Origin of the sequence: Chitinophaga sp. YR573 (assembly GCF_900110995.1) — a bacterium.
Lineage (GTDB): Bacteria > Bacteroidota > Bacteroidia > Chitinophagales > Chitinophagaceae > Chitinophaga.
Window position 1 is genome coordinate 173,014 of record NZ_FOJF01000003.1, and the last position, 230,686, is coordinate 403,699.

Annotated in this window: 181 protein-coding genes (2 of these 181 running past the window's edge); 118 read left to right on the forward strand and 63 right to left on the reverse strand. The window is 42.4% G+C overall.

The annotated features are described in order from the left end of the window. Positions 1-1,098, reverse strand: partial view of a glycoside hydrolase family 127 protein gene (locus BMW86_RS27170; protein ID WP_089786127.1) — the beginning only. It extends 1,296 nt beyond the left edge of the window; the window shows 1,098 of its 2,394 coding nt (coding positions 1-1,098); the start codon lies at positions 1,096-1,098; its stop codon lies beyond the left edge, outside the window. 72 nt (positions 1,099-1,170) lie between these two features. Between BMW86_RS27170 and BMW86_RS27175 the strand changes: the two genes are divergently transcribed. Together BMW86_RS27175 and BMW86_RS27180 are read left to right on the forward strand one after the other, a co-directional pair. After that, positions 1,171-1,791, forward strand: coding sequence for a pseudouridine synthase (locus BMW86_RS27175; RefSeq protein ID WP_089786129.1), 621 nt, complete (start codon positions 1,171-1,173; stop codon positions 1,789-1,791). 80 nt (positions 1,792-1,871) lie between these two features. After that, a complete protein-coding gene (locus tag BMW86_RS27180) occupies positions 1,872-4,151 on the forward strand; it encodes a family 20 glycosylhydrolase (RefSeq protein WP_089786131.1) in 2,280 nt (759 codons plus the stop codon). 107 nt (positions 4,152-4,258) lie between these two features. On the opposite strand, the gene BMW86_RS32905 is transcribed toward BMW86_RS27180, so the two are convergent. After that, positions 4,259-4,432 carry a hypothetical protein gene (locus BMW86_RS32905; protein ID WP_177189413.1) on the reverse strand — a complete coding sequence of 58 codons (174 nt, stop codon included), beginning with the start codon at positions 4,430-4,432 and terminating at the stop codon, positions 4,259-4,261. Between the two features lie 4 nt (positions 4,433-4,436). After that, positions 4,437-4,964 carry a hypothetical protein gene (locus BMW86_RS27190; protein ID WP_089786135.1) on the reverse strand — a complete coding sequence of 176 codons (528 nt, stop codon included), beginning with the start codon at positions 4,962-4,964 and terminating at the stop codon, positions 4,437-4,439. Between the two features lie 241 nt (positions 4,965-5,205). On the opposite strand from BMW86_RS27190, the gene BMW86_RS27195 reads away from it, so the two are divergent. Genes BMW86_RS27195 through BMW86_RS27210 form a run of 4 tightly spaced genes read left to right on the forward strand, consistent with a single transcriptional unit; the run spans position 5,206 to position 7,257 of the window. Then, the gene (locus BMW86_RS27195; protein ID WP_089786137.1) at positions 5,206-5,901 is read left to right on the forward strand and encodes a carboxypeptidase-like regulatory domain-containing protein; all 696 of its coding nucleotides are present in this window, start codon (positions 5,206-5,208) and stop codon (positions 5,899-5,901) included. Then, positions 5,876-6,373 carry a GNAT family N-acetyltransferase gene (locus BMW86_RS27200; protein WP_089786140.1) on the forward strand — a complete coding sequence of 166 codons (498 nt, stop codon included), beginning with the start codon at positions 5,876-5,878 and terminating at the stop codon, positions 6,371-6,373. The genes BMW86_RS27195 and BMW86_RS27200 overlap by 26 nt, the downstream gene beginning before the upstream one ends. Positions 6,374-6,406: 33 nt before the next feature. Then, positions 6,407-6,784, forward strand: coding sequence for an SRPBCC domain-containing protein (locus tag BMW86_RS27205; RefSeq protein WP_089786143.1), 378 nt, complete (start codon positions 6,407-6,409; stop codon positions 6,782-6,784). Further along, a complete protein-coding gene (locus BMW86_RS27210) occupies positions 6,784-7,257 on the forward strand; it encodes a hypothetical protein (RefSeq protein ID WP_089786146.1) in 474 nt (157 codons plus the stop codon). The genes BMW86_RS27205 and BMW86_RS27210 overlap by 1 nt, the downstream gene beginning before the upstream one ends. Here BMW86_RS27210 and BMW86_RS33075 read toward each other — a convergent pair. Both BMW86_RS33075 and BMW86_RS27220 read right to left on the reverse strand, forming a co-directional pair. Continuing rightward, entirely contained in the window at positions 7,252-9,171 is a 1,920-nt protein-coding gene (locus tag BMW86_RS33075; protein ID WP_218149239.1) for a glycoside hydrolase family 97 protein, read from the reverse strand. The two genes, BMW86_RS27210 and BMW86_RS33075, sit on opposite strands and share 6 nt — an antisense overlap. 90 nt (positions 9,172-9,261) lie before the next feature. Then, on the reverse strand, positions 9,262-13,419 hold the full coding sequence (locus tag BMW86_RS27220) for a sugar-binding protein (protein ID WP_089786148.1): 4,158 nt from the start codon (positions 13,417-13,419) through the stop codon (positions 9,262-9,264). A gap of 411 nt (positions 13,420-13,830) precedes the next feature. On the opposite strand from BMW86_RS27220, the gene BMW86_RS27225 reads away from it, so the two are divergent. The 6 genes from BMW86_RS27225 (at position 13,831) to BMW86_RS27250 (ending at position 26,271) form a co-directional block, all read left to right on the forward strand. Beyond that, positions 13,831-14,931, forward strand: coding sequence for a hypothetical protein (locus BMW86_RS27225; protein WP_143056709.1), 1,101 nt, complete (start codon positions 13,831-13,833; stop codon positions 14,929-14,931). Positions 14,932-15,276: 345 nt separating this feature from the next. Next, positions 15,277-18,555 (forward strand): SusC/RagA family TonB-linked outer membrane protein, encoded by a 3,279-nt coding sequence (locus tag BMW86_RS27230; protein WP_089786152.1) that lies wholly within the window; start codon positions 15,277-15,279, stop codon positions 18,553-18,555. Between the two features lie 20 nt (positions 18,556-18,575). Next, entirely contained in the window at positions 18,576-20,150 is a 1,575-nt protein-coding gene (locus BMW86_RS27235) for a SusD/RagB family nutrient-binding outer membrane lipoprotein (protein ID WP_089786154.1), read from the forward strand. Between the two features lie 441 nt (positions 20,151-20,591). After that, entirely contained in the window at positions 20,592-23,768 is a 3,177-nt protein-coding gene (locus tag BMW86_RS27240; protein WP_089786157.1) for a SusC/RagA family TonB-linked outer membrane protein, read from the forward strand. Between the two features lie 11 nt (positions 23,769-23,779). Beyond that, positions 23,780-25,648: a RagB/SusD family nutrient uptake outer membrane protein gene (locus BMW86_RS27245; RefSeq protein WP_089786159.1), complete on the forward strand. Its 1,869-nt coding sequence runs from the start codon at positions 23,780-23,782 to the stop codon at positions 25,646-25,648. Beyond that, complete coding sequence (locus BMW86_RS27250; RefSeq protein ID WP_218149240.1) at positions 25,645-26,271, forward strand: DUF3823 domain-containing protein; 627 nt, start codon at positions 25,645-25,647, stop codon at positions 26,269-26,271. Before BMW86_RS27245 ends, BMW86_RS27250 begins: the two co-directional genes overlap by 4 nt. 265 nt (positions 26,272-26,536) lie before the next feature. On the opposite strand, the gene BMW86_RS27255 is transcribed toward BMW86_RS27250, so the two are convergent. Continuing rightward, positions 26,537-30,043: a M43 family zinc metalloprotease gene (locus BMW86_RS27255; RefSeq protein WP_177189414.1), complete on the reverse strand. Its 3,507-nt coding sequence runs from the start codon at positions 30,041-30,043 to the stop codon at positions 26,537-26,539. A gap of 192 nt (positions 30,044-30,235) precedes the next feature. Here BMW86_RS27255 and BMW86_RS27260 point away from each other — a divergent pair, with 192 nt between their 5' ends. Then, positions 30,236-31,456 carry a hypothetical protein gene (locus BMW86_RS27260; protein WP_089786164.1) on the forward strand — a complete coding sequence of 407 codons (1,221 nt, stop codon included), beginning with the start codon at positions 30,236-30,238 and terminating at the stop codon, positions 31,454-31,456. A 6-nt stretch (positions 31,457-31,462) separates the two neighbouring features. Here BMW86_RS27260 and BMW86_RS27265 read toward each other — a convergent pair whose 3' ends face one another. Both BMW86_RS27265 and BMW86_RS27270 read right to left on the reverse strand, forming a co-directional pair. Further along, positions 31,463-31,870, reverse strand: a complete 408-nt coding sequence (locus tag BMW86_RS27265; RefSeq protein ID WP_089786166.1) for a response regulator — start codon at positions 31,868-31,870, stop codon at positions 31,463-31,465. A 5-nt stretch (positions 31,871-31,875) separates the two neighbouring features. Continuing rightward, complete coding sequence (locus tag BMW86_RS27270; RefSeq protein ID WP_255373024.1) at positions 31,876-33,129, reverse strand: sensor histidine kinase; 1,254 nt, start codon at positions 33,127-33,129, stop codon at positions 31,876-31,878. A 392-nt stretch (positions 33,130-33,521) separates the two neighbouring features. Between BMW86_RS27270 and BMW86_RS27275 the strand changes: the two genes are divergently transcribed. Beyond that, positions 33,522-33,749, forward strand: coding sequence for a DUF3820 family protein (locus tag BMW86_RS27275; RefSeq protein WP_089786169.1), 228 nt, complete (start codon positions 33,522-33,524; stop codon positions 33,747-33,749). A 188-nt stretch (positions 33,750-33,937) separates the two neighbouring features. On the opposite strand, the gene fabF is transcribed toward BMW86_RS27275, so the two are convergent. Together fabF and BMW86_RS27285 are read right to left on the reverse strand one after the other, a co-directional pair. Next, positions 33,938-35,197, reverse strand: coding sequence for a beta-ketoacyl-ACP synthase II (gene fabF / locus BMW86_RS27280; protein WP_089786171.1), 1,260 nt, complete (start codon positions 35,195-35,197; stop codon positions 33,938-33,940). A gap of 16 nt (positions 35,198-35,213) precedes the next feature. Continuing rightward, positions 35,214-35,765 (reverse strand): TetR/AcrR family transcriptional regulator, encoded by a 552-nt coding sequence (locus BMW86_RS27285; protein WP_089786173.1) that lies wholly within the window; start codon positions 35,763-35,765, stop codon positions 35,214-35,216. 91 nt (positions 35,766-35,856) lie between these two features. Here BMW86_RS27285 and BMW86_RS27290 point away from each other — a divergent pair, with 91 nt between their 5' ends. Beyond that, positions 35,857-36,336 (forward strand): DinB family protein, encoded by a 480-nt coding sequence (locus BMW86_RS27290; protein WP_177189415.1) that lies wholly within the window; start codon positions 35,857-35,859, stop codon positions 36,334-36,336. A gap of 35 nt (positions 36,337-36,371) precedes the next feature. Here BMW86_RS27290 and BMW86_RS27295 read toward each other — a convergent pair whose 3' ends face one another. The 7 genes from BMW86_RS27295 to BMW86_RS27325 form a co-directional block, all read right to left on the reverse strand. Then, on the reverse strand, positions 36,372-37,373 hold the full coding sequence (locus BMW86_RS27295) for an L-histidine N(alpha)-methyltransferase (RefSeq protein ID WP_089786175.1): 1,002 nt from the start codon (positions 37,371-37,373) through the stop codon (positions 36,372-36,374). Positions 37,374-37,385: 12 nt separating this feature from the next. Beyond that, positions 37,386-38,552: an ergothioneine biosynthesis protein EgtB gene (egtB, locus tag BMW86_RS27300; RefSeq protein ID WP_089786177.1), complete on the reverse strand. Its 1,167-nt coding sequence runs from the start codon at positions 38,550-38,552 to the stop codon at positions 37,386-37,388. 11 nt (positions 38,553-38,563) lie between these two features. Next, the gene (locus BMW86_RS27305) at positions 38,564-40,120 is read right to left on the reverse strand and encodes an ABC transporter permease/substrate-binding protein (RefSeq protein WP_089786180.1); all 1,557 of its coding nucleotides are present in this window, start codon (positions 40,118-40,120) and stop codon (positions 38,564-38,566) included. After that, positions 40,107-41,054 (reverse strand): ABC transporter ATP-binding protein, encoded by a 948-nt coding sequence (locus BMW86_RS27310; protein ID WP_089786182.1) that lies wholly within the window; start codon positions 41,052-41,054, stop codon positions 40,107-40,109. The genes BMW86_RS27305 and BMW86_RS27310 overlap by 14 nt, the downstream gene beginning before the upstream one ends. Positions 41,055-41,111: 57 nt before the next feature. Further along, positions 41,112-42,497, reverse strand: a complete 1,386-nt coding sequence (locus BMW86_RS27315; protein ID WP_089786184.1) for a mercuric reductase — start codon at positions 42,495-42,497, stop codon at positions 41,112-41,114. Positions 42,498-42,507: 10 nt separating this feature from the next. Further along, on the reverse strand, positions 42,508-42,789 hold the full coding sequence (locus BMW86_RS27320) for a DUF427 domain-containing protein (RefSeq protein ID WP_089786186.1): 282 nt from the start codon (positions 42,787-42,789) through the stop codon (positions 42,508-42,510). A gap of 457 nt (positions 42,790-43,246) precedes the next feature. Next, entirely contained in the window at positions 43,247-44,101 is an 855-nt protein-coding gene (locus tag BMW86_RS27325; RefSeq protein ID WP_089786189.1) for an RpnC/YadD family protein, read from the reverse strand. 206 nt (positions 44,102-44,307) lie between these two features. On the opposite strand from BMW86_RS27325, the gene BMW86_RS27330 reads away from it, so the two are divergent. The 6 genes from BMW86_RS27330 (at position 44,308) to BMW86_RS27355 (ending at position 55,381) form a co-directional block, all read left to right on the forward strand. Beyond that, complete coding sequence (locus BMW86_RS27330; RefSeq protein ID WP_177189416.1) at positions 44,308-46,767, forward strand: XrtN system VIT domain-containing protein; 2,460 nt, start codon at positions 44,308-44,310, stop codon at positions 46,765-46,767. A 4-nt stretch (positions 46,768-46,771) separates the two neighbouring features. Then, positions 46,772-48,076 (forward strand): exosortase N, encoded by a 1,305-nt coding sequence (xrtN, locus tag BMW86_RS27335; RefSeq protein WP_089786194.1) that lies wholly within the window; start codon positions 46,772-46,774, stop codon positions 48,074-48,076. Positions 48,077-48,306: 230 nt separating this feature from the next. Continuing rightward, the gene (locus BMW86_RS27340; RefSeq protein WP_143056710.1) at positions 48,307-48,885 is read left to right on the forward strand and encodes an RNA polymerase sigma-70 factor; all 579 of its coding nucleotides are present in this window, start codon (positions 48,307-48,309) and stop codon (positions 48,883-48,885) included. 64 nt (positions 48,886-48,949) lie between these two features. Further along, complete coding sequence (locus BMW86_RS27345; protein WP_089786199.1) at positions 48,950-49,936, forward strand: FecR family protein; 987 nt, start codon at positions 48,950-48,952, stop codon at positions 49,934-49,936. Positions 49,937-50,125: 189 nt separating this feature from the next. Further along, on the forward strand, positions 50,126-53,032 hold the full coding sequence (locus BMW86_RS27350; protein WP_089786201.1) for a TonB-dependent receptor: 2,907 nt from the start codon (positions 50,126-50,128) through the stop codon (positions 53,030-53,032). Between the two features lie 12 nt (positions 53,033-53,044). Beyond that, positions 53,045-55,381: a glycoside hydrolase family 3 C-terminal domain-containing protein gene (locus BMW86_RS27355; protein WP_218149241.1), complete on the forward strand. Its 2,337-nt coding sequence runs from the start codon at positions 53,045-53,047 to the stop codon at positions 55,379-55,381. 279 nt (positions 55,382-55,660) lie between these two features. On the opposite strand, the gene BMW86_RS27360 is transcribed toward BMW86_RS27355, so the two are convergent. The 7 genes from BMW86_RS27360 to BMW86_RS27390 all read right to left on the reverse strand — a co-directional run bounded on the left by BMW86_RS27360 (position 55,661) and on the right by BMW86_RS27390 (position 70,570). After that, positions 55,661-56,623: a DUF1735 domain-containing protein gene (locus BMW86_RS27360; RefSeq protein WP_177189417.1), complete on the reverse strand. Its 963-nt coding sequence runs from the start codon at positions 56,621-56,623 to the stop codon at positions 55,661-55,663. A gap of 19 nt (positions 56,624-56,642) precedes the next feature. Continuing rightward, positions 56,643-58,238, reverse strand: a complete 1,596-nt coding sequence (locus BMW86_RS27365; RefSeq protein WP_089786206.1) for a SusD/RagB family nutrient-binding outer membrane lipoprotein — start codon at positions 58,236-58,238, stop codon at positions 56,643-56,645. Positions 58,239-58,249: 11 nt separating this feature from the next. After that, entirely contained in the window at positions 58,250-61,663 is a 3,414-nt protein-coding gene (locus BMW86_RS27370; RefSeq protein ID WP_177189418.1) for a SusC/RagA family TonB-linked outer membrane protein, read from the reverse strand. Between the two features lie 172 nt (positions 61,664-61,835). Further along, positions 61,836-62,990, reverse strand: coding sequence for a FecR family protein (locus BMW86_RS27375; RefSeq protein ID WP_089786209.1), 1,155 nt, complete (start codon positions 62,988-62,990; stop codon positions 61,836-61,838). 123 nt (positions 62,991-63,113) lie between these two features. Beyond that, positions 63,114-63,725: an RNA polymerase sigma factor gene (locus BMW86_RS27380; RefSeq protein ID WP_089786211.1), complete on the reverse strand. Its 612-nt coding sequence runs from the start codon at positions 63,723-63,725 to the stop codon at positions 63,114-63,116. A gap of 270 nt (positions 63,726-63,995) precedes the next feature. Next, the gene (locus BMW86_RS27385) at positions 63,996-64,820 is read right to left on the reverse strand and encodes a hypothetical protein (protein ID WP_143056712.1); all 825 of its coding nucleotides are present in this window, start codon (positions 64,818-64,820) and stop codon (positions 63,996-63,998) included. A 47-nt stretch (positions 64,821-64,867) separates the two neighbouring features. Beyond that, on the reverse strand, positions 64,868-70,570 hold the full coding sequence (locus BMW86_RS27390) for an alpha-2-macroglobulin family protein (RefSeq protein ID WP_089786216.1): 5,703 nt from the start codon (positions 70,568-70,570) through the stop codon (positions 64,868-64,870). Between the two features lie 85 nt (positions 70,571-70,655). On the opposite strand from BMW86_RS27390, the gene BMW86_RS27395 reads away from it, so the two are divergent. The 5 genes from BMW86_RS27395 (at position 70,656) to BMW86_RS27415 (ending at position 74,788) form a co-directional block, all read left to right on the forward strand. Further along, positions 70,656-71,219 (forward strand): helix-turn-helix domain-containing protein, encoded by a 564-nt coding sequence (locus BMW86_RS27395; RefSeq protein WP_089786217.1) that lies wholly within the window; start codon positions 70,656-70,658, stop codon positions 71,217-71,219. Between the two features lie 69 nt (positions 71,220-71,288). After that, positions 71,289-73,490 carry a heavy metal translocating P-type ATPase gene (locus tag BMW86_RS27400; RefSeq protein WP_089786220.1) on the forward strand — a complete coding sequence of 734 codons (2,202 nt, stop codon included), beginning with the start codon at positions 71,289-71,291 and terminating at the stop codon, positions 73,488-73,490. 13 nt (positions 73,491-73,503) lie between these two features. After that, on the forward strand, positions 73,504-73,719 hold the full coding sequence (locus BMW86_RS27405; protein ID WP_089786223.1) for a heavy-metal-associated domain-containing protein: 216 nt from the start codon (positions 73,504-73,506) through the stop codon (positions 73,717-73,719). A 135-nt stretch (positions 73,720-73,854) separates the two neighbouring features. Next, positions 73,855-74,190, forward strand: a complete 336-nt coding sequence (locus tag BMW86_RS27410) for a hypothetical protein (protein ID WP_089786226.1) — start codon at positions 73,855-73,857, stop codon at positions 74,188-74,190. A 61-nt stretch (positions 74,191-74,251) separates the two neighbouring features. Continuing rightward, positions 74,252-74,788, forward strand: a complete 537-nt coding sequence (locus BMW86_RS27415) for a hypothetical protein (RefSeq protein WP_255373025.1) — start codon at positions 74,252-74,254, stop codon at positions 74,786-74,788. A 98-nt stretch (positions 74,789-74,886) separates the two neighbouring features. On the opposite strand, the gene BMW86_RS27420 is transcribed toward BMW86_RS27415, so the two are convergent. Next, positions 74,887-75,405 (reverse strand): hypothetical protein, encoded by a 519-nt coding sequence (locus BMW86_RS27420; RefSeq protein ID WP_089786228.1) that lies wholly within the window; start codon positions 75,403-75,405, stop codon positions 74,887-74,889. Positions 75,406-75,870: 465 nt separating this feature from the next. Here BMW86_RS27420 and BMW86_RS27425 point away from each other — a divergent pair, with 465 nt between their 5' ends. The 10 genes from BMW86_RS27425 to BMW86_RS27460 all read left to right on the forward strand — a co-directional run bounded on the left by BMW86_RS27425 (position 75,871) and on the right by BMW86_RS27460 (position 88,752). Continuing rightward, positions 75,871-78,954 carry a SusC/RagA family TonB-linked outer membrane protein gene (locus BMW86_RS27425; protein ID WP_089786231.1) on the forward strand — a complete coding sequence of 1,028 codons (3,084 nt, stop codon included), beginning with the start codon at positions 75,871-75,873 and terminating at the stop codon, positions 78,952-78,954. Between the two features lie 20 nt (positions 78,955-78,974). Continuing rightward, positions 78,975-80,429, forward strand: coding sequence for a RagB/SusD family nutrient uptake outer membrane protein (locus BMW86_RS27430; protein ID WP_177189419.1), 1,455 nt, complete (start codon positions 78,975-78,977; stop codon positions 80,427-80,429). Positions 80,430-80,497: 68 nt separating this feature from the next. After that, positions 80,498-81,112, forward strand: a complete 615-nt coding sequence (locus BMW86_RS27435; RefSeq protein ID WP_089786233.1) for a hypothetical protein — start codon at positions 80,498-80,500, stop codon at positions 81,110-81,112. Positions 81,113-81,172: 60 nt separating this feature from the next. Beyond that, on the forward strand, positions 81,173-81,328 hold the full coding sequence (locus BMW86_RS32915; protein ID WP_177189420.1) for a hypothetical protein: 156 nt from the start codon (positions 81,173-81,175) through the stop codon (positions 81,326-81,328). Positions 81,329-81,627: 299 nt separating this feature from the next. Next, complete coding sequence (locus BMW86_RS33240; RefSeq protein ID WP_255373026.1) at positions 81,628-81,759, forward strand: hypothetical protein; 132 nt, start codon at positions 81,628-81,630, stop codon at positions 81,757-81,759. A gap of 164 nt (positions 81,760-81,923) precedes the next feature. Next, on the forward strand, positions 81,924-83,837 hold the full coding sequence (locus tag BMW86_RS27440; protein ID WP_089788182.1) for an alpha-L-arabinofuranosidase C-terminal domain-containing protein: 1,914 nt from the start codon (positions 81,924-81,926) through the stop codon (positions 83,835-83,837). A 369-nt stretch (positions 83,838-84,206) separates the two neighbouring features. Further along, positions 84,207-85,520: a TolC family protein gene (locus tag BMW86_RS27445; protein WP_089788184.1), complete on the forward strand. Its 1,314-nt coding sequence runs from the start codon at positions 84,207-84,209 to the stop codon at positions 85,518-85,520. A gap of 12 nt (positions 85,521-85,532) precedes the next feature. Beyond that, complete coding sequence (locus BMW86_RS27450) at positions 85,533-86,783, forward strand: efflux RND transporter periplasmic adaptor subunit (RefSeq protein WP_089786235.1); 1,251 nt, start codon at positions 85,533-85,535, stop codon at positions 86,781-86,783. Continuing rightward, a complete protein-coding gene (locus BMW86_RS27455; RefSeq protein WP_089786237.1) occupies positions 86,780-87,529 on the forward strand; it encodes an ABC transporter ATP-binding protein in 750 nt (249 codons plus the stop codon). The genes BMW86_RS27450 and BMW86_RS27455 overlap by 4 nt, the downstream gene beginning before the upstream one ends. 2 nt (positions 87,530-87,531) lie before the next feature. Beyond that, entirely contained in the window at positions 87,532-88,752 is a 1,221-nt protein-coding gene (locus BMW86_RS27460) for an ABC transporter permease (protein ID WP_089786240.1), read from the forward strand. 33 nt (positions 88,753-88,785) lie between these two features. Here BMW86_RS27460 and BMW86_RS27465 read toward each other — a convergent pair whose 3' ends face one another. The 7 genes from BMW86_RS27465 to BMW86_RS27490 all read right to left on the reverse strand — a co-directional run bounded on the left by BMW86_RS27465 (position 88,786) and on the right by BMW86_RS27490 (position 102,389). After that, entirely contained in the window at positions 88,786-89,451 is a 666-nt protein-coding gene (locus tag BMW86_RS27465; RefSeq protein WP_089786242.1) for a hypothetical protein, read from the reverse strand. Positions 89,452-89,463: 12 nt separating this feature from the next. Continuing rightward, positions 89,464-89,640: a hypothetical protein gene (locus tag BMW86_RS32920; RefSeq protein WP_177189421.1), complete on the reverse strand. Its 177-nt coding sequence runs from the start codon at positions 89,638-89,640 to the stop codon at positions 89,464-89,466. 152 nt (positions 89,641-89,792) lie between these two features. After that, positions 89,793-97,754, reverse strand: a complete 7,962-nt coding sequence (locus BMW86_RS27470; protein ID WP_143056713.1) for a hypothetical protein — start codon at positions 97,752-97,754, stop codon at positions 89,793-89,795. Positions 97,755-97,765: 11 nt separating this feature from the next. After that, the gene (locus BMW86_RS27475) at positions 97,766-100,423 is read right to left on the reverse strand and encodes an MSCRAMM family protein (protein ID WP_089786247.1); all 2,658 of its coding nucleotides are present in this window, start codon (positions 100,421-100,423) and stop codon (positions 97,766-97,768) included. After that, positions 100,423-100,950, reverse strand: a complete 528-nt coding sequence (locus BMW86_RS27480; protein WP_089786250.1) for a DUF4402 domain-containing protein — start codon at positions 100,948-100,950, stop codon at positions 100,423-100,425. The genes BMW86_RS27475 and BMW86_RS27480 overlap by 1 nt, the downstream gene beginning before the upstream one ends. 34 nt (positions 100,951-100,984) lie before the next feature. Next, a complete protein-coding gene (locus tag BMW86_RS27485; protein ID WP_089786251.1) occupies positions 100,985-101,812 on the reverse strand; it encodes a fimbrial biogenesis chaperone in 828 nt (275 codons plus the stop codon). A 67-nt stretch (positions 101,813-101,879) separates the two neighbouring features. Then, complete coding sequence (locus BMW86_RS27490) at positions 101,880-102,389, reverse strand: DUF4402 domain-containing protein (protein WP_089788186.1); 510 nt, start codon at positions 102,387-102,389, stop codon at positions 101,880-101,882. Between the two features lie 407 nt (positions 102,390-102,796). Here BMW86_RS27490 and BMW86_RS27495 point away from each other — a divergent pair, with 407 nt between their 5' ends. The 14 genes from BMW86_RS27495 to BMW86_RS27560 all read left to right on the forward strand — a co-directional run bounded on the left by BMW86_RS27495 (position 102,797) and on the right by BMW86_RS27560 (position 124,797). Next, positions 102,797-105,019, forward strand: a complete 2,223-nt coding sequence (locus tag BMW86_RS27495; RefSeq protein ID WP_177189422.1) for a helix-turn-helix domain-containing protein — start codon at positions 102,797-102,799, stop codon at positions 105,017-105,019. Between the two features lie 40 nt (positions 105,020-105,059). Beyond that, complete coding sequence (locus tag BMW86_RS27500; RefSeq protein ID WP_089786255.1) at positions 105,060-109,088, forward strand: hybrid sensor histidine kinase/response regulator transcription factor; 4,029 nt, start codon at positions 105,060-105,062, stop codon at positions 109,086-109,088. Positions 109,089-109,263: 175 nt separating this feature from the next. Then, on the forward strand, positions 109,264-112,452 hold the full coding sequence (locus BMW86_RS27505) for a SusC/RagA family TonB-linked outer membrane protein (protein WP_089786257.1): 3,189 nt from the start codon (positions 109,264-109,266) through the stop codon (positions 112,450-112,452). Between the two features lie 20 nt (positions 112,453-112,472). Then, positions 112,473-114,104: a RagB/SusD family nutrient uptake outer membrane protein gene (locus tag BMW86_RS27510; protein ID WP_089786260.1), complete on the forward strand. Its 1,632-nt coding sequence runs from the start codon at positions 112,473-112,475 to the stop codon at positions 114,102-114,104. Positions 114,105-114,122: 18 nt separating this feature from the next. After that, on the forward strand, positions 114,123-115,367 hold the full coding sequence (locus BMW86_RS27515; RefSeq protein ID WP_089786262.1) for a glycan-binding surface protein: 1,245 nt from the start codon (positions 114,123-114,125) through the stop codon (positions 115,365-115,367). 10 nt (positions 115,368-115,377) lie between these two features. After that, complete coding sequence (locus tag BMW86_RS27520; protein ID WP_089786265.1) at positions 115,378-117,120, forward strand: alpha-L-arabinofuranosidase; 1,743 nt, start codon at positions 115,378-115,380, stop codon at positions 117,118-117,120. Between the two features lie 69 nt (positions 117,121-117,189). Further along, positions 117,190-117,816: a Crp/Fnr family transcriptional regulator gene (locus BMW86_RS27525; RefSeq protein ID WP_089786267.1), complete on the forward strand. Its 627-nt coding sequence runs from the start codon at positions 117,190-117,192 to the stop codon at positions 117,814-117,816. A gap of 60 nt (positions 117,817-117,876) precedes the next feature. Beyond that, positions 117,877-118,656, forward strand: coding sequence for a sulfite exporter TauE/SafE family protein (locus BMW86_RS27530; protein WP_089786270.1), 780 nt, complete (start codon positions 117,877-117,879; stop codon positions 118,654-118,656). A gap of 8 nt (positions 118,657-118,664) precedes the next feature. Further along, positions 118,665-119,225, forward strand: a complete 561-nt coding sequence (locus tag BMW86_RS27535) for a YeeE/YedE family protein (RefSeq protein ID WP_089788188.1) — start codon at positions 118,665-118,667, stop codon at positions 119,223-119,225. Then, positions 119,225-119,644 (forward strand): DUF6691 family protein, encoded by a 420-nt coding sequence (locus BMW86_RS27540; RefSeq protein ID WP_089786272.1) that lies wholly within the window; start codon positions 119,225-119,227, stop codon positions 119,642-119,644. Before BMW86_RS27535 ends, BMW86_RS27540 begins: the two co-directional genes overlap by 1 nt. Before the next feature lie 8 nt (positions 119,645-119,652). Beyond that, on the forward strand, positions 119,653-120,972 hold the full coding sequence (locus BMW86_RS27545) for an MBL fold metallo-hydrolase (protein ID WP_089786274.1): 1,320 nt from the start codon (positions 119,653-119,655) through the stop codon (positions 120,970-120,972). Positions 120,973-121,395: 423 nt separating this feature from the next. Continuing rightward, entirely contained in the window at positions 121,396-122,409 is a 1,014-nt protein-coding gene (locus BMW86_RS27550) for an LLM class flavin-dependent oxidoreductase (protein ID WP_089786276.1), read from the forward strand. A 70-nt stretch (positions 122,410-122,479) separates the two neighbouring features. Further along, positions 122,480-124,156 carry a sensor histidine kinase gene (locus tag BMW86_RS27555; RefSeq protein WP_089786278.1) on the forward strand — a complete coding sequence of 559 codons (1,677 nt, stop codon included), beginning with the start codon at positions 122,480-122,482 and terminating at the stop codon, positions 124,154-124,156. A 44-nt stretch (positions 124,157-124,200) separates the two neighbouring features. Then, entirely contained in the window at positions 124,201-124,797 is a 597-nt protein-coding gene (locus tag BMW86_RS27560) for a hypothetical protein (protein ID WP_089786280.1), read from the forward strand. A gap of 274 nt (positions 124,798-125,071) precedes the next feature. Here BMW86_RS27560 and BMW86_RS27570 read toward each other — a convergent pair whose 3' ends face one another. Continuing rightward, the gene (locus BMW86_RS27570; RefSeq protein ID WP_089786284.1) at positions 125,072-126,049 is read right to left on the reverse strand and encodes a hypothetical protein; all 978 of its coding nucleotides are present in this window, start codon (positions 126,047-126,049) and stop codon (positions 125,072-125,074) included. Positions 126,050-126,222: 173 nt separating this feature from the next. On the opposite strand from BMW86_RS27570, the gene BMW86_RS27575 reads away from it, so the two are divergent. From BMW86_RS27575 to BMW86_RS27620, 10 genes are all read left to right on the forward strand, one after another. Next, positions 126,223-128,067, forward strand: coding sequence for a hypothetical protein (locus BMW86_RS27575; protein ID WP_089786287.1), 1,845 nt, complete (start codon positions 126,223-126,225; stop codon positions 128,065-128,067). A gap of 365 nt (positions 128,068-128,432) precedes the next feature. Continuing rightward, positions 128,433-131,447: a SusC/RagA family TonB-linked outer membrane protein gene (locus tag BMW86_RS27580; RefSeq protein ID WP_089786289.1), complete on the forward strand. Its 3,015-nt coding sequence runs from the start codon at positions 128,433-128,435 to the stop codon at positions 131,445-131,447. Positions 131,448-131,452: 5 nt separating this feature from the next. Then, positions 131,453-133,210 (forward strand): RagB/SusD family nutrient uptake outer membrane protein, encoded by a 1,758-nt coding sequence (locus BMW86_RS27585; RefSeq protein ID WP_089786291.1) that lies wholly within the window; start codon positions 131,453-131,455, stop codon positions 133,208-133,210. Positions 133,211-133,574: 364 nt separating this feature from the next. Beyond that, entirely contained in the window at positions 133,575-134,612 is a 1,038-nt protein-coding gene (locus tag BMW86_RS27590; RefSeq protein WP_089786294.1) for an efflux RND transporter periplasmic adaptor subunit, read from the forward strand. Positions 134,613-134,617: 5 nt separating this feature from the next. Then, a complete protein-coding gene (locus BMW86_RS27595) occupies positions 134,618-137,695 on the forward strand; it encodes an efflux RND transporter permease subunit (RefSeq protein WP_089786296.1) in 3,078 nt (1,025 codons plus the stop codon). Further along, positions 137,685-138,989, forward strand: a complete 1,305-nt coding sequence (locus BMW86_RS27600; RefSeq protein WP_089786299.1) for a TolC family protein — start codon at positions 137,685-137,687, stop codon at positions 138,987-138,989. The genes BMW86_RS27595 and BMW86_RS27600 overlap by 11 nt, the downstream gene beginning before the upstream one ends. Positions 138,990-139,059: 70 nt before the next feature. After that, entirely contained in the window at positions 139,060-139,671 is a 612-nt protein-coding gene (locus tag BMW86_RS27605) for an outer membrane beta-barrel protein (RefSeq protein ID WP_089786301.1), read from the forward strand. 15 nt (positions 139,672-139,686) lie between these two features. Next, positions 139,687-140,061 (forward strand): DUF2147 domain-containing protein, encoded by a 375-nt coding sequence (locus BMW86_RS27610; RefSeq protein ID WP_089786303.1) that lies wholly within the window; start codon positions 139,687-139,689, stop codon positions 140,059-140,061. Positions 140,062-140,083: 22 nt separating this feature from the next. Further along, complete coding sequence (locus tag BMW86_RS27615; protein ID WP_089786305.1) at positions 140,084-141,127, forward strand: sensor histidine kinase; 1,044 nt, start codon at positions 140,084-140,086, stop codon at positions 141,125-141,127. 8 nt (positions 141,128-141,135) lie between these two features. Beyond that, on the forward strand, positions 141,136-141,903 hold the full coding sequence (locus BMW86_RS27620) for a LytR/AlgR family response regulator transcription factor (RefSeq protein WP_089786307.1): 768 nt from the start codon (positions 141,136-141,138) through the stop codon (positions 141,901-141,903). A 2-nt stretch (positions 141,904-141,905) separates the two neighbouring features. On the opposite strand, the gene BMW86_RS27625 is transcribed toward BMW86_RS27620, so the two are convergent. Then, positions 141,906-144,182 (reverse strand): glycosyl hydrolase family 28-related protein, encoded by a 2,277-nt coding sequence (locus tag BMW86_RS27625; protein ID WP_218149243.1) that lies wholly within the window; start codon positions 144,180-144,182, stop codon positions 141,906-141,908. Between the two features lie 127 nt (positions 144,183-144,309). Between BMW86_RS27625 and BMW86_RS27630 the strand changes: the two genes are divergently transcribed. The 13 genes from BMW86_RS27630 to BMW86_RS27690 all read left to right on the forward strand — a co-directional run bounded on the left by BMW86_RS27630 (position 144,310) and on the right by BMW86_RS27690 (position 158,706). Next, positions 144,310-144,792 carry a YdeI/OmpD-associated family protein gene (locus BMW86_RS27630; protein ID WP_089786309.1) on the forward strand — a complete coding sequence of 161 codons (483 nt, stop codon included), beginning with the start codon at positions 144,310-144,312 and terminating at the stop codon, positions 144,790-144,792. A 63-nt stretch (positions 144,793-144,855) separates the two neighbouring features. Further along, positions 144,856-145,383, forward strand: a complete 528-nt coding sequence (locus BMW86_RS27635; RefSeq protein ID WP_089786311.1) for a DinB family protein — start codon at positions 144,856-144,858, stop codon at positions 145,381-145,383. Between the two features lie 38 nt (positions 145,384-145,421). Further along, complete coding sequence (locus BMW86_RS27640; RefSeq protein WP_255373027.1) at positions 145,422-146,294, forward strand: helix-turn-helix domain-containing protein; 873 nt, start codon at positions 145,422-145,424, stop codon at positions 146,292-146,294. A gap of 87 nt (positions 146,295-146,381) precedes the next feature. Further along, positions 146,382-147,203 carry a nuclear transport factor 2 family protein gene (locus tag BMW86_RS27645; RefSeq protein WP_218149244.1) on the forward strand — a complete coding sequence of 274 codons (822 nt, stop codon included), beginning with the start codon at positions 146,382-146,384 and terminating at the stop codon, positions 147,201-147,203. Between the two features lie 72 nt (positions 147,204-147,275). Then, positions 147,276-147,854, forward strand: a complete 579-nt coding sequence (locus BMW86_RS27650) for a helix-turn-helix domain-containing protein (RefSeq protein ID WP_089786316.1) — start codon at positions 147,276-147,278, stop codon at positions 147,852-147,854. A gap of 81 nt (positions 147,855-147,935) precedes the next feature. Continuing rightward, positions 147,936-148,613: an HAD hydrolase-like protein gene (locus BMW86_RS27655; RefSeq protein ID WP_089786319.1), complete on the forward strand. Its 678-nt coding sequence runs from the start codon at positions 147,936-147,938 to the stop codon at positions 148,611-148,613. 1 nt (position 148,614) lies between these two features. Beyond that, on the forward strand, positions 148,615-149,898 hold the full coding sequence (locus BMW86_RS27660) for a DUF5690 family protein (protein WP_089786321.1): 1,284 nt from the start codon (positions 148,615-148,617) through the stop codon (positions 149,896-149,898). After that, positions 149,895-151,019 (forward strand): TIGR03364 family FAD-dependent oxidoreductase, encoded by a 1,125-nt coding sequence (locus tag BMW86_RS27665; RefSeq protein WP_089786323.1) that lies wholly within the window; start codon positions 149,895-149,897, stop codon positions 151,017-151,019. Before BMW86_RS27660 ends, BMW86_RS27665 begins: the two co-directional genes overlap by 4 nt. An 84-nt stretch (positions 151,020-151,103) precedes the next feature. Further along, entirely contained in the window at positions 151,104-154,379 is a 3,276-nt protein-coding gene (locus BMW86_RS27670) for a SusC/RagA family TonB-linked outer membrane protein (protein WP_089786326.1), read from the forward strand. An 18-nt stretch (positions 154,380-154,397) separates the two neighbouring features. Beyond that, positions 154,398-155,945, forward strand: a complete 1,548-nt coding sequence (locus tag BMW86_RS27675) for a SusD/RagB family nutrient-binding outer membrane lipoprotein (RefSeq protein WP_089786328.1) — start codon at positions 154,398-154,400, stop codon at positions 155,943-155,945. A 49-nt stretch (positions 155,946-155,994) separates the two neighbouring features. After that, on the forward strand, positions 155,995-157,647 hold the full coding sequence (locus BMW86_RS27680; RefSeq protein WP_089786330.1) for an alkaline phosphatase family protein: 1,653 nt from the start codon (positions 155,995-155,997) through the stop codon (positions 157,645-157,647). Positions 157,648-157,655: 8 nt separating this feature from the next. Next, positions 157,656-158,237, forward strand: coding sequence for an HD domain-containing protein (locus BMW86_RS27685; protein WP_089786332.1), 582 nt, complete (start codon positions 157,656-157,658; stop codon positions 158,235-158,237). Positions 158,238-158,406: 169 nt separating this feature from the next. After that, on the forward strand, positions 158,407-158,706 hold the full coding sequence (locus BMW86_RS27690; RefSeq protein ID WP_089786335.1) for a hypothetical protein: 300 nt from the start codon (positions 158,407-158,409) through the stop codon (positions 158,704-158,706). On the opposite strand, the gene BMW86_RS27695 is transcribed toward BMW86_RS27690, so the two are convergent. From BMW86_RS27695 to BMW86_RS27705, 3 genes are read right to left on the reverse strand one after another with little or no spacing between them, the layout of a single operon-like run. Next, positions 158,707-160,233: an FAD-binding protein gene (locus BMW86_RS27695; RefSeq protein WP_089786337.1), complete on the reverse strand. Its 1,527-nt coding sequence runs from the start codon at positions 160,231-160,233 to the stop codon at positions 158,707-158,709. It lies immediately after the preceding gene. An 11-nt stretch (positions 160,234-160,244) separates the two neighbouring features. Continuing rightward, a complete protein-coding gene (locus BMW86_RS27700) occupies positions 160,245-160,577 on the reverse strand; it encodes a Bor/Iss family lipoprotein (RefSeq protein ID WP_089786339.1) in 333 nt (110 codons plus the stop codon). A 35-nt stretch (positions 160,578-160,612) separates the two neighbouring features. Then, positions 160,613-161,248 (reverse strand): hypothetical protein, encoded by a 636-nt coding sequence (locus tag BMW86_RS27705; RefSeq protein WP_089786341.1) that lies wholly within the window; start codon positions 161,246-161,248, stop codon positions 160,613-160,615. A gap of 367 nt (positions 161,249-161,615) precedes the next feature. On the opposite strand from BMW86_RS27705, the gene BMW86_RS27710 reads away from it, so the two are divergent. The 5 genes from BMW86_RS27710 (at position 161,616) to BMW86_RS27730 (ending at position 165,029) form a co-directional block, all read left to right on the forward strand. Continuing rightward, positions 161,616-162,557: an SPFH domain-containing protein gene (locus BMW86_RS27710; protein ID WP_089788195.1), complete on the forward strand. Its 942-nt coding sequence runs from the start codon at positions 161,616-161,618 to the stop codon at positions 162,555-162,557. A gap of 16 nt (positions 162,558-162,573) precedes the next feature. Then, on the forward strand, positions 162,574-162,822 hold the full coding sequence (locus BMW86_RS27715) for a hypothetical protein (protein WP_089786343.1): 249 nt from the start codon (positions 162,574-162,576) through the stop codon (positions 162,820-162,822). A 3-nt stretch (positions 162,823-162,825) separates the two neighbouring features. After that, positions 162,826-163,656, forward strand: a complete 831-nt coding sequence (locus BMW86_RS27720; protein WP_089786345.1) for a zinc finger-like domain-containing protein — start codon at positions 162,826-162,828, stop codon at positions 163,654-163,656. Between the two features lie 12 nt (positions 163,657-163,668). Further along, positions 163,669-164,241: a DUF6620 family protein gene (locus BMW86_RS27725; protein WP_089786347.1), complete on the forward strand. Its 573-nt coding sequence runs from the start codon at positions 163,669-163,671 to the stop codon at positions 164,239-164,241. Between the two features lie 83 nt (positions 164,242-164,324). After that, complete coding sequence (locus BMW86_RS27730) at positions 164,325-165,029, forward strand: hypothetical protein (RefSeq protein ID WP_143056714.1); 705 nt, start codon at positions 164,325-164,327, stop codon at positions 165,027-165,029. 61 nt (positions 165,030-165,090) lie between these two features. Here the strand turns inward: BMW86_RS27730 and BMW86_RS27735 are convergent, their stop codons facing one another. Next, on the reverse strand, positions 165,091-167,151 hold the full coding sequence (locus BMW86_RS27735) for a chondroitinase-B domain-containing protein (RefSeq protein ID WP_255373028.1): 2,061 nt from the start codon (positions 167,149-167,151) through the stop codon (positions 165,091-165,093). A gap of 364 nt (positions 167,152-167,515) precedes the next feature. On the opposite strand from BMW86_RS27735, the gene BMW86_RS27740 reads away from it, so the two are divergent. The 5 genes from BMW86_RS27740 to BMW86_RS32925 all read left to right on the forward strand — a co-directional run bounded on the left by BMW86_RS27740 (position 167,516) and on the right by BMW86_RS32925 (position 172,453). Continuing rightward, entirely contained in the window at positions 167,516-169,987 is a 2,472-nt protein-coding gene (locus BMW86_RS27740) for a M1 family aminopeptidase (RefSeq protein WP_089786352.1), read from the forward strand. Positions 169,988-170,263: 276 nt separating this feature from the next. Beyond that, positions 170,264-170,689: a MauE/DoxX family redox-associated membrane protein gene (locus tag BMW86_RS27745; protein WP_089786354.1), complete on the forward strand. Its 426-nt coding sequence runs from the start codon at positions 170,264-170,266 to the stop codon at positions 170,687-170,689. 10 nt (positions 170,690-170,699) lie between these two features. After that, positions 170,700-171,752 carry a hypothetical protein gene (locus tag BMW86_RS27750; protein WP_089786356.1) on the forward strand — a complete coding sequence of 351 codons (1,053 nt, stop codon included), beginning with the start codon at positions 170,700-170,702 and terminating at the stop codon, positions 171,750-171,752. Between the two features lie 64 nt (positions 171,753-171,816). After that, positions 171,817-172,077, forward strand: a complete 261-nt coding sequence (locus BMW86_RS32630) for a DUF6520 family protein (protein ID WP_143056715.1) — start codon at positions 171,817-171,819, stop codon at positions 172,075-172,077. 238 nt (positions 172,078-172,315) lie between these two features. Next, positions 172,316-172,453: a hypothetical protein gene (locus BMW86_RS32925; RefSeq protein ID WP_177189423.1), complete on the forward strand. Its 138-nt coding sequence runs from the start codon at positions 172,316-172,318 to the stop codon at positions 172,451-172,453. A 40-nt stretch (positions 172,454-172,493) separates the two neighbouring features. On the opposite strand, the gene BMW86_RS27755 is transcribed toward BMW86_RS32925, so the two are convergent. Next, entirely contained in the window at positions 172,494-173,378 is an 885-nt protein-coding gene (locus BMW86_RS27755; protein ID WP_089786358.1) for a glycosyltransferase family 8 protein, read from the reverse strand. A gap of 296 nt (positions 173,379-173,674) precedes the next feature. Here BMW86_RS27755 and BMW86_RS27760 point away from each other — a divergent pair, with 296 nt between their 5' ends. After that, positions 173,675-174,874, forward strand: a complete 1,200-nt coding sequence (locus tag BMW86_RS27760) for a vWA domain-containing protein (RefSeq protein ID WP_089786360.1) — start codon at positions 173,675-173,677, stop codon at positions 174,872-174,874. Between the two features lie 42 nt (positions 174,875-174,916). On the opposite strand, the gene BMW86_RS27765 is transcribed toward BMW86_RS27760, so the two are convergent. The 3 genes from BMW86_RS27765 to BMW86_RS27775 all read right to left on the reverse strand — a co-directional run bounded on the left by BMW86_RS27765 (position 174,917) and on the right by BMW86_RS27775 (position 176,620). Beyond that, positions 174,917-175,327, reverse strand: coding sequence for a VOC family protein (locus BMW86_RS27765; protein ID WP_089786362.1), 411 nt, complete (start codon positions 175,325-175,327; stop codon positions 174,917-174,919). A gap of 21 nt (positions 175,328-175,348) precedes the next feature. Continuing rightward, on the reverse strand, positions 175,349-175,939 hold the full coding sequence (locus BMW86_RS27770; RefSeq protein WP_089786364.1) for a thioredoxin family protein: 591 nt from the start codon (positions 175,937-175,939) through the stop codon (positions 175,349-175,351). Positions 175,940-176,005: 66 nt separating this feature from the next. Beyond that, on the reverse strand, positions 176,006-176,620 hold the full coding sequence (locus BMW86_RS27775) for a Crp/Fnr family transcriptional regulator (protein WP_255373029.1): 615 nt from the start codon (positions 176,618-176,620) through the stop codon (positions 176,006-176,008). A 242-nt stretch (positions 176,621-176,862) separates the two neighbouring features. Here BMW86_RS27775 and BMW86_RS27780 point away from each other — a divergent pair, with 242 nt between their 5' ends. The 3 genes from BMW86_RS27780 (at position 176,863) to BMW86_RS27790 (ending at position 179,279) form a co-directional block, all read left to right on the forward strand. Further along, positions 176,863-177,879 carry an endo alpha-1,4 polygalactosaminidase gene (locus BMW86_RS27780; protein WP_089786366.1) on the forward strand — a complete coding sequence of 339 codons (1,017 nt, stop codon included), beginning with the start codon at positions 176,863-176,865 and terminating at the stop codon, positions 177,877-177,879. 100 nt (positions 177,880-177,979) lie between these two features. Continuing rightward, entirely contained in the window at positions 177,980-178,228 is a 249-nt protein-coding gene (locus BMW86_RS27785; protein WP_089786368.1) for a hypothetical protein, read from the forward strand. A 55-nt stretch (positions 178,229-178,283) separates the two neighbouring features. Further along, a complete protein-coding gene (locus tag BMW86_RS27790) occupies positions 178,284-179,279 on the forward strand; it encodes a SagB family peptide dehydrogenase (RefSeq protein WP_177189424.1) in 996 nt (331 codons plus the stop codon). 113 nt (positions 179,280-179,392) lie between these two features. On the opposite strand, the gene BMW86_RS27795 is transcribed toward BMW86_RS27790, so the two are convergent. Further along, positions 179,393-179,575, reverse strand: a complete 183-nt coding sequence (locus tag BMW86_RS27795; protein ID WP_089786373.1) for a hypothetical protein — start codon at positions 179,573-179,575, stop codon at positions 179,393-179,395. A gap of 140 nt (positions 179,576-179,715) precedes the next feature. Here BMW86_RS27795 and katG point away from each other — a divergent pair, with 140 nt between their 5' ends. Together katG and BMW86_RS27805 are read left to right on the forward strand one after the other, a co-directional pair. Then, on the forward strand, positions 179,716-181,965 hold the full coding sequence (katG, locus tag BMW86_RS27800; RefSeq protein WP_089786375.1) for a catalase/peroxidase HPI: 2,250 nt from the start codon (positions 179,716-179,718) through the stop codon (positions 181,963-181,965). A gap of 224 nt (positions 181,966-182,189) precedes the next feature. Next, on the forward strand, positions 182,190-184,262 hold the full coding sequence (locus BMW86_RS27805; RefSeq protein WP_089786378.1) for a cellulase family glycosylhydrolase: 2,073 nt from the start codon (positions 182,190-182,192) through the stop codon (positions 184,260-184,262). 109 nt (positions 184,263-184,371) lie between these two features. Here BMW86_RS27805 and BMW86_RS27810 read toward each other — a convergent pair whose 3' ends face one another. Beyond that, complete coding sequence (locus tag BMW86_RS27810) at positions 184,372-185,196, reverse strand: tetratricopeptide repeat protein (RefSeq protein ID WP_089786380.1); 825 nt, start codon at positions 185,194-185,196, stop codon at positions 184,372-184,374. After that, a complete protein-coding gene (locus tag BMW86_RS27815) occupies positions 185,193-185,699 on the reverse strand; it encodes a hypothetical protein (protein WP_089786382.1) in 507 nt (168 codons plus the stop codon). Before BMW86_RS27815 ends, BMW86_RS27810 begins: the two co-directional genes overlap by 4 nt. Positions 185,700-185,840: 141 nt before the next feature. On the opposite strand from BMW86_RS27815, the gene BMW86_RS27820 reads away from it, so the two are divergent. Beyond that, positions 185,841-186,524: an SMI1/KNR4 family protein gene (locus BMW86_RS27820; protein ID WP_089786384.1), complete on the forward strand. Its 684-nt coding sequence runs from the start codon at positions 185,841-185,843 to the stop codon at positions 186,522-186,524. Between the two features lie 69 nt (positions 186,525-186,593). Here BMW86_RS27820 and BMW86_RS27825 read toward each other — a convergent pair whose 3' ends face one another. After that, the gene (locus BMW86_RS27825; RefSeq protein ID WP_089786387.1) at positions 186,594-186,968 is read right to left on the reverse strand and encodes a DoxX family protein; all 375 of its coding nucleotides are present in this window, start codon (positions 186,966-186,968) and stop codon (positions 186,594-186,596) included. 99 nt (positions 186,969-187,067) lie between these two features. On the opposite strand from BMW86_RS27825, the gene BMW86_RS27830 reads away from it, so the two are divergent. After that, on the forward strand, positions 187,068-187,412 hold the full coding sequence (locus tag BMW86_RS27830) for a winged helix-turn-helix transcriptional regulator (protein WP_089786389.1): 345 nt from the start codon (positions 187,068-187,070) through the stop codon (positions 187,410-187,412). A gap of 62 nt (positions 187,413-187,474) precedes the next feature. Here BMW86_RS27830 and BMW86_RS32930 read toward each other — a convergent pair whose 3' ends face one another. The 3 genes from BMW86_RS32930 to BMW86_RS27840 form a co-directional block, all read right to left on the reverse strand. Next, complete coding sequence (locus tag BMW86_RS32930; protein WP_177189425.1) at positions 187,475-187,624, reverse strand: hypothetical protein; 150 nt, start codon at positions 187,622-187,624, stop codon at positions 187,475-187,477. 244 nt (positions 187,625-187,868) lie between these two features. Then, positions 187,869-188,435 (reverse strand): DinB family protein, encoded by a 567-nt coding sequence (locus tag BMW86_RS27835; RefSeq protein ID WP_089786391.1) that lies wholly within the window; start codon positions 188,433-188,435, stop codon positions 187,869-187,871. 50 nt (positions 188,436-188,485) lie between these two features. Further along, positions 188,486-189,055, reverse strand: coding sequence for an acyl-CoA thioesterase (locus BMW86_RS27840; protein ID WP_089786394.1), 570 nt, complete (start codon positions 189,053-189,055; stop codon positions 188,486-188,488). 224 nt (positions 189,056-189,279) lie between these two features. On the opposite strand from BMW86_RS27840, the gene BMW86_RS27845 reads away from it, so the two are divergent. Both BMW86_RS27845 and BMW86_RS27850 read left to right on the forward strand, forming a co-directional pair. Continuing rightward, a complete protein-coding gene (locus BMW86_RS27845) occupies positions 189,280-190,251 on the forward strand; it encodes an aldo/keto reductase (protein ID WP_089786396.1) in 972 nt (323 codons plus the stop codon). A 28-nt stretch (positions 190,252-190,279) separates the two neighbouring features. Beyond that, positions 190,280-191,089 (forward strand): helix-turn-helix domain-containing protein, encoded by an 810-nt coding sequence (locus tag BMW86_RS27850; RefSeq protein ID WP_089786398.1) that lies wholly within the window; start codon positions 190,280-190,282, stop codon positions 191,087-191,089. Here the strand turns inward: BMW86_RS27850 and BMW86_RS27855 are convergent, their stop codons facing one another. Next, complete coding sequence (locus tag BMW86_RS27855; RefSeq protein ID WP_089786400.1) at positions 191,090-191,419, reverse strand: cupin domain-containing protein; 330 nt, start codon at positions 191,417-191,419, stop codon at positions 191,090-191,092. A gap of 183 nt (positions 191,420-191,602) precedes the next feature. Between BMW86_RS27855 and BMW86_RS27860 the strand changes: the two genes are divergently transcribed. Continuing rightward, positions 191,603-193,615, forward strand: coding sequence for a serine hydrolase (locus BMW86_RS27860; RefSeq protein ID WP_089788199.1), 2,013 nt, complete (start codon positions 191,603-191,605; stop codon positions 193,613-193,615). A 6-nt stretch (positions 193,616-193,621) separates the two neighbouring features. On the opposite strand, the gene BMW86_RS27865 is transcribed toward BMW86_RS27860, so the two are convergent. Further along, positions 193,622-194,254 carry a DUF2306 domain-containing protein gene (locus BMW86_RS27865; protein ID WP_089786404.1) on the reverse strand — a complete coding sequence of 211 codons (633 nt, stop codon included), beginning with the start codon at positions 194,252-194,254 and terminating at the stop codon, positions 193,622-193,624. 144 nt (positions 194,255-194,398) lie between these two features. On the opposite strand from BMW86_RS27865, the gene BMW86_RS27870 reads away from it, so the two are divergent. Continuing rightward, entirely contained in the window at positions 194,399-194,773 is a 375-nt protein-coding gene (locus tag BMW86_RS27870; protein WP_089786406.1) for a winged helix-turn-helix transcriptional regulator, read from the forward strand. Between the two features lie 112 nt (positions 194,774-194,885). Here BMW86_RS27870 and BMW86_RS27875 read toward each other — a convergent pair whose 3' ends face one another. Beyond that, complete coding sequence (locus BMW86_RS27875) at positions 194,886-195,224, reverse strand: winged helix-turn-helix transcriptional regulator (protein ID WP_089786409.1); 339 nt, start codon at positions 195,222-195,224, stop codon at positions 194,886-194,888. A gap of 74 nt (positions 195,225-195,298) precedes the next feature. On the opposite strand from BMW86_RS27875, the gene BMW86_RS27880 reads away from it, so the two are divergent. Next, on the forward strand, positions 195,299-196,165 hold the full coding sequence (locus BMW86_RS27880) for an SDR family NAD(P)-dependent oxidoreductase (protein ID WP_089786411.1): 867 nt from the start codon (positions 195,299-195,301) through the stop codon (positions 196,163-196,165). Between the two features lie 36 nt (positions 196,166-196,201). Here BMW86_RS27880 and BMW86_RS27885 read toward each other — a convergent pair whose 3' ends face one another. Beyond that, on the reverse strand, positions 196,202-196,840 hold the full coding sequence (locus tag BMW86_RS27885) for a class I SAM-dependent methyltransferase (RefSeq protein WP_089786414.1): 639 nt from the start codon (positions 196,838-196,840) through the stop codon (positions 196,202-196,204). 158 nt (positions 196,841-196,998) lie between these two features. On the opposite strand from BMW86_RS27885, the gene BMW86_RS27890 reads away from it, so the two are divergent. From BMW86_RS27890 to BMW86_RS27910, 5 genes are all read left to right on the forward strand, one after another. Then, the gene (locus BMW86_RS27890) at positions 196,999-197,592 is read left to right on the forward strand and encodes an RNA polymerase sigma factor (protein ID WP_089786417.1); all 594 of its coding nucleotides are present in this window, start codon (positions 196,999-197,001) and stop codon (positions 197,590-197,592) included. Between the two features lie 62 nt (positions 197,593-197,654). Beyond that, positions 197,655-198,785 (forward strand): FecR family protein, encoded by a 1,131-nt coding sequence (locus BMW86_RS27895; protein ID WP_089786419.1) that lies wholly within the window; start codon positions 197,655-197,657, stop codon positions 198,783-198,785. A gap of 190 nt (positions 198,786-198,975) precedes the next feature. Next, positions 198,976-202,431, forward strand: a complete 3,456-nt coding sequence (locus BMW86_RS27900) for a SusC/RagA family TonB-linked outer membrane protein (RefSeq protein ID WP_177189426.1) — start codon at positions 198,976-198,978, stop codon at positions 202,429-202,431. A 21-nt stretch (positions 202,432-202,452) separates the two neighbouring features. Continuing rightward, the gene (locus BMW86_RS27905) at positions 202,453-203,916 is read left to right on the forward strand and encodes a RagB/SusD family nutrient uptake outer membrane protein (protein ID WP_143056716.1); all 1,464 of its coding nucleotides are present in this window, start codon (positions 202,453-202,455) and stop codon (positions 203,914-203,916) included. Between the two features lie 92 nt (positions 203,917-204,008). Continuing rightward, entirely contained in the window at positions 204,009-205,142 is a 1,134-nt protein-coding gene (locus tag BMW86_RS27910; protein WP_089786425.1) for a TlpA family protein disulfide reductase, read from the forward strand. A gap of 104 nt (positions 205,143-205,246) precedes the next feature. Here BMW86_RS27910 and BMW86_RS27915 read toward each other — a convergent pair whose 3' ends face one another. Together BMW86_RS27915 and BMW86_RS27920 are read right to left on the reverse strand one after the other, a co-directional pair. Beyond that, a complete protein-coding gene (locus tag BMW86_RS27915) occupies positions 205,247-205,846 on the reverse strand; it encodes a hypothetical protein (protein ID WP_089786427.1) in 600 nt (199 codons plus the stop codon). 57 nt (positions 205,847-205,903) lie between these two features. Continuing rightward, positions 205,904-206,395 (reverse strand): hypothetical protein, encoded by a 492-nt coding sequence (locus tag BMW86_RS27920; protein ID WP_143056717.1) that lies wholly within the window; start codon positions 206,393-206,395, stop codon positions 205,904-205,906. A gap of 276 nt (positions 206,396-206,671) precedes the next feature. On the opposite strand from BMW86_RS27920, the gene BMW86_RS27925 reads away from it, so the two are divergent. The 9 genes from BMW86_RS27925 to BMW86_RS27970 all read left to right on the forward strand — a co-directional run bounded on the left by BMW86_RS27925 (position 206,672) and on the right by BMW86_RS27970 (position 218,370). After that, on the forward strand, positions 206,672-207,454 hold the full coding sequence (locus BMW86_RS27925) for a M57 family metalloprotease (RefSeq protein ID WP_255373030.1): 783 nt from the start codon (positions 206,672-206,674) through the stop codon (positions 207,452-207,454). 750 nt (positions 207,455-208,204) lie between these two features. After that, the gene (locus BMW86_RS33080) at positions 208,205-208,432 is read left to right on the forward strand and encodes a hypothetical protein (protein WP_218149245.1); all 228 of its coding nucleotides are present in this window, start codon (positions 208,205-208,207) and stop codon (positions 208,430-208,432) included. A 500-nt stretch (positions 208,433-208,932) separates the two neighbouring features. Further along, complete coding sequence (gene rhaT / locus BMW86_RS27940) at positions 208,933-209,988, forward strand: L-rhamnose/proton symporter RhaT (protein ID WP_089786433.1); 1,056 nt, start codon at positions 208,933-208,935, stop codon at positions 209,986-209,988. A 17-nt stretch (positions 209,989-210,005) separates the two neighbouring features. Beyond that, entirely contained in the window at positions 210,006-212,123 is a 2,118-nt protein-coding gene (locus BMW86_RS27945) for a bifunctional aldolase/short-chain dehydrogenase (RefSeq protein ID WP_089786435.1), read from the forward strand. Positions 212,124-212,416: 293 nt separating this feature from the next. Then, positions 212,417-213,691: a sugar isomerase gene (locus BMW86_RS27950; protein ID WP_089786437.1), complete on the forward strand. Its 1,275-nt coding sequence runs from the start codon at positions 212,417-212,419 to the stop codon at positions 213,689-213,691. A 276-nt stretch (positions 213,692-213,967) separates the two neighbouring features. Then, positions 213,968-215,278: an FGGY-family carbohydrate kinase gene (locus BMW86_RS27955; protein ID WP_089786439.1), complete on the forward strand. Its 1,311-nt coding sequence runs from the start codon at positions 213,968-213,970 to the stop codon at positions 215,276-215,278. After that, complete coding sequence (locus BMW86_RS27960; RefSeq protein WP_089786442.1) at positions 215,279-216,016, forward strand: (Fe-S)-binding protein; 738 nt, start codon at positions 215,279-215,281, stop codon at positions 216,014-216,016. Then, positions 216,013-217,383 (forward strand): lactate utilization protein B, encoded by a 1,371-nt coding sequence (locus BMW86_RS27965; protein WP_089786444.1) that lies wholly within the window; start codon positions 216,013-216,015, stop codon positions 217,381-217,383. Before BMW86_RS27960 ends, BMW86_RS27965 begins: the two co-directional genes overlap by 4 nt. A gap of 75 nt (positions 217,384-217,458) precedes the next feature. After that, positions 217,459-218,370 (forward strand): methionyl-tRNA formyltransferase, encoded by a 912-nt coding sequence (locus BMW86_RS27970; protein WP_089786446.1) that lies wholly within the window; start codon positions 217,459-217,461, stop codon positions 218,368-218,370. Positions 218,371-218,423: 53 nt separating this feature from the next. Here BMW86_RS27970 and BMW86_RS33245 read toward each other — a convergent pair whose 3' ends face one another. From BMW86_RS33245 to BMW86_RS27980, 3 genes are all read right to left on the reverse strand, one after another. Further along, entirely contained in the window at positions 218,424-218,555 is a 132-nt protein-coding gene (locus BMW86_RS33245) for a hypothetical protein (RefSeq protein ID WP_255373031.1), read from the reverse strand. Positions 218,556-218,642: 87 nt separating this feature from the next. Beyond that, positions 218,643-219,062, reverse strand: coding sequence for a lasso peptide biosynthesis B2 protein (locus BMW86_RS27975; protein ID WP_089786449.1), 420 nt, complete (start codon positions 219,060-219,062; stop codon positions 218,643-218,645). 1 nt (position 219,063) lies between these two features. Beyond that, the gene (locus BMW86_RS27980) at positions 219,064-219,957 is read right to left on the reverse strand and encodes a hypothetical protein (protein ID WP_089786451.1); all 894 of its coding nucleotides are present in this window, start codon (positions 219,955-219,957) and stop codon (positions 219,064-219,066) included. A gap of 161 nt (positions 219,958-220,118) precedes the next feature. Between BMW86_RS27980 and BMW86_RS27985 the strand changes: the two genes are divergently transcribed. Continuing rightward, the gene (locus tag BMW86_RS27985) at positions 220,119-220,412 is read left to right on the forward strand and encodes a PqqD family protein (protein ID WP_089786454.1); all 294 of its coding nucleotides are present in this window, start codon (positions 220,119-220,121) and stop codon (positions 220,410-220,412) included. A gap of 113 nt (positions 220,413-220,525) precedes the next feature. Further along, a complete protein-coding gene (locus BMW86_RS27990; RefSeq protein ID WP_177189427.1) occupies positions 220,526-221,674 on the forward strand; it encodes a nucleotidyltransferase family protein in 1,149 nt (382 codons plus the stop codon). A gap of 69 nt (positions 221,675-221,743) precedes the next feature. Here the strand turns inward: BMW86_RS27990 and BMW86_RS27995 are convergent, their stop codons facing one another. Next, the gene (locus tag BMW86_RS27995) at positions 221,744-222,118 is read right to left on the reverse strand and encodes a hypothetical protein (RefSeq protein WP_089786459.1); all 375 of its coding nucleotides are present in this window, start codon (positions 222,116-222,118) and stop codon (positions 221,744-221,746) included. A gap of 149 nt (positions 222,119-222,267) precedes the next feature. Between BMW86_RS27995 and BMW86_RS28000 the strand changes: the two genes are divergently transcribed. After that, a complete protein-coding gene (locus BMW86_RS28000; RefSeq protein ID WP_089786461.1) occupies positions 222,268-222,846 on the forward strand; it encodes a LutC/YkgG family protein in 579 nt (192 codons plus the stop codon). Then, positions 222,843-223,154, forward strand: coding sequence for an L-rhamnose mutarotase (rhaM, locus tag BMW86_RS28005; RefSeq protein WP_089786464.1), 312 nt, complete (start codon positions 222,843-222,845; stop codon positions 223,152-223,154). Before BMW86_RS28000 ends, rhaM begins: the two co-directional genes overlap by 4 nt. 53 nt (positions 223,155-223,207) lie before the next feature. Here rhaM and BMW86_RS28010 read toward each other — a convergent pair whose 3' ends face one another. Next, positions 223,208-224,080 (reverse strand): oxidoreductase, encoded by an 873-nt coding sequence (locus BMW86_RS28010; RefSeq protein ID WP_089786466.1) that lies wholly within the window; start codon positions 224,078-224,080, stop codon positions 223,208-223,210. A gap of 192 nt (positions 224,081-224,272) precedes the next feature. Here BMW86_RS28010 and BMW86_RS28015 point away from each other — a divergent pair, with 192 nt between their 5' ends. Genes BMW86_RS28015 through BMW86_RS28025 form a run of 3 tightly spaced genes read left to right on the forward strand, consistent with a single transcriptional unit; the run spans position 224,273 to position 228,711 of the window. Continuing rightward, positions 224,273-226,384 (forward strand): tetratricopeptide repeat protein, encoded by a 2,112-nt coding sequence (locus tag BMW86_RS28015; RefSeq protein ID WP_089786468.1) that lies wholly within the window; start codon positions 224,273-224,275, stop codon positions 226,382-226,384. Between the two features lie 50 nt (positions 226,385-226,434). Continuing rightward, entirely contained in the window at positions 226,435-227,028 is a 594-nt protein-coding gene (locus tag BMW86_RS28020; protein ID WP_089786469.1) for a hypothetical protein, read from the forward strand. Between the two features lie 3 nt (positions 227,029-227,031). Next, entirely contained in the window at positions 227,032-228,711 is a 1,680-nt protein-coding gene (locus BMW86_RS28025; RefSeq protein WP_089786470.1) for a tetratricopeptide repeat protein, read from the forward strand. A gap of 39 nt (positions 228,712-228,750) precedes the next feature. On the opposite strand, the gene BMW86_RS28030 is transcribed toward BMW86_RS28025, so the two are convergent. Beyond that, on the reverse strand, positions 228,751-229,356 hold the full coding sequence (locus tag BMW86_RS28030; RefSeq protein WP_143056718.1) for a hypothetical protein: 606 nt from the start codon (positions 229,354-229,356) through the stop codon (positions 228,751-228,753). A 178-nt stretch (positions 229,357-229,534) separates the two neighbouring features. Between BMW86_RS28030 and BMW86_RS28035 the strand changes: the two genes are divergently transcribed. Next, complete coding sequence (locus BMW86_RS28035; RefSeq protein WP_089786474.1) at positions 229,535-229,996, forward strand: DUF1569 domain-containing protein; 462 nt, start codon at positions 229,535-229,537, stop codon at positions 229,994-229,996. Positions 229,997-230,003: 7 nt separating this feature from the next. On the opposite strand, the gene BMW86_RS28040 is transcribed toward BMW86_RS28035, so the two are convergent. Together BMW86_RS28040 and BMW86_RS28045 are read right to left on the reverse strand one after the other, a co-directional pair. Next, a complete protein-coding gene (locus BMW86_RS28040) occupies positions 230,004-230,330 on the reverse strand; it encodes a YrdB family protein (RefSeq protein ID WP_089788203.1) in 327 nt (108 codons plus the stop codon). A 262-nt stretch (positions 230,331-230,592) separates the two neighbouring features. Then, a protein-coding gene (locus BMW86_RS28045) for a FecR family protein (RefSeq protein ID WP_089786477.1) crosses the window boundary here: on the reverse strand, positions 230,593-230,686 show its final stretch. Its footprint extends 1,016 nt past the window's final position; 94 of the gene's 1,110 nt are visible here — the last part of the coding sequence; its start codon lies off the right edge, out of view — the gene reads right to left on this strand; its stop codon occupies positions 230,593-230,595.

Here is a 230,686-nt window from a genome sequence, read left to right on the forward strand (position 1 = left end):
ACCGTTATAAAGGGTTCGTTCCAGGATATCGATATATTTTGCATCTCCATGCAGCAGGAACATCCTACTATTCCAGTAAACATTTGCTATTGCAGCGCATGTTTCTGCATAAGCAGACATATTAGGCAGTTCATAATCTTTCCCAAAAGCTTCTCCATTACCGGTAGCACCGATACCACCAGTGATATATAGCTTTTTATCCACCACATCTTCCCAGATATCATCTATGGCATGCAGGTATTTCTGGTCGCCTGTCAGGGCTGCTACATCGGCCATGCCGGTGTACATGTAGGTAGCCCTAACGGCATGTCCTACTGCTTCATGCTGATCTGTTACTTTTTTATACGACTGATTATATTCTCCGCTATTAGGTGTGCCCGGTCCGCGTACATCGAGGAAGAACTTTGCCAGGTCCAGGTATTCCTTTTTGCCGGTAACGCGGTACATTTTAGTGAGACCGGTTTCCACGATCTGATGACCAGGGAATTTCTCTTCTTTACCAAATCCGAATGTCTTCACCAGTAAATCTGCATTTTTGATAGCGATATCCAGCAGGTTACGTTTGCCGGTAGCCTGGTAATGTGCTACTGCAGCTTCAAATAAATGGCCTGAATTGTATAGCTCATGGCTCAGGTCTTCTTCCATTTCCCAGCGTTTGCTGCCCATCCAGGGATGAGGAGTAGAAGAGTTAACGGTACGGAAAGTATACAGATAACCGTCTTTTTCCTGTGCCGCACCAATGATAGCGATCAGTGTATCCAGGTACTTCTCCAGTTCAGGGTTCTTCTTCATTTGCAGGCCGTAAGAAGCTCCTTCTATCACTTTATAGAGATCAGTATCATCAAAAGTATATTCGGTCATTTTATCACCCGGAATGGTATGTGCCGCCCTTTTAAAGTTATCAATGCGTCCTGTTTTCCGGCATTGTTCCAGGGTATATGGAATGGTCACATCTGCATTCACTCTTATTTTAGGCGCCCAGAAACTATCAGACACATGTACTTGAGTAAACGCTACAGGTTGAATAGGATAATCCTTTTTAAGCTGGGCGCTTGCGCAGGTCCCTGCCAGTAAAAAAGCAATCAGTATTTGTTTCATGGTTGTAAATTATTCATAGTTAGCATAAATGATAGAATAAATATTGATCAGATTTGGTCATATCTTAGCAAGATGAATGATTCGGGACACCGGTACTTTGTAATACACAAACCTTTTGAGATGGTTTCTCAGTTTATCAGTCCTGATAAAGTGCGGCTACTGGGCGATCTTGATTTCGATTTTCCTGAAGGGACACATGCTATCGGCCGTCTGGATAACCATTCTGAGGGATTGCTCATCCTCACTACCAACAAAAAAGTGACAAAGTTGTTATTCCAGGGAGAGGTGCCGCATAAGCGAACTTACCTTGTGATGGTAAAAGGTGTGGTGACTCCGGAAGAACTGTTACAATTGCAAACCGGTATCACGATTGTTATCGCTGGCGGGGCGGATTATGTCACTACCCCTTGTCATGCAGCGATTGTAGAAAAGCCTGCCGGACTATTCCACCGGCCACAGGCATACAGAGAGTTATTACCGCATACCTGGCTTGAAATTACGTTGACAGAAGGGAAATTCCACCAGGTACGTAAAATGGTAATGGCCATCGGGCATCGTTGTCAGCGCCTGATCCGTACCTCTATTGAAGATCTTGAACTGGGGGACCTTGCTCCCGGTCATATCCGTGAAATCGAAGAACACCTGTTTTTCGAACTGCTAAAGATTAAGTATAGCGCGAATATAACTGCATAAAAGAGCAATATGGCATCAGTTTGCTGTTGATATTCTTGGTATTTTGCCTTCTTCCTAATCATGCAATAAAGAGAGAATTTATGTTTAAACCAGTATGGTCTATGGTACTTTGTGTATTACTGCATTCCGCAGTCAATGCACAGGAACGCTACGGAATTATTCCATATCCGCAGCAACTGGTACCGCAACAGGGTGAGTTTGTAATTACCGCGAACACAAAATTAGTAGCACCGGCTATGTTCCGTAATGAAGCGGTACAGTTACAGGCGCTGATTACACAGGGGATTGGCAAGGTTTTACCAGTAGCTGCCAAAGGCAGTATTGTATTCCAGCAGGATAATCAGCTGGAAGGTGAAGAAGACTACAAATTGAATATCAGTACTACCCGGGTGCTGATCTCCGCTAAAACAGCTACGGGTGCTTTCCGTGCAGTGGAAACGATCCGTCAGCTGATGCCGCCTTCTGTTGAGGGTGTGAAAATCGGTAAACAGACAAAGATCTCTATTCCTGCAGCAGATATTACCGATCATCCCGTATACGCCTGGCGTGGTATGCATCTGGATGTTTCCAGGCATTTCTTCTCCGTATCATACCTGAAGAAATTCATAGACCTGCTGGCATTGTACAAAATGAATAAACTTCATCTCCATCTTACTGATGACCAGGGCTGGCGTATTGAAATCAAAAAATACCCACTGCTGACACAACAGGGAGCCTGGAGAGAATTCAATAACCAGGATTCTATCTGTATGGAAAAAGCGAAAACCAATCCTGATATGGAGATGGATAAATCTCATATCATTCACAGGGACGGCAAAACTTTATACGGCGGCTTTTATACACAGGTACAGATGAAAGATGTGATTGCTTATGCCGCTGCGCGTCATATCGAGATCATTCCTGAGATAGATATGCCGGGTCATATGATGGCAGCTATCAATGCTTATCCTTACCTGAGCTGTACTGGTGGCACAAGCTGGGGTAAATTCTTTACAACGCCGATCTGTCCTTGTAAAGAAACTACCTTCACTTTTGCAGAAAACGTATTTACCGAAATAGCGGCTTTATTCCCTTCTCAATATATCCATCTTGGTGCTGATGAAGTAGAAAAGAGCAGCTGGAAAACCTTCCCTGGCTGCGAAGAGGTGATGAAAGCGAACAACCTGCAAACAGTAGAAGAGTTACAAAGCTACTTCGTAAAACGTATGGAGAAGTTCTTCAACTCCAAAGGCAAAAAGCTGATCGGCTGGGATGAGATCCTGGAAGGTGGTATCAGTCCAACCGCCGTACTAATGTACTGGCGCAGCTGGGTACCTGATGCTCCCATCAAAGCAGCTAAGAATGGCAACTTCGTGATCATGACTCCCGGTAATCCATTATACTTCGATGGTATCCCTGATCGTAACTCTGTCTCCAACGTATACCATTTCGAACCAGTACCTAAAGTACTCAACGCTGAAGAAGCGAAATACATCATCGGTGCCCAGGCCAACATCTGGACAGAATGGATCCCTAACGAAAAACGTGCGGACTTCATGTTCATGCCTCGCATGACTGCCCTCGCTGAAGTGCTGTGGACGCACCGTTCAGATTACGACGGTTATCTCCAGCGTCTCAATACCCAATACAAACGCCTGGACAGACTCAATGTACATTATCGTATGCCAGACCTCGAAGGCTTCACAGAAGACAACGTCTTCGTTGATAAGACTGTCTTAAACATTGCGAAGCCAATGGCGGATATGACTATCCGTTATACTACGGATGGTACTGCACCTAACATACACTCTACCGAATTCCCGGCTAATTATATTATTCCAGGTACAGTAAGCATTAAGCTGGCAGGGTTTAGCGCTTCAGGTAACCGCAGTGATATCTATACACTAAATTACCGCAAGCAATCTTACTTTAAACCTGTGGATGTTTCCGGTTTACAGCAAGGCTTACAATTGGATTACTACTATGGCGAATACAAGAGTGTTACCAAATTAAAAGAAAAATCAGACAGCGTTATTCACGTACATAATGCGATCATGCCTGATAGTTTAGGTCATGGTGGGCATTCTTTCGGTGCAAAAATCACCGGCTACATAGATGTACCATCTACAGCTATCTACAGCTTCTTCCTCACTGCAGATGACGGTGCTAACCTCTACATTGAAAACGAAAAAGTGATTGACAACGATGGCTGGCATGCCCCTCTGCAAAAGAGCGGACAGATTGCCTTGCAGAAAGGCTTACATCCTTTCGAAATCAAGTTCGTTGAAGGCGGTGGTGGTTACACCCTTAAACTGGAATACCGCGTTAATGGCGGAAAAATTCAACCCATCCCTGATGAGTGGCTGCAAAGCGTAAAATAGAAAAGTGTAAAATAATAAGGGCCGTCTCAGTATTACTGAGACGGCCCTTATTATTGTGAGGAAATATTATTAGTACGTACAATGTACAGAACTTCCCGATAGAGTAATCAAGCTGGTTGTTTTATCTTTTTGCGAACAGACATCGTCTTACTTGCATGTTTTTTGGCCTGTTTTGTTTTATACTCACGGATATATTGGCTAATTGCTCCCTTTTCCTTTTGGGTTAAAGGCTTAGAATCTACAACAAAATCAACATCTAAAGGCTCTCTTATCAATCCCATTGTTTTATGATTTAAAGTATTTATCAATTAATTTTTTTGCTGCCTCAGAATTAATAATCATAAGGCTTCCTCCAAAATGGTGTGCTCCAAGTGACTGTACATAATGATCAATCAATTTTGATTTTGCATGAAAGGAAACGAATCCTTCAAAACCACGTTGAAAAGAAAGTCGGCAGGCATATGCAAGAAGGTTTCCTGGAACACCTAAATAAACTTTGCCTTTACCCTTGTTAAAGGGAGCACTTTCTATAAGATGCATATACACATGATCCTCTTGTATTGTTAAACTTACCAATCCTTGAATAATATTGGAATTATTTTGAATTGTCAGTTTATAAACTTCTCTTTCGACCAGGCTTAATTCCTTTTTCCAGTCAAAGCTCCAGCCATTTTTCTTTATTACCGATTTTAGATCACTTTTGGTAAGATACGAAATTTCTGTGGGAAAACTATCTCCAGTGACCACATTTTCGATAGAACGGGTCAGTTTATCTACTTCAAAATCAAGGTATTGAATGTTTTTCTTCTTCACAATGCAAATTTATGAAAAATAGGGCATTCTCTTAGTATTGAAAGCATATTCATCCTTCTTCGTGAATTTATTTACACCAGCTAATCTTCGTAAGTGTATGGCCTGGACAGCATTGTTCCGTTGACGTGTACAATAGATCTTTCTGATTGCAAGTCTATCAAAGGTTTGGGGAGATTCTTAAATAAGGGACGGAATTACACCTCATAAAAATTATTAACTTAGAATCCGAAAACCTCTCTTCATGAAGAAATTACTGCTGATCCTTATATATCTCCTGCCTGCAATCAGCAGTTTAGGGCAGCACCTGCTAAAGGGTACAGTAAAGGGTGAGGACAGCATCCCAATAACAGGTGTATCCATTACCAACAAAACTTCAGGAGTAATTACCACCAGCGATACTACCGGACACTACACCATTCCTGTCAAAACAGGAGATACCATTTTTTTCAGAACATTGGGGTATCTGCAATCTGCCTACGTAATGGCTGCCGGGAAAACAACCCATAATCATATCATGGTAAGGCAGTCGATTCAATTGCAGGCGGTTAGAATAGCAGGCAGCAATTACAAAAGAGATTCGATACGTTTTCATGAAGAATATGAGAAGAGTTTTGGCTTCCGGCGACCTAAATGGTATGAAGTATATAAAATAACAGCAGTAGATATTCATCAACTGTACAAAGCTCTCTCCATCAAAAAGAATAACAAGAAGTCGAAGTTTAAGAAGCAGTTAATAAACTATGAACATGATGAATTTGTGAATTATAAATACTCTCGTGAGATAGTAAATAAACTAACAAATCTAAATGGAGATACACTCTCTTTATTCATGGAGCAATATCATCCTACCTATGATTTTATGAAAGATGCTACTGATTATGATCTCTACGAATTTATAAAGAAAAGCTACAATGAATACCTCAGTAAGAATAAGTAACCTGGAAGAAAAAGATTGGCCACAGGTCAAAGATATTTACGAGAAAGGCATTGCCTCGGGCAACGCTACCTTCCAGACAACAGCCCCTACATGGGAAGAATGGGACAGGGGGCATGTCAAAACCTGCCGTTTGATTGCAATTAAAGATAACATCCTGGGCTGGGCAGCCCTCAGCCCGGTATCTGCAAGAGCGGTATATGCCGGTGTAGCAGAGGTAAGCATCTATATTCACCCCGATGCCCAGGGGCAGGGGATAGGAAGTCTGCTGATGGAGGCATTGATAAAAGAAAGCGAACAGCAGCATTTCTGGACCTTACAGGCCGGGATCTTCCCGGAGAACATCGCCAGTATCCGCTTACATGAAAAACACGGTTTCAGGCTGGTAGGGCGTAGGGAAAGGATAGGGCAAATGAATGGTATCTGGAGGGATACCGTGTTGATGGAAAGAAGAAGCAGCGCCATATTTCAATAAATTGGGGTAATTTTGCGCTTTATCAATAGTAGTATGAAGGATTATAAGAAACATTTTGTGGTTCCTGCACCACCTGAAGATATATACAAAGCATTGACGAACCCGGCTACCATTCAGCTGTGGACAGGCGAACCTGCAGAGATGTCTGACGTAGCAGGCTCTGAATTCTCCCTGTGGAGCGAAAGCATCACCGGTATGAACCTGGAGTTTGAAAACGATAAGAAGATCGTGCAGGAATGGTATTTCGGAGAACAGGAAGAAGCATCTATCGTAACCATCATCCTGCATCCCAGCAAAAAAGGAACTGATGCAGAACTAAGACATACCAATATCCCCGACGAAGCATACGACGATATTGTAGAAGGATGGAACGATGCTTATTTTGGTGCTTTGGTAGATTTTTACTCCTGATGAAAGCTGCCGGTCTTACCGAAATAAAGAAAGAATTAAATGCTGTGCCTCCTGCCCAACTGGTAGAGTTATGCCTGCGACTGGCTAAATTCAAGAAAGATAACAAAGAGCTGCTTTCTTATTTGCTTTTTGAATCGCATAACCTGCAAGGCTATATCGAGGCTGTAAAAGAAAACATAGATACTGAGTTTGCCGCAGAACCCGGTAGAAGTCATGTTTATTTTATTAAGAAACACTTAAGAAAGATACTTCGTAATACTAATAAACAGATCAAATATACAGGCTCTAAACAGGCTGAAATAGAACTGTTACTGTATTTCTGTACCAAAGTAAAAGAAGCTGGTATTAAAGTGAATGATAGCCTGGCATTATCTAACCTGTATCAGCAGCAACTCAGGAAAATTGAAAAAGCTATTTCAGCTCAACATGAAGATCTGCAATATGATTATCTCCGGCAACTAGAAAAGTTATAATGCCCGAAGCCTTGCCACATAACCACCACCTTCTTTCATATCGATCTTAATCTTTTCCCCCGCCTTTATTTTTTTAGTAATCTTTGTCAGATGTGTTGGTTGTTCTCCGGCATCTTTCGCATCCTGCCAGATCTCCATTTCATAATCCCCGGCAGACAGAAAATCTAACTGCACCGTCAATGTCCTTTTAGACTCATTGGTCATAGCTCCTATAAACCAGTCATTTCCACTTCGTTTAGCCAACGCTATATATTCACCGGGATAACCATCCAGTACTTTAATATCATCCCATACAGTAGGTACAAGTTGCAGAAAGTCAGCTCCTGGTTGTCCGGTCACATGCTCCGGATCTTCACAGAAGACAGTAAAAGGACTCTCATAGATCACAAATTTGGATAACTCTGCACAACGCGTATTCATGACCTGCGTAGGCGACTGTTTTTTAAAATCTTTGGGAGTTACATTAAGAAACCCGCCGGGTGTATAGTCCATTTGACCCGCCAGCATACGTGTAAATGGTAATGTTACATTATGCCTGGGTGTAATTTTATCAGAGAATTTGGAATATTCTTCTCCCATCACCCCCTCCCGGGTGATCATATTAGGATAAGTGCGGATGATGCCATCTGGTTTATAAGCCCCATGAAAATCTACCATCAGATGATGTTTGGCAGCCGCTTTTATGATATCATGATACCAGTTCACCATCTCCTGATCATCTCTATCCATAAAATCTATTTTCACACCTGCAATCCCCCATTTCTCATATTCAGGAAAGGCTGCTTCAAAATTATTATTACTGTTTACGTCTGTATTATACAGCCACACCCAGCACCGTACATTTTTCTCTTTTGCATATCGCAGTATTTCAGACATATCAAGCTGCGAGGCTGTTTTGGTGATGTCTGCTTCCGGCTTATCAAAAGTGCCGTACCATTGCCAGTCTATCAGCATATAAGGCCATCCCATTTGTGAGGCGAGATCTATATATCTTTTGATAGTAGGCATATCCATTTTCACTTCACCGCTCCACCAATGGTCCCAGGCGCTCATACCCGGTTTAATCCATGAGGGATCTTCAATCGCACAGGGTTCATTCAGGTTCTGAATGATCTCAGAGGCGATCAGGTCACCTGGTTTTTCAGCCAGCATTACCACGCGCCAGGGAGTAAACAATGTATCTGAAAAGCGGACCTTCACACCATCTTCTGGTTCACCCGGTAAGGGGGCGAGTTTGGTCGTTAAGCCAATTGATTTACCTAAATAGAATCCCGGATAATTATTGATATTCGCTTCTGTAATGGCTGCGTAACTGCTTTTGTTCAGTTCTATCAGCATGGGTAAACCTGCAATGGTATGCTCGTTTACTGAATCAAGAGGACGTGCATTAAATAATCCTTCCTGTGAAGTTGAATAACCCCCATATTCCGCCATCCATGCTTTTGTGCTACTGGTAAACCTGAAACCAGTGAGTTCTTTTGTAATCTCACGATTACCTGTTTTCCTGCTTCTGTATAGTTTATACCGGAATGCGATACCATCATTATAAGCCCTGAAAAAGAGATCCATCCGGCGCATTAAACCACCTTTTTCTTTTAGTCTTATCTCAATCTCACGATAATTATTATTGATACTGGCATGTTTGGATTTTACTACAGGTGTCCAGGTATCGTTTACTAAACGAGTGATCGTATCGAGTATTGCCATATCTGCCCCCATTGCCGGTTCATGCTTAAACTCAAAACCCAGTGAAGAAGGAGATATCAGCGGAGTTGCATCCTTATTGATACTATACTCCAAAACGCCCGCTGTATTTATGTGAATGGTAATCCTGTTATCCGGAGAATTGATAGAGATATCCTGAGCAAATACACGACAACTAAGAATGCAAAGAAGGAATAACAGTCCTTTCATAGTGGAAATATTTATTAAGTGTGCATGTGACACAACTGTAATATACAAAAAATCGCCTGTTTCAATAGAAGAAACAGGCGATTTTTAATATTACTGAATGAGCAGCTTCTTCGTAAAGCTCTTATCTCCAATAACATATTTCACAACATATACCCCCTTCGGTAATTGCTGTAAATCCAGCAATACCTGAGGTTGTGCTTTCGTTGTATACACCTGTTTACCATTCAGGTCATACACAAACAAATGCCCGTTAGTTGTGTTCCCTGATATCAATACTTTCGCACGTCCGTCAACAGCCGGATTCGGCAATATCTTCATATCAGGTTGTACTATTTCTTTGGCAACAGCTACCGCTAAAGCGGCAGGTAAGGCAGACGATAATACCACGGTGCCATAATCAGCTGTACTCAGATAATTATTAATCGTACCAGCCCATACTGCCTGACCATCTCTTGCTCCGCCATTGTCATCATCGTCATAACCTGCATCAAACCCGAATGTCAGACCAGCAGCAGGAGTAAGGCTCAGTTGTGACCATGGAATACTGATTTCTACTGTATAACCGCCAGAGATAGCAGCATAGGCATGTTGTACACCTGTAACCGCTACCTTACTGAAAAGCGTGCTGCTGTTATATGCTTTAATGAACTGGTTATCCCTTCCATCAAAGCTACTCAGCTTGTTATTATTGGCATCAATAAATATTTCCACGGCATCATTATCCCATGAATCCGGCGAATCACTGTATAATGAAGCATCCAGTACTTTCACCCCAACATACAAATTAGTATTATCCCATAACACGCCAAAAGTGGCAGTATTATTAGGAGAACCTATAGTAGTTTTGGCAATGGATTTGGAAAGATTCCAACTGCTCTCATTTAAATTACCATCCACAGTAATAGTACCTGCAGGATAAGCGGTTAAAGCATTTGGATTGCTCACCGTACCAACAGTCACCTGTACCTGATCAGCAGCGGTTAAAGTACCATCGCTGACAGTCAGCTGGAATACATAAGTACTGCTATTCGTCAATCCTGTGATAACCGGATTAGCAACAGTTGTACTGCTAAACGTCACAGCAGGACCGCTTACTTTCGTCCAGCTGTAAGTCACTGCATTGCCTTCCGGATCACTACCGGTACCCTGCAGGGTTACCGACGTTGTATTCGCTGCCAGTGTCTGATCATTACCCGCATTCACAACAGGGGGCTGATTAGCCGTACCATTGCAGGTAGTGAGGTATACAGTACCAAATACGGCAGGGTTCTGGAAAGCGGTTGTATTGGCCGCAAAAGAGGCAATCTGCGCATCGCGGGTACCACCATTATCATCATCATCGATCTGTACATCCAACCCCAATGATTTCCCGATGGAAGGAGAGACGCCGATAGTAGACCATGGAATAGCTACTTCCAGGTTGTATCCTGTAGTGGTAGCATATTGTTTAAAGTTGATACCGGTAGTTCTGTTGACAGAATAACCACCTACATGAACGGTATTATCACTCCAGCGGAAACCCAGCTGGAAATCATTGATACCATCATACGCAGTTCCTTTGCTGTTATCTCCATCAATAAATATTTCCACTACATCATCTTCCCACCAGCTATCCCCGGAATCTGCATATTTAGTGGCATCATTTACTTCTACCAGTAAATAGAGATTCGTATTATCATACAATGCACGCCATTTACCGGCATAGTCAGCAGGCAGAGATCCCAGTATTACATTACTGATATTCTTCACTGGCGCAATCGCCCACGCTCCATCAATCGTCTGATCGATAACAGGAACTGTACCGGATACCTGTGCAATAACAGGTGCCACACAAGGCGGGTTATCATTATCTGCAATAGTTATCACCGCAGTGGTATCACCACCAAGATTATACGTACTATCTTTTATAAGGGATATCCGCAATGTCTCAGGGCCTTCGAAACTGGCATCATCTATCGGAGTAATAGTGATAGTTGCGGAAGGATTCGCTGCTGTAAGTGCAATTGTGCCACTCAAAGCAGGCGTATAATCGCTACCGGAAGCTGTACCACTAACCGTATATTTCACATTGATAGTTTGTGAAAGAGAAGATGTACTGATCGTGAACACACCGGCAGCACCTCCTTCAGCTGCCGCAGGAGTAGTCGCTACTACGTTCACACCGGGCTGTATCGTTACTTTACGTGTAGCCGTAAAGTTACCGCTGACGGTAGTGACAGTAATGATAGCAGTACCATAACCTACCGCAGTAACTTTCCCGCTGGCATCTACAGTAGCAACTGCTGTATTGGAGCTGCTCCAGGTAACATTCTTATTCGTAGCATCCACAGGTAATATATCCGCAGAGAGCTGGAGTATTTGTCCTGTTGTTAGCGTAGTATCATTGGCAGGTTTGATGCTCACACCGGAAGTAGGAATATTAATATTCTGGATGATGAGCTGGAAGCTGTTATTTTTATTGATATAAGCACCGGATTCCGCATTCGTCACTGTCAGATTATTAAACGTGGCAGTTTGTGAACCTGCCTGCACATACAGGCCAAATCCGCCATATACGTCCGCAGGTACATCGCGTACTACAGGATCAAGACCGGTACCATCAATTGTAGTATTGTTGAATACCAGGTGATGAATACCGTTCCCATAAATCTGAATAGCATCACGCTGGGAACGTAAAATAGTATTGTTATCAAACTGCATATTGAAAATTCCGCTGCCGCCTGCATAGAACTCTATGGCACCGCGTTTCTGGTCCCACAGGTCATAGCTGCTACCACAACCGGACATGGTATTCTCGTACACTTTAATCACATCCCCTGGATATTCGAATGTAAATCCGGGAAAGTCATTTGTAAAGCGGATAGCAGATCCTGCTATACCATCTTTGATGAGGTTATGATGTATCTCATGACCAGTACCTCCAAACAGTGCAATACTACCAGCTCGCCAGTTATCTTCAATCGTATTATATCTGAAGATATTATTCCGGCAAGTCTGATTATTACCGGCAGCATTAGCTGGCCATACCGCTAAACCATCATCTCCGTTATTACGGACACTGGATTGCTCTACAACAGAATTGGAAGTACCCTGACAGAAATTCACACCATCTGCATAGTTATTCCTGATTCGGCATTTAGAGATCACCAGGTCTGTGGTCACATCAATAGGATATGGAGGATCGTATCCAGCTATCCAGAACCCGCACTCAAAGTGTTCTACCCATATATCATGAATACGTGATCCTGATCCGTAAGTACCCATAAAACCTTTGTAGGTCTTATACATTTCTCCTGGTAAACGGGGATTGGCTTCATCATATTTCAGGCGATCATTGTTGATAGTATTTAATGAGAAATTAGAGATCTCTACATTACTGGCGCGGGCCATAATACCACCATAGAATTGTTTGTCGGTAGAGAAATACACTTGTGTATACCACACACCTGCTCCCTGTATTTTCATATTGCTGACATTCAGTGGCAGCTTATCACTCAGCAGGAATCTACCTGTGGGGATATACACGTTTTTACCCTGAGCGGCAGCAGCAGCGATACATGCATTGAATGCGGCAAAGTCGTCTGTCTGATCATCTGCTACAGCGCCATAAGCTGTAACGGACAAATAATTAGCAGGTTGTGGTAGTGCAACTGGTACCGGTTCCAGTTCAATAAAATCCACACCATAAGTAATAGCATCGCCATTATCTTTTTTAATAGCAATGGTAGCGCCGGCATTAATGGCATTGTCCAGTCTGAAGTGTACTTCATCAAACCGCATGAAGGTTTTACCACCAGGTGTTTGTACGGGATCTGCCTGTGGGAAGTACTGATACGCCCAATAAGAACTAAGCGCAATCGTCTTCACTTTAGTGCCATTGACATACAATCCGAGGGAGCCGGTCAAGCCAGCGCCGGTATTGTCATCCGGCATGGTAAACCGAAGGTTTACACCTTGTGCAGATTGTGTGGCCGTCCATTCAATACTGGCATTGTTAGCGGCCAGACTCACATACTTTTGATCGGATGCTTCCGATGCGATGTCTGTCTGGATGAACTGCGGTGATTGCTGTAATGCAGCACCGCCGCTTAAAGTGCCGTTATCCGCCTCATAACGGACGTAAGGCAGCTGATAGGCGCCGCGTGGCAGTCCGTCGCTTTGTGCATGGGCGTTGGTAAATAAGAGCAAAAGCAATATCCAGCCGGGTAATTTTGGCAGGACCGAGGGAAAAGAGTGGGTCTTTCTCATTGTTGATAGGTATTTAAAATGGATAACAATTGTATCAGTATTTAACGTGGTAATACCAAAGGAAATGAAGAACTGCTTACCCGGCAATTAATACAGGGGAAATATAGAAAACAGGCAGCCGATAAAGAACAGAATCTACTGAATAATAAGGGTATACGAATTTTACAAATATAGACGGGTTATGAGCCATAAAGGACTATTAATTAGAACGTGTTAAGGTGTAAACCTATTTTAGGACTAGATAGATCATATACAAAGAAATGATGTAGAATTAATAAGTTCCTGAAACTCATTTCATGACTGCTGTATCATTGCTGCATAAGGAACTAATTTAGTGTTTAAACCTATAATTGTTGAACATATTGAGAGCCCAAATATTGTTTCCCCATTATTAATCTTTAAATAAAACCAATGAGAACTAAATCCATGTATGTAGCTGCATGTTGTATTTCCATGCCCCTACTGTTTGGCGCCTGCTCCAAACAGATGAAAAACGATCCACTGTCCCTTAAAAGCGGCATCGCCGCCGCAGCTCCTGATCCTGACGGGGCAGCCTTGCATAAGTTCCTAAGGCAAAATGGTCCTGCATTTGAAACATTTACCATCAGCACACAGGAGCAGAGTGTGATTAAAACGAGATCAAGTACCACCTATACGATCTCAAAGAACTCTTTGATAAAACCTGATGGTAGCCCTGTATCCGGTAGCGTGCAGATTTCTATTAAGGAAATAAGTACCCCTGCCAATATGATTTTTGCTGATAGACAAACCGGTACTAAGAACGGAGACGCTCTCGTATCTTACGGGGAGTTCTTTGTCCGCGCGCAGCAAGGCTCCACTACACTTAAACTACGAGCAGACAGTGCCATCAAAGTACAGGTTCCTGCCAGGGTAGACATCAAACAAATTCCAATGTGGGACGGAGATACCACCGTAACCGTTTCTACTTCCGGTTATGACTACATTAATCAGTTTATCACCATCACTACCCAGGTAAGTGCAAATAAAGGAATAGACTGGCAACAGGTTACTACTCCCGGTTCCGCCTATGCGTTATTTGATGGTACCACCAGTACGCTCAATTTCCGCCTGGATAGCCTGATTAAATGGAGAAACTGTGATGCGTTAGCCAGCAGTCCGAATCCTAAAACAACCGTACTGGCTTATTTTAATACCAATTACAATCCTGCCACCGGAACCAGCTATAGTGGAGAAGAGCCTTCTATGCTGTATTTCAAACCTACAGGTCAGAATACGATCATTAAGTTCTACAATACTATCTTTACGCCACCAGCAGGTTTTGAAGGATTCCTGAGTTATCAGAATACCATTCCTGTTGGTCAGCAGGGGACTTTCTTAGCTATTTCTTCTATTGCCGGTGTATTTTATGCAGAGAAGAAACTTGTGACGATAGCAGCTCCCGTAGGTAGCTTAAATTATACCACTGTTAGTTTTAATCCGGTTCCTGTTTCAGCAACTGCATTAGTAGCACTGATTAACAGTATGAATTGATAAAAAGAAAGGGCTAAGAATACAAGAGTATCCTTAGCCCTTTCCATAATGTAAAACACTAACACTCGCCGATAAAATCTCCCTATTAATGGATTTCTTAACTTAACACTTTGTTAATTATAATAAGTTTAACCTCAGATTCCTGCCAATTAATCTTACCTGTAATTTTAGCGCACAACAACGGTTTTTTGCAAGTAAACATGCAACCAATAAGCTTATGATTTAACATCTAAGAGAAACGTAACTTTCTTCCAATTACCCATGTATTTTATTTAGTGAACTGAAATCAAGATCTGGTCAATAAGGCCGGGGGGATAACTATTGCCTTAAACACAAACAAAAAAAATGCAAAGATCGTTAATTGTATGTACGGTCCTGTTCCTGCTATGCACCTATGCCGCCATAGCCCAGGAAAAGAGATCCATTTCGGGAACTGTTCAGGATGAAAAAGGAATGCCATTAATTGGCGTAAATGTTCAGGAGAAAGGCAGCACAAACGGTACTACCACAGACGCCGCCGGTAAGTTTCACTTACAGGCAAAATCAAATGCAATACTGGTTTTTTCTTACATCGGATTCCTGAAGCAGGAACAACCTGCTACAGATAATATTACTGTTAAACTCGCGGCAGACAGTAAAGGATTAAATGAAGTGGTAGTAACCGCCATGGGTATTAAAAAAGAAGTACGCGCATTAGGTTATGCTGTCAGTACCATCAGTGCAAAGGAAATCACACAAACAGGGAGTTCAAATTTTGCATCGGCTTTATATGGTAAAGCAGCAGGTGTGAAAATTGTATCTGCTCCGGGTGGCGCTTCCAGCGCGGTTTCCGTACAGGTGAGAGGAGTATCTTCTGTAGGATTAAGCACACAGCCTTTGTATGTAGTAGATGGTGTGCCCATCAGGAATTACAGCGATCTTACTTCGGGTTCTTTTGGTACTACCAATTCAAGAATTGATGGTAATGGTGCTTTAGACATCAACCCTGAAGATATTGAAACACTCACTATATTAAAAGGCGCCAGCGCCAGTGCACTCTATGGATCAGAAGCTACAAATGGCGTAGTAGTGATCACTACAAAGAAAGGTGTGAAAGGAAAAGGATTAGGCGTGGAACTGAATTATATTGTCAGCCAGGAGAAACTCGCTTCCAGTCCGGATTATCAGAATGAATACGGTCCTGGTTATGATGCACAGACAAACATCACCAACGGTATCGCAGACGCAACAGGATGGATAACAGATTCCGATGGTTCCAAACATCCTTACTACCGTGCCTACGACCAGTTCGGCCCTAAATTCGATAACAGTACAGTAAAGTATTGGGATGGCAGTAGCAGGACATACGCCGCACAGAAGAACAACTACAAAGACTTCTATGAAACCGGTTACAACTCTGCACTGAACGTTGCGGTATCCAATGCCAGCGATAAAGGAAGTTTCCGTTTCTCATATACCCGCACCGATTACAAAGGTATCATGCCGGGAACAAATCTGAATAAGAATAACTTCAACTTCAACGGTACATTAAAACTGAGTAACAACGTAAGCGTAGACCTGGTATCTACTTACAATAACAACTTTACACATAACCGTGCTTATGTGATGAATACTATCTTCGGCTCTTATGGCGGATTCTTCAGTCGCTTCGATGATATGAATACTTATAAGAATAAGTATAAAACTTCCGATGGATATAAATACGTTGCTTATAATAACAGCAGTTATGATCAGGATGAAAAACTGGCCTATAATATCCGGGCTACAAACATACTGGACTACTTCTGGACTAACCTCAGAAACAGCTACGACGAGAATCAGAACCGCTTCATCAATAGCGCTACTTTAAATGTAAGTCTGCTGGATAACCTGAAATTCAGGGGTAGAGTAGGGAGCGATTACACCGGCTGGAATGCTACCGATAAAGAATATAATTCACAGCCTGCATCACTGGGTTATACCGGTGCATACGGTGTGGAATCAAGAGCCAACAACGTTACTTACGGTGATGCATTGTTAGTGTACAGTCCTAAAATAACAAAAGACCTTGGCCTTTCTGCGACAGGTGGTTTTACCGCACGCAGACAAAAATATACCTACAATAAAATCTCAACAGTAGATGGTCTTGTATCAGAAAACTGGTTCTCTCTGGCTAACTCTGCGAGTGCATTGTCCGCTTCATCTGCCCGCGCAGAACAACTGGATGTAGCCAGCTTCGGTACCTTAGACCTCAACTATAAGAGCTTCTTATACCTGGAAGGGACTGCCCGTTATGAATCTACTTCAACACTACCATCAGGCGCTAACAGCTATTTTTACCCATCCTTCAATGCAGGCTTCATCCTGTCTGATGTGGTGAAAATGCCAAAGTATGTTGACTATGCTAAATTAAGGGCTTCCTACGGTTTTGTGGGTAATCACCCTAACCTTTACCAGTCGAATGTAATGTATACACAGTCTACTGTGTCCTACGACGGATCCAACCTGTTGTATCAACAGTCAAACAGCAGCGATTTCGGGAATGAGAAATTAAAGTCTGAGAAGAAACGTGAAATGGAGTTTGGTCTGGAAACAAGATTGCTGCATAACAAGATCACAGTAGATTTCAGTTACTATAACAACAAGGTAATGGATCAGATCCTGACCCTCAGTACTGCAGCATCTACAGGATCTACTTCCAAACTGGTGAATGCAGGTGATATCTCTAACTATGGTTATGAGGCAGCTATCAGCGCTACGCCAATCGTTGCTAAAAACTTTTCCTGGAATACACGATTCAATTTTGCTATCAACAGGAATAAGCTGACAGCACTCTCTTATAATGCTACCAACTTAACCAGTGCTTCTTATGATGGTGGTTATCTGATCGTTCGTTCTGACGTGGGAGATGCATTAGGTAATATCTATGTACACCCAAGAACAAAAGATGCAAGTGGTAATGTGCTGGTAAATGATAACGGTATTTATACTACCAATACCAACGCATACGAATACGCCGGTAACATCATGCCGAAAATAGTAGGCGGTTTCTCCAATACATTTACTTACAAAAGCTTTGCTTTAGATGTAACACTGGATTACCGCTTTGGTGGTAAACTGGTATCCATTCCTACCTACTACCAGATTGGCGCCGGTATGTATGAAAGTACCCTGCAATACAGGGACGCAGCACATGGTGGTATTGCCTACAACGTGGTAAGCGATGCTACTGCTGAGTATACAGCTGCTACCGGTGGCTCCCGCAACGATGGTGTTATCCTTAAAGGTGTAACAAGCGCGGGTACAGCCAACACCAAAGTAATTACCGCAGCCATGTATTATGAGAATAATTTCGACTGGGAAACAAACGGGGATTACGCTGCGGCAGTATTCAACAACAGCTACATCAAAGTACGGGAAGTAGCACTCACTTATAGCATGCCTAAAAGCATCGTTTCAAAACTGCATTTCCAGGGATTACAATTAGCGCTGATTGGACGTAACCTGTTCTACATCTATAAAACATTGCCTCATGGTTTAGATCCTGAAGTAGCTGTAGGTTCTTCCTGGCTGAGTCAGGGTGTAGATGGTGGTACTGCTGGTCCTACCAGGAGTTTAGGTGCAAGCCTGCGGGCACGTTTTTAATCAACAACAAAACAAGAAAAATGAAAAGAATTCTGATCAATATAACCGTCCTCTTTTTACTTATAGGTACTTTCAGTTCCTGTAAAAAAAAGGTAGATGCTGAGTACCTCAATCCGGAAAAAACAGCCACTGGCTCTCTGGGAAAACTGCTTTCGGGCATGTACCTGAATAAAAGGATTCACCCTTCTTACTGGGATTATTATACTTTCATCATGCCTACGCTGGCGCTGTATACACAAACTGTTGGAACAGCACCTTCTACGGAGATGTACATCCCTTCGCTGACTTATTCAGAAGGTCGCTGGACAGATTACTATGCTGGTTCCAGTGGTACAGATTATAACTATAACGGTCCGGGTATCATGAGCAATTATCGCGAAATGCAAACTACCTATGCCGCATTGTCTGCTTCAGAACAAGCCGCTAACCTGGTGTTCCTGAAATGTGCACAGGTGGTATTATATGACCAGACAGCACAGATGATAGATCTCTGGGGAGATATCCCTTTTTCCCAGGCAGGCTCTCAGAATACGGCTACCCGTGATATCAGCAATTCGCCTTTCCAGGATGCTGCCAGTGTGTATGATACGCTTATCACAGGACTCAAAGACCTGAACACTTATTTCGATACCGCTACTTTGTCTACTGTAATAACAAAAGAATTACAGACACAGGATATTGTCCTTGGTGGGGATCTTTCCAAATGGCAACGTTACGCAAACTCTCTTCGCCTTCGTCTGCTGATGCGTATTTCAAATTATGATGAAGCTACTGCAAAAACAGAAGTAACGACTATGCTCAATGATCCATCTGCTTATCCACTTATTTCTGACAATACCTACAACGTAGAATTACAGGAAAGTCCCAGTGGTTTAAAAAGTGATTTGTATGATGTATTCTCAAACTTTAGCTTCGGGCCTGCTTACCTGATGGATACACTCATGGTGGCCAATGATGATCCCCGTACAGCTGTATATTGGGATACCAACGCTTCAGGCGAATACAAAGGTTTCCCTTATAATGGAACAACAGCAGACTATGAGGGTGGGGGATATGCTACCTACGACTCCGCTACCTTCTACTACAATTATAACTTACCAGGCGTCATGTTCACGGCTTCTGAAGTAAGTTTCCTGAAAGCAGAAGCAGATGAAAGATGGGGACTGGGAACTGCTCAGACAGATTACGAAACAGGTATTACCCAGTCGGTTGATTTTTACTACGGCATCAATCAATCCCATATCCTGAGATCCGGCAGCTGGTCCGTATTAGCAACACCTTCTTCTGCCACGATTACCAGTTACCTGGAACAATCGGCCATCGCCTATAGTGGTACTACTACCGAAAAACTGGCGAAGATCTATACGCAGAAATGGATTCATTTCTTCATCCTGCAGGCCGGACAGTCATGGGCTGAATTAAGAAGAACAGGTTACCCTGTATTACAATATGCTACCGCTACTGCTTCCGGCGCTACAACGCCACCGGTACGCCTGCTCTATCCTTCTACAGAACAACTGTACAACAGTGCAAATTATTCTGCTGTCTCTGCCAGGGATACAAGAGACACGAAAATATTCTGGGATGTGAACTAAAAGTGACTCCGTATAAACAAACTGAGGCACTACTCAAAAAGTAGCAGTGCCTCAGTTTGTTTACATAATCTTCGTACCGGATGTTATTGATCAATGAATACACCTTATCTGACGTGAATATCAGGTGAAGTTAAATTGAAAAACAAATCCTGTACCCATATTCCAAAGCTAAATCAGAGAACTAAACAGTCAGATGTAGTGTATTTATGATCAATAACATCTGGCAATCTACGCTGTCATAACATTCAAACTGAATCTCTACCCCCAAAGCATATAATTGTTAAATTGACATTTATATTTTAAATTCATATAGAAATTCAACGTTAGCAAATGAAAAACGCCGGGAGTACTGACCGGTAGTAGATTGTATTGTAGTAAACCTAAATCTGTATTAACCCGGAAATAATAACCCAAATTCCATCACACATAAAAACAATCGTTATGAAAATGCTTTACGCTTTTTTAGCGCTGTTGCTTCTTGTATACCAGCAAGGATATTCGCAGCAGGGCACTCCTAAAACCTATAGCGGTATGATCACAGATTCCTCGGGTATTCCCATTCCCGGAGCCACTGTTTCTGTGAAAAACTCCAGTAAAGGAGTGGTGACAAAAAACGATGGGTCTTTCTCCATCCAGGCTGTCCCCGGCACAGTAGTCGCTGTCAGCATCATCGGTTATTTATCCAGAGAAGTAACCCTGGGGAATGATAACAGGGTGCAGATCACCATGACTTCCCAGGCCAGTAACCTCACGGACATTATCGTAGTGGGATATGGTACCCAGCGCAAAGCCTCTGTTACAGGCGCTGTAAGTACCGTAAAATCGGATGATCTGATACGGACACCCGCTACCACTACTTCATCTGCGCTGGTGGGCAAAATGCCGGGTATCACGGCCCGCTCTGCGGATTCCCGTCCGGGTAATGGTACCAGCATACAGATCCGTAACCTGGGTAGCCCGCTGTTTGTAATAGACGGTATTCCCTATACCGGAAGTACGGGTACTACTGCCTTTGGTTACACCACCGGCTCCGGACAGGATATCTTTAACAACTTAGGATTGGATGATATTGAAAATATCACCATCCTGAAAGATGCTTCTGCTTCTATTTATGGTCTCAGGGCTTCCAATGGGGTAGTGCTGGTCACGACTAAAAAAGGGAAGAAAAACGAAAAACCCAGCATCAACATGTCCGGCTATTATGGATTCCAGAACTTTACCCGGTATCCTCACCCGGCGAATGCAGGGCAATATGTAAGGGCGCTGGTAGAATCTGAACAGAACCTGGGCAGGGACCCTTCACTGCTTTACTCCCCGGCAGAACTGGCTAAATGGGAAGCCGGTACAGAGAAAGGATACAAAAGTTATGACTATTATAAAGAGGTATTACGCCCCAACGTACCTCAGTATTACATCAGCGCGAATGCGTCCGGTGGTACCCAGCGCTCTAATTATTATATGTCTGTCAGTCGCCTGAAACAGGATGCTGTTATCAAAGACTACAACTTTGAACGTACCAACCTGCAGGCGAATATGGAAAGCAGTCTGGCTAAAGGTCTGAAAGTAGGTACACAAATCAGTGCAAGACTGGAAAAGAGACACAATGTAGGGGTACCTGGTCTGGATGACTATTTTAACCCCTTCCTGAGCATCTTCAGTATGTGGCCTACCGAGAGTCCATATGCGAACGATAACCCGAAATACATCAACCAGACGCATAATGTGAACGTAAATCCGGCTACTTACACAGATGACATCACCGGTTATGTAGATGAAACCTGGAGAGGTATGAACGTAAACCTCAACGCACAGTATGATTTTAACTTCGGATTGAGCATTAAAGGGATTTACTCTTATAATTACCTCAATGAGGAATTTGATGGCTTTGAATACACCTGGGATGCCTATAAGTATGATCCTGCCACAGATAGCTATCATACAGAAGCAGGATTTGGTAACCAGAACCCCTGGCGCGAACGCCATAAAAGGAATGTAACTTCCCGTTACGGCCAGTTCCAGTTAAGCTATAACCATAAATTCGGGGGACATAATATCTCTGCCGTAGCGGCATATGAACTCTCCGATTATGATAACTCCTACTATGTCGTACATACCATTCCAACCAATAATTATGTACCTACACAATACCTGGTAGAAGAAGATTATTTATCTGATGAATGGAACCTGGAAGCAAGAGCAGGATATATTGGAAGGATCAACTACGATTATAAATCCAGGTACCTGGTAGAAGTACTGGGTCGTTACGATGGCTCTTACCTCTATGGAAAAGGACATCGCTGGGGCTTCTTCCCGGGCGTTTCTTTAGGGTGGAGAATCTCTGAAGAACCTTTCTTCAAAAACAATATCGTAAATGATCTGAAAATACGTGCTTCCTATGGAGAAACCGGTAGTGAACTGGGATTCCGGGATAACAGTTATCCAGGTGGTTACAGACCACCGGATGCTTTCGGTTATCTCTCCGGTTATAACTTCAACCAGGGTGGTGCGGTTGTCAACGGTAGCTATGTCATCGGTTTACGCCCGCGTGGCTTGCCTGTGACTGAGTTATCATGGGTGAAGAACCGCACGTTAAATGCAGGTATCGACTTCACCGTATTAAACAACAAACTATCCGGACAAATAGACGTATTCGAACGCCGTCGTACCGGTCTGCCTGCTGCAAGATACGATGTGTTGTTACCAAGTGAAGTAGGCTATGGTTTACCCAATGCGAACCTGAACGCAGATGCTACCCGTGGTATAGAAGGCATGGTCGCTTACACAGCGAGCGCAGGCAAAGTAAACTACTCCATTGCTGTAAACGCTACCTATGCAAGGTTAAGAAGCCTCAGCAGCTATAAACCACGCTTTGGTAATGCATACGATAAATACAGGAACTCCATTGAAGACAGATGGTCTAATGTAACCTGGGGTTATCAGCTGGATGGACGTTTCCAGTCGGAAGATGAAATTAAAAATTATAAGATTGATAATGATGGACAAGGCAACCGCACAGAGCTTCCCGGAGATTTTAAATACAAAGATGTAAATGGAGATGGGATCATTAATGATCTTGATCAACGCCCTATCGGCTATGCACAGGGCGCACAACCATATGTGAGCTTCGGGTTAAATGGAAGTGTAGGTTATAAAGGCATCACACTACGTTTCGACTTCGCCGGCGCTACCATGCAGTCTTTCCTGCGCGATTATGAACTGCGTTATCCTTTCCAGAACAACGGTTCTTCTCCTGCATATATGCTCACCGACCGCTGGCACCGTGCAGACCCTTACAACCCCAACAGTAATTGGATCAGTGGTAAATACCCTGTTATCCGCAAGGATAATACCACACACGTTAACTACCGGGTGAATGATTTCTGGATTACCAACGTACACTACATCCGCTTAAAGAACCTGGAACTGAGTTATAATTTCAATAAAGAATTAGTGAAGAGAATGGGACTGTCAGCATTGCGTGTATACGTAAATGGTACTAACCTGTTCTCACTGGATAATGTAAAACAGTTTGAGATAGATCCGGAAATAAGTGCTGTAAATGGATTGGTATATCCACAGCAACGCTTGTACAACTTTGGTTTTAATGTATCCTTTTAATCATTACAGTTATGAAACGACTACTTATTATATGCATTTTGTTCATGAGCTGTCAGAAAGACTGGCTCGACAGAAAGCCCCGTACTATTATATCAGATGAACAGGTATGGAATGATCCTAAACAGATCGTAGCACTGCTAGCTAATTTCTACGACAGACTACCCACAGAAACCGGACTGGTAGACGTATCCGACGCGGCTGATGGCCGTCTGGCGCAATGGCGTAACATGGCTAATTATGATGATGCCATGTGGAGCGGTCAATCCAATGAAGATGGCCGTAACAACATCACTTCATACAATTATAACAGCTGGTACCTGTGGAATTATACTTTAATAAGAGATATCAATCTCTCCCTCGAAAATATAGAGTTGTACGGAAAGGACTTAACAGCTGCACAGAAACAACAGTTCTCCGCAGAACTCCGTTTCGTAAGAGCCTTTAATTATTTCGAGCTGGTGAAGAGAATGGGCGGGGTGCCACTGGTAACAAAACAACTCGTATATGATTACAGCGGTAATGTAACAGATCTGCAACAGCCACGTGCCAAAGAATCAGAAGTCTATGATTTCATCGCCAGCGAAGTAGATGCTATCAAAGATAATTTAGGGAATGATGGCAGTGTATCCCGTGCAAACAAATACACGGCATTGGCATTGAAGAGCCGGGCAATGTTGTATGCAGGCTCTATTGCAAAATACAATAACCTGATGGCGGCGCCTATTACTACCCCTGGTGGAGAAGTAGGCATCCCGGCATCTATGGCCAACGGATATTACCAGAAAGCACTGGATGCTTCCAGGGAGATCATTAACAGCGGGGTATACTCTCTTTATAAAAACAATCCTGATCCGGGAGAGAACTTCTTTGAAACAATAGCGAAGAAAGCATCTAACAAAGAAGTGATCTTTGTTAAAGATTACCTGCTTCCCACAAGAAAACACTGGTTCTCTTATGATAACATTGCAAGAGGGATCAGGGAAGATAACCTGGGCTCTTCTTCTGTAGTGCCATCTCTCAACCTGGTGGAAAGTTATGAATACCTGGATGGTACAAACGGGACATTGAAAATCCGTACAGCAGATAATAGCGATTTTATTTACTACGATAACGTCGCAGATATTTTTGCGAATAAAGATGCCCGTTTATACGGTACGGTTATCTACCCCGGCACTACCTTCAAAGGATTACAGGTATCCATACAGGCAGGTGTAATGGCCTGGAACAGCAGCCGGAATGCATACGATGTAGTAGAAGGAAGTGACCTTGGTACTACTTATACAGATGGTAAGCTGTTAACGGGCACTTCCGGCCCTCACCGCTCTATACAGGAAGTTTCCAATACCGGCTTTTATCTGAAAAAATATATTGATCCCAATGATAAAACCAGTACCCGTGGTATCCAGAGTGATATGTGGTGGATCTGGTTCCGACTGGGAGAAATTTACCTGAATGCCGGTGAAGCAGCTTTTGAACTGGGACAAACAGGAGATGCACTCACCTATATTAATGCGCTGAGAGAAAGAGCTGGTTTTGGTGTCAACAGCTTAACCATTTTAACAATAGACCGTATCCGTAATGAACGCCGGGTAGAGCTGGCCTTTGAAGATCAGCGCCTGTGGGACTTAAAGCGCTGGCGTATGGCAGATAAGGTATGGAATGGTAATGCTTCCGGTGCGGATGCAATGGTGTATGCATTATATCCTTACAGGGTGGTTCGCCCGGGAGATGCTGCACATGATGGTAAATATGTATTTGTGAAGATGGTGGCGCCGCGTTTCCGCGCACCCCGGTTTTTCCAGCTCGGGAATTACTATACTTCTATTGATCAGTCGGTGTTGAACAACAATCCTAAAATCGTTAAAAACCCTTTCCAATGATGAAGTACATATTACTCATAGCAATACTGATTGCCGGATGTAAAAAGGATAACTACGAAAAGCCCACGTCTGTGCTGACAGGCAGGGTGGTTTATAATAAAGAAGCACTTGGTTTGCGCTCTAATGGCGTACAACTGGAATTATGGCAGCATGGCTTTGAGCTGTTCACCAAAATACCGGTGTATGTGGCCCAGGATGGCACTTTCTCTGCTTCATTGTTCGATGGTACCTACAAGCTGGTGTTGAGGCAGGGAAACGGTCCCTGGAAGAATAATACAGATTCTCTGGATGTTACTGTACAAGGTACTACCAATGTGGATGTAACAGTGCAGCCGTATTTTATCCTGAAGAATACCACCTTTACTAAGAATACAACGAATATTACTGCGGTAGTAACAGTAGAATCTGTGAACACAGGGCTGCCACTGGAATCAGTATCCTTGTATGTAGGTAATACAGATATTGTAGATCAGGTGAATAATGCGGGATCTGTTACGGTAGTCCCGGATATCTCAGCACCTGTTACACTTTCTGTCACGTCTTCGGCGCCTTTCGCCAGAGTAGGAGTGAAGACCGCCGGAGTAGCAGAACTGGTATATTCACAGGTAGAAAAATTACAATGATGTTTATAACAAAACTTAATAGGCCCCCGTTTTTTAACAAAACATAATAGGCTCCGTTAGGAGCCCCGTGTTTGTAGAAAACACATTAAACAACAAAACGAGACTCCGTAGGAGTCCCCTATTATCCGCGAATTAGGGGACTCCTACGGAGTCAATTAAAGAGAATATTAACATTTGCTACAAACACGGAGCTCCTAACGGAGCTAAATAGAGTAGCTATTAATTGAGCTTTTGGTCAGCGTCTTTATTATTTTATCATTATCACCTATTTTATCAGCATCACCGATCCTTTCACAATCTCCGTAGATCCATCAGAGAATTCCACATTTGCAAAGTAGATATAAGGACCCGTAGCGGCATCAGTTCCTCTCCATCCATAACTCCTGTCATTTGCCGGAATGTTACTTGTTTCAAACATCTTATTCCCCCAACGGTTAAATACTATAAAGCTCTTGATGTTCTTAATATCCTTACTACCGATAATATAAAACACATCATTCACGCCATCTCCATTAGGTGTAAATGCAGAAGGTATTACAAAACGCGTGGTAGTAAACATCTGTAAAGAAATATCCGCAGTATCCGTACAATAATACTCGTTCTTCACTTCTACCAGGTATTTTATAGAAGTAGAAACGGTGGCTGTAGGACTGGGGCAATTACCACAGGATAAGCCTTCCATAGGCATCCAGGTGTATACTTTTCCTATGCCGCCCGTAATTACAGGAGATAATTTCACAGTAGCTCCCGGTCTGTTAACCACTTGTACAGATGGCTCAAAGTTAACAGTGAAAGGAAGGTCTTCCGCATTATCCGTATCATTATCATACAGCGTTTCTTTCACTACATGCTGATCATTTACTACAGCATATAATTGTCCTGTAGCAGGAGAACCAACAATATGCGTATAATCTTTACAAACGGCATCCGCTGTTAACACAGTAACAAACACTGGTGTTAACAGATGGGCTGTATCATTCAGGGGATCACCATCATAAAAAGCTACCGGTAGTGCTTTATAAATACTATCATATCCGTTAGCAGTACAGATTTTGAAGGAGACGATAGAATGTGCATTGTCATAACACTTTACATCTGTAATCTCTACCGTGTAGTCTGGTGGTACTAATTTAATAATACCTGTAGGCTTTAACACACAACCATACAGGCTGGTAAGTGTTACCGGTACAATAGCACTGTCCAGCATTTTGATAGTAGGTATCAGGCAATCTGTACAACTTAAAGTATAGGCATCCGCTGTTTCCCATGCAATAGTAACAGGGTCAAATGCATTCGTCTGGAAAGTGATGGGGAATGTTACCCCTCTGTAAACAACCGTGTCAGCAGGTACTACAGACGCAGAAGGGAAAATATATACCCCCGGATTCGTATTATTCGTGGTGTTCGTTTCCGCCCATGCAGCAGTACTATTTACCGCTGCAAAGAATCCGCCATTCGACGTGTTCTTAATAGTTTGAGAGAACGTTTCACAGGTCCCTGAACTATACGCAGCTGTTATAATAGTAGTATCCAGCTGCTGAGAAGAAGCATCATAAAAATTTACGGATAACCCTTGTGGGATATTCCCTTTTGCATAACTGTTACAGATGTTATAGGTGAGATAGATACTATCACCTTTCGCACATTCAGTAGTCAGTACTTTTACCGTGTAATCATCTACGGTAGCAGTATGTATTGTAACAAAAGCACTATCGTAACAATTATTATCGGTGTATATTTTTACCTGTTGTACAAACAGGGTGTCTTTCCTGTAAGGCGCGATAAAGTTAGTAGAAGTACAGTGGTCGCAATCCACATGAGATAAAGGCCACCATTCACCGTCCAGCATATTACCATTCGCCGTCGGTGCCAATGTTACGATCTGATCAGGTACCAGGTATAAATCCGATGGCGAGAACTGCACCTTGAATTTGAAACTTACAGTAGAAGCATAATTGTTACCGTAATTACTTTCTATCAGGGTATCTAAAGGATTTGGCAGTACATATGGGCTAGAAGTACCGTCATCATTAAACACAGCTACTAATGTATCCAGTCCTGCACTGCCTGCATTCAGGATATAGGTCTCGAGATAAGAAGCACATTTTCCTTTGATATCGTATGGCAGTAAATAAGAGGCTCCTAATTTGGTAGCGCTACCTGTTCTTGGATCACGGTTGTAAAAACTAACAGGGGTATTTTTAGGAATGGTTTTATATCCGAAGTTATTAAAGAACAGAGAGATCTTTAACTGATTCTGATCATAACATTGCACTTTCGTAACATATACCACACCATCTGCTGTAGGATCATCCACTACGATGTTCACAGCATTGGTGGTATCAAAACAGCTGCCGTTATCAGCAATCAGGCGTACTTTGTAAGTACCAGGTGTATTGAATACGTATGTCAGGTCTGTATTGGTACTTACCACCTGTTCTGTCATACCGGTGTTACTGCTCATTAACCAGCGGTAGTTACTGGCATTCATAGAGCGGTTTGTAAAGAGTACACTATCCAGCTCTATGCCTTGTTTTGAAGCGATCTTTCTTTTATCAGGATAAAATCTTGATACTACACCACAACTCACCACCAGCATATCCTGTGTCATTGTATAACAACCAGGTGCAGAGTATGCCCTCAGTGTAATTTTATAATTCTTCTTCGCCGTTACCTGGTAACTGAAATCGGTAGTAGTAGCAGTGACTACATCATCTACCAGCCATTCGTAATTAGTAGCGCCGGTAGAGGTATTGGTAAAGTTAACGATGTCATTTATAAAAGGATAATCGATATCTTTTGTAAAGGTAGCCACAGCAGCAGATACACACGGAGGCGTACACACGGTACTACCAATCATTCCCGTAAGACTGCTTGCTATAAAATTGCGCATACGTGTTCCTTGTCCGTCTGTAAAGGAAAGTATACAGCCTACACCACCACCATAGTCCATGAAATTATCCGGAAGATCTGGTACATCTGTAGAAAATCCGGAGAGTGTATCTGTACTACAGGAGTTTTCCGGGCTGCTGCAGGCAAAACCACCGGCAATAGATCTGTCGGGAGGTGTATCGCAGACCATATCCCCATCTGTGGTACAATCGTCGTTTTTACAATCCTGTGCCGCAAATGTGTGAATCAGACTCAGATAATGCCCCATTTCATGTGCAAGGAGATCTACCCCTAGTCCAGATACCACCACTTCTCCACCTGCACTGGCATAGCCCGCCATTTTCAACCTCGTCCACGTTCCGCATTCAAAGGACTGCATAAACTCCGACTTGATATCTGACACCACCCATATGTTGATGTAACGGGTAGGGTCCCATGTACCAAGCGCAGTAAGATCACTGCCTTCCATATCCGCATCAAAATCAGTCAGGTATGATTTGGTACGCAGAATGCCTGTCGTCAATCCACCGGAAGGATCTGTTTTAGCAAGGCAGAAGCTGATCTGTGTATCGGACCTGCCGCCTGCAAATGCACCGGTTTTGCCGTATGCCTGGTTCAACATGTCTAGTGCATTCGTCACATCAAGGTCCGTAATGGTAGTCGGATCATCCTTAATGATATGAAACACAACGGGCAGCGTATAAACAGCTGCTCTTGCAGCCTGTTGCCGCACCGCTTTATTCATGTTAATTTCCTTCTTTACAAAGGTGGCATCCTGTCTCCAGGTCTTCAGCATCACGTCCGTTCCACAGGAACGGGGATGTCCAGCCTCCCAGATGGAAGCTCTGGAAAGTTGCCCTGTTTGACGTGGCAGAGGCATTTGTGCATTCACAATGTTATAAATAACAAGGAGATATGACAACGTTAGTAATAGAAGCTTCTTTAGGGACATAGGTATAGTGTGGTGTAGTTGGTTGTACTTAGTTTAAGTAAAGTTATAATATGATTGTTACATTCTCACCAATGTTTTATTTTATGATATAAAATATTATTTTTATTCAAAATGCCGACGATGGACCTGGAACTACAGAAGCAAGATTTACTCGCAAGATGGAAGCAAGCATTTAATGAAATTGAGCTAATCCAGCAATACAAGGATAAAATCCAGACTGAAAGATATATTCCCGGTTTCAGATACGATCTGAAAGATTATGGTACCCCTCTTTTCCTCAAACCAGAAGAAAAACTTTTTCCAGAAGCACGTTCCCGCGAAATCAGTGATTATCATTTTTATGGATTTGCAGCAGATGGATTACCCTGTTACACTTCTTTTGGTCACCGTGTTAATAAAGTGAGCTGGGAGGGTTATTACAGCTATAGTGATAACGTAGTGGAGTATATAGAGTTCTGTATGGAAACAGGCATTCCTTCTACCATCAAACGCTTTATTTACAATAACGGAGAAAAGGCGATTTATCAATCTTTATCAGTAAACAGCAGGGGAAGTATCCCTGTTTACAAAGGTCTGCCTAAAGCGCAGATTATCACTAATATCATTGAAGATCAGCATTCACTGTTTTGTGCAGTAGAAAAATACACAACAGAACATGGAAAGATCCTGAAGGCTGATTGTATTGCGATTGCACCAGGATCAGGAGAATACAGGTATGAAGAGATTTACAGGTACGATGATGCAGGCAAGCTGGATGAAATACGCACAGTGTATGAAGATGGAAAATCATCACTGGCCTATGTGCAGTTGAATAACGTTGTCAATATAAACCAGTTATCCAACGAAGTTTCTGAAAGCATGGCGGAGGCTATTATTGAAACACTGCTGGAAGCTAAGATAGAAGTGCCGATATCGTTACTGGAAATTAATTATAAGTTCGTAACGGAATATATGCCATTGCTGACTCCCCGTTCTCTTGCTTTTACAGATCAGATATCTGAGGAGCATATGGATGAAGATATTTTCGATCTTATTTTTTTATCAACGGAAGTCTCACATGCTTATTTGCACCTGAATGCCGGCAAATTTGAACGCGTGTTCCGTCAGTTCATTCAGATCATAGAAAGGGAAGAAAAGTGGGATATGGGCACTGCAATGCTCAGGAAAGTGGCTTATCTGTTAACCACAGGTAAAATGAACAACCGTATTCCTGTCAGTGATGAATTTGCCGCTTATGCGATTGACTGGGAATCAGATATGGAGGAATTCGAAGATATCCTTGTAGAATGTGGTGTAACCAACCCCGTTATAGCCTCCTGGAAGGACAGGGGATGGTTGTGATCATCCTCAGTTTAAAAAATACTGGGAAAGTATTTCTTCCATCATAGCAGAAGTTAACGGCTTACATCTGAAACCCGCTATAGCCGGGTTGTTATCAGCACGTTTTCTGTCGTCCGGATTCAATGAGGTAGTCAGCATCACTACTACTACCTTACCTTTTTCTTCCTCTTTCAGTTTGGAATATTCATCCAGGAATTCCCATCCATTCAATCCTGGCATATTGATATCCAGTAGAATTAATTCGGGTTGCTGACAGGCGGCATTGTTACATTGTTTAAGGTAATCCAGTGCATCGGCTCCATTCCAGGCTACCTGTACATGATTAGCACAATCTAATTTTTTAATAATCATCTGACTGATAAAGTTAGTAGCTTCATCATCTTCCACAAGTAAGATAGAATTCAGTTTCTTCATAGGATCTATGCTGGAATAGTAAAATAAAATTGACTGCCTTTTCCGGGGGCCGATTCCACCCAGATTTTTCCATTATGCAGTGTTACGATTTTCTTGCAATGTGCAAGACCAATACCAGTGCCTTCGTACAACTGTTTACTATGCAGTCGCTGGAAGATCTCAAAGATTTTTTCTTTGTAACGGTCTTCCATTCCTATGCCATTATCACAGCATGAGAAAAGCCATCCATCATCAATTTTACAAGCTGAAATATGGATTCTGGGTGATTGATCTGGTTTTTTAAACTTGATAGCGTTACTGAGCAGGTTCTGAAACAGTAGTTTCAGTTCTACAGGATACGCATTTAATATGGGAAGATCTTTCACTGTCACTCTTGCTTTACTCTCTTCTATCGCCTTGCGGAGGTCGGCTTTTACGGCTTCTATTACTTCATTACAATCCACCTTTTCCGGCACTCTTTCTTTTCCTATACGGGAATGGTCGAGCAAAGCGATAATCAGTTGACTCATACGGTTGGATGATTGGGTAATGAACCGCAGGTATTTGTCGGCCTTTTCATCCAGCTGTCCGGTATATTCTTCTGCCAGTATTTCAACAAGACTGGTAATAGAGCGTAATGGTTCCTGCAGATCATGGGAAGCGATATAGGTGAATTGCTCCAGCTCCATATTTCTGAGTTCCAGTTGTTCAATGTATAAACGCCTGTTTTCTTCTGCCAGTTTTTTCTCCGTCAGATCATGTGTGATCTTTATAAATCCGCTGATAACACCTTCTTCATTATGTATAGGAGTGATGGCCACGGTACCCCAGAAAGTAGTGCCATCTTTACGTACGCGCCAGCCCCGGTGTTCTACGCGTCCTTCTTTGATAGCAATGGATATCAGTTTTTCCGGTAGAAATTCCTGTCTGTCTTTTTCTGTGTAGAATAATCTGAAGTTCCTGCCAAGTATTTCGCTGGCCGTATATCCTTTAATCATTTCGGCGCCTTTGTTCCAGTTGAGGATATTGCCATCGATGTCCAGCATCAGTATGGCATAATCCTTTACTTCTGCTACCATGTTATTGTAGCGCTGCCGGGATGTTAACAGTTGTTGTTCTGCTGCTTTTAGTGAAAGTTCTGCTTCTTCCAGTTTTCTACCGAGAATATGAATCCCTGTAGCCAATTCCATCTCATTGGTTACTTGCTGATGCTCTGTGTTGACATATTGTTGCACTATTTCCAATAACTCTTTACGGTTGGCCGTATCCCCGTATTCCATACACCGCTGTTTAATTTTCAAAACCAGGTAGGTAAACAAAAAAACGGTTACAACCACAAATGGGTTGTAACCGGGCATTCTTGAATTACCACTCTTCTGGGGGGATGTATAAATCAAAAAGTTTACAAAACTGCAAAACGAAATGTACTTTCTTATTTGCAATAGGTATAGGTATAAACATATTACGATTGTTCGTTTTCTTACTTGAAAACAAGGCAGTCACTAATTATTTTATTGTTCTAATTTGCTGATTATAAATGCTTATTGTCCCTTGTGTCTATACTTTAACAGATATAGATAATTTATAATAACCTATGTATATACGTAAGCGGGTTTCTTCCGGATTTTGAAAAGGGAAAAAAAGTAGGGATTTTTTTTGAGATATTTGTGTGATGGAATTAGCACAACCCGATCCTGAGATCTTCAAACAACTGGTTACCATGAAAATGCCTTTTGGCAAGTATAAGGATGTACTGCTCTGCGACCTGCCGGTGTCTTACCTGGAATGGTTTCAGCGGAAAGGTATGCCACAGGGTAAACTGGGTATGTTATTGAATACGATATATGAGATTAAGATAAACGGGCTTACCGGCCTGTTGACGCCTTTAAAAGGGAAATAAAGCAAAAACTATTAATCAATTTGGCTCCGTCAGGAGCCCCGTATTTGTAGCAAATATTATATAAAATAAAAAAGACTCCGTTAGGAGTCCCCTATTTATAAGAATTTAATAGGGGACTCCTAACGGAGTCTGGGTTTGATAACTTATCGTATACTACAAACACGCCGCTCCTAACGGAGCTTTAATTATCAGTTTACTTCTCTGAACAGCACAATGCCATTATGCCCGCCAAACCCGAAGGTATTGCTCATGGCCACACGCACTTTCTTCTCTATGGCTTTTCCTAATACGATAGGCATCGTAGCCGGAATCGCCTTATCCAGTTCTGTAGTATTAATAGTAGGAGGTATGATGCCGTGTTTGATACTTAAGACAGCGGCAATCGCTTCTATCGCACCGGCAGCTCCTAACAGGTGACCTGTCATGGATTTGGTAGCGCTGATAGACAAATGCTTAGGATCTTCCCCGAACAATTTAGTAATAGCAGCTATCTCGCTCAGATCGCCTACCGGGGTGGAAGTAGCGTGACCATTCAGGTAATCAACATCTTCCGGTTTCAGTCCTGCTTCGCCTAATGCATTCTGCATAGCCCTTAAAGCACCCAGTCCTTCAGGATGAGTAGCTGTCATATGATAAGCATCAGCCGTCATGGAAGCGCCTACTACTTCCGCATAGATATGTGCACCTCTGGCGATAGCGTGTTCGTATTCTTCCAGCACCAGCGCACCGGCACCTTCTCCCATGATAAAACCATCCCTGGTCACATCAAATGGTCTGGACGCAGTAGCCGGATCATCATTCCTGGAAGACATGGCCTTCATAGCACAGAAACCGCCGATAGAAGCCTCTGTTACAGGAGCCTCAGATCCACCGGTGATAATCACCTTTGCTTTTCCCAGACGGATATAGTTCAATGCGTCCATAATGGCCGTATTGGAAGTTGCACAGGCAGAAACGGTGGTGTAGTTGATACCCATCAGTCCAAAACGGATGGAGATCATACCGGAAGCCATATTGGTAATGAACTTTGGTACGAAGAAAGGATTGAAGCGGGGATTAAATCCGCCCAATGTATATTCTTTTACCTGTTCTTCGAAGGTTTGCATGCCACCCTGACCGGAACCCCATATCACCCCTGTATCAAAAGGGTCCATCTTGGAGAAATCCAGTTTAGCATCATCTACAGCCTGTTGAGCCGCGATCAGTGCATATTGTGTAAACGGATCGGTTTTGCGGATATCGTTTCTGTCCAGCCATGCGGTTGGATCATAATCTTTTAATTCACAGGCAAATTGTGTTCTGAAACGTTCAGGATTAAACCTGGTGATACGGGCAGCCCCACTAATACCGGTTGTAAGATTATTCCAGTAGTCAGCGACGTTGTTGCCTATGGGGGTAAGTGCTCCTAAACCGGTTATTACTGCTCGTTTTAACGTGTATGTTTCCATTGATTCTATATAATATTTATAAAAGGTCTTTTAATAATTGATTACTTATCTTTTCAAATACTTCTTTTCCCGTTACCCTGGCTAAAAGCAGGGATGAAATCATGTTGGATACCACCAGTAAAGCCCGGTTGTATGCATCTCCTTCAAAATGAAAGAGTTGCTTTTTGCGCCCGTTTTCCAGGCACAAAGTGACCCATTCCAGCACATCTTCACTCATATGCTGCACTTTTTCCTGCATTGCTGCCGATAAAGTTTCATAATCGGGGGAAAGAGAGCCCATCAGGCATATATAACCCTGCTTACTTCGTTGATAAAACACATCAAAAAAGAATTGCAGCTGTTCATTTTCCGGAAAAGTAGCCCAATATAGCTTATTGATTGCCAATTTTTCTATTTCCTGGTTAATAACAGCAATTCCCAGGTCGGTTTTTGATGGAAAATAGTAATGTACAGCAGCATTCTTAATCTCCAGGGGATCAGAGATATCCTTGTAACTGAAAGCATTAAACCCCCTGGTCCTGATCAGGCGGTCAGCCAGCTCAATAATTCTTTCTTTTGTATCCTGCATATATAAAGGGCAAATTTACTTACTTGTAGGTAAGTAAGCAAATTAAATTCCATTGGCACCTTTCTTGAGCGTGGTAGGAAAAAAAATCGCCATGTCAAAGAATACCAAGGAACTGGTAAAATCACTGAAGGAATTACTGACCGGAGGGCATGCACATGCTACCTTCGATGATGCGATAAAAGGACTGCCTGCCAAATTACGTGGCGTAATACCGGAAGGGATGCCATACAGCATCTGGCAACTGGTAGATCATATCCGTATTACCCAGTGGGATATCCTGGAGTTTTCCCGTGATCCCAAACATACATCACCTTCCTGGCCGGAAGGATACTGGTCTGAGAACCCTGAGCCACCGGATGAAACTGCCTGGAAACATGCTATTGATCAGATTAAAAAAGATACTAAAGCATTTATTCATTTACTGGAAGCACCGGATGCAGATTTATTCACGCCTTTTCCGTATGGGGATGGTCAGCATTTGCTGAGGGAAGCCTTACTAATAGGAGATCATACCAGTTATCATACAGGGGAGATCATTGTGGTAAGAAGATTGTTAGGTGCCTGGAAATAACAAAAAAGCCTCTTTGTGAAAAGAGGCTTTTTTAATTAGCTGCATAACCACACACAATCCACAAACCATTTCTTCTCATCAAAGAAATTAGAGACTGGTTTAAAACCTGTCTGTATCGCCAGTGTTTCTGTTTCTGCCAGACTATATTTCTGAGAGATCTCCATATAAATGGGTTCATGTACGGCGAAGTCGAAAGTATGTGTACCGATATGTACCTGCTGATTTTCCAGGCTTACCAGGTAACTTTTACAAGCGCCTGTTCCGGGATCGTAAGTAGGGTAGTGGTCGAATTTACTGATGTCGAAATCTGCTCCTAACTCCTTATTCATCCTATGTAACAGATTCAGATTGAAATTGCGTGTAATGCCTTCTGAATCATTATATGCATTCAATATTATCTGCGGATGTTTCTTTAAATCAAAACCTGTTAACAGGATATCTCCTGGTTGCAGATAATTGCGCAGCTGCCTGCAGAATTTCTTTGTTTCAGCTGGCGTAAAGTTACCGATATTGCCGCCCATACACAGTACCAGCTTACTTTTGGAAGAGAGTATATTAGCCTGGTGCAGCATCTCGAAATATTCACCATTTAATCCATGTAATTGCAGGGACGGTAATTTCTCCGGCAAGGATTTTTCCAGTTGATGAATAACGTTAGCGGATATATCAACAGGATAATAAGTGAAGTCGGGATCAATCTGTAACAACTGTTCTAACAGGTGTATTGATTTGGTAGCATCACCGGCGCCCAGCTCCACCACATCAAACTGACGGCCGTAAGACTGCACAAGCTCCATGATCTGAGCAGACTGCTCACGTAATATTTCCATCTCACAATTAGTTGGATAATATTCATGGCAATTCATGATCTGCTGAAAGAGAGCATCTCCTTTAGCATCATAAAAATATTTTGAATCGAGATACTTGTTGGTAGCTGTAAGACCGCGTAATACATCCTGATAAAAAACTTCCTGTGGGTCCTGTAGCTCTACAACTCGCTTACATAATAACGGGTTCATTACGGTGGTGGTTGCCATAACAATTTTGTATTAGATGAATAAGTTTTGTTTTGCCAGTCTGATACCGGTAAACTGCCATCTTAAAGAAGGATTGAAGAAGTTCCGGTAGGTGATACGGCTGTGATTTGGAGGAGTAACCTCTGAACCTCCACGCAGTACCATCTGACTGATCATAAATTTGCCATTATATTCTCCGATAGCACCAGGTGCTTTAGTAAAGCCGGGGTAGGGCAGGTAAGCGCTTTCCGTCCATTCCCATCGTTGTCCCCACGATAGTTTAGGGGCTGCTGCTTCCCATTCAAATTCTGTTGGCAGGCGCATTCCTTTCCAGGCGGCATAGGCAGCTGCTTCATAGTAACTGATATGACAAACAGGCGTTTCTGGTGTAACAGGTTGTAATCCCTGCCAGGTATAATGCTGCCATTTTCCATCCAGGTGATGCCAGTACAGTGGTGCTTTTACCTGGTTTGTTTTTACCCAGTCCCAGCCTTCTGCATGCCAGTGACGGAAGTCGCTGTAACCACCTGCTTCCATGAAAGCAAGATATTCTGCGTTGGTCACCAGTTGTGTACTGATGGCATAATCCTGCAGATATACGGAATGCCTGGACAACTCATTATCAAAACAGAATCCTTCTCCTTCATGACCTATCTGGTAAATACCAGCCGGCATGATCAGGAAATCTTTATTTTTCTCTTCAATCTTATTTACCCCTGCTTTGCTTTTATCATAAGCTGGTAATAAAGGATTATGTCCGAGAATGTATTTGATATCTGTATATAATAATTCCTGATGTTGTTCTTCATGATTCAAGCCTAATACGATCAGTGTTTCCAGCTCTTTCGAAACAGGATTATCCAGCAAAAGATGCATGGCTTTATCCACGTATTCGCGGTAGCGCATCACATCTTCAACCGCCGGACGGCTAAGGTTACCACGGTCTGTACGTACTACGCGGGTACCTACGGATTCATAATAACTGTTGAATACAAAGTTGTAATCAGGATCAAATTCTGTATACCCCGGAAGATGAGGTTTTAGCAGAAAGGTTTCAAAGAACCAGGTAGTGTGTCCGAGATGCCATTTCGGCGGACTTACATCCACTATTGGCTGTACTACGTAATCTTCCGTTTTTAGTGGCGCGCATATATGAATGGAGCGCTTCCTTACTGTTTCAAAATTATTTTTCAGTTGCATATACCTGGTGGTTAGTGATGCACTAAATAGTTTTTAAGATCTGATATTGATGTGATATTCAATGTTGCGGCCTGTTGCCTGCGCATCATTAAGGCATATGTGTTATTAAACCCGATGGGTGCCAGCCATTTGATATTAAATTTACGGGAGAATTCTTCAGCTACATAGTCATATACTTTTTGATTATCGGAGATAAGTGAATCTATAGTGGGCTGACTGGCCTGTAACAAGACCAACAGGCCGGTGCCGGTATATTCCGGGTAAAGATCTATCTGACCGTTGGTAAGGGCTTCAAAAGCGATCTTTGTGCCCCCCAGGCCTGTTTTTGTGACAGCCTCTATGTCGGTATATCCATTCACAAGCATTTTGTACATGTTTGCCAGTATATATCCATCTCCGAATATTTTAGCCCCTATACGAATACTTCCTTTAGTTCCATGTTTTTCCGGCTGCCATAAATGGTTGGCTACCAGGAAATCTTTTGCTACTACTGCCGGGTCCTGTTTCAGGTAATCTACCCGGTAGTTGAGCTCCGTCATGATACTATCATTAATTATACCAGACAATTTATTCAGCACACTTGTCAGTTCCGGATACTTATCGAGTGTTTCCTGGCGTATAATCGGGGCGGCGTAATAAGGGGGAAAGATGTGTTTATCATCTTTCAGTACTACCAGGTCATAAGCCTTCACACGCCCGTCTGTGCTGCTTCCGCTGATGACATCCAGTTTCTTTTCGTAAATGGCTTTGTACATGACCATGTCGCTGATAACGACGGTCCTGATATCTAATCCGTAGGTTTTTTTCAATCCCAGGTTACCGTCTTTTCTGCCCATGAATTCCGGTGTAAATCCCGCCAGTAGCTTAGTTCCGAATGCGGCAGGCAATAAATAGAAAGCCGATAGCCCAACAAATAGAACAGGTAATATGTACAAGCCTTTTTTCGCTTTACGCAGGTTCAGCTTTTGGAGTAGAGACAATAACCAGTCGAAAATAATCGCCAATAAGGCAGCTGGTATCGCTCCTGCGAGTATCATGTTGGTGTTGTTCAGGGCTATACCTCCAAAAATGAATTCGCCGAGGCCACCGGCGGCAATATATGCTGCCAATGTGGCTACGCCTACATTGATAACGGTAGCGGTACGGATGCCTGCCAACAGCACCGGCATGGCTAATGGCAGCTGTACTTTATACAGGAGCTGGCGTTTGCTCATACCCATGCCTATGGCAGCGTCTGTCACGGTAGGGTCCACCTGTTGAATGCCTGTGTAGGTATTGCGGATAATTGGTAACAATGCGTAGAGGAACAGCGCAACAATGGCAGGTTGTGCGCCTATGCCAAGCAGGGGTATCATAAAACCGAGCAGGGCGATACTGGGGATGGTTTGCAATATCCCGGCTATTCCGAGTATTGTGCCTGCCAGTTTTTGTTTGCGGGTGATGAGGATACCTAATGGTAAACCAATCAGTACTGCCAGTAGTAATGAGATAAATGTAAGGCCGATATGCTGCAGTGTTTGTTCCAGCAATTTACCTGATTGCTGTTGTACAAAGTCAAAAAAGCCCATGCTTATATTGTTTTACTGCATCCATCAATGCGTTTGTGTTTATGGTTGATATTTTATCTTCAAACTGCACAGTTACAGTATCGTGTTCTGTAGTTTGTTCAAGCGCTTCCCAGCAGGAATTATTGCCATTTAATGTGGCATTTTCCAGTGTTCCGTTATTTAACCACTGACGGATGGCTGTCAGTTTTAATGCTTTTAATTCCAGCAGCAAACGTTGTTCTTCGAAAAAAGAGTGTACAAAATCGTTGGCTGGTTTAAATAATAATTCTGCGGGCGTGCCTACCTGTTGTACAATACCTTTATCCATCAGGCAGATGTAAGTACCCAGTTCAAATGCTTCCTGTACATCATGGGTGACGATGATCACGGTTTTGCTATGTAATTCATCCAGGTTACGGAACTCTTTTCTTACACTGGCTCTTGTGACGGGGTCTAATGCCCCGAATGGCTCATCCATCAGTAATACCGGCGGATCTGCGGCTAGTGCACGTGCCAGGCCTACACGCTGTTGCTGCCCGCCACTCAGTTGATGAGGGTAGGCATGCAGGTATTCATCAGCTGGTAAGTGCAGTTTTTCCATGAGGGCGGCTGTTCTGTCAGTGATCCTTTTTTTATCCCAGTTGGCCAGCTCCGGAACGATGGCGATATTTTCTGCTACTGTGTAGTGCGGAAATAGTCCGTTATTCTGTAGTACATAACCTATGCTTCTGCGTAAAATTTCAGGTTGCTGTGTGGTAACGGATGTGCCATTCACATAAATGCTACCGCTGCTGGGATCTGTGAGGCGGTTGATCATTCTTAAAGTCGTGGTTTTTCCACTGCCACTGGTACCCAGTAATACCATGGTTTCTCCCTCATTTACCGTAAAGGAAACATTACTTACTACGGTCTTTCCATTACCGAACGACTTACTTACATTATCAAGTTGTATCATAGGCAAGCTATTGGGTATTTATATACTCAGATTGTTACCCGGAAGTAAATTAATAACTTAATCTGCTATAGTGGCAAATAAGTTATTCAGAGATTCTGTATAAAGTGGATGTGCAAAAACCATTTCCTTTAGCTGGGTGGCGGTGAAGCCAGCTATAATAGCCATCTGGAGTACCGACATGACTTCTCCTCCTTCTTCACATAAGATGGCAGCACCTAGTATTTTATTTGTGTCTGCATCTACGATGGCTTTCATAAAGCCCTGGGTATGGCCTGTTTCTATGGCTCTTGCTACTCTTTCCATGCCCAGGCACGCTACCTTTATGTTGAGGCCTTTGTCGCTGGCTTCTTTTTCTGTTAGGCCTATTCTTCCTAACTGTGGATCTGTGAACATGCAGTAGGGAACGGGTCTGTCTTTGATAGAAGCTTCTTTTTTATCCACAAGGATTTTGAGCAGGATCAGGTGATCATTGTAAGCGATATGTGTGAATGCGGGACCGCCTTTTACATCTCCGAAAGCATATATTCCCGGCACTCCTGTTTCCAGTTTATCATTCACTTTAATATATCCTCTATCATCTGCTTTTACACCTGTTTTATCCAGTTGCAGGGCTTTTGTCTGTGGTTCTCTTCCGGTGGCCACCAGCAGGTGAGAGCCGGTTAAAATATGTGATTGTCCGCCGGAAGTGAGTTCCATACGTATGACGTCATTGCCTGCCTGTTCTATCTTTTTTACATTTGCGCTGGTGTGTACGGTGATGCCATCTGTTTCCATAATCTTTCTCACTTCGACGGCTACGTCCTCATCTTCTCTTGATAACAATTGCGGCTTCGTTTCGATGATTGTCACCTGACTGCCGAAACGGCGGAACATTTGTCCGAATTCCAGTGCTATATAGCTACCACCTAATATCAGCAGGTGGGAGGGGAGTGTTTTATTATCCAGTAGGGTTGTATTGGTGAGATATGGAATGGTGTCTATTCCTGTTATATTTGGGATCTTAGGCAGTGTACCGGTATTAATCAGTACATAATCTGCGCTGATTTCTTCCTGACTGCCATCATTTAATTTTACCGACAACGTTTTATCACCGGTGAAGACAGCTTCTCCGTATAAAATCGTCAATCCTTCCGTTTTCTGCAATCCTCTTTCTGCGCCGGATCTGAAGCTGTTGACCACCTGGTTTTTCCGTTCTATAATCTTTTCCAGATTTACTTTGCAATCGCTGACGGTAATGCCCCATTCCTGGCTATGAGAGATGGTATATGCTGCTTTGGCACAGGCGACCATTGATTTGGTAGGAGTACAGCCGTCATTCACACAGGTCCCGCCGATGAATCGTTTCTCCACCAGGACTGTTTTCCAGCCGGCTTTTGCTAATTTTTTTGCAAGCGGGGTTCCGCCCTGGCCGGAGCCAATGACAATTGCATCAAATTTTTTCATGCTTAATAGTTTATTTGGTTACTTCTACACCTTTCCAGAAAGCGATGCGGTCTTTTATTTCGGCTGCTGCTGCTTTAGGGTCCGGGTAGTACCAGGCAGCGTCTTTGTTCACTTTACCGTCTATTGTAACATTGTAATAAGATGCTTCTCCTTTCCATGGGCAATGAGTATGGGTGCTGGAAGGACTTAGCAGAGACATGTTTACTGCTTCTTGTGGAAAGTAATGATTATTCTCGACCACAACTGTTTTATCGCTTTCCGCTATTACTTCATGATGCCAGATTGCTTTCATTTTTGTTGTAGTTTAATAAGTTATAACATGGACCAAATATTATACCAGCAGGGTATTTTTAGTGAATTTAAACAATTAAAGGGGGAATTGTTGCAAGGAGGAGGAAAGAGATATAAAAAAGCCGCTTGAGAGCGGCTGGTGTTTTTTGTTTAGAGGTGTAAGTAGTCTTTAACCGCTTCTATTTCTTCAATTGTCATCTTGGTAATATCAGAAATGAGTTGTGGTTCAAGTCCTTTTTCTTTCATACGGATGATAACTTCTTCTGCCCCCTACAGAGATCCTCTTATATAATTATTTACCAGAATTAATATATGCAGTTCCTTAAATTGGGTATCAAATCCTATCTCAAGCCATTATAAAAAGAGAGAAGAAGGGGAAAAGAATGAAGGCAACAAACACCAGCTGTATAGGGCTGTAATTATCAAATGCTTTAGGAGAAAGCAACTGATATAGTAGTTTAAAGCTTTTCTATTGCTTTAATAGGTAGTTCCGTAATATCTGAAATCAGACTTAACTCAAGTCCTCTTTCCTTCATTTTTAAGGCAGTTTCCTTTTTATTTTTCTTTACACCTTTCTTTTCTCCTTTTTTTACGCCTTTCTTTACTCCCTGCTTTTCACCTTTGGCTTCACCTATTTCCTTTCCTCTGATATAAAGGAAATCTTTTTCTTCTTTGAAAAAACTTGCTACTGATATCATGTCTGCATATTTTACATCTAAATTACGTAATTGTAATAAAACACGCAACTGAGTTAAGTATTTATTTTCTGTCTCTTCTACTTCTGCTGTAACCTTCACCCCATCCATGATAGCTTCTATTACTTTTTTAGGATCATCTTCTCCGAAATCAGCAAGAATAGCCAGTATTTTTTCTTCCGGCCACTTCGATTTTAAGAATATTTTATAATCTATCTGTTGGGGAGAGACGATATTATACCTGAACTTAAAATCCTCTTCGTCAATGCTGGAAAGCATTGTAAGCTTACCCTTACCTACAAACAACACATACTGTTTTACCGGTAACCGGTGTTTACGCTGAAGCATCACACGGTATTCCACCATACGGTAGACCATATCTTTTTCATTCTGAGATTGCAACTCTACATGTAAGATGTAAGTACGATTATTCTGATCCGTTACCTTTTTAAGCACATCCGGTTTTCTCTCTATTGTATGCTGAAGATTATGGGAAATCTCTTCTGCCTGAACAATAGTAAGCCCCAGAATATTCTTAATAATACCCGGTAACGCATATTCCATATTCTCCTTAAAAATCTTATCATACTGATTCGCATGACTACCCTCCATTACCATATCTGGAAATTGACAATTATAAAACGATAGAAGAGGGGAAAATTCTGACAGGCTTAACAAAAAGTGATCAAATATAATAAAATTATTTGCACGATTAAAATACTTTCACTTACTTTGTATCTCAAAGTGAAACGCATCAATTGGCTACTGCCAATTTTTTTATAGTTATATACTTTGTAATGCAAAGTACTTTAATGCCCTATATTATGAGAATTATCAAAGCCCAGCTTAAAGATACTGTATACAAATACGGACTAATAATGTTAGCCCTGTCACTGGTTATTTTTTGTATCCCAGAATGTATCAAAGTAGATAAGGATAAGCTACCAGGCTGGTTCTTCGGTAACTTTATCCTCACCATATCCTACTTCTGCGCACTGATGGGAGGAGGCCGTCTGAAAAGGAATAAAGGACGGGGAGCAAGAGGAATATTCATGGTGTTATTACTCATCAGTGCATACGCATTAAACAGGGTAATGAACGTTTTTGAATCGTCCACCAACTGGTTCTCTGTTTTGTTAATCGTCAGCTGTATTAATTGCCTGGCATTTCCGTACATAGGAATGTTACCACCATGGGGGCGGCATCTGCAAAGCTTCCTGTTAGCCATCTCCCTGTGCTGTTTCGTTTACCTGTCCTGTTACCTGCTACCTATGTATGCCTTCGGCGTCCTCCTGTTTTTTGTATTGGGGATCTCCCTGCATGCTTTTGTAGCACTGTTGTTTGTTATCTATATTATTGCCCTGGCAAGAAAAAACCGTCGTTTCCTGATCAGCTTCTGGTGGGGAATTGGTACCGCCATGCTTATACTGATAGTTTATTGTGCAGTATGGTTATACGCTGTAAGTACAATGAACACCCTTACGTACAAAGCATCTAAAACCGGACTGCCAGCCTGGGTAACCGTAGCACAACAGGCCCCGCATCATTTTATAGCACAAAGAATTCTTAAATCGGAATTAGTGTATACCACTCCTTCTGAATGGGGAGATGATATCTGGTGGCGCACTCCTTCCATATCATTCGATCAGCAAAAAGAACATGATCCATTGGTGGTGACAGCTGTTTTTTTATGCGGTAAGTCAAACCTGGATGAAGAAGAGCGGATCAAAGTACTGAAAGCCATGTATGACTCCCGTCATCAGGCGGAAGAACGTTTGTGGTCCGGAGATGATTTGTATACATCTCATGTGAATACAGCTGCACAGATATGGCCACGGTTACACATGGCCTATACGGAGAAGACAGTCACCGTTGCGAATGAAGGCACTAATACATGGCGCTCACAGGAAGAAGCTCTCTACACTTTTCATCTGCCGGAAGGTGCCGTTGTAAGTTCTCTCTCACTGTGGATTAATAATAAAGAAGAGAAGGGGATATTAACGACTAAGGCCAAAGCAGATAGTGCATATAAAAGGATAGTAGGATATGAAAGCAGGGACCCGTCTGTTGTTCACTGGCAGGAAGGGAACAGGGTGACTATACGCGTATTCCCCGTAGATCAGGGTAAAAGCAGGCAGTTTAAAATAGGGATCACCGCCCCGCTTACAAAAGAAGGAAATCAGCTGGTGTATAAGAATATTTATTTTGATGGCCCTGCTACACGTTATACCCGGGAAGATATAGCGATCAACTTTGAAACAGCACCGGTAGATTTGTATACTCCGGGGCTATTCGAAACAGATAAACAAAAACTGGAAAGACATGGGGGATATACGCCCGACTGGCAAATGGCTTTTAAAGATGAAGGTATTACGCCAAATATTTTTGGAGCTAACGGAAAAATATATAGTATCAACTCTTATAAGAAAGAGTTAACTACCACCAATATCCGGGATGTTTATCTGGATATAAATAATGCCTGGACAGAACAGGAATTTGAAAACGCCTGCACCTTATTTAAAAAGGAACAGAAATGGGTATATAATGATGGGCAGTTGATAACATTAACTGATAAAAATAAATCAACGTTGTTTTCAATGTTGCATGATAATCATTTTTCCCTGTTCCCGCTTTATATGATTAAAGATGTATCAACAGCATTGTTAATTACCAAAGGAACAGATGCCTCTCCTAATATCACAGATCTGGAAGGAGAGTTTGTAAACAAGATGAAAGGATTTTTATCTCAGCATCAGAAAATAATGCTCTATAACCTCGGCGGGGAACTATCTCCCTATATGCGTTCTCTAAAAGAATTCCGGGCATTCCGCTATGAACAGGGAGATGCAGCACAATTAAAAGAACTGGCAGATCATCATCAATTCCCTGCCGATATAGAGAATGAACAACGTGTAGTTGTAGAACCGGCAGGTATTACTATCTCCAGGGCAGAAGGCACCTGCGTACCTACAGCTCCGGACCATCTGCAGCGCTTATTTGCTTACAATCATATCATGCAGCAGACAGGTTCTCAGATATTATATGATCTTCCTGATGGGGACTCACTGGTAGAAGAAGCTAAAGCAGCCTATATTGTTACACCTTTCTCCAGCCTGGTAGTACTGGAAAGGAAAGAAGATTATGACCGGTTCAATATTAAAGACAGTGAGGATAGTCTGAAGAATGCTTCCCTGCAATCTAAAGGATCGGTACCTGAACCTCATGAATGGGCGCTGATCATTGTTACATTACTGGTATTGGTGTATGTGAAATTTAAAAAGTAGGTATATGAGAATGCTCCGGTTATGGCCTTTGCTGATAGTTGGTATTTATGCGGTAGTAATGATAGTAGGATTAAACAATTATATCCACTGGTCTTCTATCGGTTGTATACTGGGAATGATTGCTTTGCCGGTGACAGCTTCTTTTAACAGGAATGCTAAAGGTAGTCAGCGCTTCTTTTGGGCATCGCTGTTGCTTTTTGCATTGTTCATGCTGATACCGGCAAAGACGTTTTTGTATTTGTCTATTGCTGCTGCCGGGTTGTTCTTTACAGAGATATTTTATGGACGTATTAACCTGTTACCGCAGCTGGTACTGATAAGCATGTCTTCATGGGCAGATGCGGTTGCAGACCTGTTTAGCTTTCCTATACGTCTGCAACTGACCAGATGTGCCGGAACGTTATTAAGTTTTACAGGTACGCCTGTGAAAGTACAGGGAAATATGATTAATGAGTTCTCTGTAGATCCTGCCTGTATGGGTTTACAGATGATCATCACCTCTTTATTATGTGGAATGATCCTGCTGGGATTTTATCAGAAAAAATTCGGGAAGACGTTAAAGGGATGGCAGGTGATCAGTATATTATCTTTGATCATCTTATTGAATATCATCGCTAACCTTTTTCGTATTATTTGCCTGGTGAATTTTCGTGTTCCCCCGGATACTTTTACGCATGAGATAATAGGGATTATTTGTCTGGTAGTGTATGTGATTTTACCGGTCATGATAATGAGTAAATGGAGTGTTCAACGTTATGGTATAGTAAATAAGAATCTGAGAGGGACTTATTATATCCGTTCTGCCAGCGGGATGTTAGTACGTCATGTTGTATTGGCGGTATGTCTTTTAATTGGAATGAAACGTACTGGAATTGATAGCCAGGTGGCCACAGGTATTCCACAGGTGGCGGGGTATAATACTTTCTCTTTACCAGGTAATGTGATTAAACTTGAAAACAGCCATTCATTAGTTTATATTAAACATATTCCGGGATGTTATTATACAGAGCATCATCCTATGATATGCTGGAAAGGAAGTGGGTATGAGTTTCAACAGGTGGAGGAAAGATGGGTGGATGGGACAATGGTGTATACTGCCCTTTTGCAACAGGGCAATGATAAATTATATACTGCCTGGTGGTATGAGAACGGGCAGCAAAGTACTACAAGCCAGGTGAAGTGGAGATGGGACGTTTTTAGGGGGGGACATCCTTATTCATTGGTGAATGTAACTGCTATTAACCAGGAACAACTGGAAAAGGAGATAGGGGAGATCAGGCATCTGAAGCCTTTCAGGTTCTTGTTATAAGTACCTGAACAAATTCTGAAAAGCACTTGAACAGGAACAAAACAGGAATTGAACAGGATTATCCTCCGTTTATCCTCCGTCTTTTAACGGAGGATAAACGGAGGATAATCCTGTTCAGAAGCCGATCAGATGCTTGTCACTGCCTTATCAAGGATAAGACGTACAGGGTACACTTATTATCTTCTATTATTTTTCCTGAAAAACATTACCTTAGGTATATATTCCCACGTATGAGTTTGGATCTGCTGACTGACGATCTCCTGTTACGGCTTCTAAAGGCCGGTGATGAAAATGCATTCCGCACATTATATGAACGGTATTGGAAAAGACTGTTCGCCATGGCTTGTTACAAGTTAAAGAATAAAGAAGCAGCAGAAGAGATTGTGCAGAATATATTTGTCAGTCTGTGGGAAAAAAGAGCCGCTTTGCAGATAGAAAAGCTGGAACACTACCTTTTTACTGCAGTAAAATATAAGGTGATAAATTACGTGGATGCCATGCTGGTAAGGCAAGCCAGTCAGAAGAACCTGCCAGGTATTACCTCAGATGAATCTACAGAAGCTACTATCCTGATTAATGACCTGCATCATGCTATCCAGCAGGCCCTGGCCAAATTACCCCCAAAAACAAGAGAAGTCTTTACCCTGAGCCGGTTTGAGAAATATTCCGTAAAGGAAATAGCCCATCATATGAATCTTACTGAAAAAGCAGTAGAATATCATATTACCCAATCCCTGAAATTAATGCGTATAAGTCTGAAAGACTTTATGATCATCAGTGTCCCGGCCATTATTACCCTCCTGAAATAAAACTTTATTTTCTTTTTAGGGGTTTTCTTCCCTGGACTGACTACCTCTATATAACCTTTCTTCCATGGATCGTAATGAATTTCACCTTTTCCTGAAAAAATATGCGGAGAACAGATGTACTCCGGAAGAAATGGAGCTGGTAGACCATTGGTATGAGCTGATAGGAGATGATACTGAGCTGTCTTCCATGCAGGAAGAAGAATGGCAGGAGACTGAAGAAAGGTTATGGGAGAAGATCCAGGAAGATACCCGTAAGCCAGTTCGTAAAATGAGGCCTGTTTACCGCTGGGCAGCAGCAGTTGCCGCTGTATTAATAGGTGCGGCATTTTTCTTTACCAGCCGGGACGCTGACCAACGTTATGTGAATGCCGGCGACGGTAACTACAAAGAAGCCATCAATAAAACAGCTGCCAGTTGTACTTTGAAGATGGAAGACGGAACAGTGATTACACTGTTTCCCGGTGCATCTATGAAATATCCTTTACATTTTGCCGGTACTAAAAGAGAAGTATATCTCAAAGGAAAAGCATTTTTTGATGTGGGGAAAGATGCTAACCGGCCATTTTTTGTATACAGCAAAAAACTGGTGACACATGTATTGGGTACCAGTTTTATGATCTCACCTGCATTGAACGATGAAGTGGAAGTATCCGTGAGAAGTGGCCGTGTAGAAGTATATGAAGATAAAATTATAAAGCCTAATGCCAGCACCGGCGTCATCCTGACGCCCAATCAGAAAGTGATATACCGGCAGTCGGAGAGCAGTTTTGAAACTACACTGGTAGAATCCCCTCAGCCTGTAATACAAAAGAGTGATAGCACGTCTCTGATCTTTAATGATGAATCGCTGCGTGTGGTAATGCAATCACTGGAAAGCTATTATGGGGTAGAGATTGTTGTAGAGAACGAACATTTATATAACTGCCCTTTTACGGGTGGTCTTACACAGGATGATTTATATGCCAAACTGGACGTGATTTGCCAGGCTGTTGGAGCAAAATATGAGATAAAAGGGACTAAGATATTATTGAGAGGTAAAGGATGTTTCTAAAGAGATAGATATTATATAAATTTCACTGATACAAACAACACGTTATGAACACCACACTGCTGTCGGGGTAAGCCCCGTTACTCCCTGTATAAAAAAACCGGCAATGGTTGCAACATTACCGGTCTTCATTCCCATACAGGAAAGATTTCACCGCCAACGCATTATTAACGATTAAATCCACGTAAAAATATGAAAAAAAAGCAACTTGTTGCTTTAATGCTGATTGCAATGAAAGTAACTGCCGTGCAACTCGCGTTCGCCATTCTTTTTATCTCTTCCGTACATGCCACCGCACAGGGGATGCTGGATAAAACTATTTCCATCAACGCTGAGAAGAAAGAGCTAAAGAAAATCATTGCTGATATACAGGGGCAAACGGGCATCCGTTTTATCTTCAGCGCTACAGCTATTCAATCGGAACGTACCATCAGCCTGTCTGTGAAGGACCAGAAACTGGGTACGTTCCTCCAACAGATCTTCCTTCCGCTACATATAGGTTATAAAGTAGTGAATGATCAGCTGTTGCTGTATAACACCGATAATGTGCAACTGGATAGAGAGGTGAGTATCTCCGGTACAGTAAAGAGCAATAAGGGGGAGTTGCTGCCGGGTGTTACCATCCAGCTCAGAAATACCGGATCTTCTGCATTAACGGATGCAGAAGGCCGGTTTGAGCTAAAAAGAGTAGCGCCAGGCAACTATACGCTGGCCGCTTCTTATATTGGCTATATCTCTAAAGAACTGCCGGTAGTAGTGGGAGATGTACCCTTAAACATCAATGTGGAATTAACAGAAGACGTCCTGCAATTGCAGGGCGTAGTGGTTACCGGTGGTAACCCTAAAAAGAAGATAGAGTCCAGCGTGGCGATAACAACAGTGAGCAATAAAGATATTGAGGCCCGGGCGCCACTCAACAGCACAGACCTGCTGAAGGCTATACCCGGACTCACAGTAGAAAGCACCGGTGGTGATGGCCCCGGTAATGTATGGGTGAGAGGCTTCCCGCAACAGGGCGGATATATCTTCCTGGGGATCATGGAAGACGGACTGCCCGTAATACCTACCGGTTATAACTCCGTTCCTTCAGCTGATCAGTACTACAAAACAGACCTTACTGTGAAAAACGTAGAAGCAATCAGGGGCGGTAATGCGGCTATCCTGATGGCGAATACGCCAGGCGCAGTAGTGAATAACCTGAGCTATACCGGTGCAGATCATGCCTATGGAAAAGTGAAACTCACCAGTGGTTTATCACAGGATTTATACAGAGCGGATGCTAATGTAGGTGGAAGAATCAGCGAAAACGTGAAGTATAATGTAGGCGGATTTTTCAGAACAGACAAAGGTATTGTGTCTCCTGGATACACAGCTAATCAGGGCGGACAAATCAAAGGAAATATGACCTTCGGTTTCAAAAACAAGAAAGGCTTTGTAAGAGTATACGGCAAATACCTGAACGATAAAGTACAGTGGATGCTGCCCGGTTATTACTCCTACGACGGTTCCGGTAAACCCCGCGCTGTGGATGGGTATGACCTTTTTAGCCAGTCGCTCGCTACCATAGATACCAAATGGAGTTATACCGATCCTTCCGGTAAAACACATAACTACGATCTCTCAGATGGTATCCATACCAAACTGGGATATGGTGGTTTCCAGTTTAATTACATGACAGACAATGGCTGGCAGATCAATAACAACTTCCGCTACCAGACTGCCAAAACCAACTACACAGTAGGCATTCCTATCGGTGCCAGCGCTTATTCGTCCGGCAACTATTACTATACCGATGGTACTGCTGCTGCATTTAAAACAGGAGAGAACATCGTTACAGCAGTAGCATTGGCGCAGAACAATCAGGATAAACAAATCATAGATTATCTTGATTTCAGAAAAAAGATAAACAATCACCAGCTGACACTGGGTACAGGGATCTACCAGTATAATGTGAATAATAGTCCGAATAACACATTCCTGTTCTTCCAGGAATTAAAGGAACATCCCCGCCGTTTACTGGCTGGCAGCGCTACCGGCAATGGTATGATACCTTTGTCTACCACTACAGTGATAGGTAATACCCGCACACTGTCCGCTTATGTGAGTGATGAAATTACATTAAATGAAAAATGGCGTTTGGATGTAGGTTTCAGGGCAGATAACGATCATATTACAGGTAAAAGACCTTATTACGGCGTGAAGGCTGATGGCAGTGGAGATCCCTCTGTAGCGGCTACTACCACTATCGCAGGATATACTGATTATACAGAGAACAATACTAACTGGGCTGCTTCAGTAGGTCTGAACTATAAAATCAATGAGGCCATAGCCATGTTTGGCCGTGCTACAAAAGCATATAACAGTCCTAATATTACTGATTATAACGCTACTACTTTCGATCCGACAACGATCAAGAAAAGACCTGTTTACCTGGGAGAGCTGGGCGTGAAATATGCACAGGGTAGTGTATCCCTCTTTGCATCTGCCAGTTACTCTGCTATCAAAAACGTATCCCTCACCATCGCAGTACCTACTACTACAGCAGGTCTGCAGAACATTCTTGCATTCGGTTCTACCCGTACGTATAGCGCGGAATTTGAATTGTCTTACCGCCCGGTTAAACAACTGGGGCTCAGATTAACAGGTACTTTACAAGACTCAAAATACACTGACTATAACGCTTCCACCAAGACCAATCCTTCCGTATTGGCAGAGATGGGCGACACTACCTACAGTTTCACAGGAAAGAGAACAGAAAGAGTACCCGTGCTGAACACGGAGCTTTCTGCTACCTACGACCTGAAACGTTTTAACATCAACCTCTCTGCTAATTACATCGGCAGCAGGTTTACTTCTCCTTCTGATAGTTATAAACTGCCTGCCTATGTAGTAATGCGTGGTGGAATAGGATATGATATCACAAAGAAGATCGCGTTAAAAGGTTGGGTAGATAACCTGTTAAACTCGAAAGTACTGACGGAAGGTGATGTAAGAGGTGACCAGTTCCGTAATTTCTCTACCGTAACCAAAGGTACTGTGATGGCAGGCAGAACAATCCTTCCACGCAGCTTCTGGGCTTCGGTTTCTTATGAATTCTAAAACCCATTAAAGATGAAAACACAAGGTCTGATAATTATCATGATCACGTTGGCCCAAGCAGCTTTCAGTCAAACCGGTTATGAGACGAAAGCAAAAGAGCTGGTCGCAAAAATGACACTGGAAGAAAAAGCATCCTTATGCTCCGGCAGGGATTTCTGGAGTACCAAGCCAATAGAACGGCTGGAGATCCCTTCCGTTTTTATGACAGACGGGCCGCATGGCCTGCGTAAAGCAGTAGGCACGGATTTTACGAACAGCGTTCCCGCTACCTGTTTTCCTACAGCGGCCGGACTTGCTTCTTCCTGGAACCCGGCACTGCTGAATGAAATGGGCATCGCCCTGGGAGAAGAGTGCCAGGCGAATAATGTACAATTCCTGTTAGGACCGGGTGTTAATATGAAACGTTCTCCGCTGGGGGGCAGGAACTTTGAATATTTCTCCGAAGATCCTATACTGGCAGGCAAGATGGCAGCAGCGCTGATCAATGGCGTGCAAAGCCAGGGCGTGGGTGCTTCTTTGAAACATTTCGCCGCCAACAACCAGGAGTTTGAACGCCTGAGTAACAACTCTGTCCTGGACGAAAGAACATTACATGAGATCTATCTGCCGGCGTTTGAAATAGCAGTGAAAGAAGCACAACCCTGGACAGTGATGTGTTCCTACAATAAGTTAAACGGGACCTATGCTTCTGAAAACAGCCTGCTGCTGGATAGTATCCTGAGGAAACAATGGGGTTTCAAGGGATTTGTGGTGAGCGACTGGGGGGCAGTAAGTAACCGCGTAGCGGGTATTAATGCAGGACTGGATCTGGAAATGCCAGGTAACGGCGGACTGAATGACAAAAAGATCGTAGAGGCAGTGAACAATGGACAGATAAGCAAAGAAAGACTGGATGAAGTAGTAACACAGATAGTAACAGAATTACTGAAAACACATGACCTGCATAAAGAAGGAGCTACTTATGATAAAGACAAACATCATGAACTGGCCAGGAAAGTAAGCAGCGAATGTGCAGTACTACTCAAAAACAACAGCAGTATCCTGCCACTGGATAAATCAAAAAAGATAGCATTGATAGGAAACTTTGCCAAAACACCCCGTTATCAGGGAGCAGGTAGCTCACAGGTAAACCCTACACGCATTGCGAATGTTTATGACGCATTGAGTAAAACGGCTACGGTTAGTTTTGCGCCGGGATATACCGCTGATGCCACTACCGATGCCAAACTGATAGCAGAGGCGCAGGAACAGGCTAAAAACAGCCAAATAGCGGTAGTTGTGGTTGGGTTGCCTGATAGCTATGAAAGCGAAGGCTTCGATCGCAGTAATATGGATATGCCGGAAGCTTTTAATACACTCATTGAGGCCGTTGTTAAAGTGCAGCCAAATGTAGTAGTTGTGCTGATGAATGGATCAGCGGTAGCTATGCCATGGGCCAATAAAGTAAAGGGGATTATAGAATGCTGGCTGGGCGGACAGGCAGGTGGAGAGGCATTGGCAGATATCCTTACCGGAAAAGTAAATCCTTCCGGAAAATTATCAGAATCTTTTGCCGTGAAACTGGAAGACACACCTTCTTACCTGAACTTCCCCGGCAGAGATGGAACTACCATCTACGGAGAAGGGATCTTCATAGGCTATCGTTACTATGATAAAAAGAAAGTAGCGCCACTGTTTCCTTTTGGCTTTGGACTGAGTTACACCACTTTTGCCTATACAGGTATGGAGATCAGTAAAGGTGCAGCCAGTGATACAGATCATGTGAAAGTAAGTGTGAAGGTAAAAAACACTGGTAAGGTAGCAGGAAAGGAAGTAGTGCAACTGTATGTACAGGATGAGAATAAAACGATCATACGGCCGGAAAAAGAGCTGAAACATTTTGCCAAAGTATCACTGCAACCCGGAGAAGAAACGACTGTCACCTTTGAATTAAACTACCGTGATTTTGCGTATTACAGTGAAAAGGTACATAACTGGCAAACCAGCAATGGGAAATACAATATCCTGGCCGGTGGCTCTTCTGCTGATCTGCCGTTGCATCAGTCGCTGGATATCACCGCTACCAACATGCTGTATCCTCCTTTAACACGCAATTCCCTGCTGAAGGAATTTGCACAACATCCCAAAGGAAAAGCAGTATATGCTAAACTGATGGAAAGCATGGGCAGTATGTTCGGTGGTGGCAACAGTACAGAGAAACTGACACCTGCCCAGGAAGACGCAAAGAAGAAAATGCAGACAATGATGATGGCTATATTGAATGAGATGCCGGTAAGTAAACTGGTATCAATGGGAGGAGGAAAATTTACGGATCAGATGCTGGATGCTATGCTGTTGCAGGTACAATGATAATTAATTGATAATTAGTGCAGTTGGCGGTCGCATTTTATCTAGCTATAGCAACGGTTTTTTCATCTTCTGGAAATTCATACTTTTGGTTCGGGTGATTAATGAATATCAGAACACGATGATTTAGTATTACCCAAACGGCCGGAGATGCGACCAACATCGGCGGTCATTTTCCCATTCACCTGCTGGTGGATGGGAATTTTTTTGTGAGTATAAAAAAAAGTACAGCCCGCATTACGCGGGCCATACTTATTATTCAGAGGGGGAAGAAGTGGTTATTTATCTGGCTTTTTTGTAAGTAAACTTCTCATTAAAGTAGGTCCTTGGTGAACCATTCTGTGTCATGATATATTTTACCTCGAAATAAAGCATGTGTCCGTCTGTATCAAAAGTGGCCTTATTGATACCGGTAGGATCGAGTACTGCATTTCGTTTATTAGCACCGGCAAGATCTCCGTAGTAGTTGGTAACGGTTACATTTCCACTGGCATCAAATGCAAACACAGGACTGAATGCGCCATAATAGGAACCGCCCGTACCGCTGTGGATAGGATGTCCGTAGTTACTGGCAACATTTGGGTCCCATAAAGCAATTGAATTACCAGAGTAGGTGATCAGATTCATATCAAGCGGATAATATCCTGTAATAGTTGCATTAGCCTGATCTGTCATTGTGCCGCTCATTGTATAAACACCATCATACACATTACGCACTGCAAAGGAGTAAATAGCCGTACCATAATTTCCACTGATTTCACCAGTCGATACAGATGCTATCTTTATCGGTAATGCATAGTTGACGTTGAAGTCAAAGTCGCTGTTATTTATGATAGGTAACTTCACCTGAAATAACTGTGTACCTTTTTTAATGACAGCCGTAGAAGTGAAGTGATATACACTGGCCGGAGGCAGTACATATTCTGTTCCCTGATCTTCATTATAGGCATCCAGTGCAGCAGTATCTATCTGCAGTGTTACAGTAATATCAGATGGTGCCAAATTTGCACCTGAATAACTTAAGTTGACATTGAATGTGGCTGAATCTCCGCTTACAAGACTACCCAGGTCACTTGAAAACCTAGGGTACACAGCACCTGCGGGAGATACATTGTTACCTGTGTTGGCAAATTCTACCACATTGTTAGACTGTGCAGGGTCCATCGCAAGATGGTCTTTTAAACAGGAAGTAAACACTACCATTACAGCTAACAAGGGCAATGTGTTCTTTATTATATGTTTCATGATTTTCCCCATTTATTATTTATTGTAAAGCCCAGAAGATAAAGGATGAGAACGGATTGATACCTTTAGGCATGTTGGTGGTATTGTTAGATGATTCCGTCAGCGGATACAGTATCCTGGTAGGGAGCCTGTCCGCACGCGTACTGATGGATTGCGTAGATGCAAAGCTCAGATTAGCGTCGGTAGAACCATTTACAATAGCAGGGTAATGTGTTCTGCGGTATTCATTCCATGATTCAGCACCATTAATGAAATTCAGCGCGATATATTTCTGGGTGATGATGGCTTCAATCTGTTCTTCCTGAGAAGTAGCCAGATCAAAATGCACAAGGTAACTGGTAGGGTTATTTTCCAGGTAGCTGTCATAATCTAACTGAGGGTCCCAGTTACTGTTATAAGTACCATCCGGTTTCTTATACAGGTATTGGTAAGAAGCCAGTACGCCATTATCAAACAGGGATTTTGCATCACCTGTGATGGTTCCGCGGACTACACCTTCTGCCTGCAGTAAATAACTTTCTGCAGCCAGCATGATAGGTACTCCTGCATTTGGGCCTTTCAGGATACCTATGCTTTTACCGGCAGAAGTGCTGCCTCTGTCTGCTTCACCTGTATTGGCACCAGACAGCCATGCACTACCGGCAGGAGAGGCGGGTACACTGCTGCTTTCATAACCAAGCTGGTTTGAAGCAGTACTTGGAAAGTTATAATAGCTGGCATCGCCGCGGTAGTCAGTCAGTTTGTATCCGTTATAGAAATCCAGGATGAATTTGGCAGGTACCCATGATTTGAGACCAGCAGCACCTGTATAGGTGAATACCCAGGTGTTCCATGCAGGGTTCTGTTTTCCGTTATCCCTGGAATAACCCGGATTTACAACAGCATCTGTGGCAAGGAAACCTGCCGCATCAAAAGTAGTATTGGTAAATGCCACCTTGCTTCCTCCACGGATGATCAGGCGTAGTTTAATAGAATTGGCAAACTGGACCCATTTAGTCATATCACCACTGAACATAGGATCGGAAGTACTCAGCACTTTCACATTACTGGTGCTGTTGGTTTCTTCGTCATTCATCGTCCTGTTGATTTTAGCAATCGCAGAATCCAGTTGAACAGCCAGGTCCTTGTAGATATCTTCAGCCTTATCATAAGAAGGTGTCAGGTTAGCAACTCCTTTTAATGCTTGTGAGTAAGGAACATCGTTATAAGCATCTATCAGCATCTGGAAATTAAAAACTTTCATGATCCTGGCGCTGCCATTAAAGTAACCATAGTCCGGTAAGCTATCCGTTTGTGCGATTACGTATTGAAAGTCGTTCAACACATCGTATGAGCTGGTCCATAATCCGGAATTTGTAGCGTTACTGTAATCGTATGTAACAAAGGCACCAAATGCGCCATAACCACCTGCGTTGGCCATATAACCTACCAACTGGGAACCATAGGTATTGTAGCTGTTCATAGTTGCAGCAGTAGCCACTAATGCCTGTGGTAATACTGTTTCTGGTGTACCAGAGGTTGCAGTGTTAGGATTTTGGTTGATGTCGAGATATTTCTTACAGGAGCTGCCCAACACAATCAGTCCCGTAGCTATAATAAGTATTGATTTTTTCATTTGTCGAGTTTTTAAAATGTCAGTGACAGCGTAGCACCATAAAAGCGGGAAGGAGGTGTTTGTCCAAGGCCGGTAAGACCGATACCATTACTATCGTTACCTGCATCGCTATATTCAGGATCAGTATAATAGTTTGATTTGGCAAGCCATACAAACAGATTACGTCCCTGTACACTGATAGTGGCGTTTTTGATCACCCTTGTTTTGCTTAATATGGAAGAGGGGATATCGTAAGAAATAGAGATCTCTCTTAATTTCCAGAAATCGCCTGAAGTAACATAGTTAGATGCTACCGTCCTGTTTTCATCATTTGTCCAGAAGCCTGAGTTACCATTACCATCAGCTACTGTGATGTTCGTGTTTTTGATATAAGTGCCAGGCTTGGTAGGGTCTTCGTATACAGAGTTAGGGAATACAAAGCGGGTGCGGTTGAAAGCAGCAGTTCTGTATCCTGTACCTGACCAGTCCAGCTCAGGTCCCATGTTGTTATATACTTTGTAACCACCACGGTATTCAAATAATACAGCCAGGCGGAAACGCTTGTAGCGTGCGCCAAGGTCAAGGCTAAGACGGTCTGTAGCTACTGCATTACCCAGTACTTTGATGGTGTCGTCTACGAGGGGAGTACCTGTAGTGCGGTTTACGATCACGTGTCCGTCTTTATCGCGGGAGTAGTCTTTACCCATGATTACTGGGAAAGATTGTCCTGCTACTGCATAAGAACCTGTTCCTGATGCATAGGTAGCCAGTGACAGGCGTGGCAGATCAGCGCTGATATTATTTACTTTGTTGTTGAGATGTGTATAGTTACCACCTACTGTGATGTCCAGGTCATTGGTTTTAACCGGCGTAACATGCAGAGCTACTTCAAGGCCGCTGCTGCTTGTTTGTCCGGTGTTTACCCTATAAGATGAAAAGCCGGTAGCATTTGAAACGCTGGTGTTTACAGTCTGGTTAGTAGTTTTAGTACTGTACCAGGTTACTGTAGATACGATACGGTTATTGAACATATTCAGATCAAAACCTACTTCATATCCTTTGGTGATTTCAGGTTTCAGGTCGCTTGCCACCAGTGTATTGTTAACAGTATAACCTGCTACACCATTGAATGGATAACCATTTGCCTGGCTGAAGGTTTGTTGCAGGTAATAGGCACCAAAATCTGTGCTTGAACCAAGGTTCACCTGGCCTACTTTAGACCAGCCGCCTCTCAGTTTCAGATAAGTGATGGTACGGCTGTCTTTTAATGCTTCAAAAGCGTCGCTGGCCACAAAGGAGAGGTCAACGGACGGATAGAAGAAAGACCGGTTGTTGGCAGCAAGGATAGATACCCAGTCTTTACGGCCGGTACCATGCAGGAACAAAACGTTCTTGTAGCCGATACGTAAATCACCGTATACACCCATCTGGCGGGTCATATAGTTCGATTCAGAAGCGGATGGATTAGACGTACTGTTACCAACGTTATAGAGGTCTGGTATCGTTAAACCGCTGGCGCCAATGTCTATGAATTTAGACTGGTCCTGGCGCCATTGTCCGCCAACTATCAGGTTAAAGTTAAAGTCGCCGAATGATTTACGTGCCTGGGTAAACACATCAGTCAGTAACTCTGTGGTGAATCCGCTCTGGTCAGCAACGGAAGCAGAGATATCTGTTTTGGATGCACTTGTTACTTCTGCATAAGTGGTGTAGTTAAATGCGCCTACAGTGGTTTTGGAAGATAAATTCCTGGCAGAGATACCCTGACGGGCGGTGAAATCCAGCCATTCCAGTGGAGAGAATTTCACTTCTATGTTACCAACTAAATAATCGTTTCTCTGTTTAGAGCGATTATTGTCCAGTGTGAAATAAGGGTTCTGGTACCAGGGATTATAGAAACCATTCGGGTTAGCGAATTTATCTGTACGCCAGTTCTTATATTTTGTGATATCCACGTTCTGTGGCATGTTCAGCAGGTTGCTATAGATACTTGCCGTAACCGGAGTGATATCGTACCTGTTCTGCGTATAGGATATACTGAAAGTTGTGTTGATGTACTGGCCTGTTTTATGTGTTCCGTTGGCCCTTAGAACGGTACGGTTGTATTTATCTTTAGGTGTTGTACCTGTTACACCGGCATATTGACCGGAAAGGTAAAAAGTTGATTTATCGTCTCCTGTAGACACGGAAAAATCAGTCTGGTTAGTCACCCCTTTTTCCCAGAAGTTATTATGTGTATTGTTACCGATATAATAAGCAGAGTCCTGGCTGCCATCTTCCAATGGAACACCCACTGGTACTTTTTGGCCATTGAATACAGGACCATATGACTGGTTCTCCAGGTTAGAGAATAATGGCTGACCATTTACATCAAAGCCATAAGCACTACCACCTGCGCCGTAGTTATACTGGAGCTTAGGGAAGTATGCCACTGATTCAATAGTAGTAGTGTGAGATGCTTTTACCTGTGTAAGACCTCTTTTACCTTTTTTGGTCGTTACAATGATCGCACCGTTGGATGCCTGGGAGCCATACAGCGCAGCTGCACCAGAGCCATTCAGTACCACCAGTTCGTCCACATCTTCAGGGTTGAGGTTACCTAAAACGGCATTAGGCACTATCACGTTATCGAGAACGATCAATGCCTGGTTATTACCTGTTAAAGAGCGTTGGCCTCTTAATATTAATCTGTAGTTAGGGTTTACACCGCTGCTGGTAGCATTGATCTGTAAACCGGCTACTTTACCCTGTAATCCACCGGCAACATTGACAGCTTTACCGGCTATAAGGTTTTCTGCCTTAATCACAGTGTTGGAAGTACCTAACTCCCTGCGGTTTGATTTGATACCACCTGGTGTAACGATGACTTCTTCCAGCTGGGAAGTACTTATTTTCATTGTTACTTTGATTGGCGTTGTGGCGGATTCAATCTTGATATCCTGTGTTTCATATCCCACTATCCTTACTACCAGTGTTTTTCCAACGGTAGTACTCAGTTCAAAATGTCCGTAAGCATCAGTAACAGTACCTGTGTTAGTACCTTTAATCTGAATGTTAGCACCGGGAATGGGTGCGCCATCAGGCCCCACCACTGTACCTGAAATGCGGGGATCGGGAAACTTTCTTTTGATGATTACCACGTTATCAACAATGGTATAGGTAAAGGGCTGTTCTTCAAAGCAGATGTTCAATACAGCTTCTACGTTTACATTCCTGACTTCAAGATTTACGTTCCTGGTTTTTTCAATATCCTCCCTGGAATACAGGAAGGAATAACCTGTTTGCTTCTCTATTTCTTTAAATGTTTTTTGTAGCGAAGCATTTTTTAAAGAGAGCGTTACGGTTTGAAGTTTACCGGCACTTGCAGACAGGCTGAATGCAAGTGATAGGATCATTAAAGAGCATACAGTACCAAGCCTGTGTTGGCACCAGACAGTGAAAGGCATAGATTTTGGATTTGGTTGATTAAGGAATTTTCAGAACACGATGATTTAGATTACCTACAGAACCTGGGATGCGACCAACACCCTCATGTCCCCCATGCAGGATTAAGATTTGTTGTTGTTACATTAATTGATTTCGATTTAGGTGAACAATATGTTTATAGTTGTGCTTGTATTACTGGGTTACGATAATTTTTCTTCCATCAATTCTAAAATGCAGGCGTCCTGTTAGTTCGAGCATGGTTAATAACTTCGAAATTGGCACTGTCCTGGGTATACTACCCATAAAATGTTGAGAAACTTCACTCTGATATACTATTTCCGCATCATACCATCTGTTTACCTGCCTCATTACAGCAGGTATATCCGCATCATTAAAAGAGAACATGCCATTTTTCCAGGCAATTACTGATGCTGTATCTATATCATTTACGATTTCAATTTTTCCATTGGGTAATAGCTGTTCCTGTTGCCCGGGCATCAGGAGCTGGTCATTATTACCCCGACTTACTTTTACGGCTCCTTCCAGCAGGGTTGTGGTGATGGAAGGCTCATCCTTATAGGCATTTATGTTAAAGCGTGTACCTAACACCGTTATCTCTACGCCATTGACGGATACTTCAAAGGGCATATTCTCATTCTTTGCTATTTCCATATACACTTCTCCAGTGACAGTCACCTTGCGCCTGTTGCCGGTGAAGGCGGTAGGATAGGTGATAGAAGAAGCTGCGTTCAGCCATATGTCGCTCCCGTCTGGCAGGCGGAGTCTGTATTGTCCGCCCCGGGGGGTCGTTAACGTATTCAGGCCGGATACGGTTTCCTGTTCCTTCTGCTGGTACTGCAATTGCCCGCAATGCTCGTGTATAGCGGTATTACCCTGTTTTATGGCCCTGGAGCCGGTGCTGTCCAGTATAATGACAGATCCGTCTGTGAGGGTCAGCATCGCTTTATCACTACCGGGAAGGATCTCTCCGTTCGTTTTTTCTTTCTCAGAGATGAATGTATCGTTTGTTTTCCTGAATGTATAGACAGCTACAGATATAAGCAGGAGGATTGCAGCGGCGGCGGCTGTTATGTAACGTAGTCTCCGGCTGATGAATGGTTTACGATATACCTGCCCGGCTTCGGTAATTTTGTCAAACAATGCCTTTGCCCTGTCAGGATCTGCCAGACCGCTTATTTTTCCTTCGAGGAATCCGTTATCGATTATTTGTTCCAGTTCAGATTCGTAATCAGAAGATTGAAGCATCTCAAAAAGCATAGCTTTTTCAGACTCGCTGATTGAATCTGTCAGATATTTTTCAAGTAAGCTTCTAAACGTAAATTCCATATTATCGGATAAATTGAGCAGTGATCTGGCTGATAACCAATTCCCGGGCTATTTTACTACCTGCATATAACTAAAGACGCAAAAAATTGCCCCAGGTATTGGTCATGGGTTAAAAAAAAGTGATTATTTTTTTATAGCGATCAGGATAAGCCACCAGAGCAGGGTGGGTTTATTGGAATTGATGGATAACTGGGTCCTGATAGATTGCAGGGCTTTGGTCATATGACCTTTTATGGTTGATATAGAGATATCCAGTTCCCGGGATATTTGTTCCTGAGATAATCCTTCCAGCCTGCTCATCTTATAAACGCGCTGCTGCTGCACTGGTAATTTCTCTATTGCTTCATCTATTAATGTCTGGAACTCTTTCATATCGAGCTGCTGGTCGGGTGCCAGTACTTCTTCGGTCAGTTCATCGCTGAGATATTCATAAAAGGGAGCGTGTACGATCTTTTTCCTGAGGGTACTGATAATCTCATTGCGGGCGATGATAAAGAGGTAGGAGTCGAATTTGCGTACCGCTGTCAACTGCAGACGGCTATTCCACAACTTCACAAAAACCTCCTGTACGGCATCTTCTGCGTATAAGGGAGACTTCAGGTAAGTCAGGGCCATAGAGTATATCCTGTCCCAGTAATGGTCAAAAACTAACTTAAAGGCCACTCCGTCATTTTGCGCGATCTGGAGTAGTAGTTTATGCTCATTTTCAATATTATATACAGGAGGATTATTCACGGATACCAGTCAGTTCGTTATTTGTATAAATTTAACTAAAATCATCAAACCATCAACCTGTGATATATCATCTAAACAAGGCATAATATAGAATGCGGGTAACTTAAAAGAAACCCGCTTCATTTACGATAAAATCTAAATCGTAACTTATTAGTATCAAATCGCACAGAATCAGTGCAAAGAGTATAATGTTTAATGGTACATATATATAGACGCAGGAAATTTGCTAAAGTACTGGTCGGTGCAAAATTATTTTTATCATGTTGAGATTTAATCCACGGAATTGATGAAGTTATTGAACATTCTGATGTATTCCTGCTGCAGTTTACTATCAGTATCTGCAAAGAAATAACCATGAAAGCCTCTGTCCAGCTTATGTTCGGTTGTCCCCTGCAGCTTTGTATGCCGGGAGCCGGCAACGCCTATCAGTTTATTTTTATAGAATATCAGTACGGTGCGGTAAGCAGGGGAGGGATTATCTACGGTACTTTCGTAGTTGGCATATTCCAGGAAGGGTTCGTTGAAACCGGTGGCTTGTAACTGGAACTGTTTGATGAAGGACTGCATATCTGGCAGTGTTCTGCCGGGATGCTGCCGTAAGTATTCGCTGAGGGCTGTTTCTATGATGGAGCCGGCTTTGATTTTACCGGCGGGCATATATCCGTAAAAGAGACCTGTTCTGGCGCCTTCTTTATTCTGCCCGGTTAGTTCCAGCTGAATGTCTTCCAGTGTTTCCCCAACAGGTTTGCCTTTTATCAGTAGCTTTTGTCCTTTTTTCAGCATCAGGCTTTTATCCTGTACCGGGGTGATTTCTGTTTCGATGCCTACCATTACCCAGTTGCCTTTAGGTATACCGGCGTTCAGTAACACGTTATCATGAAGGGTGGCTATCCGCCGGCCATTGATGGTATCCAGTAAAGTAACGGTGCCGCTGAGCCTTTCAGCGATTACTTTTTCTGGTAAGGCCTTTTGCTTTGATGTTGTAACGTTCTTTGTGATAGCAACTGTGTCAGTATCATTATATATAGGTGCTTTGCTGTTTTCAACGCATCCTGCCAGGACAAGTGCCATTGAAAAATAGAATAGTTTGGGCATGACTGATAAAGTATGGTTGTAAATGTAAGAGGAAAAAGTGGATAGCCTTAACGGATATCCACCTTTTTTAGACCTTCTCTTCCCATAAACACAGGGAAATATTGTAATTCCACCTTAGCCGGGTTGAGATAATAACTACCTGTATACCTTGGCAGGAGTGAAACAGTAAAAGTATGTTTGCCTTTTGTGAGGCTGCTACAGAAAATGCTTACTTTATGTTTGAAGTATTCGCGATGTACTTCGTTGTTGTACCATGATTGTGGTTTGTCTTTGTAGGAGCAGCCCGCAGGGATCGGGATCTCTACCATTACATAATCTCCTGATTCATTTACATCCACATCTATGGTGAGTGTTACCGGCTCTCCTGCTTTGAGTTTTTGTTTATTGAAAGATGATGTTACGGTGAATGGTTTGGACAACTTTTCCGGTTGCCTGTTATGATATTGCTGGTAGGCAGTGAAATATACCGGCAACTTACCTTTCTTACTAACACTTACAGGCGCATTTAGTTCTGTTGCGTAGGGGAAGGTAGTAATTGTTTTGCCGTTGATGGTCAGTTCGGGGGCACCGGCCTGCTGTTCTGCCATTACATCGGGCAGGATGGTTTCCAGGATGAGACTCGACTCGTAGGTATTACGCCAGTAGCCATCTTTTCTTTGTTCCAGGAAGTAACCGCGGATCTTTTGTAAGAGATCTTCATAACCACCCTGTTTGCGAAGGATCTTATAGACCATCAGGGTATGTTGTATGCTGTTGTCTGATAAGCGATAGCTGTTTTCTCCCCAGTAAGGATTACCGAATAAGGTATGTTGCTGACCGGATAATACACTTTGTATGTTTACCGGTAATCCTGTTTTTTGCTGTAATAAGGCGATGCGCAGGTTCTCGTATGCACTTACTTTAGTGTGGGCTTTGAAACTATCTATATAACTCTTGTAATCAATTTTTGCATTGAGTTGAGATAAGAGCAGCATACAACCGATGCTATCTCTTTCTTTGCCACTGTTTAACTGGTATACCAGGTAATCTAAGGGGATTTGTTTGTTCATATTAGTGGTGTATCCCATTTCCTCTGCCATCAGCAGCGCTTCTATTACATGCCTGGATACCCATATGGAAACGGGGGTATTTTCCCACCAGCCCCAGAGTGCATCTTTCCTGCCTTTGTTCAGGCGGTTGATCAGTTCTTTGATATCCTTTTCGCCTTTTTCTCCTTTAAAGATTTTCTTTTCCAGCAGGAAGGCTTTTAGTTTAGATGCCAGTTGTTCATTACAGAGGTATTCATACCGCTGTACATGTTTTATTTCATCTTCTAATATGGGTAGTATTGCTGATGAAGCATATATTTTAACCGGTTCTGTATGTACCGGTGTGTAGGTAAACGAAGTGTCTTTATACAGGGCGGCAAAGAAGCCGGTAGTTTCTGTAGTACCCTGTTCTATTACAGGGATCTTCCTTTCTTCTCCATCGAAATAACCGTCTTTCAGGGTGGTGTATTTAAATGCTACACTATCGGCAGGGTGGATGTATACCGGCATGGTATCAATGCCTGCATTTTTAAAGCTCTTAGGCCCTGATTTATAGATGCTGTCGTTGACGGTGAAGGTTCTGGTTACCGTGATGCTATCGGGCATGTAATTCAGCATTTTGCCGATGATGTTTATAGTGTCTCCTTCTACTGCAAAGTTAGGCAGCCCCAGGTTGGCGCTGAGCGCTTTGAAGGAGCGGATCTTTGTTTCTGCGATGCCGCTTTGTTTGTGGGCGGTCATGGCGATGACGAAAGTGCGCCAGTTGGTGATATCATCAGGGAAGGTGACGTCGAAGGATGTTTTGCCGCTGGCATCTGTGCGAAGGCGTGGTTGCCAGAAAGCATCGTCATGGAAGTTTTTGCGCAGGGTGTTGCCGGGGGCGGGTTGGTCAGGAGTGGCTGCGTCTGTACTGGCAGCTGCGTTGCCGGTTGTGACAATGATCACACCTGCTGCGCCCCTTGCTCCATAAATGGCAGTAGCATCTGCGTCTTTTAGTACCTTCATGGATTTGATCATTTCTGGTTTTAGATCGTCCATTTTGCCACTGAAGGGCAGCCCGTCTATTATAATCAGCGGTTGTTGATTTACGCCGAGAGAGTTCGTACCTCTTATCTGGACGCCTGCTACTCTTCCTGCCAGATCGTTCGTAGATATGGTAGAGACGCTATAGGATAGTGAGCGTTTCTGCGTTGTGCCATAGCCAATAACAACTACCTCCTCTAGTGCTGAAACAGATTCCATCAGTGTAATCTTATAACTATCAGCGTCGGTAATTTTTATTTCCTTTTTCAAATATCCGATAAACGCCACATACAGTATTCCTTTCGGTGTTACATTCAGACTAAATGCACCGTTTTTATCGGTAATAGTGCCAAACGATGTTCCCTTTAATCTTACAGGAACGCCGGGGAGTGGATCACCTTTGTTATCCTGTACAATTCCGCTTATACCACGTGTAAGGCTGGCGGCACTCATCTGTGTCTGGTTAAACGTCTCTGCAATTCTTTCTACGGGCTGATTACTCCATCTGCTGATATATGTAGCCGTTTTGAGGACTTCCTTCAGATCTGTTATCATTTTGCCGTTCTGTTGAAGAGGGAAAGAGGATATATTATAATAGTTAATTCCATTCTCCTTTACATGGATACTGTCTGTTATAAAATACCGGTTATTGGTAAGCAGCACGAGTAATTTATAACTGCCTGATTCCAGTTTCCCAAAACTGGTAGCATTACCTGCCAGCGCTCTTATATATTGCGGATCATCGTATCTGAATAAAAAGAATTGTAAAACATCTTTTCTCCAGGATAATGTATCGTTTTGTAAATGGATATTTAAACGTCCTTCATACTGGCTTCCATTGCTAATGTATCCAGATAGATTATTCGTTCTTAAAGTTGATTGTTGTTTTTCTGTCAGGATGCTGTCAATGGCGCCTTCTGTAATTGGCTCTCCGCTCAAATTTTCTACTGCCTCGCCAAACGGAAGTACATTTGAGAAAAGGTTGGTGGGGTAGGACTGTTTTTGTTTTATCAGTCCCTTCCGTATGTTGAATGTATATCCAGATTCAGGAACAAAAAGCTGATCAAAGTTATCTTTTACAATAAGTGTTGCATCCGCTCCGGTTAATGGTCCGGTTAAAAAGCTGTTATTCCGATAATTATAACGATTTGTTGATTCCGCATTCATCCAGTAATAGCGATTGTTTTGTCTGATATATGCGGGATAATCATAGATATTCTCCACCCTGATCATATAATTTCCCAGATTCATCACTTCATGATCTGTTAGTATAAATGGTCTGCGAGTGATGCTTACATTTTCAGCAGTTCCCGATGTATCGAAACTAAGGAAGTTTTTTACCCCTTCTCTTATCAGTACACTGTCGAAAGTGATCTGTTGGTAAGGTGTGCGCAGCGCTATTTTATTCCAGCCCGGGTGGATGGCAAAACTATATGGCTGTAGCTGATCGGCCTGACTGAAATACACCGGTAGCTCATTGATATAAATAACATGTACAGGGATGAAGTTTCCTTTTCCCATTACAAAAGGGGCCACCTGAGTTACACTATCCCCGGCAGATTCATAATAGCGGAAGATTGGATCGGGATGACGAAACTGGAAATAACGGATACTATCGAGTCCCATTTCCCTGCGCCACTTTTCCCAGTTGAGTTGTGTATACAGGTCAGCAATATTTGATTGCTTCTGTGAATATTCATAAATACCTTTTCTTCCGGGATAATATCTACCCAGGTAAGGAATCTGTGGTGTATTTGGATTATCAAACTTAGACGTAAATGCATATGCTGTTATATCTGCATCTGCCACGGGGTCATTATTGGCATCTGTTACCGCTATTCCTATATGTGCATGTTGACCTGGATAAACGTTAGCCGGAGCAATAATGTCTATGGCCAGATTTTTTTCCATATAAGGAATAGTGGAGTTTTCTTTATACACTTTATCTGCCCATATGTACTGGATGGCAAGGAAGTAATGTTTATCTGTGATAGTTGCTGCGTTCCATTGCAGTGAATTTCCGTAACCACGTTGTAGCACTTTTTTACCGGCAAAAATGGTATACCAGAAATATAAATTGCGGGGATTACTGATTTGTATGTGAATGGAGTCGCGGGTGCGGGTGCTTATATTTTGTATGCCGGAAATTTCATCTTTCAGTTCATAGGTTTCATACAATGTGTCATTGTTCAGTTCATATTCGGTAGCAAATGGATTTACTTTGATAGTAGCAGGAAGTAGCAGTTTTGTAGCCTGTAGGGTATCTTCCTTACTATTGAGTGCGTACAGCCAGGCTGATTGTTGTACGGGATTACCTGCATTGCTGAAAGTCAGATGCAGGCTGTCATTTATGAGCTTAAACTTAAAGCCTTTTGTATCATATTTATACTCCTGTCTTATTGTGCTACTCCTTGATTCGTTATTGCTGTTGAGAAATTCGCATTCAATATTATAACTGAGTGAAGCCGGTGGAAATATACTATCTGGTATCAGGATCTTCGTTTCACCCAGCGCATCCATTGGTTGTGAATATTGCCATAATGTATCAGGAATGAAAAGTTTAGGAGCATAATAGTTACTGATAGTTCCGGTTTTAATGACTATTGATATCTTTCCATCCATTACCGGCAGATCATTTTCATCTGTAGCTTTTACATACAGCGCTACGGGTTCATGACGGGTATGTTCTTTTTTATCTGTTCTGGCTGAGAAGGTAATGGAATGCAGTTCATATTCCTCATAGGTAAATTTCCCTTCCATCAGTATATGTCTGTCTTCTAATTCTTTTCCTTTGTTATCAGTGGTTTCCAGGGAAATGATGTAATCATCATCCAGATCAATGTCAAGGCTGTCTGTTAATACAAACTTGTATTCATAAGCGCCGGGCCTGTATGGAGAGATAGTAGTAAGGATGGTGTCTATATCAGGGTCATTACCGCTCACTCTTAATCTTAAAAGTAATTTACTATTAATAGGAGAACCTTTTTTATCTACTATAAATCCTTTTACTTTTATTGTATCTAAAGGCTTGTAGATTGGTTTGCTGAATGCAATGAAACCTCTGTTAGTTGCGCGATTTGTATAGTAGTAATTATTATTTCTCCTGTAATTTTTCCTGTGCCATAGGCGGGCAATTCTTTTTATTTTATACCAGCTCTTTTTCCAGAAGTTTGGGAGTGGCTGATGCTCCATGGCCACGCAGGTTAATAATCCCTTATAATGAATCTGTAAGAACCCTTTTTTATCATAGTTATTCAGTCGCCAGGATTGTGTTGCCTCATCATAAGTTAAAGGATGTTTGCCTGTTTGTACGCTTGCATCTTTTATCAGTTCACCTTGCCGCGTATGTAATACAACGACCAGGTCTTTATTGTTATTGACCAGTTTGCAGATGAGATTTGATATGATTAAAGGCTCCATCTGCAGGGTATTTTCCTTTACATATACTTTAAGATAGTTCCCCGGGGTAATGCTTGCCGGAATTTCTCCGCCGGTAGGGAAGGAGTCTATGAGTGTATGCAACAGCTTTTCATCTGCATGATCAAATCCTTTGTTATATAACTGTATTGTTTCTTTATCATTCAGTGCATAGACATATGTATAAGGACTGGTATGACGGCTCTGGGATAAACGTTGTTGCGCATAAATAACTGTACAGTTAAAGAATGCGAGCAGTAACAGGGATAATTTTGGATGCATATAAGTATTAAGAATAACAATGATACTGTTAATATATTCAATATATCTGTATTATCCGCTAACTTTGTGCATTCAATCGATAGCAATGGAGTTATTCATAAAAAATATGGTTTGCAACCGTTGTATCCTGGTGGTACAGCAGGAACTGGAGAAGCTGGACATGGGTTTTACGCATATGGACCTGGGAGAAGTGAGCCTTACTTCAACACCTTCGCCTGAAAAGCTGAAGGTACTGGGTGAACGCCTTCATGGGCTTGGGTTTGAGTTGCTGGATGATAAAAAAACAGCGCTGATAGAGAAGCTGAAAACCACTATTATACGCCTGATCCATGGTAAAGATAATGCCGCTCTCAATACTAAATTATCTGTAGTATTACAGGAAGCGCTGGACACTGATTATCATTATTTGTCTACTGTTTTTTCCAGTATGGAAGGACTGACCATTGAGAAATATGTGATCCTGCAACGCATTGAAAGAGTGAAGGAATTGCTGCAATATGATGAAATGAACCTCAGTGAAATAGCTGATAGTCTGGGTTATAGCAGTGTACAGCATCTGTCACAACAGTTTAAGAAAATTACGGGTTTAACACCTAGTGGTTACCGTCAGTTAAAGGGGAATGACCGCAAGCCTCTGGATATGGTATAGTCATAATTATATACATATTATTCCTCATCGTATAACAACCCTTCTTCGCAGCCATCCTAACTTTGTAGTATGGCTGCAAATACAAAACATATTATAAAGGAAACGTTCCCTGTACTGGAAATGAGCTGTGCCGCCTGTGCAGTGAGTGTAGAGTCTATGCTTTCTTCTGTGCCGGGAGTAGAAGGGGCTGCCGTTAATTTTGCTAATCAGTCTGCCCTTGTTACCTATGATGATCATGCGGTGACCCGGGAAGTGCTGAGGACGAGTGTAAGAAGTGTGGGGTATGACCTGGTAATTGATACGGAGAACAGGGAAGAAGTGCAGGAAGCTGCACAGCGGAATCAGTATAATGCATTGAAGAAAAGAACGATTGCGTCTTTGATATTGTCTGTGCCAGTGGTGGTGATAGGGATGTTTTTTATGGATATTCCTTATGCCAACTGGATCATGTTTTTGTTATCTACACCGATGGTATTTTATGTAGGTCGTGGGTTCTTTATCAATGCATTTAAACAGGCGCGTCATGGCAAGGCTAATATGGATACACTGGTAGCGTTGAGTACCGGTGTGGCCTGGTTATTCAGCGTGTTTAATACATTGTACCCGGAATACTGGCATCAGCGCGGGTTACATGCACATGTATATTATGAGGCCGCGGCTGTGGTGATTGCGTTTATTTCTCTTGGTAAGATGCTGGAAGAAAAGGCGAAGTCGAACACTTCTTCTGCATTGAAGAAACTGATAGGCTTACAACCTAAAATGGTAACGGTAGAGTCTAAGGGAGAAGTGCCGCTTGGGCAGGTGATGGTGGGAGATATTATTCTGGTAAAACCAGGAGAGCGTATACCTGTTGATGGACAGTTAACAGGTGGCTCTTCTTATGTAGATGAAAGTATGATCAGCGGGGAGCCGGTGCCGGTACTGAAAGAAGCAGGAGCTGCTGTATTTGCCGGGACTATCAACCAGAAGGGGAGTTTCCGCTTTAAGGCAGAGAAAGTGGGTGGAGATACTGTGTTGGCGCAGATTATTAAGATGGTGCAGGAAGCACAGGGCAGTAAGGCGCCGGTGCAGCAGTTGGTAGATAAAATTGCCGGCATCTTTGTGCCGGTGGTGATAGGTATTGCGGTACTGACTTTTGCAGTATGGATGATAGTTGATCATTCATTTACGCATGGGTTGCTGGCGGCAGTGACGGTACTGGTGATTGCTTGTCCGTGTGCATTGGGTTTAGCTACGCCTACTGCTATTATGGTGGGTGTAGGGAAAGGAGCGGATAATAATATCCTGATAAGAGATGCGGAGAGTCTGGAGCTGGCGCATAAAGTGAATGCGCTGGTATTAGATAAAACAGGCACGATCACAGAAGGGAAACCTGCGGTGACAGATGTATACTTCTTACCTGAAGCAGATATGGGCGTGTTGATGGCGATGGAGGAGCAGTCGGAGCATCCGCTGGCGGGAGCGATAGTAAAACATTTAGCTTCATTGGATGTTATTGGTAAAGAACTGGACAAAATAGAGAGTGTTACCGGTAAAGGAATTAGTGCAACATATCATGGTGAAGCGTACCTGGCAGGTAATGCGGGGCTGCTGGAAGATCATCATATTTATCCTGAAGACGTGATGCTGGCAAAGATTTCAGCATGGCAGACGCAGGCTAAAACAGTGATCCTGTTTGCCGCCGGTAAAAAAGTAGCCGGTATCATTGCTATTGCAGATAAGATCAAAGAGACTTCTGCAAAGGCTGTTGCAGCGTTACAGGAACAGGGTATTACTGTGTATATGCTTACGGGTGATAATACGCAAACAGCAGCAACGGTAGCATCAGCAGTAGGGATCAAAGATTATAAGGCAGGGATGTTGCCCGGGGATAAGGCTGCATTTGTGAAAGAGTTGCAACAGCAGGGCAGGATAGTAGGGATGGTCGGAGATGGGATCAATGATAGCCAGGCGCTGGCACAAGCAGATGTAAGTATTGCGATGGGCAAAGGATCGGATATAGCGATGGATGTGGCAAAGATGACACTGATCACATCAGATCTGAACAGTATTCCCAAAGCATTGAACTTATCCCGTAAAACGGTGAGGACTATCAGGCAAAATCTCTTCTGGGCATTTATCTATAACCTGATAGGTATCCCGCTGGCAGCAGGTGTATTGTACCCGGTAAATGGTTTCCTGCTGGACCCTATGATTGCCGGCGCAGCGATGGCACTTAGTTCTGTATCTGTGGTCAGTAATAGTTTAAGATTAAAATTTTCCTCATTATAAAAATAACAGATCAATGGAAACATTACAGTTTAAAACGAATATCAAATGTGGTGGCTGTGTAGCCAAAGTAACTTCTGCACTGAATACAACGGCAGGTACAGATGGATGGAAAGTAGATACAGAGAATCCTGAGAAGATTTTAACAGTATCTTCTGATAAAGGACTTGTTGCAGAGGATGTGATCAAAGCTGTAGCAGAGGCTGGTTTTGTCGCAACAAAACTGGGTTGATTTTTGGGTGCAGGGCGAAGCCCTGCAAAACCCCTTCAATTTTTTTGTAATGGTACAAAGCGCCATCACAAAAAAATCACAATAAATAAAGATTAAAGTACGTTATTGATAATGGACAGTAAACCCCCAATAAACATGTTTAAATTACGACAACCTGCCTTCATGCTGCTACATACATGTATGATGGCAGGCGTTGTTGTATTAAGCAGCTGCGCATCCAATCATGGATATCAGAGTCCTCCTCCGCGTATGGGGGCAGAATATCGTTTTGAAGATGGATTGCGCAAAGAGAAACATCCTCAGTATCTCTTTGATGCTAAAACAAGAAAAGAGATGGCAAAGATGGGATTACCTGCGGGTAGCTCCAATGAAGCCACTTCTGCCGCTGTTCCGTCTTCCTCTTTTTCCAAAACTCCCCCTGTTACAGACAGTATTCACAGAGACACTACTTTTAAGGTACTTCCCCAGTAATTCTCATTTGTTCATTTAGGTATGAATTACTTACATTTGTAAGAATTTTAAAATATCCTGTATGATCAAGACCATTTACATCACCTGTCTGCTGCTTGCAGTACTCTTAGGAGCCAGCAGTAATTCACAGGCACAATTGAAAAGGTTCAGCATTGGCCCTTATGTAGAAGCCGGATTCCCTGTTGGAGATCTGGGCGACACACATAATACCGGTATCGGTGCAGGCTTAAATGCAGATATTAAACTGATCGCTGGTTTCGGCGTTACCGGTTCCGTTGGTTACATGCGTTTCCCTGGTAAAAAGGGTGTTACCATGAGCGACGGTGAAGGTGGTACCATCAGCACCGACTACACCGCCCTGCAGGCTATCCCTGTAAGAGTAGGTGTGAAGTACAAATTCCCTTTCCCCCTGCTGTATCTGAAGGTGGAAGGCGGCCTTGCCAACAGAGTAGGTAAAGACAATGATGGTGCACCGGTTATTTTTGCACCAGGTATCGGTATCCGTTTCTTAGGACTGGATGTTGAAGCCAAGTACGAAGCCTGGATCAAGGATGGTACTGCTGGTTTCTTCGGTCTGAAGGCTGGTTACAATTTCTAAACTACACATTGTCACATTGTTTATACAAATGAAAAGTCCCGGACAATTGTCCGGGACTTTTTACTGTCCACATGATTTCCGTTCATGATTTTTGTTCCTTAGTCCTTAGCCTTCAGCGCGTGAGCTTTAGGGGCCTTAGACGTATCAGTAGGTTGCGGAGTTGTAGTATCCTTACTGAAAGAAACGATATTTTTTCCTAAAACTTTTGCTGTATCCTGTTTAAAGGAAGCAGTGTCTTTGATAGCTTTCATGGCAGCAGTATCTCCCATAGCTGCATTCAGATGGGCAGCGAAACTGGCAGTATCTGCTTTGAAGGCAGCTGTGTCTGATTTAAACGCTGTAGCTGTATCGGCAACTTTGAAAGTAGCTGTATCCGCCTTAAAGACGAAGGTTGCAGTGTCTTTCAGTAATGCAGTGTCACGCACAAAACTTGCTGTGTCGCGTACAAAGCTGGCAGTGTCATTTTTCATACTTACAGTGTCTCTGTAAAAGCTGGCGGTGTCCGTCTGGTTGGCTGTGAGTGTGTCTGTTGCCTTAATGTTGTTTGCAAAACTCGTTGACAGTACGAATGCTCCCATGCCGGCCATCAGGCCAAACGTTAATAATTGCTTCTTCATGGTTTTTCAATTTTAACTGGTTAAATAAAAAATCAATAAATTATGGTACAGACTATCTTACTAAAACCTTGCTTGAATACTCTAAAGAAATGTTAAAAGGATTGTTATGATAATTAAGTCATTGATTTTAAGAGATTTGGATAATTATCTTTTTTGAGTAAATTTGAACATAATTTGCACTTCTACTTGAAGGAGTAGGTAAGAAAGTCTAACAGTATGTAGAACAGGGGGCACATAACCGGGTATCAGCTACCCGAATCAACCAAAAAACTCTTAACGAAATGTTAAAGCATTATGTAGCATAGGTAAAATAGTATCAACTTATCTTTAATTGTTCGCTTACTTTTAGCTCGTTGTCATTTGCATAAACAGAACAGAACAGTGAATGTATTGTAGAAGCTGATAGCTCGGACACTTGTATTATAGTCGTATTCCTAACACGTTTGATCATTTATTTTTTCCTTTATGAGCCACACATCATTTTTTAGAAAGCAAAGCTTTCTGGTTATCCTTTTATGCCTGTTCGCAGGGGTAGCGCTTGCGCAGCGAACTGTTACCGGTAAGGTTGCAGATGCCGCAGATGGCAGTGGTCTGCCGGGCGTGAATGTTACTGTGCCAGGCACCAGCGTTGGTGCAACTACAGATGGTAGCGGGCATTTTAAGCTCACCGTGCCAGATGCAGGTAAAACGCTTTCCTTCTCTTTCCTGGGTTACCAGGCACAGACAGTTACTATTGGTGAGCAGACAGTGATCAATGTATCCCTGCAGGCTACTTCCAAAGGACTGGGAGAGGTAGTGGTAGTAGGTTATGGTGTACAGAACCGCCGGGACGTTACCGGTACCATCTCCACTATTAAAGGATCAGATATCAAAAACCTGCCCGTGAGCGATGCCGCTCAGGCGATACAGGGTAAAGTGAGTGGCGTGGATATCGTTCGTTCAGACGGATCTCCCGGAACTGAACCTGCTATCCGTATCCGCGGTACAGGTACTATCAACAATGCAGATCCGCTGGTAATCATCGACGGGGTACCTGCAACAGGATTAAGTGATGTGAGTCCTAATGACATCGCCTCCATGGAAATCCTGAAAGATGCATCTTCTTCTGCGATCTATGGTACACGTGCTGCGAATGGTGTGATCATCATTACTACTAAAAGAGGCGGGTATGGCGAAAAACTGAAAACATCTTTTAATATATATAAAGGCGTGTCCAATGTACGCCGCTATATTCCTTTACTGACTGCTCCTGAACTGGTGCAGCTGAAGCAGGAACGTTATACAAACGACGGTGTTCCTATTAATACTTTCTGGCAGGACCCTTACTATGCGGTACAGCGTACCGACTGGCAAAAGGCGCTGCTGCGTTCCGGTCAGACTACCAACGCTGATGTGAGCTTACGTGGTGGTAATGCTACTTCCAATTATCTTTTCAGTGGTGGTTATTACGATGAAAAAGGGTTGATCGAGAATACCTATTTCAAACGTTACAGCGTGCGTATCAACTCCGAACATAAGATCGGTAAACGCGTGAAAGTAGGAGAGAACCTGCAGCTGACCTACAGACAGTCAGAAGGACAGGCAGATGGTTTTGATACTTATTCTACTCAAACAGGACTCATCTTCAGTGCCCTGCGTTTCAACCCGGCTATCCCTGTAAGAAATGCAGATGGCAGCTATGGTACCGGTAAGGCAAACAGTGAACTGGGGGATATTAATAACCCTGTTTTTACAGCAGAAACTACAGACGGAACTTCCCAAAATTACCGGATGCTGGCTAGTATATATGGAGAGGTACAGATCCTGGACGGTCTTACCTTACGCGCCAACTATGCATATGATGGTACGATCTTCAATCAGTCTAAGTTTACTCCTAAAGTACTGGACCAAACCCGTACAACTGACCATGCTGCTCTTATTAAACGTTCAGAAACAGATGGTTCAGAGCTGGCGGAAATATTTCTGACCTGGAATAAAATATTTGCCAAGAATCACCATGTAACCCTTACCGGTGGTTATTCACAACAAACAACACAGGGTAGCTATTTCAGGGCAGAACGCTGGGGTTATAACGATGAAACTACTCCACAACGTGTGCTGGATAATGGTACCGATATTCATGATGCTTCTGGTAACTATGTTGCGGAGACTGGTATTGCTTCTGGTTTTATGCGTGCTTTTTATGGCTTTAAAGACAAATATCTGTTCACAGCTACCTTTAGGGCTGATGGTTCTTCCAAGTTCCCTAAAGATAACCGCTGGGGTTATTTCCCTGCGTTCTCTGCCGGTTGGAGGATCTCTGATGAAACCTTCTTTAAGGACAATGTTTCTTTCGTGAGCAATCTGAAAGTGACCGGTGGCTGGGGTGCATTGGGTAATCAGCGTGTAGCAGATTTCCAATACCTGGCACTGATCAAAAAAGACCGGAAATATGCTTTCGGAGATAATACTGCTACCGGTATCTGGAACTCAGCACTGGCTAATCCTGATATCACCTGGGAAAAGGCAGAAATGACCAATATCAGTCTGGAAGCAGGTTTCTTCCAGAACAAACTGAATACTACCATCACCTATTTTAACAAAAACACCAAGGATATGCTGGTGCCTGCTCCTTTAATGGATGAGCATGGAACTTCTACTATTCCTGATCGGAATATTGGTGCGCTGAATAACAAGGGTTGGGAAATAGAAGTAAGTTACCTGGGTGGTAAAGGTGAATTCCGTTATAATGTAGCCGCGAATGCTTCCTTTATAAAGAATAAGATTACACAGCTCTATGAAGCGGGGACTTTCATCAGCTCTACTACGTATGGCAGGCAGAATCAGGAGATCTCCCGCACTTATGTAGGTCAGTCTATTGCTTCCTTCTATGGCTGGAAAACGAATGGTATTTACCAGAATCAGTCTGCTATTGACAATGATGCCAATATCGCAAATGATCCTAACAAGGCGAATATCAAGCCAGGAGATGTACGTTTCTTAGACGTTAATGGCGATGGTATTGTAAATGATCAGGACCGTACCTACCTGGGTAATCCTAATCCTAAGGTGACATTTGGTGTACAGGCTGGAGCTTCTTATAAAGGATTTGATCTGAATCTTTCTTTTGCAGGTGTATTAGGCGTAAAACTGTATAATGCCGACAGGATGCAGGGTCTTGATCCTACCTATCCATATAATATGTATGCAGAAGCGATGCAGCGCTGGCATGGCGAAGGTACCAGCAACAGTATGCCACGTATGACCCTGACAAGTGACAATCAGAATTATCGTACTTCCGATCGTTTTATAGAAAGTGGTAATTACCTGTCGCTCCGTAATGCTACACTGGGATACACTATTCCTTCTAATGTGTGGGGACATTCCGGCGTATCAGATGTTCGGATATATGCAACTGGTCAGAATATATTTGTTATTACTAAATACAAAGGTCTGAACCCTGAACTGGGTTATCCTAATTCTACCGATGGCAACAGACAGCGTGGTGTAGATGTGGCTACCTATCCACAGGCAAGGAGTTTTGTTTTCGGTGCAACACTTAATTTTTAACCTGCTTAATGATGATGATTATGAAACGTATGAAATATATATTACTGATAAGTGGGGTTGTACTCTTTACCAGTGCGTGTAATAAAGTACTGGATGTTGATTCGAAGGGTGTTTATACAACTGGCAACTACTGGCGTAATGAAAGTGATGCTGTAGATGCAATCACTGGTATCTACAATATTTTACTGGAAGAAGATTATACCGGCTTCGTTGATTTCACTTATGATAACTGTTCTGATGATCAATATCATGCAGGAGACCATCCGGAGGATGCCCTTATAGAAACTTTCACTTTCGATGCTTCCAATCCTTCTTTAAAAGCACCCTGGAAATGGAAGTATGAAACGATCAATCGTGCTAACAATGCACTGATCTATATTCCTAACATTACGGCTATTGACGCGGATATCAAAAACCGTTGTCTGGGAGAAGCATACTTCTTCCGTGCTTTTGCTTACTGGCGTTTGTCGGTGGTTTACGGAGAAGTTCCATTGGTGTCTGAAGCGGATGTACTGGCAGGGAATTACAATAATCCAAAATCTTCTGTGGATTCTGTGCATGCACAGATAGAGGCCGACCTGTTAAAAGCAGCCGACCTGTTACCAGAGGCGTATAGTGCTGGCCGTGTGAATAAAGGCACTGCCTGGGGATTGCTGTCCAAATTATACCTCTATGAGGATAACCTGGATAAGGCGATTGAGTACGGCACAAAGGTAACCACCAACACCAATTATGCGCTGGCACCTACTTATGCAGCCAACTTCACTGCAGCTACCAGCAATAACAGCGAAATGCTATTGAATGTACAGACTACTGATGGCTGGGGCTATTCCGACTTTACTACCTATCATGGTCCGCGTGAGTGGGGTGGCTGGAACTTCTTCCAACCTGTAAAAGGATTGGTAGATGAATTTGAAGCAGGTGATCCACGTAAGGATGTATGTATCATGAAACCGGGAGATCAGATCAACATAGGAACAGAAATAGCTACCTATACAGCGAGCCTGTCAACAACCGGTTATCATTACCATAAGTTCAACGAATGGAAAAGCTCCGGTGGATTGAACTATTCACTGAAATATCCTTTATTACGCAGTGCTGATATTTACCTGGTGGTAGCAGAAGCTAAAATCCGTAAATCAGGTGCTGGTGCCGGCGATGCTGAGATCAATGCTATACGTGCACGTGCTTCTGCCAGTCTTACTCCGGTAAGTGGTGCAGGGATGACTGCATTAATGCATGAAAGAAGGGTAGAACTGTGTGGCGAAAATGAACGTCATCAGGACCTTATGCGTTGGGATAAAGCAGGTCTTATTAATATTGCTACTATCTATAATCAACCTAAGCTGGGTTCTGACGGACAGGTAATAGAGGCTGCGCGTACATTCACCAAGCCTAAAAACTACTATTTCCCGCTGCCTCAGTCGGAAATAGACAGGAGTAAGGGTGTGTTGGTACAGAATTCGAACTATTAATAATCAAAAATAGTACCTTGTATAGTAGTCAGCCGGATATTCCGGCTGACTTTTTTTATACTTTATATATGAAACCATTAGAACTGCCTGTTAACATCAGGGTACCAAGGATAGATGAAGTATCTTCCGATCCTATAATGCTGATGAGAATGAAAGCGCGGGAGTCCGCAAAGATTGTAGAAGGATATGCTTTCAGAGGAAATGATATAGATGAGGGTGAACCTTATACGATTTTCAGTGAAATCAATATTGATAATTCAAGATTATGGGCCTTATTTGAGCGATTAGCGGAAGTGGTATGTTATCCCAGGATGAAGTTGTTGTATAAGAATATAGATGACGAAAATCAGTCTAATACTGAATATGTGGAAACGAAGGAGATCATTGCGAAGCTGGCGAAATATAAGACGGAATTAACGCAGGACGGATTTCTTGAATTCGGGCTTTTTCATAAGGATGAAGATGTGTTGATAGTGCTGTATGTTAAGAAAGGAAAATTTATTCAACACTGGGGAATGGATGCTGCACTGTTTGAAAGTGTGATGAGAGAATTTTCGCTGGAGCATATCCCTGATTTAAATTATGTGGATCAATATCCGCTCATTACTGAGTCGTTGAGGCAATATAATCCTGATGTACTGGAGACCTCTGAAGTGATTGGATATCTTAAGTCATCATTTTAACGGGCTGATAATCTATTGCAGTGGGATGGGTTAATTTAAAGCTATTAAAACCTCTCACACATGAAAAAGGACAATTCAAAAAAGTTAAAACTGGGGAAGATTAAAATTGCTAATCTGAGTACGGCCAATACTGTTAAGCAGCAGGCCATTACCGGATCATGGATTTGCTCTATCACTATCATTTGTGCCGGTGACACACCTGGTGACACGCTGTAATTCCGTTTAGTTATTGAAGGCCCCGCTGTGCATTACCAGCGGGGTTTTTTATGCCCTGAAAGGGTGAGTTTCACTGAGATCTTGTTGCAGTGGTATCTGGTAATTTACTTTGTATAACCATAAAATCATATCATCATGAAAAAGGAAAGTTCAAAGAAGCTGCAACTTGTTAAGATCACAATTGCTACGTTAAAGGAAACTTCTGCAGTGAAGAGTCCTACTCAGCCAACCACGACAGTTCAACACACGTTTGATTGCAGAAAGGGCTGATTTTTTTGTAACCATCAACTCACACAATTATGAAAAAGGAAAGTTCAAAGAAACTGAACCTGAGCAAAATCAAGATTGCTAATTTAAGTATGACTACAGCGTCAAAGAAACTGGCGGCTCCAACCACAACAGTGTGGACGTCTAAATGGACGATTTGCTAGAAATCATCTAAACCGTTTTATTGTATTTGAGTCCTGCCGGGGTTACTGGCAGGACTATTTTTTTGTATTTTTTGTTATATGTGTCAGATATACATTAAAAATAGCTGTAAGTGTTGTGTATGTTAAATTCTGTCAGTACCTTGTTGCTGGTTAATTCCACCGTTATGACAAAAATTACATCTTTCGTTTATCTGTTATTTTTTAGCTGTATGTCGTTTGCACAGACGATTACTGTGCAGGTTTTGTCCCCTAAAGCCGTTGTTCAGCCAACGATGTGGGGGATCTTTTTTGAGGATATCAATTTCTCGGCAGATGGGGGATTATATGCTGAGCTGGTAAAGAACCGGTCTTTTGAGTTTACGCAGCCGCTGATGGGGTGGAAGCAGGTAGACAAAAAAGGGAAAATACTGATCGTGAACCGTGCCGATAATAAGGCGAATCCCCGTTATGCGCATGTTACCGGAGATCTGGCCCTGGTGAATGAGGGGTTCAGAGGGATGGGGCTTACGCAGCAGGAGCAGTATAATTTTTCTGTGTGGGCACGTGGGAATGCCGGGGTAAACGTGGTATTGGTAAATGAGAAAGGGGAAGATATAGGGCATGGCAGTGTGGCTGTTGCCGGTACTGAGTGGCAGAAATACACGGTATCCCTTACGGCTGCGCAAACAGTGGCAAAGGGTGCTTTACGCATATCGTTTTCAGGGGAAGCGGATGTGGATATGATTTCCCTGTTCCCTGCTAATACCTGGAAGCAGCGTCCCGGCGGTTTAAGAGCAGATCTGGTGCAGCTGCTGGCAGATCTGCATCCGGGGTTTGTACGTTTTCCGGGGGGATGTATCGTAGAAGGGCGTGACCTGGCGAATCGTTATCAATGGAAGAATACAGTAGGGAAGGTGGAAGACCGTACCCTGATCGTGAACCGCTGGAATACGGAGTTTAGTCACAGGGCACCGGGGGATTATTTCCAGAGTTACGGGCTGGGGTTCTTTGAGTACTTCCAGCTGGCTGAGGATATAGGCGCTTCTCCATTGCCTATTTTGAATTGTGGGATGGCCTGCCAGTTTAATACGGGAGAAGTGGCAGAGGATGTGGACAGTTACATCCAGGATGCGCTGGATTTGATAGAATTTGCCAATGGGACTATAGATACACGCTGGGGAAAATTAAGGGCAGATATGGGGCATCCTGCACCATTTAACCTGAAGATGATGGGAGTGGGGAATGAGCAGTGGGATAGTCAGTATGTATCCCGGTATAAACTCTTTGAAAAGGTGTTGAAGGGGAAACATCCGGAGATTAAGCTGGTGTCCAGTGTGGGACCTTCTCCTGATGGTGACAGGTTTGATTACTTATGGTCGGAGATGAAAGCAGCACATGCGGACCTGGTGGATGAGCATTATTATATGTCGCCCGACTGGTTCCTGCAAAATGCCCGCAGATACGATAATTATGACCGGAATGCGCCTAAGATCTTTGCAGGGGAGTATGCTGCTCATGTGAAGGATAAGGAGAAGGATGGGGCGGAAACGCGTAATACCTGGGGCAGTGCCCTGGCAGAAGCAGCGTTTATGACCGGATTGGAAAGGAATGCGGATGTGGTGCAGATGGCTTCTTATGCGCCTTTACTGGCCCATGTGGATGCCTGGCAGTGGCGCCCGGACCTTATATGGTTTGATAACCTGCGCTCTGTGGGTACGCCTAATTACTATGTACAGAAGCTGTTTGCGAATAACAGGGGCGTACAAACTGTTCCCGTATTGAGTAACGGACATACCCTGGCAGGGGAAGATAGCCTGTATGCCAGTGCTACAATTGATTCTGCTAAACATAAGGTATTCCTGAAGGTGGTGAATGCATCCGGTAAAGCCCAGACTTATACTATAAAACCACAAGGACCAAGGGGGTATCATATAGAGGTGATGCAGGTATTAACAGCCACGGATAAAGGAGATTTTAATACACTGGATAATCCCGGGGTAGTAAAACCTGTGGAAATCAATAAAGTAGGAGATAAGATGGGTAAGGTGGTGCTGGCGCCAAATTCCCTGAATCTGATTGTGATGAGTTATTCCCTATAAGGAAAGTGCGCGGTTAATACGGCTTAGACAGGAAGGAGATAGGAAGGAGACAGGAAGGAGGGTAGGCTGAGTAGATTGAAACAGGATGAATAGGTTGAGGGGTTAGATTGGTAAGTAGGTTTGAGAGATTGAGTTGAATCCGGCCTACTGTTAAGTACTGTTAACTAACATTAATTATTGTTAAACACAAAGCCCGCCACTGGCGGGCTTTGTGTTTGTAAGAACCCCTGCCACAAACATTCTGGCCATCTCTGTGTTATAATCAGAGCCATCCTCCTCCAATGAAAGCCCTTTCCTGTGGCACGCTTTTTATGACTTTATCTGTGTAGAATGACGAGTATGACAGAGGGGTTTGGGAAAAGTATTAATATGGTCAATAAACACATGCGCAGGCTTATCCTTTATCTTATCCTTTTCAAGGCATTTCCTTTATACGCACAGGATAGTACCACCGTTACAAGATGGGACCTGCAGCAATGCCTGGATTATGCAAAGCAGAATAACATCACTTTAAACAGTCTTCGTTTAAATGCACGAAGCGCGGAACAGGACCAGTTATTATCCAGATCAGCCGTATTGCCTAATCTGTCCGCTTCATTATCACCTACTTTAACTCACGTTAAATCTACCGGTAACGGAGATTTTGTTCCTTCATTCAATACTTCCGCCAGTTCTTCTGTTACCTTATATAATGGAGGATATCTGAAAAATGATATCAAACAAAAGGACCTGCTGGCAAAAGTAGCAGGACTGGACTTACTGGCTTCAGAAAATGATATCACCTTACAGATTACCCAGGCTTATCTCAATATTCTCTTAGCTAAAGAGAATATCGTGTATGTACGGGATGTAGTGGCTACCTCTGAAGCACAGCTGAAACAGGAACAGTATTTCTATGATGCAGGTTCTGTGGCAAGGAAAGACCTGGTACAGATACAGGCCCAACTGGCCAATGACAAGTATACACTGGTGACTGCACAAAACACCCACCGTCAGAATATACTTACATTAAAACAGTTATTACAACTGCCTACGGATACTGTTTTTGAAGTAGTAGAGCCGGATACGCTAATGGCTACTTCTCTTTCTCCGTTAAGGGAAGTACAGCAGTATGCACTGGCCAACAGACCGGAAGTAAAAAGCAGTGAGCTGAGTGTTCAATCCGCACAACTGGAATTGCAGAAAGTGAGGGCAGGGTATTTACCTACACTGACCGCCGGTGCTGGTATAGGATCAAGCTTCGGCGCCAATACTTATTACTCGTATCTGAAACAGCTGGATAATAATTTCTATCAGCAGATAGGGGTTACTTTATCTGTTCCTATTTTCAGCAGAAGAGCAAACAAAGTAAATGAGGAGAAATCAAAACTGGAAGTAGGACAGGCACAACTCACCTTGCAGAATACACGTACTGTTTTATCTCAGGAGATTGAACAGGCTTATATCAATGTAGAAAATGCGCAATCGCAGTATGATGCGGCAGTGGAACAACTGCGTTATACGCAGGAAAGTTACAGGATCGCGAATGAGCAGCTGAAGATCGGGGCCGCGAATACTGTGGAAGTGCTGCAACAGAAAAACCTGTACGTGCAGGCATTACAATCTTATATCCAGGCTAAATACAGCTCGGCGCTTTATATCAGGATCTACGATTTTTACAGGGGTATTCCCGTTAAGTTATAAAATTATCTACGGATGAAGAATAAGAAGGTGATTATAGCAATATTGATACTACTGGCGGGAGTAGCCGTGTGGTATTTCTATTTCCGGAAAAAAGAACAACTAGTTGTGATTGACACACAGAAGCCTACCTATGGGCATATCTTCACCAGTGTTACTGCTACCGGTGCAGTACAACCGGTAGATACCGTGGCGGTGGGTACGCAGGTGTCCGGCACACTGAAATATATCTATGCTGATTTTAACTCCACAGTAAAAAAAGGACAATTACTGGGAGAGCTGGACAAGATCCTTTTACAGGCGGAAGTAGACCGTAATAAAGGATTGTTAGCCAGTGCACAGAGTCAGTTGATTTACCAGGATGCACAGTTTAAAAGAGAGGACCAGTTATATAAAGTGGGGGCGGTAAGCAAAGCAGATTATGATAACCAGTATTATCTGTATACTGCGGCTAAAGCCAGTGTGGAAAGTGCAAGGGCTTCTTTACAATCTGCACAAAGGAATTTGTCTTTTGCAGATATTTATTCTCCTATAGATGGTGTTGTATTAAGCAGGAGTGTGAGCGTGGGACAAACAGTAGCAGCTAGTTTCAGTACACCTACTTTGTTTGTTATTGCAAAAGATATTACTAAAATGCAGGTACAGGCAAACGTGGATGAAGCGGATATTGGTAACGTGGCAGATAGTCAGCGGGTATCTTTTACCGTAGATGCTTATTTAGATGATGTATTTGCGGGGAAGGTACAGGAAGTAAGATTACGTCCTGCTGTATCTTCTAACGTGGTAACGTATACGACTATGATCAGCGCTCCTAATGATGATATGAAACTGAAGCCGGGTATGACGGCTACTGTTACTATTTATACGAAAGAAAAAGAAAATGTGATGCTGATACCTGCGAAGGCGCTGATGTTTAAACCGGATTCTTCTATGTCTAAGCAATTTGTGGTGATAGCTACGGCGCCGGCGGCAGCAGAAAAACATAAGAGTTCCAAACCGGTAACAGGTGGCAGCAGGGATACGGTACGGACTAAAACAACGGATCATGTAAAGTCTGTTGCTAATTATGTGTGGGTGCAGCAGGGGGATACTTTATTGCAGAAGAAAGTGGTGATCGGGTTGAATGATAATACACATGCAGAGGTTATATCCGGCTTATCGGATGATGAATTAGTGATCACAGGTATGCAACGGCAAACGAAAGCGGCTGCTGCGGCAGCGGCGAGTGGTGCCAGTCCGTTTATGCCACAACGCAGAAGACGATGAGCAAGAAGATACTTGAATTACAGAATATCAAGCGTTCATTTACTATGGGAACGGAGACTGTGCATGCTTTAAGAGGGGTGTCTTTTGATGTGATGGCGGGTGAGTTTGTGACTATTATGGGGAGTAGTGGTTCGGGTAAGACTACTTTACTGAATACACTGGGATGCCTGGATAAACCCAGTGATGGGGTGTATATGCTGGATGGAGTGAACATAGGTGGATTATCCCGGGATGAGTTGGCGAGGTTGCGTAATCGTAAAATCGGATTTGTGTTTCAGTCGTATAATTTATTGCCACGTACGTCGGCGCTGGAGAATGTGGAGTTACCGCTTTTTTATAATTCCTCTGTCAGTTATGAGGAGCGTAAGCAGAAGGCGATAAATGCGCTGGAAGCGGTGAAACTGGCGGACCGGCTGGACCATACACCTAACCAGCTTTCCGGTGGGCAGCAGCAACGTGTGGCAATTGCGCGGGCGTTGGTGAATGAGCCTGTGATGATACTGGCGGATGAAGCCACCGGTAACCTGGATACACGTACCTCTTACGAGATTATAGCACTGATGCAGGAGTTGAACCAGGTGCAGGGGAAGACGATCGTGTTTGTGACACATGAACCGGATATAGCGGCTTTCAGTACACGGACCGTGATGTTACGGGATGGGAAGGTGGTAAAGGATACTGCAAATACAAATATACGTTCAGCAAAAGAAGCGTTGGCAGCATTGCCACCGGCAGATGATTATTGATTATGAATATCTTCAATCTCATAAGAATAGCTTTTAAGGCACTGCAACGTAATAAGTTGAGGGCTTTCCTGACCATGCTGGGTGTGATCATCGGGGTTGCTGCGGTAATCGCTATGGTGGCAATAGGGCAGGGTTCCAAGCAGAGTATTCAATCGCAGTTGTCCAGCATGGGATCTAATATGATTACGGTCCTGCCTGCCAGTAATGTGACTGGTGGGGCCAGGTTAGGCGGGTCCACTGTGAATACATTGACGCTCGATGATGTAAAGGCATTACAAAAGCAGGCGGTTAACATCAGTTCTATCTCTCCTGCTGCTACTTCCAGTGGTCAATCTATTTTTGGTGCATTTAACTGGCCAACTACCATCTATGGGGTAAGTCCTTCTTACCTGGATATACGCCAATGGGAGTTAACAGATGGTATTCCTTTTTCTGAAGATGATGTAAGGGCTTCTGCAAAAGTGTGTTTAATAGGGCAGACAGTAGTTGCTAACCTGTTTCCGAATGGGGAAAACCCTATAGGCAAGATCATCCGTTTTAATAATCTTCCTTTCCAGGTGATAGGTGTACTGGTAGCAAAGGGACAAAGCTCTTTCGGGCAGGACCAGGACGATGTGATCCTGGCACCTTATACTACAGTGCAGAAAAGAATACTGGCCACTATCTATTTCCGCACTATTTATGCGTCTGCTATTAATGAAAGCGCATCAGATGCGGCTACAGATGAAATCACTACCATCCTGCGTAAAACGCACCGGTTACGTACCAGTGATGAGAATGATTTCCAGGTGAGGACGATGGCCGAACTGATTACCGCATTAAGCTCTACCAGTAATCTGCTCACGATACTTTTAACTGCTATTGCGGGTATTTCCTTAGTGATTGGTGGTATTGGGATCATGAACATCATGTATGTATCCGTAACGGAACGTACCCGTGAAATAGGGCTGCGTATGTCTATTGGTGCAAGAGGAATTGATATCCTGATGCAGTTCCTGATAGAGGCTATTATGATCAGTATTACAGGTGGGTTGATAGGTGTAGCATTAGGTATTACCGCAGCTAAACTCATTACTATATTTTTATCCTGGCCTACACTGGTGTCAGAATCTTCTATTATTCTTTCCTTTGCCGTATGTGCTTTTACAGGTGTATTCTTTGGATATTATCCTGCACAAAAGGCATCCAGGTTAGATCCTATTGAAGCGTTGAGGTATGAGTAATTATAAATTAATAATCATTGCAAGTTATGATTCTCAAATTGCCTGCTGATAATTATCACGATGCCATTCCATATAGTCTTTTTCCTGTCGTGGAATGAAAAAACCCTTAATACAATTAAGATTACGGATGCAAATCTGGATATGAGTCTTTTCCAATATGCCGGCACCTTCAAAAGCTGGTCCGCCTTCAGTGAACACTCCCCTTACAGAATCAAAGAGCTTTATATCAGTAAATCCTCTTTTTTGTGTATCAATCTGGATATCGGAATATATTTCAGAATGCATATATTCAATAACTGAGCAGTCTAATTCTCTCAATACTTTATCTTTATATGCATCCTTGGGAGCGTCTACATTTTTAGGGAGGGTTTTGTTGGATTTACTGTAATCGGCCTCCATCAAATTATAGTATGGTGGGAGCATTTTGATATACTTGGAATCAAGCATGTCAAAACATAACCCCAAATTAATTGTAGCACCAACAACAGCAGGATCTTTAATTTTACCTCGTTGTCTTTTGGCTTCTGCCCAATCTAACGCTCTTTCATAATTATTTTCCCAGAAGTACATACCATGTCCTAACCAATCAAAAGGTTCCTGGCTAATTTTGACTGTATCTGGATTTGTAACTAATGCATCTCTTGTGGCTTTATCACAGCCGTGGAAACCTATAATAAGGTTAGGTCTAACATCATACATGAAAAAAGGTAATTACTTCTTCGCTGATTCAACAGCTTTAGCAAGATTCTGGTAAGGTGCAGTAAATTCACCATGCTTGTCAAGAAGACCAGCTCTTTGCAAAGACTGCAAGGCCTGCTCCTTAGTCCTATCCTGCTTTAGCTTGGATTGGGCTAATTCTATAAGGCGCTGTATCTCTTTATCGCTCATGGTGACTCATTGTTGTTTTACAAAAATAAACATTTTTCGCATTAATAGGTATTAGAAAATGGATAAATTATTAAATTATCATATTGATAATCAATTTATTATGATTTTCATATTTCTGTTCCAACATGAAATTGATACCAGAGAGCATTGAATTAATACCCGACAAATACTTTCTTAGATCGCAGTCCTTTCTGCGAATAGTAACTTACGATGTAGACGCCACTGCTGAATGAAGGCCCCAGGTCGTGATAACCAATGCCTGACAGCTGCTGGCGCAGGATTACCTGTCCGGACATGTTACTTAAAGTAATACCGGCTTTATCGCCGGAGGCGATATCCGCTGATACATATATTTTACCACCTGCACTGTAAACATTGAATGTTTCACCAGCATCTTCCGGTGGAATAAGGTCTTTCAGACTGAATACCAAAGAGAAGCGTTTGTTGTACTCTCCTGTTTCAATCAGCTGGCGATAACTGGGATTACGTTGCAGGTCCTGGGTGATATTTGTTTTTTCATCACGCAGATAAATATGCAGACCGGCAGGTATTCTTTCAAGGTCCTGTACTTTAAAAGTAACCCAGCCTGATCTTTGTATAAGGAGTCCTAATGGTATGCTGCTGGTACTATCCTGCACATAAGGAAGGGCATGGATAGATAGTTTTGTCGTATCAGATAATGAATAAAGATTAGGCACTAAAGGATCTGTATTGATCAGTTTAAGTGCATCCATTTCAGGGTCTGTTGAAAGGGTAGCGGAATGATCAAAATAGATAACCGCTGCATCTTCCGGCATGGCTTCATCTGCAAAAGAAGCATTGAGGCGAAGTAATGGAACGGTTGAAGGTGCATCTCTGTGATAGCTGGGCGTCAGGTTATTTACCCTGGCAGTGTTGTTAACAGCAAATGTTGCAGTAACAGGATAAGTGCCATTGGTTACGTGAACAAAAAATCCCTGCATACTCGGAATGATATTATTGGCCACACCATCACTGGAAATACCATTGATATAAGTGCTGTATGTACCCGTGTATTGATTGGTAGTACCTGGATTAAAATAATAGAGCGCGTTATCGACGTTTGTTTTTGTCCATCCACCGGCAGCGTTCCAGTCTATTGGAGAAGGGTAGGGATTGCCTGCCAGGTTAAAGCCTAACGTATATGGCTGGTTATGATTATAGATAGTAGGTGAAGTTACAGTGCCATTATTCACCACCCCGGTCATATCAACTGTTTTAGGCGATGAAGAACTGCCAAAGTTTGCAACATATCCCAGCATGGGTGTTAGTGGCCCCGTAGTCGTTGTATAGATAGTATATCCTGAAGAAGCCTGGTTCTCTATATACGTATAAAAAGTAGGGAAGGTAGCTGCCAGATTCAGGTCATTAGAAAATTCATTCACTGTAGCGGATGTGAATGGAGAGCTGACATATCTGTAACCAAAACCCGAAGCCAGGTAACGTTGCATGGTTACGTTTCCTGTAACAGATCCCGCTCCGCTGCCATCTATCAATGCTGTTTGTGTAGCTGTAGATAACAGGGTAAGGAAACCGCCTGTGCTGAACTGACCGGTGGTGGCTTTTAATATGCCGGAAACTTTTAACGTGCCGGATAATGTTACACCTGCACTATTGTTTGTTGTAAGGTTTTTGATCAGGTTACTGGCAAATACGGCCGCAGGTATTGTTTGAGCCGTGATACTTATAAATTCGATACTGCCGTTGCTGGTAGTGAAAGTACCACTGTTTGTAATAGTACCTGCTATTTGCATGGCTCCACCATTGACAGTGACAGAAGCGCCACTTTGTATGGTGATGCTTTGTACGGTGGCTGTACCTGTGGTAATAAGCGGATAATTGGTTAAACTGGAAGGAATGGTCGCATCAGTGGTAATGAGCGGTACAAAATTAGCCGACCAGTTCCCGTTAAGATACCAGTCGGTGCTTATGGCGCCTGTCCAGGTATCACTGCTTACCAGTTCTCCTACAGCAATATCTCCAACGAAGCTGAGTCCTGTTCCCTGTATAGAGGTGGAAAGAGGAGAGACCGTTGTAGGTAATGACCAGGAAGAGCCATTATAATTAGCCACCTTAAAGTTTGCAGTAGTGGCTCCTGCATCCACGTCCGCAGCAACCCAGTTAACTGTTACAGATGCCGTTGTAAAAACAGTAGCGCTGTTCGTAAATGACCAGTAACGGTTTACACTTTTGATGGTGTTAAGCCCGGAAGTACCTATGTTAGGATGATCCGGAGTGGTCGTTACCGCACTGAGATTACCAGTAGTGGAGACAGTAGCGTAAAGAACGGTAGCGGGTGTATAAGAAGTATTATCGCCTATTTCAAACGTACGGGACACTGCCGAGCCGGTAGCGATATTCTTTTGTAATTTCCCATATACCCATCCGGTAGCCTGTGAGGCACCTGTTACGCTGCCGCCTGCCGGAATGATGACACGAAAACTGCTGCCTGTTTGTATTTTGCCTGCGCTGAATTTAAGGATCCCGTTTGCCGTCACATCTGAAGTGAGTGTGATGGGATTTGTCGTTTTATTTACAGTGAGATTATTAAACGCACCGGTGGAAAAGATATTCTGTGGCGCTGCGCCGTTAAAGATAAAGGTACTACCAGTGCTGGTGAATGTGCCACTAGTCATATTCCAGTTGCCATTGATGGTATCCGGAAAAGTACCTGGTACAAAGGTACCGTTAGTGAGAGTGAAGTCGCTTAATATGTATAAGGTATCAGTAGCTGTTTTGGTACCGGCAGTTGAAATGGTGAGATAACCATATGGCGTAGCGCCGGATACGGTCTGTGTAGTGCCATTATATTCCACGGTGCTTAAAGTATCCAGTTCATATGTGCCGAAGGCGGGCAATGAATTAGTACCACCTATTTTTAAGAATGCGTTATCATCAATACTAAGCGTACCTCCGGCTACGTCCTGGGCGATGCTGAAAGTGGAAGCGTCCAGGATGCCAGTGTAAATATGCAGGTCGGTAACAGCGGTTACATTTTTAGCCAGTGTAGTGGTGGCACCTGTATTTTTGCTGATGGCAAATTGTGCCAGATCAAAAGGGGAGGCTGTTCCTCCTATTACAGAGGCGCTGGCGCCCGTCATTATCAGTGTACCTACGGTTGCATCAAAGGTATTGTTATTGGTAAAGTTATGCGATACATTAAAATCACTGTTGGCCATGAGAGTACCAGTGATAGTCAGGTCATAAAAAGTTGTTCCCGGGCTACCGGTAAGCTGTGCACCGGCGCCACTCAGTGTGAATAAAGAGGTGCCACCGTTTAATGTACCATCACTTTCCATATCCCCTGCCACTGTAAAAGTATTGCTGCCCGCGTTAAAAACAGCATTATTCGCTATTAAAAAGTCGCCCGTTATGTTCCAGTTGGCAGATGGTGTAACACCATTGGTATTGGTGACCTTTACATTATTTAAAGCGGCAGGTGTACCTGTAACAGTGATAGCACCTGAGCCCCCGAATATAACGGTCCCTGTGCTTGAGAAACTGGTACCTGCCAGTTTGATGGTTTGTGTTGTACCTGGGATGAAATTCATCGTTCCGCTGCTAGTAACGGTACCGTTGTTGGTGAAGCTGCCCAGGATAGTATGTGTAGGGGCCCCGCCGTTAAAGATAGCTCCGTTACTGATGTTGAATGCAACTCCTATTATCCAGTTTACACTGGGATTTATACCAGCTGTATTATTGACGTTTAGTGTGGCAAAGGTAGGGGTACTGGTAGAATTCAATACAGGGGAAACATTCCCGTTGAAGTTGATAATACCGCTGGAGTTTGAGGTAATAGCATTTAAGAAACGGATGGTTTGTACACTGGTACCTGTGAAAGTGGTGGTACCATTACTAGTCAGCGAACCGCTGTTGGTAAGATCTCCGCTTACTGTTGCCAAACCGGAACCACCATCATAGGAGCCGGTGGAAGTAACGTTTAACAGGCCATTGTAGGTGATGTCACTACCACTTACCGCATAACTGCCATACACCGTTAACTTGTTAAAGGTGGTATTGCCTGTAATGGTTTTGGTGCTTCCATTCAGGATTATAGTACTTGTACCAGGAGTAAAAGTGCCGCTGTTGGCCCAGTTGCCGCTCAGGTTTACCGTATTGCTACTTGCGTCGAAGGTGGCGCCGCTGTTGATGGTAAGGTCACCGTTCACCGTAAGAGGGCCCACTAATGTTTTGGTACCGCTGTTACTGAAGATCGCATTACCCAGCACTACGGGTGGTATTGTTTGGGCTACCGTCCCGTTAAAGTTTACTGTACTTGAACTACTGACGTTATATGTGCCAAAGTTGGCCGGCAGATTATTGGCGCCGCTTACCAGCAATACTGCTCCGCTGGATGCTGTAAGTGTGCCTCCTACAGAACTTCTGTTACAGTTAAAGGTGGATATATCAAATGTACCTGCGGTGGACGTTAAATCACCATTGATAGAAATGTTACCGGTAAGTGTGGCGGTACTGCCTGGTTTGTTAATTGTTATATTATTAAATGTAGTGGCAGAAATGGTTTGTGTACCGCTTCCATTGAATAAAACGGTGCCACTTAATGACAGGAATGTTCCGCTGTTGTTCCAGTTGCCGCCTACGGTAGTGGTGATGCCATCGCCATTCAGGGTTGTACCTGAAGCAATGTTTACATCCCCGGTTATGGTGGAGGCTGCGTTGATATCCAGTTCACCTGCTGTAACAGTCAGATTACCATTTACTGTAGCTGCGGAACCAATAGTTGCGATACCCGCTGTTTTGTTGACGACGAGGTTGTTGTAAGTCAATCCGGCGACGATTTGTACTACATTGCCATTATAAGTAACTGTACTGGTCGAAGGGGTGAAGGTACCGCTGGTATAATTAAAGTTGTTGCCTATGTTCAAAGCCCCTGCACCTGTGAATGTGACGTTAGCCCCGCCGGATTCTGTCAGCGAACCGGCCACAGTAGTGGTGCCGGTTCCCATGTTGAGATTGATTACATGGTTTGCTGTACCATCACTTAGTGTAAGGTCTCCGTTTACGGTAATATTCTGATTATTGGCATTGATGGTATGTGTAGCATTGGCAGACCAGGTACCGCTGATATTTCCCTGTGTGGTTAAAGATCCACCCGCATTTAATGTAAGGGTGGCTGCCTTTGCGCTTCCGAATGTGATGCTTTTTGCTACAGCTGCACCGCTGGCAATAGTGGGTTGATTGGTAAAGGTGGCAGTACCTATTTCTACGATATCTGTGGCAGCCGGTGGTTTTGAGGGACTTCCCTGTACGGTAGTCCAGTTAGCAGCATTGAACCAGTCACTGCTTACAGAGCCATTCCATCGTACTAAATTAGTATTATCAGAAATGGTCCATCGGTTGCTTACATCCAGTGCGAGTCCGGTCAGCTCTACATAATTATTAGTGGTACTACGGTTCAAGGATCCAAGTATCGGCGTAGCTACTGCGCCCCATGTAGAGCCATTGTAATGCCATAAGCCCATAGTGGATTCATTATTCCCGTTCAGCTCTGCATCTTCGTAATGTAAACGGAGAGTCGTATTCAGGGAGACAGATGTACCTGTTACAGTAATAGTATACACCCTGTTAATGGAACCTCCGAAGGGGAAGTCACTTATCTGACCTTTTACTACGTTTACAGTCACCGAGGTAATTGCATTTATGCCAAAGAAACCTATTTGCATATTGGGCCCTTCAAAAGCATAGGTACTTAGACCAAAACCATGCGTATGACGTATGGTACCTAATATGATCCCGTTGCCAGACCTGTTGTTGGTGATGTTAACCAGGTTACTACCCGTATTCATACCGCCATTGGTCATGTTGAGGGTCACCACATTCACATCATTCAATAATGTGATCTGGTTGGTAGTAGCAGATTTGTTGATGGTGAGAATATTGAAAGAAGTAGCGCCGGTGATAGTAACATCTGTAATCCCCGTAAACGAAACAGTGCTGGAGCCTGCTGTAAATGTGCCTGAATTGGTCCAGTTCCCAAGTATGGTATGTGAAGAAGATCCGGCGCTAAAAGTAGTAGAAGCTGCAATCGTAAAATCACTGTTCACAGTAATAGCGCCACCGGCAGTCTTTGTGTTTCCGTTGGATACGATAAGATTGCCGTAACTACTACTGGTAACGGTTTGTGCACCACTCCCATTATAGTTGACAGTATTAGGTGTAGTGGCCGTCACATTTAAAGTGCCTGCGGTGATAGTATACGCACCTGCGATACCCAGAATTGCATTAGTAGATAACTGAAGTGAAGTGCCATTCAGTGTTACATTAAACAGGTTGGCTGTTCCGTTAAGCGTACTGGTACCGGTAAAGGTAGCAGTACCCGCGCTGGCAGTGAGACTGCCGCTTACGTTCAGTGAATTATTCACTGTAAAACTATTGGTAGTGGTAACTGTACCTGCAACAGATAATGCACTGAAAGTTATAGTACCACCTCCTGCAATAGTTTTAGTAGTGCCGCTCATGATAACAGTGTTGCTGCTGTTTGTAAAACTGTTGCTGACAGATAAATTACCTGTTATGGTGATGCTGCTGGTGGAACTTACAGTACCGGAGATCGTGAGGTTATCAAATATAAAGCCTGTACCTGCAATTGTTTTTGTTGTACCGGACATCGTGAGTGTACCGCCTGCTGCATGTGTAAATGATCCTGGTCCTGTAGTAGACAGATTCCCTGCTACGGTAATACTGCTGGTAGCCGCGCCGGTAATATTGGATGCCGTAAAAGAAAGATTATTGAAACCATGTGTACCGGTACCGCTGATAGACATTCCGGCCCCTGTCATATTAACCGTGCTGGTACTTCCGGTGAAAGTGCCATTATTTACCCAGTTGCCTGAAACGTTATTAGTGAAGCTGCTTCCATTGAAAGTGGTGGAAGCTCCTATAGTTACATTACCGCTTATTGTGATATTGGAGGCTGCTGTGAAGCTCACCGAAGTTCCTGCACCTTGCGTACTGGTGAGGTTACCTACAACTGTAAAGTCTGTGGCGGGCATTGTTTTTATAGCGGCCCCGCTGGATGAGGACAGTGTTAAATTACCATAGGTCTGGGCAGAAACGGTCTGGTTGGTACCGGAATATTCTACTGTGCTGGTTAAGCTAAGGGAGCGGGTAGCGTAATTAGCCGGAAAGGTATTTGTACCGCCTATTTTCAGTGTGGCCCCATTGGATACGGTTAACGTACCACCTGTAACAGTTGTACCTCTGTTAGCAGTGAATGTGGAGAGGTCCAGTGTCCCCGCGCTTACTGTAATATTACCCGTGGTAGCAGAACTCGACACCAGTGAGTTTAAATTCCCTGCTACTGTTTTAGTTCCAGATCCGCTTATTCTAAGAGTGGAATACGTCAGTGTTTCCCTGACCGTTTGATTCACCAGGGTAGCGCTGTATTCAACTGTTGATCCTGCGGAGAGAGTAACGGACCCTGATTGAGCATAATTGCCCACAAAGGTGGATGCATTCACTTTTAGTACACCTGAAGCACCAACACTTAACGTGGTGGCGCCTGATATTACGAAAGGAGTGACATTCTCCGCGGGGATGAATGTGCCGTTCACTGCAAATGCGTTGGTGATAGATGCGTTTATATTCAATGTAGTGGTACTGCCTGCGTTCACGGTCACTTTTCTGAAGGGAGTGGCAACAGAACCGCCTATTGATTGAGCAGTACCTGCAAATGTCACTTTTGAATTGGTGCTTGTGCCTGAATAGGTACCATTGTTCGTCCAGTTACCTTTGGCAGTCAGCGTAACACCTGACTGGTTGATCCTTCCATTGGAAGCAATGGTGAGGTTACCGGCAACCGTCAAACTTCTGCTCTGCGTAAGTATGGGAGATCCTGAACCACCGCCTATAGTCAGTGATTTACAGGTAGATGAAACGTTTACTGTAGGCTGGAAGGGGCCGGTGAAACTGGCATCGCCAATCACTGCATCTACAGTAGAAGTAGGTACGCCGGCGGTCCAGTTACTGGCATTATTCCATGAAGTACTGCTGGTCCCTTTCCAGCTTGTCTGGCCCATAGTGTAGAGGGGAAAGAGCAAAAGGACAGACAATAATATTTTTATCTGAATGCGCATATATTTTGCTATTAATGCTCCTGGTGATCACGGATCTTAGAAGTGGTAAACTCAAGCCCATCTATTACATCTCCATCTTTATTGTTTGTTATCTGGAAAGGGATCATCGCCGGGCTTACCTTCATTCTCAGGTTATGTATCTGTTGCCTGGAGAGTTCTGCAGTATATTTACCGGGTGGAAGTCCCATGAAATTGAAATATCCATCGGTCTCGGTCTGAATACAGGCTGCCTCTGAGCCATCTTCCCTCAGAATACATACTTTCATACGGCCCAGTCCTTTCTTCTCATTATTACCATCTATCTGATATACATAACCGGATACTTCCCCTATAATGGAAACAGGTACCTCAATCAGTCTTAACTGGTTAGGTTCTATCATTACACTGATCACCGGTTTCTTTATCTGCCAGGCTATATTTTCAAAACTGCTGCGTTCCAGCTGAATGAAATAGTTTTCATAGGCTTCCATTTCGGTGATACGTATAGAGGTATCACGCAGATCATGGAAGACCCTGCCTCCGTTGGAATTTATTCTAAGGCCGTATACTCTTGGTTCACCGGCGTCTCTTTTTCCATTGCTGTTCAGATCCAGGAAGGGGAGCAGTACCACGCCTCCTGTACCCACACGGCTGCGGTTGGAGGCATTGGTGTAGCCGGTCTCGCCGTTATGCATCACACTTCCCCTGGCTGATTGTACCAGTGTAGTTACACCGTTGCTGCGTAATGCAGAGAACCCGATCTGTGAAAATGAGAAATCATAGCGGAAACCGATACTGATATTACTGATGTTGTTTCTGAAGTTTTTTTCATAGGATGCATTGACATATCCATTGCGGGAAAGATATTTCCCTACTTCGCATCTTGCTGTCATCACTCTGTGTGCATTATATTCGTACTGTACCTGTGGTGTAACAATCAGTTGTCCGGGCAGGCGGAAGGCTAATGCCAGGTTACTGTACACGAATGCTTTTTCCTTTGGCAGAAAAACAGCATAGGTGGTAAGGTTGGTGCCTACTTTAAACAGTGCGCCGGATAACAGCCATTCAGCTGTAGTGTATTTGCTTTCAGGTAAAATAATCTGGTCGAGTGTAATCCTGGTGAATAATGAAAAGATGCGGTTCGAAAAAGGTTTGGAGATAACAACTTTCCGCTCTTCCCGGTAGTTGTAGATAATTGCTTTCTGACCTTTCGCATAATGGGTGTAATCCAGGTCCAGCTGAAGGTTGGATGGTAACCGGTAACTGAATATCCCTCTGGTTCTTACACCATGTGTATACTCACCGGAAAATAACATGTTAGGCGCTAGTCGTACGGATGTATTTGCGAATGGCATTATTTTTTTTCCGTTTGAAACAGAGGAGAGGTATTCAACACCACCTCCTACAGTTATACGGGTAGTAAGGCCATAGTTCATTTGTATACGTGAGAACCGGCTGTGCACACTATCCTGTACAATACCTCCGCTGGCCGTATATTCAAATTCATGTAAGGGAAGAAAATTAAAGGGAATACTGACGTTTACCTGGTTGATACGTTCTTCTCCCCAGGGGCCATAAAAGCGGAGTTTCAGGATAGAGTTCCCATATACCAGTGGTACCTGGAAAGTAAAAAATCCGGATGCATCAGCTATGGTATAATCTACAAGGGCATCATTTACATATAGTTCAACTGTCCAGCCCGGGCCGGTGAAATTACTTAAGGTGTAGGAGCCAAATGAACGGCGGTAGGAAGTAGAAGTATTGGTGAACTGAAATCCTACTACGGGGTTAAAGAGTGAGGAAGTAGACTGTGTAAAGAGCTTTCCTGCTATGATCTGCCTTAATGCACGATGATCATTATTTACATAACGCCAGCGGTAATATTGTTGTCTTTCATCAAAAGGTCTAACCGCATTGCTATCATGACTATTGCGCTGCTGCTGACGGGCATAATCATTATAATTAAGAGATACGGTTGCTTCTCCGCCGGCAAGGGCTGCGCCCATTGACAGGTTCAGCCAGGTATTATGTACGCCTGGCAGCTGTTGTGTGGCCACTACCGACCAGTCGGCAACGCCAAACTTAAACAGGGGATAACGGCGGCGGATAACCGTATCTGCTTTTACCTGTCCTTTTAAATGGTTAATATTCCGGCGCATCATTTCCTGTCTCATTTCACGGATAGCAGGTAATTCTACTTTTGTATTGAGCGACATGGAGAGGTTCCGGAAATTGAATTTACAATCGAGCCCAAAGACTTTATTGAAGTACTCAACTTTCAGATAAAGGCTGGTTTCTGTCTGTACAAAATCAGTCTTATGCAGGTTAAATACTTTACCCTGGTATTGAATACGTTTATTGACTTTATCTATCAGAAAACCGGCGTTTTCAGTAATAAAATATCCGGATACGCTATCCATGCCCGGGGATATATTATTCCTGATCTTTAAAAAATTGAATACGTCTGTAATAGAGAGGTATACGGAATCATTATTGATAACACCGGAAACTTCCTGTCCGCCAAGGCCCGGCACTACCAGGAATACGGATGTTTCATAAAAAGGAGGATCGTCTTCATCGCCGATTGCATGAGCTGTGGTCAGCGTAATGAATATCAATAACAGCACACACGCTATCATACGCAGGAATCTGCATATAATTGAAGCGTAGCTGTTATTGGTGGATATCATTATTGCTGTATAAATGTGACCGAAAATGTGCCGCTATAAGACCCTGCCGGATTTGCGAGCGGAACTCCTACTGTAAGTGTGCCACCGATCTTTACCTGTGTCCGTGCAGGAGAGGTGGCGGTGGCAATGAATGGGGAACCTGTACTGGAAGTGCCTATATGCAGGGATAATGTACCTCCGTTGCTGCCGGCAAGTGTTACATCCGAACCGTTCATTATCGTAATGAGGGTACCAGGATTAGCATCCACTTCAAATATGGCAGGAGAGAAGGGGAAACCCAGATTAGCCTGTACGATGCTGCCTGTTACTGCCCGTGAACCGTCAGGATAAATAATAACAGTGCCACCTGTTGGTCCCTGAAAGAATGCTCCAAAAATAAGTCCCTGTGCAGGATTTACGAATACGGAAATAGGCCGTGGTGGTGGCTCCTGTGCATGAACTGGTAATTGTGCAAAGAATAGAAATGTTATTACACCTATCAGCGTATTCACTGTGTTACTGCCAGATGGAATTTTAAGGATCATCATTTAAGGTGTATGGTATATTCAGTTGTATTGTTCGTTATTTTAATTCGAGCCACGCTTGCCCCAGTTCAGATACAGCTGCATTATCAGTCTTTGCGGTATATATTACCTGTAACCTGCCTTTATGAAGATTAATCCCGGCTTTATCATCAAGCTTCATTTGAAAATGGCGTATTGTATTGGGGGTATAAAGGGCCATACCGTTTACGATACCTGCTTTTGTTATTTTCCCCTGTGGAGAAACATAATTGACCGTAAGGTCCCCATATACTGAAAAATTCCCTGTACGGTAAAATGACATGTCCAACTGGTAAGGAATACTGTCATTCATAGACAGGCCAGAGATAGTCACTTTTGTGGTAGAAGCGCCTATCCTTATAATGACAGGAATTGTAATCCCAAAAACGGGTATCAGTTTTACAGATATTCCTGTGGAGTCCGTTGCTGGTATTTGCTCACCCAATGGCTTTTCATTGGGTACAGCCCGGAAATAAATATGAGAGCGGTATTCACCCGCAGTTAACTGGTTGGTTTTAGTCGTTTGTATTTTTATTAATTGCGCTTCACCAGGTGCAAGTATGACTGTGCGTGGGAAATAACGCAGATTACCACTGGCGAAATGTTGTCCTGAATCCGGCACATTGATCTTGTCAAATGTTCCATCTTCATTCATCCTCATTTCAACGAAAGAAATAAGATATTTTGCACTGTCCTTCCCGGTATTTGCCAGGTTCAGTTCCTGCATTTTTTTTTGCCCTTCAAAGACCACTCTCACCGGAGTGATTAATAAATTTCCCTGTGCTATTGTTTTTATTGGCAAGAAACCAGCAATAATAATTGTAAGATTAAGTAGAGTGGATTTCATGAAATGGATTAATTGAAAGTACCGGGTACAATACCTCTGTACCGCACCCGGTATAGGATATGGTTAGTTATAGATAGTTTACAGTTACATCAAAAGGAGTATCTGAAACATAAACGCCTGAAGGTTGTGCAGCTCCAACATTTAATGTTGCTCCTACTTTTAATTGTTGTGTTCCGCCACTCAGCTGACCACCGGCTCCTGATGGAGTACTGGTAAACGCTGTTACTGTCATAGTATTAGCGCCACTGCTGATTGTATGAGCTGAAGAAGGCAGCGTAATAGTGTAAGTGTAAGCGCCGGTACCGTTTACGGTAAAGGATGCAGCAGTGACAGTTCCCGTAGTGGTAGGTAGTGTAACACCAGCTGTTCTGGTACGTCCGCCTGCAGGTGTTAATACTACTGTACCACCTGTTGTGGATTGAACGGCAACATTACCAAAGTTCATATCAACGTCCTTAGTAATGCTGATAGGTGTTACGATGGTGGCGGTAGCAGTGGCAGAAGCAGTTTCCTGAGCATGCACACCGGTTGCTATACCCGCCAGCATAAAAGTTGTTAGGAAAAGTTTGTTTTTCATGTTCATTTAAATTTTCAGTATGAAAGAAATAATAATTGCGCATAAGGAAGTACAATGACTGTTCATCATCGCATAGAGATTTGTTCACTATATATTTGACTATGGATTCTTGGGGGATATACGCTTAGTACAGCATTCTCGTGTAGGTACAGAGTGCTTCTGTGGAATATTGCTTTATTGCATATCAGACAATGCATATTACAATTTTTTCCCAGTATAAAAAAATTTACTTTGTTGATTATCAATATGTAAGCGAGCTTAAACGATTACTTATATTTTAAATAAACATTGCATTATAACCGTATTATTTATTTTATTATCATCATGTAATGCATGTATTCAAAAAGTGAATGAGATCATTGATCAAATTTTCCTTAATTTCGACATCTTTAATTTTTATTATCTATATGCCACAACCGGATACCTCAAATACTATGTTCCATCTGGCGGCAGACTACATCAATCACACCAACTGCCATCTTTTTTTAACCGGTAAAGCCGGTACAGGGAAGACTACCTTCCTGAAATATATCAAGGAGCATACTACCAAAAATACGGTAGTAGTCGCGCCAACAGGTGTTGCTGCAATCAATGCAGGCGGGGTAACCATGCACTCATTCTTCCAGTTGCCGTTTGGGCCTTATGTACCGTCCGGTGCGCATCTTTTTGGGGTAGATAACGGGGTGACAGATGCACATGCGCTGTTCCGCAATATCCGCTTCAACTACGAGAAGAAAGAACTGCTGCGTGAAATGGAACTGCTGATCATAGACGAGGTGAGTATGGTACGTGCTGATACACTGGATGCTATAGATGCTATTCTGCGTCATTTCAGAAGCCAGCCTCTGCTGCCTTTTGGTGGAGTGCAGGTGCTGTATATCGGTGACCTTTACCAGTTACCTCCGGTAATGCCGGATGATCAGTGGCGTATGCTGAAAGAACATTACGAAAGTGTGTTCTTTTTTGATGCAAGAGTGATCAGGCAATCTCCGCCGTTGTATATAGAACTGAAAAAGATTTACCGTCAGAATGAAGCTACGTTCATAGACCTGTTGAATGGAGTGCGTAACAGTACACTGGACTGGGAACAGCTGGAAACACTGAACGAACGTTATGATCCCAAATTTAACGGAGAGGGTGACCAGTATATCGTATTAACTACACATAACAGGCGTGCTGATGAGATCAATGCGGCCAGACTGGCTGCCATGCAAGGCAACCTGCACCGTTTTGAAGGGGAGATAAAAGGGGATTTCAGTGAGAAGGCGTTGCCTACGGATATGGTGTTGCAGATTAAACCCGGTGCACAGGTGATGTTTATCAAAAATGACCTTGCCGAACCCCGCCGTTATTTCAACGGGAAACTGGCAACGGTGAAATCGGTGATCAACGAGGATAAAATAGTGGTGACGCTGGCAGGTAGTGAGGAAACGCTGATCCTGGAAAAGGAGACATGGCGCAATATCCGCTACTCCTGGAATAAAGCGGAGAACAGTGTGGATGAAGAAGAACTGGGCAGTTTTACACAATACCCGATACGGCTGGCATGGGCTATTACCATCCACAAAAGCCAGGGGCTCACTTTCGAAAAGGCTATTATCGATGTAGGGAATGCATTTGCTCCGGGGCAGGTGTATGTGGCTTTGAGCCGCTGTACTTCCCTGGAAGGACTGGTACTCCATTCCCGTATTCACCCGGGGGCTATCAGAACAGATCTGCAGGTGCAGGAGTATTCATCCAAGTCTGAAAACACAGACAGACTGGAAGATGAGCTGGATAGTCAGAAGCAGGTTTTCTGGGCAGGGCAGCTGGTGAAATTGTTTGGTGCGGAAAAAATCCTCACAGAATTGCAATTGCATGCTTCCTGGCTAAGAGATAAGAAGATGAATGGGATGGAGAGTGCAATGACACTGAGTCGTAACATGCAACAGCGGGCGGCACAACTGCATCAGGTGGGAATGAAATTCCGTCAGCAACTGGAACCACTGGTAGAAGAGGTATTACGTACCGGAGAAACAGCATTACTACAGGAACGTGTGAATAAAGCGATCGCGTATTTCACACAGGATATCTATGAAAGCCTTATTAAACCTTTAAAGCGTGAGATAGATATCGTAAAAGATATCCCTAAAATTAAGAAGTACGTTGTACAGCTGGGTAGTCTGGAAACATTCCTGTGGAACCGTTTGGAGTTGTTCCTGCATGCCCGTTTCGGAGAACTGACATTTAATGAAGGATTACCGGATTATAGTTCATTACGCAGCCCTGCTTCCAAAGAAAAAGAAGCTGTTGTAAAGGAGAAAAAGAAGAAGGCAGAAGCCGGTAGCAGCCGGCGTGGTAGCCTGGAGCTTTTCCTGGGAGGGAAAACCCTGCAGGAGATCGCTACAGAGCGTTCGCTGGCGGTAAGTACCGTGGAAAGTCATCTGGCGGATGCGGTGGCTTTCGGGGAATTGGAGCTGGATAAATTCATAGATGAAAAGAAAATCTCTCTGATACTTCCTCTGGTAAAGGAAATGGGGGTAGCCTCTTCTTCTCCTATAAAGGCTAAATTAGGAGATACGGTTACCTGGGCGGAGATCAGGGCGGTACAGAATTATTACAAGAAGATGAATCCTATAGATACGGAATGAAGTTAAATTCTTATCTTGTATAAGAGCTGATAGCAATTCCATGTTAAAGAAGATATACCTGATTCCACTGTTGCTTTTTGTGGTGAACTATGCCGATGCACAAGAGTTTTCGTCTTTGAATGTCAACCACGGACTCTCCAACAACCAGATAAACTGTGTCTATAAAGATACTAAAGGGTTTATGTGGTTTGGTACACTGAGCGGGCTAAACCGCTATGACGGCTATACCTTTAAAATCTTTCACCATAGTCCGGCCGATTCCATTTCATTGGCTGATGATTTCGTAGATAATATTTATCCCGCTCCGGGGAATAAATTATATATAAAAACCAGGAATGGGGACAATTTATATGATCCTGTAACAGAACAGTTTTCAGATGGGGCTTCCTGGCTGCAAAAAGCAGGATTACCTGGTTATGGGGTGAGGTGTATCACCCAAACTGGCAACACTTTCTGGATAGCCTTTATGAATGAGGGACTTTACCGGGTTGATAGCGCCGGGAAAGTGGTGAGGTTTATCCGGAAAAACAAGATTGCAGATCTGAATGTGACTTCGGGAAACAGGCTGGTTATCCTGTACATGAATGGGGACCTGGAAATGCTGGATATACATTCCGGTAAAACTACTTTTTACAGTCAGGCATTTACCGGCTTCATCACAAAACCCCCTATTACATTAAAGCTTTTTATTGATTCAGCAGATGATATATGGGTATATATGCCCGGTTCTGATTTCGGTGTGCTTTATTTTAACCCTGTTACAGGTATTTTAAAACCATTATCCAGTAGAAATGGTGTTTTAAATAATGATGTTGTTAACAGTATAATAGAGGATGATCAGGGAGAGATGTGGATAGGGACTGACCATGGTGGCATTAATGTGGTAAACAGGCATACATTCACTTCCCGTTTCCTGATGAATAGTGAAGAAGATGCAAAAAGTGTTGCAGAGAATGCGATTTATGCGATGTACAAAGATAACCTGGGCATTATCTGGTGTGGTACTTATAAAAGAGGCATCAGCTATTGTGCAGAGGACATGAAGAAATTCAGTCTTTACAGGCATAAAAATGCAGAGAAGCAAAGCCTGAGTTATAATGATGTGAATTGTTTTGCGGAAGATAAGAAAGGGAATTTATGGATCGGTTCCAATGGTGGTGGGCTGATGTATTTTGATCGTAAAGCCAATACATTCACCCGGTTTAAACACGAACCGGGGAATGATAACAGCCTCAGTACTGATGTAATTCTCAGTCTTCGTGTAGATAGTTATGACCACCTCTGGATAGGTTATTATTTCGGAGGGATGGATTATTACCGGAATGGTAAATTTACGCATTACAGGCACGATGACAAGGATGAGAACAGCCTTGCCGGTAAATCGGTGTGGAAAACATACAAGGACCAGCGGAATAATTTCTGGGTAGGTACTTTAGGAGCAGGGCTGGACAGATTTGATCCGGGGAATGGCATTTTCTATCATAATAATGTCAATCTTCCTAATTCTGTACATTCCAATTATATCTCTGCTTTCGCAGAAGATAAAAACGGAGATCTCTGGATAGGGACTGCCTATGGGGTGGATGTACTTGATAAAGCCAAAGGGATTTTTGTGCATTATCTGCATTCCACTCACCAGTTAAGTAATGACAATGTGAGTTCGGTTTTATCTGATAGTAAAGGGAATATGTGGGTAGGTACCAGAGAAGGACTGAATGTATTTGATCCCACTACGCAGCAATTCAAATCGTTTAGGGTAGAGGATGGATTACCGGACAATAATATCATCAGTATCCTGGAAGATAATGAGCATCATTTATGGGTAAGTACTTCCAATGGATTGGGGAAAATCACGGTACAGCAGGGGAATAACGGGATTACGATCCATTGCAGGAATTACGATGATAAAGATGGTTTGCAGGGAAAAGCATTTAATGTGAATGCTGCTTTAAAGTTAACATCCGGAGAGCTGGTATTTGGAGGGGCAGATGGCTTTAATATCTTTAAGCCGGCAGATATACAACAGCATAAAAAGGTGCCTTCACTGGTGTTTACCGGTTTGCAGTTGTTTAACAGGATGATTGATGTAAATGAAAAACTGCAAAACCGTGTCATATTGCCGGTAGCATTACCGGAAACAAAGGAGATCGTACTCCGGTATAATGAAAATGATTTTTCCATTGATTTTGCAGCCTTAAATTTCCTTAATACAGATAAGGATAAGTATGCCTATAAACTGGAAGGCTTTAATAAAGAATGGTTAACCACAGATGGTAAAACCAGGCGGATCATTTATACCAATATCAATCCCGGTGATTATATACTACACCTGAAAGCAATCAATGATGACGAATCATTGGATGAAGAGGGAATTACCTTGAAAATCAAAATCTTACCCCCTTTCTGGAAAACACCTGTCGCTTATATCCTTTACGGGCTGCTGGTTATAGCGGTCTTATTCTTTATGAGAAGACGGGTAATCACGCGTGCACACAGGCGTTTTGCACTGCAACAGGAGCGGAGGGAATCACAGCAGCTGCATGAGCTGGACGTCATGAAGATTAAACTCTTCACGAATCTGAGTCATGAGTTCAGGACACCGGTATCACTGATCCTGGCACCGCTGGAAGAAATCATTACACATGCAAAGGATGATACTGATAAAGAGAAACTGCACCTGATACGTCGTAATGCCAAAAGATTACTGAACCTGGTGAACCAGCTGATGGACTTCCGGAAAATGGAGATGCATGAATTAAAGCTGGCAACGGTACCAGGTGATGTTACCCGTTTTGTGGAAGAGGTAGCCAGCTCTTTTACTGATCTGGCAGAAAGAAAACGGATCGCCTTTTCTTTTGCGGTGAATAATAAGTCGTTATATACCCTGTTCGACCAGGATAAGGTAGAGCGTATCTTATTCAACCTGTTATCCAATGCCTTTAAGTTTACACCGGAAGGGGGGACAGTCACCCTGCAGGCCGATGTCAATGAAACTGAGGGGAAAACGTGGCTGGAGATCAAGGTAAAGGATACGGGTATCGGTATACCTAAAGAAAGGCAGGACAAGATCTTTGAGCAGTTTTTCCAGAGTGATACTCCCGGAGGCTTCCTGAACCAGGGAAGCGGGATAGGACTTGCGATTACGAAAGAATTCGTGAAGTTATGCCAGGGTACTATTGTCGTAGAAAGTGAAGTGAACAAGGGCAGTTGTTTTACACTGAGGTTACCGTTTGTGCTGTTGCCGCCGGTGGTCACTACCATACCTCCTTTGGAAGCAAGGACCAGGGAAGTGCCTGTGCTGACACCTACAGCAGGAAAACAAACAATTCTGCTGGTAGAAGATAATGACGATTTCCGTTTTTACCTGAAGGAGAACCTGAAAACGTATTATAATATAATAGAAGCGGTGGATGGCCGGGCCGGATGGCAGGCGACCTTATCTGCACATCCCGATCTGGTAGTGAGTGATATCAATATGCCGGTGATGGATGGGTTAGAACTGTGTAAGAAGATCATGGAGGATAATCGTACCCGGCAGATCCCGGTGATCTTATTAACTGCCATGACCGGGGAGGAGGAGCAGTTAAGGGGACTGGAAACAGGAGCTTCCGATTATATGGTGAAGCCATTCAACTTTGAGATCATGTTATCCAGGATCAATAATATCCTTATTCGTAAGGTAGCGGTAAAACATGTTATCGGGAAGCCAGAGGTGGCAGATAGCTCACATGTACCTACTCCGGATGAGATTTTTATGCAAAAAGCGCTGGATATAGTGGAAAAGAATCTTTCCAATACCTCTTTTTCCGTAGAAGAGCTAAGCCGGGAGTTATGTATGAACCGGGTATCTGTATACCGGAGAGTATTTTCCCTTACCGGACTTACACCTATCGAGTTCATCAGAACGATCAGGTTACAGCGGGCAGCACAATTGCTGTCGAAAACGGGCATGAATGTCACGGAAGTAGCTTATGAAGTCGGTTTTAATAATCCTAAATACTTTACCAAATACTTTAAAATGGCCTATCATATGCTGCCTTCCGCATACGTGGCTGCGATGCGTAAATAGTCATTGTAACTGAAATTACCTCCTAAGTATACATTTAATACCCCTCACGCAACATTTTATCCTTAAATAATACACAACGGGCAACCCTGTTTCTTGCCGTATGAGGATATATTTATCCCATCGTTATGAAAGTATTATTTCCACTTATGAATTAGCATACCAAAATCACTACGCTATGAAACGAGCCAGTATTACTGGAACATTTTACCTGATCTTATGGGTAATGGTTACCGTCTGTGCATATAATATGCCAGCCAGAGGACAAAATTTAGTACACAAAATTGAGGGTACAGTCACTGCCAGGGAAACAGGATTAATTATTCCCGGGGCGACAGTTTTTGTAAAGGGTACAAAAACAGCTACTGCAGCAGATGACAAGGGCAACTTTACGATTTCCGCATCACCTGGCCAGGTACTGGTCATTACGTCAATGGGTTTTATGTCCCGGGAACTGAAGGTAGGTAGTAGCGGTACCGTAAGTATTAGTCTGGAAGGAGACAACCGTACACTGAACGATGTAGTTGTGGTAGGGTACGGTAAAATGAAGAAGACAGACCAGAGCAGCGCCCAGGTATCTATTACTTCAGCAGACATCAACAAAACTATTAACTCCACACTTGACCAGGCTATCCAGGGCCGTGCAGCAGGTGTGTATGTTACACAGAACTCAGGGCAGCCCGGTGGTGGCATTTCCGTGAACATACGGGGTGTCAATACGTTAAGTGGCACCAATGAACCGTTGTATGTAATTGACGGGGTGCAGATGCAGCCAGCTACTGTTTCTTATGGAAACACCAGCTCTGTGAATGCGCTGGCAGGGATTAATCCTTCTGATATAGAGTCGATGGAAATCCTGCAGGGGCCTTCCGCTACCGCAGTGTATGGGTCCAGAGCAACAAATGGTGTGGTACTGGTGACCACCAAAAGGGGTAAATCCGGGCAGGTAAAAGTGAGTTACAACTTCTTATACACGCAACAGGGTAAACCGGATGCATTACCTACCATGACGCTCCCGCAATTTGCACAAATGAACAATGAGGTGGCTGTATTGCTAAACCGTACCCCTACAGCGGAGTTTAAAAACCCAAGTGTGTTAGGGCCGGGTACCAACTGGCAAAACGCCCTGTTCCAAACGGCTCCTTTGCGGAAACATCAACTGGCAGTAAGTGGTGGGTCCAATACGACCACTTTCTATATGTCCGGTGAATACTTTAAACAGGATGGGGTGGCAATAGGCTCTGATTTCAATCGTTATTCTTTCCGCCTGAACCTGGATAACCAGTCATTCAAATGGTTGAAACTGAGTACATCACTCAATTTTTATCAAACCAAAGAAAAACTGGCATCTTCCAGTGAAGACGTTATCAGGAATGCGATCAACCTGGCCCCTAATATTCCTGTAAAGAATCCTGATGGCAGCTGGGGTGGTGCAACTTCTAACGAATTTGGCAGCAATGCCAAGTATGCACCTTTAAATCCGGTGGCTATCGCAAGCCTTATCAACAATAATTACAAAAGGACCGGTGGTTTGGGTGGTGCTTCTGCAGAAGTGAACATCATCAAAGGGCTGACTTTCCGTACCAGCTTCAATGGCAACTTTGAATATGCGGATGGCAGCAAGTTTATCCCTACTTACCAGCTGGGTTATAATTCTAACGAAACAGCCAACTTAGCAGTGAGTAATAACAGGAACTTTTACTGGAACCTGAATGAACTGCTTCAATATAATAAGGATATTAAGAAACACAGCTTTGGTGTAATGGCCAGCCATGAAGCGCAGGCCTGGGATTACCAGAGTTTCTCTATACAGCGTTTCGGCTTCAGCAGCAATGATATACAATCCCTGAACCTGGGTAATTCATTGGGGCAAATAGTAGGAAGTGGTAAAGGGTCCGGTGCGCTGGAATCTTACCTGGGCCGTGTGAATTATTCTTACAATAATAAATACATCGTACAATTAGCCGGCAGGGCAGATGGATCGTCCAACTTTGGTTCTGACAACAGGTGGGGATTTTTCCCTTCTGTATCCGCAGCATGGCGTTTGACGGAAGAGCCATTCATGAAAGGGATACCTTTTATCAATGAACTGAAACTCCGCGCAGAAATTGGTACTACCGGTAATAATGGTAGCGGTGGAGCGCAGTATTCAGCTTTATCCGCAGTGACTACCCCCTGGGGTGCTGGTTTCCGTACCGGTCAGTATGGAAATGCTAATCTGAAATGGGAGTCTACTGAAACCAAAAACATCGGGTTTAACCTGGCGGTGCTGAAAGATAGAATTCAGCTGGAAGGTGATTTCTATATAAAGAAAACGAATAACCTGTTAATGCCTAATCCATTGCCGGCTTATATGGGTACGCAGGGAGAAGGAGCTATAAATGCGCCGGTTGTGAACATTGGCGCAATGCAGAATAAGGGTTTCGGTATCACCCTGAATACCGTGAATATTAACAACAAGAGTGGATTTACATGGAGAACGAATTTCAATATCTCCTCCTTCAAAACAAAGGTCACCAAGTTCTATTCTGATGCTGCTTTCCTGTCGAGGAGCGCCTGGTATATGAATAACTTTACTGCCCGGTCTGTAATAGGACAGGCACCATGGCAGTTCTACGGATACGTTGCTGAAGGCGTGTTTAAATCACTTGATGAAATCAACAGCAGCGCTATCCCTACACAGTCTGATGGCAGCAGGTTACCTGTAGCAAAAGAAGGGGGTGTTTGGGTAGGAGATATCAAATATAAAGACCTGAATGGTGATAATGTGATCGATTCAAGGGACCAGACTTTCATCGGAAATCCATGGCCTAAACTGACATTCGGTTTAACGAATACCTTCTCTTATAAAGGGTTCGATCTGAGTGTGCTGTTAACCGGTGCACAGGGTAATGACATCTTCAATTATCTGCGTTTTGAAAATACCAATCCAAGTAATATTAATCTGGGCAGGAACCTGTTTGCAGAAACATTTGGTTACGCACGTGTGGCAGGAGAGGACAGCAAGCCTTATCTGACTAATCCGAATGCCACCATACCGAGGATAACAGGTAATGATGTGAATGGTAATGGTAACCGTTTCACTAACAATTTTGTGGAAGATGGGTCCTATATCAGGATTAAGAATGTACAACTGGGTTATAACCTGCCACGCACATTACTGCGTATGCAGAATGTAGTAAAAGCAGTGCGTATAACAGCCAGTGTGCAGAACCTGGCCACTTTTACAAAGTATAAAGGATATGATCCGGAAGTAGGCGCTTACCTGGGTAAGGAAGTACAGCTGAGCAGTCAGCTCATTGGTGTGGATGCAGGCCGTTATCCGTTAACAAAGCTTTATTCCGCTGGTGTTGCGGTTGATTTCTAAAGCCCATTAAAATTAAAATCATGAACAGAATATATCTTGTATTCATAATAATCATACTGGCTGGCTGCAGCAAAGACTTTCTTAACAGGCCGCCACAGGATGCTATTGTAGACGCTAACTTTTATCAGTCGTCCGATCAGGTGCTGGCAGGTACTGCACCACTATATAATATTGTATGGTTTGCCTGGAATGATAAATCATCTCATGGTATTGGGGATGGCAGAGGCGGATTGCTGATGTCCGGCTCGTATGAAATAGATAATATACGGATGCAAACGACTGATATTACACCGGAAGTAGCCAGTTCCTGGAACTCCTTCTTCAATGTAGTGGCACAGTCGAATATGATAATCAATAACCTTACAAAATATACTGCGTCTTCTGTACCGGAAAATGTAAAACAGGCGGGTATTGCAGAAGGCCGTTTTATGAGAGGACTGGCATATGCTTACCTGGTGCAGAACTGGGGCCCTGTACCTGTTATCACCAATAATAATGTACTGCTCACAGATACTTCCATCACGAGGAATACAGTGGAAACAGTATGGGAGTTTGTGATCCGCGAAATACGTTTTGCCGCACAGAATTTACCGGCTACTCCTTTACAGAAAGGCCGTTTAACAAAATGGGCCGCAGAAGGTGTGCTGGCAAGGATGTTCCTGACCCGCGCAGGTGTTGGAGCAAGTGGCAGTCGTAACCAATCGGACCTGGACAGTGCCGCATGGTATGCCAATGATGTGATTCAGAACAGTGGTGCTTCACTGATGACGAATTACGAAGACCTGTTCCTGATGAAGAACAATAATAACCCTGAAAGTCTGTTCGCTTTACAATGGAAATATGATGGCGACTGGGGAACACAAAACAGTGTGCAGGCATTCCTGGCTTATAGTTCTGATATCACTGGTTTTGGTGATGGATGGGGCGGAGACATTGGCGCTTCTTACGACATGCTGAAACAATATGATCCTGCTGATAAGCGTCGTAAGGCAACGTTTATGTTCCCGGGAGATCATTATTCCTATATACATCAATCAGTAGATGATCCGAATAATCCCGGTAAAAAAATCATACAGGAATTACAGGTTCCCTGGAATTATGTAGGAACTGAAAGGTATAACGTACGCGCCTGGGTGAAAAAATATGTGGTAGGTCGTCCGGAAGATAATGATGGCAAAGTAACCCAGCAGCATACAGAAATAAATACCTACATGTTGCGTTTGGCAGAAGTATACCTGATCTATGCAGAAGCGTTGCTGGGTAATAATCCTTCTACAGGAGACGGACAGGCGCTGAAGTATTATAATGCGGTACGTACAAGGGCAGGATTAGCGGCTAAAACAGTGATCACCTGGGATGATATCTATAATGAAAGGAGACTGGAACTGGCTATGGAAGGACAGCAATGGTATGATATTGTACGTCTCCATTATTATGATCCTGCCAAGGCCCTTACTATACTGAAAAATCAGGATAAAGGTACTTACAGGATTGTTGCCAATGCGGCTACCAATGCTACTTCCTGGACAGTTACTTCTGATGTTCCGGCTTATTATCCTGTATCAGAAAGTAATTTCATGATACCATACCCGGCATCAGAATTAACGGCTGCGCCTAATCTGAGAAAACCACCGGTGCCTTACAAGTTTTAATCTAAAAAAAGAAACGTTATGACTAAGTATAATTTTCTGTTTTTTCTGCCGGTAGTTTTCTGCCTGCTGTTATCATGTTCCAAAGATCACGATGTATCTGGTCCGCCAATTATTAATGGGGTGAGCCTGCTGGATTCAACAAAGACAGATAGCACCTTTGCAAGGGCTTTACCGGGTACTTTGATCCTGATCACAGGGGAGAACCTTAGCGGGGCTGTAACGGTGTCTTTTAACGGACAATCAGCCTATTTTAATCCTACTTATAATACCAGTACGCATATCATCATGACGATCCCGAGTAACGCACCTACAGAAGCGACGGACCCGAATGTGCCTAATAAGATACGTATTGTAACAAATCATGGAGAAACGGCTTATAGTTTCGTTATAGATATTCCGCCTCCGGCCATCTGGGCTATTTCTAATGAGAATGCGATGCCGGGAGATTCCCTGATCATTCGCGGGGCCAACTTATGGCTGATAGAAAAGCTTGTTTTCCCTGGTGGCAGAGAGATCACTGACTTTGCCGGTAATGATGCCGGTTCAAGAGTAGGGCTGCTGATGCCGGACCTTGGCACTGATACAGGCCGCCTGGTCATTGTAGCGAAATTTGGTACAACGTGGTCTGACGGGCCTTTAAATGACCATCAGAGCGGGGATGTGATCAGCAACCTGACGAACGCTGGTGAAGCGGGAGAAGATCCGGTATTTAACTGGGGCTGGTGGGGTGCTAACAGGACCAGCGACGCTACATTATTCCCTGGTACGAGAGGCGCTTACCTGCAGAATATTTTTGGTGGTGTAGGAGCTAAAGACGTGGCCTGGTGGAATGGTAACCGTTCCGGTAATTTCAGCGATGTGTCTACTATTTTTACAGCAGCTGTGATGTCTGAACAGGCCAGTAATTATGCGTTGAAGTTTGAGATAAATACGAAAGAACCCTGGACTGCCGGCGTGAATGTGCTGCGGTTGGGTGATAATTATGCATACCGGTATATGCCATGGGCAGATGAAACCAGTGGTTCATTTAATACCGGAAATACATGGGAGACTGTTACGGTCCTGTTGTCTGATTTTAAAACAGCAGCTAAAGATGCAGATGGTAATACTGTAGAAGGTACCGGCGCTGGTGCTATGACAATGGGCAACCTGTTAAAGACTGGTGGGGTAGTTGCATTTGGTTATCGTTTTATCACAGAAGCCGCTGCGGTAGATGTGTATAATGCAGCGTATGATAATTTCAGGATCGTTAAGGTAAAATAAAATATATCAGATGAGAAAAATTCCCGGTATTAGGTTCCTTTGCATGGCACTCATGATTTTTCCAGCATGTAATAAGGGTACTTCAGACAAACAAAGCGGAAACGGTGGTACAGATACGATAGGGGGAACGGTGGTGATCCCATCGGATCCTTCCGTAGCAAGTAGTATTGGCTTCTTTATGAATGAGTGGGTACAAAAGAGTTTTACAGCACCTGCTTATACAGAAATGACACCGCCTTCCTCAGCTACTTATACGGTGACAGTAGATGCATCTACCGTGGTAACGAAAGTATCTCCTTCATTATTCGGGAATAACAGTAATCTGTATATGAGCCAGATGGTGACCGAGTCGGCATTAATGGGGCATATCACAAAGTTACATCCGGGTATTATCCGCTTTCCGGGCGGGAATCTGAGCAGCGTTTATTTCTGGAATACCACATCAGGCAATAAGCCTGCGGATGCTCCGGATAAAATTAATGATGCTGACGGGAACAGTATAGATCCTGGTTACTGGTATGGTGGTACTACAGACGGCTGGACGTTATCACTGGATAATTACTACAAGATGTTACAGCAAAGCGGTAACGAGGGTATTATCACGGTGAATTACGGGTACGCCAGATATGGTACGGGGACTGATCCTGTGGCTGCGGCAGCTCATCTGGCGGCCGACTGGGTACGGTATGATAACGGACGTACGAAATACTGGGAAATAGGGAATGAGAGTAATGGTACCTGGCAGGCCGGGTACAGGATAGATGTAACACAGAATAAAGATGGTCAGCCGCAGCTGGTGACAGGAGATCTCTATGGCAGACATTTTAAGGTGTATGCAGACTCTATGCGTAAAGCGGCTTCGGAAATTGGTAAAACCATTTATATAGGCGGACAGTTACTGGAACATGAGCCGGCATCATGGGCTACAGCTACAGATAAAAGCTGGAACAGTGGCGTATTGAAACAGGCGGGTAGTACAGCAGATTTCTTTATTGTGCATAGTTACTATACGCCTTTTAATACCAACTCCAATCCGCCGGAAGTACTGGCGTCTGCGGTGGCTGTTACAAAGGCGATCTCTGATTATGTGTCATTATCCTTAACAACAGCTGGGGTTGCGTCTAAGCCGGTGGCATTAACTGAATGGAACATCTTTGCAGTGGGCTCTCAGCAGATGGTATCGCAGGTAGCGGGTATGCACGCAGTGATGGTGTTGGGAGAACTGATGAAGAATAAGTTTGGTATGGCCAGTCGCTGGGACCTTGCTAATAGCTGGGATAACGGGAATGATCATGGGTTGTTTAGTCAGGGTGAAGCTGCTTCCGGTGAAACAAAATGGGCACCAAGACCGGTATTCTATTACATGTATTTCTTCCAGAAGAACCTGGGCGACCGGTATATAAATGCAACGGTAGCAGATAGTAGTGCCGGTATCAATGCATACGGGTCTACTTTTGGTTCCGGAGAGGTATCGGTTACATTGGTGAACAAGGCTGTTAGTGCGAAAAGCGTACAGCTGGCTTTTAAGAATTTTAATCCCGGTAGCCGTTATTACTGGTATGTATTAACGGGAGGGGATGGTGTTACAGGCTTTTCGAGGAAAGTGTTTGTAAATGGCACCGGGCCTTCCGGTGTGGCCGGAGGGCCTGATAGCTATGCTACGCTGAAGGCATATTCTGCCAGTGCACAGCAGGGTGTGAAGGTGACATTACCGGCTATGTCGGTGGTGTGCCTGGTTGTAGAGAAAAAATAATAGGGGGATATGTCTGATAAGCTCCGTTGGCTTTTATGCCGGCGGAGCTTTTAATATTATATTTACAGCATGGTTAATGATTATCTCGATAAATATTTCCCACAGTTTGAGGTTGATCTGCGTAAGCAGATAGCAGAACATAGTACGATGAAATCTGTATTAAAAGGGGAAACGATGATACAGACGGGGCAGTATTTCCGTTCTACCGTGCTGGTACTGGAAGGGCGTTTAAAGCTTTACCGTGAAGGAGAGGAAGGGGGTGAGTTTTTTATGTATTACCTGGAGCCGGGGGATGCCTGTGCCTTGTCTATGGTTTGTGCACAGAAGCAACTGACAAGCGGTGTAATGGCCAAAGCACTGGAAGACAGTGTAGTGCTGATGGTGCCTGTGGCCATGATGGAATCATTGATGCAGGATTTTAAAAGCTGGTATTCATTTGTAGTGGAAACTTACCGTTCACGGTTTGAGGAATTGCTGGTGATCATTGATAATATTGCTTTCAGGTCTATGGATGAAAGGCTGGTTACTTATCTTGAAAATCAGAAAGAAAAGTTAGGTTCCAGTCAGTTGTATATCACCCATAATGAAATAGCTACTGACCTTAATTCTTCAAGGGAAGTGATTTCCAGATTGCTTAAAAAGCTGGAACAGCGGGAGAAGGTCCGCCTGTTCAGAAACTATATAGAACTCCTGTGACTTTAGTCACCGTCAATCATTGTTAACTCCACGAGCTTTGCATGTATAATACATCGTGCAATGGTCATATTTGGTTATCTGGCTTCGTTATTAATTGGTATTTCTCTTGGTCTGATAGGGGGCGGAGGCTCTATTCTCACGGTACCGGTACTGGTATATATCTTTGGGATCACTCCTGTTTTAGCGACTTCCTATTCATTGTTTATTGTTGGCAGTACCAGTTTAATAGGGGCATATGGCAGCTACCGCAAAGGAGACGTAAGTTTTTATACGGCTGTATTGTTTGGTCTCTCTTCTGTTATAACGGTATTTGTTACACGTAAATTTATCATTCCTGCTATTCCTGAACAGTTGTTTACACTGGGGCATTTTACGGTTACATGGTCTCTTGTAACGATGACCTTATTTGCCATATTGATGCTGGCAGCTGCGTTGTCTATGATCTTCAGTAAAACAAAGGAGCATGTAGTGCCGGGCAGGAATTTATTCAGGCTTGTATTGTATGGAGTGGGGATTGGTATTGTAACAGGATTGTTAGGTGCCGGTGGCGGGTTTTTATTGATACCTGCGCTGGTGATGCTGGTAAAATTGCCTATGAAAAAAGCGGTAGGTACATCTTTGTTTATCATTGCATTTAATTCTTTATCGGGATTTTTAGGGGATCTGGGACATTATCACATCGATTGGTTTTTCCTGCTGAAGATAGCGTTGATAGCGGTTGTTGGAATAATGCTGGGAGGGTTGCTGGTACCCAGGATACAGGGAGGGAAGCTGAAAATAGTCTTTGGTTGGTTTGTATTGCTGATGGGGGTATATATTCTTGTTCATGAAATCATTTAATCATGTTTATGCGATCGTTTTTAGAACAGCCCTGGCCATGGTATGTAGCAGGGCCACTTGTAGGACTTACAGTACCTGCTTTGTTATTGTTAGGGAATAAGTCATTTGGTATCAGTTCCTCTTTGCGGCATGTGTGTGCGGCTTGTATACCGGCAAAGATCCCTTTTTTTCAGTACGACTGGAAGAAGGAAATATGGAATCTTTTCTTTGTGGCGGGGATCTTAATGGGTGGTTTCATCACTTATTATTTTATGCATCCCGGGCCTGTGGTTGTTAATCCTGCGCTTGTGAATGAATTGTCGGGTTATGGGATTCATGATTATCATTCGCTGGTACCAACGGAGTTGTTTAACTGGTCTGCCTTATTTACGCTCAGAGGAGCTTTGATGATGATCGGTGGAGGATTCTTAGTAGGTTTTGGTACGCGTTATGCGGGAGGTTGTACCAGTGGACATACTATTATGGGGTTGTCTACTTTGCAATGGCCTTCGCTGGTGGCGACGATTTGTTTTATGGTTGGTGGGTTTGTGACGGCTAATCTTATTCTTCCTTATATTTTAAAATTATAATGATGTTATATCGGAATGTAAAATTTCTTATAGTAGGTATATTGTTTGGTATCGTGTTTATAAAATCTGAGGTGATCAGTTGGTTCAGGATACAGGAGATGTTCCGGCTGCAATCTTTTCATATGTATGGTATTATTGGCAGTGCTATATTCGTTGGGATGATCTCAGTATTTATCATTAAAAAATTTAAGATTAAAACGATTAGTGGTGAGGATATTCACTTTCATACAAAGATATTTAACAAGGGACAGGTATATGGTGGTTTAATATTTGGTGTAGGTTGGGCAATAACGGGGGCCTGTCCGGGCCCCCTGTTTGCCCAGATAGGTACAGGAGCGACTGTTATTATTGTTCCATTGCTGAGTGCTATTCTGGGTACCTGGGTATATGGGAAGTTCAGAGAATCATTAACACATTAATTATTTATATGAAGATTCAACAATTTGAAGATAAAGGACTGGCACATTATTCTTATGCTGTATTAAGCGGAAAGACTGTTGCTTTGATTGATCCTTCCCGTGATGTAAAACCTTACATCTTATATGCGGAAGAGCATGGGGCGCAGATAGTAGCGGTGATAGAAACACATCCGCATGCGGATTTTGTGAGCGGACATCTGGAGTTATTTAAGACTGAGGGGGCTACTATATATTGTTCTGCTTTGCAGGAAGCGGGTTATCCGCATAAGGCGTTTGATGAAGGAGATGTTATTGATCTTTCCGGGATAAAATTAAAGGCGCTGAATACACCGGGGCATTCTCCCGATAGTATCTCTATAGTGCTGGAAGAGAATGGGAAAGATAAAGCAGTATTCACTGGTGATACGTTGTTTATAGGTGATTGCGGTCGTCCGGATTTAAGGGAGAATACAGGTGCTGTAAGTGCTAAGAGAGAAGATTTAGCAAGGCAGATGTATTATTCTCTTAGAGATAAGTTGATGGTGCTGGATGATGATGTGATCGTTTATCCTGCACATGGTGCAGGTACCTTGTGTGGTAAAGCGTTGAGTGAAGCAGCGAGTAGTAGTATTGGTGAAGAGACTTTAACTAACTGGAGTTTACAGGTGATGAGTGAAAAAGATTTTGTGCGGGAGTTGATATCAGAACAACCTTTTGTACCTGTGTATTTTCCTTATGATGTGAGTGTAAATAAGGAAGGGGCGGAGAAGCTGAATGTAGCATTGAGTAAAGTGGTAAGAGGTATTCCTGATGATGAGGATACTATTTTGATAGATACAAGACCGGCTGCTGCTTTTAAAGAAGCACATTTACCCGGAGCCATTAACTTACAGGATGGGGGTAAATTTGAAACATGGTTAGGAAGTATAGTTGCTCCCGGAGAGGCTTTTTACCTGTTAGCAGAGAATGATGCAGCATTGGAGACAGTGATAAAAAAGACTACTAAAATAGGTTATGAAGGGTTTATCAAAAAAGCATTTACAGGTGATAAGGGAAATATTTCAATGGGATTGATAGATCTTGACAGATTTAAAGCAGATACAAGTAAGTATACGATCATAGATATACGTAATCCCGCAGAAGTAAAAGCACATCCTGTTTTTAGCAACGCTATCAATATACCTCTGTATGAGTTAAGGGAAAAAGCAGATACTATACCTGTAGATAAACCTGTAGTAGTACATTGTGCCGGTGGCTATCGCAGTGCTGCTGGCAGCAGCATAGTAGATGCTGTGTTACATGGGAAAACACCTGTCTATGATCTGGGAGAAGCGATCAATTCGTTTTAGATCTATCCATTCAATAAGAAACTGTGTTAAAGGTTAAAAAATTAAAACCTTTACCACAGTTTTTTTTATGGGAAAAAAGATAAATTCGATTCAGGAAAAAGGCCCTGGAACAGCTCCGGGTATATATATCAAATCACTTCAGAAATTCTTAAAATGGATTTAATTACAGTTGACTTAGGCCCAGTAATTAAAATGATTATCGTGGCCATAGTCGCGACAATCGTAATCATTGTTTACAGAAGAAGAAAGCAAAACCGCTGATTCTTTTAAGCGGTTCTTCTGTACACTGTTAAAACTCCCGGCCTCAACAATCTAAAACAGCCCGTTATCTAATACCAGCCAGCGCTTTCATCGGGGATAGTACTGCTTATATCCCTCTTTATCTATAATTCCTTAATTTTGGAACGATAATTCTGGAATCAAATGAATAAACTAAGACTCAGCGTATTGGATCAATCTCCCATCAGAAGAGGCAGCAATGCGGTGGAAGCCTTGCAGGAAAGCGTGAAACTGGCGCAACTGGCAGACAGGCTAGGTTACACCCGCTATTGGCTCTCTGAGCATCATAACACCCGTTCTCTGGCCGGTGCCTCTCCGGAGATCCTGATAGCCCGGCTGGCTGCCGCTACGAAGCATATAAGACTGGGTTCCGGTGGTGTTATGCTACCCAATCACAGCACATTAAAAGTAGCAGAGAATTTTCGTCTGTTGGAAGCGCTGTATCCCGGTCGTATTGACTTAGGCATTGGCCGCGCACCAGGAGGGGACAGACTAACAGCGCACATCCTCAATCCTTCCAATAACTTTGAACCCCGTGAATTTGTACAGCAGGTAATAGACCTGGAAGCCTATCTCACAGAAACCGGAGAGCCTGGTACAGTACATGATAAAGTAAAGGCCATCCCACATATAGATACGATGCCAGGGTTATGGATGCTGACTTCCAGCGGTGAAAGTGGATTGTTGGCAGCCCGTCATGGCTGGGCATTATCTTTCGCACATTTCATTTACCCGGTAGGTGGGCCGCAGGCTGTAAAAGCATACAGGGAAAGATTTGTACCGTCTTTATTCATGAAAGAACCCCAAGCCAACGTAGGTATTTTTGTATTCTGTGCAGATACGCAGGAGAAAGCAGATGAGCTACAGGCAATGATGGACTACCGCCTGTTAAGCTATGAGAAAGGCCAGTTTGAGGTATATCCTACTTATGAAGAGGTAAGGGATTATGAATATACTGATCAGGAGTTACAACGTGTATTAGCTAACAGAGCCCGTGTTGTTTCAGGAACACCGGAACAGGTAAAAGCCCGTTTACTGAAGCTGGCATCGGAATATGGTGTAGAAGAAATAGTTGTATCTACTATGGCGGACAAGGCAGAAGATCGCTTCCGTTCTTATGAATTATTAGCCGAAATGTTTAGTCTGGAAAGCAGGTAATTACACAAAAAATTTGACGTAGTATTTCAGGATAACCCTTATTATTGTTGTTTTACAGGGATTATTATACATGGAACAACATATAGATAAGGGTATACATAAGGGGGACAATGAAGAATGGATGCGTTTTGCATTGGTCTCTTCTGGTTTCGGGACCTGGGAACTGGATCTTGCAAGTAACCAGGTAATATGGGATGATCGTTGCCGGGAATTGTATGGTTATCCTGCAGAAGGAGATTTATCACAGGAAAACATTAGAAAGAACATTCATCCGGAAGACAGGGAAAGAGTAATTGCAGCTGTTGATAAAGCATTAAGACCGGAAAGCGGCGGTTTGTATGATATTATTTTCCGGACTGTCAGTACTACAGATAAACAGTTACGCTGGGTGCGTTGCATAGGTAAAGCATATTTTAATAATGGGGTTGCATGTCGTTTTGCAGGTACTATACAGGATATTTCAGCAGATATAAAAGACACGGAAAAAAGGCAGCTATTATTATCCCGGGTAGAGAGTTATCCGGATGTGATGGGCGCTGTTACAGATCCGGAACCGGATGCGGCAAGAGAACAACAGAAATTATTAGCGTTACTGGAAAACTGTCGTGATTTTGTAAGTCTGTCTGATGAAGAAGGCAATGTGAGTTACGTCAATGCTGCCGGGTTAAAACTATTAGGATTAAATAGTCAGGAAGAAGCCCGGAGACATAATAGTGAGTACCTGATGCCGGAAGAGATCGGGAAGCTGAAGGACGTGATTAATAAGCAGTTGTTCAGCAAAGGAGCATGGTCCGGAGAAGTATTATACCGCCATTTTAAAACAGGGGAGGCCATCCCGGTAGAGGGCACTACAATGCTGGTGTATGATCCGGTAACAGGTAATTCGCAGGGCAGGGCCACTATTTCCCGCGATTTAAGGGAAGAGAAAGCAGCCCATCAGCAACGTATTGAAAACGAGCTGGAATTGGAGAAGATTGTGGAGATGAGGACCAGTGAGCTGAAAAAAGCCAATATAGATCTGAATATCGTTAATCAGAACCTGGAACAGTTTGCTTATGTTGCCAGTCATGATTTACAGGAGCCACTCCGTAAGATCAACATGTTCTCCGCATTACTGGAAGATAAATTCAGGGACCAGCTGAATGAAACGGGAATGAGGAACCTGGGTATTATCAGGAATGCCGCTACCCGTATGACTACCCTGATCCAGGATTTGTTAGCTTTCTCCAGGGTATCCCGTCAGGACCATCTCTTTGAAGAAATAGATTTATCCGCCACGGTACAGCAGGTGCTGGGCGATTTTGATATGCTGATACAGCAGAAAGATGCAATAGTGGAATGTGATGGTTTGTTTCATGTACAGGGAATCCCCCTGCATATGACGCAATTATTCCATAACCTGCTGAGTAACGCATTGAAATTCAGTCAGGCCGGTATATTTCCCCTTATCAAGATTACTTCCAGGATGATGGAAGCGGGAGAAATAGCCGGGCATCCACAGTTAGAGAATGGCACCCGGTATGGAGAAATCAGGATTAGTGACAATGGGATAGGGTTTGCACCCACTTATGCCAAAAAGATCTTTGTGATCTTCCAGCGGCTGCATGGAAGGGGTGAATATGAGGGTAGCGGGATAGGGCTGGCCCTGTGTCAGAAGATAGTTACGGCCCATCATGGGGTCATATACGCTGATTCTGAGGAAGGTAAGGGGGCTACCTTTGTGGTAATACTTCCTGTGTACACTTGATTAAAATATTTCATATTTTTGCAGGAACTAATAGAACCTATCCTATGAAGAAATTCTTCCTGCCTGCTGCAGTTGCTATTGCGCTGGCTTTTGGATCCTGCACAAAAGATGCTGCCCTGGAAGGCAATAAAGGTAATAACACTGACACTACTGATACCAGTAATCCTGTAATTGGTAAAGACAGCGTGGTTACTTTCACCGATGTGAAATTTGGACTGGCACCGGGAGATAACAACTACGGACGTGTATTCTCTTCAGTTACCGGACTGGTATACCTGGACGATGCCATTCCTGATTCAATGGGTAAGTACATCAACCTGGCGTTCGCTTATCAGGCTTCATTCTCTATGTTCTTTAGCAGCGCAGATCCCAACAGTTTTGATATCACTATACCAAATGTTACCAAAACAAATGTGCGGAACTATGTTGATTCCTCTTTTAAAGTGACTTCATTTGATACATTAACACATGCTTCTACCTTATATAAACTGACGGTAGCAGATGATAATCAAACAATTGATGCGGCTGATTTACCGGTAGTGGTGTTCTTTAAGAACAGCGATGGTAAAATAGGGATTGTGAAAGTGAAGTCGTTGTCTGATAGCTATCTCACGGTAGATGTAAAAGTAGCTTACAAGTAAATTCTAATAATAATAATAATGCCCGGTTCTGGTTATATCAGGGCCGGGCATTTTCTTTATTTGTATCTGTATACTGAATCAGATTCGATAGTAATTGATGTATGGATGCTAATGTGGGTTGTTATTGTGTCAGAGTATTCATATTCATCAGATGGCTGCTCTTTGTTCTGCACTGAATCCGCAGGATGGAACGTTTCTTCCACACTTTTGGATATTTGTTTACAGCCAGATAATGTAATAATGGTGATAATCAATATAGCGTGCTTCATTGTATTTAATTGATGTTATCCAGATCTTCGGCAAAGGCAATACGTGTAGGATCATCCTTGAGATAAAAGATGTCTATGTTTTTCTGTTTGATCATATCCAAACTGAGCACACCTATCAATTTTTTGAAGGTGGTCCTGTGTGCCTGATGTTGCTCATCGATATATTCCAGTTCAAACCGCATCATGGGTTGTTCATTAATATAGGTGCCGGTTTCTTCTACATGGAGTACTTTGGCAGTAGTTCGTATGCCTTTAAACTTTATGAGTGCCTGATCAGAAGCGCTACCGGTAAAATTTTCTATAAACAGCCCTAAGAACCTGTAAAAAAGAAGCACCAGGGGGCAAACAAACAATGGATGGCCGAAGATCACAAAGCGCCAGCCTGCGCCATCGCTTTCCTGTTGGTAGGAAAAAAGGTAATATCCCACCACTAACACCACGCACAACAACCAGCCTGCGATATTCAACAGCATTATGCCCGCCCTGATACTGGCTTCCGAACCAGCAAACATAAAATAAGGGATACGTTTCATCTGGCTGTCAATAAGCAGGTCTACTTTTTTACCCACCTCAAAACGGTGTTCCGCAGGTCTGACATCATTTACCGCCGCATTTTGTATTATTTCCGTATTTACGAGGTTTTTAAAGGATAATTTGAGTTCATAGATGTCATACTCAGCACTCTTGTTATGGATTTTCGTTGAGCTGAGGATTTCTGCTTCCCGGGGTACACCATCCTTCTTTAATAACTCCATATTACGTTTTGCACTAAAAGCGGACAAGATCCAATGACGGAAATATCCTGTCAGCAGGAATAGCCAGAGTCCTATTGACAATACTACAAGGCCGAGCGCTATCCAGGGATTCGCTCCTGCAAGATCAGGTGGGTCCTCATTTTTAACATTGTAATATAAAAGCATGGGGAAGGGGATCGCAAAAAAAAGCGTAAACAGTATTGAGAATGAAGATAACAGGTATTTCATGTTTTCAAGATTGATAGTTCCCTTACAGTTGTTTCAAATGTACAGATTCCACTATCTTAGTGGCATCTACAATACGTCTACATCCTGTTTAATGTACTGATTATTATATTTTTATAGCTTAACAACGGATATTTGTAATTGTTTTTGGCATAAGGCTTGTAATTTTGGCGTCTATGAGATCTCTGTTTCTGATTCTTTTTATGTTTATGCCATTGGGCAGCTTTTCACAGGTTATGTTGGCGGATAGCTTACGATCAGTTGTTGATAATCCTGCATTGGGTGAAAAGGAAAGACCTGTCTTATTAAGACAATTAGCTGAAATATACCGGATCAATAAAAATTATACCCAGGCGGAGGCCAGGGCCAGAGAGGCCATTATTATAGCCTTGCGGAATAAGAATTATACGGATGCCGTTAAAGCATATACTTTAATAACGAATGTAAAAGCCAATACCCGGGAATTAGCTGCTTTGAAATCCATCAGTGATTCTACTTTAGCGCTTGCAGAGAAGGCCAATGATCCTTTAGCAATGGCTTATGCTTACTATGGAATTGTATGGCTGTATAAAACACTGGATGATGCAGATGCCGTAGTGAAATATTGCAATCTGGCTTTAAAGCAATTAGAAAAGGTAAAGGACCCTTATGTCTCAGCCAAGATGTATTACCAGTTGTATACGATCTATTCCAAATGGAATAATGATTCGCTGGTAAATATTTATGCCCGGAAGGCCACTGAAAGTGCGTTACAGACAAAAGATTATAATCTCCTGAGCAATTGTTATGCAGCGTTATCGATAGCGCATGAGTATAATTACAATGCATCTAAAAGTAAACCTGAGCTTGACAGTGTTTTATTTTATCTGCATCAGTCTGAAATGTTGTACGATAAATATCCGGGGCAGGTGGCACATTATACCGAAGGTATTGCCTGTATCAATATTGCCGATTATTATTTGAAATATTTTCCTGCAACGGATAAAGAGGCAAAAGAACAGGCGGTGCAGTATGCGAATACTGCCAGGATGATCATGAATAATGTAGATGGGAGCCGGGAAGTTCAGGCCAGCAGTCTGGGTATACTCAGTGAATATGCAAAGAGAGAGGGGCATGACGAGCTTGCGGAAAACTATCTCCTGGAAGCCTATGCGCTAATGAAAGCAGAAGAACTCCCTTATTACCATACAATGATCAATGTGGTGCAGGGGCTGTCTGACTTTTACGGGGAGAAAGGCTTGTATAAAAAAGCACTGGATTTTCAAAAGGAAGTGACATTATATAATAAGAAGAATTTCAACGAGCAGCAGGCATTGAATGCGCAGAAACTGGAGATACAATATGAAACGGAGCGGAAGAATGAGGAAATGCGTTCACTGAAAGAACGGGAGCATAATCGCAGATTGCAAAACTATTTATACGGCTGTATTGCTTTGGCCTCCTTATTTGCATTACTGTTTGTGTTCAAATCCTATCATTTTAAACTACGCTACTCCCAGCAAAGGGAAAAACGTCTTGAACTGGAAAAACTGGATACAGTACTGCAAATGAAGCTGGAAAGAGAGGAACAGGCAAGACTCAAGGTTGAACAGCAATTGCTGGAAAGCCAGCAGCAACAGCTAAAGACAGAAGCAATGGCCAATGTATTGCAACTGGAGCATAAGAACCAGATGCTGCTTCAGATAAAGGATAAGTTAAACGTTGGAGATGCTGTGAACATTCAGAAAATATTAAGAGAAGAGATGGCGCTTGACAGTGATTTTGAACAGGCAAAATCACAGATACAGCAGGTACATCCTGATTTTTTTAACCTGATCAATGAGAAGGCAGAAAAGAAATTAAGTTTACTTGATTTAAAACTTTGTGCTTATCTGTATCTTAAGATGGATACTACTCAGATTTCCCAACTGATGAATATCGAAGCGAAGAGTGTTCGTATGGCCAAGTACAGGGTTAAACAAAAGCTTGGATTGGATAAAGGGGAAGATTTGAATAGTTTTTTGCAGGGGATATGGAGCTGAGATGCTTCCGATAATAGAAAATTCCACGTTATTAAGAAAGTTTTATTGAAAGGAGATTATGATACCCAACTGTCTGTAAATGTGTATTCTCAGTAAATGCACTTATTTTATTAAAGTAAACATAACTTTGAGTTAACAACAAATTCTGAAAAGCACGTTATCATTGCACCCTGTTTCAAAAAGGACAAATCGCCTATATGTGTTTTATGCGCAACAAGACAAGTTGCATGCCGTCTATGTCTGGTAGCTTTAGGGTAGCTCACGTTTCGAAATAATACAATAATGATGATCCAATCGTCAGAAAAAATGACCAACAGGTCATGATTAACTATGCCTTTTAACATCAACCGTAATATAAGATTGAAATGAACAATCAATTTCTTTTAATGGTCGCGGTATGGCTTTCGGCCGTAAGCCCTTCCATGGCCCATGAGGCATCTCATCGTAACTATTACCAGGTAGCTCGACAGGAACCTGTAAAGGGAGTGGTCGTTGGATCAGACGGCACTCCGATACCCGGCGCCTCCGTGAAATCGCTGACCTCCAAAAAGGTGACAACGACAAACGAGCGCGGCGAATTTAGCATTGAAGTTGCCAGTGGTGAAAAGCTGGTTATCTCTTCCATCGGTTACACCTCACAGGAAGTAACTGCCGGTACCAAAACGCTGAACGTGACACTGCAATTAAGCAATAGTCAGTTAGGAGAAGTGGTAGTGGTAGGTTATGGTAGTCAGACCAAAGCCGATGTAACAGGTGCATTGACGCAGTTAAAGGCTGATAATATTAAGCAGGGTGTCAACATTTCTGTTGATAACATGCTACAGGGAAAAGTTGCCGGTGTGCGCATTGCACAATCCAGCGGTGAACCTGGTGCCGGCGTTGATGTATTCATCCGCGGTGTTGGTTCTATCAGGAGCGGTAGTACGCCACTTTTCGTTGTGGACGGTGTGCCGTTAAGTAATGATAATGTGAGCGCTGGTGGCCCGGACTTCGGACTAGGTAGCTCTGAACCTAAAAACCCTCTGAACTTCCTGAACACCAGTGATATCGAAACTATCACCATTCTGAAAGATGCTTCTGCTGCGTCTATTTATGGTGCCAGAGGTTCTAACGGTGTGGTACTGATCACTACCAAACGCGGTAGCAAGGGTGGACCTTCACTTACTTACGATGCGTATTTAGGTACTTCTAAAGTGATTAAAAAACTGGATGTACTGAATGCTGACGAATATCGTAAAGCATTGGCAAATCCGGCTTACGATCATGGTGGTAATACCGACTGGCAGGATGTGATTTACCGCAATGGCTTTGTACAGAATCATAATCTGTCTTTTGCCAAAACTTCCGCTACCGGCAGTTACCTGGCATCACTTTCTCATATGGCCCAGGATGGAATCGTAGAGAAAAGCAGCTTCAAAAGAACTACTGCAAGGCTGAATGCTGAGGAGTCATTCTTTGATGAGAAACGCCTGACCGTTAAGATGAACCTGACAGCCAGCGATATCAATGAAACAGCTATTCCGAACGGTAATACCGCCGGTTCTGATGGTCAGCTTATTATACATGCCCTGATGGCAAATCCTACTCGTTCTTTACGTGATTCAACAGGTGGGTATACCAACTTCAACATGAATGCGCATTACAATCCGGCTTACCTGCTGAGCATTTATGATGACAAGACGAATACGTTCCGCGTGCTGGGTAACATCGAAGCTACACTCAGACTGTTACCAGGATTAAATTACCGTTTCAATTATGGTATTGATAAATCCACTTCAGAACGTAATTCCACTATCTATCCGAACGTAACGGACAGACAGCCAACCGGTGCTTATGCACAGAATAACCTGTCGTCTTTATCTACCTTACTGGAACATTATCTGACATATAATCTTGCAATCGATAAGCATCAGTTTGAATTACTGGGTGGTTTCTCCTACCAGCAGTTCAGGTTCTCCGGTACTACTTTTGGTATGATTGGTATCACTAAGCAGGGACAAGGTGTAGATCCGGAATACAATCCTGGTTATGCAGGAACAGCAACCAGTCCAAGCGGTTACGCACAGGAAAACGAACTGCAATCTTATTTCGGACGTGTCAACTATAATTATGACAGCCGTTATATGTTTACAGCTTCTATCCGTGCTGATGGTTCTACCCGTTTCGGTAACAATAAGAAATATGGATACTTCCCATCCGTAGCATTGGGCTGGACTCTTTCCCGTGAAGATTTCCTGAAAGATATCAGTGCTATCCAGGAGTTGAAACTTCGTGCCAGCTGGGGACAAACAGGTAACCAGGAAGTGCCTAACAAGATCACTCAGGCCAGTTACTCATTGTCTACAGGTGCAGGATATTACCTGTATGATAACCTGAACCTGGTGAATGGTACTACCGTAAACCGTACTGCTAATCCGGATCTCAGATGGGAGCTGGTAGAACAGTATAACGTGGGTGTGGATTTCGGATTCTGGAAAAACAAGTTATACGGTTCACTGGAATATTATAACAAGACCACTAAAAATCCTATCCTGAATATTCCTTCTGGTCCGCTGAGTCCTACCACTACTATATGGAAGAACGTAGATGCCCAGATCGTAAACAAAGGATTTGAAATCATGCTGGGATCACAACTGATCCGTACTAAAGATTTCAGCTGGACATTGGATGTGAACGGATCTACATTGTCCAACAAGATCAAAGACCTTCCGGTTTCTGAGCTTTACTCTGGTAGTATCTCTGGTCCTGGTCTTTCCGGTGTGAACGCAAACATCTATAAGAATGGCTATGAAGCAGGTTCTTTCTACATGTTGAAGCACCTGGGTTATGATAAGGATGGTAAGGATATTTTCGAAGATAAAACCGGCGATGGTGTTATTAATGCCAGTGACAGACAGATTTTTGAAGGTGCTATCCCTAATTTCAACTTCGGTTTGAACAGCCAGATGCGTTATAAGAAATTTGACTTTTCGTTTTCCTTCATCGGACAAACAGGCGGATACCTGGTTAACAATACAGCGTTGGACCTGAACATCAACAGTCTGGCATCTGACCGTAACGTACTGAGGAAATATTATGAAGCGAAAGCCAGCACTACCAACCCTGTGCAGCTGTCGTCTTTATACCTGGAGAAATCAGATTTCGTTCGTTTAAACAATCTCCGTCTCGGATATACTTTTACATGTGACAGACTTACATGGCTGAAATCGTTTAACCTGTATGTGAGTGCCCAGAACCTGATGACCATCACTGGTTATTCTGGTTATGATCCATTGGTTAATACAACGAAAAATTCAGGCGGTAACCAGTCCCTCGGTATCGATTATACCACCTATCCGGCTGCAAAAACATTCCTTTTAGGCGCAACGGTTAAATTTTAAGAAATATGAAATCATTACAACTACATAAATTAGCGGGTATCTTCCTTACTGTGGCAATGGTAGGATGTACAGACCTGCACGAGAAAGTGATCGATGAGGTATTAGGCTCTAACAATTCAAATCCGGAAAATGCCATTGCTGCAGCATACGGACAAATGGGAGATGCTACTTTTGTGGATCATGGTAACGTGTTCGGATTACAGGAATATTCAACAGATGAAGCATTACTGCCTACCCGTGGTAGTGACTGGGGTGATGGTGGTGTTTGGCGTGCCGTTCACGAGTTCACCTGGGGCCCGGATAACTCCGTGCTTACCAATACCTGGAATAACCTGAACAGCGGTATTACCAAGTCGCTGACTGCTATCAGCAGTATCAATAACGCACAGAATTTTGCCAATAAAACACTGTTCCTTGCTGAAGCAAGAGGCTTGCTGGCGTTTTACACTTACCATACACTGGATCTTTTCGGACAGGCTCCTTATAAAAATCCTTTCGTTGCAAATGCGCCACTGGAAGTTAAAAAGGCTGATACTGCCATCAATGGTCTGATCAAAGAGGTAGAAGCAATATTACCTGATCTGGCTAACCTGAAAGAGCAGAATACACATAACGGAAGATTCACCAAACAGGCTGCCTATGCTTTACTGGCTGATATGTATCTGAACCGTGCAGTGTTCAAAGACCGTTATGCTACTACCGGCTTCAACTTCTTAGAGGCGGCAGTTGACAACAATGGTACGGATATGGACAAGGTGATCTATTACACTTCCCTGCTTATAGACAACCCGCAGTTCTCTCTGGAAAGCAATTATTTCAGGAACTTCGATATAGACAATGCCGGCAGACCGGAACTCATTTTCGTAGTATCACAGGATGTTAATACCCTGAGAAACAGCGATAACGATTTTGCTTATATGACTATGGAAAGGAACCAGAAACCTTCTCCGCTTAACAGGGGTACCAACGCAGTATGTACTACTCCTGAATTTTATGCTACCTGGAATGGAAAACATGATGATCCGCGTTTTTCCAGGAAGTATCAGTATCCTGATGGCACCTGGTTCATGAACGATGGTACAGATGTAAGCGTGCCGGCTACGAGCACTGTACTACAAAGTACTGTACCCTGGTTCCACTTCAACCGTGGTCTCCTGGCAGGACAGCAGTACGGACCTAAACTGCTGAACGGTGGTTTTGAGATGACAGCTGATAACCGTATCAAAGTATCAATGCTCTATTGTGAAAAGAATACCTCTCTTCCGGTTGACTTTACTCCTGAGCTTACTTTTGACAATCCTGCACAGGCTGTTTTTACACAGGCACAGATCAACCGTGGCGTGCGTGTTTTCAAGTTCGAATTCGATCCGGAAAGGGGTAGTAATAGTACCAGCAATGTAGATATCCCGCTGTATCGTTTGGGAGTTATTTACTGCTTACGTGCTGAAGCTTATTTCCGTAAAAGCCAGTCAGATCTGGCAATGGCAGATATCAATAAGTTACGTACCAGCAGAACCCGTGAAGCACTGTATGCCAATGCACCAGGTGTAGCTATTACATCTCTTGACGAGCAATCGCTGTACAATGAGATAGGTTATGAGACTTATTGGGAAATGTACAGAAGGAAACAGATGATCCGTTTCGGAAAATTTGATGCTGCTGGAACAGCTAAAGCTGCTTCTCAGCCTTACAGAAGGATTTTCCCGATCCCACAGTCTGCAATGGATGCTTCTAAAGCGTTTACACAGAATGATAAATACTAAAGAATTAGGATACACTAAAAGGCTCCGTTAGGAGCCCCGTGTTTGTAGAAAAATATCTATATTCTCTTTAATTGACTCCGTAGGAGTCCCCTAATATTCACAATTCAGGGGACTCCTACGGAGTCTGTGTTTTGTTGTTTAATCTGTTTTCTACAAACACGGAGCTCCTAACGGAGCTTTTAATTTACTACAAATAAGGAGTTTGATTAAACCCTTTTAGATGATCCCCTTAGCTTCATCCCTATCCTCATTTCCATAGCTCAGTCCCCGCTACTATATACTCAGTTCTGATTTTTGTCAGTTCAGTCAGTTTAAAAAAAATAAAGCGTTTACAGCGCCCATTTTTGCATCAAAATACCAGCAAATGGGCAGTAAATACTTAAAAGCGTTAGCCGTACTATTATTTTTGGCGGCTTGCAGCAATGGGAAAAAGTCAAGCGAAGAAGGTACAGATAGTACCATCGCCGTACAAACAGAAACACTGACGGGTACACCATTAAGCAGTGAAATAACCGTTAGCGGTACTATAGAAGGCAGTACGACTGTAAAGCTTGGCTTTATGGTACCGGGTAAGATAAATCTTATATCGGGCAAAACAGGGCAATTTGTGACCCAGGGGCAGCTAATCGCCAGCGTTGATCCTACCAATTATGCGCTTAACAAACAGCTTGCAGATTTGCAGCTAAATGAAGCAAACGATGAATACAATCGTTTGAAAATCCTGCATGGCAGGGGCAGTCTTAGCGAAAGTGATTTTACAAAAGCAGGCTTTTCTCTGCAAAGCGCACAACTGAAACAAAAGCTTGAATTAAAGAACCTGAACGATACCAGACTTTACACACCGGTTGGTGGTGTATTACTGAGCAAAGAGGCTGAAGTAGGCGAAATTATCAGCGCAGGCACGCCGCTATTTGTGGTGGCAGATATCCGCAAAGTAAAGGTATTGGCATTTATACCCGAAGGCGAACTGAATGGATTACATATAGGGCAGGATGCCAGTGTTAACATTACAGCATTGGATAAAACTATTACAGGTAAAATAACCGAAGTAGGGGCAGTAGCAGATGCTGCATCAAGGGCTTTTATGGTAAAAATAGAAATAGATAATGCCGGCCTGCAGGTACGTCCCGGTATGGTTGCCGAAATAAGTATTGCTGGTAGCAGTCAGAAGACAGGCATACAGTTGCCGGCAGAATGCATTATCAATGAATTAGGCAACCAAAGTTATGTGTACGTGGCAGATAAGGTAAGTCATAAAGCTTTCAAACGCAGGGTGAGCCTGGGTAAAATGATGGCTAACAAAATCGAGATCCTGTCTGGTTTATCCCTTGGAGAAGAGGTTATTATATCCGGGCAAACCAAACTTTCTGATGGTTCTTTCATCACAATCGTAAAGTACTAATCGATATGAATTTTATAGAAGCAGCACTTAAATATAAACAACTGACACTGGCTGTTCTGTTGATGCTTTTTGCGGTGGGAGTCAACTCGCTTTTGCATATGCCCCGTCGTGAAGATCCTAAGATTACCATCAGAACAGGCCTGGTGATGGCCACATTCCCGGGTGCATCATCTACACAGGTAGAAGAGCAGGTTACCAAAAAACTTGAACAGTATCTTTTTCAATATGAAGAAGTAGATAAAACCAAAACCTACTCTACGTCTAAAGATGGTATTGTGGTCATCAATGTGGAACTGGCGGAAAGCGTAAAACAACCCGATATTTTCTGGAGTAAACTGAGGCACCAGCTACTGGTATCTAAAGAAGTGGACCTGCCACAGGGTGTGCAGGGGCCGATTGTGGATTCTGACTTTGGGGATACAGAAGCCATGGTGATAGCGCTGGAAAGTAACGATGCCAGCTACGAAGAATTGAAAGGTTATAGTGAAAAGGTAGAAGAGCAGATCCGTACTATGAAAGAGGCTTCTAAAGTGAAGCGTATCGGAGAACAACAGGAAGAAGTGGTCGTATCATCTACATCGGGAAAGCTATCGCAATACGGTATTAATATAGGGCAGGTAACGCAGGTGTTGCAATCACAGAACAGTATTAATGCTACCGGAGAAGTAAAGACCAGCAGCAGTAAAACGCCGCTGTACACCAATGGATATTTTCAAACCGAAACAGCACTTGCCAACCAGATTGTAGGTACATCGCCTGCCGGCTCACCGGTAAAACTGGGAGATGTGGCTACGTTGAAAAGAGATTATGCAGAGCCGGAAAGCATCATTACCGTAAATGGTAATAAGGCCATGTTGTTGTCTATACAAATGCATGAAGGCAACAATATTGTAGATTTTGGAAAAGAGGTAGAGAAAAAGATAGCAGATGCAAGGAAACTGATACCATCAAATGTGAAAATTACTACGTTGGTATCGCAACCTGCACTGGTAAACGAAAATATATCACACTTTATTAAGGAATTTTTACTGGCGATATTATCAGTTATTGTGGTGGTTATTCTGCTATTGCCTTTCCGCATAGCATCAGTAGCTGCAATGGCGATACCTATGACGGTAGCCTTAACCTTTGCCATTTTAAACATGCTGGGTATTGAGTTGCATCAGGTTTCGCTGGCAGGACTTATACTGGTGCTGGGTATGGTGGTAGATGATGCCATCGTAATTGCGGACAACTATGTGGAACTGCTTGATGAAGGGGTGGACCGCTGGACGGCGGCATGGCGCAGCGCACATGATCTGCTTATTCCAGTGCTGGCTGCCACCGTTACCATTATAGCCTCATTTATGCCCATGGTGCTTATCAAAGGCTCTACCGGTGAGTTTATATTTACATTGCCTATAACAGTGGCTGTTGCACTTATAGCATCATACTTTGTGGCTTTGTTCCTCACACCTTTGCTTTGCTATACTTTCATTAAAAAAGGATTACACACTCAAACTACTTCATCCAAAGAAAAAAAATCGATACTTACCTATATGCAGGATGGCTACAATGCTGCACTGAGCTGGTGTGTAAAACACCCTGCACTTACCATACTTACCAGCGTTGCATTTGTGCTGCTTACAGGTCTGGTGTTTAAGCTGGGTGTACGTGAATTGTTCTTTCCTCCTGCGGAGCGTAACCAGTTTATAGTAGAATTATGGATGCCCACGGGTACCAGGCTGGAAAAGACGAATGCTGCTATTTTAAAAGCAGAGCAGTTGGTAAAGGGTGATAAAAGGGTTACCTCTTACGCTACGTTTACCGGTACATCGGCCCCAAGGTTTTACTACAATTTTTCGCCTGAGGTACCCACCAGCAATTATGCACTGATCCTGGTAAATACCACTACTGATGAAACCACCGAAGAAATGGCGGAAGAGCTTACGGACAAGGTAAAAGGGCTGGCTCCCGACGGAACATTCTTTGTGAAGTTGATGCAGCAGGGAACAGACTTAAAAGCACCGGTAGAAGTACGTATCATAGGAGAGGATGTAACCCAGTTAAAAACCATAGCCGCTCAGGTAGGTGATATATTGAAGAAAGCGAAAGGCAGCTGTCAGGTACGCAGTGATTTTGGAGAGGATTATTACGGGCTGCAGATAACTCCCAGTGAAGATGCCGGACGATTGGGCTTTACCAGCACAGACATTGCACAGTCGGTGTACACAGGCTTCAGCGGCAGCGCTATTTCCACTATATACGAAGGCAGCAGTCCTGTAAAGATTGTATTGCGTTTAAATGAGAATGTCCGCAGAAGTACGTCAGACCTGCAAAACGTATATCTCACATCGCCGGTAAACAATGCCCAGATACCGCTAAGGCAAATAGCAGCACTGACACCACAATGGCAGAGCGGAAAAATAATGCACCGCAACGGCGTAAAAACATTAACAGTGCAGAGCGAAACCAGGCCCCATGTATTGCCGGCAGAGCTGCTTGAAGAAGTAAGGCCGGCCATAAACAAGCTGAAACTGCCCGGCGGCTACCGTATAGAATATGGCGGTGAAGAGGGAGGAAAGGAAGAGGTGGAAAATGACATGATAACTGCTTTATCAATAAGCCTGGCACTGATATTCTTTATCCTGTTATTTCAGTTTAAAAACTTAAAAGAGGCATTGATTATAATGGCCACCATTCCATTGAGTTTGTTTGGCGCTATACTGGGCCTTGCGGTTACCGGCAATAACTTCAGCTTCACTGCATTCGTCGGGCTTATCGCGCTGTCCGGTATCGTGGTGCGAAACGCTATTATCCTGATAGATTATACCAATATCCTGCTAAAGCAGGGCATGGATATAAAAACCGCCGCTGTAGAAGCCGCCAAGCGCAGGCTGCGCCCCATTTTTCTTACCGCCATGGCGGCAGCAGTGGGCGTATTACCCATGATTATTTCCAGATCGCCTATGTGGGCGCCGCTGGCAAGCGTACTGGCCTTTGGGGTAGTGTGGAGCATGATAATGGCCCTGCTTACTGTACCTGTTATGTACATAGGTATCATCAACAACAACGATAAAAAAAGTGCAAAAAATGAAGCTTAGTATATTGCTATTGGTCTTGATTCTACTGGGATATTCCCGCTTATCCGCTCAGACAAGCCCTGGATATTCTTTGCAACAGCTGATAGATGCTGCAATGGATAATAGTCACCTGCTTTCTATCAGAGAATACCAGGTGCAGGAAAAAATGAGTAAGCTAAAAGAAGATGAAATTAAAAGATATCCTTCTGCCACTGTGGACGGTAGTTATCAATATAATTTCAAGCTACCTGAAATAACTCTACCTGCGGGAACAATAACTACGGGACTGCCTTCGGAAGACAGGAAATTTGCCATAGGCGAAAAGAATACTTACAATGTAGGGCTCAATATTTATCAGCCCATCACCCAGCAATTTAAAATGGGTACGGGACTATCCATTGACAAAACTGATATAAAGCTGGGGCAAAAAGAAAAGGAAAAAACAGCCCTGCAAATGCAGCTGGCGATTGAGCAACTGTATTACGGGGCGCTCATTGCCCAAAAGCAGGTAGAAGGTACAATGGCCAGACTGGAACTGGCTCAGGCCAGATTATACGATGCTGAGGGCGCACTGGCAGCAGGGAAAAGCACAGGGGTAAACCTTTCCGGCTTACGGGCGGGTATATCCGGCGAAGAACAAAACCTGTTAAAACTCAACATTCAGGTGGAGGATTATCTGACCGAACTGGAAAGGCTTACCAGCCTTCATGCAATAAAACTGGAAGCCGCAGAACCGGGCAGTGTGACCGTTAACCCTGTAGATGAGTATAAGCTGGCTGCCACCAGCAACCCTGATATAGAAATAGCACACCTGAATAAAGAGAAAGCCCTTCTGGGGATAAAAGCAGCAAAACAAAGTAACCTGCCGGATTTTGGCCTGATAGCGGGGTACTATGTGCAGCAGGGCAGCCCTGTATTGCCAGGTAACAGCCCTTATGTGGGCCTCAACCTGAAATGGAACATACAAGACCTTTTTTCCAATAAGCAGGTACAGTATCAACGGCAATACCAGCTAAAGCAGGCAGAAGAGGCTATCATCTATACTCAACAACAGGTAGAAAGCGATATTGATAAAGCATGGCGAAAAGTGAAACAATCGGATGCCCTGATAACTGCAGCTCAGAAACTGGCAGGCTACCGCAGGGAAGCACTCAAAGAACAGGAGGACAGGCAGGTAAGCGGACTGGATACAAAAACCGTCTTGCTGGAAGCAAAGTCGCAACTGGCAGAGGCAGAAGCTGATCTATATGCGGCACAGTTGTCGAAGGCGCTGGCTATTGCAGCACTTAGAAATCTGACGGGGCAACATAGGTAGTGGGTGCAGGGCTTTGCCCTGCAAACCCCCTTTTTGAGATAGTGCTTCGCATCATCAAAATAAATCAATAATGAAAAACAAGTTCCTTATAACATTCCTTTGTATCGGCGCTTCGCTTACAGCTAAAGCACAAAGCGACAGTTCAAACTGGATGATAGACTTTGGTGGTTCAGTAGGGCTTTTTATCCCGTTCAACCAGGTAAATGGTGAAGAAATGTTAATTGGTACTAATTCGACAACATCAGTACAGTTCAATTATAAAAGACACTTTTTTGCCCGTTTACAATTTGGGGAACTATCCGCAGATTTTAAATATAAAACTACTCTTGGATCTTTAAAATCAGAAATTAATTCCAATACAAACAGTCTTAACCTGGCTCTGGATATCGGGTACCAGTCCAGGTTACGTAAATGGCAACCACTTTTTTTTGTCGGTGCTGGTCCGTCCTATGTTACTATCCCTGCTATGACCTATGATATGAACACCAATACGGCACATTATACCACTAATTCAAGTATGCAACTATACATGAATGCAGGTGCGGGGGTGAATTATTATCTGTCAAAATCGGTCATCCTTGTGTTCGAATTACAAACATCGACGATACTTAATCTTCCTCAAAAACCAAGTGCCAACCTTACGGGTATCAGTGCACTTGTAAATATTAAAATCACTTTATAGTTAAAATCAAATAGTATGTTTAAGCATTTTCTTATTACAACAGCCGTTTTAGTATTTTTCAGCATTAACTCATGGGCACAACAGGCTACCTTAGTTGGCAGGTGGATAACTCCCGATAAGGATAAAATAGAATTTTATATCGAAGGACAAACAATTACGGGCAAACAGATCAGTACAGAAACGGAAAAAGACAAAAAGAACAACAATAAAATTATAGCTACAGGGCTTAAAGCTACCAGTCCAATGGTTTTTGAAGGAACGATCATTGACCCCAAAGACGATAAAACATACAAAGGCCGCTTTATTATGAATGAAGCCGGAACAGCAATTGAACTAAAAGTAAAATGGGGATTGTTGAGTTTTAATGAAACATGGAAAAGGGTAAAGTAATTAAAGTTATTTATTTTAGCAGATGCATAAACACAGCTACAGATTATTCCGGTTGTATGGTTATCCTGGCTTTGGGTTAATATTGTACCTGATTATGGTGCTGATTAATCCGTACGAACGCGTTTATAATAGCTGGCGCTTTTATACGATGCCCGACTTTGTCCTGGAATTTTCATTCAGTGTTGCTTATGCAACGTTATTATTTGAAACAGGTATACAGTTAACAGGGCTGCTCAATAAATGGTATCCCTGGGGGAATCGTATTAAAAGCAGGTTTGGTATTCAGCTTTTATTGCACATTACTATTATTTACATTATACTGAACTTGTTTTTTAAATTCAGGTTCCCGGATCATTTTGATTACGATGAACTAATGTTAAGACAGACCGTTATTATCGGTATCATATTCTCTATCCTAATAACGGCTGTTTTTGCTGCGGAATATTTCTTTCACAAATGGAACGATGCCAATCTGCAATCCCTGGAAATGGCGCAGCATACTACAAGGGCGCAGTTGGAAGCACTCAAGTTACAGCTTGATCCGCATTTCCTGTTTAACAACCTTAGCATTGTTACCGCATTGATAGAAGACCAGCCGGTAACAGCAGTTTCCTACATTGCCAAACTATCATCCATCTACCGGTATATGCTGACTAACAGAGTGCAAAATGTAATTCCTGTAACAGAAGAACTGGAATTTATTAAAGCGTATCTGTTTTTGTATGAGATCAGGTATGGAGAAGGTATTAAAGTAAATATTGAGGAAAATAAGCAGGCATTCCGTTTAGGTATTCCGCCTTTAACATTACAGTTGCTGATTGAAAATGCGATCAAGCATAATGTGTTTAGTACAGCATCGCCCCTTAACATTCATATATATTTCCCGGATGAAAAATTAATGGTGGTGGAGAATAATAAAATGCCCAAAATGATGAAGGAAGCAGGGGCAAACATGGGACTTAAAAATATCAGGGAACGATACCATTTGATGAACCAGAAAGCTCCCGTTATATTGGATGATGATCACTTTTTCAGGGTGGAGATTTCATTGATAACTGTCGAATAACTATTAATATGACAAGTGTTTTAATCATAGAAGATGAGCTTCCTAATATTATAAGGCTTGAAAAGATGTTATCTCTTTTAGATAGTGACATTACTATTACGGCAAAACTTCAAACAGTGCAGGATAGTATTAAATGGTTGAAAGAGCATCAACAGCCGGATGTGATATTTATGGATATCATGCTTACTGATGGATTAAGCTTCGAGATTTTTAACCATGTTACGATAACATCCCCTGTCATATTCGTGACTGCTTATGATGAATATGCGCTTAAGGCTTTTGAAGTGAATGGTGTTGATTACCTGCTGAAACCACTGGAAGCTGATAAGCTGGCAAAGAGCCTCCGCAAAGCAAAGTCCATTATCGGGACCGGAAGTGATGCCAGTATATTACAGCTTATTAAAAACATGCAGGCAAAGCAACAAATATATCGCACACGTTTTTTAATTGCATATCGCGACAGGCATATTCTGATAATGACGGAGGATATTGCTTATTTCACTTCAGAAAATAAAGCAACGTTCCTTACAACCTTTACCTCTCAGCGATTTGTGGTAGACCAGACTTTAGAAGTGCTGGAGAAAGAACTTGACCCCGAAGTTTTTTTCAGGGTAAGCCGCCAGGTGATTGTTTCTTTAAAATCTATCCATCAGATACATCAAACGTTTAATGGTCAGCTAAAGATTGAACTTTCTCCAGCTTTAGATGAAAGTGTAGTCCTGAGCAGGGAAAAGTCGAACCAATTGAAGAAATGGTTGGGGCAGTCCGGGTTGTAGTCCTATTTCACCCCATCCTGTAATATCAGATAGCTGTCAGGTTTTAATGCCGTATTGAAATCTACCTGTTTATTCACGTTTTTATAGTGATTATTATGAATGAGAATGTTGGAAGACATATTGCCTGATCCGCCCAATGAAATGGCTTTATCCGCATTCGTAAAGGTATTATCTTCGATAATGACATCGGTTATTGCATTGGGATTTGCTCCGGGGGAAGTACGGATATAGCTGAAATCGTATAATTTATTTCGTCTTACCAGTGTTCCGATATTCATCGCTGAACCACCGGAGCCAACGATATTGATATTCTGATAACTGGATACTTTAGTCTTTATAGCCATCTTTGGAACGTTATTATTCCCTTCATTTAACTCACAGTTTACAATATCAGTATACCAGTTAGGTTGTCTGCCCTTATAAATGAGGGAACCTCGCCCTATTATACCAATACACCTGCGCATTTTAAGCCCGGAAATCACGCAGTTCTCTGCGGAACCATAGAATTGATAGGCGCCACCATCAGCCACGTCATTATCGACAAAAAACAGGTTTTTACGGATAGTGGTGATACTGATCACAGAGGTCGCATCAGGATCTACCAGGAAGGGCTGGTCCAGTTGGATAACATCCAGCGTATGACTGACAATCCGCCTGTACTGCCCGGCACCTTTCCCTTCGAGAATAAATACACCGCCTCCGACCCATTTATTGGGCGTCCATTGGTTGGTAGTAGCGCCGGAGGGCAATGTAATGGTGTTACCTTTCACACTGCCAACAGGCCCTGCATATGCACCGCTGCCACCATCAAAGGTCATCACTTCCCGGTCATTGATATAGTTGAAAGGGATGGTGTTCCTGGCCTCATAGAGGTTATTACTTTCGTCGATGGAAGTGGCATAGCCATAACCGTTCATCTGTTTATAACAATCTTCAAATATTAAGCCTTTGGGATGAATAGCCATAAAGGTTTTGTCGGTTCCATTCTTTTCAAACCTGCAATGTTGTATAAAGCCACTGGCAGCAACGAAGTTGTACATACCGCTGCAATTAAATGAACAGTTCCTGACTTTTAAGTTGCTCCCCCTCAGAAGAATCCCGGTTTTGAACCATTTACTGTCTATTTCTGCTTTTGCAGCTTCCACATTGGCTCTTGCCATGAATGAGGTTACTTCCGGTTCAACGGTTTGTTTAACAACCAGGTTTTCAAGGGTGATATTACCCTGTTCGGGAACAGGCCCTGTCAGCATAATAATGCCCCAGGCCCTGGTAGCTGATATACTGAGGTCTTTGATGGCAAAGTGATGTGTGCCGCTGATTAGACTGGCGGGCATTTTGCCAGTCGCCCAGTTGGCCGGGTTCCAGAATAACTGGGTAGTTTCTTTGGAAGCACCTTTGAGTAGGGTGAAGGGGGGAAGGATGAGTGCATCTGTTAACATATAACGTCCTGCGGGTGCGTATACAGTTCCACCTCCTTGTTGTTTGGCCGCAGTTATAGCAGCATTAAAAGCAGCTGTTTCATCATTTGTACCATCACCTTTTGCACCATAATCTTTTACGTTGAAGGTCTTTTTATCCCATTTATTTGTGGAGGGATTCACAACGGTTACCTGTAGCGGAGCGCTCCAGGCTGTTTTTCCGCCTAAGCCGTTATGATAATATAAGTTGTAATTACCGGATGGTGTATTACCCGGAATGTTTACATTAACAGAGAAGTCGTCAAAGGCATTGGCCACTGTTGCTCTTATCACCTGTTTTTTATCAGAAGAAATGATAACCACCTGACCAGTAGCCCCTTTCCGGAATAAATTCTTTCCCTGGATGCGCAGGTTACCTCCGGCAGTTATATTTAAGCCCTCTTCACTAATCACCCAGTTCACCTTGGGAACATTGACATTAAAGCCGCTGATGTGGTTGTCACCATCCGTTAATCTGACACTGTACACGCCTTGCTGATAACTGGCAGGGATAATGAATTTAACGGATTGTGTATTGCTTTGAAGGGGCTGGACTGTGATGCTCTTATTGTCCAGTGGATTTATGCCACCACCATCTGGTCCGGCGTCTTCTCTTGGTAATGGAACATATGCAGGCAATACATTATCTACGTTATCGTCGGGCAGGCGGCTCACCTGTATCTTCGTGATCTTATCCAGGTATTCGCCTCTTATGAGTACGGCATCACCTGGGTTCGTTGCGGCTGTTGTTACCTGGAATAATTTGGATTGGGAATATACGCCGGTAGTCAGCAACATAAAGAAGAACAGCAATTTTTTCATCGTATTCACCAGGTTTAAATTCAGCGTTATAACGTTGTGTTGAGGTAACACATTGTGTTCATGCAAATTATGCTTATTTGAACCTGGTTTTGTTACTTAAATGAGGTAGTTTTACTAAATTGTACGTATGCACACATTCACGGCTGAGATAGAGATTATCGGAATAAATCCATTTGTATTTGTCCCTGAAATAATTCTGACTGACATTTTCAAACAGGCAGGGAAGGACAAAGGAGCTATCCCTATTCGTGGCACGATCAATAAATTGCCTTATAAACAGACGCTGGTAAAATATAGTGGGGCGTGGCGACTGTATATAAATACACTGATGCTTAAAAATTCACCCAATAGAATAGGGGAGAGCATACAATTGACAATTGAATTTGATCCATCAGACAGAACGATAGAACCTCATCCAAAATTGGTAAAAGCACTTCATGAAAACAAACACGCAAAAAAAGTATTTGACAATTTGCGCCCTTCTTTACAGCATGAAATTGTCAGGTATATAGCGCATCTTAAAACTGAAGTGAGTATAGATAGAAATGTTAACAATGCCATTAATTTTTTAATGGGAAAAGGCAGGTTTATAGGAAGAGATAAACCATAGTGAACTATTAAGCGTTAATTCTGTTTTATTTTCTGATATTAGTAATCCACCAAAAAAAAAGTTATGAAAGCAATTCATTTTTTAGCTACACTATGCCTTATTTTTAGCTTTGCCAGTCTGGCCCGGGCACAATCCAATGACGAAATAGCGAAGGAATGGGAAAGAGCCAAAGCTTATACAAAGGAATATCTTGATGCAATGCCAGAGTCCGGGTACTCCCTGAAACCGACTCCTGAAATGCGGTCTTTTGCAGAACAAATGCTCCATTTAGCTGATGCAAATTATGGTTTGGTTGCTGCGGCTACAGGAGAGAAAAGCCCGATAGAACATGGAGACGTAGAAAAGACCAGTGATAAAACCAAAGAAAATGTAACAAATAAAGTAATGGAAAGCTATGATTTTGCCATCAATACTATCCGGAAAATGACGCCTGCCCAGTTAGGAGAGAAGATAAAGCTGTTTGATAAATTTGATCTGAGCAGAGAAACGGCATTAGCTAAGGGATTCGAACACCAGACTCACCATAGAGGCCAGACCACCGTTTATCTTCGTTTGGCGGGGGTAAAACCACCTCAGGAGAAATTATTCTAGAAATGTTACATTCGTTAACGGATTTCTAAATCGTTAGCGTGGAAAGAGATATTACTAATTATGTATTTAAACCTGGTTTGCCGGTAGAGTTCGAGATTCTCTCACTTGCTGACCTTTACCGTGATAAAAGAGATATCATCACCAGGCCACACCGGACTGCTTTTTACCATATCATCTGGTTCCGGAAAGGGAATCCAATGCATCTGGTTGATTTCAGTCCGGTTGGCATTGTGGATGATACCCTGTTATTCATGACTAAGGATACTGTGCAGGTTTATGATGATAAAGACGGTATTGAAGGATTATCCATTCTGTTTACAGATGCCTTTTTTTATCAGACCGCAGCTGATGCTCGTTTTCTGAAAGACAGTATCCTGTTTAATGATCTTTTATCTGTATCCACCATTCAGCTCAACAATCAGGATACCCCTTTTCACGAATTGCTCCATCTCATGCAAAATGAGGTAAAGCAAGGGAAAGACAGCTTCCAGCCCTCCATACTTAAAAATTACCTGCATAGTTTTCTTTTACAAGCTGAGCGCCTCCGAAGAAATCAGGATTTTCAGGAAGTGAGGAAAGGCCCCGACTTTGATTACGTTATCCTCTTTAGAGATTTATTAGAAGCAGGTTTTAATAAAAACAAGCAGGTCAGTTATTATGCAACTCAGCTCAATGTCACCGAAAAGCGACTTAACCTGGCTACAGCTAAAGTGCTTGGAAAAACACCTAAGCAGATGATCGACGACCGTGTAATGCTGGAAGCCAAACGCCTGCTGGCTCATACCAATGATTCTATCAAGGGAGTAGGTTTTATCCTGGGGTTTGAAGAACCCACTAATTTTATCAAGTACTTCCGGAAGCATAGTCAGCAGACACCTGTGGAGTTCCGGGAAAGCTTTCTTATCTCCTGATGGCGTAAAAGTATCATACAAACGCCCGTTTACACCTTTTCAGACAGCGCTGGCTTATAGACCTTTGTGTCATAAAAAAAGACAGACATGAAAAATGTAGTATTAACAATGGGCGCTGCCCTGGCTTTCTCCGCCAGCTCTGCACAGCATAAGCCTGAAGTAATCTCCTTACTTAAAGCCATCGAAACCGGTGAAGCAGCGCCAGTCGCTGTGATCAATCCGGGAAAATACACCCAGCATAACCTGGGCGTTGCAGATGGGTTGGCAGGGTTTGGTGCGCTTTTGCAGCAATTACCTAAAGGTTCTGCTAAAGTAAATACGGTAAGAGTATTTCAGGATGGGAACTTTGTTTTTGCACATACCGATTACAACTTTTTTGGTCCGAAGATCGGTTTTGATATCTTTCGTTTTGAGGATGGTAAGATCGTAGAACACTGGGATAATCTGCAGGAAAAACCAACTGCTGCAAATCCTGCTGGACATACAATGACAGATGGTCCAACTGTGGCTGCTGATCTGGATAAAACGGCTGCTAACAAGGTACTGGTCAAATCTTTTGTAGAGGATATTTTAGTGAACGGCAAAATGGATAAACTGGCCGGTTATTATAACGGGAATAACTACATCCAGCATAACCCGCAGATTGCAGATGGTCTGAGCGGACTGGGTGCTGCATTGGACGCAATGGCCAAACAGGGTATTACCATGAAGTATAACACTATTCATAAGGTATTGGGAGAAGGTAACTTTGTGCTGGTAGTAAGTGAAGGTGTATTCGCCGGAAAAGCGACCTCATTTTATGATCTGTTCCGGGTGGAAAATGGCAAGATCGCCGAACACTGGGATGTGATTGAAGCGATTGCTCCGCAAAGTGAATGGAAAAACAAAAATGGAAAATTCAATTTCTAAAATCAATAAATGCAGCTATCCCCGTGATAGCTGTATTTAGTTTTAATAGAGTTTTGTAATATATTTGCTCCTATGCAAGAAGATGTTCTGATTCAGATCAGTAATCGTATAAAAGACCTTCGCCGTGAAAAAGGTATTACAGTGCAGGAACTGGCTGATAAAGCAGATGTAAGCAAGGGGTTAATATCACAAATCGAGAATGGTCGTACAATTCCTTCACTGATAGTATTGATTGATATTATAAAATCGCTGGAAATTAACCTGGATAGATTTTTTAGTGAAATTACTACGAAACGGGACAAGAGCCTGATTCTTGTGAAACGCAGAGAGGAATATCAGCATTTTGAAAAAGAACAGGCAGAAGGGTTTCATTACCATCGTATCTTTACCCAGTCTATTAAAAACTCCACTATTGATATTGTACTGCTTGAGCTGGAAGAAAAAGCCAGGCGTCCGCTTATAAGTACGGAAGCCTATGAGTATAAGTATATTATATCAGGCAAAGCAAAATTCATCTTTGAGGATCAGGAAATCGAATTTAATGCAGGCGATTCCATGTTATTTGATGGTCGTCTTCTCCATAGTCCCCGTAATATAGGGAAAGGCAAACTTTCCATGTTAGCCATCTATTTCTTTGAACAAAGTAAATAGCATAATCTTAAGTTAATATTGGTTTTGTTTACTTTAACTAAACTTTGTTTAGTATTGCTGTTCTGATACTAAACAAAGTTTATGGGAATAAAACTGGCCGTTTTTGACATTGCAGGCACCACTTTAAAGGATAATCACGACGTGAGTAAGGTCTTTCAGACTGCACTCAGTCATTTTGACTATCAACTCTCCCTGGACCAGATAGACCCTCTCATGGGCTACGAAAAAGCCTTTGCTATCAGGCAATTGCTGGAAGCACATTCTCCAAAGCCAATAGAAGATCAACTGGTAAAATCCATTCACCAGCAATTTATGGAGCTAATGATGCGGTATTACGAAACCGCAGATCTGCAACCCCTGCCTAATGTGGAAACCACCTTCAGGAAATTACAGGATGCAGACATCCGTGTAGGTATAAACACCGGATTCTCCCGCAATATTGCTTCCATTATTATAGATCGGCTTCAATGGGAAAAGAATAAACTAATTGATCTGCTGATAGCCTCAGATGAGGTTCCGGAAGGACGCCCACATCCTTATATGATAAGGTCGATGATGGAAACATTACAGATTTCAGATCCTCTGGAAGTGATGAAAACCGGAGATACGGAAGTAGATATCAGGGAAGGACAAAACGCCGGTTGCAGATATGTAATAGGTATTACTACCGGTATCTTCTCCCGCGATGCACTGGCTATATATAATCCCACTCATATCATAGACGATATTGCTGATGTAGTAACAATTGCAAGCCTGTAAAATGAAACAGCTTCTACAAAAATGGCCATATAGTGTGGTTTCCATCATCACTGCATTAGCGGCTTTCGGCGCTTATACAAGTATGTATGCTTTCCGTAAAGCCTTTTCTGCGGCCACTTTTGAAGGCTTACATTATCTGAACGTAGATTATAAAGTATGGCTGGTGATCTTTCAGGTATTAGGTTACACCTGCAGTAAGTTTTATGGCATTCGTTTTATAGCTGGTATTGATAGTAGTAAAAGAGGAAAGACCATCTTGTTCCTTGTTGGAATAGCCTGGTTAGCGCTGCTCTTTTTCGCTCTGATACCTGCACCCTGGAACATCATTTTCCTTTTTGTAAACGGATTTCCGTTAGGGATGATCTGGGGACTGGTATTCGGCTATCTGGAAGGCAGACGCGCTACAGAATTTATGGCTGCAGTGCTGTCCGTAACCCTCATATTTGCTTCCGGTTTTATTAAGACGGTAGGCCGTACCTTATTAAGTAATTACCATGTGAGCGAATACTGGATGCCTTTTTTAACAGGACTATTATTCGTTATCCCCTTAGTGTTTTTTACACGTGTCTTAGACAGTTTGCCGCCTCCTTCCGAAGAGGACAAGTTACTCCGCACAGAAAGAAAACCGATGACAGCTGCAGACCGTCAGAACTTTGTCCGCAGCTTTCTTCCGGGTATTATCCTGACCTTAATCATTTATACGCTATTAACAGTTACCAGAGATCTGAGAGATAATTTTGAAGTAGAAATCTGGAATGAACTGGGTATAAAAGATGTACATATTTATGCTACGATCGATTCACTGATAGCGATCGTTGTGCTTGTAGCGCTTAGCTTGTTGATCCTTATCAAAAATAACTTCAGTGCTTTTAAAGTCATTCATATACTGATCATTACAGGATGCATTTTAACCGGGGGATCCACCTGGTTATTCAGTCTGCATTATATAAACGGTATAAGCTGGATGAGCCTTGCAGGATTGGGTCTGTATATGGGATATATTCCCTACAACGCTATCTTTTTTGAGCGTATGATCGCCACGTACCATTGCAGGGGCAACGTAGGTTTCATTATGTATATCGCAGATGCCGCAGGATATCTGGGCAGTATCAGCGTATTACTGTTTAAAGAATTTGGAGGTGGTGTGAAAATAAGCTGGAGCCATCTTTTTCAGCAAAGCCTTATATGTATTGCTGTTGTAGGAGGTATAGCCGCTATCTGCTCACTGGCTTTTTTTGTGCATAAAAAGAGAGAAGTCCCTAACATTAAAATATTACCAGTATGAAGCAAAAATCCGCAATCATTATTGGCGCAGGTATCGTCGGCCTGGCAACGGCAAGAGCACTGGCCTCAAGAGGTTACCAGGTAACTGTTTTTGAGCGCAACGAAGAACCGGTAGGTGCATCTATTCGTAATTTCGGTATGATATGGCCGATAGGACAAACTTCCGGTGTCCAGCTCGATCAGGCCATGCTGTCACGCAGTATCTGGAAAGAGATCTGTACGGAAGCTGGTATATGGCACAGCGAAAAAGGATCTCTGCATCTTGCCTATCATCCGGACGAATTAATGGTGATGGAGGAATTTGCTGAAGCAGAAAGTAAACATAGAAATTGCAGATTACTTACTCCTGAACAGGTATTAAATATTACAGGGGCGGCTCAGCAACAGGGTCTGCTGGGAGGCTTATGGAGTGAGAGTGAAATGATAGTGGAAGCACGTGCTGCCATTAAAGCGGTAGCAGGATATCTGGCAGAGAAATTCAACGTTGAGTTTCATTACAACACGGTTATCAGTGCAGTTAATCATCCCCATGTATCTTCCGGTAAAAGATCCTGGCAGGCAGACGAAATATTTATATGCAGTGGCGTAGATTTCGAAACATTGTATCCCGAAACTTTTTTAAACGCGGCTATTACTAAATGTAAGATCCAGATGATGCGACTGGCAGCACAGCCGGATAAATGGGAGATAGGTCCCTCTCTTTGTGGTGGTCTTTCCATGATCCATTACAGCTCCTTTAAAACTTCCTCTTCTCTTCCCCTGTTACAGGAACGATATCAAAAAGAATATGCGGAGTATATTAAATGGGGGATCCATGTAATGGTATCACAAAATGGGAATAGTGAACTGACTATCGGGGATTCACATGAATATGGATTAACACATGACCCTTTTGATAAGGTGTTTATTAATAAACTGATTCTGGATTATCTCAAAACCTTTGCGACTTTTAAAGATGATACCCTGATACAATCCTGGAATGGTACTTATGCAAAAATGACGAACGGACAAACATCGTTTATAACTATACCGGAAGATGGAGTTACCGTTATTAATGGTATGGGTGGAGCAGGAATGACACTATCGTTCGGTATGACTGAACATTACTTTAGCAGGAAATAACCGCCAAACATAGATAAGAGCCCCTGAATGGGTGCAATGCTTCGATTGAAGTGTAATGGAACAACTCATTAATAAATCAAAATTATGCGAACACGAATGAAATTACTGGCAGTAATACTGCTGGGCATGTTTTTATGCACACAAGATGCTATGGCTCAGGGTAGCGGAAGCATTTCCGGAATTGTAAGAAATGAACAGAATGAACCTTTACCCGGAGTTACTGTACAAAGTAATAAACGTATCGCTACAACAGATACCGGCGGATCATTTTCTTTCAATAGTTTACCCGAAGGAAATTATGATCTTTCCTTCTCCTATATAGGGTATGCTAATCAGCAGTTAAAGAATCTTCAGTTAAAGGCGGGTGAGCAGCTTAAATTTAGTATTACTTTACAACAGAAAGAGTCTGCACTGGGTGAAGTAGTAGTCACTGCATTGGGTATTAAAAGGAAAAAAGAAACCTTGGGATATGCCACTCAGAAATTAGATGGTGCGCAACTAAACGAAGCGCCGGCTACCAACTTTGTGAATGGGCTTTCCGGTAAAGTCGCTGGTGTTAACATTGTGACAACCGGTGCGTTGGGAGGTTCTTCAAGAATAACGATACGGGGAGAAACTTCATTAAGCCTGGATAAGAATCAGCCATTATATGTTATTGATGGAGTTCCTTCCGGTAATGACGGTGTTACTAATTCCAGTGGCGGTGCAGATTATGGCAATAGCAGTGCAGAAATCAATCCTGCTGATATTGAGTCTGTAAACGTATTGAAAGGCCCCGCAGCAGCTGCGTTATATGGTTCAAGAGGGGCAAATGGTGCGATCATTATCACTACAAAAAAAGGTAGCAGCAGAAATGGTATAGGCGTTAGCTTTAGCAGTTATTATACAGTTGAAAAAGTAGCAAGGCTTCCTAAGTTCCAGAATAAATTCGGACAGGGAAACAACGGTGTCTACAAAGGATCTAATTTTGGTGCATCATGGTCTATCTATCCTGATGGAATAGAAGATAGTTATGATGAAAGCTGGGGGCCCCGTCTGGATAATGGCACCAGTGAGGCACAGTTTGATTCTCCTACCACTAACGGATATCGTGGCGCTGATGTATCTATTAACAATAGGGGGGATATTATAGCATCTCCATGGGTTTCTCATCCCGATAATATAAAAGACTTCTTCACGACTGGCCGTAAATTCTACAATAATGTAGCATTTTCCGGCGGGAATGACAAAGGCACCTACAGGCTTTCACTGACTTCTCTGGACGAAACAGGTGTGATCCCTAATAATGATCTTAAACGTTATCAGGTAAGTCTGAATAGCAGCTACAACCTATCAAAAAGAGTAACGTCTGGCTTTAATGTCAATTATGTAAAACAGGAAAGTGATAACCGTCCGGATAATGGATACGGCAGAAATACGTTTATGTATTTCTTTACCTGGATGGGCAGGAATGTGAATATCAACAGTCTTAAGAATTACTGGCAACCAGGATTGACAGGCATCCGTCAGTTTCAGTACAATTATGGAGAAAACCATAATAACCCTTTTTTCATGATGCATGAGAATACAAAAGGGCAGAGCAAGGACCGTTTATACGGTAACATCTATCTTGATTATACAATAACAGATCATCTCAAACTTAAATTGCGTACTGCACAGGATTTTTACAATGATTTCAGACCTATGAAATGGGCGGTAAGTACCGTTGATTATGAAAGCGGACGTTATGAAGAAGTAAACCTGAAATACAGTGAAAGGAATACCGACTTCTTACTGACCTACAATAATAATACAGTATCTGCTCTTGGTTATAACATTTCAGCTGGTGGTAACCGTTTTGATCAGTCAGGCGCTTTTCAGTCGGCAGCCACACCTCAGTTACTGATACCTGGTGTGTATAATCTGGAGAATGCCGCCGGTACTAAAGACGTATCCTCTAACCGTTCTAAAAAAAGAATCAATAGTTTGTACGCCCTGGCAAGTATTAACTATAAGGATTACGCCTATCTGGATCTGACGGCAAGAAATGACTGGTCCAGCTCATTACCTTCTCAGCATAATTCTTATTTCTATACTTCCGCAGCCTTAAACACCAATCTGAGGAAATTGCTGACCATGCCGCAGTTTATCAGTAAATCAGAATTAAGATTGAGCTGGGCACAGGCAGGTAATGATGCCGCTCCCTATAATATTCAGAACACTTATGGCTATGGAGTACCCTGGAATGGTAATTATTCACTGACGGGGCCATCCACTTTACTGAACTCCAATCTTAAATCTGAATTAACTACTACCTATGAAATCGGAACAGCCTTAGGTTTTCTGAACAACCGTATAGGCATAGATTTTACGTACTATGAAAAACGTACTAAGAATCAGATTCTGGCGCTGTCTCAGGCACAAAGCTCCGGTGCTACAGCAAGGGTTATTAATGCCGGTGAAATTAAAAACAATGGTATAGAAGTGATGCTTTCCGGAACTCCTGTAAGCATTCCAAATTCATTGCAGTGGAATGTGATGCTGAACCTGTCGCATAATGTAGGTAAAGTAGTATCCCTGACAAACGATGTAAAAGAGATTGTACAATCAGCGCCCGGAGAAGATGCTTCTATCAGGGCTAAAGTGGGAGAGAAGATGGGTGCTATTTATGGCCCGGGTTATCAGAGAGTGGAAAGCGGTAGTATGAAAGGACAGGTGATTATCTTTTCTGATGGCGCACCACGACCAACAAGTGACGATATCTATCTGGGTAATCTGAATCCGGACCTGATTGCGGGTATTAACAACCAGTTTAACTACAAAGGTTTCAGTCTGAATTTCTTATTTGCCGGACAATTTGGTGGTAAATTTATTTCCCGCTTTTATAACAAGGCAGCAGGCGCAGGCCAGCTGGAAGAAACTACCAGGGGAAGAGGAGCCAGAGCCGCAGGTGCAGAATATAATGATCCTTATTATATAGAAGGTGCCGCACAGATGACAGATGGTTCTTACCAGAAAAACTCTACCAGCACAGATGGTACCTATAGCGCTGGTGTATATGGTACAACTGCCCGTGGATTTATCAAGAAACCATTAGACCATATTTCAGAAGCACAGCTTTTCAGTGCCACTTATATCAAACTGAGAGAACTGTCGTTTGGTTATTCCCTTCCTGCTAATATCATTGGCAGGAGCTTTATCAAAACAGCGAAAATTGCTTTGACAGGCAGGAATCTGTTCTTGTTCACGCCTAAAAGCAATCGTCATTTCGATCCTGAAGTTGCCACAGCAACATCCGGTAGCGGTCTGGTGCCAGGGTTTGAGAATATGAGTACGCCAAGCACACGGGAAATGGGAGTTAGCCTGAACCTGAATTTTTAATTGAAAAAATCATTCAACATGAAAATGTTACGATCAATAGTATTATTGTCAGTTATCTCACTGGCAGGATGCACAAAGAATTTTGATGAAATAAATACGAATCCTAATGCGCCTGCTGTCATTTCAAATCCCGGGTTATTATTGCCGGATGCAATGAGAGGAGCCATTAATGCGAATTATTCCGGTGCTTATGACAGAGGTGGTATTGTGGCTAATCTGCTGGCCTCTGATTATGCGAGTAATTTCAGTAACTGGTCAAGGTCTGATGCAAATGGTTATTTTCTATGGAATAATTATAATTACATCAGAGATCTGAATGAAGTGATAAAATTATCTGAAGCCCAGGGATTGAATAATTACAAAGGAGTGGCCCTTGTGCTCCGTTCCTGGATGTTTCAGTGCCTTACAGATCTCTATGGGCCTATACCCTTCAGACAGGCCTCAAATGCCAAATTAGGGGGTATTAATACCCCTGTATACGAGCAGCAGGATGTTATATACAAGGGATTGCTGACTGATCTGGAAGAAGCGAACAATTTGCTGGGAAGTTCTGCTGAAACAATGGTGGGTGATATTCTTTACGGAAGTGATGTTACTAAATGGAAGAAATTTGCGAACGGACTTGCATTAAGGATTTTATTACGTCAGTCAAAACGTGTAGATCCTTCTGCTGGGATGAAAAACATCGCAGAGCATCCTGAAAAGTATCCCTTGTTTTCGTCTAATAAGGAGCAGGCTGCATTGCAGTATATTACTGAAAGGACAGCGAATGAATCCCCCTTTTACAGATCGAATAACAGTAGTACTGATACCAAGGCGTCAAAACAGCTGGTAGACTATCTGACATCCATGAATGATACCAGGTTAAGGGTATATGCACAGCCAACACCCGCCAGCAGTGCACCCGATGCTAACGGTGTACGTCCTGATCCATCTGCCTTTCAGTATGCAGGGGACCTGAATGGAATAGGCAGATTCCCTGATGCGAATCTGACTTCATCGCCTGGTCCTTTCTGGGCATCTTTGCAGGCTAATCCTACTCTGGCATCTGCTACTGCCGGACAAGGCATATTACTCAGTTATTCCGAGGTTCAGTTTACCCTTGCAGAAGCGGCGGAGCTGGGATATATAACCGGTGGGTCTGCGGCGGCAGCTGTTTATTATAAGAATGGTATTGCAGATCAGTTTGCATATTATGCAGACCGAATTCCATCAGGATATGCTACCACTTATATCAAGCTGTCTGCTGCTGATGTTTTTGCCAATGATGATTACTATGCACAGTCAGGGGTAGTATATAGCGGCACTACTACAGAGAAACTGGATAAAATATGGTTGCAAAAATGGATTTCCCTCTATATGGTAGGATATGAAGCATGGTCTGAATGGAGAAGGACCGGTTTTCCTGTTATTCCTATTGGGACTACTGGTCCGGGTTATATTCCAAGAAGAGTTTTGTATCCTGCTGATGAAATGCGGGTAAACAAGGTGAATTATGATGCTGCAGTGTTGTTGCTGGATAAAGGTGATGCACTGGATTCCCGTGTATGGTGGGATAAATTATAAAGATTATTAATGCCCCGCAATAGATCTTGCGGGGCAATAAACATGAAGTATGAAGAAAATTATTGCGCTGTTACTGATGAGTTTTTCCGCCATGGCACAGGGAACTTATCCGAATGGGATTGAACATGTGGTCGTTATCGGGGTGGATGGAATGAGTCCTGACGGGATTCGTACAGCATCCACACCAGTAATGCATAAAATGATTGCTGATGGGAGTGTAAAATGGAATGTACGTACGGTATTACCATCTTCCAGTAGTCCTAACTGGGCTTCCATGATCATGGGAGCGGGAGTGGAGCAGCATGGTATTATTGATAATGACTGGGGGCGCGGAGAATATTCCCTTCCTGCTATTGTCCGTAATGAGGAAGGAATTTTCCCTACTATATTTGGTGTAATACGAAATAGCTATCCGAAGGCAGAAATAGGCGCCGTGTATCATTGGGATGGCTTTGGCAGATTATTCGAAAAGAGTGCTGTCAACTACGATAAAACATTTTCTACGGAAGATGCTACCACTACCAGTTTTGTGCAGTATCTGCAACAGAAAAAACCATTGTTTGCTTTCCTGCACCTGGATCATGTAGATGGAGCTGGTCATGAACACGGACATGGGTCTGATGAATATTACCATGCTGTTGCCAGGGCAGATTCCCTGATAGGGGAAGTACTTGTTGCGATTAAAAAAGCAGGAATGGAAAAAAGCACCCTGGTGATTGTAACCGCAGACCATGGCGGTGTGGGATATGGACATGGTGGCGCTACTGTGGAAGAAGCTGAAATAGCGATGATCCTTTATGGGAAAGATATAAGGAACGGATATCTTATTCCGGAACAGGCGGCCACCTACGATCTTGCTGCCACTATCGCTTTTGCTTTAAAAATAGTACCGCCGTATGTGTGGATTGGCAGACCACTGAAAAGTGCGTTTCAGGGATTTAATCCGCCTGCTAATTTATGGATGGGAAGAGCTATGATTACAGCACCTGTTATTGAACCCAGACGTAAGTTATACCAACAGGCGGGCGGTCTCTATCTCAATGCTGCAGCAAACGTTGTTATACAAACGGTAGCGCAGGATGCTGTTACCAGATATACACTTGATGGCACTGAACCGGATAGCACATCAGCAGTTTATACAGCTCCTTTTATAGTAAAAACAACCACTGTAGTCAGGGCAAAGTCATTTGACAGGAAAAAGAATGAGAGTACTACAACGATTGCTTATTTCAGGATTATTGATACAACTGGGGGAAATGGTTTGCATGTGCAGTTTTATAAAGGGAAGAACTGGAAATATGTGCCGCTATTTAAGGACCTTACTCCGGTTAAAGAATGGAAAACTTATGAGTTCGCATTAAATCGTGAACAGATCCTTCCTTTATTAGACAAGGAAAATGCTACTTTCGGAGCTGTCTTTAATGGGTATCTGCAAATAGATAAAGAAGGAGAATATACTTTTTACAATAGTTCTGATGATGGGAGTAAGCTGTTTATAGATGGGGCAGAAGTAGTTAATAATGATGGCGATCATGGTGTAGTTGAACGTTCCGGATCTATTAAATTAAATGAGGGAAGACATCCTGTCCGTATAGAATATTATAATGGTGAAGGTGGTTTCTGGCTGGATGCTTTTTACAAAGGACCTGGTTTATACAAACAATTGATACCTGCTAATAAGTTATTTTTAGATAAGAATTAATCAGTGTTATGCAATTAAATAAGCAAGAGATTGAAGTTAGGATAAACGCTATTTTCAATTTATACAAGCAGTATGGGGGAGAGGAATACGGTGAAGGGGTTACACAACTGATGCATATGGTGCAGGCGGGTAAACTGGCGCAGCAGGAAGGGTATGATGAAGAGATGATATTGGCTGCTTTTTTTCATGATATAGGCCATTTTTTGGAAGAAGGGGAGGATATGGGTGTTTACGGAAAATTAGCACATGATAAGCTGGGGAAAGCTTATCTGGTAGCGAATGGATTTCCGGAGAAAATGGGGGTACTGGTTGCCAGTCATGTGGATGCGAAAAGATACCTCACCTATAGTAATCCCGAGTATTATAATCTGCTTTCTGATGCCAGCAAAAAAACACTGGAATACCAGGGCGGACCAATGACTGCAGAAGAAGCGGCTGTGTATGAAAAAGACCCTTTAATTGACAGTTATATAAAGCTCCGGTATTGGGATGATCTGGCGAAAGAAACGGATATTGCGGTAGATCCTGCTGATGTTGAAAGATTCAGGGAAATGGCGACGAGATATCTATTGAATCAAAACGGAATTTAAGTACCTTAGTAATACTTCTTAAAGAGCTTCTGAAAGTTAATATCCTACGCTTGTCCTTCGCTTTTTAGCGTAAGACAAGCGTAGGATATTAACTTTCAGAAGCCGTCTTGTTCCTGTTTGGTTGCTTATAAAAGTTTTGGAAATAATTATTAAAACTGTATTTTTTTGTATGAAAGGGCAAGTACATCTCCCCATTGATTTTGAGTTATATGATGAAAAGGATGATGATATATTCCTTTGGGATGACTACGGTGAGATTAAAGAAGATGTAAAAGATGCAATATATCTGAAACCTTTTTTTTCACACTTATTTATTGATGACGGACTTTATTGCATAGTATGGTGGAATGATGAGCTGGGCTACTGGTGTGGTGAAACATATGTGAGTTGGGACTATGTGCATACGTATATCTACGAATCACTGGATGAACTGGCAGATGAATTTCTGAAAGATTATAATCGTACGTAATCAGTCAAGTCCCCATTGCTGTAAGATCGGATTGGTGAATACTTTGATACTGTTAGCATCCAGCAATTTGTTCCGTGCCGCTTTCCATGAGGTGGCAGCGCCTCCATACATGTTGCTGATTCTTGCCGGAGAGAGCTCATTCACCTTACCCCAATGAAAGGTGAAAGGGATATTGTTATCTTCCAGCGTTTTCCAGATCTGCGAGTAAAAGTTATAGATACCGCTGGAATAAGTAGCATCGAGCTCCATCACACAGGTATGCGCAAATTTTGTAAAGCCAAGCGTCGCCGTGGACTGCTTCACAAAACGGAACGAGAAAAGGCCGGCAAACGGCCCGATCTCTTTATTAGCCTTCAGCATAAGGTCAATGACCTGATTGGCCTTGTTAATGGGAAAGCCTACTGCTGCACTAAGCAGTCTGCCACGAAGAGTCGTATTCTTGAAGATCTCACCTACCGTACCAAGCTCCCTGATGGGCTTATTTTGAGCATCCAGCTTACTGACTGCCAGGCTTGCCCCCAGTACCTTATTGACCAGCAGAGGTACTAACGCGGGTATGGAGTCTGTCAGCAGGCCAATAAAGGTGGGAGCATCATCACCCGGACCAATACCTGCCGCATTATCCACCGGAGGCTTATAATCTTTGGTATAAGCCCGTTTGTACATCGAGGTCACATAGACACCCTTGCCCATGTCATAGGGATTTATCAGTACAGAAAAATGATAAGGTCGTTCATTGCCGCAAGGCAGCTTGGCATTGCTGAAATCCAGTGTTTCCATGATCCCTTTTAAGGAATCATCATAAGGCATCTGCTGCATATACGTTTCCAGCAGGAACAGGTCTTCTGTCTCTATCATCACCCCGTGGATAATGCCAAAGCTTCCAAAGCTCACCAGCGCCGCATTAAACAAATCATCATCCAGGATATGCTCCGCCCGGATGTTTTGTATAAAAGCATCCGAAACCACCGGCGCAGAGGCTCGTTCCAGGTAAACATGCCGGGTAGGGCCTACCACGATATGCAAGCCCACCACAAATTCGGGCATCGCACCAAAATCAAATGCGGAGCCGTGCACGCCTGTACTGATGGCGCCTGCGATGGTTTGCCCGTTGCTTGCTCCGGTTGTTTTCAGTGACTGTCCTCTTTCCTGCAGAAACTCATCAATTTCCTGTACGCTCATGCCGCTCTGGGCGAAGAGCAGATGCCCCGGATCACCGGTATAGGCATCCGAAACACTGGCTTTGGAAATGGTGAAGCGGGTATTCAAGGGTTTGGTATCCAGCATGACGCCGCTGTGGACCGTTGCGATCTTAGTCCAGGACCAGCCTCCACCCAGGGAACGCAGGGGTGTTTGAGTAGCGATGGCTTCTCCTATCATATTCAAAAATGAACGTGTAGCATCGTTATAGCTGTTCAATGCATCGAGATCAGCTTCGTTGCCCAGTTCATAAAGGTCTTTGATGTTTTCTGTGAAAGTATCATGCCTGTTTGTCCAGGTATTCCGCCTTGTTTTAATGATTTTCATATGATAAGGGTTTACAGGGGTCCGGTTTTAGGGCAAGGTTTACTGCATTTCCATTTTAATGTAGCGGGGTTATAGATCCCAATGGTCACCGCGCTTAGCAGAAAGTCCCCGAAATTCCGTCTGATATAAACTTCGGACATCCCGGAAGAGCCAAGGGAATCGCAAACAGGAGTGGTCACCACTTTCGGGCTTTGCAATATGCCCCATAAAATGGAACTGACCCTTTGCTGTTCGTATTCCGTACCCTCCAGCTTTTTAGTCTGGACACGGTAGGTTACGCAACTGCTGAGAGATAAGGAGGCAGTGAGTAAGATCACTGTCAGGTAATAACGGGGAGCGTACATGATCGTTTTATTTGGGGTTGATTAAAAAAGGCAGACTACAAAGTCCCCTGCTTATCCTGTGACAGTACTGATTTGACCTCTTGGGAAATATTGGAGGTAATGACAGTGGTTCCGGCATTGACATTCGCAGGGCTTACGGGAGCATTCTTGTTCTCCGAGGTTTTCAGGCCCAGGTAGGCGCTGGCGCTTATCCCCATCAGGCCAAGCAGCTGGTTGCTAATGATGTCGTGTTTGGGCAACATCTTCGTATCATATACCGCACTAATGTAAATGAAGCCCACAATGATCGTCCAGAGCACATTCTGTAGCCGGTGTATGCTAACCCCTTTTTCATCAGAGATCAGGTCCATAAAAAAGCCCTTGGAAGGGTAGTCCTGCTGGGGGATGCTGAGCCCCTGATTGTTCTGTTGGCTGCTGTCGATGACCTTAGCCACGGCGGTTGTGCCACCGGCAATTCCCAACAGGATCAGGTTGACCGGGTCTATCTCTGGTACCGAAATGCCGGATGTGCTGTTATAGTAGACCACATAAATAAAGGAGCTGATAACAATGACCGTCCAGAACGCCAGTTGGGTCCTTCCCAGGCTGAAAGCCGGCCGTGGATGCTTAATACCTTTTGTCAGGGTCAGTTGCTGAAAGTTGGTGATGTTGAAGATCTCTGTGCGTAACATCGCGGACTTTTGGCCGATTACAATCAAAATAGTAGTTAGAATCAATAGAATAGCGGGGTAAATCATTGTCAATGAATTTGGGGTACTGTAAATATTCTGCTAACCGAATTTACTAAGAAAAAATTTCAAATGATATCCTTACAAGGTAGATGAGAATCGTGAATGTTAAAATACCAGGTAGTTTGTATTTTCAAACTTTAGTTGAATAGGTGCAATGTTCTGATAATAAATTGATAATCAATATATTAATAAATATCGTAGACGCATTGTAGTCCCCGTTTTAAAGACAAATAGACGTTTTGTAGTAAGCTGAAACTTGCAGGCCATTGTTCTGCATCACATATTTGTGATGGCAATAAAAAACTCCATGGCATTACCATTTATCGAAATTATTGAAGAAACCACACCCGATCCAAACCTGCTCATGTGGAAATTCGCAGATGAGGATAAAGAGATCAAGAACGGCGCTGTGTTAACCGTAAGGGAAAGTCAGTCAGTATTATTCCTGAATGAAGGACAACAGGCAGATGTATTTACCGCTGGTAAGTATGCCCTGGAAACCGAGAACATTCCGGTACTGACCCGTCTGAAAGGCTGGAAATACGGCTTTAAAAGCCCTTTCAAAGCAGATATCTACTTCTTTAATACTTTCCAGTTCATTAACCTGAAATGGGGGACGCCGGTACCGGTGCTGATGCGGGACAATCAATTCGGTCAGGTGAGAGTGCGGGCATTCGGAACATATAATGTGAGGATAGCGGATGTGGGGAAGTTCTTTAAGGAATACGCCGGTACATACCCAAGACTGGGTATCAAAGAACTGGAATTACAGCTGCGTGATTTTATCGCCCCTAAATTCGGAGAGGTGCTTGCACAGGAAGGGATTTCGGTAGTGGATATCGCCGGGAACATTTCCGTATTGAATGAAAAAATACAACCCTCCATACAACCCTGTTTTACTGACCTGGGCCTGGAAGTGACCCGCTTTACAGTTACCAGTGCCACATTGCCGGAAGAAGTCCTCAAACATTATGATAATGTTACGGGCATGAATATGGTGCCGGATATGAATAAATTCACACAGTTTAACATGGCCAATGCCATAGACAAAGAGAACAACAGAGTAGCAGATGCTGCCCAGCAGGCCATTGCTTTGGGTGTGATGTTGAATCAGATGAAACAGCCTGAGCCTATTCAACAGGAAGACGTAACCTCACGGCTTAAAAAGCTGAAAGGTCTTTTTGATGCAGAATTGATCACCGAAGCAGAATACACTACCAAAAAAGAAGAGTTGCTCCGGCTGCTCTGATATAACTATAGGAACCATGAGCGATGAGAATAAAAATAAGATGCTGAGTTATGTTGAAAGGCTTAAGCAAAAAGCTGTTGATCAGAAAAACTATGGGGGAGAGGTTAACAAAGAAGACGCAAAGATAGATGCACGTGATTGTCCCAATTGTGGTGCCGGCAGGGCTTACAGGGATGGTTTGACCAACTGTGGCTACTGCGGTTTTACATTTATGCAGGTAAAACTTACGGATGGTATCCATATAAAAAAAGAAAATAACTCTTAACCTATGTTCGACTTTTTTAAAAAGAAATACGACAACCCGATGCTGGCCGAAGAAATGAGGCAAACTCAGGAACGTTGGTTCGCTTTTTTACAAAAGCTGGAAGAACGTATGGAAGAAGTATGTGAAGCAGCGATTCCCCAGTTGAAAGAAATATTTGAACAGGATGCCGATCCTTATAAACGTGCGCATGGGCGGATGCTGGCTGGTTTGCTTGGACAGATAAGACAAATGCGCCAGAAAGCAAATGAAGTAAGGGAAGAGAAAATTAACGGTTTTTCCTATGCGGCCGAAGAGGCATTTCCCAGTATCACTTCCCCCGGGGGCAGCACTTACTATGATATGTTGTACAAATTCAGGCAGGCTTGTTACGACAGACATAGAGTGTTTGAAGAAAATGAGCAAAGGTATGAAAAGCTGCTGCAGGATGCCGCGGGTGAACAGGACCTTGAAACACCCTACAGAAACCTGCTGAAGGACTTTGAGACAACCAGGGACCGCTATACATGTAAGCAATGCAGTGGTAATATCACTATCCCAAAATTGTTCTTTATCGCCACTTATGTTACCTGTCCCCATTGCCAGACTCAGAATACATTTCATCCATCTACAGAAACACAGATGGTGCTGCACAACGCGCGTGCCCTGGCCGAGCAGCGTACAGCCCATTTACTGAAAGAATACGAATCGCATACTCCCAAAGACCCCGCTTTATACCGGCAATACCTTCGGGCTATGTTCGACGAGTGGAACAGTATCGTGCCTGATATGGCAGAGGAGAATGAAAAGTTCCACGAACGCCTGTTAAAAGATCAGCAAAACTATCATCATTATTAATAACTATTCATTATGTCAGAGAATCCATTATTAGCACCCATCCACGGCATTACACTGGAAGATTATAGTGCAGCCTGTGCAAAGCTTGGCAACGGCCTGAGCGAGCAAGCAATAGCTAAAGCGCTGGGCGTAGAATTACCTGTATGGCAGGAAGTAAGTCTGCTTTGGCCCGAACGCATGAAACAAGATGAAACCTTTCATATTGTAACACTTTTCGGCCAGCATTTCGGTGCAGCAGAACAACATCCTAAACTAGGCAGTCTGCAACCCGATGCTTCTTCTTCAGGCAATGCCGGAAACATCGAACGTATCAAAAATGACAAAGCCTTTTATCAGGAACTTGAAGTCGCCCGTCAGGTCGCATATGATTATGGTATAGACGGCGCACAATGGATTGTTGATGAATACGGTATTTCTATCGGCGACTTCCAGATAGCTGCTATGAACTGGAATGACGAGATCCAGAGAGACATACAGGCCGACTTTAATAACTATAATGAAACACAGGCTGCCTACCAGGAAAAGTATCGCAAACAATTTGCGGATGCCCAGGGTGGGGATGTAGCAGATGATATTACATTCTAGATACTGCATATTCATCCATTGTTTATCCCCGAAATACCAGATTTCACAACCGGACGTATATCTGTAGAAAAATAGATAATGACTTGAGAACCAAACTAACAATTTTAACAGCTTTTTTAATGCAAACGGCTTTCGGACAAATCAAAACGGGAACCTATCATATAACCGGGGATACGAAAAATTTTGGCGGAGGTAATTTATTTTCTGAGCTGATCATTAAAAAAAACAACACGTTCATCTATAAGTACAGAACATCATCAGGTCGCCGTTTATGGTACGACGCTGAAGGTAAGTGGAAAGTCAATAAAGACAGATTAACACTCATAGATACAATAACAAGTTATCACTCAATTTTAACCTTAAGGAATCAACGAACTAATGACGGCCAGATTTTCATATCAGCAATAACAAAGCAGCATAAGCCTGTTGCGGGCATTAAAATATCATACTTATTCAAAGGCACTAAAGATACCTTATCTGGTTTTACAAATTCAGAAGGCATATTTGTTATAGATACAAAAGATAGAGTGGCGACAAAAAGTGAGGTTATAGATGATGTGGAAATATGGGTCGTTTACTTTAATAAATACACTACAAGTACATTCAGCGACCTGTCGGCTAAAATAGAATGTATAATTGATGATGATGCGAGGAATGAAGAGGTAGTCAGAACAACGATTTATAAAATTGAGAAGCTAACCCTGGTTTATTTGTCTCAGCAGTTTAACAAAGAAGATGTACAACCGGGACGATATCTATATGGGGACTTTACATTTAAAGAAGAATAAGCAGTCCCTGAACATTGTGAAAATAAGGTTCCGCTGAGTTGTCTCAACGGAACCGGTTGGATTACAATTTCTGTATCTTTCTCACACTCACTTTTCCGTTATAATTCAGTGACAGTATATATGTGCCTGTTGGTTTACTGCTGGCATCAAAAGGGATATTATATGTACCTGCTGCCAGGCGGGTATTTATCAACACTTTCATCCATTTACCATTTATGTCATACACTGTAAGATTAACAGTACCGGCTTTTTCCAGGTTGAAGCTAATCGTTGCATGGTTAGTAAATGGATTGGGATAACTGTTTAAGGAAGAGGACTCCGCAACAGCAATCTTACCCGCTGTGCGTGAGCTGCTGCCTGTTTGTACCTTTACTTCCGTATAACTGTTCCATGCATTTACACTATTACCCCGACCCACTATCCGCACATATTTCCCGTTTCTGGGGGTAAAAGTAAATGTTTGCAGGCTAAGGGAAGTACCACTGCTGACTAATCCCGTTGCTGCTGTAGTCCAATTGAGGGTATCATTACCTACCAATACGTCAAAAGTAGACGTCCGTACATTACCACTGTAGAATGCGATCTGTACACCTGATACCGCCACAGTATCATCGAGACATAATTGTATCCACTGTCCGTTACCGCTGGCAGACCAGCGGGTATTCAGATCTCCGTCCAACACATTCGCAGCTACATTACCGTCATCGGAACTGGCAATTACCGGCTGACAGGCGGGTGCCAGGTCGCTGGCAAAAGGGCCTACCATCGCAGGAGTGAGGATGCGGGCGATAACAGGAGCAGAAGAAACCTCATCAGCCCCTGCATCCTTGGGAGAAGTTCGGGACTGCCCGTCCATATCAGTTGTAACGGCCGAATAAGAGCCTGTAGCAGCGTTGATAGCAGGACTACCACTCTGCAGGTGGAAAGTGCCGGTAGCGTCTCTTGCCAGCAATGGATTTGCGGTTGTATATCCGCTACTGGGCATATCACCATCGCCATTGGTGTTATAGAGTATATTCCCGGACCATACAGCGCCTGTGTAAGGCCCTGCAATGGAAGCAGCCGGGCCACCACCCTGAATGATATTATTAACAACGGTTTGGGCAGTAGCACCCAATCCATCTGTACGGCCGGCCTGCACTATATTCGTCGTATTATTCACGAGTGTATTAAAAGCGATCAGTGTCCGGTCTGGACGATCATGTGATGTAAGCGCAGCTCCATCTGCCACTTCTCCATCACCATTCCCAATATTAATAGCGGGATTACAATTTTCGAAATGGTTGCTGAAAATGTTGTGATCATCCCCGAAAATGCGGATTCCCGGTGTGTTAATGAAATAGTTACCATATACGGTGCAATGATTACCATGCCTCAAAGTAAACTGGGCAGGGCAATTGCGGATGGTATTGTAACGGATGGTAACTGCAGATGATTTGATAGAGATCAGTTCATTTTCACCGGCACAATCTTCAAAAAGATTATACTCAAAAATACTGTTGGAAGAGGAGAGACTATAGCCACTCAGCCCGAACTGCACTGTTTCAGCACCATTACCTGTTTGTGGTTGCTGATCCAGGAAGTAGTTGTGATGAATATGCAGGCGTTGTGCAATCTGGCTGCCACTGCCGCGTACAGCAATAAAACGTCCCAGGGCATTTTTATGCTGAAAGGTATTATGATCAACTTCATGATCATTTCCGTTGATCAGCAGATTCTCTCCTTCACCAGGTGTCTGGAACAGGTTGCCCGTCCACCGGCAAAAGCTGGTACCACTGGCCATGGTAGCCTGAGATGCATTGTGTGTAAATTTGAACCCCCTGATGATGATGTATTTTGCGGGACTCAGAATACTAAAACCGGCGGTTCCTTTTATTTCAGCACCACCTGTTGTTTGTGCCGCAATAGTAATGGGCAGTGCAGCAGTACCCTGTTTACTGATAGTAATGTCTGTTGATGCGGTATAAACACCATTGGCGAGAATGATAATATCCCCTGGTACCGCGTTGTTGATAGCTGTTTGTAAAGCCGACAAAGAAGAGACATTAATTGTGGCTGCAGAGAGCCTTGCCGTTACGCATAACAGCAGCATTAATAACAATGAGTAATTTTTCCGATTCATTTTTGATCGATTTAGAGGTTAATTTGAGTGAAGCAGACATGGGATTTCGTAACATCACGGGGAATAATGCAGAAAATACCTGGGAATCCTGGAATTGCGCGCAATACATTAATAATCAACAGTCTTACTCGTGGAATTTACGTTGATCCTAATCTAAAGTAAGTATTTTCTCTCAAATTGCAAACGATTGCATAAACTTTATAAAGAACTATTCACATGATAATATTATGGAGGGATGACGCTATTTGATAATTTGACTGGAATCCGAATGGTAACATAAAAAGGCCATTTTAAAACATTTATTGTACTATTTATAATATGGTATCATGGATCGTGTATGTTTGTCTAAGCTTAATATTTAGACATGAAAACATTCCGCGTTTTTTTATTATCGGGATTTATTTTGTTGACAACATTCCATCATTCATTTGCCCAGGAAAGCAAGTCGACACACAACATTTATCGCGAAACTTCGCCAAGGATCAATGATCTGATTCATACTAAACTGGATGTGCGCTTTGATTATAAAAAGCGTTACCTGTATGGGAAAGAATGGATTACTTTAAAACCTCACTTTTATTCAACCGATACTTTGAGGCTTGATGCAAAAGGAATGGACATCCATTTGATCGATATTGTCAAAAAGGGTAAGCTCAGCCCTTTAAAATTTAAATATGACAGTCTTACACTAAATATCTGGCTTGACAGAACGTACACACGGTCTGAAACTTATACCATTTTCATTGATTATACAGCCAAACCTAATGAGCGCAAAGGACTTCGCAAAAATGAAAAAGGGTTATATTTTATCAACCCGGATGGCACTGAAAAGAATAAGCCTACTGAGATATGGACAGAAGGTGAACCCGAAAGCTCCTCCGGTTGGTTCCCTACCATTGATAAACCCAATCAGAAAACAACTTCTGAGATCAGTATGACTGTGCCTGCTAAATATGTTACTCTGTCAAACGGCAGGCTGGCCTTGCAAAAGACAAATGCCGATGGCACCCGCACCGACACCTGGAAAATGGAACTGCCCAATGCTCCCTATTTATTTATGATGGCTGTGGGTGATTTCAAAATTTATAAAGACCAATGGCATGGCAAAGAGGTGAGCTATTACCTTGAGCCTGCATATGCGCCTTATGCAAAAGATATGTTTGGTGATGTCCCCGAAGCAATTGGTTTTTTCTCAAAGATTACCGGGGTAGATTATCCCTGGAATAAATACTCTGTGATTGTGGTTCGCGATTATGTCAGCGGTGCCATGGAAAATACCACCGCTAATGTATTTGGCAGCCAGAGCACCCGGAGGGAGCTATTGGACCAATATTATAACCCCGGTGTGGAACATGAATTATTTCATCAATGGTTTGGTGATTATGTGACCTGTGAAAGCTGGAGCAATTTAACATTAAATGAATCGTTTGCGGATCTTGGGGAAATCCTTTGGCTGGAGCATAAATATGGAAAGGATGCGGCTGATGAACATCTGTATAATGGCTTACAGGGCTACCTTGGAAATCAGGGAAACCATATGATACCATTGGTAAACTTTCATTACCAGGCTATTCATGATGCATTTAATGGAGTAACCTACCAAAAAGGAGGACGGGTGCTGAACATGTTGCGGAATTATTTGGGAAATGCCGCCTTCTACAAAGGTTTGAATATCTACCTGACATCAAACGCTTTTAAAAATGCCGAAGCTCAGCAATTACGATTAGCTATGGAGGATGCCAGCGGACTTGACCTGAACTGGTTTTTTGATCAGTGGTATTATGGGGCCGGACATCCTGTTTTAGACATCAGCTACAGCTGGGATGAAAATGCTAAAACAGAAAACGTGTACCTCGCTCAAAAACAGGATGGCCAAATATTTAAATTACCGATGGCAATCGATATGTATGTTGGAGGTAAAACAGAACGGCACCAGGTTTGGGTCAATGAAAAAGCAGATACCCTTTCTTTCAGATTATCATCAAAACCAACACTCGTCAATGTGGATGCGGATAAAGTACTGGTGGCTCAAAAAACCGATCATAAAACTTTGGAGGAATACGTTTTTCAATATGCCAACGCTCCGTTATATCTCGACCGCTTCGAAGCGATCGAATTTGCATCGAAGAACCAGGATGATAAAAGTGCTCAAAAAATCTTAGTGGCAGCTTTAAACGACCGGTTCTCTGGTATACGTATGAGAGCATTGCAAGCGTTAAACAACAATAAGGAAGACATCAGAAAAATCAATAAAGATTTGAAGGATGCCGCATTGCCCCAAATCATTGAACTAGCCGGTAAAGATACCAATACGCTGGTCAGGGCATCAGCCTTAAGAACCCTCGCAGCGTTGAAAGATCCGGCCAATTTGGATGTATTTAAAAAAGCATTAATCAGCCCATCATATCAGGTAGAGGCATCTGCTCTTTACGGAATAAATGAAATTGATCCTGTCGTTGCTGTTAAATATGCAGAAGACTTTGAAGATGATAATGTTGGGGATCTGACACAAGTAATCGCAAGGGTTTACGCATCTAACGGCGGAGACGCCAAATGGTCCTATGTTTACCAGCGCTATGTAAATGGGACATTGCAGGAGCAGATCCATTTAACGGAAAAGTTTTCGGACATGATTGGAGGGTTGAAAAATCAGCAATATGTCCGTCAGGGTATAGCAGAGTTAAAATTTATGGGCATAACTTATAAAAAAGATGGTGCAGCCCCCTACATTGTAAAATACCTGAATATTATTAAAGAGGCACGGAATAAAATAAACGATCTGGCATCCTCACGGGATATTGAAGAAGCGATTGAGCAGATTAATAATGCGAAATAACAACGATCAATTCCCTGCTTTGTTCATCTGCTGAACCAGATTTACTTTGGGATCAGTGGATGAACTGAGCAGGAATAGAATTTTGCACTAATTCAGGATCATGGCTAAAAATATACGGAAATGATTCAGAATATTTCCTTAAATTAGAATGACAAATACCCAAAGACACTCGTAAGCCCCGGGAGACTATCCCGAAACTATTACAAATCTCCAATTATGTTTACTTACATGCCAGAACGTTATGAGAGTTTAATATAACTTGTAAATTCATAGTCCATGTTAAGAAAATTGACCCTGGAGACGATCAGTCTCTTATTCATCCTATTGTTCGTGTACACAGCCGTTAGCAAGTTCCTCGATTATGAAAATTTCCGGGTTGTGATAGGACAATCTCCTCTGATTACCAGGTTTGCGCCTATACTGGCAATAGCAGTTCCTGTAGCTGAAATAATTATCGCATTACTGCTGGTTATTCCACGTTACCGGCGTGCCGGACTCTACGCATCTTTTGCCATGATGCTGCTTTTCACTACCTACATTATTGTGCTGGTAACATTGTCGGAAAGAGTGCCCTGCTCATGCGGAGGCGTCATCTCCCGCATGACCTGGAAGGAACACCTGTATTTCAATATCTGTTTTGTGCTGCTGGCACTGTTGGGTATGTGGTTACATACCAAAGATAAACAACTCGTTCACACATAACTGACACACAATGATGCAGAAGCCCTTCCAATTTGCCATGCTTTGCGTAGTTGGCTGCCTCGCCCTTGTCCTTATCCTGTACGCCTTTGCAGATAAGCCCAACGATCATAAAAACGGGTTTACCCGCAGGGTACCCGCTGTGACGGCCATGTTTCAGCATTCATTGACACTAAAATACCCGGCCTATTATATTGCAGGTTATACCAATCAACATATTTATCTGGGTAACTATTCCGCCTCCTTACATCTGTTGGCAGTAAACCAAAACTTACAGGATACACAGGAATTGACACTTAAAATTTCCCCGGAAGAACGTTATGCATGGAAGCTGACACGGGTAATGGTAGATTCTCCTGCTGTGTATATGGCGGAAGGAAATACCCCCGCTCTCTACAGGGGAAAACTGGATGACCTGATGATGGACCGGTTCCTGTCTCAAAGCTGTTTCTTCAATATGCTACAGAATATTTCTACTACTTCTTTTATATCGCGTAGCATTCATATAGATTCCCTGGGAAACAGTCAGAATATATTGGCAAAAGTAAAAACGGATTCGCCTTATGTAAAATTAGGAAAGAGTATCCTCACAAAACAGGTAGATGGAATCTTTTGTACAGATGGAACGCTGGACTATGACAAACAAACAGGGAAGCTGGTCTATCTGTATCACTACCGGAATGAATTTGTAACACTGGATACCAACCTGCAGGTGATCTATACGGCACATACCCTGGATACCAATGCCAGGGCCAAAATAGAGGTAGCTCATATGTCTACAGGTATCAGTAAGTTTTCAGCACCTCCTACATATGTAAACAGCAGGGTCAGAATTGCTGATAACAGGATTTATGTACTCTCTTCCCTGCTGGCTGACAATGAAGACAGGAAGACCCGGCAGCATAATGAGATTATAGACGTATTCTCACTGGATAACGGGAAATATATCTATACGTTATACATTCCGCTGAAAGGGGAGGGTCGTATTACAGACTTTATTATAAAGGGAGATCAGTTGTTTGCTCTCCATGATCAAACATTGAATACGTATTCAATATTGCAATAGAACAGGCGAAGCCGAAAACCTGTAGAAAATAGTAGGCATGTATTTAAATTAAAATTTTACTGTCATGAATTTTAAAAAAACTGGTTTATCAGTAGCTGTATTTGCGCTTGCCATCGCCGGCGCTTTCGCTACCAATTTCCGATCCGCAGGAGATGGATATACTAATCTCCAGCAAGTTCCCAGTCAGGGTTCACCTTGTGTGTACAGACAATACTGTGCAGGCGGGTTCAACACTTGCAGGGTTACGATATCAGGAAAAACGCTTCAGCTTTTACAGCTGGAGCCCAATGGGACATGCAGTAGTACGGTGCTCTCTCAACCTTAATTAAGTAAAAAGTAAAACCTTGCAATTCAGCAAGGTTTTACTTTTTAGAACGTCTAGATAACTATGCTGTAAAAAAGCAGGCTGTTTACAATTACATCAAAAAAAAACCATTAAATTAGAGATAAATGTATACACCTGTATATAACCTGTAAAGCCCGACCCTCAAATTTCTAATAAGGGATAGCTGAAAACCTTCAGAAAAGAGTAAGCAATTTTTCCCCCTAAATAAGCCTGATTTATGAAAAAGAAAACCAAGAAAAAATTAGACCTGAGTAAAATGAGAATTTCAAACCTGAGTGAAATGACGGCAGATAAAAAAATGAAAGCTGCTACTATTCCGCCTAATACATTCTGGTGTACCACCACAGGTTTATAGAAACAATAAAGTAAAGGCTAACCCAAGGTTAGCCTTTACTTTATTGACGCCCCTTAATAATACGTTTTACTAATGACTTCTTAATTTTCCAGGTACGCCGGAGTTTACTTACTGTAAGCATTCCATATTTTTCCTGCCAGAATGTGGTGTTATAATCAGACCATAATTTATATCCGGAATGAGTTCTCTTTCCAAATAAATCCCAGGGTTTTGGAGCACCTGCAAAATGCAGAATAGAGTTATGATAACTATGCTTGATAGGCAGTGCCCTGTTAGGATACCACAGGTTATTAAAACGATCATCGATATAATGAAAATTGCCATTGCAAAGTGCATTTAATATAGTTTGATCATGAGAAATCAATTCGAGAGGATACTGATCACACATTTGATCTATCTCATGTGAAATGCTTTTTGAATTCCAGTTTTTGATATTAAAAATTAATACTCCTGAATTAAAGCTTTTTTGCTCTTTATCGAGTCCTAATCTGTCAATTAAGAACTTCCTGTCTAAAGCACTCATAAATGTTCCTCCGGGTACTGCTGCCAGGAATTGATCGGTAAATTTGATCTCACTGATAGTCAATACATCTAACAAAATAAGCAAGTCAGCATCAAGATATAATGCATATTCGCTATCAATCAGTTTGGGTATAATGAACCTGCCATATATTGCCCAGTTGCCATGTAAAGAATTTAAATGGCCAAACATTTCAATAGCATTAAAATCATAAAAAGAGGTAGCCCCGCAATAGTTTTCCATTTCGAGTAATGTCAAAATGTTATCCTTATCACGGATATCTACATTAGAACAAAAAAAATGCAGGGTTAATTTTTTTGTGTCTGAGCAGTTCCTGATTAACGAAGTTAATGCAGCACCCAGACCTTCAAGTCCCAGGATGTCAATTACGAATACGATATTCATACACAAGAGTTATAGGAGTTATCCTAATAAGAAGGATACTATATCAATCAGTTGGCTAATATTTGAATAAGAAATACTACTACAGGATTATTTATATTATATTAATTTACAGTATTAAATTAAATTTAATTCAATCAGTTAGCTGGCATAACTCAAGATAAGAACTCTAATTCAATTTGAGAAATAACTGTTATAAAGATGTGTTGATAAGCCTTTTATGCTTTTCTTAACAATTGTATTTATGGAAAAGAGGTTTTCTGTGAATCCTATAAGGGATCACCTAAAATCACTTCCCCATGAATCAAAAGTTTATCATTCCTGTTGTAGCAATTCTTAGTGCTTCATTATTTATTAATTTCTTATATCCTCATGTACAAGGAGATCAGGTATTGCCTGACAAGGTTTTAGATAAACCGGATTCCGTTCAATCAAGGATCCAGATAGTATTTGCTTTGGATGCTACCGGAAGTATGAGTGGCCTCATTGGTGCTGCTAAAGAAAAGATATGGTCAATAGCGGGAAGTCTTGCTCAAGCTGATCCTGCCCCCGTTATTGAGATCGGGTTGTTATTTTATCGCGACAGAGGCGATGCCTTTGTTACCAGGCAGGTTGCTTTATCCAGTGATATAGATGATGTATATGAAAAATTGATGCAGATAAGTGCCGATGGGGGTGGAGATAGTCCGGAAAGTGTTAATCAGGCTTTGCATGAAGCCATTACACAGTTTAAATGGGATAGTTCTTTCAATACCTATAAAACAGTATTCCTGGTAGGAGATTGCCCTCCGCATATGGATTACCGGAATGATGTAAAATATCCTGTTAGTTGTTCTCTTGCTAAACAAAAAGACATTGTATTAAATACTATCCTGATGGGCAATAATCAGATCGCGATGCGTGTATGGAAGGAAATTGCGTTATGCAATCAGGGTAGTTATACACAGGTAGATATGAATGCAAATGATATAGTTGTGAATACTCCTTATGATTCTGTAATTGCCGATTTATCCGACAAACTGGATGATACAAGAATTTATTATGGGAATGCAGAAGAGAAATCTCTTTCATTTGTAAAAGTATCCAAAAGCAAATCGATAAGTAATGCCGTTAACGTAAATATAAAGGCTCAACGGGCAGAGTATAATTCAACTAAAGCTGGTAAGGATGCATATTATGGTAAAAAGGAATTACTGGAAAGTTATAAAGGAAAGTCTGTTAGTCTCGATACTATTAAAAAAGAAGAATTACCTGATGCTATGAAAAATATGACCGCTGCTCAGAAGGAAAAATACATGGAACAAAAAATCGCTCAGCGGGATAGCTTAAATAATGAATTGAAGAAGTATACCAGACAAAGACAGGAATTCATTGAAAAAGACCTTAAGAGTCGTAAAGCAGGAGAGGTAGATAGCTCGTTTACGAATAAGATATATAAAAGCATTCAAAAGCAAACAGAAAAGAAGAAGATCTATTTAAAAGCTGATGCAAAATATTAAATATGATAAGAAAGTCGCGGGTAACCGCGACTTTCTGAACTTTTATTGTTCCGCATGTAATCCGACTTTATTTCCTTCACTGTCTATGATAACGGCGATATACCCGGCAGGCATAGGCGTTCTTTGTACAATTACTTTTCCTCCTGCTTTTTCAACTTTATCCAGTACTGTTTGAATGGAAGGACTGGCATTGATATATACCATTGTTCCGTTGGCAGATGGGCTATTCCCCGCAGATTTTGACAGCACACCGGTAACTCTGCCAGAAGTAGCTTGTATAATTTCAGGATTATAAGGAAAAAAGACAGCTTCATTTTCTCCATCATTGCGGTTAACCATTTCGATATCTAAAATATTCTCATAAAACTCCTTTGCTCTTCTGGTATCCGCAACAGGTATTTCGAACCAGGTAATAATGTTTGTCTGAGTGTCTATTTTCTTAAGCTTTCCCATCTTAATAATTTTATTTGTTAACTAATACATTTGAATGGATAGACAGTCAGCACGTTCGGCCCATGTACTGCCGGGATATTCCTGCATTAACTTTTCCCAATAAGGATAGAGGCTTTCAGGCGCTCTTTGCTGTAGGAAAAAGGCAGCAACACCACACCAATACAGCACTTCCTGAATAATCGTATCTCCGGAAGATGAAATAGAAAGCCCTTCCAGTAAATTCAAAGCATCTCTGGCTTTGGCCTTAAACAATAAAGCCATAGCCCTCCCCAGATCCATTTCATCAATAAATTGATCAGGAGATAAATACCCTGTGACTTTTCGGATTTCTGTTCCATCATTGGCATATACCATGAAACAAGGTGTCCATAAAACAGCAGAGGAATGAAAAGTACCCCGCGGGACCTTGTTTTTAGCCATTACATTGAACTTTATGAAGATAAAGGTGTCTTCAATGTAACTCAGTACTTTAGGGTCCTGGTAGGTTGAAATGTCCATCTTCCTGCAACCTTTACAACCTGGTGCCCAGAAGTCAATCAAAATGGGTAGTTGCTTTTGTCTGGCTGTTTCAAATGCTTCGGAAATGTTTTCTTCAGTGAAATGATTCTTCATAGAACGCTGCTTTTACAGTGTTTTACAAAGGTCTGAATTCTTGCAAAGATGTTCATGTGACGATCGTCACAAAATTCTGCGCTTTCTTATCCGGCTTAATGTTTCTCTGGCAATTCCAAGGAAGGAGGCCAGTTGGGTTTGCGATACTCTTTGCAAAAGCTGTGGGTATTTATTTTCGATATAAGATAAACGCTCTTCAGCAGAATAGATATTGAACAGAACTGAAAATTCTTCCTGCCGGGAGGCAAATAAGCGAATACAGTTTCTGCCAAGTACTTCTATTTCAGGCAATCTTTTAGCCGCCTCGAATAATTTATCTTTGTCTAGTATTATTGCTACAAGCGGCTCACAGGCAATAATACTGGCTTCGGATTTTTGTCCGCTTCCAAAGCTGCGGAGATTGGTCGCAATATCATTTTCAAAGAAAAATGCTGTGTTTTTTTCCAGGCCATCCCTTTCATAGTAACTCCTGCAGTAACCGTTTTCAATGAAAAATAATGAATTGCAAATTTGATCTTCCTTCAGCAAAAAATCCTTTTTTTTAAATATCCTTTTGGATAATGCGGGTTGTAACTGTATCCAGCTTTCTTCTGAAAATGGTGTAATGGAATGAATATATCTCAGAAGAGGTTCCATGGAATATAAATTAGTTTTGAAAGTTAAAATACTACTTTTCTGCATCTAAACGCACTATTCCATCATGGAAATCCGTATCTGACAGATGGTGTTACCCTCGTTATTTTCACGATGACTTGATTCATAGTCAATGTTTTATTATTTACAGACTGAACACATCAGCAATTTTAAATGAGTTACGATATTTTTATTTCTCTCAGATTAGTAACTTTGCGTCGAAAAATACGAGGCATCCTGTTTCGGAAACAGAATGTTTCGTTCCCTTGAATTACACCATATTAAATGCTATGAAAACCAGAAAAAAAGTACTGTTTGCATTACCCATGCTACTGAGCATTCTATCCTGCTCCAAAACCGAAAAAATTAATTCATTACAATCAGAAACGCTGGCAGCAAAGCAGGCTAAGGCTGCTATTGATTACAGGGCAGAGATGCGGAACTTTGTGATCGGTATCAGTCAGTATGCGAAAGCACAGAATACGCAGTTTGCCATTATCCCGCAGAATGGGATAGAACTGATTACCACCAACGGAGAATCCGATGGTACCCTGGCACAGAGCTACATTAATGCCATTGATGCCGTAGGACAGGAAGACTTGTTCTATGGTTATAATGACGATAATGTGCCCACACCTTCCGATGATAATCTGTATATCAGAGGATTCCTCGATAGGATCAAGACCAGCAAAAAGGTGCTGGTAACGGATTATTGTTCCAGTAAGACGAACATGGATAAATCCTACAGTTCCAATAACACCAACGGCTATATTTCTTTTGCCGCGAATCACAGGGAGCTGAATAACATTCCAACTTACCCGGCCACGCCATATGGGGTGAACAGCAATAATATCACCAGCATATCCCAGGCAAAGAATTTCCTGTACCTGATCAATCCGGAGAACTATTCTACCAAGACGCAGTTCATCAACGCTGTAAAAGCTACGAACTATGATGTGATCCTGATGGACCTGTTCCTGAATGATACAGAGTTTACCGCAGCAGAGATTGATCAGCTTAAAACAAAGGCCAATGGTGGTAAACGCCTGGTCATCTGTTATATGTCTATCGGAGAGGCCGAAGATTACCGTTACTATTGGCAGAGTACCTGGAAAGTAGGTACCCCATCGTTTATCGTAGCAGAAAATCCTGACTGGCCTGGTAACTATAAAGTGCAGTACTGGAACACCGACTGGAAAAGTATCATTTTCGGTAATGATACTTCCTACGCAAAGAAGCTGCTGAACAGTCATTTCGATGGAGCCTATCTGGATATTATAGATGGCTTCGAATATTTCGAGAACTAAGATCACTCATTTGATGCAGTAGGGGTAACCCTGCTGCATCATTTTTTTCTTGCCCGTTTAATGATATTTGCTTAAATTACTATTATTAAACCCCTCAAATATGGCAAAGAAAACCAAGACAAATCCTCCATTGTCACCAGCAGCTGCTGAGAAACAAACAAAAGTAGCGGCAAGTAAACGCCAGATCCAAATAGAACTAACAGCAGAACAGATGGACGCATTTACCAATCAGTACAAAAAACTGAATCCATCAGAAGCAGCAGAACTGGTTTTTACATTTTCTAAAAAGCCCACTTCAAAACTTAAAATAGCCGGCTATAGCTATCATGGAGACAGTTGTTGCGTCTAAGCCCCGGTTAATTCGAAGAGCATATAGTCTGTTACAATATTGGGAAGATGGTCAGATGACTATCGAAAACTACCTGACGAGGACTTCGTTAGAGGCTAACTTATTAGTCCTTGACATGTTGTCCGCGGCAACAGACCCTATTTGTAATAATGTGCTCAGCGGTCAATTCTCGCACATTCCGGCAGTTGAAGAAATTGTTGGCAAACTGACTAAGCTAAACTTATTATTGGTTGTCGGATCGAGACTGGAAAAGCGTGACAGGGCTTTGGAAGATAGCTGGAAATGGGACCTCAATGCAAGATATTTTCATTACAGCACAGGATCGGTAAAGTACAATTTCGATTTGGAGGCAGTAAGGAAACAGCTTGAAAAAAAGGCTATCACAAATCCTCCCCCTTCTCCTTTTAAAACAAGTAGCGCGGATTCCAAAATTATATTGGACGATCCGCAGTTACCTGATGTGAATTTTTGGGAAGTGCTTTATCAACGAAGAACGTGCAGGCATTTTGAAGATGCTCCCATATCAAAAGGTGTGTTTAGTTCTTTTTTAAAGTTAGTTGCTGGTTATACCCATTTTTATAATGATTCAAAAATCGATAAGAGGATTATCAAAACATCCCCATCCGGTGGAGCCAGACATCCTATTGAGATGTATGCTTTTGTCAGGAATGTAGCTTCGATAGCCCCCGCAGTATATCATTATGAGGCTGAAACTAACTCCCTTGCCTTTGTCAATCACCTGCCTGATCAAAAAAAAGTACTTGATTTTTTCTCCGGACAGAAATGGGTCAGCAATGCTGCTGTTATTTTTGTCTTCACTGCCGTATTGGAACGGAGTATGTGGAAGTATGACCATTCACGTGCGTACAGGGTATTATTGCTTGATTGTGGGCACCTGGGTCAAACATTCCATCTTTCGGCAACTGCGCTTAAATTAGGGGTGTTTACGACGGCCGCTATTCAGGACAGGAAAATAGAGAGCTATTTGCATCTTGATGGTATAAAAGAGGTGGTTTTATATGGCGGAGCAATTGGTGTAGCTGGTCTTTAATCTTTATCATTATATATAATTTATTAGTAACCACGTGTGATATTACATCGCTATTGATATAGGGTGTTATAACCTGGTGACATGGCATAAACCTGTATCAAGGGGTTTTTAAGCTACTCATCAGGTAGTATTAGCCCCCTCATAGCCCTCTCATAGTCCCCTATAAGCCCTCTATAAGCCCACCTTATATAGAGGGGGCTTATAGAGGGCTTATATTTGTTGTAATCAGGTAATGAACCTGAATTTCCCTTACTTAATTCCATAACAAACTTTAGATAAATTACCAGTAAATTCATAGTCCGGATTAATGACGCTATATAGATTTTGATTATTAAAATATAGAGTTAATTGATTTTGATTATATCTACAATGTCTTACTTTTATCATCCTGCACGACAAATAACATGTGTTCAATCCATACTCTAAATTAAAAAAAATGGAAAAAGACTTAAATGACATCAGTAAATGCCCGTTTCATAACGGCAGTATGAAGCACAATGTTGGCGGTGGTGGCACCAGAAACCATGATTGGTGGCCTAATCACTTAAAATTAAACATCCTGCGTCAACACTCATCGTTATCAGACCCAATGAGTGAAGATTTTGATTATGCAGAAGCCTTTAAAAGCCTGGACCTGGAAGCAGTGAAAAAAGACCTTCATGCACTCATGACGGACTCTCAGGACTGGTGGCCTGCAGACTTCGGACATTATGGTCCTTTGTTCATTCGCATGGCATGGCATAGTGCTGGCACCTATCGTGTTACTGATGGCCGTGGTGGTGCAGGTGCAGGACAGCAACGTTTTGCTCCGCTTAACAGCTGGCCTGATAACGTGAGCCTGGATAAAGCCCGCAGACTGCTTTGGCCTATCAAACAAAAATATGGCCGCAAAATTTCATGGGCAGATCTGATGATCCTTACCGGTAACATTGCGCTTGAATCAATGGGCTTTAAAACATTTGGTTTTGCGGGTGGACGTGCTGATGTGTGGGAGCCGCAGGAAGATGTGTATTGGGGTGCAGAAACCACCTGGCTGGGTGGCGACCTGCGTTATGCTCATGGTTCCCATGGAGTGACAGAGAATCATGGTGTAGTGGTATCAGATGATAAAGCGGATGGCGATATCCATTCCCGCAACCTCGAAAAACCGCTTGCTGCCGTGCAGATGGGTTTGATCTACGTAAACCCTGAAGGCCCGGATGGTAATCCGGATCCTATTGCAGCCGCTAAAGATATCCGTGATACTTTTGGCCGCATGGCAATGAACGATGAAGAAACTGTTGCCCTTATTGCCGGCGGACACAGCTTTGGTAAAACCCATGGTGCAGCTCCTGCTACCCATGTAGGCAAAGAGCCTGAAGCTGTTGACCTTGAAATGCAGGGCTTCGGTTGGAGCAATAGCTATGGTTCCGGTAAAGGAGCTGATACTATTACAAGCGGACTTGAAGTAATATGGACAAAAACGCCCACTCAATGGAGCAATAATTTCTTTGAAAACCTGTTTGGATTTGAATGGGAACTTACTAAAAGTCCGGCTGGTGCACACCAATGGGTAGCTAAAAATGCAGGAGATATTATTCCTGATGCATATGATAGTTCAAAAAAGCATGCACCAACCATGCTGACCACCGACCTGTCTTTAAGATTTGATCCTGCTTACGAAAAAATATCCAGACGTTTCCTCGAAAATCCTGATGAATTTGCTGACGCTTTCGCCCGTGCATGGTTTAAGCTAACGCATCGTGATATGGGGCCCCGTGTACGTTACCTCGGTCCGGACGTACCCAAAGAAGAATTGCTCTGGCAAGATCCTATTCCTGCAGTTGACCATGCATTAATAGACGAAAATGATATTAAAGCGCTGAAGGCAAAAGTATTGGAATCCGGGTTGAGCGTATCTGAACTCGTTTCCACTGCATGGGCTTCGGCTTCTACTTTCCGTGGTTCTGATAAACGCGGTGGCGCTAATGGCGCCCGTATCCGCCTGGCTCCTCAGAGATACTGGAAAGTAAATAATCCGCCCCAGTTACAGAAAGTATTGGGTGCACTGGAAAACATTCAGAAAGGATTTAACAAAAAAGTTTCACTTGCTGATCTGATCGTACTGGCCGGTTGCGCAGGTATTGAGAAAGCAGCGGGAAATACTATCACAGTTCCTTTCACACCTGGTCGCATGGACGCATCACAGGAACGTACCGACGTTGAATCAGTTGGTTACCTGGAGCCCATTGCTGACGGTTTCCGCAACTACCGCAAATCAAAATACCCTGTAGCTACCGAGGCCCTGCTGATAGATAAGGCACAGTTGCTCACGCTTACTGCACCTGAGTTGACAGTATTGGTAGGTGGTATGCGCGTATTAGACACTAATTTTGATGGCTCCAGAGAAGGTGTTTTCACTTCACGCCCAGGCCAGCTTACCAACGATTTCTTTGTACATCTGCTCGATATGAATACTGCATGGAAAGCAATATCTGCAGACAGGGAACTCTACGAAGGCAGCGACCGTGCTACCGGTAAAGCAAAATGGACGGCTACCCGTGCAGATCTGGTGTTTGGTTCTAACTCAGAACTGAGAGCTATTGCAGAAGTGTATGGAAGCGCGGATGCTCAGGATAAATTTGTGAAAGACTTTGTTGCAGCCTGGAATAAAGTGATGAATCTGGACAGGTTTGATTTAGCCTGATTGTAAGATTCAACGAATAATATAATAGAGAGCCTCCGGTAACGGAGGCTTTTTTATGTAGATATGAGTTGTTGTCTGTTATTCCAGTTACTTTTAAAACAGGTTAAAATATGTAAAGTCATTCTTTAATTTATATTATACATTTGATCAATATAACCATTATTCTTTTTTAATAACCCGTATACCTCCTCCCGTTTCCTTGAATAACCTAAATAAATACAAGAATGAAAAGCTCAGTAATTAAACCATTTATCCTATTATTAAACCTATTCTTAACAGCGTATGCCTACGCACAAACACCAGTATCTGTTAATGGTCAGCTTAAAGTAGTTGGTACAAAAATATATAACCAGAATGGTTATCCTATCCAATTAAGAGGTATGAGCACCCATGGTATTCAATGGTATGCCGGTTGTCTTACAGATGCCTCTCTGGATACCCTTACTCACGACTGGGGCGCGGATATATTACGGCTATCCATGTATGTTCAGGAAGGTGGCTATGAAACGAATCCGTCCTACTACACCTCCCTGGTTAAACAATTTGTAGATAAGGCCACTGCCAGGGGATTATATGCCTTGATCGATTTTCATATACTTACTCCCGGTGATCCTAATTATAACACCAGCAGGGCCATAACGTTCTTTACCGATATTGCCAATACTTACAAGAACAATAACAATGTGTTGTATGAAATATGTAATGAACCGAATGGTGTAAGCTGGGCAAGTATAAAAAGTTATGCTGATCAGGTTATTCCTGTGATCAGGGCTATTGATAACGATGCCATTATTTGTGTAGGAACAAAAGGATGGTCATCGCTGGGCCTTTCAGAGGGGAGTAGTGCACAGGATATTATAGACAATCCACTCAACTATCCAAATATCATGTACTCCTTTCACTTTTATGCTAAAAGTCACCAGGATTATTATTTAAATCATCTGGATTGGGCTTCTGACCGCTTACCCATTTTCGTTACAGAATTTGGTACGCAGGAAGCATCCGGTGATGGTGCCAATGACCTGGTAATGGGACAAAGATATATGGACCTGCTGCGGGCTAAAAAGATCAGCTGGACAAACTGGAACTATAGCGATAATCCGCTCAGTGGGGGAGTGTGGATCAGCGGTACCTGTTCCGGTAACACCTGGACAACAAGTAAACTTAAAGAAGCGGGTGTTTTCATTCGCAATAACATGAGAAGTCCGGCGGATGATTTCGGTGCTGCGGGCAATAACCTGGCATTAGGGAAAACTGTTACCGTTTCATCAACGGAAACATCTGCACTCGTTGCCGCCTATGCAGTAGATGGCAATTCATCTACCCGTTGGGCCAGCACATTAGGAGTTGATCCACAATGGATCACTGTTGATCTCGGCAATACCTACAGTATCTCAGAGATAAAAATAAACTGGGAAGCTGCCTATGGTAAGAATTTCCTTGTGCAGGTATCTGCTGATAATACAAACTGGACTACCCTGCAGAATGTTCAGAACAATACATCGCTGAGTAACGACTTCACAAATCTCAGTGGCAGCGGACGTTATGTTCGTATTTACGGTACTGCCCGCGGTACAACCTATGGTTATTCTATTTACGAGCTGGAAGTATATGGAACGCTGGTATCCTCACCCAACATTGCCCTGAGTAAATCCGTAACAGTATCCTCTGTAGAAGGAGCGGGGCTTGAAGGGAATTATGCTGTTGATGGCAACACGTCAACACGCTGGTCGGCTACCATGTATACAGATCCGCAATGGATCACAGTTGACCTGGGCAGTAACTACAATATCTCACGAGTTAAAATAACCTGGGAAGCGGCCTATGCAAAGGATTACCTGTTACAGGTCTCAACAGACAATACGAATTGGACTACGGTGAAAACCATTCAGGGTAATACGTCGCTCAGTAATGATCATAGCAGCTTGTCTGCAACTGGAAGATATGTTCGTATGTATGGAACTGCGCGTGGATCGGATTACGGGTATTCTATCTACGAACTGGAAGTATATGGAACAGCCAGTACGAGTCTGTCAACCCTGGCGTTAACTAAAACCAGCAATGAACGACCGATTACCGTGTATCCTGTTCCTGCACATGATCAGCTGTTGATCACTATTCCAAATGGCAATAAAAGCCAGATCAGCCTTTGCGACATTAACGGAAAGGTATATTTTTCAGGATCTGCTACAGGAAATACTTATAACATGAATGTCAGCAAATTACCGGCAGGCATATACATTGTACAAATTATCAACGGAAATAAAAAGACGATAAAGAAGATAGTGAAAGAATAATATTTCTTTGAACATAAAGCCACGCTCTTAAGCGTGGTTTTATGTTTTTAAATAGATTGATTATCTATTAAAGCCCCGGAAGGTTCCTCTGCTGAATATTTTCCGGAATTTAGCGTAACAATGCTTCATCCACGTCTGAAGGATATACCGCATCCAGCATTTCGCAATAAACATCAGACAGGTGAAATCCTTCCTTGTATAAACGGGCCGCATTTTTGAATTGCTGTTTCGCCAGCTTATGTTTTCCGAGAGAACGGTAGGCTATTCCTTTGTAATAGCTGGTTTCTACATAGTTCCTGCACAATTTTTCCTGCTGATCAAGATCTGATAATGCGCCGGTGTAATCTTGCTGTCTTAGTTTTAATACAGCCCTGTGTAAAAAGTCGAACAGTCCTATAAAGTCTTTCCCTTTAGTATAAAAAATACTATCAATGCCTTTTGAGAAATAAAGGGAAGCATTGGAATAATTCCCCAATTCTCTTTCGCATAATGCCATTACAACATTTAAGCTGTAAGTACCGTCTCCGGTATGTTTGGAGGAAAAATGGGATAAGCTGTCGAACCTTCTCAGGTCCTCAAGGGCGCCTTCATAATCTCTCAGGAATTTGAATCTGCACCAGCCTCTTATATCCAGGACCCTGCCGGGCTGTAAGGCAACTGCTTTATCTATGTACTTACGCCAGGTCGCAAAATCACCTCTTTTCAAATAAGGAACACTTATTTCACGCCAGGCATCTACCATGTCGGGACATAACCGGATGGCACTGTCAAGATATTCCTGGCAGCTCCGGGAGCCTTGTGGAAAAGTACCGGCCAGGTTGGATAATCTGCAGGCAAGATTACAGATGGAATCCGTATAAATGCTGCAATTCTGCTGGGCTTTGGATGTAAGGGCAATAAGGCAAAAATATAGGAGCAGGTATTTATTTTTCATGGACTGATACTTATTATTTTACCATTCTTCATACGGAAAGTGATATACTGATAGCTGTCATATACTTTCTGTTTATAAACTGCCGGCTGCCACCCACTCACCTGTTTTACCAGGTTAAGTAACTGCTGAGATAACGCTTCTTTGAAATGAATGGGCTGATAATTACTGTCTATCTCAAAGAGGCGGAAGCGACCGGTATTGCCATTGCAATTAATAATGAACCTGATAGTGAGAAATCCGTTCTGGTCCTGAAAACTATCCTGTGTGTTGAAGTTATCAAGCAGGTATTTTATGATCTCCTTTTTATGATCCTTATAGTAAGCTGTTGTATTGTAGTATTGTAGCACCTGTTTAGGATTGCATACAAGAAACCCCGGATCGTCCTGCAGACTATCAAAGGGTATATCACCTACATTTTCAGGGAAAGTTTGCTTTTGCGCAAAGGTTGGTATGATAAGGAATAAAAGGATAAAAGATAGTAAAATGCTTTTCAGTTGATACATAGCAGAATAGGCAAATTGGGCTTATCATTGCAATTTCAATATAACATTTTCTGATATAATTATCCTGTTTGATGTGACTAAAATTGGGATTAATAATTTATCTTATATTTGGTCAGACACGTATCATAAACCTGACGGATAATGGAACATTTAAAGAAAATATTGAAGGAAAACGGATTCCCGGTTACAGCCATTGCTGCACTTGAAAAACTGGACTCACGGGATGGATTTGAACCCCTTGAAGCGGATGATCTGGAAGAAACGATGGAGTTCTTTGAAGAACAGCCTGTTTTGGCGGAATTAGTACCAATACTGACCGATAACAATTCCAACTATATCTGTGCTTACAAAAGCGGGCCGCTGGCAGGGAAAGTCTGTTATTTCAGTCATGAGGAAACAAGTCTGGACCCTAAATTCAGGAATATTGAGAACTTAGTAACTGCGATATCCGGCAACCCCGATTCCGGGGATTTCACCGAACTGCCGGTAGAAATACTGGATTATCCATTGAAAGACAAAGAGCGTTTAACCGGAGAGGACAGCAACATCAAAGAACGTTTATATGTAATGTATAATCAGGAAGAAGATGATGAAGTAAAAACGCAGCTTGCATTCAGCATTATGTCATTAACGCCGCCAGACAAACTGGAAGAATTATATCCATTCCTGGACAGTGATGACATGTATATCCAGGAAAGAGCTATTGATATCCTGGGATTTCACCGGTATGTGCCTGCTGTTGGTAAACTGACGGAATTACAGACTACAGCTTTTCACAATGGGCAAGGCGCAGCCGCAAGAGCCTTGAAACGGATAAATGCATAGAAATAAGGGTATTCAAAACATAAATGTAAAAAGTCGCGGGTAATCGCGACTTTTTGTTTTGTGAAAGTATTATAGCTGCTTATTTGATATTCTGCGTGTGAGTTCAGGAAAACGGATTACGGCAGTAATCCATACCAGGGCTTCAAAAACCATTGGGAACACAATGTTCTGCTGATGTTGTAAATGAGTGGCAATGGCACCACCTAAATAGGAAGACAATAGTAATGTTCCGAGAATTCCAGTTCTGGAATAAAGGAATAATACAACGGATATAATCTCAATTACTCCCAGCAGGGAATAAGTTGCGCCTGATAATCCAAATGATGCGCCCATCTGTATAGCATGTCCGCTTTGCATAATTTTGTCAATTGCAGAGCCTCCCAACAATAAGCCGGTTAGCCCGCTCAATATCCATCCGATTATGTTTTTTGTCCTGGTTGTCATTTTTTTAACTGTTTATTTATGAAGCACAAAGATTATTGATTAATACGGTACATTTGTAACCAGTTACCGAAATGTAAGTAGTTACAAATAGAATAGTATATGAAAGACAAATCAGATGCTACATGCGAAAAAGTACATTTCGCTATTCAGGACACTTTGTACGTAGTTAACGGAAAATGGAAGCTGTTAATCCTTTCAATATTGGTAAACAATGGAATGAAGCGTTTTGGGGAATTGTCAAGAGAGTCGGGAATTTCTCCAAGAATATTGTCTAAGGAATTGCATGAACTCGAACTGAATAAATTGATAACCCGGACTGTTTGCAATACAAAACCTGTTACCGTTGAGTATTCTTCTACAGCATATGCTGAAACACTTAAAGAAGTAATTGATGCAATGATCCGCTGGGGTCAAAACCACAGGAAAAAGATTATCGAGCAATAAATGATCCGTAGGATAAACAATGTCAAAGGTTATAACCTTTGACATTGTTTATCACATGCTTATTAAGCGCAATCAGCAGTTAAATGGCAACCAGGACAGGTGGTTTGCTCCAGGGATGTCAGGCAAATAGCTCCTTTTTGTTTTAATTGACTGAGACTGGCAATTTTGATCTTCACCAGTTGGAGTTTTTTGGGAATTGCGTTCTTTTTCATGGTGGTAACGTTTAATGAATAGTCCTCTCCTGTCTTTAGCTGGAAGCAATGCCATGGAGTGGTTGTTCAGCATATAATCGAAGTGCTAATAAATATTACAGGTGAAGAGGTCAATCTCTAAGGAGACAACAAGTAGGCTTTGGCCTTCATGGGTTAAGCATTTGGGGTTAAGACTAAGCTAGTAGTTATTACTAATTTAGTAAATTTTTTCTAATGTTGAAAGTTTTATTGAAGGACGGAAAATTTATTGATTACTAAGCGTTGCAGGTGGAACTATCCCACACATTCTGAGATAAATCGTCATCTGACCATAATGTTCATTCGCGTGGGTAAGTGCGTAAAACGCAAGATCAAGCCTGGGAAGTTTTCTCCATCTAAAATCAATCATATCCATTGCATTTTGATTTGTCAATGTTGAAATCGCTTTACGTCCAATTGTGAATGAGCTTTTGAGGTATTCGATAATGTCTTTTTTGGTTTTAATACTTTTGGGGCCGTTTACATCTTCAATGTCTGCACGTACTGAATCGCCGGTAATGGCACTCCAGATGAGAATATTGTCGGTGGCCAGATGCATTATCTGTCCGGCAAATGTCCGGACTCCTTTAAAAGTGCTGTTTTCTATATTGAGACTCTCAGGTGTGAAATTAAACCTGCTTTCAGGCATGGCTTCGGCAGTTGTCAAAATATCATTTTCAATTTTATTAAATTGTCTTTCTATTGCAGATGAAAGAGACTGTTGCCCAAAACAGGTAGCTGCTGTGATAAGATTGAATACAGAAAAAAACATTATTTTTCTAAGAGAGGGCATATGATAATATAGTTTTATTGGTAGAGTAAATATAATGGTTTTCAAAAAATTTAATCCGGCAGCATTTCGGTCTCCGGAACTAATCTTGCCGGTACCATGCTGCTGAGTATCTGGCCATCATTTTCAAACAATTGCAGCACCCACTCCGGAGGGTCCTTTTTTGTAGTCGAAAAACCAGCCGACTGTACAATCTCTTCCAGTGTATTCTGTTTATCTTTTCGCCAGAACAGGCCCCTGGTTACACCAATGGCTTTTACTTCATCCTGCTGCATAAAAGTATGAACATGATAAAACCAGCGGTTATCCCAACCTGCAATTTCCACATGCATTGAAACCTTTGTACCACGTTTAATCGGTTTCCTGTAAATAATTTTTTGCGAACCGAGGGAGGGGGCTAACTTCCTGCTCAGTACAACGCTATACAAATCTGTCCGGATAAACTGTTCCCACCGCGCATAGTCCATATAAAGAAAGTATTTGTACGCAGCCATTACCCGAAGTGCATCACAATCAAATGTTTTTACCCTGAATTCTTTAATTAAGGGCTTATTAACATCAAGTCTCTTTTTAACATATCGTAGCAATAATATTCTAACGACATTGTACCAGTAAAGCAGCATAAAATTTTATTTTATGACAAGAAAATAAGCAGATGTATAAGTCTTTATCTTATTTATGGGTCTAATGATTAAACAAGTTTACCCTAAGTTTTAATCAGGATCTATAGAAAAGTTTCTAGTTTGCAGGTAAAGGAAGAGTGAGCCATCCAGACAAGTAAATTGAGCCGTAAAGGAAATATGTCATTGGTTATAAATGACAATCTTTGTATCGTTAAATAATAGCAATGACAACAATAACAAAAATGCCTCTGGGTAAAAATGGTCCGCTTGTATCTAAACTTGGATTGGGCTGCATGCGTATGTCATCTGTTTGGGGAAGCCCGGCGAATGACGAAAGTGAAAGTATCGCTACTATTCAGATGGCACTGGACAATGGCATCAATTTTTTGAATACAGGAGATTTTTACGGCAGTGGACACAATGAGCTGCTTGTAGGCAAAGCCATCAAAGGCAGACGGGACGATGCTTTCATAAGTGTCAAGTTTGGCGCAATTTTCTATGGCAATCAATGGCTCGGATTAGACTTGCGTCCTATAGCCATCAAGAACTTCATCAATTATTCTTTAGTGCGTTTGGGTATAGATACCATTGATCTTTATCAGCCGTGCAGACTTGATAACAGCGTTCCGATAGAAGATGTGATCGGTACAGTCGCCGACCTGATCAAAGAAGGAAAGGTGCGTTACCTGGGCGTGTCCGAAATCACTGCAGAACAATTGCGCAAAGCCCATAGTGTACACCCTGTAACAGCATTGGAAATAGGCTATTCACTGGCAGACCGGCAGATAGAAAGCGACCTGCTTCCTGCGGCCAAAGAGCTGGGTATAGGGGTGGTGGCTTTTGCCAATACGGCTGAAGGGTTACTTACAGGTGAGATGAAAGCTCCGCTTGCGGCCAATGATTATCATAATCATTTCTCGCGTTTTCAGGGAGACAATCTGATAAAGAACCTGGAGAAAGTTGAGGTATTAAGGAAAATGGCGCAGGAAAAAGGATACACGCCCACACAACTGGCAATCGCCTGGGTGAATGCACAGGGTGATGATATCATGCCGTTGGTAAGCATGAGCCGGAGATCTCGGCTACCGGAAAATATTCAGGCCATGGGAATCGTCTTTACTCCTGAGGAGACGAATATCCTGAATACGCATTTTTCGTCAGGTGCGATCGTTGGAAGTACATATCTGCAGCGGTAGCATCCCATCTTTTTTATACTTTTGAATAGTGAGGAATCCAACTGAAATAATACCGGGTATCATCTTTTACTCTTATCTCTCTACCATGAGAAAAGAGAAAGTGGGCTTTTTAGGGCACAATACCCTGGTATTGCTGGTTTCCGGGCAGTTTACTTTGGAAACGGCCAACCAGAAAATTTCGATGAGGAGGGGGGAGATGCTGCTGATCGGCAAAAATCAGCTGGGGCAGATAACCAAAACTCCTCTGCCTGATGAAGATTATGAAACGATTGTCATTTCCCTGCAGGAAGACGTGCTGAGGAAGATTGCACTGGAGGAACAGATAGAGATACAGCAGAAGTATGCTGGTCCGCCTAACATTCTTATTCCCGCAAATGACTTTCTGCAGGGCTATTTTCAATCTGTAATGCCTTATGTCCGCAATCCGGAAGAGAAGATACCGGCTGCCATGGGTGTTCTGAAAGTGAGGGAAGGAGTGAAGTTGCTGCTGCATGCCATGCCCGGGCTCCGCACATTTTTGTTCGACTTTTCGGAGCCTTATAAGATCGATCTGGAAAAATTTATGCTCAGCAATTTTCATTTCAATCTCCCGGTTGAAAAATTTGCGGAACTCACAGGGAGAAGCCTTGCGGGGTTTAAGCGCGATTTCAAAAAATCATTTGGTGCGCCGCCCAGGCAGTGGTTACAGGAAAGGCGGCTGGTAGAGGCACGTCACCTTATAGAAAAAAAGAACAGGAAAGCCTCTGCCATCTACCTGGACCTGGGGTTTGAAAGCCTCTCTCATTTCTCACATTCTTTTAAAAAGAGGTTCGGCAAGGCACCTTCTGAGTGGTTATAATCAAAGGGCCTTATAGTCCTCTCTCACGGGACTGAATATATCAAATATCTTACAATCCGTTAATGCAACGCCTCCATGTTCGGTCATTGATGGAATGACGGCTACCATACCTTTGGTATAAACCCTTGTTTTTCCGGCTATCGTTAACTCAAACTCACCATCCTCTACCTGGGTTACCTGTTCATGGATATGCTTATGAAGCGGAAGTACGGCTCCTTTGTCAACATCCCAATAGCTCAGGGTCATACTGTCAGTATGTACAAACCTCGCCTGGAAACCCGGGATAATCTCTTTACGATCAATATCATTTAAATGAAACACGTTGGACATTTACCTACATTTTGTACAGATAAAATTAGGGCAAATAGAATTACGTATTACATAAGAGACCACTTAATTTTCTTTATCTTATCCCCAAAGAGTTAGCATGCATGCAACCTTTTTATATTTAAGGTGTCTTTCTAAGAGGAATATTAATGCGCAAACCCTAACTTATTAAACCGATAAATGAATATGTCACAACTACCAGTTAAAACGGCTAGCATTTTCATATTAGGTGTCCTGTTTTGTCTACAATTGTCAGCCCATAATGGCAAAGTAGCTTACGCTTATCCACTCGGGAAAATCAATGTAGATGGTGATTTATCTGATTGGCCTCCAACAGCAGTGAAATATTTAATCAAGACAAATATATCAGATACAAAACCTAATGGTGACGCTGACTTTAGCGGCTTTTTTCAACTGGGCTACCGGATGGAAAACCATTCATTGTATATTGCCTTTACGATAACAGATAATGATTTCGTTGAAGATACTACTGAAAATGTACGCTGGAACACTCAGGATGCGTTGCAGCTAAGCGTTGATGCAAGACATTTGCCATTTGGTTCAGGGGTTGCGTCTTTTATGTATAGCAAAAAGCTACGTAACATTGATAATGCTTTTTATGATTCCTTTGCTAAAAATGCTTCCTGGGATATGACTGAGGTCGCCTTTGTCAGAAAGGGCAATAAACGTTACTATGAGTGGCGTATCAGCCTGGGTGATCAGTTGGCCGTGAATAAGTCTATTGGCTTTGACTTCCTGGTTTTTGACAAGGATACAGATAACAGTTTTTCTTTTACGGGTTGGGGTAAGGGAGAGGCTAAATACAGGAACCCTAAAAGTCTGGGAGATGTTATCTTTTTAGCTGCTGATGAAAAACTGGCAACTGTTTCAGGTAACGTTAGCCGGGATAAACCAATGACGACGCCACTACCCGGTGAAGTTCATCTCCATTCGGTTCAAAATCCGAAATTATGGGTGGCAACTGATCTGGATAGTTCCGGCAATTATTCCGTAGAGGTCCCGGCCGGTAAATATGAACTCCTATTGCCATATACTTATTTTCAAAATGGAAAGAATGTGTATGCGCTTGAGCAGAAAAAACCAACAGTGGTGTTGGTCAGGACCGGACAAAAAAACAATGTGCCCAGGCTTACCATTTCAAGTTCTCCTATAGCTGATCTGATTCCTGAGAAAGGCATCCTTCATCAGTTTGGACCGGAAAGTTTTAGCAAGATTGATCATTTCATAGAAACATACCAAAAGTACTATCAAATCCCTGGTGTTTCACTGGCATTAATAAAGGATGGCGGTTTGGTGTACTACAAAACATACGGCGTTCGAAATACATTCACTGGTGAGAAAGTTGACGAAAACACACTTTTTGAAGCAGCTTCAGTTACGAAGCCGGTGTTCGCTTTTGCGGTTCAAAGGCTGGCAGAACGCGGAGTAATTGACCTTGACAAGCCACTGTATCTCTATCTTCCATACGCGGATATTGAATATGATGAACGATATAAACTGATGACGGCAAGGCATGTATTAACTCATCGTACAGGCTTTCCTAATTGGCGGTCGATGAATGAAAATGGGAAATTGAATCTTCTGTTCACGCCGGGAACAGACTATAATTATTCCGGTGAAGGCTTTGAGTACCTCAAAAAGGTAATCGAAAAGATTACCGGCGAAAAAGTGGAACAGGTTTTACAGGAAGAAGTAGTGAAGCCAATTGGCCTTTATCATACGTTTTTTTCCAGGAATGACTCTTTAAAGCACATGGCTGCTAATGGTCACTATGATATGCTGCCCACATACGACGAATTACCAGAATCTCCGGGCATGGCTTACTCTATGTATACTGAGGCCCGCATATTCACTAAATTTATGCTTTATCTGCTTGATCAAAAAGGATTAAGTGCAGAAACCTACCAGACTATGTTTCAAAAACACTCCGATTTTCACTACAAACCTGGAGATAAAAAGCCCAGATATCCTGCTTATATGGGAGAGAGCCTTGAAATAAGAGAAACACCCTTTGGTAAATCTTTCGGTCATGGAGGAAACAACGGTGATTTCAAGTGTCACTTTGAAGTATACAAGGATCTGAAAATGGGCTATGTGATTTTTACGAACTCCAATACATCGGATGCACTGTTAGATGCGCTTCGCGATTTTTTAGTAGAGGGGAAGGAGAATGAGTAATTTAAGTTATGCCTTGGGTTTTATTTTGATCACGCTACTGCGGATCACCTCATAAGTATAGAGCGGAACAGCCCAACCCATCCAGAAAAGAGGAACAGTAACTTCTTCAAAACTGCCCAATTGCTGCACAAATGGGATCTTATAGGCAAAACCTGAGATCAGGAAAGCGACTGTAACAATATAGCTTCTGATCATCCATTCTTTGTGAAGTTTGAATTGTTTCTTTACAGCGGTATAGAATGCAATAAAAGTTGTACTGATCCAAATACTAGCCCATATCTGCAATGTGAATGCATAAGCCCAATTCACTGCATATGCGGTTGTTGAGGCAAGTACAAGCGCACTGCTACTGCTTACGAGGATCGATAGCAGATACAAATAGCCAATGGCACGGTGTAATTTCCGGCTATAATCACGTAGTTTAGGCCAGAACTGAACAATACCGGTAATTAATGCTCCTCCGCCAGCTGTAATATGTGAGATCAGAAACCATCGCTGCGGGTAATATCTGCCCAATGCTTCCGACGTCATTTGTAGGTAAGGATCTGCTCCATGCATGAACAACCAGGTCATGAAGAAAACCGATATCCATATCAGTAAAGGAAAGATATCCTTCCAGTTGAGTTTAACATTCTGCATTTCCTGTGTTTAATTAATTGTGATAAACAATAGCACAAATTTCCCCGGAAGATAGCAGGGAGACAATAACCGAAGAAAGATTCGGTATGGGTTGACCGAAAGTGTTGGGAAGGATTGCGTAATTTTAGCCAACAATAGTAAAACATGTACACGAGAAAAATAGAAGAAGATCCGGATTGCGGTCTCTACTTAGCGATGAGAGTATTGGGCGGTAAATGGAAATGCTGCATTCTGGATACTATCAACAGGGGTATTTCGCGGCCAAGTGATATTGCCAGGTATATTGCTGATGCATCCACACGTGTTATCGAGATGCAATTGGCAGAACTGCTCTTTTATGGTCTTGTTGATAAATATACGGAAGATGTTTATCCTAAAAGAACTGAATACAAACTCACCAGCCTGGGAGAAACCTTATTGCCTGTTCTTTCCACAATAGATGAGTGGGGACTGGAACATGCGCAGGTGATCAGGGAGCGAATGAGCGAACTGGAAGAAGATGAACAGCGGCCCAGGTAGAGAAATAAAAAGGGACAAGCCTAAAGATTTATCCCTCTTTGTGCCCCTGTCGGACAATTCTCCAACTGGTTTGAAGGCGCTTTATTTGTTGAAGATGCTTCTTAAAGAAGGGCTATTTCCCCGAAATTTTCCGACGGTGATTTTGGCCCCATTTGATCATTTCATCAACCAGGGGCTTTAGGCTTTTACAGTAAGGAGACACAGTGTATTCAACAGTTTTTGGCGCGTCATAGACCGTCCTTATTACCAGTTTGTTTTCCTCCAGATCTTTTAACTCCCTCGACAATACACGGGTGGTAATAGGCAGCACGCTGCGCTGTATATCCCGGAAGCGATAACAACCCTGGTTCATCGCGATCAATATCGGTAATTTCCATTTACCACTGATGACAAACAGTGTATCCTGAACGTATTTTATTTTCTGCTCGGTAGTCAGTTCTTTATCCTTCATATTGGTATCCTATAGGTTATTGATATCAAATGTATATCAATTAACAAATAACTTTGTAGAAAACAGGATGATATATGAACGATAAAATTGTATTGATTACAGGAGCAACAGGTGGAATTGGTAAGGCAGTCGCCATTGCATTGGCGAAACAGGATTTTACAGTAGTGATACACGGACGCAACCGGCAAAAAACAGAGCAGGTTTGTGAAGAAATAAAAGCTACAACGGGTAATGACAAAGTAGACATGATTGTGGCCAATCTGTTTTCATTACAAGACGTGCGGAACATGGCCAATACCTTTAAGCAAAAGTATAAACGCCTGGATGTTCTTGTTAACAACGCCGGAGGAATTATGGGAAAAGATAGGGAAACAACGCCGGGTGGAATTGAAAAGACAATGGCAATAAATCTATTGGCCCCCTTTCTTTTGACAGAGCTGTTGCTGGACATATTGAAAAACAGCAATGATGGCCGTATCATCAATGTTTCATCCAATTCGCACAAGTTGAATGCAAAACCAGACTTTGACGATTTATCATTGGAAAAAGGATATAACCCATTAAGGGCTTATGGAAATGCCAAACTGTTTTTGATATGGATTACCCAGCACCTCAGCCAGACATTAAAGCAGCAAGGGATCAAAAGCATAACTGCAAATACCGTTCATCCCGGAGCAGTGGCAACAAACTTTGGTGTTGAAAGTAATCTTGGAGCTGTGCTCAATTTTATTGCGAAACTGGCAAGGCCATTGTTCAAAACGCCGGAGCAGGGCGCAGATACAATAGTTTATTTAGCCACATCGGGCGAAGTAAACAATATCAGCGGAAAGTATTTTGTGAACAGAAAGCAGGCAAGCGTAACAGAGACGTATTATTCTGAAAAAACTGAAAAAGCCGTTTGGAATTATTGTATGGAAAATACAAAAGTGTTCAGAAGTTAGCATTATATATAATGATTGGGATCATAATCCCCCTCTTCATTTTTTCTCAGTCCAGATATAGGCTCGCCTGCTTTGAAATTTCGCATCTTCATGCGGACGCCTCTCTATGGCTTCAATTATATTAAAACCCGTTTCATGAAGTAACGCTATGATGTCATCTGTTTTAAAGAAGTATAAATCAATATCTACTTCTTTATCATGAGCTTTGTCATAATGAACTATTTCATCTCCTTCGTGAAAGGAAAATAAAAAATCTCCTCCTGGTTTCAATACCCTGTTTATTTCTTCGAAACACTTCCGGATCTGGTCATTAGTAAAATGTACTATTGAATAGAATGCAATTGCACTTCCAAGATACTCTGACGGATAGGCTATATTCAACAGGTCTCCGGTTTCAAATTTAATCTCAGGGGAAAGTTTCCGGGCAGCGCTAACCATCGCTGGCGACAGATCAATGCCGATGATGTCTTTCAGGCCATTGTCGTACAGAAATCTTGTTGTTTGTCCGGGGCCACAGCCAAAGTCTGCACATAGTCCTTTGTTGTTATTGACAGCTGCAAATTCCTTCAGTAACAATGTGTCAAGGTGTTTTTTTGAGAGTTCACCCCAACGCTCAGCAGCATACTCGTCGGCTACCTGATTGTAACAGTGTAATACTTTTTCCTGTGAATTCATTTTAATCTTGGTTATGAGGCAAAATGATCAAATGGTATTTCTTCGTCGATCCGGCAATGGTAAAAAAAGATACGACTATTTTCGGAAACCCCTTTTTGTAGTCTAACATATATTGGCGGGTTTTCGGAAATTTCCCTAGATTGTGTTTCATTTAACAGGTGTCAGCCAATCAAACATATAACGAAAAAGAACTATTGTCGAGAATAGCAGAAGGCGATGAGCAGGCATATGCCATCATTTTCGACCAATATTACCCCTTACTTTACACATACGTCAATCGTATTATCCAATCCGCCCCGGAAACCGAAAGTCTTTTACAGGATATTTTTATGAAGATCTGGCAGGGACGTGAGACTTTGCAATATGTAGAGCGATTCAGTCCTTATCTCTGGGTGATGACCCGTCACCATGCCCTTAATGCCATGCGCAACCTGGCACGCCGCAATGTATTGTTAGATGATTTTGCCAGGCAAGTCCCAACCGTCGAAACGGAGGAAACCAGGGAATGGCATCTTTCCCTCATAGACCAGGCGATTACACAGTTGCCGGAACATTGTCGCCAGGTATGGACCATGAACCGAATCGGCAAAATGAAGCAGGCGGAAATAGCAATAGAGTTAGGCATTGCACTACCGACGGTCAAAAAATACATGCAGCAGGCGATCAGCCTGATTACACAATACGTAAAAGATCGTTCTTCACTGGGTCTGGCCTTGACCCTTCTACTTTCTCTCTTTTTTGAAAAAAAATAGGTTTCTCATATACTTTTTGAAAACTCAGGTGTCATTTATATATACAGGTTAATTTATTCTACATGAATGAACAGCTGACTGAATTATTTAAGCGTTATTTCGAAGGTACGGCCACTGAGACCGAGCGCCAGGAGTTAATGGAGTTGGTGATGGAATCGGACGATGTACTGCTGGAATCGGTCATGCGTCAGCGCTGGGAAGCACTGCAGGGAACCACGGTTCAGACGCCCAGTGGAGCCCATGTGTTGGCAGCTATTCTTGATAAACCGGTACGGATGAGGCCTGTAAGGCAACGTTGGTATTGGGCAGCAGCAGCGGTATTGCTTCTCGTGAGTATTGGCGGCTATTTTCAGTTAAAGAATCACACGGAAATTAGGGGCGTTGCAAAAATAGGAAAGGTAACACCGGGTTACGAGCGTGCTACCCTTACCCTGGACGATGGCTCCATGGTGCAACTGGATAGTACGGGTAATCGTACGCTGCAACAGGGCGGTTCTTTAATACGGCAGCAGGGTGGACAACTGGTATATACGGCTTCGGCGGCTAAGGATGCGATGACATATAATACATTGCGCACCCCCCGTGGCGGGCAATTTAAAGTCACCCTGCCGGATGGTACCACGGTTTGGTTAAACGCAGCCAGCTCTATTCGATACCCAACTACTTTCCCGGGGAAGGAGCGCCGGGTGGAAATGAGCGGGGAAGCCTATTTTGAAGTGGCGAAGAATGAGGGAAAGCCATTTAAAGTAAGTGCAAATGGCAAGGCTGAAGTAAAAGTACTGGGTACTCATTTTAACGTAGACGCTTATCCAGAGGAAGGTATCATTAAAACCACTTTGCTGGAAGGCGCCGTATCGATGTCGACCCCAGCCAATCCACCTGTATTACTCAAACCAGGCCAGCAAGCGACGGCCGGACTAGCAGATATTAAGGTCGTAAACGATGCCAACATCGACCAGGTAATGGCCTGGAGGTACGGTCTATTTAACTTTGACCGGTCTAACCTGCAATCGGTCATGAATGAGCTGAGCCGCTGGTACGATGTATCTGTACGTTATGAGGGACAAATTCCATCGCGGACATTCAGAGGAAAAATCAAACGTGATCTCAGCCTGACACAGGTACTGGAAGTACTCCAGGATGTGAATATTAAATTTAGAATGGAGGGAAAAACAATAGTAGTATATAATTAACAATCAAAAACCAACTGTTTAAAAAAGCAAAAAGCCGGAATGCGTCAACATATCCGGCTACAATTTGGCAATAGTCAAGTCTGGATAGATCCTGTTATTTACCAAACCAACCAAAATTATGCAAAAAAATGCGAAAAGCGTGCAGGCCCGCAGCTCTGGGCCTCGTTGTCTCTACCAAACATTGCGAGTTATGAGGATTACATTCATTTTAATGCTTATTGCCTCTCTGTATGTTAGTGCAAACGTAGCAGCGCAGAGCAAAGTGTCTATGTCAGTTAAAGACGAAGACCTGTCAAAAGTATTGGCGCTTGCAGAAAAACAAACCGGGTATGTTTTCTTCTTTGATGAAAAACTGCTGTCTATCGCCAAACCGGTGACAATTACAGCCAAAGACTTACCGTTATTGAAGTTTCTTGACCTGCTCTTTAAGGAACAACCTTTAAAGTACACGCTTAGGAACACCTCCGTCACACTTTCAATGAAGGAACGCAATGATTTGGTTTTGCAGGAAAACAATATCGTCAATACCCTGATGGTAGTAAAGGGGATTATTGCCGATGCGGATGGTAAACCACTGCCTGGTGTATCAGTAAGACTGAAGCCATTAACAATTGGCACATTTACCAATGAAGATGGGGTATTTATATTATCGAATATACCACAGGGTACTTATATGCTGGAAATGTCCAGTATCGGGTACTCCACCATCAGTAGAAAACTGATCGTATCCGATAAGCCGGTAGAACTGGCCTTCACGCTCCAGCGGGAGGTGATAGAACAAAAAGAAGTAGTTATCTCTACTGGTTACTCGGTTAAAAAACCCGGAGAGCTAACCGGGGCTGTACAGAAAATATCGGGAGATGAAATCAGAAGGGGCATTACCTCTTCCGATCCTGCATCTTTACTGAAAGGAAGAGCAGCGGGTCTGTATATTTCCGAACAGAATGCCGCCGATCCAACCAGCAGTGGCGGACAAATATTTGTAAGAGGGCAGAGCAGTGTAGCAGGCGTTGGTGTAGATCAGATCAATGAGTTTGTAATACCTGCACTCAACTATGGGCCACTTATTGTTTTGGATGGAGTAATTATGCCCAATCAAAACCTGAAAGAGCTGGTTACGCCGCAGGAAATTCAGGACATCATTATACTGAAAGATGCAGCAGCTACTGCAATCTATGGATCAAGAGCAGCAGCGGGCGTATTAGTGGTCACCACTAAAAGAGGGAATAACGCAAAAACAAGAATAAGCGCCGATGTGAAATATGGTGTTAATCAGCCTAACCGGGGTCGTATAAAGTACCTGAACGGCCCTCAGCTTTTTGACTTACAAAAACGATTCTATACCGAAGATTATTCGCAGAACAACGCCAGCTTATCTTCCATGTTCCCCACATTGGATAATTACCTGGCATATCGCCTGCCAACACAAGCGCAGGTAAATAATTCTTACGATTGGGCGAAATACGCTTTTATAACCAGTAATACCACAGAAGCAAACCTGTCTGCCAGCGGAGGAAATGACCGCACCAAATACTATATGGGTGGTTCGTACTACAATGAGCAAGCTACCGGTGTCCTTAATAGTTTGATCAGAAAAACCTTCCGGCTGAACCTCGAAAGTCGTTTAACAGACAGGGTTACAGCCACAGTATCTATTAATGGCATTATGAATGATGGTCGCCGGGACCAGGGTAATGCTATTGATAACATTCAAACCTTTGTTCCATGGGCAAACCCATATGGTGCGAATGGCGTTGTTACAAAGGCGCTTGAATTTAAAATGGGAGGTACACAGCAGATCACTGACAATCCGCTATTCAGCAGGCAATATAATTTTTCAAAAAGGCAGTCACAATTGTTTTTTGGATCTTTTAAATTAGACTATAAAATTACTGATTGGCTGAGTATTTCCAGTACTAACTCAGGTAATCTTAATTATAGCAAAAATACCCAATATACAGATGTGAGAACTTATAACGGTGGTAGTTCCTTTTTTGCCCCACAGGGATTTTTAGGTACTGCCAGCAGCAACCTCATGTCTTACCTCACTTCTAACCAGTTGACCTTTAACAGGAATATTGGCAAACATATGTTTCGTGCCCTGGCCGGTATGGAATTCGGACAAACCACTGTTGAGGACATACTTGTAAATGTAAATCATGTGCGTGCGGGTTACCCGGTTATTTCTCTGGGGAGGGAAATAGGTGGTGCGGCGGATTTATCGATCTATGGTATCCCCATTACCAAAGCGGGTAATATCGAGGGAGGAAAGGATATAAAGGCCATTTATTCCTGGTTTGGTGAAGCTGGATATACTTATAAAGGCCGGTACAGCTTAAGCGCTTCAGTACGCAGGGATGCATCCAGCAGCTTTGGCCGTGATAATCGCTATGGTACTTTCTATTCCGGAGGTGGCGCCTGGGTCGCCAGCAACGAAGAATTTCTCCGGAATGTAAAATGGATCAGTTACTTAAAGCTACGCGCCAACTATGGAACCAGTGGCTCCCAGCTTGGTGATAATTTTCTTACAAGAACGTTGTATGATCCCAGATATACATACAGCGGCGCTGGTGCGGCCACAATTTCAGTATTAGGTAATCCAGACCTGCGATGGGAAGTAACCAAATCATGGAGTGCCGGTGTTGACATGGAGTTCTTCAAACGTTTAACCGCAACAGTGGATCTCTATAAACGCCGCTCTCAGGATCTGTTACAGAAGGTGTTGCTGCCAGCTTTGTCCGGCTTTCCTTCACAATGGCAGAATGCAGCCACGGTAGATAATAAAGGCATAGAACTGGTGCTGAATTCTCAGAATATAAACAAGTCTAATTTCTCCTGGAGTACCTCTTTCAACATCAGCTTTAACAGGAATCGGATTGTTAACGTAGCCAATGATTCATTGAGGCAGGGATATTATTCACAGAACAGTTACTATCTTTTTAAAGGAGATGATATCAACGCATTAAAAGCTGTGAAGTACGCTGGTGTAGATCCGCAATCCGGAAAGCCCAGGTTTGAAAAACTGATCTTCGATGCAAAGGGTAATAAAGTGGGGGTGGAGTATGTAAATACAATTGCGGAAGTGGATGCCGCTTCAGATAGCAGGCAGTTGCAAACAATCGGTTCTTTCCAGCCAAGATTCTATGGTGGTATCACCAACAACTTTACCTACAAGCAATTTTCGTTGAGCGTTTTAATCACTTTTGCATTCAAATATACGATCACCGATAGCTATGCCGCAGCTTTCCAGGTAGCCAATATTGATCAGTATAACCAGATTGCCTACACTAAAAATCAGATTCCCTGGACAACACCCGGGCAGACCAATGCTACTGAGCCGGCACTTTACTATCAGGCAACTACCGACTATTTGGGATCAAGCAAATATATGCATGATGCGAGTAACGCCTCGCTTCGTAATGTTCGGTTAAGTTATGATTTGCCGCAATCGCTAATCAACCGTATGAAGTTATCAAACTTCACGGTGTATGCCAGTGGCGATAATTTGTATACGCTCTACAATAAACATATAGTTGCCTCCAGTCCTGAAGGACCTTCTGTGGGTGACGCACAGAACTTTGGCAATTCAGGCGGCCCGTTAAGCATTCCACGACGGTATGTATTTGGATTACAGGTAACATTTTAATTGAAAGCTAAAAGTATTAAAATGAAAAATTACGCTATCATATTTTTAATCATTCTCGCCACAATGGGCTGCGATAAAAAGATTGATGAAATCAGCCCGCTGATTAAAATTGATAAGGATGGGGAATTGTCCTCTGCCGCCGGGATTGTAGAAGCCACAGTAGGCAATTATTCCTTGTTGCGCGAAAATTCCAATGCGTCTTACGATGAACCATTGGTAAACTTATCCGAAAGCCGTGGTAACAATGTAACCTTGCGGATTTTCGGCCCTGCAGAAAAAACGACTGATGGGTTCTTCTATCAAAACAGTAACAGCCCTACTCTCGGTTTCAGTAATGACTTTTATCGTGGCTCCTACCAGTTAATTGTAAGCATCAATACTACTTTGGAAGGGATCGCTGATTTCGAGAAAACAAGTCTCGCCTCATCACCAGAAGCCGACCAGAATAGTGTGTTGTATGCGAAAGGCGAAAATCATTTCCTGAGGGCGCTTACCTACTTTAATCTGATCAGGTTATACGGTAAGCCTTACTATCAGAATGCTGCAAGCAGTACGGGTGTTGCGTTAAAAAAGACAAGTGATTTAAAAGAGATACCTGCACCATCTACTGTTAAGGAAGTGTATGATTATATCACAGAAGAATTGAAAATAGCTGCGCAATTGATGAAAACCCCCGTGGTAAAAACAAACAGCTTTGCCAGCAAAGAGGCTGCATGGGCATTGTTATCAAGGGTGTATCTGTATATGGGCGGTAACATGACGAGTCCGGACGCTACTTATAACCAGGCAGCCATAACTTATGCAGACAGTGCATTGACTCAAAATGGAGGAAAATTAGCGTTGCTGCAGGGGAACGACTATAAAAACCTGTTTGCTGATGACCAGGATGGATCTATTGGCCGCGCTAATTTCGCCTCCAATAAAGAAATCATCTTTGCCTTCGACAACATGACAGGCAATACCCGCATCGGCATTCTCTATAACTATGATCCAACGTACGGTCTGGGAGGGATTTTTATGCCCTCCTCAGATCTTAAACAATTGTTCGTAGCACAGGATATCCGCAGTGATTTTTTTAGGGTTAATACTGCAACGGGACTCACCGAGACCACTAAATTACTGGTCTTGCTTAATCAGCTCCTCACCCGCGCTCCCAACATCTTTTTACGTACCGGTGAATTGTACCTGAATAGGGCTGAAGCCTATGCTAAAATGAAGAATTACGCTATGGCCAGGGCCGACCTCAGCACAATCCATACACGTGCAGGACTGCCCGAATCGGACATCGCCAGCATCGCTGATCAGGACCTGCTGATCGCTATTCTCCAGGAAAGGCGTATGGAGCTTGCCTTTGAAGGACATGCCGGATATGATTATTTCCGCAATGGATTGCCAATGATCCGGAAGGCTGCCGACAACAATGGGAAAGAGTTGATTATTCAACCTGATGATCCCAAAGTGGTGTTGACCATCCCAAACTTCTAAGGGACATTATTTACGGTAAACCTCTTTTGATAGAAGCTCACGGGCTTCTACATGATATCTTTTTGCATTTCAAATTTCAAAATCCAACAAAAATGAGTTACAGTTTGAAGATTTCGAGAACCTTGGGTCTGACCTTTCTTTCCATCCTTTGTTTTACGCTTGTTTCATTGGGGCAGGAAAAAGCCAGATTATTTGTGGGCGACAAAGCACCTGAACTTCGCTACGGAAAATGGTTAAAAGGAACACCTGTTAAGCAGTATGAGAAGGGGCGTCTTTACCTCTTCGAATTCTGGGCTACCTGGTGCGGGCCCTGTATTGCATCTATGCCCCATCTTTCAGAATTTGCCCGGGAACATAAAAAAGAAGCGACCATCATTGCTGTGAATATTTGGGAAAAAACCGGTGACAAACCATATGAATCTTCCCTTCCAAAAGTCAGCAAATTTGTAAAGGGTATAGGCAACAAAATGGACTTCAATGTTATCACTGACAGCAAAGACGAGTTTATGGGAAATGAATGGATGAAAGCTGCCGGACAAGGTGGTATTCCCTGTTCATTTATGGTGAAGGATGGTATCATACTGTGGATAGGTCATCCAATTGAACTGGATTCTGTGGTAAACGTTGTAATGTCTGGTCATTACGATGTCGCCGCTACAAAAAAGGCGTTACAGGAAAAAAATGAACAGTCAGATTCCGCAGCGCTACCTTTCCAAAACCTATATAAAGCTTACGAAAAAGCTATCGCTGACAAGCAATTTGACAGGGCTTATCAGCTCCTTGATTCAGGTATTGCTATCATGCCTAACTTTGCCGGAACACTTGGTTTTTTTAAGTTCAATACTATGATCGAATATGGAAACGAAGATACAGCAATGGCTTTTGTAAGACCATGGCAAGCTACCAAGCCTGGATATGTAGGTTCTACAGCAGCTGTTATTGCCAGGAAAAAGGGCTTGAAGAAATCAACTTACGGTTATGCCTTAGAGTTATTGAATGCACAACTGGAAGTGGCCCAGTTTCCAGCATCTATGGTTTACGAGGAAATGGCCGGTGCATATGCAAATATGAATGATTACAAAAGCGCTGTGCAATACCAGGAGAAGGCAATTGCAACTGCCAGACAGCTGCTGAAGGAAGGTAAATTCGCTGGTTTCATTATGGAAGATACCATTAAAGAATCTGAAAAGAAACTTGCTGATTATAAAAAGATGGAAGTAAAATAACAGGATACTATGGCTTAGTGTAATATGAACAATTTAGGGCTCCCCATCAGGAGACCTAAGTTGTTCATCCTTTATTGTATCAAACGAAATGAATTTACTGAAAATCAACTCTTCCTAATCCAGGATTGCTGTAAATCGAGATTAATAGCTCCAATGAATACTCTATTGCTATTCCTTTCCACAAATTTGTTAACATCATTGATCATTTTTTTGCTGAGCTTGGGTACGAATTTAGCCCAGGTATAAAAAATAAAGTAATCATATTGGCTTAATGTTTTTTCATCAGGCCAGACTCCTGTTATTGGAACTAATGGAGCTAACAGCTTTTGTACTGTAATCTTTTTACTAATCATTACAGAGGTATCATTTCCCCGGTCATTCAAAGAGTCGAGATACCGTATAGTTGACCATGGGCAGGTGCGATCGGCAAAAATATTTACCTGATCCTTATTGAAGATCAAAATAGCCGGAAGATGATTGACTATTGTATCAGTGAAAAAAACTAGATTTTTCTCATCTTTTGCAACAAAGAGCGTATTGTATTCTGCTTTTTCATTTAATGCAAAGCTTTTCACAGTTATTGAATCTTCATATTTGAGCTTTTTAATGTCCCCTGTTATATAGAGAATGGGAGTACAGCCATACTGCAGCAGGAGAATTGAAAGTACCTGAAGAAGATGCTTTGGCCTTAAGGAAAAAAGCATAAGATTGTATTATAATTAATTGGGGCAGAGTGTAACCTCCGCCCCATCTGAAAAAATTTAATTTGTAGTAGTCTGTAACCTTACTGTACCAAATGGGGATGCACTATAATCAACAGTATAAGTTCCGGGAAGAAGTGTAATAGAACTTTTACCGAATGCCTTTGCTACTTGTGTTGATAAGCTAATGCTCTCATCATCATCTATCTGTATAGCAGTCAGATCTTCGCCAGAGGAAAAGAAAGGATGTAAATCTTCTTGAAATTCAAGTTCAAGATCATTGTTCTCAAATAATGTTCCAATAGTTACTGCATATCCAGGTGTTACACTAATAGTAACATCACAAATGCCAAGACCTCTCTGGCAATCTCTCTTAGGCCGGTAAGGCTTAGCCGATATAGTTACTTTGATAGGGAAATTTTTTATTTCATGAGATTTACTTTTAGAACTTTTACTTGCTTTATGGTCTGTAATCTCATGGTTAAATCCTTGTGCATTTACATTTAACAATATTGAAACAAAGGCTAACAGAAAAATAATTGTCTTTTTCATTTTGAGGATTTTGGGTTTAGAAATATATTTTGCTGGAGGTAAAACCGGCCGGGTTACCAAACAAGTATAAACGCACTATCTGAACGTTTTATTATTTTTACTTTATAAATTTAGATTGTCCCAACTATCGTAAGGTCTTTTTTATGACGCCCTGAAATGTACAACAGTTCATTCAGAGTTAAAATCGTACCTATACCTATTAATATATAGGTAAAGTTATCCAGTTTTTCTTGTCACTTTAGCCCTGAAATATTCCCTCAAATTAAAACCTAAATTATGCAGATGAAAACCATGCACCTGTCGTGTGCAAATCCGGTATTAGCTATTGTATTATCCGTTTCCACCCTCTTATTCTCCTGTAAAAAAGAAGAAACCGTTACAAAACCACAGGTTACAGAGGGAGAGATTGCTTCCCTTACATCTTATCTCACTAACCAGGGATTTAAAGCTGAAGACATCCTGTTTAAAGACGGGAATTTTATAGTACAAGATGACATTTTAATCTCCCGGGAAGATCTTGCAGCACGGATGAAGGATGAAAGCAATTCCGACGTGCCTCAAACAGAACAATGGAGAAGCCCGTATCGTGTTAATAAGGACTACAACAACAATGTAAAGATTTACATTGAGCCATCTGTACCTGCCGCATGGAAGACTGCAGTAAAGGGTGCTGTTGCTAATTGGAATGCGGTAAATAATACCAGACTTAGTATGTCTATCGTTACAACCAAGGCCAATGCACATACCCGGGTATTTATGGGTTCTGAGGATGCCAACTGGGTTGCACGCGCTGTTCTGCCAACATCAAATGGCAAACCAGGCGTAAGTGTAGAAATTAACACGAAATTCAACAGCATGGCTGCCGATCAGAAGCTATTTGCTATTACACATGAATTTGGTCATACTGTTGGTTTTCTCCATACCGATCAGACCAATGGTATATTTATACCAGGCACTCCCAGTGTAGATGCCAAGTCTGTTATGAACTCATTCGTATTACCGTGGGCTGGATTTACAGCTGGTGATAAACTGGCCATTCAGCTCATCTATCCAATTTAGTATAACGAAACAATATAGAAAAATCAAAAGCCGTGTAAATCATATGATTTATACGGCTTTTGATTTTTCTATATCTTGTTTGTAATCGGCGAATCTTTCCTTTCTCATCTAAATCAGGAGTAATCTATTTATTTGACGAATTTACCTGTTATTTTTGTGCATAATGATAAAACCTGTACTTGCGGAAGAATTGAGAAAGTTACATAATCAGTTGTTAGATGGTAATATGTTTCCTGAATCTCTTCAAAAGGTCATAGAGATACTAAAGAAAAGTACTAGCTATTGGCCTTATAATCCTATATTCAGGAATTATCTTTATAACGCCTACCTGCTATTGGAAGATAAAAGACTGCGAAAGCAGAGTTGTGTGAAACAATCAAGTTGTTTACGGATCATCTAATAGCAAAAGCCATCTATACGGAATGGCTTTTGAGTAATGGCGACCAGGAGAAATGCCATAATTCACCTCAAATCATTATTTCAGAATCTTTTACAGCATAAAGAATGGAAAGTCAAATTATTATTTATCAATCCGAGGATGGCCAAACAAAAATTGAAACCCGTTTGGAAGAGGAAACAGTTTGGCTGACAATTGACCAGATGGCTGAATTGTTTCAGAAATCCCGTTCAACTATAAATTAACATATATTGAATATTTATAAAGAGCAAGAACTTGAGTAGCAATCATCTAAGAGAAAAAACGGAATTTCCGATTTTTCTACAAAGCCTACTAACTTTTATAATCTGGATGTGATTATCTCAGTTGGTTACAGGGTAAAAAGCCACCAAGGCACAAAAGATATACTACAACATGCGGGTACAGTAAGTCACCAACAAGCTTTAAAAAAAGCCAGCGAAGAATATGAGAAGTTTAAGAAATTAAATAGAGATGAAATTAGTGAGACTGAAAAACATTTTATGAAGCAAATTGAGCAAACTATCCAAAAGCTTGACCCAAAGAAAAACAATCACGACTAGATAAGAGCGTCAAACAAAACATCAACACTAATCCCCCCACTGCGACTCGAACCTGACTAAACTTTGATAATGAATATAGCATATCAAAACTCTAAAAACAAAAAAGCTCCAAGTCCTTGAACTTGAAGCTTTTTAATTCTTGTGACCCCAACGGGATTCGAACCCGCATTCCTGTTTCCAGGCAGTATGGCTGTAAATACGCTTCCCTAATTTCATCTTCCAGATTTCGGTGCACTGTAAATTCTGATCATTGCCGGGAAAACCAACAACGATATGTTCCACACACTCCACGGTTAGTAATTTTTCCGCAGCTTTGTCCCTTTAAGCTACAGGGCCGGTAACAATACAAAGATGAAAGGTATGTGCGTAGTCTTTCTGCGCAGTAGAATAAAATAATAGGTAGGTATAGGACAGTTCCTCCCTTCCCTTTAATTATTTTTGAAGGATACCCGCTCTTTGAGGTATGTTATTCCACAGTTAAATGAACCAATTCCACAATTATGCAAGCTATTTTAGGTGTTATTTTTCACTTCATCGGAGGATTTGCTTCCGGTAGTTTTTATATCCCGTTTAAAAAGGTTAAAAATTGGGCATGGGAGAGTTACTGGATAGTAGGTGGATTGTTTTCATGGCTGATAGTGCCTTTCCTCGCCGCTCTCATCACTGTACCGGACTTTATGGGCATCATCCGGGAAACAGACAGCACTACCTTATTCTGGACTTACTTCATGGGCGTTTTATGGGGTATCGGCGGACTCACATTCGGCCTGGCCATGCGCTACCTGGGCATGTCTCTGGGGATGTCCGTAGCCCTGGGTTATACTTCCGCCTTCGGGTCTTTGATCCCACCTATTTACCGCGACTTATTCGTTTCCGACAATCCGCATACTTTCTCAGCCATGCTGCACAGTACGAGCGGTCAGATGGTACTGGTCGGAGTGGTAGTATGTCTGATAGGCATTGCTATCTGCGGTGCAGCAGGCGTATTGAAAGAAAGGGAGCTGTCCGATGATCAGAAGAAAGAAAGCATTAAAGAGTTTAATCTGAAAAAAGGACTGATCGTAGCGACCATATCCGGTATCCTCAGTGCCTGTTTCAACTTTGGCATAGAAGCAGGAAAACCGATGGCGGCAGTCGCGATACAACATGGTGCCAACCCTTTGTTTCAGAATAATGTGATCTTTGTAGTATTGTTATGGGGAGGATTGACGACGAATCTCTTCTGGTGTCTTTTACTGAATGCACGTAACAAAACATTCGGAGATTATACCAATAAGAAAACGCCGCTGGCAAACAACTTCCTCTTTGCCGCACTGGCAGGGACCACCTGGTTTTTCCAGTTCTTCTTCTATGGTATGGGAGAAAGTAAGCTCGGCAATGGTGCCAGCTCCTGGATCCTGCATATGGCATTCATCATCCTGATATCAAGTCTGTGGGGGATTACCCTGCACGAATGGAGAGGAGTGAGCAGAAAGACGTTCAGTACTATCATGGCAGGAGTGATCACCATCATGATCTCCGTACTGCTGGTAGGATACGGCAATTCATTAAATTAAAATATTAAACCTGATATATGTCTGCAACAATTAATTTCAAGCACGTAAGCTATCTCTGGGATGAGCAGAAAGCTGCAGCACTGGCTGGCGATGAGGTAGCCCTGCTGATTTACCGTTCTAACCTGCTGGGGGCTGATCTCCGGCTGACTAACTATGGTGGCGGTAATACCTCCTGCAAAGTGGAGTCTACAGACCCGCTTACAGGAAAACAAACAGAAGTGATGTGGGTGAAAGGCTCCGGTGGTGACCTGGGTACGCTGAAACGCAGCGGACTGGCAGCATTGTACGTAGAACGTCTCCATAGCTTGGAAAATATTTACAAAGGTATTGAACATGAGGATGAAATGGTAGAACTCTTTAACCATTGCATTTTCGATCTCAGTTCAAAAGCGCCTTCTATTGATACACCGTTACATGGCTTCCTGCCATTCAAGCATATAGATCACCTTCATCCTGATGCAGCGATTGCTATTGCTGCTGCTAAAGATGGAGAACGCATCACGAAAGAACTCTTTGGTGGTACCATAGGATGGGTGCCCTGGCAACGCCCTGGCTTTGACCTGGGATTACAACTACGTCAATGCTTAAATGATAACCCCGGTATCAGGGGTATTATGCTGGGCTCTCATGGCCTGTTCACCTGGGGGGATACCGCTTACGAAAGTTATATCAACACCCTGGAAGTGATAGAGCGTTGTGCTGCTTACCTGGAAGAAAATTACAGTAAGAAAGGGCCTGCTTTTGGTGGATCACGCATTACTTCTCCTGCGGCTGAAGTGCGTAAGAAACAGGCATCTTTGTTAGCGCCTGTATTACGTGGATTATGTTCCGGTCATACCCGTATGGTAGGACATTTTACAGATGATGCACGTGTGCTGGAGTTTATCAATTCTAAAGATCTGGATAGATTAGCGCCATTAGGTACCAGCTGTCCGGACCACTTTCTAAGAACTAAAATCAGTCCGCTGGTATTACCGCTGGAGCCTGGTGCTGCTTTGGAAGATGCAGAGGCGTTAAAAAAAGAATTAGCACCTCTGTTCGCTGCTTACAGACAGATGTACACGGATTATTACAATACCTGTAAGCATGCTAATAGTCCGGCTTTACGCGATCCTAATCCGGTGGTTATTTTATATCCTGGGATAGGTATGTTTACTTTCTCGAAAGATAAACAGACAGCAAGAGTAGCAGCAGAGTTTTATACCAATGCGATCAATGTAATGAAAGGAGCAGAGGCGATCTCTGAATACACCGCTTTACCAAGACAGGAAGCATTCGATATCGAATACTGGCTGCTGGAAGAAGCGAAATTACAGCGTATGCCTAAGCCTAAGGCTTTATCAGGACGTATTGCCCTGATTACCGGTAGTGCAGGTGGTATTGGTAAAGCTATTGCGAAGAAGTTTGCAGATGAAGGCGCCTGTGTGATTATCAATGATAATGATGCGGGTCGTTTAGAAGCTGCAAAAGCAGAATTCGGCAAGCAATATTCTGCGGACGTATTTGCTACTGCTATTTTAGATGTAACACGCAGTGCAGATATCAACGAAGCATTTAATGTGGCTAGTCTGGCTTTTGGCGGCGTTGATATGGTGGTAAACTGTGCAGGATTATCTATCTCTAAACCCCTGGAAGCTCATACTGAAAAGGATTGGGACCTGTTATATGATGTGCTGGTGAAAGGACAGTTCCTGGTAACACAGGCTGGCGTGAATATCATGCGTAAGCAGGATATGGGTGGAGATGTGCTGAACATCGTAAGTAAGAATGCGCTGATGAGTGGGCCTAATAACGCTGGTTATGGTTCTGCGAAAGCCGCACAGCTGCACCTGAGCCGCCTCAATGCTGCTGAACTGGGTGCTTATGGCATCCGTGTGAACGTAGTGAATCCTGATGCGGTGATTGCAGATAGTAAGATCTGGGAAGGTGACTGGGCTGCTGGCCGTGCGAAAGCATATGGTATTGATGTATCTGAATTACCTGCCTTTTATGCGAAGCGTACTTTGCTGAACCAGGTGATCTTACCGGAAGATATTGCGAATGCATGTTTTGCTATTACCGGCGGATTGCTGGGTAAATCTACAGGTAATGTAGTGAATGTAGATGGTGGTGTAGCAGCAGCTTTTGTAAGATAAAATATAGGCTTTAGTAAGAGCTTCGTGTTTGTAACAAAACATAATAGGCTCCGTTAGGAGCCCCGTGTTTGTAGAAATTGATTAAACAACAAACACAGACTCCGTAGGAGTCCCCTCATATCCGGGATTTAGGGGACTCCTACGGAGTCAATTAAGAGGATATAAATGTTAGCTACAAACACGGAGCTCCTAACGGAGCTAAATAAAGCTTTATCAGGATAAATAAAACTCCTGATGGAGTTTATTAGTCATTTTAATTTTGTATTTTTCCTTCAACCCACAAAGATTCCGTTATGAATATAGAGAAATCTCAGATAGCTGAATTTAATCAGAGTCTTCAGCAATCCCACGAAAGAAACTTCAATCACATCGCTGAAAATATTAAGAACCTGCCCGAGATATTGCAGAAACTGCAGGACTTCCAGGTAGCTATTCCCAGTTGGGCATTAGGTACCGGTGGTACCCGTTTCGGCCGTTTTTCCGGTGGTGGGGAACCTCGTAATATCGAAGAGAAAATTACAGATGTAGGTTTACTGCATGCTTTAAACAGAAGCAGTGGTTCTATCTCTCTCCATATCCCCTGGGATATTCCTGAAAATGCGGCTTCTATAAAAGCATTAGCTGCGCAACATGATATACGTTTTGATGCGGTCAACTCCAATACTTTCCAGGATCAGCCGGACCAGGCCCATAGCTACAAGTTCGGTTCTCTCCACCATACGGATAAGGCGGTACGAAAACAGGCAATAGAACACAATATAGAAGTGATCCGTTATGGTGTGGAGTTAGGCTCCAATGCTTTAAGCCTATGGCTGGCAGATGGTTCCTGCTTCCCTGGTCAACTGAATTTCAGAGGTGCTTTTAAACGTACGCTGGATAGTTTAGAAGAAATTTATGCAGCTTTACCATCAGCATGGAAATTATGGATCGAGTATAAAGCATATGAACCTAATTTCTATTCTACGACTATCGGAGATTGGGGTCAATCCTTGTTATTTGCTAATAAACTCGGACCTAAAGCCCAGACATTAGTAGATCTTGGTCATCATCTTCCTAATGCTAATATCGAACAAATTGTATCGTTGTTATTAATGGAAGGTAAACTGGCAGGTTTCCATTTTAATGATTCCAAATACGGAGATGATGATTTAACGGTAGGTAGTATCAATCCTTATCAGCTGTTTTTAATTTTTAATGAATTAGTAGAAGGGATGGATGCACGTAGTATGAATCATGCAACTGATTTAGGTTGGATGATAGATGCTTCTCATAATGTAAAAGATCCTTTAGAAGATTTATTACAATCCGTAGAAGCTATTATGATTGCTTATGCGCAGGCATTGCTGGTAGATACAAATGCATTGCAGACAGCCCAGCAGAACAATGATGCAGTAGCTGCACAGGAAATCTTACAACATGCATATCGTACAGATGTACGTCCGCTGATTGCACAGGCCCGTTTATTATCTGGTGGTGTATTAGAGCCGGTGTATTTCTACAGGAAATTAAAAGTAAGAGAAGGATTGATTAAAGAAAGAGGATTGAAAACGGTGGCTACAGGATTATAGTTACAGGATTGTGGCTACGGGATTGTAAATAAACGTGATCAGACTTCTTCTACATTAGGCTCCGTTAGGAGCCCCGTGTTTGTAGAAAATACATTAAACAACAAAACACAGACTCCGTAGGAGTCCCCTGATATTCGAGATTTAGGGGACTCCTACGGAGTCAATTAAAAGAGATAAAAACGTTGCTACAAACACGAAGCTCCTAACGGAGCTAATAAATGTTTGTTATAAACAGGACGTTAAAAAACGATGTCTGATTGTACAAAAGACAGGACTATGAACTGTATAGCGATATTGGATATAGGTAAGACCAACAAGAAGTTGTTCCTGATAGATGAACATTACAGGATCGTATGGGAACGGGGTGAGAGCTTTCCTGAAACAACAGATGAAGATGGAGATGCCTGTGAAGATGTGGCTTTGCTGACCCGTTGGGTAAAGGAAAGTTTACATGAATTAACACAGTTACCTGGATTTACAGTAAAAGCGCTGAATTTCAGTACTTATGGCGCCAGCCTGGTATACCTGGATTATCAGGGTCAGGTGGCTGCACCTTTATATAACTATCTCAAGCCCTATCCGGAAAAGGTGCAACAGCAGTTTCTGGATAGCTATGGCTCTCTTAGCTGGGAAACAGCTTCACCTGCATTAGGCAGTTTAAACTCAGGGTTACAATTATATCGTCTTAAACAATCTTCTTTATATGGGAAGATCCAATATGCCTTACATCTTCCCCAATATATCAGTTACCTGGTAACTGGTCGTGCTTTGGCGGATATCACCAGTGTAGGTTGTCATACCATGTTATGGGATTTTACAACTAAGGATTATCATCAATGGGTGAAAAAAGAGGGTTTAACAGATAAACTCCCTCCGTTTTTCTCTTGTAGTGAAACGATGACGATAGGTGATTATCAGGTAGGGGTAGGACTGCATGACAGTTCATCTGCCTTAATCCCTTATCTCACCAGTTTCTCAGCGCCCTTTGTTTTAATCTCCACAGGTACATGGTGTATTACCTTGAATCCCTTCAATAAACAGCCATTAACAGCTGCGGAATTAGAGCAGGATTGCCTCTGTTATCTCACCTATGAAGGCAATCCGGTGAAGGCCGCAAGGATCTTTGCCGGTAACGAGCATGAGCAGCAGGTCCGCAGGCTGGCAGAATATTATCAGACACCGGTAAATTACTACCAGCAGGTTGCCTTTGACCCAGCTATATTTGCTCTGTTGCATCCGGCAGATATTTCCCGGTTTGCAGACAGGTCTTTAAATGACTTTGCCAGTTATGAAATCGCCTATCACCGCCTGATGATGGATATCATGGAACAGCAAAAGCATTCTACAGAATTAGTTACTACCGGTACGCCGGTGAAGCGTATTTTTGTAGACGGCGGTTTTGGCAGGAACCCGGTGTATATGCATCTGCTGGCAGCAGCATTCCCACAGATGGAAGTGTATGCAGCTTCAGTAGCGCAGGCAACGGCCATAGGAGCGGCACTGGCTATCCACCAGCGCTGGAACCCGCAGCCATTACCCGGAGACCTGGTAGAGATGAGGTTGTATACGCATAATAAGACGATATAGATGAAAGTAGGACTCTTCATACCATGCTACATAGATCAGTTTTACCCGCAGGTGGGCATTGCCACATTATCCCTGCTGGAGAAACTGGGTTGTGAAGTAGTATATCCGCAGGGGCAGACCTGCTGCGGGCAGCCCATGGCCAACTCCGGCTTTGAGCATTTGACAACAGGTTGTAATACGCTGTTCGTTGATCATTTTAAAGATTACGATTATATAGTGGGCCCTTCGGGCAGTTGTGTACTGCATATCAAAGACCATCTGCATGTACATGGTCAGGAAGATGCGGCAACGCATGTGCGTCAGCATATTTACGAGCTGGCGGAGTTTTTAACGGATGTATTGCATGTAACGAGTCTGTCGGCGAAATTCCCGCATAAGGTGGGTGTGCACCAGAGTTGTCACGGGCAACGTGGTCTGGGCCTGGCCCAGATGAGCGAATTGGTGGCGGCGCCATTCTCCAAGCCACAGCAGTTATTGCAGATGGTGGAAGGACTGGAGCTCGTGAATCTGAAACGTACGGATGAATGCTGCGGTTTTGGTGGTACTTTCTGTGTGTTTGAAGAAGCGGTATCTGTGAAGATGGGGAAAGACCGTATCGTAGATCATGTGAATAACGGAGCAGAATATATTACCGGAAATGATGTGAGCTGTCTGATGCACCTGGAAGGGATTTTGCGTCGTCAGCAGAGCCCAGTTAAAGTGTTGCATATTGCGGAGATCCTGAATAATAGTTTATGATAGAACATAAAGAACACGCGGAGCTGGCGGAGAAATTTAATGCCGATGAGGCCAGGGTGGACTGGCACGATGAAACGTTGTGGTGGGTACGGCAGAAAAGAGATAAGATGGCCTGGAGTATTCCTGAATGGGAGAACTTACGGGAAGCAGCGTCGCGGATCAAACATAATGTGCTGGGCAACCTGCACGATTACCTGCTTGAATTTGAACGTCATGCGCAGGAGAATGGGGCGGTGGTACATTGGGCTGCGGATGCGGCAGAACATAACCGTATTGTGCTGGGATTACTGAAGGAGCATGGTGTGCAGCGCATGGTGAAGAGTAAGTCTATGCTCACGGAAGAATGTCATTTAAATCCTTATCTGGCGGAGAATGGCATTGAAGTAATTGATACTGATTTAGGGGAGCGTATTGTACAGCTGGCGAAGGAAGCCCCGAGTCATATTGTACTGCCTTGTATTCATAAGAAGAAAGAGGAAATAGGGGAGTTGTTCCATGAGCATTTAGGTACGCCTGCAGGTAATGCAGACCCTAAGTTTCTGACAGCAGCAGCGCGTTTGCATTTGCGTAAGGAGTTTATCCAGTCGCGTGTAGCGATTACCGGTGTGAACTTCGCTGTAGCGGAAACAGGGGAGATGGTGGTTTGTACGAATGAAGGGAATGCGGATATGGGCGCTCATCTGGCGGACGTGCATATTGCCTGTATGGGAGTGGAGAAGATCATTCCTAAGCGTCGTCATTTAGGGGTGTTTTTACGGCTGCTGGCACGCAGTGCTACCGGTCAGCCTATTACGACTTACAGCAGTCATTTCCGCAAGCCGAAAGAAGGGCAGCAGTTGCATATTGTGTTGGTGGATAATGGCCGGAGCAGACAGTTGGGCAGAGAGGATTTCCGTAATTCATTGAAGTGTATCCGTTGTGGAGCATGTATGAATACTTGTCCGGTTTACAGGCGTAGTGGTGGTCATAGTTATCACAATGCGATTGCGGGTCCTATAGGAGCTATATTAGCGCCTAACCTGGACATGAAAGAGTATAAGGATTTACCGTTTGCTTCTACTTTGTGTGGGTCTTGTTCGAATGTTTGTCCGGTGAAGATTGATATTCATCAGCAGTTATATAAATGGCGGCAGGTGATTACCCAGGAAGGGTATAGTGATACTTCCAAGAAGGCGGGGATGCAGGCGATGAATTTTGTCTTATCCAAACCGGCGGTATTTAAATTTGCCGGTAGTGCGGGTAGATTAATGATGAGAACATTCCCGGGGATGTTGAATATTAAATTAAACCCCTGGGCTAAGCAGCGGGAAATGCCGGAAGCACCGAAGTTATCGTTTGCGGAATGGTATAAAAAGAATAAAAAGTAGATTATTCATCAGGAATTTTTATTTCTGATGCTGACAACCTAATTTAGATAACGATTAACATATCCATCGTTATCCATGCATATCGGTATTATTTGCAATTCGGATGAATGCATCCCATTGGCTTACACACTTGCAAACCAGGGTTTGCAGTTGTGTATCTTCTTTTCTCCTCCTCCTGATAATTATATCTGTGAAAAAGTAACAAAGTTGTTGGAGGTTGCCAGGATCCCTTATACAACCGAAAAAGACCCAAAGAAGGATGTATATGACTGGATGGAGAAAGAGCGTCCTCCGGTAATATTCGTACTGGGATATAAATACCTGCTTGATGTAAAAAAAATAGGGGCGCTGAACATTACGGCATTCAATATTCATTATGGGGCATTGCCAGCATTCAGAGGCCCTGTACCTGTATTCTGGCAGCTGAAACAGGGACAACCATCCCTGGAAATTTCCATTCATCGCCTGTCTGCAAAATTTGATGATGGTGAAATTGTCTGGAAAAAAGAAACACCCAATATGCCTTATTATAATTATAGCTATGTACATCAGCTATTCAGCAGATTATGTATAGAAGGGGTACAGTTTATTCTTCAGGTAATGCGATCCCAACTGCCATTGCCTGGTATACAGGAAAAAAATAAGAAGTCTGAATATTATAAACGTCCGCAGTTAACAGATGTGATGATTAACTGGCAGATGATGACCGCAGAGGAGATCTGTAATCTTGCACGGGCGTGTAATCCCTGGAATAAAGGAGCACAAACGTTTTTTAATAAACAGGAAGTAAAATTCATGGATGCAGTAGTGGTACATACGCCTGTCTCTGATGTGGCCGGTACCATACTACAGGATGATGAACGTTTACTGGTAGCATGCGCTGACGGGAAAATGATTAATGTAAATATGCTGTATACAGGTGATTTTTTTGTGCCTGCCTATCATGCAGCTGCATGGGGATTTTTAAGAGGAAAGATATTCGGATAAATAAACACAGCCTCCTGTAAGGAGACCGTGTACTCAATACATTGGAAAATCAATCAGCTTTGTTCTGAAGCAAAGTCAGTACCGGCACCGCCGAGACCTAATGTTTCATCGTTAATAGACAATACAGTGAAGGCTGGGGTTACCCAGGTTTGCTTAGGATGTGATTCGGTTGTTTCGTTTTTCATAGTACTTTTTTTGAGGATCCTTTATATAATTGTAACAAGTATCTGATATTTTTGTTCAGTTTTTCATAATCCATGTGCTGAATAACTTCAGCTTTTAAAAGCCGCTATTACTGAAAACAGGGATGAGTTTCTTCCACCAGTAACAGTAATGCCACCACTTTCCAGCCATGCATGCGCCAGAGTTGTGTTCTTTTTACGAACGCCGAAATATACAATTGAGACAGTCTTTCTGTTTTTCAACATAATCTTTGCCGCCAGGGCCTGTTCAAAACAGGCAGTTCTCCATGGAGAAAATTTACTGGCCCTGCTGATAGCAATACGGATGTTTTGTTGCAGGGGCTGCGTGCTTTTTGTTGATGGTAGTGGTAATTGTGTGGCAATTTTTTCCCCGAGCAGCCGCGCGATTTTCCTGAAAGGAATAAAAATGAGGATCAGTCTCGCCATTGCCAGTAATAACCAGGCCTCCGCAAAAAGAAGCAAGTTTCTGATAGATATTTTATTCCGCATGTTAAACTAAAGAGGATATTACTGATAATAATTTTTCGGGTCTGCAATTGATGGGTCTGTTGATATGGTAAATTTCCACATGCTGTAATAGTTTACTGATGGTTAGAAAACTCAGTGTCCGTAAGGATTGACTATGTAGTAATACCGGTCTGTAGATCTGATTGGATATAGCTTCAAAGGCTTGTATCCCTGTTAATATTTTACTTTGTACCTCATTATCTTCTCCTATATCCAGCAGTAATATTTTTTTTACAGGATATTCATTACGGTTAAAGTCGTCATGAAAGAAGATGCCATATTTATCCATACCAGGCCTTACAGGGAAGGACCTGTCCTGGGAAAACATAAGTAAAGAGTCTTCCCATAACTTGATCATAGGGTAAGAAGCTGTACCGGTTATCATGTTCGTATCCGGGCGTTGCTGCAAAACGGTAATATCATCACTGAATATTGTATATCCCTGTTTGCGCAGTCCGGCCAATGTGGTGGATTTACCTGCACCAGAGCGTCCGCATATCAACACCAGTTCTCCATCGCTTAAAATAGCAGAAGCATGTAGTGGTAGTAATCCCCGTTGCAAGAGGATGGCAGCTATAGCAGTAGCCAGCACAAACAATCTTATGCTACGCATTTCGCGGTTACCTGTTTCCGGAGCAATAATAATTTCCCTGCCATAAGCAGCATAATAGGTAGCAATATTTTTTACAGAAAAGAGGAGTTCCTCTTCATTGATGATGTAAGAAATATCATTGCCTTGTAATCTTTTCCCATCTATGGAATCCGGCACATCACCGATCTTAATCGTTATGTCAACAGTATCAGCTGTTGCAGGAAGCAATTCAGGAAACTCGATTTCTGAAAGGATATGCAGGCCGAAACCGTAGTAATTATACATGAATACGCTTAGTATTTGAAATTACTTAGATAGTAACAATGTTCAGAGTATATTGTTCATTAATGGAATGGTAATATGAATTTTGGAGTTGTTGGTAATTGTTTTATAATAATACTTATTTTCGTATAAATAACCTGTAGTATTAACCCTCAAAATCTGTTATGGAGAAAGAATGTAACCTGACCCCGGACACATTTGTTTTACGTAATGAGCAAAATTTTCTTATCAGTCTTATTGGAGATGAAGTAGTGATGATGAATATCAATAAAGGTATCTACATTGGCATAAACAGCGTTGGATCTAACATCTGGAATATGCTGGAGCATGCACTTCCCGTAAAGGAAATTGTTTCTTCTCTTACTGCTAAGTATGATATCAGTTCTGAGCAATGTGAAAAGGAAACGCTCATGTATCTTCAGCAGATGCTGGAGCAGGATATGCTGTCAGTATTTTGATCATATATCAGTTACCATCTATTTTATGAAAGATGGAAAGGGACCTTTGATAGCCTGATAGCTGCAAATGGATTATTCCGGAATATGTATGATAAATAAAAACTCTGATTGTTGTGGAGATTAAAATAATTAAAGAAAGATATAATACCGAAATAGCATTTTTGGTATTGTGCTGCAGGATCTTTCTTAAAACAGCAGATAAAGAACTATTAGCGCCCTTTATTACTGATAACCGGGTTAACTGGAAGAAGGTGTATAACCTGAGTACTGCTCATCGTATCCGGCCCCTTGTGTTCAATGTATTATTTCATGTGAAGGAACTGGTGGAAGAAGAAACATTCATATTGTTCCGTTCATTTTGCATGAATTTCTCTTCCAGGATTTTTAGCAGGAAGGCGGAGTATGACAGAATTATGCATCTCCTTCAGCAACAAGGTATCAATGTAAGGTTGTATAAAGGTTTTGATCTTGCCGCCTTTATTTACAGGGATATCAGCCTGAGAGAATGTTCCGATATAGATGTTATTATTGCAGAAGAAGATATCGCATCTGTTGTGGATATCCTGAAAAAGGAAGGGTACGAGATGGGAAGTGAGGAGTTTTATAACAGATTTCCTAAACAGTATCATCAGGTACAGAAGGATATTTGTTTTGATAAAAAAGGGGCTTTTGGGGGTACATTTAATTTTGAATTCCACTACAGACCAACAAAATACAGAATGAGTACGAATGTATTGTTCAGCCAGTTACTGGGGGACGACTATTTATCTCCTGAACGGGAATATGATTATAAAGACTATTATAAATTACTGATAATTAATAATGGAGAAAGTGATTATTATCCTACATTCCGCTCATTACTTGATCTTACTTTTTTTTATGTGTGTGATCCTGATGCTGAATTGGAGCGGATCGACCTCTTAGGACGCATTTTATCAGGTCATCTTTTTAATATACCTCTTCCTGTTTGTCATGTGAATGATGATGGCGTGAATTATACAAGCAGGGTTTTGCTAAATAAATTATTAAATAAGCAGGATACAAATAAATCAGATGCGTTTAAGATTTTTTATCTGAACTTCAGGTTCAGTAAAAGTATGCGGTTGAAATGGAAAACCTTATTACTTACCCTGCGTTTTGTGATTACACCAAATGGCAATGATATCTCGGGTATTCAGCTTCCATATTATTTCCTTTATTACTTTACAAAGCCATTCAGATTGACAATGGGAATGTTTCGCAGACTTTCATTAAATAAGTAGAGGCCATATCATATGATACAGCCCCTTTACCTTGGGGTTATTAATCTTATTAAATTGTCCCCGGTTCATTTAACAGTAAGCACATTGTGTAATGTTATGCTTCTGCAAAGGGATAAGCCGGTTCTCCCATTCTAATAATGTATGATAGATTTCATCCCGGCAATCTGATAACAGATCGCAGGCGGGCTGATGTTCTTTATATTTCTCTATTAATATATTATACTGATTAAGGGATTTTGATTGATAGGCATCCCTTGCCTTTTTGATAATGCCGTTTAGTTGCCCTTTCCATTTTTCATGGTTGCCCTGTCTGTTTTTTACTATTTCCAGGTACTGTTCTTCCAGTTGCCGGAGAATATTGTCCCATTGTTGTTGTAAGCTGTCCACTTCTTCGGTAAGTCCTGGTGGCATCTTCTGTTGTCTACTTATAAAGAGTTTAAACATAGCTGCTGATTTCACGCTACAAATGTACGAGGGTCTTGAACTACCTGCTAATTCCGGGTATCTACATTTTGTATACAAAACGACTACGGAGCGTCTACGGGAAATTTCTGATATAATATATTTGCCAAAGTTTGTACTTTGAGCGGTATATGAGTAGCAGAGAAACAATTTTAGCCGCTATTAAGGGGAATCAGCCAGCACCTGAGTTATTGCCTGATATTGAGGGATTTAGAAATATCGCTCCCGGGGATGCTGCGGCTTTCCGGAAGGTGGTGGAGACGTTGGGTGGAGAGGTGATCGATATTGTGGAGTATGCGGATATTAAGAAGCATTATGCTTCTAATGCCCCGGCGCTTGTCGTGGCAGTAAACCCTGATTTCTACCCTGGAGCTCTTACCGAATGGCAAACCGGAGACGGTCGTCAACTGGAACAGGTAGACCTGGCTATTGTCCCCGGACAATTAGGCGTTGCGGAAAACGGGGCTGTATGGGTAACAGAAAAGGAGCTGGTTGTAAGGGTATTGCCTTTTATCGCGCAACATCTGGCGATTGTATTATCAGCTTCCACTATTCTCCCCACCATGCATGATGCTTACGACCATATCGGCGGACCAGAAACCGGTTTCGGCGTATTTATAGCCGGCCCTTCCAAAACGGCTGATATAGAACAGTCACTAGTACTGGGTGCGCATGGGGCCAAGAGTCTCACCATATTCCTGTTACCATGAAGATCGCCTTTAAAATGCGCCTGAAACCCGGGTGCAAAGAAGAATACCGCAAACGCCATGATGCTCTCTGGCCGGAGTTACGCCAGTTATTAAAAGACAATGGTGTGAGTGACTACACCATCTTCCTGGATGAGGAAACGAATATCCTGTTTGGGGTACAGCAACAATCCGGCTCACAATCATCCCAGGATCTGGGTACCTTATCAATTGTACAGCGCTGGTGGGCGTTTATGGCAGATATTATGGAGACCAATCCTGATAATTCTCCTGTAACAGTGCCTTTAACTGAAGTATTTCACATGGAATAATAAATGACTACAGATACCTGTTTTTATGCTGGTATCTGTAGTCATTTAAGTCTTTATTTTGTGAACGCTTTCCCTTCTTCTGTTTCTAAAAAGTTTACCGCATCATCATGATCTGTAGAAGCACTTACCGGTAACCACTTTTCAAATTCTGCTTTTCGTGCAGCATCTCCCTGTTGTAAAATCGCTATCGCTTCGCTACCTAAAACCAGATGGACTGGAGGTGCTGGATGATCTGCCAAATCCACCATTACTTTAGCTGCTTTTTCAGGATCTCCGATAGCAGTGTAGTTGTTCTTTATAAAATCTACCATCCAATCTACTGTATTCTCATACCCTTCCACGTGTTTGGCATAGGTCATAGACGCTCCGCCCCAATCTGTTCTAAACCCACCTGGTTCTACAGAGGTAACGAATATTCCTAATGGAGCCACTTCTTTTGCAAGGGCTTCCGTAAAACCACCTAAACCAAATTTCGCGGCCTGGTACATTGTTAAACCGGGATTACCTACACGTCCTCCGAGAGAACTAATCTGCAGGATACGCCCTGAGTGTTGTTCACGCATATGAGGTAATACCGCACATGTCAACGCTATAGGCGCGTATAAATTCGTTTCCAGCTGACTCCATATTTGTTCCTGGGTATAAGCCTCAGCAGCGCCTATAATACCAAATCCGGCGTTGTTAACCAGTACATCTATTCTGCCAAAATGCATGACAGTATCTGCTATTGCCTGTTCTATCTGATCCTGATCAGTAACATCCAGTTTAACAGCGAATATTTTCTCCTTATATTTCTCTACCAGGTCATTTAATTGCGCAGGATTCCTGGCAGTAGCTGCCACCAAATCACCTTTTGCCAGTACTGCTTCTGTAAGACTACGTCCCAATCCGCGGGAGCTTCCTGTGATAAACCAAACTTTTGCCATTGTTTTTAATTTTTATCAAAGGTAGAGGGGAGCAACCTAAGGGAGTTTGTTGCAAAGCTCAATTTGCTTTGTTCTAAGGAGCAGGGAATTCTGGTTATTAACGAGTAGTTAACTGATTTGGGTAGCTGTTTGGGTAAATTGCTATGATGTTATAACTCATTTTAAGAAGGGGACAACCAATACTACTAAAAAATGGATCATATACAACTAACTCAAATCCATGGGGGGCCTGGAGACAATGTAGGAAGAGATAAAATCATCAATACTACAATCGTCAACAATATATTTGGTAAATCAGTCGAGTACAGTGGCCTGGCAACCTATATAAGTAACCTCAAATTATATCTAAATGGGACAACTGATCCAGTAGTAAGGCTTAAGATATCGGGACAATTAAACGAAGCCGAAGATCAATTGAAGCAGTTTAAAGATGACATAATCCGGTTGGCTGAAATATTCACCAGAATAGAAGTAAATACAGAAAGGTTACGAATAGCTAAGGAACATTTTGAATCTGGCCGGCTACGGGAAGCGGATGCTATTTTAAAAGCGGAAGAACTAGCTGAAGACCAGCTATCCCTTTTAACAGCTAAGGAGTCTAAACATAAGGAGCTACAGGATATTGATGAAAAGTTAAGAAATAATGCCAATGAATACTTGGTAAAAGCTAGGCTCAGGGCCTTGCGTTATGATTCAAATGACCGTGTCGTCGAAACTTGCGAATATTTTGAGATGGCATTGAAATCGGCCCGACAGAATGAGATTATTTTCGAGTATGCTTTTTTTTTACAAAGGCATAACTATTTCAATGAAGCTCAATTGCTTTATGAAGAATTGGTTACTAATTATAGACAACTAGCTCAAACCAATCCACAAGATTATGAGTTAAATTTTGCCCACACATTGAATAATCTGAGTGTTTTATATTTAAATAAAAATGATTTTGAACAGGCGGAAGTAACTAATAGAGAATCTCTTGAAATTAGGAGGAGGTTTGCTCGAATTAATCCACAAAATTATGATCTGGATGTTGCTACATCGCTGAATAACTTGGGTGTTTTGTATTTAAATAAAAAAGATCTTGAGCGAGCGGAAGTAACCTTCAAGGAGGCTCTTGAAATTGGAAAAAGGGTTGCCCGAATTGATTCGCAAACCTGTGATCCAGAAGTTGCATTATTGCTCAGAAATCTGGGTGTTTTGTATGCAAATAAAAATGACCCTGAGCGAGCAGAGGCCTTTTTCAAAGAGGCTCTCGAAATATATAGGAGATTGGTCAACGTCGAACCGCAAATCTATGAGTCGGATGTTGCTAAAATCCAGAATAACCTGGGTGTTTTGTATTCAGATATAAATGATTGTGAGCAAGCGGAAATTGCCTATAAGGAGGCATTGGAAATATACAAGAGATTGGTCTGTTCCAATCCGCAAACTTATGAGCGGGATGTTGCTAAGATCCAGAATAACCTAGGTACTCTGCATTTGGCTAAAAATGATTTTGAACAAGTAGAAATTGCCTTCAAGGAGGTATTGGAAATATACAGGAGATTGGCAATTATTAATCCACAAGTATATAACCCGAATGTTGCCACAATACTTAATAATCTAGGGGCCTTGTATTTAAAAAAAAATGACATTGAGTGGGCTGAAGCCTCTTTCAAAGAGGCGCTGGAAATATATAGGAGATTGGTCAATGCCAATCCACAAACTTATGAGCCGGACGTTGCTAAAACCCAGAATAACTTAGGTGTTTTGTATTCAAATAAAAACGATTTTGAGCGGGCGGAAGCAGCTTATAAAGAGGCTTTGGAAATCAGGAAAAGATTTGTCAGTACTGATTCACAAGTCTATGAGCCATATGTTGCGAATACGCTGAATAACTTGGGCACTTTGTATTCAGATGAAAATGATTTTGAGCAAGCAGAAGCATCCTACAAAGAGGCCCTGGAAATCAGGAAAAGATTTGCTAGGACTAGGCCACAAACCTATGAGCCGCATGTTGCCGATACGTTGTATAACTTAGGTATTTTGTACAAGAATAAAGATGATTTTAAACTTTCAAAAATAGCCTATCGGGATGCTATAGAAATATCTAGACGATTAGCGAAGAAGATGCCACAACTATTTGAATTGAAACTAGCACAATTGTTATTTAATTACGGATTATTAGTCTTGATAGAAGATAATCTAATTGACTCTGCTCATTATGATATTTTCGTAGCTAAAGAAATAGCTATAAAATATCCTACCGTTCCTTTAGCTCAACAAATAGTCGATTCTGCCAATCAAATATTAGAAAGTAAATAAGTAGTTATTGCTACTAATTGTCAGATTATATTTAAAAAAAAAACTTTATCATGGAAAAGAAAAAGATTTTTCTAGCTTCTTCCTTTGAACTCAAAGATGACCGGGAACAGTTTGAGATTTTTATTAATCGTAAGAACAAAGAATGGATTGATAAAGGGATTTTTTTAGAATTAATAATATGGGAAGACTTCTTGGATGCAATGTCTAAAACACGTTTACAGGATGAATATAATAAAGCTATTATCGAAGCAGACATATTCGTTATGTTATTCTTTACTAAAGTAGGTAAATACACAGAAGAGGAATTTGAAAAAGCATTTCATCAATTTAAAGAAACTAATAAACCTTTTATTTTTACCTACTTTAAAGATGCCAATATATCAACCGGCTCCTTAACTGATGATGTACTCTCTCTAATGAAATTTCAGAAAAAACTAAGAGGGATGGAACACTTTCCTGGTTCCTATAAAAACATTGATGAATTGAAATTTAAGTTCAACCTTCAATTGGATAAACTGGCTGCTAATGATTTCATAAAGCTCGTACATGAGAAAACAGATCAGCCTACAAATGCAATGCAGATAAACCAACATCATAATGGTACAGGAGATAATATAGGTCGCGATAAAATTATAAATGGATAATGTATGGAGGAAATAAACCAGCTGCATAGTGGTACAGGAGATAATATAGGGAGAGATAAAATCACTATTATACTTGGAAAATCTGTTGAGTATAATAGTTTGAAAAGTCGCATTGATGAATTGCAGGAAGATTTGGGGGAGACGACTAACCCTGAAAGAAGACTTAAAAAGTCCGAGCTATTAAATGAAGCTACAGATCAATTAAAACAGTTTAAAGAAGGGGTTATCCAATTGGCGGAGATATTTACCAAAATAGAAATAAATACAGAACGCTTACGAATAGCTAAAGAACATTTTGAAGCTGGTCGATTGCGGGAAGCAGATGCCATTTTAAAAGCGGAAGAGTTGGCCATTGACCAGATAGCACTTTTAACCGCAAAGGAATCTAAACATCAAGAGCTACAAGATATTGATGAGAAGCTAAATAATAACGCTAATGAATATCTGGTAAAAGCGCGCCTCAGAGCTTTGCATTATGATTCAAATGATCGCATCATAAAGACTTGCGAATACTTTGAATTGGCATTGAAATCATCACGACTTAATGGAGTTGTTTTTGAATATGCTTTATTTCTGCAAGGTCATAATATTTTTGACAAAGCTACATTACTCTATGAGGAATTGCTTAATTATTACAAAAAAATGGATCAGAATAATCCACAAAATTATAAAGAGTACATTGCCAATACATTGAATAACCTGGGTGTTTTGTATAGAATAAAGAATGATTTTGAACGGTCCGAGATTGTCTATAAGGAAGCTTTGGAAATAAGGATGAGGTTGGCTCAAACCAATCCGAAAAAATATGAGCCTTATGTTGCCAGCACAATGAATAACCTGGGTGTTTTATACAAAAATAAAAATGATTTTGAGGATGCGGAGGTTGTCTTCAATAGGGCGTTGGATATATACAGAAGATTAGCAGAAACTACTCCGCAACCTTATGAACCAGATATTGCCATGATTCAAAATAATTTAGGTGTTCTATACAAAATTAGAAATAATTTTGAGGATGCAGAAGTTGCTGTCAATGAGGCACTGGAAATATACAGAAGATTAACAACGACTAACCCACAAACTTATGAATCGTATGTTGCCTTAACTCAAAATAACCTAGGTATTTTGTACAAGGTTAAGAATGATTTTGAGCATGCGGAAGTTGCTTATAATGAGGCTCTTAAAATATATAGAAAACTGGTTAGCATCAATCCGCAAACTTATGAGCAAGATATAGCAATGGTGCAGAATAATCGGGCTAATTTATATACCGATAAAAATAATTTTGAGGATGCGGAAGTTGCCTATAATGAGGCCTTAGAAATATATAGAAGATTGTCCTGCGCTAATGAACTGACCTATGAGTCTTATGTGGCCAATACATTGAATAATTTGGGAGTCTTCTACAATGCTAGAAAAGATTTTAAACAGGCAGAAATAGTATATCGGAATGCTATTGAGATTTATGAAAAATTAGCAAAGAGCAGACCACAACCATTTGAATTGGAATTGGCAAGATCGTCATATAATCATGGATTAGCATTGAAAAATAATGATCAGATTAAACTTGCTTACGATCGGATTTTAATAGCTAGAAACATTGCTGAAAAATATCCTAATATTCCTTTAGCCCAACAAATAGCAGATGGTGTAAATGAGTTATTAGTAGAAATGAACACCGAATAACTAGCCAGAAACTCCATGTATACAAAATTCAAATAGTAGTTAGAACCCTTCCTGATACAAATAAGTATCCACTACTTTATCATTTTTAAAATATAAGTACATATTCCAGCTATCATCATCAGTTAGGAATTTAAAGAATACTCCGTTGTCATTCTGTCCTGTTTCTTCTATCTCTTCTCCTTTGCCTAATTGGTCAATGATATGTTGCATAGATTTTCCAATCAGCATATTGCTTTTTACCAGCGTCTTAGCCATGCTGAATGGCTTAAGTTTAGATTGCGTCCATATTGCTTTTTGAAACGTCTGCTGGTAGTGGAGGTTTTCTGCATAAACCAGGCCGGTTTGTAAACAAATGCAAAGTGCAAATAACAAGGGGATGCTGATACCAACCGCTGAATATTTCCGCCCTTTTCTATATAGTCTATAAATGATACAAATTGTTATAACTGTTATCAAAAGTGTAGTATAAAAGAAGAATGCTTCTCTATTCTCTTTTTCTGTTAATCTTTCACCCGACAGGGAAAATGTTCCCATAACGGCAATATAAAGCAATACACCATATATAATACCGGTACACAGGAGGCCACCAAGGAAACTAGCAATGCGCTTGGATGTCATTTCAAAAGAGGATAAGGAATCTGGCATATGTCTTACATTTTTTAAGTATGTTCGTATCGGATACAACTATTATGAAGAAATATTCACTCTTCTTTTTGTTTATCAGCCTTTCTCTTGCTAATATACTACATGGGCAAAACCAAAAGGCAAAAGAGGACAGCTTATTTTATCATGTGAAGTATCTTTCAAAAGATAAAACAGATATATGGCCTTACCAAACATTTTTGATCAGAAAGTTGCGGATGCTGTTATTGAAAGAATTAACGGACTCACTCCGGATACACAGCCGGAATGGGGCAAAATGAACGTTTCACAAATGCTGGCTCATTGCTGTGTATCCTATGAGATGGTGTATGAGAAAGACAAACATCCTAAGCCTAAGGGGCTCATGAAGCTGATAGTGAAATTGTTTGTGAAAGGTAAGGTAGTGAGTGAAGAGCCATATAAAAGGAATAGTCCTACGGCGCCGGCTTTTATTATCAAAGGTGCCAGGGATTTTGGAACAGAGAAAACAAGGCTGATAGGATTTATAAAAAAGACACAGCAACTGGGGGCGAAAGACTTTGATGGGAAGGAATCTCATTCCTTTGGCCCTTTAAGCGTCACCGAATGGAGCAACATGTTCTATAAACACCTCGATCATCATCTGACACAATTTGGAAGATAGGGATAGTTTATTTCTCGAAGATGTAAGCTAATATTCCTGATATAAATGCAACGATCATAAAAGCAATGGCATAAAGGGTAAGCCCCGTTTCATATAAAAGAATACCGGAAATCCAGAAAAAACCTATCGAGAAAAACATTCTGTAAGGCATCTGTAGCCGGTTTTTGGATTTTGGAGCAGCAAAGATCCCCCACAACAATGCAGCTAAAAGGGGTAGTCCGATTCCGTACAGATAGGATGCATGATTATGAAAGCCCCAGTAGGATAAAGACAGTAGCATGCATATTTCCAGCAAGAACATAATGCCTTTATTGATAGATTTGAAATTTCCCATACGGGAAATATAGTGAATATATGTTATGAATTTCCGGGAGCCGCCGGAAAGTTCCGACGGCTCTTTTTGTAACTGGGAAAAGCCCGCCCGGAACATGAATGTTCACGGGCAGACTAATGGGGTCTTCTAAGGATAGAAGATAAAAGCTAACAAACAAACGTACCAACCATTTATTCAAACGAAAAATACCGGCGTGTCTTTCATGGTTAATTAACAACAACTGTGAGATGTGTGCTTACCGAGGGAGAGTAAGATCTTATAATCAATTTATCTGAATTGTATTGCTGGTGGTGGTATACTCCACTCCGTAAATACGTTTCAATGTTTCTAAAAGAACTGTAACCGGTTTGTTATAT

Bases quoted from the DNA above. Each gene is read 5' to 3' on its own strand.
- BMW86_RS27175 (WP_089786129.1), top strand. From the start codon at position 1,171: ATGAATGATTCGGGACACCGGTACTTTGTAATACACAAACCTTTTGAG.
- BMW86_RS27180 (WP_089786131.1), top strand. From the start codon at position 1,872: ATGTTTAAACCAGTATGGTCTATGGTACTTTGTGTATTACTGCATTCC.
- BMW86_RS32905 (WP_177189413.1), bottom strand. From the start codon at position 4,432: ATGGGATTGATAAGAGAGCCTTTAGATGTTGATTTTGTTGTAGATTCT.
- BMW86_RS27195 (WP_089786137.1), top strand. From the start codon at position 5,206: ATGAAGAAATTACTGCTGATCCTTATATATCTCCTGCCTGCAATCAGC.
- BMW86_RS27200 (WP_089786140.1), top strand. From the start codon at position 5,876: ATGAATACCTCAGTAAGAATAAGTAACCTGGAAGAAAAAGATTGGCCA.
- BMW86_RS27205 (WP_089786143.1), top strand. From the start codon at position 6,407: ATGAAGGATTATAAGAAACATTTTGTGGTTCCTGCACCACCTGAAGAT.
- BMW86_RS27210 (WP_089786146.1), top strand. From the start codon at position 6,784: ATGAAAGCTGCCGGTCTTACCGAAATAAAGAAAGAATTAAATGCTGTG.
- BMW86_RS33075 (WP_218149239.1), bottom strand. From the start codon at position 9,171: ATGAAAGGACTGTTATTCCTTCTTTGCATTCTTAGTTGTCGTGTATTT.
- BMW86_RS27220 (WP_089786148.1), bottom strand. From the start codon at position 13,419: ATGAGAAAGACCCACTCTTTTCCCTCGGTCCTGCCAAAATTACCCGGC.
- BMW86_RS27225 (WP_143056709.1), top strand. From the start codon at position 13,831: ATGAGAACTAAATCCATGTATGTAGCTGCATGTTGTATTTCCATGCCC.
- BMW86_RS27230 (WP_089786152.1), top strand. From the start codon at position 15,277: ATGCAAAGATCGTTAATTGTATGTACGGTCCTGTTCCTGCTATGCACC.
- BMW86_RS27235 (WP_089786154.1), top strand. From the start codon at position 18,576: ATGAAAAGAATTCTGATCAATATAACCGTCCTCTTTTTACTTATAGGT.
- BMW86_RS27240 (WP_089786157.1), top strand. From the start codon at position 20,592: ATGAAAATGCTTTACGCTTTTTTAGCGCTGTTGCTTCTTGTATACCAG.
- BMW86_RS27245 (WP_089786159.1), top strand. From the start codon at position 23,780: ATGAAACGACTACTTATTATATGCATTTTGTTCATGAGCTGTCAGAAA.
- BMW86_RS27250 (WP_218149240.1), top strand. From the start codon at position 25,645: ATGATGAAGTACATATTACTCATAGCAATACTGATTGCCGGATGTAAA.
- BMW86_RS27255 (WP_177189414.1), bottom strand. From the start codon at position 30,043: ATGCCTCTGCCACGTCAAACAGGGCAACTTTCCAGAGCTTCCATCTGG.
- BMW86_RS27260 (WP_089786164.1), top strand. From the start codon at position 30,236: ATGGACCTGGAACTACAGAAGCAAGATTTACTCGCAAGATGGAAGCAA.
- BMW86_RS27265 (WP_089786166.1), bottom strand. From the start codon at position 31,870: ATGAAGAAACTGAATTCTATCTTACTTGTGGAAGATGATGAAGCTACT.
- BMW86_RS27270 (WP_255373024.1), bottom strand. From the start codon at position 33,129: ATGGAATACGGGGATACGGCCAACCGTAAAGAGTTATTGGAAATAGTG.
- BMW86_RS27275 (WP_089786169.1), top strand. From the start codon at position 33,522: ATGGAATTAGCACAACCCGATCCTGAGATCTTCAAACAACTGGTTACC.
- fabF (WP_089786171.1), bottom strand. From the start codon at position 35,197: ATGGAAACATACACGTTAAAACGAGCAGTAATAACCGGTTTAGGAGCA.
- BMW86_RS27285 (WP_089786173.1), bottom strand. From the start codon at position 35,765: ATGCAGGATACAAAAGAAAGAATTATTGAGCTGGCTGACCGCCTGATC.
- BMW86_RS27290 (WP_177189415.1), top strand. From the start codon at position 35,857: ATGTCAAAGAATACCAAGGAACTGGTAAAATCACTGAAGGAATTACTG.
- BMW86_RS27295 (WP_089786175.1), bottom strand. From the start codon at position 37,373: ATGGCAACCACCACCGTAATGAACCCGTTATTATGTAAGCGAGTTGTA.
- egtB (WP_089786177.1), bottom strand. From the start codon at position 38,552: ATGCAACTGAAAAATAATTTTGAAACAGTAAGGAAGCGCTCCATTCAT.
- BMW86_RS27305 (WP_089786180.1), bottom strand. From the start codon at position 40,120: ATGGGCTTTTTTGACTTTGTACAACAGCAATCAGGTAAATTGCTGGAA.
- BMW86_RS27310 (WP_089786182.1), bottom strand. From the start codon at position 41,054: ATGATACAACTTGATAATGTAAGTAAGTCGTTCGGTAATGGAAAGACC.
- BMW86_RS27315 (WP_089786184.1), bottom strand. From the start codon at position 42,497: ATGAAAAAATTTGATGCAATTGTCATTGGCTCCGGCCAGGGCGGAACC.
- BMW86_RS27320 (WP_089786186.1), bottom strand. From the start codon at position 42,789: ATGAAAGCAATCTGGCATCATGAAGTAATAGCGGAAAGCGATAAAACA.
- BMW86_RS27325 (WP_089786189.1), bottom strand. From the start codon at position 44,101: ATGGTAATGGAGGGTAGTCATGCGAATCAGTATGATAAGATTTTTAAG.
- BMW86_RS27330 (WP_177189416.1), top strand. From the start codon at position 44,308: ATGAGAATTATCAAAGCCCAGCTTAAAGATACTGTATACAAATACGGA.
- xrtN (WP_089786194.1), top strand. From the start codon at position 46,772: ATGAGAATGCTCCGGTTATGGCCTTTGCTGATAGTTGGTATTTATGCG.
- BMW86_RS27340 (WP_143056710.1), top strand. From the start codon at position 48,307: ATGAGTTTGGATCTGCTGACTGACGATCTCCTGTTACGGCTTCTAAAG.
- BMW86_RS27345 (WP_089786199.1), top strand. From the start codon at position 48,950: ATGGATCGTAATGAATTTCACCTTTTCCTGAAAAAATATGCGGAGAAC.
- BMW86_RS27350 (WP_089786201.1), top strand. From the start codon at position 50,126: ATGAAAAAAAAGCAACTTGTTGCTTTAATGCTGATTGCAATGAAAGTA.
- BMW86_RS27355 (WP_218149241.1), top strand. From the start codon at position 53,045: ATGAAAACACAAGGTCTGATAATTATCATGATCACGTTGGCCCAAGCA.
- BMW86_RS27360 (WP_177189417.1), bottom strand. From the start codon at position 56,623: ATGAAACATATAATAAAGAACACATTGCCCTTGTTAGCTGTAATGGTA.
- BMW86_RS27365 (WP_089786206.1), bottom strand. From the start codon at position 58,238: ATGAAAAAATCAATACTTATTATAGCTACGGGACTGATTGTGTTGGGC.
- BMW86_RS27370 (WP_177189418.1), bottom strand. From the start codon at position 61,663: ATGCCTTTCACTGTCTGGTGCCAACACAGGCTTGGTACTGTATGCTCT.
- BMW86_RS27375 (WP_089786209.1), bottom strand. From the start codon at position 62,990: ATGGAATTTACGTTTAGAAGCTTACTTGAAAAATATCTGACAGATTCA.
- BMW86_RS27385 (WP_143056712.1), bottom strand. From the start codon at position 64,820: ATGCCCAAACTATTCTATTTTTCAATGGCACTTGTCCTGGCAGGATGC.
- BMW86_RS27390 (WP_089786216.1), bottom strand. From the start codon at position 70,570: ATGCATCCAAAATTATCCCTGTTACTGCTCGCATTCTTTAACTGTACA.
- BMW86_RS27395 (WP_089786217.1), top strand. From the start codon at position 70,656: ATGGAGTTATTCATAAAAAATATGGTTTGCAACCGTTGTATCCTGGTG.
- BMW86_RS27400 (WP_089786220.1), top strand. From the start codon at position 71,289: ATGGCTGCAAATACAAAACATATTATAAAGGAAACGTTCCCTGTACTG.
- BMW86_RS27405 (WP_089786223.1), top strand. From the start codon at position 73,504: ATGGAAACATTACAGTTTAAAACGAATATCAAATGTGGTGGCTGTGTA.
- BMW86_RS27410 (WP_089786226.1), top strand. From the start codon at position 73,855: ATGTTTAAATTACGACAACCTGCCTTCATGCTGCTACATACATGTATG.
- BMW86_RS27415 (WP_255373025.1), top strand. From the start codon at position 74,252: ATGATCAAGACCATTTACATCACCTGTCTGCTGCTTGCAGTACTCTTA.
- BMW86_RS27420 (WP_089786228.1), bottom strand. From the start codon at position 75,405: ATGAAGAAGCAATTATTAACGTTTGGCCTGATGGCCGGCATGGGAGCA.
- BMW86_RS27425 (WP_089786231.1), top strand. From the start codon at position 75,871: ATGAGCCACACATCATTTTTTAGAAAGCAAAGCTTTCTGGTTATCCTT.
- BMW86_RS27430 (WP_177189419.1), top strand. From the start codon at position 78,975: ATGAAACGTATGAAATATATATTACTGATAAGTGGGGTTGTACTCTTT.
- BMW86_RS27435 (WP_089786233.1), top strand. From the start codon at position 80,498: ATGAAACCATTAGAACTGCCTGTTAACATCAGGGTACCAAGGATAGAT.
- BMW86_RS32915 (WP_177189420.1), top strand. From the start codon at position 81,173: ATGAAAAAGGACAATTCAAAAAAGTTAAAACTGGGGAAGATTAAAATT.
- BMW86_RS33240 (WP_255373026.1), top strand. From the start codon at position 81,628: ATGAAAAAGGAAAGTTCAAAGAAACTGAACCTGAGCAAAATCAAGATT.
- BMW86_RS27440 (WP_089788182.1), top strand. From the start codon at position 81,924: ATGACAAAAATTACATCTTTCGTTTATCTGTTATTTTTTAGCTGTATG.
- BMW86_RS27445 (WP_089788184.1), top strand. From the start codon at position 84,207: ATGGTCAATAAACACATGCGCAGGCTTATCCTTTATCTTATCCTTTTC.
- BMW86_RS27450 (WP_089786235.1), top strand. From the start codon at position 85,533: ATGAAGAATAAGAAGGTGATTATAGCAATATTGATACTACTGGCGGGA.
- BMW86_RS27455 (WP_089786237.1), top strand. From the start codon at position 86,780: ATGAGCAAGAAGATACTTGAATTACAGAATATCAAGCGTTCATTTACT.
- BMW86_RS27460 (WP_089786240.1), top strand. From the start codon at position 87,532: ATGAATATCTTCAATCTCATAAGAATAGCTTTTAAGGCACTGCAACGT.
- BMW86_RS27465 (WP_089786242.1), bottom strand. From the start codon at position 89,451: ATGTATGATGTTAGACCTAACCTTATTATAGGTTTCCACGGCTGTGAT.
- BMW86_RS32920 (WP_177189421.1), bottom strand. From the start codon at position 89,640: ATGAGCGATAAAGAGATACAGCGCCTTATAGAATTAGCCCAATCCAAG.
- BMW86_RS27470 (WP_143056713.1), bottom strand. From the start codon at position 97,754: ATGCGCATTCAGATAAAAATATTATTGTCTGTCCTTTTGCTCTTTCCC.
- BMW86_RS27475 (WP_089786247.1), bottom strand. From the start codon at position 100,423: ATGATATCCACCAATAACAGCTACGCTTCAATTATATGCAGATTCCTG.
- BMW86_RS27480 (WP_089786250.1), bottom strand. From the start codon at position 100,950: ATGATGATCCTTAAAATTCCATCTGGCAGTAACACAGTGAATACGCTG.
- BMW86_RS27485 (WP_089786251.1), bottom strand. From the start codon at position 101,812: ATGAAATCCACTCTACTTAATCTTACAATTATTATTGCTGGTTTCTTG.
- BMW86_RS27490 (WP_089788186.1), bottom strand. From the start codon at position 102,389: ATGAAAAACAAACTTTTCCTAACAACTTTTATGCTGGCGGGTATAGCA.
- BMW86_RS27495 (WP_177189422.1), top strand. From the start codon at position 102,797: ATGCCACAACCGGATACCTCAAATACTATGTTCCATCTGGCGGCAGAC.
- BMW86_RS27500 (WP_089786255.1), top strand. From the start codon at position 105,060: ATGTTAAAGAAGATATACCTGATTCCACTGTTGCTTTTTGTGGTGAAC.
- BMW86_RS27505 (WP_089786257.1), top strand. From the start codon at position 109,264: ATGAAACGAGCCAGTATTACTGGAACATTTTACCTGATCTTATGGGTA.
- BMW86_RS27510 (WP_089786260.1), top strand. From the start codon at position 112,473: ATGAACAGAATATATCTTGTATTCATAATAATCATACTGGCTGGCTGC.
- BMW86_RS27515 (WP_089786262.1), top strand. From the start codon at position 114,123: ATGACTAAGTATAATTTTCTGTTTTTTCTGCCGGTAGTTTTCTGCCTG.
- BMW86_RS27520 (WP_089786265.1), top strand. From the start codon at position 115,378: ATGAGAAAAATTCCCGGTATTAGGTTCCTTTGCATGGCACTCATGATT.
- BMW86_RS27525 (WP_089786267.1), top strand. From the start codon at position 117,190: ATGGTTAATGATTATCTCGATAAATATTTCCCACAGTTTGAGGTTGAT.
- BMW86_RS27530 (WP_089786270.1), top strand. From the start codon at position 117,877: ATGGTCATATTTGGTTATCTGGCTTCGTTATTAATTGGTATTTCTCTT.
- BMW86_RS27535 (WP_089788188.1), top strand. From the start codon at position 118,665: ATGCGATCGTTTTTAGAACAGCCCTGGCCATGGTATGTAGCAGGGCCA.
- BMW86_RS27540 (WP_089786272.1), top strand. From the start codon at position 119,225: ATGATGTTATATCGGAATGTAAAATTTCTTATAGTAGGTATATTGTTT.
- BMW86_RS27545 (WP_089786274.1), top strand. From the start codon at position 119,653: ATGAAGATTCAACAATTTGAAGATAAAGGACTGGCACATTATTCTTAT.
- BMW86_RS27550 (WP_089786276.1), top strand. From the start codon at position 121,396: ATGAATAAACTAAGACTCAGCGTATTGGATCAATCTCCCATCAGAAGA.
- BMW86_RS27555 (WP_089786278.1), top strand. From the start codon at position 122,480: ATGGAACAACATATAGATAAGGGTATACATAAGGGGGACAATGAAGAA.
- BMW86_RS27560 (WP_089786280.1), top strand. From the start codon at position 124,201: ATGAAGAAATTCTTCCTGCCTGCTGCAGTTGCTATTGCGCTGGCTTTT.
- BMW86_RS27570 (WP_089786284.1), bottom strand. From the start codon at position 126,049: ATGAAATACCTGTTATCTTCATTCTCAATACTGTTTACGCTTTTTTTT.
- BMW86_RS27575 (WP_089786287.1), top strand. From the start codon at position 126,223: ATGAGATCTCTGTTTCTGATTCTTTTTATGTTTATGCCATTGGGCAGC.
- BMW86_RS27580 (WP_089786289.1), top strand. From the start codon at position 128,433: ATGAACAATCAATTTCTTTTAATGGTCGCGGTATGGCTTTCGGCCGTA.
- BMW86_RS27585 (WP_089786291.1), top strand. From the start codon at position 131,453: ATGAAATCATTACAACTACATAAATTAGCGGGTATCTTCCTTACTGTG.
- BMW86_RS27590 (WP_089786294.1), top strand. From the start codon at position 133,575: ATGGGCAGTAAATACTTAAAAGCGTTAGCCGTACTATTATTTTTGGCG.
- BMW86_RS27595 (WP_089786296.1), top strand. From the start codon at position 134,618: ATGAATTTTATAGAAGCAGCACTTAAATATAAACAACTGACACTGGCT.
- BMW86_RS27600 (WP_089786299.1), top strand. From the start codon at position 137,685: ATGAAGCTTAGTATATTGCTATTGGTCTTGATTCTACTGGGATATTCC.
- BMW86_RS27605 (WP_089786301.1), top strand. From the start codon at position 139,060: ATGAAAAACAAGTTCCTTATAACATTCCTTTGTATCGGCGCTTCGCTT.
- BMW86_RS27610 (WP_089786303.1), top strand. From the start codon at position 139,687: ATGTTTAAGCATTTTCTTATTACAACAGCCGTTTTAGTATTTTTCAGC.
- BMW86_RS27615 (WP_089786305.1), top strand. From the start codon at position 140,084: ATGCATAAACACAGCTACAGATTATTCCGGTTGTATGGTTATCCTGGC.
- BMW86_RS27620 (WP_089786307.1), top strand. From the start codon at position 141,136: ATGACAAGTGTTTTAATCATAGAAGATGAGCTTCCTAATATTATAAGG.
- BMW86_RS27625 (WP_218149243.1), bottom strand. From the start codon at position 144,182: ATGAAAAAATTGCTGTTCTTCTTTATGTTGCTGACTACCGGCGTATAT.
- BMW86_RS27630 (WP_089786309.1), top strand. From the start codon at position 144,310: ATGCACACATTCACGGCTGAGATAGAGATTATCGGAATAAATCCATTT.
- BMW86_RS27635 (WP_089786311.1), top strand. From the start codon at position 144,856: ATGAAAGCAATTCATTTTTTAGCTACACTATGCCTTATTTTTAGCTTT.
- BMW86_RS27645 (WP_218149244.1), top strand. From the start codon at position 146,382: ATGAAAAATGTAGTATTAACAATGGGCGCTGCCCTGGCTTTCTCCGCC.
- BMW86_RS27650 (WP_089786316.1), top strand. From the start codon at position 147,276: ATGCAAGAAGATGTTCTGATTCAGATCAGTAATCGTATAAAAGACCTT.
- BMW86_RS27655 (WP_089786319.1), top strand. From the start codon at position 147,936: ATGGGAATAAAACTGGCCGTTTTTGACATTGCAGGCACCACTTTAAAG.
- BMW86_RS27660 (WP_089786321.1), top strand. From the start codon at position 148,615: ATGAAACAGCTTCTACAAAAATGGCCATATAGTGTGGTTTCCATCATC.
- BMW86_RS27665 (WP_089786323.1), top strand. From the start codon at position 149,895: ATGAAGCAAAAATCCGCAATCATTATTGGCGCAGGTATCGTCGGCCTG.
- BMW86_RS27670 (WP_089786326.1), top strand. From the start codon at position 151,104: ATGCGAACACGAATGAAATTACTGGCAGTAATACTGCTGGGCATGTTT.
- BMW86_RS27675 (WP_089786328.1), top strand. From the start codon at position 154,398: ATGAAAATGTTACGATCAATAGTATTATTGTCAGTTATCTCACTGGCA.
- BMW86_RS27680 (WP_089786330.1), top strand. From the start codon at position 155,995: ATGAAGAAAATTATTGCGCTGTTACTGATGAGTTTTTCCGCCATGGCA.
- BMW86_RS27685 (WP_089786332.1), top strand. From the start codon at position 157,656: ATGCAATTAAATAAGCAAGAGATTGAAGTTAGGATAAACGCTATTTTC.
- BMW86_RS27690 (WP_089786335.1), top strand. From the start codon at position 158,407: ATGAAAGGGCAAGTACATCTCCCCATTGATTTTGAGTTATATGATGAA.
- BMW86_RS27695 (WP_089786337.1), bottom strand. From the start codon at position 160,233: ATGAAAATCATTAAAACAAGGCGGAATACCTGGACAAACAGGCATGAT.
- BMW86_RS27700 (WP_089786339.1), bottom strand. From the start codon at position 160,577: ATGTACGCTCCCCGTTATTACCTGACAGTGATCTTACTCACTGCCTCC.
- BMW86_RS27705 (WP_089786341.1), bottom strand. From the start codon at position 161,248: ATGTTACGCACAGAGATCTTCAACATCACCAACTTTCAGCAACTGACC.
- BMW86_RS27710 (WP_089788195.1), top strand. From the start codon at position 161,616: ATGGCATTACCATTTATCGAAATTATTGAAGAAACCACACCCGATCCA.
- BMW86_RS27715 (WP_089786343.1), top strand. From the start codon at position 162,574: ATGAGCGATGAGAATAAAAATAAGATGCTGAGTTATGTTGAAAGGCTT.
- BMW86_RS27720 (WP_089786345.1), top strand. From the start codon at position 162,826: ATGTTCGACTTTTTTAAAAAGAAATACGACAACCCGATGCTGGCCGAA.
- BMW86_RS27725 (WP_089786347.1), top strand. From the start codon at position 163,669: ATGTCAGAGAATCCATTATTAGCACCCATCCACGGCATTACACTGGAA.
- BMW86_RS27735 (WP_255373028.1), bottom strand. From the start codon at position 167,151: ATGAATCGGAAAAATTACTCATTGTTATTAATGCTGCTGTTATGCGTA.
- BMW86_RS27740 (WP_089786352.1), top strand. From the start codon at position 167,516: ATGAAAACATTCCGCGTTTTTTTATTATCGGGATTTATTTTGTTGACA.
- BMW86_RS27745 (WP_089786354.1), top strand. From the start codon at position 170,264: ATGTTAAGAAAATTGACCCTGGAGACGATCAGTCTCTTATTCATCCTA.
- BMW86_RS27750 (WP_089786356.1), top strand. From the start codon at position 170,700: ATGATGCAGAAGCCCTTCCAATTTGCCATGCTTTGCGTAGTTGGCTGC.
- BMW86_RS32630 (WP_143056715.1), top strand. From the start codon at position 171,817: ATGAATTTTAAAAAAACTGGTTTATCAGTAGCTGTATTTGCGCTTGCC.
- BMW86_RS32925 (WP_177189423.1), top strand. From the start codon at position 172,316: ATGAAAAAGAAAACCAAGAAAAAATTAGACCTGAGTAAAATGAGAATT.
- BMW86_RS27755 (WP_089786358.1), bottom strand. From the start codon at position 173,378: ATGAATATCGTATTCGTAATTGACATCCTGGGACTTGAAGGTCTGGGT.
- BMW86_RS27760 (WP_089786360.1), top strand. From the start codon at position 173,675: ATGAATCAAAAGTTTATCATTCCTGTTGTAGCAATTCTTAGTGCTTCA.
- BMW86_RS27765 (WP_089786362.1), bottom strand. From the start codon at position 175,327: ATGGGAAAGCTTAAGAAAATAGACACTCAGACAAACATTATTACCTGG.
- BMW86_RS27770 (WP_089786364.1), bottom strand. From the start codon at position 175,939: ATGAAGAATCATTTCACTGAAGAAAACATTTCCGAAGCATTTGAAACA.
- BMW86_RS27775 (WP_255373029.1), bottom strand. From the start codon at position 176,620: ATGCAGAAAAGTAGTATTTTAACTTTCAAAACTAATTTATATTCCATG.
- BMW86_RS27780 (WP_089786366.1), top strand. From the start codon at position 176,863: ATGAAAACCAGAAAAAAAGTACTGTTTGCATTACCCATGCTACTGAGC.
- BMW86_RS27785 (WP_089786368.1), top strand. From the start codon at position 177,980: ATGGCAAAGAAAACCAAGACAAATCCTCCATTGTCACCAGCAGCTGCT.
- BMW86_RS27790 (WP_177189424.1), top strand. From the start codon at position 178,284: ATGACTATCGAAAACTACCTGACGAGGACTTCGTTAGAGGCTAACTTA.
- BMW86_RS27795 (WP_089786373.1), bottom strand. From the start codon at position 179,575: ATGAATTTACTGGTAATTTATCTAAAGTTTGTTATGGAATTAAGTAAG.
- katG (WP_089786375.1), top strand. From the start codon at position 179,716: ATGGAAAAAGACTTAAATGACATCAGTAAATGCCCGTTTCATAACGGC.
- BMW86_RS27805 (WP_089786378.1), top strand. From the start codon at position 182,190: ATGAAAAGCTCAGTAATTAAACCATTTATCCTATTATTAAACCTATTC.
- BMW86_RS27810 (WP_089786380.1), bottom strand. From the start codon at position 185,196: ATGAAAAATAAATACCTGCTCCTATATTTTTGCCTTATTGCCCTTACA.
- BMW86_RS27815 (WP_089786382.1), bottom strand. From the start codon at position 185,699: ATGTATCAACTGAAAAGCATTTTACTATCTTTTATCCTTTTATTCCTT.
- BMW86_RS27820 (WP_089786384.1), top strand. From the start codon at position 185,841: ATGGAACATTTAAAGAAAATATTGAAGGAAAACGGATTCCCGGTTACA.
- BMW86_RS27825 (WP_089786387.1), bottom strand. From the start codon at position 186,968: ATGACAACCAGGACAAAAAACATAATCGGATGGATATTGAGCGGGCTA.
- BMW86_RS27830 (WP_089786389.1), top strand. From the start codon at position 187,068: ATGAAAGACAAATCAGATGCTACATGCGAAAAAGTACATTTCGCTATT.
- BMW86_RS32930 (WP_177189425.1), bottom strand. From the start codon at position 187,624: ATGAAAAAGAACGCAATTCCCAAAAAACTCCAACTGGTGAAGATCAAA.
- BMW86_RS27835 (WP_089786391.1), bottom strand. From the start codon at position 188,435: ATGCCCTCTCTTAGAAAAATAATGTTTTTTTCTGTATTCAATCTTATC.
- BMW86_RS27840 (WP_089786394.1), bottom strand. From the start codon at position 189,055: ATGCTGCTTTACTGGTACAATGTCGTTAGAATATTATTGCTACGATAT.
- BMW86_RS27845 (WP_089786396.1), top strand. From the start codon at position 189,280: ATGACAACAATAACAAAAATGCCTCTGGGTAAAAATGGTCCGCTTGTA.
- BMW86_RS27855 (WP_089786400.1), bottom strand. From the start codon at position 191,419: ATGTCCAACGTGTTTCATTTAAATGATATTGATCGTAAAGAGATTATC.
- BMW86_RS27860 (WP_089788199.1), top strand. From the start codon at position 191,603: ATGTCACAACTACCAGTTAAAACGGCTAGCATTTTCATATTAGGTGTC.
- BMW86_RS27865 (WP_089786404.1), bottom strand. From the start codon at position 194,254: ATGCAGAATGTTAAACTCAACTGGAAGGATATCTTTCCTTTACTGATA.
- BMW86_RS27870 (WP_089786406.1), top strand. From the start codon at position 194,399: ATGTACACGAGAAAAATAGAAGAAGATCCGGATTGCGGTCTCTACTTA.
- BMW86_RS27875 (WP_089786409.1), bottom strand. From the start codon at position 195,224: ATGAAGGATAAAGAACTGACTACCGAGCAGAAAATAAAATACGTTCAG.
- BMW86_RS27880 (WP_089786411.1), top strand. From the start codon at position 195,299: ATGAACGATAAAATTGTATTGATTACAGGAGCAACAGGTGGAATTGGT.
- BMW86_RS27885 (WP_089786414.1), bottom strand. From the start codon at position 196,840: ATGAATTCACAGGAAAAAGTATTACACTGTTACAATCAGGTAGCCGAC.
- BMW86_RS27895 (WP_089786419.1), top strand. From the start codon at position 197,655: ATGAATGAACAGCTGACTGAATTATTTAAGCGTTATTTCGAAGGTACG.
- BMW86_RS27900 (WP_177189426.1), top strand. From the start codon at position 198,976: ATGAGGATTACATTCATTTTAATGCTTATTGCCTCTCTGTATGTTAGT.
- BMW86_RS27905 (WP_143056716.1), top strand. From the start codon at position 202,453: ATGAAAAATTACGCTATCATATTTTTAATCATTCTCGCCACAATGGGC.
- BMW86_RS27910 (WP_089786425.1), top strand. From the start codon at position 204,009: ATGAGTTACAGTTTGAAGATTTCGAGAACCTTGGGTCTGACCTTTCTT.
- BMW86_RS27915 (WP_089786427.1), bottom strand. From the start codon at position 205,846: ATGCTTTTTTCCTTAAGGCCAAAGCATCTTCTTCAGGTACTTTCAATT.
- BMW86_RS27920 (WP_143056717.1), bottom strand. From the start codon at position 206,395: ATGAAAAAGACAATTATTTTTCTGTTAGCCTTTGTTTCAATATTGTTA.
- BMW86_RS27925 (WP_255373030.1), top strand. From the start codon at position 206,672: ATGCAGATGAAAACCATGCACCTGTCGTGTGCAAATCCGGTATTAGCT.
- rhaT (WP_089786433.1), top strand. From the start codon at position 208,933: ATGCAAGCTATTTTAGGTGTTATTTTTCACTTCATCGGAGGATTTGCT.
- BMW86_RS27945 (WP_089786435.1), top strand. From the start codon at position 210,006: ATGTCTGCAACAATTAATTTCAAGCACGTAAGCTATCTCTGGGATGAG.
- BMW86_RS27950 (WP_089786437.1), top strand. From the start codon at position 212,417: ATGAATATAGAGAAATCTCAGATAGCTGAATTTAATCAGAGTCTTCAG.
- BMW86_RS27955 (WP_089786439.1), top strand. From the start codon at position 213,968: ATGAACTGTATAGCGATATTGGATATAGGTAAGACCAACAAGAAGTTG.
- BMW86_RS27960 (WP_089786442.1), top strand. From the start codon at position 215,279: ATGAAAGTAGGACTCTTCATACCATGCTACATAGATCAGTTTTACCCG.
- BMW86_RS27965 (WP_089786444.1), top strand. From the start codon at position 216,013: ATGATAGAACATAAAGAACACGCGGAGCTGGCGGAGAAATTTAATGCC.
- BMW86_RS27970 (WP_089786446.1), top strand. From the start codon at position 217,459: ATGCATATCGGTATTATTTGCAATTCGGATGAATGCATCCCATTGGCT.
- BMW86_RS33245 (WP_255373031.1), bottom strand. From the start codon at position 218,555: ATGAAAAACGAAACAACCGAATCACATCCTAAGCAAACCTGGGTAACC.
- BMW86_RS27975 (WP_089786449.1), bottom strand. From the start codon at position 219,062: ATGCGGAATAAAATATCTATCAGAAACTTGCTTCTTTTTGCGGAGGCC.
- BMW86_RS27980 (WP_089786451.1), bottom strand. From the start codon at position 219,957: ATGTATAATTACTACGGTTTCGGCCTGCATATCCTTTCAGAAATCGAG.
- BMW86_RS27985 (WP_089786454.1), top strand. From the start codon at position 220,119: ATGGAGAAAGAATGTAACCTGACCCCGGACACATTTGTTTTACGTAAT.
- BMW86_RS27995 (WP_089786459.1), bottom strand. From the start codon at position 222,118: ATGTTTAAACTCTTTATAAGTAGACAACAGAAGATGCCACCAGGACTT.
- BMW86_RS28000 (WP_089786461.1), top strand. From the start codon at position 222,268: ATGAGTAGCAGAGAAACAATTTTAGCCGCTATTAAGGGGAATCAGCCA.
- rhaM (WP_089786464.1), top strand. From the start codon at position 222,843: ATGAAGATCGCCTTTAAAATGCGCCTGAAACCCGGGTGCAAAGAAGAA.
- BMW86_RS28010 (WP_089786466.1), bottom strand. From the start codon at position 224,080: ATGGCAAAAGTTTGGTTTATCACAGGAAGCTCCCGCGGATTGGGACGT.
- BMW86_RS28015 (WP_089786468.1), top strand. From the start codon at position 224,273: ATGGATCATATACAACTAACTCAAATCCATGGGGGGCCTGGAGACAAT.
- BMW86_RS28020 (WP_089786469.1), top strand. From the start codon at position 226,435: ATGGAAAAGAAAAAGATTTTTCTAGCTTCTTCCTTTGAACTCAAAGAT.
- BMW86_RS28025 (WP_089786470.1), top strand. From the start codon at position 227,032: ATGGAGGAAATAAACCAGCTGCATAGTGGTACAGGAGATAATATAGGG.
- BMW86_RS28030 (WP_143056718.1), bottom strand. From the start codon at position 229,356: ATGCCAGATTCCTTATCCTCTTTTGAAATGACATCCAAGCGCATTGCT.
- BMW86_RS28035 (WP_089786474.1), top strand. From the start codon at position 229,535: ATGGCCTTACCAAACATTTTTGATCAGAAAGTTGCGGATGCTGTTATT.
- BMW86_RS28040 (WP_089788203.1), bottom strand. From the start codon at position 230,330: ATGGGAAATTTCAAATCTATCAATAAAGGCATTATGTTCTTGCTGGAA.